182 protein-coding genes, 1 tRNA gene and 1 riboswitch (1 of these 184 running past the window's edge) are annotated in these 230,686 nt (G+C 43.8%); of the genes, 98 read left to right on the top strand and 85 right to left on the bottom strand.

What is annotated here, in order from left to right:
- Nucleotides 1–406, bottom strand: partial view of an rRNA maturation RNase YbeY gene (gene ybeY / locus H4K34_RS08380; RefSeq protein ID WP_210760372.1) — the 5' portion only. 17 nt of this gene lie to the left of the window's left edge; the window shows 406 of its 423 coding nt (coding positions 1–406); it begins with the start codon at nt 404–406; its stop codon lies beyond the left edge, outside the window.
- Nucleotides 393–3,590 carry a DUF4175 family protein gene (locus H4K34_RS08375; protein WP_210760371.1) on the bottom strand — a complete coding sequence of 1,066 codons (3,198 nt, stop codon included), beginning with the start codon at nt 3,588–3,590 and terminating at the stop codon, nt 393–395. The genes ybeY and H4K34_RS08375 overlap by 14 nt, the downstream gene beginning before the upstream one ends.
- A 70-nt stretch (nt 3,591–3,660) precedes the next feature.
- Between H4K34_RS08375 and gltX the strand changes: the two genes are divergently transcribed.
- The 7 genes from gltX (at nt 3,661) to H4K34_RS08340 (ending at nt 10,222) form a co-directional block, all read left to right on the top strand.
- Nucleotides 3,661–5,190: a glutamate--tRNA ligase gene (gene gltX, locus H4K34_RS08370; protein ID WP_210760370.1), complete on the top strand. Its 1,530-nt coding sequence runs from the start codon at nt 3,661–3,663 to the stop codon at nt 5,188–5,190.
- The gene (gene folB, locus H4K34_RS08365) at nt 5,190–5,564 is read left to right on the top strand and encodes a dihydroneopterin aldolase (RefSeq protein ID WP_210760369.1); all 375 of its coding nucleotides are present in this window, start codon (nt 5,190–5,192) and stop codon (nt 5,562–5,564) included. Before gltX ends, folB begins: the two co-directional genes overlap by 1 nt.
- A gap of 23 nt (nt 5,565–5,587) precedes the next feature.
- A tRNA-Cys gene (locus H4K34_RS08360) sits at nt 5,588–5,661 on the top strand.
- A gap of 35 nt (nt 5,662–5,696) precedes the next feature.
- On the top strand, nt 5,697–6,290 hold the full coding sequence (locus tag H4K34_RS08355) for a DNA-3-methyladenine glycosylase (protein WP_210760368.1): 594 nt from the start codon (nt 5,697–5,699) through the stop codon (nt 6,288–6,290).
- A gap of 108 nt (nt 6,291–6,398) precedes the next feature.
- Complete coding sequence (locus H4K34_RS08350; protein ID WP_210760367.1) at nt 6,399–8,285, top strand: cytochrome c/FTR1 family iron permease; 1,887 nt, start codon at nt 6,399–6,401, stop codon at nt 8,283–8,285.
- 42 nt (nt 8,286–8,327) lie between these two features.
- Entirely contained in the window at nt 8,328–9,920 is a 1,593-nt protein-coding gene (locus H4K34_RS08345; RefSeq protein ID WP_210760366.1) for a mucoidy inhibitor MuiA family protein, read from the top strand.
- 20 nt (nt 9,921–9,940) lie between these two features.
- Complete coding sequence (locus tag H4K34_RS08340) at nt 9,941–10,222, top strand: hypothetical protein (protein ID WP_210760365.1); 282 nt, start codon at nt 9,941–9,943, stop codon at nt 10,220–10,222.
- On the opposite strand, the gene H4K34_RS08335 is transcribed toward H4K34_RS08340, so the two are convergent.
- The gene (locus H4K34_RS08335; protein ID WP_210760364.1) at nt 10,207–10,599 is read right to left on the bottom strand and encodes a hypothetical protein; all 393 of its coding nucleotides are present in this window, start codon (nt 10,597–10,599) and stop codon (nt 10,207–10,209) included. The genes H4K34_RS08340 and H4K34_RS08335 overlap by 16 nt on opposite strands.
- Nucleotides 10,600–10,671: 72 nt before the next feature.
- Here H4K34_RS08335 and amaB point away from each other — a divergent pair, with 72 nt between their 5' ends.
- On the top strand, nt 10,672–12,210 hold the full coding sequence (amaB, locus tag H4K34_RS08330; RefSeq protein WP_210760363.1) for an L-piperidine-6-carboxylate dehydrogenase: 1,539 nt from the start codon (nt 10,672–10,674) through the stop codon (nt 12,208–12,210).
- On the opposite strand, the gene H4K34_RS08325 is transcribed toward amaB, so the two are convergent.
- Entirely contained in the window at nt 12,205–12,948 is a 744-nt protein-coding gene (locus tag H4K34_RS08325) for a DUF2490 domain-containing protein (protein WP_210760362.1), read from the bottom strand. The two genes, amaB and H4K34_RS08325, sit on opposite strands and share 6 nt — an antisense overlap.
- A 35-nt stretch (nt 12,949–12,983) precedes the next feature.
- Between H4K34_RS08325 and H4K34_RS08320 the strand changes: the two genes are divergently transcribed.
- Nucleotides 12,984–13,727: a VIT1/CCC1 transporter family protein gene (locus tag H4K34_RS08320; protein WP_210760361.1), complete on the top strand. Its 744-nt coding sequence runs from the start codon at nt 12,984–12,986 to the stop codon at nt 13,725–13,727.
- 1 nt (nt 13,728) lies between these two features.
- Here H4K34_RS08320 and H4K34_RS08315 read toward each other — a convergent pair whose 3' ends face one another.
- Together H4K34_RS08315 and H4K34_RS08310 are read right to left on the bottom strand one after the other, a co-directional pair.
- On the bottom strand, nt 13,729–15,762 hold the full coding sequence (locus H4K34_RS08315; RefSeq protein ID WP_210760360.1) for a tetratricopeptide repeat-containing sensor histidine kinase: 2,034 nt from the start codon (nt 15,760–15,762) through the stop codon (nt 13,729–13,731).
- Nucleotides 15,763–15,895: 133 nt separating this feature from the next.
- Nucleotides 15,896–16,444, bottom strand: coding sequence for a YceI family protein (locus H4K34_RS08310; RefSeq protein ID WP_210760359.1), 549 nt, complete (start codon nt 16,442–16,444; stop codon nt 15,896–15,898).
- Nucleotides 16,445–16,541: 97 nt separating this feature from the next.
- On the opposite strand from H4K34_RS08310, the gene H4K34_RS08305 reads away from it, so the two are divergent.
- Nucleotides 16,542–17,048: a DUF2911 domain-containing protein gene (locus tag H4K34_RS08305; protein ID WP_210760358.1), complete on the top strand. Its 507-nt coding sequence runs from the start codon at nt 16,542–16,544 to the stop codon at nt 17,046–17,048.
- On the opposite strand, the gene H4K34_RS08300 is transcribed toward H4K34_RS08305, so the two are convergent.
- The gene (locus H4K34_RS08300) at nt 17,045–17,608 is read right to left on the bottom strand and encodes an NUDIX domain-containing protein (protein ID WP_210760357.1); all 564 of its coding nucleotides are present in this window, start codon (nt 17,606–17,608) and stop codon (nt 17,045–17,047) included. The genes H4K34_RS08305 and H4K34_RS08300 overlap by 4 nt on opposite strands.
- Before the next feature lie 26 nt (nt 17,609–17,634).
- The gene (locus H4K34_RS08295; RefSeq protein WP_210760356.1) at nt 17,635–19,212 is read right to left on the bottom strand and encodes a toxin-antitoxin system YwqK family antitoxin; all 1,578 of its coding nucleotides are present in this window, start codon (nt 19,210–19,212) and stop codon (nt 17,635–17,637) included.
- 453 nt (nt 19,213–19,665) lie between these two features.
- On the opposite strand from H4K34_RS08295, the gene rpiB reads away from it, so the two are divergent.
- Nucleotides 19,666–20,094 carry a ribose 5-phosphate isomerase B gene (gene rpiB / locus H4K34_RS08290; RefSeq protein WP_210760355.1) on the top strand — a complete coding sequence of 143 codons (429 nt, stop codon included), beginning with the start codon at nt 19,666–19,668 and terminating at the stop codon, nt 20,092–20,094.
- On the opposite strand, the gene H4K34_RS08285 is transcribed toward rpiB, so the two are convergent.
- Nucleotides 20,078–20,998: a hypothetical protein gene (locus H4K34_RS08285; RefSeq protein ID WP_210760354.1), complete on the bottom strand. Its 921-nt coding sequence runs from the start codon at nt 20,996–20,998 to the stop codon at nt 20,078–20,080. The genes rpiB and H4K34_RS08285 overlap by 17 nt on opposite strands.
- Nucleotides 20,999–21,083: 85 nt before the next feature.
- On the opposite strand from H4K34_RS08285, the gene H4K34_RS08280 reads away from it, so the two are divergent.
- The 7 genes from H4K34_RS08280 to H4K34_RS08250 all read left to right on the top strand — a co-directional run bounded on the left by H4K34_RS08280 (nt 21,084) and on the right by H4K34_RS08250 (nt 29,963).
- Nucleotides 21,084–22,469 carry a sodium:solute symporter family protein gene (locus H4K34_RS08280; protein WP_246452218.1) on the top strand — a complete coding sequence of 462 codons (1,386 nt, stop codon included), beginning with the start codon at nt 21,084–21,086 and terminating at the stop codon, nt 22,467–22,469.
- Complete coding sequence (locus H4K34_RS08275) at nt 22,444–22,881, top strand: GNAT family N-acetyltransferase (protein WP_210760352.1); 438 nt, start codon at nt 22,444–22,446, stop codon at nt 22,879–22,881. Before H4K34_RS08280 ends, H4K34_RS08275 begins: the two co-directional genes overlap by 26 nt.
- On the top strand, nt 22,881–24,005 hold the full coding sequence (locus H4K34_RS08270; RefSeq protein WP_210760351.1) for an amidohydrolase: 1,125 nt from the start codon (nt 22,881–22,883) through the stop codon (nt 24,003–24,005). The genes H4K34_RS08275 and H4K34_RS08270 overlap by 1 nt, the downstream gene beginning before the upstream one ends.
- Nucleotides 23,998–25,152, top strand: coding sequence for an alanine racemase (gene alr / locus H4K34_RS08265; protein WP_210760350.1), 1,155 nt, complete (start codon nt 23,998–24,000; stop codon nt 25,150–25,152). The genes H4K34_RS08270 and alr overlap by 8 nt, the downstream gene beginning before the upstream one ends.
- 1 nt (nt 25,153) lies before the next feature.
- Nucleotides 25,154–26,236 carry an alanine racemase gene (locus tag H4K34_RS08260; protein ID WP_210760349.1) on the top strand — a complete coding sequence of 361 codons (1,083 nt, stop codon included), beginning with the start codon at nt 25,154–25,156 and terminating at the stop codon, nt 26,234–26,236.
- 797 nt (nt 26,237–27,033) lie between these two features.
- Nucleotides 27,034–29,271: a glycoside hydrolase family 20 protein gene (locus H4K34_RS08255; protein ID WP_210760348.1), complete on the top strand. Its 2,238-nt coding sequence runs from the start codon at nt 27,034–27,036 to the stop codon at nt 29,269–29,271.
- Nucleotides 29,271–29,963 carry a copper homeostasis protein CutC gene (locus H4K34_RS08250; RefSeq protein ID WP_210760347.1) on the top strand — a complete coding sequence of 231 codons (693 nt, stop codon included), beginning with the start codon at nt 29,271–29,273 and terminating at the stop codon, nt 29,961–29,963. Before H4K34_RS08255 ends, H4K34_RS08250 begins: the two co-directional genes overlap by 1 nt.
- A 9-nt stretch (nt 29,964–29,972) precedes the next feature.
- Here the strand turns inward: H4K34_RS08250 and H4K34_RS08245 are convergent, their stop codons facing one another.
- Both H4K34_RS08245 and H4K34_RS08240 read right to left on the bottom strand, forming a co-directional pair.
- Nucleotides 29,973–30,569: a mobile mystery protein B gene (locus tag H4K34_RS08245; protein WP_210760346.1), complete on the bottom strand. Its 597-nt coding sequence runs from the start codon at nt 30,567–30,569 to the stop codon at nt 29,973–29,975.
- Nucleotides 30,560–31,021: a mobile mystery protein A gene (locus H4K34_RS08240; protein WP_210760345.1), complete on the bottom strand. Its 462-nt coding sequence runs from the start codon at nt 31,019–31,021 to the stop codon at nt 30,560–30,562. The genes H4K34_RS08245 and H4K34_RS08240 overlap by 10 nt, the downstream gene beginning before the upstream one ends.
- Before the next feature lie 168 nt (nt 31,022–31,189).
- Here H4K34_RS08240 and H4K34_RS08235 point away from each other — a divergent pair, with 168 nt between their 5' ends.
- A complete protein-coding gene (locus H4K34_RS08235) occupies nt 31,190–33,373 on the top strand; it encodes a glycoside hydrolase family 2 protein (protein WP_210760344.1) in 2,184 nt (727 codons plus the stop codon).
- On the opposite strand, the gene H4K34_RS08230 is transcribed toward H4K34_RS08235, so the two are convergent.
- From H4K34_RS08230 to H4K34_RS08195, 8 genes are all read right to left on the bottom strand, one after another.
- Complete coding sequence (locus H4K34_RS08230; RefSeq protein WP_210760343.1) at nt 33,370–36,285, bottom strand: GH92 family glycosyl hydrolase; 2,916 nt, start codon at nt 36,283–36,285, stop codon at nt 33,370–33,372. The two genes, H4K34_RS08235 and H4K34_RS08230, sit on opposite strands and share 4 nt — an antisense overlap.
- Entirely contained in the window at nt 36,275–37,243 is a 969-nt protein-coding gene (locus H4K34_RS08225; protein WP_210760342.1) for an ROK family protein, read from the bottom strand. The genes H4K34_RS08230 and H4K34_RS08225 overlap by 11 nt, the downstream gene beginning before the upstream one ends.
- Before the next feature lie 58 nt (nt 37,244–37,301).
- Nucleotides 37,302–37,955: a peptidoglycan DD-metalloendopeptidase family protein gene (locus H4K34_RS08220; protein WP_210760341.1), complete on the bottom strand. Its 654-nt coding sequence runs from the start codon at nt 37,953–37,955 to the stop codon at nt 37,302–37,304.
- Nucleotides 37,956–37,967: 12 nt separating this feature from the next.
- Nucleotides 37,968–38,267: a hypothetical protein gene (locus tag H4K34_RS08215; protein ID WP_210760340.1), complete on the bottom strand. Its 300-nt coding sequence runs from the start codon at nt 38,265–38,267 to the stop codon at nt 37,968–37,970.
- 102 nt (nt 38,268–38,369) lie between these two features.
- Nucleotides 38,370–39,650, bottom strand: a complete 1,281-nt coding sequence (locus H4K34_RS08210; RefSeq protein ID WP_210760339.1) for a hypothetical protein — start codon at nt 39,648–39,650, stop codon at nt 38,370–38,372.
- Between the two features lie 37 nt (nt 39,651–39,687).
- Nucleotides 39,688–40,335 carry a hypothetical protein gene (locus H4K34_RS08205; RefSeq protein ID WP_210760338.1) on the bottom strand — a complete coding sequence of 216 codons (648 nt, stop codon included), beginning with the start codon at nt 40,333–40,335 and terminating at the stop codon, nt 39,688–39,690.
- A 208-nt stretch (nt 40,336–40,543) separates the two neighbouring features.
- Nucleotides 40,544–41,716 carry a thioredoxin family protein gene (locus H4K34_RS08200; RefSeq protein ID WP_210760337.1) on the bottom strand — a complete coding sequence of 391 codons (1,173 nt, stop codon included), beginning with the start codon at nt 41,714–41,716 and terminating at the stop codon, nt 40,544–40,546.
- Between the two features lie 13 nt (nt 41,717–41,729).
- A complete protein-coding gene (locus tag H4K34_RS08195; protein WP_210760336.1) occupies nt 41,730–42,536 on the bottom strand; it encodes a DUF3298 and DUF4163 domain-containing protein in 807 nt (268 codons plus the stop codon).
- A gap of 59 nt (nt 42,537–42,595) precedes the next feature.
- On the opposite strand from H4K34_RS08195, the gene H4K34_RS08190 reads away from it, so the two are divergent.
- Both H4K34_RS08190 and H4K34_RS08185 read left to right on the top strand, forming a co-directional pair.
- A complete protein-coding gene (locus H4K34_RS08190; protein ID WP_210760335.1) occupies nt 42,596–43,450 on the top strand; it encodes an MBL fold metallo-hydrolase in 855 nt (284 codons plus the stop codon).
- A 32-nt stretch (nt 43,451–43,482) separates the two neighbouring features.
- A complete protein-coding gene (locus H4K34_RS08185; RefSeq protein WP_210760334.1) occupies nt 43,483–45,330 on the top strand; it encodes a M1 family metallopeptidase in 1,848 nt (615 codons plus the stop codon).
- Here the strand turns inward: H4K34_RS08185 and H4K34_RS08180 are convergent.
- From H4K34_RS08180 to rnr, 3 genes are read right to left on the bottom strand one after another with little or no spacing between them, the layout of a single operon-like run.
- Nucleotides 45,327–45,938, bottom strand: coding sequence for a LysE family translocator (locus H4K34_RS08180; protein ID WP_210760333.1), 612 nt, complete (start codon nt 45,936–45,938; stop codon nt 45,327–45,329). The genes H4K34_RS08185 and H4K34_RS08180 overlap by 4 nt on opposite strands.
- A 16-nt stretch (nt 45,939–45,954) precedes the next feature.
- Nucleotides 45,955–46,350 (bottom strand): DUF948 domain-containing protein, encoded by a 396-nt coding sequence (locus H4K34_RS08175; protein ID WP_210760332.1) that lies wholly within the window; start codon nt 46,348–46,350, stop codon nt 45,955–45,957.
- Nucleotides 46,351–46,391: 41 nt separating this feature from the next.
- Nucleotides 46,392–48,524 (bottom strand): ribonuclease R, encoded by a 2,133-nt coding sequence (rnr, locus tag H4K34_RS08170; RefSeq protein WP_210760331.1) that lies wholly within the window; start codon nt 48,522–48,524, stop codon nt 46,392–46,394.
- 201 nt (nt 48,525–48,725) lie between these two features.
- Between rnr and H4K34_RS08165 the strand changes: the two genes are divergently transcribed.
- The 7 genes from H4K34_RS08165 to H4K34_RS08135 all read left to right on the top strand — a co-directional run bounded on the left by H4K34_RS08165 (nt 48,726) and on the right by H4K34_RS08135 (nt 56,270).
- Nucleotides 48,726–51,023, top strand: coding sequence for a DUF7619 domain-containing protein (locus tag H4K34_RS08165; protein WP_210760330.1), 2,298 nt, complete (start codon nt 48,726–48,728; stop codon nt 51,021–51,023).
- A gap of 173 nt (nt 51,024–51,196) precedes the next feature.
- Complete coding sequence (locus H4K34_RS08160; protein WP_210760329.1) at nt 51,197–52,474, top strand: T9SS type A sorting domain-containing protein; 1,278 nt, start codon at nt 51,197–51,199, stop codon at nt 52,472–52,474.
- A gap of 246 nt (nt 52,475–52,720) precedes the next feature.
- Nucleotides 52,721–53,242 carry an RNA polymerase sigma factor gene (locus tag H4K34_RS08155; protein ID WP_246452217.1) on the top strand — a complete coding sequence of 174 codons (522 nt, stop codon included), beginning with the start codon at nt 52,721–52,723 and terminating at the stop codon, nt 53,240–53,242.
- Nucleotide 53,243: 1 nt separating this feature from the next.
- Nucleotides 53,244–53,963: a hypothetical protein gene (locus H4K34_RS08150; protein WP_210760327.1), complete on the top strand. Its 720-nt coding sequence runs from the start codon at nt 53,244–53,246 to the stop codon at nt 53,961–53,963.
- A 6-nt stretch (nt 53,964–53,969) separates the two neighbouring features.
- Nucleotides 53,970–54,404 carry a hypothetical protein gene (locus H4K34_RS08145; protein WP_210760326.1) on the top strand — a complete coding sequence of 145 codons (435 nt, stop codon included), beginning with the start codon at nt 53,970–53,972 and terminating at the stop codon, nt 54,402–54,404.
- Between the two features lie 29 nt (nt 54,405–54,433).
- Complete coding sequence (locus H4K34_RS08140) at nt 54,434–55,732, top strand: outer membrane beta-barrel protein (RefSeq protein ID WP_210760325.1); 1,299 nt, start codon at nt 54,434–54,436, stop codon at nt 55,730–55,732.
- A gap of 91 nt (nt 55,733–55,823) precedes the next feature.
- Nucleotides 55,824–56,270, top strand: coding sequence for a GNAT family N-acetyltransferase (locus H4K34_RS08135; RefSeq protein ID WP_210760324.1), 447 nt, complete (start codon nt 55,824–55,826; stop codon nt 56,268–56,270).
- 6 nt (nt 56,271–56,276) lie between these two features.
- On the opposite strand, the gene paaE is transcribed toward H4K34_RS08135, so the two are convergent.
- Nucleotides 56,277–57,422, bottom strand: a complete 1,146-nt coding sequence (gene paaE / locus H4K34_RS08130) for a 1,2-phenylacetyl-CoA epoxidase subunit PaaE (protein ID WP_210760323.1) — start codon at nt 57,420–57,422, stop codon at nt 56,277–56,279.
- A 112-nt stretch (nt 57,423–57,534) separates the two neighbouring features.
- Between paaE and paaA the strand changes: the two genes are divergently transcribed.
- The 7 genes from paaA (at nt 57,535) to H4K34_RS08095 (ending at nt 69,371) form a co-directional block, all read left to right on the top strand.
- A complete protein-coding gene (gene paaA / locus H4K34_RS08125) occupies nt 57,535–58,491 on the top strand; it encodes a 1,2-phenylacetyl-CoA epoxidase subunit PaaA (protein WP_210760322.1) in 957 nt (318 codons plus the stop codon).
- A 50-nt stretch (nt 58,492–58,541) separates the two neighbouring features.
- The gene (gene paaB / locus H4K34_RS08120) at nt 58,542–58,832 is read left to right on the top strand and encodes a 1,2-phenylacetyl-CoA epoxidase subunit PaaB (RefSeq protein WP_210760321.1); all 291 of its coding nucleotides are present in this window, start codon (nt 58,542–58,544) and stop codon (nt 58,830–58,832) included.
- A gap of 27 nt (nt 58,833–58,859) precedes the next feature.
- Nucleotides 58,860–59,612, top strand: a complete 753-nt coding sequence (gene paaC, locus H4K34_RS08115) for a 1,2-phenylacetyl-CoA epoxidase subunit PaaC (RefSeq protein ID WP_210760320.1) — start codon at nt 58,860–58,862, stop codon at nt 59,610–59,612.
- 97 nt (nt 59,613–59,709) lie between these two features.
- The gene (paaD, locus tag H4K34_RS08110) at nt 59,710–60,189 is read left to right on the top strand and encodes a 1,2-phenylacetyl-CoA epoxidase subunit PaaD (protein WP_210760319.1); all 480 of its coding nucleotides are present in this window, start codon (nt 59,710–59,712) and stop codon (nt 60,187–60,189) included.
- A gap of 283 nt (nt 60,190–60,472) precedes the next feature.
- Nucleotides 60,473–67,486 carry a PKD domain-containing protein gene (locus H4K34_RS08105; RefSeq protein WP_210760318.1) on the top strand — a complete coding sequence of 2,338 codons (7,014 nt, stop codon included), beginning with the start codon at nt 60,473–60,475 and terminating at the stop codon, nt 67,484–67,486.
- Nucleotides 67,487–67,569: 83 nt separating this feature from the next.
- Nucleotides 67,570–68,478 carry a T9SS type A sorting domain-containing protein gene (locus H4K34_RS08100; protein WP_210760317.1) on the top strand — a complete coding sequence of 303 codons (909 nt, stop codon included), beginning with the start codon at nt 67,570–67,572 and terminating at the stop codon, nt 68,476–68,478.
- 5 nt (nt 68,479–68,483) lie between these two features.
- A complete protein-coding gene (locus tag H4K34_RS08095; protein ID WP_210760316.1) occupies nt 68,484–69,371 on the top strand; it encodes a T9SS type A sorting domain-containing protein in 888 nt (295 codons plus the stop codon).
- 16 nt (nt 69,372–69,387) lie between these two features.
- On the opposite strand, the gene H4K34_RS08090 is transcribed toward H4K34_RS08095, so the two are convergent.
- The 3 genes from H4K34_RS08090 to H4K34_RS08080 are packed head-to-tail and all read right to left on the bottom strand — an operon-like array spanning nt 69,388 to nt 73,603.
- Entirely contained in the window at nt 69,388–70,074 is a 687-nt protein-coding gene (locus tag H4K34_RS08090; protein ID WP_210760315.1) for a fibrobacter succinogenes major paralogous domain-containing protein, read from the bottom strand.
- Between the two features lie 5 nt (nt 70,075–70,079).
- On the bottom strand, nt 70,080–71,579 hold the full coding sequence (locus H4K34_RS08085; protein ID WP_210760314.1) for a fibrobacter succinogenes major paralogous domain-containing protein: 1,500 nt from the start codon (nt 71,577–71,579) through the stop codon (nt 70,080–70,082).
- A gap of 2 nt (nt 71,580–71,581) precedes the next feature.
- Nucleotides 71,582–73,603 (bottom strand): hypothetical protein, encoded by a 2,022-nt coding sequence (locus tag H4K34_RS08080; RefSeq protein ID WP_210760313.1) that lies wholly within the window; start codon nt 73,601–73,603, stop codon nt 71,582–71,584.
- A gap of 122 nt (nt 73,604–73,725) precedes the next feature.
- Here H4K34_RS08080 and H4K34_RS08075 point away from each other — a divergent pair, with 122 nt between their 5' ends.
- The 4 genes from H4K34_RS08075 to H4K34_RS08060 all read left to right on the top strand — a co-directional run bounded on the left by H4K34_RS08075 (nt 73,726) and on the right by H4K34_RS08060 (nt 78,042).
- On the top strand, nt 73,726–74,505 hold the full coding sequence (locus tag H4K34_RS08075) for an enoyl-CoA hydratase-related protein (RefSeq protein ID WP_210760312.1): 780 nt from the start codon (nt 73,726–73,728) through the stop codon (nt 74,503–74,505).
- 44 nt (nt 74,506–74,549) lie between these two features.
- Nucleotides 74,550–75,704: a 3-hydroxyacyl-CoA dehydrogenase NAD-binding domain-containing protein gene (locus H4K34_RS08070; RefSeq protein ID WP_210760311.1), complete on the top strand. Its 1,155-nt coding sequence runs from the start codon at nt 74,550–74,552 to the stop codon at nt 75,702–75,704.
- A gap of 85 nt (nt 75,705–75,789) precedes the next feature.
- Nucleotides 75,790–77,268 (top strand): DUF5687 family protein, encoded by a 1,479-nt coding sequence (locus tag H4K34_RS08065; RefSeq protein WP_210760310.1) that lies wholly within the window; start codon nt 75,790–75,792, stop codon nt 77,266–77,268.
- Nucleotides 77,269–77,280: 12 nt separating this feature from the next.
- Complete coding sequence (locus H4K34_RS08060; RefSeq protein WP_210760309.1) at nt 77,281–78,042, top strand: ABC transporter ATP-binding protein; 762 nt, start codon at nt 77,281–77,283, stop codon at nt 78,040–78,042.
- A 3-nt stretch (nt 78,043–78,045) separates the two neighbouring features.
- Here the strand turns inward: H4K34_RS08060 and H4K34_RS08055 are convergent, their stop codons facing one another.
- Nucleotides 78,046–78,426, bottom strand: a complete 381-nt coding sequence (locus tag H4K34_RS08055) for a helix-turn-helix domain-containing protein (protein WP_281384734.1) — start codon at nt 78,424–78,426, stop codon at nt 78,046–78,048.
- 296 nt (nt 78,427–78,722) lie between these two features.
- On the opposite strand from H4K34_RS08055, the gene H4K34_RS08050 reads away from it, so the two are divergent.
- The 9 genes from H4K34_RS08050 to H4K34_RS08010 all read left to right on the top strand — a co-directional run bounded on the left by H4K34_RS08050 (nt 78,723) and on the right by H4K34_RS08010 (nt 96,721).
- Nucleotides 78,723–79,208, top strand: a complete 486-nt coding sequence (locus H4K34_RS08050) for a hypothetical protein (protein ID WP_210760307.1) — start codon at nt 78,723–78,725, stop codon at nt 79,206–79,208.
- Nucleotides 79,205–79,612: a PaaI family thioesterase gene (locus H4K34_RS08045; protein WP_210760306.1), complete on the top strand. Its 408-nt coding sequence runs from the start codon at nt 79,205–79,207 to the stop codon at nt 79,610–79,612. Before H4K34_RS08050 ends, H4K34_RS08045 begins: the two co-directional genes overlap by 4 nt.
- A gap of 41 nt (nt 79,613–79,653) precedes the next feature.
- Nucleotides 79,654–80,355: an NUDIX hydrolase gene (locus tag H4K34_RS08040; protein WP_210760305.1), complete on the top strand. Its 702-nt coding sequence runs from the start codon at nt 79,654–79,656 to the stop codon at nt 80,353–80,355.
- A 64-nt stretch (nt 80,356–80,419) separates the two neighbouring features.
- Nucleotides 80,420–81,628, top strand: coding sequence for a 3-oxoadipyl-CoA thiolase (pcaF, locus tag H4K34_RS08035; RefSeq protein ID WP_210760304.1), 1,209 nt, complete (start codon nt 80,420–80,422; stop codon nt 81,626–81,628).
- Nucleotides 81,629–81,662: 34 nt separating this feature from the next.
- A complete protein-coding gene (locus H4K34_RS08030) occupies nt 81,663–82,988 on the top strand; it encodes a hypothetical protein (RefSeq protein ID WP_210760303.1) in 1,326 nt (441 codons plus the stop codon).
- 39 nt (nt 82,989–83,027) lie between these two features.
- Nucleotides 83,028–83,624 (top strand): acyltransferase, encoded by a 597-nt coding sequence (locus H4K34_RS08025; protein WP_210760558.1) that lies wholly within the window; start codon nt 83,028–83,030, stop codon nt 83,622–83,624.
- Nucleotides 83,625–83,782: 158 nt separating this feature from the next.
- Nucleotides 83,783–83,998, top strand: a complete 216-nt coding sequence (locus tag H4K34_RS08020; RefSeq protein ID WP_210760302.1) for a hypothetical protein — start codon at nt 83,783–83,785, stop codon at nt 83,996–83,998.
- A 153-nt stretch (nt 83,999–84,151) separates the two neighbouring features.
- Entirely contained in the window at nt 84,152–94,348 is a 10,197-nt protein-coding gene (locus H4K34_RS08015) for a T9SS-dependent choice-of-anchor J family protein (RefSeq protein WP_210760301.1), read from the top strand.
- A gap of 189 nt (nt 94,349–94,537) precedes the next feature.
- Nucleotides 94,538–96,721 (top strand): prolyl oligopeptidase family serine peptidase, encoded by a 2,184-nt coding sequence (locus H4K34_RS08010; RefSeq protein ID WP_210760300.1) that lies wholly within the window; start codon nt 94,538–94,540, stop codon nt 96,719–96,721.
- A 55-nt stretch (nt 96,722–96,776) separates the two neighbouring features.
- Here the strand turns inward: H4K34_RS08010 and H4K34_RS08005 are convergent, their stop codons facing one another.
- From H4K34_RS08005 to H4K34_RS07995, 3 genes are all read right to left on the bottom strand, one after another.
- Entirely contained in the window at nt 96,777–97,745 is a 969-nt protein-coding gene (locus tag H4K34_RS08005) for a homoserine dehydrogenase (RefSeq protein WP_210760299.1), read from the bottom strand.
- Nucleotide 97,746: 1 nt separating this feature from the next.
- Nucleotides 97,747–98,913, bottom strand: a complete 1,167-nt coding sequence (locus H4K34_RS08000; protein ID WP_210760298.1) for a trans-sulfuration enzyme family protein — start codon at nt 98,911–98,913, stop codon at nt 97,747–97,749.
- 121 nt (nt 98,914–99,034) lie between these two features.
- Nucleotides 99,035–99,143, bottom strand: a riboswitch (SAM riboswitch).
- 198 nt (nt 99,144–99,341) lie between these two features.
- Entirely contained in the window at nt 99,342–100,337 is a 996-nt protein-coding gene (locus tag H4K34_RS07995) for a fasciclin domain-containing protein (protein ID WP_210760297.1), read from the bottom strand.
- Between the two features lie 204 nt (nt 100,338–100,541).
- Between H4K34_RS07995 and H4K34_RS07990 the strand changes: the two genes are divergently transcribed.
- The 7 genes from H4K34_RS07990 to H4K34_RS07960 all read left to right on the top strand — a co-directional run bounded on the left by H4K34_RS07990 (nt 100,542) and on the right by H4K34_RS07960 (nt 107,189).
- The gene (locus H4K34_RS07990; RefSeq protein WP_210760296.1) at nt 100,542–101,921 is read left to right on the top strand and encodes a cytochrome ubiquinol oxidase subunit I; all 1,380 of its coding nucleotides are present in this window, start codon (nt 100,542–100,544) and stop codon (nt 101,919–101,921) included.
- A gap of 1 nt (nt 101,922) precedes the next feature.
- Nucleotides 101,923–102,969 carry a cytochrome d ubiquinol oxidase subunit II gene (gene cydB, locus H4K34_RS07985; protein ID WP_210760295.1) on the top strand — a complete coding sequence of 349 codons (1,047 nt, stop codon included), beginning with the start codon at nt 101,923–101,925 and terminating at the stop codon, nt 102,967–102,969.
- 211 nt (nt 102,970–103,180) lie between these two features.
- The gene (locus tag H4K34_RS07980) at nt 103,181–104,245 is read left to right on the top strand and encodes a 3-oxoacyl-ACP synthase III family protein (RefSeq protein ID WP_210760294.1); all 1,065 of its coding nucleotides are present in this window, start codon (nt 103,181–103,183) and stop codon (nt 104,243–104,245) included.
- Between the two features lie 40 nt (nt 104,246–104,285).
- Entirely contained in the window at nt 104,286–105,029 is a 744-nt protein-coding gene (locus H4K34_RS07975; RefSeq protein ID WP_210760293.1) for a DUF4625 domain-containing protein, read from the top strand.
- 55 nt (nt 105,030–105,084) lie between these two features.
- The gene (locus H4K34_RS07970) at nt 105,085–105,699 is read left to right on the top strand and encodes a hypothetical protein (protein ID WP_210760292.1); all 615 of its coding nucleotides are present in this window, start codon (nt 105,085–105,087) and stop codon (nt 105,697–105,699) included.
- Between the two features lie 86 nt (nt 105,700–105,785).
- Nucleotides 105,786–106,397, top strand: a complete 612-nt coding sequence (locus H4K34_RS07965) for a hypothetical protein (protein ID WP_210760291.1) — start codon at nt 105,786–105,788, stop codon at nt 106,395–106,397.
- Nucleotides 106,398–106,574: 177 nt separating this feature from the next.
- Nucleotides 106,575–107,189: a hypothetical protein gene (locus tag H4K34_RS07960; protein WP_210760290.1), complete on the top strand. Its 615-nt coding sequence runs from the start codon at nt 106,575–106,577 to the stop codon at nt 107,187–107,189.
- Between the two features lie 50 nt (nt 107,190–107,239).
- On the opposite strand, the gene H4K34_RS07955 is transcribed toward H4K34_RS07960, so the two are convergent.
- From H4K34_RS07955 to H4K34_RS07945, 3 genes are read right to left on the bottom strand one after another with little or no spacing between them, the layout of a single operon-like run.
- Nucleotides 107,240–108,610 carry a hypothetical protein gene (locus H4K34_RS07955; RefSeq protein ID WP_210760289.1) on the bottom strand — a complete coding sequence of 457 codons (1,371 nt, stop codon included), beginning with the start codon at nt 108,608–108,610 and terminating at the stop codon, nt 107,240–107,242.
- Nucleotides 108,611–108,757: a hypothetical protein gene (locus H4K34_RS07950; protein ID WP_210760288.1), complete on the bottom strand. Its 147-nt coding sequence runs from the start codon at nt 108,755–108,757 to the stop codon at nt 108,611–108,613.
- Nucleotides 108,754–110,040 (bottom strand): arylsulfotransferase family protein, encoded by a 1,287-nt coding sequence (locus H4K34_RS07945; protein WP_210760287.1) that lies wholly within the window; start codon nt 110,038–110,040, stop codon nt 108,754–108,756. The genes H4K34_RS07950 and H4K34_RS07945 overlap by 4 nt, the downstream gene beginning before the upstream one ends.
- A 184-nt stretch (nt 110,041–110,224) precedes the next feature.
- On the opposite strand from H4K34_RS07945, the gene paaZ reads away from it, so the two are divergent.
- Nucleotides 110,225–112,276, top strand: coding sequence for a phenylacetic acid degradation bifunctional protein PaaZ (gene paaZ / locus H4K34_RS07940; protein ID WP_210760286.1), 2,052 nt, complete (start codon nt 110,225–110,227; stop codon nt 112,274–112,276).
- A gap of 68 nt (nt 112,277–112,344) precedes the next feature.
- Here the strand turns inward: paaZ and H4K34_RS07935 are convergent, their stop codons facing one another.
- Complete coding sequence (locus H4K34_RS07935) at nt 112,345–113,250, bottom strand: DDE-type integrase/transposase/recombinase (protein WP_210758049.1); 906 nt, start codon at nt 113,248–113,250, stop codon at nt 112,345–112,347.
- 20 nt (nt 113,251–113,270) lie between these two features.
- Entirely contained in the window at nt 113,271–113,603 is a 333-nt protein-coding gene (locus H4K34_RS07930) for a helix-turn-helix domain-containing protein (protein WP_210760285.1), read from the bottom strand.
- A 229-nt stretch (nt 113,604–113,832) separates the two neighbouring features.
- On the opposite strand from H4K34_RS07930, the gene H4K34_RS07925 reads away from it, so the two are divergent.
- A complete protein-coding gene (locus H4K34_RS07925) occupies nt 113,833–114,183 on the top strand; it encodes an antibiotic biosynthesis monooxygenase family protein (protein WP_210760284.1) in 351 nt (116 codons plus the stop codon).
- A 200-nt stretch (nt 114,184–114,383) separates the two neighbouring features.
- Here H4K34_RS07925 and H4K34_RS07920 read toward each other — a convergent pair whose 3' ends face one another.
- Both H4K34_RS07920 and H4K34_RS07915 read right to left on the bottom strand, forming a co-directional pair.
- The gene (locus H4K34_RS07920) at nt 114,384–114,737 is read right to left on the bottom strand and encodes a hypothetical protein (RefSeq protein ID WP_210760283.1); all 354 of its coding nucleotides are present in this window, start codon (nt 114,735–114,737) and stop codon (nt 114,384–114,386) included.
- A gap of 247 nt (nt 114,738–114,984) precedes the next feature.
- Nucleotides 114,985–116,808 (bottom strand): metallophosphoesterase, encoded by a 1,824-nt coding sequence (locus H4K34_RS07915; RefSeq protein WP_210760282.1) that lies wholly within the window; start codon nt 116,806–116,808, stop codon nt 114,985–114,987.
- A gap of 122 nt (nt 116,809–116,930) precedes the next feature.
- On the opposite strand from H4K34_RS07915, the gene H4K34_RS07910 reads away from it, so the two are divergent.
- From H4K34_RS07910 to H4K34_RS07900, 3 genes are all read left to right on the top strand, one after another.
- Nucleotides 116,931–117,701 (top strand): enoyl-CoA hydratase/isomerase family protein, encoded by a 771-nt coding sequence (locus tag H4K34_RS07910; protein WP_210760281.1) that lies wholly within the window; start codon nt 116,931–116,933, stop codon nt 117,699–117,701.
- A gap of 23 nt (nt 117,702–117,724) precedes the next feature.
- Nucleotides 117,725–118,699: a DUF3078 domain-containing protein gene (locus H4K34_RS07905; protein ID WP_210760280.1), complete on the top strand. Its 975-nt coding sequence runs from the start codon at nt 117,725–117,727 to the stop codon at nt 118,697–118,699.
- A 111-nt stretch (nt 118,700–118,810) separates the two neighbouring features.
- Nucleotides 118,811–120,886 carry an alpha-ketoacid dehydrogenase subunit alpha/beta gene (locus H4K34_RS07900; protein WP_210760279.1) on the top strand — a complete coding sequence of 692 codons (2,076 nt, stop codon included), beginning with the start codon at nt 118,811–118,813 and terminating at the stop codon, nt 120,884–120,886.
- Between the two features lie 393 nt (nt 120,887–121,279).
- Here the strand turns inward: H4K34_RS07900 and H4K34_RS07895 are convergent, their stop codons facing one another.
- The 4 genes from H4K34_RS07895 to H4K34_RS07880 form a co-directional block, all read right to left on the bottom strand.
- The gene (locus H4K34_RS07895; RefSeq protein ID WP_210760278.1) at nt 121,280–121,741 is read right to left on the bottom strand and encodes a ribonuclease H-like YkuK family protein; all 462 of its coding nucleotides are present in this window, start codon (nt 121,739–121,741) and stop codon (nt 121,280–121,282) included.
- 186 nt (nt 121,742–121,927) lie between these two features.
- Nucleotides 121,928–123,295, bottom strand: coding sequence for a M28 family peptidase (locus H4K34_RS07890; RefSeq protein ID WP_210760277.1), 1,368 nt, complete (start codon nt 123,293–123,295; stop codon nt 121,928–121,930).
- Nucleotides 123,296–124,699, bottom strand: a complete 1,404-nt coding sequence (locus H4K34_RS07885; RefSeq protein WP_210760276.1) for a DUF819 family protein — start codon at nt 124,697–124,699, stop codon at nt 123,296–123,298.
- Between the two features lie 48 nt (nt 124,700–124,747).
- On the bottom strand, nt 124,748–127,060 hold the full coding sequence (locus H4K34_RS07880; protein ID WP_210760275.1) for an endonuclease MutS2: 2,313 nt from the start codon (nt 127,058–127,060) through the stop codon (nt 124,748–124,750).
- A 160-nt stretch (nt 127,061–127,220) separates the two neighbouring features.
- Here H4K34_RS07880 and H4K34_RS07875 point away from each other — a divergent pair, with 160 nt between their 5' ends.
- Both H4K34_RS07875 and H4K34_RS07870 read left to right on the top strand, forming a co-directional pair.
- On the top strand, nt 127,221–128,003 hold the full coding sequence (locus H4K34_RS07875; RefSeq protein WP_210760274.1) for a hypothetical protein: 783 nt from the start codon (nt 127,221–127,223) through the stop codon (nt 128,001–128,003).
- A gap of 49 nt (nt 128,004–128,052) precedes the next feature.
- The gene (locus H4K34_RS07870) at nt 128,053–128,475 is read left to right on the top strand and encodes a (4Fe-4S)-binding protein (RefSeq protein ID WP_210760273.1); all 423 of its coding nucleotides are present in this window, start codon (nt 128,053–128,055) and stop codon (nt 128,473–128,475) included.
- Nucleotides 128,476–128,508: 33 nt separating this feature from the next.
- Here the strand turns inward: H4K34_RS07870 and H4K34_RS07865 are convergent, their stop codons facing one another.
- The 10 genes from H4K34_RS07865 to asnS all read right to left on the bottom strand — a co-directional run bounded on the left by H4K34_RS07865 (nt 128,509) and on the right by asnS (nt 143,642).
- On the bottom strand, nt 128,509–130,860 hold the full coding sequence (locus H4K34_RS07865) for a TonB-dependent receptor (protein ID WP_210760272.1): 2,352 nt from the start codon (nt 130,858–130,860) through the stop codon (nt 128,509–128,511).
- A gap of 105 nt (nt 130,861–130,965) precedes the next feature.
- Nucleotides 130,966–131,511, bottom strand: a complete 546-nt coding sequence (locus H4K34_RS07860) for a hypothetical protein (protein WP_210760271.1) — start codon at nt 131,509–131,511, stop codon at nt 130,966–130,968.
- Nucleotides 131,512–131,590: 79 nt separating this feature from the next.
- Entirely contained in the window at nt 131,591–133,018 is a 1,428-nt protein-coding gene (locus tag H4K34_RS07855) for a TolC family protein (protein ID WP_210760270.1), read from the bottom strand.
- Nucleotides 133,019–133,036: 18 nt separating this feature from the next.
- Nucleotides 133,037–136,219, bottom strand: a complete 3,183-nt coding sequence (locus H4K34_RS07850) for an efflux RND transporter permease subunit (protein ID WP_210760269.1) — start codon at nt 136,217–136,219, stop codon at nt 133,037–133,039.
- 12 nt (nt 136,220–136,231) lie between these two features.
- The gene (locus H4K34_RS07845) at nt 136,232–137,314 is read right to left on the bottom strand and encodes an efflux RND transporter periplasmic adaptor subunit (RefSeq protein WP_210760268.1); all 1,083 of its coding nucleotides are present in this window, start codon (nt 137,312–137,314) and stop codon (nt 136,232–136,234) included.
- A gap of 119 nt (nt 137,315–137,433) precedes the next feature.
- The gene (locus tag H4K34_RS07840; protein ID WP_210760267.1) at nt 137,434–137,829 is read right to left on the bottom strand and encodes a hypothetical protein; all 396 of its coding nucleotides are present in this window, start codon (nt 137,827–137,829) and stop codon (nt 137,434–137,436) included.
- Between the two features lie 369 nt (nt 137,830–138,198).
- Nucleotides 138,199–139,929 (bottom strand): lysine--tRNA ligase, encoded by a 1,731-nt coding sequence (gene lysS, locus H4K34_RS07835; protein WP_210760266.1) that lies wholly within the window; start codon nt 139,927–139,929, stop codon nt 138,199–138,201.
- 104 nt (nt 139,930–140,033) lie between these two features.
- Complete coding sequence (locus H4K34_RS07830; RefSeq protein ID WP_210760265.1) at nt 140,034–140,639, bottom strand: hypothetical protein; 606 nt, start codon at nt 140,637–140,639, stop codon at nt 140,034–140,036.
- Nucleotides 140,640–142,100: an RNA polymerase factor sigma-54 gene (rpoN, locus tag H4K34_RS07825; protein ID WP_210760264.1), complete on the bottom strand. Its 1,461-nt coding sequence runs from the start codon at nt 142,098–142,100 to the stop codon at nt 140,640–140,642. It abuts the gene before it with no gap.
- A gap of 117 nt (nt 142,101–142,217) precedes the next feature.
- Nucleotides 142,218–143,642 carry an asparagine--tRNA ligase gene (asnS, locus tag H4K34_RS07820; protein ID WP_210760263.1) on the bottom strand — a complete coding sequence of 475 codons (1,425 nt, stop codon included), beginning with the start codon at nt 143,640–143,642 and terminating at the stop codon, nt 142,218–142,220.
- 136 nt (nt 143,643–143,778) lie between these two features.
- Between asnS and H4K34_RS07815 the strand changes: the two genes are divergently transcribed.
- The 5 genes from H4K34_RS07815 (at nt 143,779) to H4K34_RS07795 (ending at nt 152,061) form a co-directional block, all read left to right on the top strand.
- Nucleotides 143,779–144,402, top strand: coding sequence for a TetR/AcrR family transcriptional regulator (locus H4K34_RS07815; RefSeq protein WP_322107638.1), 624 nt, complete (start codon nt 143,779–143,781; stop codon nt 144,400–144,402).
- The gene (locus H4K34_RS07810) at nt 144,399–145,742 is read left to right on the top strand and encodes a TolC family protein (protein WP_210760261.1); all 1,344 of its coding nucleotides are present in this window, start codon (nt 144,399–144,401) and stop codon (nt 145,740–145,742) included. The genes H4K34_RS07815 and H4K34_RS07810 overlap by 4 nt, the downstream gene beginning before the upstream one ends.
- Before the next feature lie 22 nt (nt 145,743–145,764).
- Nucleotides 145,765–146,895 (top strand): efflux RND transporter periplasmic adaptor subunit, encoded by a 1,131-nt coding sequence (locus H4K34_RS07805; RefSeq protein WP_210760260.1) that lies wholly within the window; start codon nt 145,765–145,767, stop codon nt 146,893–146,895.
- Between the two features lie 10 nt (nt 146,896–146,905).
- Nucleotides 146,906–150,322 carry an efflux RND transporter permease subunit gene (locus tag H4K34_RS07800; protein WP_210760259.1) on the top strand — a complete coding sequence of 1,139 codons (3,417 nt, stop codon included), beginning with the start codon at nt 146,906–146,908 and terminating at the stop codon, nt 150,320–150,322.
- A gap of 80 nt (nt 150,323–150,402) precedes the next feature.
- The gene (locus H4K34_RS07795) at nt 150,403–152,061 is read left to right on the top strand and encodes a 1-deoxy-D-xylulose-5-phosphate synthase (RefSeq protein WP_210760258.1); all 1,659 of its coding nucleotides are present in this window, start codon (nt 150,403–150,405) and stop codon (nt 152,059–152,061) included.
- Between the two features lie 142 nt (nt 152,062–152,203).
- Here H4K34_RS07795 and H4K34_RS07790 read toward each other — a convergent pair whose 3' ends face one another.
- From H4K34_RS07790 to H4K34_RS07780, 3 genes are all read right to left on the bottom strand, one after another.
- Complete coding sequence (locus H4K34_RS07790; RefSeq protein WP_210760257.1) at nt 152,204–152,437, bottom strand: hypothetical protein; 234 nt, start codon at nt 152,435–152,437, stop codon at nt 152,204–152,206.
- 9 nt (nt 152,438–152,446) lie between these two features.
- Complete coding sequence (locus tag H4K34_RS07785; protein ID WP_210760256.1) at nt 152,447–152,998, bottom strand: DUF6252 family protein; 552 nt, start codon at nt 152,996–152,998, stop codon at nt 152,447–152,449.
- Nucleotides 152,999–153,064: 66 nt separating this feature from the next.
- Nucleotides 153,065–153,619: a DUF6252 family protein gene (locus tag H4K34_RS07780; RefSeq protein WP_210760255.1), complete on the bottom strand. Its 555-nt coding sequence runs from the start codon at nt 153,617–153,619 to the stop codon at nt 153,065–153,067.
- A gap of 312 nt (nt 153,620–153,931) precedes the next feature.
- Here H4K34_RS07780 and H4K34_RS07775 point away from each other — a divergent pair, with 312 nt between their 5' ends.
- A complete protein-coding gene (locus tag H4K34_RS07775; RefSeq protein ID WP_210760254.1) occupies nt 153,932–154,171 on the top strand; it encodes a hypothetical protein in 240 nt (79 codons plus the stop codon).
- A gap of 295 nt (nt 154,172–154,466) precedes the next feature.
- Entirely contained in the window at nt 154,467–154,889 is a 423-nt protein-coding gene (locus H4K34_RS07770; protein WP_210760253.1) for a CPBP family intramembrane glutamic endopeptidase, read from the top strand.
- Nucleotides 154,890–154,931: 42 nt separating this feature from the next.
- Here the strand turns inward: H4K34_RS07770 and H4K34_RS07765 are convergent, their stop codons facing one another.
- Both H4K34_RS07765 and H4K34_RS07760 read right to left on the bottom strand, forming a co-directional pair.
- Nucleotides 154,932–155,522: a riboflavin synthase gene (locus tag H4K34_RS07765; RefSeq protein WP_210760252.1), complete on the bottom strand. Its 591-nt coding sequence runs from the start codon at nt 155,520–155,522 to the stop codon at nt 154,932–154,934.
- Nucleotides 155,523–155,530: 8 nt separating this feature from the next.
- Nucleotides 155,531–158,191, bottom strand: a complete 2,661-nt coding sequence (locus tag H4K34_RS07760) for a T9SS type B sorting domain-containing protein (RefSeq protein WP_210760251.1) — start codon at nt 158,189–158,191, stop codon at nt 155,531–155,533.
- Between the two features lie 117 nt (nt 158,192–158,308).
- Here H4K34_RS07760 and H4K34_RS07755 point away from each other — a divergent pair, with 117 nt between their 5' ends.
- From H4K34_RS07755 to accC, 8 genes are read left to right on the top strand one after another with little or no spacing between them, the layout of a single operon-like run.
- Nucleotides 158,309–159,703, top strand: a complete 1,395-nt coding sequence (locus H4K34_RS07755) for a leucyl aminopeptidase family protein (RefSeq protein WP_210760250.1) — start codon at nt 158,309–158,311, stop codon at nt 159,701–159,703.
- Nucleotides 159,700–160,749 carry a 4-hydroxythreonine-4-phosphate dehydrogenase PdxA gene (gene pdxA, locus H4K34_RS07750; protein ID WP_210760249.1) on the top strand — a complete coding sequence of 350 codons (1,050 nt, stop codon included), beginning with the start codon at nt 159,700–159,702 and terminating at the stop codon, nt 160,747–160,749. The genes H4K34_RS07755 and pdxA overlap by 4 nt, the downstream gene beginning before the upstream one ends.
- 56 nt (nt 160,750–160,805) lie before the next feature.
- Complete coding sequence (locus H4K34_RS07745) at nt 160,806–161,342, top strand: YceD family protein (protein WP_210760248.1); 537 nt, start codon at nt 160,806–160,808, stop codon at nt 161,340–161,342.
- 10 nt (nt 161,343–161,352) lie between these two features.
- Nucleotides 161,353–161,547 carry a 50S ribosomal protein L32 gene (gene rpmF / locus H4K34_RS07740; RefSeq protein WP_210760247.1) on the top strand — a complete coding sequence of 65 codons (195 nt, stop codon included), beginning with the start codon at nt 161,353–161,355 and terminating at the stop codon, nt 161,545–161,547.
- A gap of 38 nt (nt 161,548–161,585) precedes the next feature.
- Nucleotides 161,586–162,527 (top strand): phosphate acyltransferase, encoded by a 942-nt coding sequence (locus tag H4K34_RS07735; protein ID WP_210760246.1) that lies wholly within the window; start codon nt 161,586–161,588, stop codon nt 162,525–162,527.
- Between the two features lies 1 nt (nt 162,528).
- Entirely contained in the window at nt 162,529–163,524 is a 996-nt protein-coding gene (locus tag H4K34_RS07730; protein WP_210760245.1) for a beta-ketoacyl-ACP synthase III, read from the top strand.
- 49 nt (nt 163,525–163,573) lie between these two features.
- The gene (gene accB, locus H4K34_RS07725) at nt 163,574–164,074 is read left to right on the top strand and encodes an acetyl-CoA carboxylase biotin carboxyl carrier protein (protein ID WP_210760244.1); all 501 of its coding nucleotides are present in this window, start codon (nt 163,574–163,576) and stop codon (nt 164,072–164,074) included.
- A gap of 10 nt (nt 164,075–164,084) precedes the next feature.
- Nucleotides 164,085–165,428 (top strand): acetyl-CoA carboxylase biotin carboxylase subunit, encoded by a 1,344-nt coding sequence (gene accC / locus H4K34_RS07720; RefSeq protein WP_210760243.1) that lies wholly within the window; start codon nt 164,085–164,087, stop codon nt 165,426–165,428.
- Nucleotides 165,429–165,493: 65 nt separating this feature from the next.
- Here the strand turns inward: accC and H4K34_RS07715 are convergent, their stop codons facing one another.
- The 4 genes from H4K34_RS07715 to H4K34_RS07700 all read right to left on the bottom strand — a co-directional run bounded on the left by H4K34_RS07715 (nt 165,494) and on the right by H4K34_RS07700 (nt 175,725).
- The gene (locus H4K34_RS07715) at nt 165,494–167,536 is read right to left on the bottom strand and encodes a T9SS type B sorting domain-containing protein (RefSeq protein WP_210760242.1); all 2,043 of its coding nucleotides are present in this window, start codon (nt 167,534–167,536) and stop codon (nt 165,494–165,496) included.
- A 724-nt stretch (nt 167,537–168,260) separates the two neighbouring features.
- Nucleotides 168,261–170,666 carry a gliding motility-associated C-terminal domain-containing protein gene (locus tag H4K34_RS07710; protein ID WP_210760241.1) on the bottom strand — a complete coding sequence of 802 codons (2,406 nt, stop codon included), beginning with the start codon at nt 170,664–170,666 and terminating at the stop codon, nt 168,261–168,263.
- A gap of 154 nt (nt 170,667–170,820) precedes the next feature.
- A complete protein-coding gene (locus H4K34_RS07705) occupies nt 170,821–173,190 on the bottom strand; it encodes a gliding motility-associated C-terminal domain-containing protein (protein ID WP_210760240.1) in 2,370 nt (789 codons plus the stop codon).
- Between the two features lie 159 nt (nt 173,191–173,349).
- Entirely contained in the window at nt 173,350–175,725 is a 2,376-nt protein-coding gene (locus H4K34_RS07700; protein ID WP_210760239.1) for a gliding motility-associated C-terminal domain-containing protein, read from the bottom strand.
- Between the two features lie 180 nt (nt 175,726–175,905).
- Between H4K34_RS07700 and lepA the strand changes: the two genes are divergently transcribed.
- Nucleotides 175,906–177,702, top strand: coding sequence for a translation elongation factor 4 (gene lepA / locus H4K34_RS07695; RefSeq protein ID WP_210760557.1), 1,797 nt, complete (start codon nt 175,906–175,908; stop codon nt 177,700–177,702).
- On the opposite strand, the gene trpS is transcribed toward lepA, so the two are convergent.
- Nucleotides 177,699–178,670: a tryptophan--tRNA ligase gene (gene trpS / locus H4K34_RS07690; protein ID WP_210760238.1), complete on the bottom strand. Its 972-nt coding sequence runs from the start codon at nt 178,668–178,670 to the stop codon at nt 177,699–177,701. The two genes, lepA and trpS, sit on opposite strands and share 4 nt — an antisense overlap.
- Before the next feature lie 83 nt (nt 178,671–178,753).
- Here trpS and H4K34_RS07685 point away from each other — a divergent pair, with 83 nt between their 5' ends.
- Together H4K34_RS07685 and gatC are read left to right on the top strand one after the other, a co-directional pair.
- Nucleotides 178,754–179,479: a lysophospholipid acyltransferase family protein gene (locus H4K34_RS07685; protein WP_210760237.1), complete on the top strand. Its 726-nt coding sequence runs from the start codon at nt 178,754–178,756 to the stop codon at nt 179,477–179,479.
- An 8-nt stretch (nt 179,480–179,487) separates the two neighbouring features.
- The gene (gatC, locus tag H4K34_RS07680; RefSeq protein ID WP_210760236.1) at nt 179,488–179,787 is read left to right on the top strand and encodes an Asp-tRNA(Asn)/Glu-tRNA(Gln) amidotransferase subunit GatC; all 300 of its coding nucleotides are present in this window, start codon (nt 179,488–179,490) and stop codon (nt 179,785–179,787) included.
- Here gatC and H4K34_RS07675 read toward each other — a convergent pair.
- Nucleotides 179,784–180,593 (bottom strand): glycoside hydrolase family 16 protein, encoded by an 810-nt coding sequence (locus tag H4K34_RS07675; protein WP_210760235.1) that lies wholly within the window; start codon nt 180,591–180,593, stop codon nt 179,784–179,786. The genes gatC and H4K34_RS07675 overlap by 4 nt on opposite strands.
- A gap of 130 nt (nt 180,594–180,723) precedes the next feature.
- Between H4K34_RS07675 and H4K34_RS07670 the strand changes: the two genes are divergently transcribed.
- Nucleotides 180,724–181,587 carry a hypothetical protein gene (locus H4K34_RS07670; RefSeq protein WP_210760234.1) on the top strand — a complete coding sequence of 288 codons (864 nt, stop codon included), beginning with the start codon at nt 180,724–180,726 and terminating at the stop codon, nt 181,585–181,587.
- A 74-nt stretch (nt 181,588–181,661) separates the two neighbouring features.
- Here H4K34_RS07670 and gdhA read toward each other — a convergent pair whose 3' ends face one another.
- Complete coding sequence (gene gdhA / locus H4K34_RS07665) at nt 181,662–183,017, bottom strand: NADP-specific glutamate dehydrogenase (RefSeq protein WP_210760233.1); 1,356 nt, start codon at nt 183,015–183,017, stop codon at nt 181,662–181,664.
- 147 nt (nt 183,018–183,164) lie between these two features.
- On the opposite strand from gdhA, the gene purD reads away from it, so the two are divergent.
- Complete coding sequence (gene purD, locus H4K34_RS07660; RefSeq protein WP_210760232.1) at nt 183,165–184,433, top strand: phosphoribosylamine--glycine ligase; 1,269 nt, start codon at nt 183,165–183,167, stop codon at nt 184,431–184,433.
- A gap of 6 nt (nt 184,434–184,439) precedes the next feature.
- Here the strand turns inward: purD and H4K34_RS07655 are convergent, their stop codons facing one another.
- Complete coding sequence (locus H4K34_RS07655) at nt 184,440–184,610, bottom strand: hypothetical protein (protein ID WP_210760231.1); 171 nt, start codon at nt 184,608–184,610, stop codon at nt 184,440–184,442.
- Nucleotides 184,611–184,653: 43 nt separating this feature from the next.
- Here H4K34_RS07655 and H4K34_RS07650 point away from each other — a divergent pair, with 43 nt between their 5' ends.
- Nucleotides 184,654–185,613 (top strand): DUF6427 family protein, encoded by a 960-nt coding sequence (locus tag H4K34_RS07650; RefSeq protein WP_210760230.1) that lies wholly within the window; start codon nt 184,654–184,656, stop codon nt 185,611–185,613.
- Here H4K34_RS07650 and H4K34_RS07645 read toward each other — a convergent pair.
- Together H4K34_RS07645 and H4K34_RS07640 are read right to left on the bottom strand one after the other, a co-directional pair.
- Nucleotides 185,587–186,120, bottom strand: coding sequence for an acyl-CoA thioesterase (locus H4K34_RS07645; protein ID WP_210760229.1), 534 nt, complete (start codon nt 186,118–186,120; stop codon nt 185,587–185,589). The genes H4K34_RS07650 and H4K34_RS07645 overlap by 27 nt on opposite strands.
- Before the next feature lie 27 nt (nt 186,121–186,147).
- Nucleotides 186,148–187,638, bottom strand: a complete 1,491-nt coding sequence (locus H4K34_RS07640; protein WP_210760228.1) for an HU domain-containing protein — start codon at nt 187,636–187,638, stop codon at nt 186,148–186,150.
- A gap of 124 nt (nt 187,639–187,762) precedes the next feature.
- Here H4K34_RS07640 and dprA point away from each other — a divergent pair, with 124 nt between their 5' ends.
- The 4 genes from dprA (at nt 187,763) to H4K34_RS07620 (ending at nt 192,970) form a co-directional block, all read left to right on the top strand.
- The gene (dprA, locus tag H4K34_RS07635) at nt 187,763–188,881 is read left to right on the top strand and encodes a DNA-processing protein DprA (protein ID WP_210760227.1); all 1,119 of its coding nucleotides are present in this window, start codon (nt 187,763–187,765) and stop codon (nt 188,879–188,881) included.
- Between the two features lie 47 nt (nt 188,882–188,928).
- On the top strand, nt 188,929–189,300 hold the full coding sequence (locus H4K34_RS07630) for a response regulator (RefSeq protein WP_210760226.1): 372 nt from the start codon (nt 188,929–188,931) through the stop codon (nt 189,298–189,300).
- A 133-nt stretch (nt 189,301–189,433) separates the two neighbouring features.
- A complete protein-coding gene (locus tag H4K34_RS07625) occupies nt 189,434–190,270 on the top strand; it encodes a GLPGLI family protein (protein ID WP_210760225.1) in 837 nt (278 codons plus the stop codon).
- Between the two features lie 15 nt (nt 190,271–190,285).
- Nucleotides 190,286–192,970: a peptidase associated domain and porin domain-containing protein gene (locus H4K34_RS07620; RefSeq protein ID WP_210760224.1), complete on the top strand. Its 2,685-nt coding sequence runs from the start codon at nt 190,286–190,288 to the stop codon at nt 192,968–192,970.
- Here H4K34_RS07620 and H4K34_RS07615 read toward each other — a convergent pair.
- From H4K34_RS07615 to H4K34_RS07590, 6 genes are all read right to left on the bottom strand, one after another.
- The gene (locus H4K34_RS07615; protein WP_210760223.1) at nt 192,967–193,914 is read right to left on the bottom strand and encodes a threonine ammonia-lyase; all 948 of its coding nucleotides are present in this window, start codon (nt 193,912–193,914) and stop codon (nt 192,967–192,969) included. The two genes, H4K34_RS07620 and H4K34_RS07615, sit on opposite strands and share 4 nt — an antisense overlap.
- A complete protein-coding gene (locus tag H4K34_RS07610) occupies nt 193,914–196,688 on the bottom strand; it encodes a PD-(D/E)XK nuclease family protein (RefSeq protein WP_210760222.1) in 2,775 nt (924 codons plus the stop codon). The genes H4K34_RS07615 and H4K34_RS07610 overlap by 1 nt, the downstream gene beginning before the upstream one ends.
- A gap of 56 nt (nt 196,689–196,744) precedes the next feature.
- Nucleotides 196,745–197,347 carry a peroxiredoxin-like family protein gene (locus tag H4K34_RS07605; RefSeq protein WP_210760221.1) on the bottom strand — a complete coding sequence of 201 codons (603 nt, stop codon included), beginning with the start codon at nt 197,345–197,347 and terminating at the stop codon, nt 196,745–196,747.
- Between the two features lie 75 nt (nt 197,348–197,422).
- Nucleotides 197,423–197,842 carry a hypothetical protein gene (locus H4K34_RS07600; RefSeq protein ID WP_210760220.1) on the bottom strand — a complete coding sequence of 140 codons (420 nt, stop codon included), beginning with the start codon at nt 197,840–197,842 and terminating at the stop codon, nt 197,423–197,425.
- 52 nt (nt 197,843–197,894) lie between these two features.
- Complete coding sequence (locus tag H4K34_RS07595; protein WP_210760219.1) at nt 197,895–198,158, bottom strand: hypothetical protein; 264 nt, start codon at nt 198,156–198,158, stop codon at nt 197,895–197,897.
- Nucleotides 198,155–198,718 (bottom strand): sigma-70 family RNA polymerase sigma factor, encoded by a 564-nt coding sequence (locus tag H4K34_RS07590; protein ID WP_210760218.1) that lies wholly within the window; start codon nt 198,716–198,718, stop codon nt 198,155–198,157. The genes H4K34_RS07595 and H4K34_RS07590 overlap by 4 nt, the downstream gene beginning before the upstream one ends.
- Before the next feature lie 102 nt (nt 198,719–198,820).
- Here H4K34_RS07590 and H4K34_RS07585 point away from each other — a divergent pair, with 102 nt between their 5' ends.
- Both H4K34_RS07585 and H4K34_RS07580 read left to right on the top strand, forming a co-directional pair.
- Nucleotides 198,821–199,342 carry a TetR/AcrR family transcriptional regulator gene (locus H4K34_RS07585; RefSeq protein WP_210760217.1) on the top strand — a complete coding sequence of 174 codons (522 nt, stop codon included), beginning with the start codon at nt 198,821–198,823 and terminating at the stop codon, nt 199,340–199,342.
- Nucleotides 199,343–199,389: 47 nt separating this feature from the next.
- On the top strand, nt 199,390–200,211 hold the full coding sequence (locus H4K34_RS07580) for an oxidoreductase (RefSeq protein ID WP_210760216.1): 822 nt from the start codon (nt 199,390–199,392) through the stop codon (nt 200,209–200,211).
- A gap of 55 nt (nt 200,212–200,266) precedes the next feature.
- Here the strand turns inward: H4K34_RS07580 and H4K34_RS07575 are convergent, their stop codons facing one another.
- Nucleotides 200,267–200,647 (bottom strand): DoxX family protein, encoded by a 381-nt coding sequence (locus H4K34_RS07575; RefSeq protein ID WP_210760215.1) that lies wholly within the window; start codon nt 200,645–200,647, stop codon nt 200,267–200,269.
- 137 nt (nt 200,648–200,784) lie between these two features.
- On the opposite strand from H4K34_RS07575, the gene H4K34_RS07570 reads away from it, so the two are divergent.
- Nucleotides 200,785–202,800, top strand: a complete 2,016-nt coding sequence (locus tag H4K34_RS07570; protein WP_210760214.1) for a T9SS type A sorting domain-containing protein — start codon at nt 200,785–200,787, stop codon at nt 202,798–202,800.
- Nucleotides 202,801–202,852: 52 nt separating this feature from the next.
- Here the strand turns inward: H4K34_RS07570 and H4K34_RS07565 are convergent, their stop codons facing one another.
- Together H4K34_RS07565 and H4K34_RS07560 are read right to left on the bottom strand one after the other, a co-directional pair.
- Nucleotides 202,853–203,905 (bottom strand): glycosyltransferase family protein, encoded by a 1,053-nt coding sequence (locus H4K34_RS07565; protein ID WP_210760213.1) that lies wholly within the window; start codon nt 203,903–203,905, stop codon nt 202,853–202,855.
- A gap of 8 nt (nt 203,906–203,913) precedes the next feature.
- A complete protein-coding gene (locus H4K34_RS07560) occupies nt 203,914–204,381 on the bottom strand; it encodes a hypothetical protein (protein ID WP_210760212.1) in 468 nt (155 codons plus the stop codon).
- A gap of 230 nt (nt 204,382–204,611) precedes the next feature.
- Here H4K34_RS07560 and H4K34_RS07555 point away from each other — a divergent pair, with 230 nt between their 5' ends.
- From H4K34_RS07555 to H4K34_RS07545, 3 genes are all read left to right on the top strand, one after another.
- Nucleotides 204,612–204,953 carry a single-stranded DNA-binding protein gene (locus H4K34_RS07555; protein ID WP_210760211.1) on the top strand — a complete coding sequence of 114 codons (342 nt, stop codon included), beginning with the start codon at nt 204,612–204,614 and terminating at the stop codon, nt 204,951–204,953.
- A gap of 103 nt (nt 204,954–205,056) precedes the next feature.
- Entirely contained in the window at nt 205,057–205,899 is an 843-nt protein-coding gene (locus H4K34_RS07550; protein WP_210760210.1) for a 1,4-dihydroxy-2-naphthoyl-CoA synthase, read from the top strand.
- Entirely contained in the window at nt 205,887–206,435 is a 549-nt protein-coding gene (locus tag H4K34_RS07545) for a DinB family protein (protein WP_210760209.1), read from the top strand. The genes H4K34_RS07550 and H4K34_RS07545 overlap by 13 nt, the downstream gene beginning before the upstream one ends.
- 137 nt (nt 206,436–206,572) lie before the next feature.
- Here H4K34_RS07545 and nadD read toward each other — a convergent pair whose 3' ends face one another.
- The 10 genes from nadD to H4K34_RS07495 form a co-directional block, all read right to left on the bottom strand.
- Nucleotides 206,573–207,154 (bottom strand): nicotinate (nicotinamide) nucleotide adenylyltransferase, encoded by a 582-nt coding sequence (nadD, locus tag H4K34_RS07540; RefSeq protein WP_210760208.1) that lies wholly within the window; start codon nt 207,152–207,154, stop codon nt 206,573–206,575.
- Nucleotides 207,151–207,726, bottom strand: coding sequence for a guanylate kinase (gene gmk / locus H4K34_RS07535; RefSeq protein WP_210760207.1), 576 nt, complete (start codon nt 207,724–207,726; stop codon nt 207,151–207,153). Before gmk ends, nadD begins: the two co-directional genes overlap by 4 nt.
- 10 nt (nt 207,727–207,736) lie before the next feature.
- Nucleotides 207,737–208,606 carry a YicC/YloC family endoribonuclease gene (locus H4K34_RS07530; protein WP_246452216.1) on the bottom strand — a complete coding sequence of 290 codons (870 nt, stop codon included), beginning with the start codon at nt 208,604–208,606 and terminating at the stop codon, nt 207,737–207,739.
- Nucleotides 208,607–208,622: 16 nt separating this feature from the next.
- On the bottom strand, nt 208,623–209,528 hold the full coding sequence (locus H4K34_RS07525; RefSeq protein ID WP_210760206.1) for a DMT family transporter: 906 nt from the start codon (nt 209,526–209,528) through the stop codon (nt 208,623–208,625).
- A gap of 69 nt (nt 209,529–209,597) precedes the next feature.
- On the bottom strand, nt 209,598–209,843 hold the full coding sequence (locus H4K34_RS07520; RefSeq protein WP_210760205.1) for a DUF3820 family protein: 246 nt from the start codon (nt 209,841–209,843) through the stop codon (nt 209,598–209,600).
- Nucleotides 209,836–210,291 (bottom strand): hypothetical protein, encoded by a 456-nt coding sequence (locus H4K34_RS07515; protein WP_210760204.1) that lies wholly within the window; start codon nt 210,289–210,291, stop codon nt 209,836–209,838. The genes H4K34_RS07520 and H4K34_RS07515 overlap by 8 nt, the downstream gene beginning before the upstream one ends.
- 13 nt (nt 210,292–210,304) lie before the next feature.
- Nucleotides 210,305–211,048, bottom strand: a complete 744-nt coding sequence (locus H4K34_RS07510; protein WP_210760203.1) for a hypothetical protein — start codon at nt 211,046–211,048, stop codon at nt 210,305–210,307.
- A 267-nt stretch (nt 211,049–211,315) separates the two neighbouring features.
- The gene (locus H4K34_RS07505; protein WP_210760202.1) at nt 211,316–212,350 is read right to left on the bottom strand and encodes a hypothetical protein; all 1,035 of its coding nucleotides are present in this window, start codon (nt 212,348–212,350) and stop codon (nt 211,316–211,318) included.
- An 83-nt stretch (nt 212,351–212,433) separates the two neighbouring features.
- A complete protein-coding gene (locus H4K34_RS07500; RefSeq protein WP_210760201.1) occupies nt 212,434–214,332 on the bottom strand; it encodes an amidophosphoribosyltransferase in 1,899 nt (632 codons plus the stop codon).
- 26 nt (nt 214,333–214,358) lie between these two features.
- Nucleotides 214,359–215,411 carry an amidohydrolase family protein gene (locus tag H4K34_RS07495; protein WP_210760200.1) on the bottom strand — a complete coding sequence of 351 codons (1,053 nt, stop codon included), beginning with the start codon at nt 215,409–215,411 and terminating at the stop codon, nt 214,359–214,361.
- A 153-nt stretch (nt 215,412–215,564) separates the two neighbouring features.
- On the opposite strand from H4K34_RS07495, the gene H4K34_RS07490 reads away from it, so the two are divergent.
- The 5 genes from H4K34_RS07490 to H4K34_RS07470 all read left to right on the top strand — a co-directional run bounded on the left by H4K34_RS07490 (nt 215,565) and on the right by H4K34_RS07470 (nt 230,391).
- A complete protein-coding gene (locus H4K34_RS07490) occupies nt 215,565–216,500 on the top strand; it encodes a ribose-phosphate pyrophosphokinase (RefSeq protein ID WP_210760199.1) in 936 nt (311 codons plus the stop codon).
- 14 nt (nt 216,501–216,514) lie between these two features.
- Complete coding sequence (locus H4K34_RS07485) at nt 216,515–217,135, top strand: 50S ribosomal protein L25 (protein ID WP_210760198.1); 621 nt, start codon at nt 216,515–216,517, stop codon at nt 217,133–217,135.
- Between the two features lie 11 nt (nt 217,136–217,146).
- Nucleotides 217,147–217,710, top strand: a complete 564-nt coding sequence (pth, locus tag H4K34_RS07480) for an aminoacyl-tRNA hydrolase (RefSeq protein ID WP_210760197.1) — start codon at nt 217,147–217,149, stop codon at nt 217,708–217,710.
- A 351-nt stretch (nt 217,711–218,061) separates the two neighbouring features.
- Nucleotides 218,062–219,699: a T9SS type A sorting domain-containing protein gene (locus tag H4K34_RS07475; protein WP_210760196.1), complete on the top strand. Its 1,638-nt coding sequence runs from the start codon at nt 218,062–218,064 to the stop codon at nt 219,697–219,699.
- 6 nt (nt 219,700–219,705) lie between these two features.
- Nucleotides 219,706–230,391, top strand: a complete 10,686-nt coding sequence (locus H4K34_RS07470; protein ID WP_210760195.1) for a SpvB/TcaC N-terminal domain-containing protein — start codon at nt 219,706–219,708, stop codon at nt 230,389–230,391.
- The last annotated feature ends 295 nt before the right edge of the window (nt 230,392–230,686 follow it).

Genomic DNA, 230,686 nt, shown 5'->3' with positions numbered 1-230,686 from the left:
TTAAACATTTATCCTCTTCTGCCCTCATTTGATCACGTTCCTCAATACTCTTATCGTCCCAACCCATACAATGCAAGAGACCGTGCACCAAAACCCGGGCAAATTCCGCTTCCAGGGCTACCGAATACTCCTTTGCACTCCTTTCAATAAAATCTACCCCTATCCAAAGTTCAACGCGCAAACGATCTGTTCGACTTTCGTCAAGAGTGATTATATCGGTGGGATAATCATGATCAAGAATAGATTGATTAATCTCCTGAATTTGTAAATCATCCACAAAATGATATACCAATCTGCCTACACGATAGGATCTTTCTTCAACACACTGAGTGAGCCAAGATTGCCAATCAACCTCATTTGTCTCAATGAAATCTGGGACTAAACCCGTAAAATCAATTTTTGCCATAAATCAGGCTCTGATAAAAAGGCACCAAATTAAGGACAGACCGTTGATATGCATCCTTAGATCCTTCTTTGTTTAAAGAATCATTTGCAGAACCATCCAACATGGATTGAGAACCTCCAACTTCAGCCTCTCGTTCTTCCTTCTGCTTACGTTCCTCCATGGCCTTTTCATTTTCTAGTAGACGAGTCTCTACCCGTTTCATACGCTCCTTATAAGCATCAATATTCTTATCCAAAAGAAGGTCTTCCATTTCATCTAAATCCTCTAAGATTTCAGACTTTTGATCTCCATTGCCTCCTCCGCCTTTTTCTTCCGACTCGGCATTTTCAATCATTCTCCGTAAGGCTTCCTGTTCACTTAAGATTTCACCAATCTCCTGCGAGCTAGGACCAGGTTTCCCTTTACCATCCTTAGAACCCTTTTGCAGCTTATCCACTTTTTGACCCATTTGAGAAAGCTTTTCCGACATCTGTCCTGGCTTCGGCTTACCGCCACCAGGCTTTTCGCAATTTTGATTTCCCTTCTTTCGGGAAGCCATCATACTCATCATATTTTGCAAACTGGCATCCAGCATGAGGGCTAATTCATTTGCAGCCATCATAGAATATTGATGCTGCACAGCCGACTGTGGTTTCTCTTGATTTTGTAAATGCGTTTTTGCCAATTCCAAGGAACGCATCATTTTTGCCAATTCCTTAAAAACCTCATCCTTAATCTGAGGGGCCTTGGCCGCCAAAACTTCCAAACTATCCTGAATTACTTGAGAACCAGCCAGCAATCTACTTTGCTCGGTTAAGAGAAAACGATAACGAGGATCGTCTTTACCCAGATCCGTTACCTCCAATCCATTTTGCTCTACGTCCTTGCTAAACTGTTTTAAATTCTCCAAAATGCGACGCAAGCTTTGCATATTCATGGATAAAGCCTGGCTCTGCATTTGACTCATCATGGCCATTAAAGACTCACTCATTTCCTTGGCTCCCTCCGAGGATTTCTGTTCAGATTCATTGGCCTTTTTAGAATCACCCGATTGCTTCTGCTCTGATGATTCCTGTAAACCTTCCTCCGTTTTTTGCTCAGATTCTTTGAATTCCTCACTCTTCAATAAATCATCCAACTGCTTATTGGATTCAGCCAGTCTTTCTAATTCTTCCTTCGCTTCTTGTAAATCCTTTTGCGCTTCCTCATTTGTTTTCTGATCTAAATCATCCTTTTGCGCCTCTTCCTTAAGCTTCTCAGACAATTCATTCAGCTTATCGGCTTGTTGCAATAAATCACGTTGAAAAGCCAAATCTTCCAGAAGGTCATCCATGCGCTCTTCCTTGCGTAATTGCTCTTTATTCTCTGCTTGAAGTTGATCCAACTTTTGCTTGAGATCCTTCATGTCAAGCTTCTCCATTAGAGCTCGAATCTCTTCTTCCAAAGCCTTCAATTTATCCTCCTCCTTATTGGCTTCCTCCAATCGTTTTTGCAATTCCTCAGTAGGTAATTTCTCCTTATCTAATTTTTCTAAAGCCTTTTTCAGAGCTTCCCTTTCTTTAATCCGTTCTTCTTGTTGCTTAGCTAGCTTCTGAAGCTCTTCCTTAAGGTTCTCCTTTTCCTTCCAATCCAAAGAATTCTTATCGAGCATATTTAATTGCAGACGGTCTAAATTCTTTTCCATGCTTTGCAACTCCTTCCTCCGTTCTTGAGAGCTCGCACTAAAACTTTTAAGCTTCTGAATATTCGCTTGATCCTCCTGTTCTTTACTTAAGGTGATCAATTGTATCCGCTCCGAACTACTGGATTTTGCTCCATTAACCCCATCATTATCCCATACTCGATAATACACTGTTAAAGCAGTGCCTGCCTTTGCCAAAGAATCCACATTGAGCTCATCTCTAAAATTCGATCCTTTAGGATAAAAATTCTTTGTCCAAGTATTCTCTCCCTGACTTAATACTCGCTGTAAACGACTAATTCCATAATCATCCTTAAAGGCCAGGTCCAAACGCCACTGATTCAATTTCAAGCTATCGATAGCTAAAACCTTTAAATCAGGGTAAGCATCCGGAATAACTTGAATTCTACTTCCCTGAAAAACCTGACTATGCACCTTTTGATTTCGCAATTCCAAGCTAAAATCAAGATCCTTCAAAACCCTCAACTCTAATTCCTGATCCCGAAAAGGAAGCGTAGTATCCTTTAAAAACAGAGAGGCCTGATCCAAGTTCTCCGCATCCTTAATTTGTAATCTTAATTGTGAACCCACAGGAACACGATGCAAACTCGATAGAGCCAAATTTGATTTCGGCACACCCGTATAGGCCGGTGGCACTACTTCTAATTGTAAGGCACCAATAGCGGGTTTTTGATACACCCCAATACTTCGATCCTCACTGTAATAATCCAAGGCCTTGAAACGAATATTGAGGCTCTCCTGTACATTCTCAACTTTCAAGGTCCAGGTTTTGGGTCCGGTTTTAACAGGCAAATACTCCAGACCGTTTACTTCAGCACTTAATTCAGATGGAATTTGACTTCCCTCCAAACTCACCTCCAGAGATACCGATTCACCATAAGCGACTTCCAACTGATCATCGGGTAAGAGAAAACGGAAAGGTGCCGGCGGAATAAAATCCTGATTATAGTAGACCAATCTTCGTCCACTATCCAGGAATTTTTGACCCTCATCCGAATAAAAAAGAATCGCAACTAAAAGCAAAGGAACCCATAATAAAGGCAGCACCTTCAAGACCTTTCTCCAAGCAATAAATTGACCAAAATCGTATTGATCGAGATCTTGCAGCTTTTGCTCGATGGCCGCTACTAATAAACCAGAATCTGAGGTACCGGCCTTCTCTAAAGTAAGAGTATTCAAAATGCGGTTATCCAAACCAGGCAAAGCTTTTCCTATTTCCGTAGCGGCTGATTCGTAATTCAATCCTTTGGCAATTCGTAGCATCCGCAAGAGCGGCACCAAGACATAGATCATTAACCAAAGGCTAAATAAAGCGGTATAAGACCAAAACAAAATCGCGCGAGTTCCGGATGGAAATCGCCCGAAATACTCTACCCCCGACCACAGTAAATAAGTGATCAGGCTAAAGCCCGTCCAAAAGACTAAACCACGCACCAGCTTTAGAGCATAGTACTTCCGAATGTAAGCGTCGAGCTTCTTTTTGAGTGTATCTATTCCCGCCATAAATCCAACAGAACTTCAAAGGTAAAGAGCTGGCAGAAACACTATCTTTGCCGCCCTTTAAAGATTCGTTATGAGTAATGCTAAAGTACGCGTAAGGTTTGCACCAAGCCCCACAGGTCCACTACATATGGGAGGGGTACGTACCGCACTATATAACTACCTCTTTGCCAAACAGCAAGGTGGTGATTTTATTTTACGCATCGAGGATACCGACCAAACTCGTTTTGTTCCCGGCGCCGAAGAATATATTATCGAGTCCTTAAAATGGTGTGGCATCACTCCAGATGAAGGTCAGGGTTTCGGTGGAAACTACGGTCCCTATCGTCAAAGTGAGCGCAAAGCCATGTACCGTCAATATGCCGAGCAATTAGTTGCCGATGGACATGCCTATTATGCTTTCGACAGCGCAGAAGATTTAGATCGCGTTCGTCAAATGGCTAAGGATGCCGGTTCTCCAAACTGGCAGTACAACCACATCACCCGCAATAGTATGAAGAACTCTCTCACCTTATCTCAAAATGAGGTAGAGAAGAAATTAGAAGCCGGTGAACCTTATGTGGTGCGCATTAAACTCAATCGCAATGAAGAAGTAAAATTCGAAGACATTGTACGCGGCTGGGTAAGTGTAAATACCAACAATATGGATGATAAAGTGCTCTTTAAATCCGATGGTATGCCCACCTATCACCTGGCCAATATTGTTGATGATCATTTAATGAAAATCAGCCATGTGATTCGTGGTGAAGAGTGGTTACCCTCCGCTCCTTTACATGTACTACTTTATCGCTATTTAGGATGGGAAGCTACCATGCCTCAATTTGCGCATTTACCCCTGCTGTTGAAACCTGATGGAAACGGTAAACTCAATAAACGTGATGGCGATCGTTTAGGATTCCCGGTATTTCCAATAGAATGGCATAATCAAGAAAATGGTGAGGTATTTTCCGGATACCGTGAAAACGGTTATTTCCCCGATGCCTTTATTAATATGCTAGCCTTTTTAGGATGGAACCCAGGTACTGCCCAGGAGCTTTTCAGCTTAGATGAGCTAGTAGCCGCTTTCAGCCTTAAAAAAGTGAATAAGGCTGGGGCCCGATACGATCACGATAAAACCCGTTGGTTTAATCAACAATATTTACGTCATAAATCGGATGCCGAATTAGGAACACTCCTTCAGGCAGAAGCCTCCGAACAAGGCGTTGAAGTAAGCCTAGAAAAAGCGCAAGCCATTGCAGCTTTAATGAAGGAAAGAGCCTATTTCATAAAAGATCTTTGGGAAGATTCACAGTTCTTCTTTAGCGCGCCTCAAGTATATGATGACAAGACGCTGAAGAAAAAATGGAATCAAGAAGCCCGTACTCATGTTGCGGAATTACAAAAGCGTTTTGAAGCTATAAGTGATTTCAACACCGAGAATATCGAAGAAGCTTTTAAAGCCTATTTAAGCGAAAACGAATTAGGCTTTGGCAAAGTAGGCCCTGGATTCCGTTTAGCTGTAACGGGTATGGGCATGGGTCCATCTATGTTCGAAATTTGCGCTATCCTCGGTAAAGAAGAAACCCTATCGCGCTTAAACCAAGCACTGGAGCAATTACCTTAATGGATAAGATCAGCGTAGAAGGTATTCGTCTATATGCCTACCATGGCTGTTTAGATGAAGAGGGAAAGATTGGTACCGAATATTCGGTTGATGTTGAAGTATGGGGCGAAGTACAAGCCGCCATTGATAGCGACGAACTTTCTCATACCATGGACTACGTTACGATTAACCGTGTGGTGGCCAACCGTATGGCTGTTCGTCATAAATTAATTGAGACGGTGGCAGATCAGATTTTAGGGGATATTTTTAAGGAAATGCCTTTGGTTCAGAAGGCAAAAATTAAGCTCTCTAAATTACATCCGCCTATTAATGGAGATGTAAAGCGCGTAAGCATTGAATTAAAGCGCAAGCGCAAGCATTATCTCCCGCAATAATTTTATATTTGCCGTCCTTTCAGGGTTCCGTGGCCGAGTGGCTAGGCAGAGGTCTGCAAAACCTTGTACAGCGGTTCGAATCCGCTCGGAACCTCCAAGAAATCCCGGTTAAAGCCGGGATTTTTTTTGCCTATGACTTATCTCGAAGAAAATTACTTTTCGCAGCATAGCGCACTTCATCTTGCTCCTAAATTATTAGGGAAAATTATTGAGCGCAAGCATGAAGGTCAATGGCTTAAGGCCGAAATCACCGAGGTGGAAGCCTATCTGGCCCAAAACGATAGGGCCTGCCATGCCTATAATAATCGGCGCACTCCCCGCACGGAGATCATGTTTCAACTAGGAGGAAAACTCTATATGTATCTCTGCTATGGAATACATGAACTCTGTAATATCACTTGCAATTCTATGGATGTTCCCGAAGCGATTTTAATTAGAGCTGCGACGATTATAGAAGGTGAGGACCTCATCCAAAAACTCCGACCCAAAAAGAAAGGTGGAGAATTACTTAGTGGACCCGGAAATCTTAGCAAAGGCCTGGCTTTAAGTCGAAAAGATTATGGAAAAAGCATTCTTAGTCTAGACTTCCGAATCTTAGATATGCCAGATGTTAAAGCTGCTGAAATCCATGCCTGTCCAAGGATTGGCGTCGATTATGCAGGTGAAGATGCCCTCCTACCTTATCGATTCTATCTAAGAGATCGATCCAGCGTAAGCAAAAAGTGATAAATGTTAGTTCCTATTTAATTCCCAGTCTCTAAATTTGTCGCCTATTTTTAATTGGTCTAAATAAGATAGATGGTTCGGGTTGCTAGATTTTTAATGATTGTAGGAATGCTTTTTAGCTCATTTTCAAGCTTAAAAGCGAATGATGAGAATGCCCGCATGATGGTTCATTTACTGGACTATATCGCAGTTGACTACTCTGCAGCGGTAAATCAAGGTTCGGTAATTAATGCGGCCGAGTATTCGGAAATGCAAGAATTTATTGCCACCATCAGCACTTTGGGCGAATCTGCACCCGCGGCGGTAAAATCCGATATTAAAGTACTTTATCAACTTATCGAGCAAAAAGCCTCACAAGAGAAAATTGCTTCCGTATCCAATTCCATCAAACAAAAAATCATCTCCAGCTACAAATTGGAAATCGCACCCAAGCGTTGGCCCAATTTGGATAATGGTCGCGAACTCTATGCCCTCAACTGTAAAAGCTGCCATGGCGAAAATGGTTTTGGGGATGGTATTTTGGGTGCCGGTTTAGAGCCCTCACCTACCAATTTCCACAGTCCGGAAAAAGCCAATGGCCTATCTCCTTTTCAGGCTTATAATACCATTCGTTTAGGAGTTGATAATACGGCCATGCGTGCTTTTGATGAGCTCAATGATGATGAAGTGTGGGATTTAGCCTTTTATGTCTTGAGCTTACCTCATACCGCCTCTCAAGTAGATTTAGATGAGCATACCGAAATCGGTTTTCAGGTTAATCTGGAAAAACTGGCCTCACGCAGTAATCAAGAATTAAAAGAAAGCTTACAACCTGGAGCAGCAGCTGAAAACCTGATATCCGCCTTACGCCTTTATCCCAAAGAAATCGCTGAGAAAAGTCAAGGTGATTATCTGGATCAAGCAGTTCAATATTTAAAAGCGGCTAAAACCGCTTATCAGAATGGTGATATTTCTAAAGCCCGCACCTTGGCATTAACCGCCTACCTCGAAGGTGTTGAACCGGTAGAAGTACAATTACGTGCCAATGATGCCAGCTTCTCCGCTAAATTAGAAGGTCAATTAGCCAAAGTTCGTAGCAGTATCGAAGGTGGACAAAGTCCGGAAATTGTGGGCGCCGAAGTAGAAGCCAGTGTGCAGATGATTTACCAAGCTAAAGAAAAGCTGCGCAATAAAACCTTTACCGCCTGGCTGGCCTTTTTACTTTCATCTTCCATTATTCTGCGTGAAGGATTAGAGGCCTTTCTAGTAGTAATCACCATTTTAAGTATTGTAAGAGCTATTAAACTTCCTAAGGCTAAAACCTATGTGCATGCCGGTTGGATGTCGGCCATTGTGGTAGGTTTTGCCATGTGGTTAGCTGCAGGATCTCTCTTTAATTTCAGTGGGGCTCAGCGCGAATTAATGGAAGGTTTAATCGCCTTATTTGCAGTTGGAGTCTTACTCTACGTCGGCTTTTGGATGCATAGTAAATCCGAGGCGGGCAAGTGGCAGGCCTATGTGAAGGAGAAAATTCAAAACTTAGCCCGTACCGAAAACCTTATTGGTTTGGCCTTCCTTTCCTTCCTGGTAGTATTTCGTGAAGCCTTCGAATCCGTTCTCTTTCTTTCGGCTTTGAGTTTAGAAGTAGGGGATAGTCAACAAGCAGCCTTTGGTGGCGGAATCATTTTTGCCTTTGCTCTTTTGGCTATTATTAGTGTGCTAATCATGCGCTTCTCTAAAAAGCTGCCTATCTCCAAGCTATTTAAATACTCTGCTCTCATTATCTCTGGCTTGGCAGTAATCCTTACTGGGAAAGGATTAAATGCTATTCAAGAAGCCGGAAGTATTTCTATTAGTGTATTGCCTATCGATTTACGTATTGATGCCATTGGCTTCTATCCTACTTGGGAAACCGCCATCGGACAATTAGCAATTCTGATCTTGGTAATTGTTTTGTGGAATTTCGCGAATCGCAGCAGTAGTCCTAAATCTTCCAAAACAGTTTCCGCTCAATAGAAATAAGAAGTGCGTAATTTCGTTGGAGCTAAAACATCTCTGATGAAAAAATTACTTCTCTTCCCCATTCTACTTTTTGGATTTCAGGCTTTCGCCGATGAAGGAAAACGCCTTAGCTCCAAGCTTGATGCCGTAACTCTCTATGCTCAAGGAGCAGGATATAGCCGTGAAATAAGTACCAATCTCCAAGCGGGAGATCAGACCTTGATTTTTGAAGGCCTACCCCTAAATCTGGAACCCTCCAGTGTGCAAATCGGTAGCGATAAAAGCCTGGAGTTTATCAGTATTAGCACTGGGAATACCCCTTTCGACCAGCGTGAAAAGCCCGCTAAATTTCAGCAACTCGAAAGACAGATTAAGGAAATTAATCTGCAAAGTGAGGATATCCAAGCCGAGCTTGAAGCTTTGCAATTGGAATTAGAGTTTCTAACCAATAACACCAAACTAGGCGGTAATGAAGGCTTTAGTTTGGCCGAATTGCAGCAGATCAGCAGCTATGCACGCGATCAAAAATTACTCAATAAACGCAGTCAGCTTAAAAAGCAACGCGTACTGCAAGACCTGAACGACAAACGAAAAGAACTGCAAAGCGAATTGCAGAAAATCCGTCAGGAGATGTCATTATTGAGCGGTGAAATCATTGTGAAATTGAACAGCAACCGGGCGCAAAACGTGCGCTTCTCTATACACTATACCGTACGCACTAATGCTTCCTGGAGCAGTAATTACAATCTCTATTTTGATGGCTTAGATAAGGATTTACGTATGGTTCACAAGGCCAATGTGTATCAAGGCAGCGGCGAAGATTGGGAGAATGTAGCCTTAAAATTGGTTACCGGCAGCCCTAATCAAAATGTGACTATGCCACAGATCTATCCTCAGTATATCCAGTTTATGCACCATGCTAGTCCCACTAAATTAAGAGGGGCTCGAGCCGATGATGACGAAGTATACTTCATTGATGGTGTAAAAATTGAAGGCAATGTCAATAATAGCCAAATGGGTAACACCGTTTTCGCCATCAATTCTCAGCAAACCCGATTGGAATTTATCCCGGAGCGTCGTTACAGCATTCCCAATCAAAAAACGGAAAACATCGTTATTCGTGAGATGGCTTTAAAAGCCGAATACGAATACCAAAGCAGCCCCAGCCTTGATCCGGCCGCTTATCTAATGGCCATTGTTAAAGACTGGGAACAACATCAGCTATTGGATGGTGAATTGAGCATTTACAATCAAGGTTTATTTATTGGTAAAAGCTTTAGTCAGTTTGAAGCGACCAGCGATAGTTTACAGCTCTCATTAGGCAAGGATCCGGGTATTGTGATTACTCGTGATCGCCTTTTTAATGAAGAGAGCAAATCCTTCTTGGGTAGCGATCGCATCCAGAAATACGAATACCAGATCAGCCTGCGCAATACCAAGCCTCAGAATGTGAAAATCCGGGTATTTGATCAAATTCCGGTAAGCCAGAATGAAGATATCAAGGTAAAATCTGAGATTGAAAATCAAGGTAAACTCAACCTTAAAACCGGAATCATCACCTGGGAAATGGACTTAAAACCTAAATCCGAATCCCAATTGAAATTTAGCTTCGAAGTCCGAGCTCCTAAAGATCAAACTATAAGCTGGTAATGGCTTATATGGGATTTGGCATGAAGAAAGAAACTTATGCCAGAAAACCTCGTAAGATCTTCAAACACCTGAAAAATATTTATGGTGATAAGCTCGATAAATTTGATCATCACCATAAACAAACCGAACTCAATTCGCAAGAGTTTAGTGATGAGGATCGTAAGGCTTTACAAGCAAAACTTAAACAAAAATCCAAAGCAGAGAGTCGCCATAAGCTGCGACTTCTCTTGCTTTCCGTTGTTTTAATGATCCTCGGTTTAGCCGGCTTTGTTTGGCTCTTTCGCCTCTATTTTTCCTGGTGATTGGGATATAGGGTATCCGCCGCATGTTCAGCTAAAGAATTAAACTCCAAAAAGCATAAATCTTCCAGAGCTTCTACCCGATGTTTAATTCCGGGATTAATGCGAATTAAAGCCGGGGCTTCAATCAATTTAGAATGCTGATAAATACCTTCTGGCTCATCCGTCCATTCTAGCTTTAATCGACCGGAAATAATGAGCATTTCCTCCGGGTTTTTAGTAGTAGATTTTCCCTCATGCCAGTGATTACCGCTTATACTGCCTTTCTTTCGAAATGCTAATATTCTACCCTTCTGGCTATGGATACTTTCAAAATCATAAGTACAATTTCCTTCCTTTTCGGAAAGCAGATTTAGATCCAGAACTTCTACTTGCTTCATTCTTCAAAAATCAAGTATATCCAGTCCATTTCCCAACTGAAAAACTAATTTCGTTGCTTAAAATCCTAAGACATGAACCTCTCAGAAATTAACAACATTTTAGAAGGATTAGGTATATCCAAAGAAAACCCCGGCAGTTCTACCGGAAAAGAATTTTTTGGAGCCGGTCCTAAAATTGTTTCACATACGCCCATCAATGGTCAAGAATTAGCCAGCGTTACTCAAACCACTCGCGAAGAGTACGAAGCGATTATGGCTAAGAGCGATGAAGCTTTTAAAGTTTGGCGTACCATGCCCGCTCCTAAGCGTGGTGAAATTGTACGTCAGTATGGAAACAAACTGCGCGAAAACAAAGACCTATTAGGTCGCTTGGTATCACTGGAAATGGGTAAATCCCTGCAAGAAGGTTGGGGTGAAGTACAAGAGATGATCGACATCTGCGATTTTGCCGTAGGTCTATCCCGTCAATTATACGGTCTTACCATGCACTCCGAACGTCCTTCTCACCGTATGTATGAGCAATGGCATCCCATGGGTACAGTTGGTATCATTTCCGCTTTCAATTTCCCGGTTGCGGTTTGGTGCTGGAATGCTGCCATCGCCTGGGTATGTGGTGATGTATGTGTTTGGAAACCTTCTGAAAAAGTGCCTTTATGCGGGATCGCTTGCCAGAACATCTTCAATGAAGTATTGGAAGAAAACAATCTTCCAGAAGGTATTTCTTGCCTGGTAAACGGTGGTGTAGAAGTAGGCGAATGGATGACTCAAGACAAGCGTATGCCTTTGATCTCTGCCACTGGATCTATACGTATGGGTAAGATTGTTGGCCAAGCGGTAGCCGCTCGTTTAGGTAAAACTATCTTAGAATTAGGTGGTAATAATGCCATTATCATTTCCGAGAAAGCCGATATCGAATCTACTTTGGTAGGAGCCGTATTTGGCGCCGTAGGTACTGCCGGTCAGCGTTGTACCAGTACCCGTCGATTAATCATCCATGAAAGTCAGTACGACAATGTGATTGCTGCCCTTAAAAAGGCTTATGGTCAGCTGCGTATTGGCAATCCATTAGACATGAATAATCACGTAGGTCCCCTTATCGATACCTTGGCCGTAGAGCAATATGAAAAAGCTTTAGCCGCCATTAAAGAACAAGGCGGAACCATGATTGTGGAAGGTGAAGTATTGCAAGGTGATGAGTACAGCAGTGGTTGTTATGTGAAGCCTTGTATTGCCGAGGTGGAAAATCACTATGCTATCGTACAACACGAAACCTTTGCTCCCATTTTATACGTGATGAAGTATAAAGATTTGGACGAAGCTATTGCACTTCAAAATGGCGTGCCTCAGGGACTTTCTTCAGCTATTATGACTACTGATATGCGAGAGAGCGAATTATTCCTCTCAGCGGCCGGTAGCGACTGTGGAATCGCCAATGTGAACATTGGTACCAGCGGTGCTGAAATTGGTGGCGCCTTTGGTGGCGAAAAAGAAACCGGTGGTGGTCGTGAAAGTGGATCCGATGCTTGGAAAGCTTATATGCGTCGCCAAACCAACACTATCAACTATTCTAAAGAAGTGCCTTTAGCTCAAGGCATCAAATTCGATTTATAGTCCGCTAAAATCGAACTGATATTGAAATGTGAACCGCAGGATGTGGCGATGAAAAAATGCGCTGCCCCTGCGGTTTTTTTGATACCAGAATATATAATCCAAGCCATAGCTAAAGTCATTATGCTTATAGCTTAAACCGCCAAAAATCCGATTCTGATCAAAGAATTGATAATCGGTATTTCCAGCTATATTGATATGCAATTCATCGCCGGCAGATACCTTCCAAAACTCATCCAAAGCATAGCTGTATTTCGCTAAAAAGCGCAAACGAACAACATAGTCTAAAAAGTTGAGCTCCCCGTCTAAGGGATCGCGATCAAAATTGCGTAATTCACTTTTCCATTGAGTTCCTAGAGAACTCTTCTCCCATTTAAATTTCCGAGCTAAAAAGAGCGCATAACGTTGTTCATGTAAAACTTGATTTACCGGAATATCAGCGGTACCTGGGCCACTAATACTGAAATTGGTATATCCGATTCCGGTTTTCCAGGATGGGGCAAAATGATAGAACAATCGCACATCGGGAAATACTCTTTGATGCGCTCGATCAGGAGCTAAGAATCGACGCTCTTCCAATTCCAGAGATCCCGACCATTTTGGGTTGAAAGTAAACTGGGTTTGAATCCGCAGCCAATACAAGCCATCCACATAATGGCTCTGTCCATTGAGTTTAACTGGATTAATACTAATTAAGATCAGGCTTATCAAGAGAAAGCCCAGTTCCCGGCGATTCCGCAAAATCCTGAATATCTTTGAGTTTATAATTCTACATCATGAGCCCTAAAGGTCACGAAGATCGTATTCACGGTAGCAAATATCCATTGATTAATCGGTTTCAGGAATATCTGGGTGAATTCGTTTATGGCGGAATTGATGGCAGTGTAACCACCTTTGCGGTTGTAGCTGGAGCTGCCGGGGCCACCCTCGACAGTGCCGTAGTGATCATTTTAGGCTTCGCTAACCTTATTGCCGACGGTTTTGCTATGTCGGTAGGAAGTTACCTATCCACCAAAAGTGAAAAGGAAAATTATAAGAAGCACGAGAATATTGAATACTGGGAAGTAGAACATCTTCCTGAAAAGGAGAAAGAAGAAATCCGAGATATCTACCGCGCCAAAGGTTTTGAAGGCGAAATCTTAGAGCAAATTGTGGATACCATCACTGCCGATAAAGATCGCTGGGTAGACGTAATGATGAAGGAAGAATTAGAAATGTCGGAAGAAACCAAATCACCCTGGGCCATGGGTGGGGTTACCTTTTTAAGCTTTTTGCTCTTTGGATTTATACCCCTCTTGGTTTATGTTTTGGACTATCTAAAACTCATGTCGGCTGATAGTCCCCTATTCTTTTACTCTTCGGTTTTAACCGGATTAGTCTTTATGTTGATTGGTTATTTAAAAGCCATGGTTACCCAAACCAAAATAATTCGCAGTATGCTGGAAACCTTTTTCCTGGGAGCTGCAGCAGCAGGATTGGCTTATCTAGTAGGAGATGTATTAGAAGGACTTTTCAGTTAGCCTATAGAAAATCCTGAACCGCTTTAATATTACTGGCTGAGCGTAAATTCACATCAGGACCCATCGGCATATTGATAATGAAAGTTGTTCCCTCATTGATAGTGGATTCAATATCAAAATAAGATTGATTTTCGCGGAGGAAGTCGCGCACGATCACCATGCCAATGCCAGTTCCTGATTCATTAAAAGTGCCATTAATAGAATCTACCGCCTGATCTCCGGATACCAATCGCTCCTTTTGGTACTGATCCATACCGATACCTTCATCGCGGATATAGAGGTATACTCTCTTCTTCTGGGTATTGGCCTTGGCCGATATATGAATGGTTGAATTAGCCGGAGAAAATTTATAGGCATTGCTAAACAAGTTTCGCAATACGCTATCAAAATGATCCTTATCAAAAACGATAGAAAGCTGATCCGGAATATCAAAAACCACCTTGATCTTCTTTTTATCCAAGGCAATACTAAAGTGAAGCAGGGCTCTTTTTACGGTATTGGCTAAAGCCAAATGTTCGGGTTTCAAAGTAACTCCTGCAAATTGAGCTTTGCTCCAAGTAAGTACATTGGTAACTAAATCGGAAGTTGATTGAACAGAAGACTTTAAACTGCTTAGGATACTCTTACGATCAGCAGCTTCTAATTGCTCACCTTCCAGTAAATCTATTACGCCAATTATCTGATTAAAGGGCTGTCTTAGATCATGCGCTAAAACGGAGAATAATCGATCCTTACTACTGTTTAATTTCTCGAGCTCTTCATTGCGATCTTCTAGGTCTTCCGCCTGATTTTGAATCTCTTGCTTCTGACTTTCGATCTGATTATTTTGAAGAACCAATTGCTCATTGGCTGCATTCATCTGCTTATTGCTTCGATAAAGCAATACCAAGAATCCCATCACTCCGATCAATAATATAAGAGCGAAAACCAAGAGGGTATTCTGTAAATTAATTTCCTCCTCCTGCAAACGAGATTTGGTTTTCATCAATTCCCGATAGCGGTTTTCCATTTCCTCATCAAATTGCTTCATGGCAGCAATACCATCCACCTCATTGATAATTCTACGCGCTTCAGAGCTGCGTTCCAAATGTTTTAGAGCCTGGGCATTATCCCCTTTCTTTTTAAAGAATTTATAAAGCTCATCATTCATGTCTACCACAAAAGTTGGGCTGCGCTCAAAAGGCTCCATATTTTTGAGAACCAAATCCGCATAATACTGTGCCTTGTCAAGCTCATTTACCAAGGTATAATGCGACATTAGGAATAAGTGGCTGTAGGTAATGAAATAAGGATCCCCATAAACTTTATTCAGCTCCAAAGCCTTTTGTGCATAAGCCAGAGCTAAATCCATATCTCCTCTGCGCTCAGCTGAAAGACTCAATACTTCTAAAGCACCAGAACGTGTGGTTAACAGAGAATCATTTGTTGTATAACTATAGGCCTTTTTAGCATAATACTCCGCCAATTCAGTTATTCCTAAATCGTTATATAGCCAAGCATAATTTAGATGTAAAGCCGGACTTAAATAATAAGCCGAATAACCACTTTCATGCTGTGCACGCCAGGCTTTGTGTAAATAGCGCAGGGCAAGATCCAGCTGACCTTGGTTGTATACAATATCACTTAGGCGGTTGTAGTAAAAAGGGTCATTATCCTTTTTATTACCCAGTTTAATATCAATTTCACGAGCTAAATGCAGATAGCGCAATGCAGTGGTGTATTCACCTAAATACTCGTGGTAATTACTTAAATTATAGATAGCGGTACTAAGACCGATAGAATCTTTAAGAATACGGAAAAGCTTGATGGATTGATCGGCAAACATTTTGGCCGAATCTACCTTATCGCGCATATAAGCATCCAAGCCCTTCAAATCCAAGGCATAGGCCAAATTGCTACTGTCATTCAATAAAAGGGAGGCTCGATAATATTTATCGACCTCAATTTTTCCTTCCTGTAGACTATTGCCAATTTGATCAAAAGCGAGATAATACAGACTGTCCAGATCCCATTTCCGCACTTGATGTGCATCCATAGATATCATGCTAAAAGGCAGAATGCAAAGCAAAATGACCTTAATTGTATTTCCCCAACACGACTTCACTCCCAAAAAAATATTCCGCAAAGCTACGGATTAAAAAAAATACCTTAGTATAAAATATTGGAGGCTAGGCACTTTCGAATTGGAGGCATATATCAAACTCTAGTTCAATTTGACGGCCTATGGCAAAGCTTCCGCTTTCACCGATTCCAAATTCAAAGCGATCTAAACTGTAGTCAACGAAAAGTTGATAGCCATATTTATCCTGACTATAACCCACATAAAGCGCTACAGTTTTCCGATGCTCCTTTATAAACAAGTCCCCCGTTACAATCAGTTGATTTTTAGATTCCTTACTAATCTCCCTACTTTTAAATACAATTTCGGGATATTCCAGTCCATTAAAAAAATGGACGGCTTCTATCAACTGCTTATCGCGTTCCGGAATTCCGGTGCGAATACCATCTACAGGCCAGCGAAGATTTAAAAAACTCTGATCTAATGCGTGAATATTAAAATCAACTTCCAGCTTGGCTTCCTTGAAAAAGCCTTTGACCTTGTTGAAGCGCATATTGACTGCGGTGAAATTATAAGTGCAGGCATCATTCCTCACCTTGACGGCACGGAATTGCTCCTTATCCCCCAGTCCAAATACTTTCGCAAGTTTTGAGATCATTCCTTAATTATTCCCCTGCCCTAATTTTTCAATATTATGAAAATTTACAGAACCACCGTATTTTTCTACTAGCTTAGCCTGTATAAAAGTATAAGTTATGAAAAAATTCCTTTTAAGCATACTCACTCTTTTTATATTCAGTGGTTTACAAGCTCAAGAAAAAAGAGCTAGTCCCTTAATCAATACCAGTCAGGAGATTGGAAATCTGGAAATTAAGATCCAATATGGCCAACCTTCCATGAAGGGAAGAACCATTTTTGGCGATTTAGTTCCCTTTGATAAAGTTTGGCGTACCGGCGCTAATGAAGCCACCGTGATTGAATTTACCGAAGATGTAAGCATAAATGGTGAAGTAGTAAAAGCAGGGAAATATGCTCTCTTCACCATCCCTGGTAAAAAAGAATGGACCATTATTATCAATTCGGTTTGGAATCAATGGGGTGCCTATAATTACGACTCAGAAAAAGATGTGATCAGCTTTAAAGTTCCTGCCAAGCAAAGTAAAAGCCCGGCAGAAAAATTCAGTATTGAAATTTCCGATAAAGGTGTCATCAGCCTAAGCTGGGAAACCACTCGCGTTAATTTTAGTGTAGAAAAAGCCTAATTCGACTTTTTTAGAAGGGCATAATGCAGGATAGCAGCAACCGAAATGCTGTCTTTGATTTTACCTTCCAGAACCATTTGAAGAGCTTCCTGAAAAGGGAGCTTTTTTATTTTCAGCTTTTCGCTGTCTTCGGGTTCTGCTTCTTTTTGAACTAAATCTTTGGCTATAAAACAAAGGGAACGTTCATCCGAAACCGAATTACTTAAATGCATTTCTTGCATAAACTCCCAATGAGCGGCTTCTAATCCAGTTTCTTCCTTTAATTCCCTTTTGGCACTTTCCAATGGATCGATCTCCAGAGGCCCCCCTCCTTCAATAATTTCCCAGCTATATTCACCATCAAAAGGAAAGCGCTCCTGTCCTACCAAAAAAATTTCTTCTTCTTCGGTTAAGGCTAAAACTCCGATGGCCAGGTTTTTAAAATGAACTTTACCGTAAATTCCTTCTCCTCCATTAGGATTTAATATAGCACTGTGCTGTACTTCAATCCAAGGATTATCATAAACGATCTCACGGCTTAATTCGGTCCATTCACCAGCCTTTCGTGGAAATTCTGTCATGCTAAATTTTAGAGCTTCAAAGAAACTTATTCTGCTTCTTCCGAAAGACTTTTACGGGCTTTTTCTTCTGCGACTGCACGCTCATAGCGTCGACCATAATCGATTTTCTCGCCATTGTAGCGCACTTCTACTCCATCCTGGTACTCGATGGTTACAATTCGGTCTCCATTCTCTGTAAAGAACTCCCAAATACCTTGTCGAACACCTCCCGCATAATCTCCTCTTCGTTGTATCTGTCCATTGGGATAATAATAGGTATGGGTTCCGGATTCTAATCCATTTTCGAAGCTTCCTTCAAAACTTAATTGATCTTTATTCAGGTAATAATGCTTCCACAATCCATTGCGAAGACCTTCAAAATAAGGTCCCACTTCCTTGTGATCATTGATGGTTAGTACCCATTGTCCTTCTTTCATACCATCTACATAGGATCCCTGGGCTATAACTGCTCCGGTATCATTGTATTCGGTAGACATTCCATCTTCAAAACCAAAGGCATATTCTTCTTCACGTAAAAGTTGACCATTTTGGAAATACCATTCCCATAATCCATTGGCTTTGCCCGCCACGTAATTTCCTTGTTGTTCCAGCTTACCATCTCTAAAGAAATAACGCCAGGAACCTACCTTCAAATCATCTTTATACGAACCTTCTGCCTTGAGGCTACCATCTTCATAAAAGCTTTTCCAAGGGCCTTGCTTTCGACCTTGTTCATCGATTAATCCTTCAAATAGTTTATTACCCTGATCATAAACCCGGGCAGCGATAATCTCACCCTCCGAATTGTATTCGCGATGCACCCCGGTTGCTTTTCCATTCTGATAGGCTCCTCTAAAAATTACCGCTCCGGTTTTTGGATCAATCTCTCGCTTAATCTCCAGCTTAGCCACTTCAGTTGCTCCTTCCTGCAGCTCGCCATTAATCCACTTTTCAACCCGAATCAAATTGCCATTGGATTTATAATATTTCCAATAGCCATTTTTCAGATCATTGAGATAAGGCCCTTCTACGGCAATGCCCTTATTCGCATGAAACTCCATCCACATGCCTTGCTTTTGCTCTTGCTGATCAAAACGATTGATATTCTGCTTGCGGATGAGGGCTCCATTCTTAAATGTTAATAAAGTGATTACTCTACCATCCTGGGCATATTCATATCCCATACCCTCCATTTTCCCTTCCACATAAGGCACTTCCTTTTGTAGTGAACTATCTGGATAGAAAAACCGGGTGATACCTTCCTGAACATCGTCTTTAAACTGATCTATTTTCAGAAGTTTGCCTTCCTTGTAGAGCTTACTGGGACCGTTCTTTTTACCAGATTTATAATTGATTTCCGAGGTTCTTATCCCCTCTCGATCGTAAAAGATCCAAGGTCCATCCAGTTCAAAATTTTGGCGATTGCCTTCAGCTTTAAGAACCCCATTTCGATAATAGCTCTTCCAATAGGCATCGGGTTTACCATTGCGTAAGCTCCCCTCACTGCTTACTTGCCCATTCTCGTAGTAGTAGCGGGTGGGCTTGAGACTATCCCCGGCTGTTTGCGAAAACGAAGATAGGGGAATCACCGCTATCAGGATTAAAGCCAAGGTTCTTAATAACATATATATAGTCTTTTTTAAAATCTAAATCTTATGATGATAATAATGTGCTGTGAATAGACGGTATAAATTTCAGAAGGAAGCCTTGCTTTCTTGAGCTATCAAATCTTATTCACAACAAATCAAGGCTAACTTACAGCATAAATGCTTCATTTACCAGCTTAAAGCTATCGCTATTCACAATTGTTGATAAGCCTAATTCACGGAGCAGATTTAAAAAAATTTTGGCCGCTGCGCGGTTAATAAACTCGACTCAGCTGGTGAAAATTGTTGTGGTAAAAAAGAATAAGCTGAGACCTTAAAATCGGATATTTGCCTATACAAAGCTGGAATTGAAAAAGTCAAGCACTATTTTTAAGAAGAAATAAACAATCCACCCTGATTATTATTTCTTAGTTGTTAATAGTAAAGCTTTGTAAACGAAAACTTTACAGACTTATTAAAAATTACCCACTCATGAAAATTGCCATCGGAGGAGATCACGCCGCAGTAGAATTGAAAGCCGCTATTATTAACAAATTGGAGTCTGCCGGACACGAGCTGCACAATTTTGGAACCGATTCTACTGATTCTGTGGACTATCCAGACTTTGGTCATCCGGTAGCAAAGGAAGTCCTTAATGGAGATGCAGATTTGGGTATTGTGATTTGCGGCAGTGGTAATGGTATTAATATGACTGTTAATAAGTACGCCGGTATCCGTTCTGCCCTGGCCTGGAACGAAGAATTGGCATCCTTGGCTCGTCAACATAACAATGCGAATATCCTGGCCCTACCCGCCCGTTTCGTTTCTATGGAAGAAGGTTTAGCCATTACTGATGCTTTCTTAAATGCCAGCTTTGAAGGCGGTCGTCATGAGCGTCGCGTAGCTAAGATTGCTCCTTAAAATAAGGGAGAATTACCTCTTCTAATTGTTCCCAGTTTTCTTCACTAAAAGATTGGTAACCGCTTAATACTTTATAGGCCGCACTGGAATTGGCTTTGGTTTTATCCAATAGCTTCAGATAGTCAAAGTCGCTGGATTTATACAAAGGATAATCATCGTAGAAGATCCAATAATGATGACCGGGGCTTAAGCGGTATTCTTCCATCATATAATTGGCATGATAGCTTAGCCAGTACATATTGGTATAGGAACCTAAACTATAGAGTTCAGAGCTCAGGTTTTCTACATCCTCAACTTTTTGTTTAAAAACCCGCAGGGAGTCGATCCCAAATTTATCCTTCACAAAATTTTGCCGCGCTTTATTCCATTCCATGCGACCTTCGGCAATTCTTTGCAAAGACATATACATACTAAAGGGACTGGCCGTAATATAAATGGCGGTATCAATATGATTATTGGCCATTAAAGAGGGAATCATATAGCCTCCTTGCTCGATGCCCATAAGAATACTGTGTTCTGCTCCCGCAATTTTCTTTTCCTTTCGGAGATGGCTAATTAAATTTTGAGCATTTTGAATTTGTTGGCCTTTAAATTCCATGGCTTTTCGGCTGTAGAAGAAAGCGCCAGTTGCCGGAGGTTGATAGATGCAGAGGATATCATATCCTGCATTAAAAATGTCTTGATAGAGTTCCGTTTTTTCAAATTGAACGGTGTCTAAAGCTGGGGGTAGAAAGATGAGTAATCGCTCCGAAACTTCCTCATGATTAGCCAAGCTGTAGGGAATGCTATCCCTAAGATAGGGTTCCACATAAGCGGTATTTTGAACCGGAGCCCCACTTTTACAGGAGGCCAAGGAGAGCAGGATGATTCCGGCTAAAAAAACCATTCCTCTTAATTTTTGCACCTTTGCAAAGGTTTTGCCGAATCCCATAGATCTCTCCATATTCGTTTTTTATTTAGTTGCGATGCTCGCTGTAGGTTTTTACTTCATGCGTCGCAACAAAGATATTGATGATTATTATGTAGGCGGTCGCGGAATGAGTAGCGGCCATATCGGATTGAGCGTAGTAGCTACCGATGTAGGCGGCGGTTTCAGTATAGGCCTGGGCGGATTGGGTTTCGCCATCGGATTAGCCGGCAGCTGGATGCTTTTTACCGGATTAGTTGGCGCCTGGCTTTCAGCCTATTTCCTGATTCCAAAAATTTTCGGTCTGCTACGCAGACACAAATTATTCACCTTTCCCGAAATCTTTTTTCACCTTTTTAATTCCCGGGTAGCATTTTTAGCGGCCCTAGTAAGTGCAATCGGTTATATCGGTTTTACCGGCGCGCAAATCTTGGCCGGTGCGAAACTAGCTACGGCCACTTTCCCTGATTTAAGCCTGCAATCTGCGGTTTGGATCATGGGATTAACCGCCGTGATTTACACCGTATTTGGGGGTTTAAAAGCGGTGATTTATACCGACACCGTACAATGGATTATTCTCATGGCCGGCCTCATTTTTATCGGTATTCCCATGTCTTATTTCGCAGTGGGCGGTTATGATGCCATCAAGGCCACTTTGGATCCCTCCTTTTTTAATCTATTCAACTTGCCTTGGGTCGATCTCTTTAATTGGGCTCTAACCATTATTCCTATTTGGTTTATTGGTATGACTCTCTATCAAAGAATTTATGCCAGTCGTGATGAAAAAACCGCTCGAAAAGCCTGGTTCCTGGCCGGAATTTTTGAGTGGCCCATTATGGCTTTTATGGGGGTATTGTTAGGTCTCTTTGCTCGGGTGGCCTTGCAACAAGGAATGTTTGATGAATTGGGATATACCGATCTGGCCAGCATTGATGCCGAGATGGGCTTGCCCTTATTATTACGCAGCATTCTTCCGGTGGGCCTGATGGGTTTAATGATGTCAGCTTATTTTTCTGCTATCATGTCTACTGCCGACTCTTGTTTAATGGCAGCCTCTGGCAATGTATTAACCGATATTATAGGCCGTTACACCAATTTATCAGAGCATAAACTCCTGCGCTATTCACAGTATGTAACTTTTGCTATTGGAGCTTTATCCTTACTCCTAGCCACTCAAATGAATAATGTGCTCGACCTGATGCTGATGTCTTACAGCTTTATGGTAAGTGGCTTATTTGTTCCGCTCTTAGCAGCCTTATTCTTTAGACAGAAATCGTCAGTAGCCGCTTGGTGGTCCATTTTAATTGGAGGGAGTACCACCCTCAGTTTGGAAGTATTAATAGTGAACAATTCCTTCCATATCCCCTTAGATTTAAACCCCAACCTATTTGGGATTACCGCGGCCTTAATCACCTATTTCAGTATCGCTAAATACAAAAGCAATGAATTACCTACTTATCGAAGGTAAAGCCGGTCCTCATGCCGACTTTAACAATCAGAAGATATCCGAATTTTTATTCAAACACCTGGAGCAGTATGGCGATCCCATCGATCAAATTCAGGCTTGTTTAGACTATGTTTTTAATCCCGCCAAAGGAGGTTTCGTTGCGATCGCCTATACGGATGATCAAAAGATTATGGGCGCTACTATTGTTAATAATACAGGTATGAGCGGCTATATCCCAGAGAATATCTTGGTTTATATCGCAGTGGATGCCCAAACTCGTGGTCAGGGTGTGGGCAAAACATTGATGCAAATGGCCCTGGAACATGCGGAAGGAAATGTGGCCCTGCATGTAGAGCCCGATAATCCGGCACGTAAGCTTTATGAAAAGTTGGGTTTCACCAATAAGTATCTGGAAATGCGATACCAAAAATAATGGAGGCCCGGGCGCTTCGTCATCATTTACATCAAAACCCTGAGCTTTCCGGCCAGGAATTCCAAAGTCAAAAACTGCTTCAGGAATTACTTAGCGAATTGCAGATTTTTAATCTTGAAGCAGTAGGGGGCACAAGTCTTATAGCCCACTACAATAGCGGAAAAGAAGGGACACATCTATTAATTCGGGCGGATTTTGATGCTTTACCTATTGACGAACCCAATGATTTAGATTACCGTTCTCAAAAACCGGGAGTATCGCATAAATGTGGACACGATGGTCATACCGCGATCCTCTATGCTGTAGCTCAGCAAATAGCGAGTTCACCACCTCAAAAAGGGAAGCTCAGCCTTTTGTTTCAGGCTTCGGAAGAAAATGGACAAGGGGCGGCCAAGGTTTTAGCTGATCCGGCTTTCGCCAAATATGATTACCACTATGCCTATGCTCTGCATAATATTCCAGGTTATCCATTGGCTGAAGTGCTCTGGCGTAGCGAAAATTTTAGCGCTGGAGTACGCAGTTTAGCCTTTAAGTGGAAGGGCCTGGAAACGCATGCAGCCCATCCCTGGGAAGGTAAAAACCCGGCTTCGGCCATTGCTCAATTAATTAAAGAGGCCGCTCAACTGGAAAATCAGAATCCAGAAGATCAGGACTTCTTTTTATGTACGCCGGTTTATAGTCGCTTGGGAGCTAAAAACTATGGTATTAGTCCGGCACAGGGCGAATTGCACTTCACCGCAAGGGCCTGGCGAGGCGAATATTTAGACCAGCAAATTGAGCTCCTTAAAGAATCAGCTCAAGCGGAAGCGGCAAAACAAGCAATAGAGCTGGAGGTCTCAAGCTTCGAAGAATTTTGGCCCATTCAAAATCATCCGGAGGCTTTACAGTATTTGCGTGAGGCCCTCGATAAACTTCAACACCCCAATCAGCAATTAGAACAGCCCTTTTCCTGGGGTGAAGATTTTGGTCTTTTTCTAAAAAATAAAGCCGGTTTAATGTTTGGACTGGGAGCAGGGGAGGACTGCAAGGTTTTACATCATCCCGAATACGATTTTCCGGATTCCTTGATCGAAGAGGGAGCCAAATTATTTCTGCAATTAATAGCCTTACACCTTGATGGATAATACCAGCCATATCGAATTAAGCGAATCTGCTCTAGCCAATAATTTCCAATATATCCGTGAAAGACTGGCGCCAGGCGCGCGCTTATCTCATGTGGTAAAAGGAAATGCCTATGGCCACGGAATTGATCCTTTTGTACCCTTAGCCCATAAATTGGGAGCCGATCATTTTTCGGTATTTGATGTGCATGAAGCGGAGCAGGTATTAAAAGCTCTGTCAGAGCCTGTTGATATCATAATCATGGGCATGGTTGCTCAAGAGCAATTGGAGTGGGTAATACAAAAGAATATTGGCTATTTTGTATTTGATAGCAAGCGATTGGAGCAGTCGGTGCTACTGGCTAAAAAACTCAAGAAGAAGGCCAAAGTGCACATAGAACTGGAAACCGGCATGAACCGTTCTGGATTCGAAATGGAGAATTGGCCCCAGATTAGTCGCTTCCTAATTGAAAATGCAGCCTACCTTGATTTACAAGGACTCTGCACTCATTTTGCCGGCGCGGAAAGTATTGCCAATCATTTGCGCGTTAGGCAGCAGATAAAGAATTTCAGGAAGGGTCGAGCCCTTTTTAAAAATGCCAATTTAAAGCCGAAATGGTCCCACGCGGCCTGTAGCGCAGCCTTTCTTCGTTTCCCGAAAACCCATTTCGATTTAGTGCGGATCGGGATTTTACAATATGGTTTTTGGCCCAATATGGAAACCTATATCAGCATTGCGGGTTTAGAAGAAAACCCGGTAGATCCTCTGCAAAGGGTGATCAACTGGAAAAGCCGAGTAATGAATGTGAAAAAGGTCCATAAGGGTGAATACATCGGTTATGGCACCTCTTATTTAGCTACCCAAGAAATGACCGTTGCTTCTGTTCCCGTGGGCTATTCACATGGTTTTAGTCGCAGTTTAAGCAATTCAGGTCGGGCCTTGGTACGCGGCATGCGAGTGGGCGTTGTGGGCGTTGTTAACATGAATGTGATGATGCTTGATGTGAGTCATCTCGACCATGTTGAAATTGGTGATGAGGTAGTACTCATCGGTAGGCAGGGTGACCAAGAAATTAGCGTAAGCTCCTTTAGTGAGTATAGCGATCAAATGAATTATGAACTTCTAACGCGCTTACCTTTAGATATTAAGCGCAGAGTTAAAACAATATAAAATGGCCTATCTCACTTTTAATCGAACCAAGCTCAAGCACAATTATAAGGTCTTGAAAGCCCTGTTTGATCAGCATAATATCGAATGGGCGATTGTTACCAAGCTTCTTTGTGGGGAAGAAGTATTGGTAAAAGAAGTGGTGGATTTGGGGATCAAAGAAATCTGCGATGCCCGAATTTCCAATCTTAAAGTGGTTAAAGAATTGGCACCTGCCGATGTGCAAACCGTATACATCAAACCTCCCGCTATTGAGAGTATTCCTGAATTAGTGGAATATGCCGATGCTAGTTTCAACTCCGAGTTTGACACCATTAAGGCCATCAGCGAGGAAGCCGGAAAGCAAGGGAAGATGCACAAGGTCATCATTATGATTGAGTTGGGTGACTTGCGTGAAGGTATCATGGGGGAGGAATTAATGGATTTTTATGAATCCGTATTCGAATTACCCAACATTAAGGTAACGGGAATAGGATCTAACCTTAACTGCCTGCATGGGGTAATGCCCAGCACCGATAAGCTCATTCAATTATCGCTTTATAAGCAGCTGATCGAAGCTAAATTTGGTCGCGATATTCCCTGGGTAACTGGAGGTACCTCTGTGGTAATTCCTCTCTTGCAAACTCATCAACTACCAGCCGGAATTAATCACTTTAGGGTTGGAGAGACCTTGTATTTCGGGACCGATATCGTAAACCATGGCCCCATGGAAGGGATGGAGCAAGATGTGATTACCCTTTATACTCAGATCATTGAGATTAATGAAAAACCTATGCTTCCCATCGGAGAGCTGGAAGCGAATCCACAGGGAGAAACCTTTGAGATCGACGAAAGTCTATATGGCAAAACTACCCACCGCGCCATTTTAGACGTGGGCACCCTGGATATCTCCAGTGAGTACCTCATTCCATTTAAAGATCAGAATATCGAGTTTGTTGGCGCCAGCAGTGATATGTTGGTGATTGATATTCACGATAATGAACGCGGATATAAGGTGGGCGATTTTATACCATTTCACTTGAAGTACATGGGAGCTCTCACCCTTTTCAATTCATATTATATCGAGAAACGGGTGATTGATAACTAAGTATTTTTCCTAAATAATTCAGAAACTCCTGTAGAAGGAGGCCTGCAATCCTGACAAGGGAGTAATTTACAAACTCGTATCTCGAGGACTTCTGCGGATTATCATTCCTTTATTAAAATTTTGCAACTATCTTCAATAAATAGCACAAACAATACTTATCAATCATTAATAAACGATCTTATTGATGATTTAAAAAGTATGAAGGTCAAAGTGTTTCAAGAATTTACAAACTACTAAACAATTAGTTATATTGAAATCTAGCTTTGTCGAATTAATCAAATTACTCGCTATATTATTAGTAGTTGAGTTTATTTATTGGTTTACTCAGGATTTTATAATCTTTAATAGCCACTTTTTTAACTCACTACCAATATTATACTATTCGAGTGCTCCTTTAATCTCCTTGCTTTTACTAATTCCATTGGTGATGTTAAGGAAACAAACGGGATCATTTTCGTATAACCTATTCTTTTTGCTTTTTACTACTTATTTTCTGTTTTCAGCGGGGCAACTTTATGGACAATATTGTGCAGATATTAAAAACTTAAACACTAGTTATTTCCTATTAAACACGATTTTAATGGTGATTGTACTGGTTGTGGGAAGCCTTTTTTTACTTAGAGAGTTTATAAGTAAGAAACCTATCATTTTAGGAGTTGGCCTTGTTGTATTAGTCTTGGATTACTATTATTTCCTGTTTGGTTATAATATGTTCTATGTTAACCACGGCATTAGCTAATGTTCATGGATAAACCAAGCGGTAAACTCTTGTTCTAAATCACGTAATTTCAGGCCCTATGAAAAAGGCCTTTTTACTTATTCTAGCAATTGCCTTTGCCGCTTGTTCGGATGAAGACGCCGTTCCGGAATATCGTGCGGATGCAGATCAATACTTAATTCCAAAGGTTCAGCATTTCGAAAGCCGATCTGGGGCCGCCTTTATTTGGAAAGCAAAAACCCGCATTCAAGCTGATTCCAATTGTTTGGCAGAGGCGCAGTATTTACAGGACCTAATCAAGCAGCATAGCACTTTTGAACCTGAAATTCATGCTTCCAAAGGGGAGGTACAATTAGTGATTTCCGACGAAATGGAAGGTCCTGAAGAGGCCTATACGCTTGAAATTGAAGCCGCTAAAATTGTATTGAAAGGCAAAACAAAGGCCGGACTCATGCGGGCTATCCAAAGCCTGCGACAGTTAATGGTCGATGCTTTTCATGATGCCGACAAAAGAGAAGCATGGGCTTTACCCACTTTATACATTGCCGACGCTCCTCGCTTTAAACACCGAGGTCTTTTATTGGATGTATGTCGGCATTATTTTGATAAGGATGTAGTAAAGAAGTACATCGATCTGCTAGCCCTGTACAAAATGAATGTCTTGCATTTACATCTTACCGAAGATCAGGGCTGGCGCTTTGAAAGTGAGGCCTTTCCCAAATTACATCAAGAGGCCGCTTATCGGAGGGAAGAAGATGGCTCTAGATATGGGGGCTATTTCAGCAAGCAAGATTTAAGGGAATTGGTGGCTTTTGCCGAAGCACGTCATATCACCATTATCCCTGAATTGGAATTACCCGGGCATTCGCAGGCTGCTTTATCAGCCTACCCTCAATTCTCTTGCCTGGGGGCAGATGCGAATATTGAAGTAGCTAATGATTGGGGGGTATTCAAAGAGATTTACTGTGCTGGAAACGACTCTAGCTTTTTGTTTCTAGAAAGCATTTTGGAAGAATTGATGGAGATTTTCCCATCCGAGTACATCCACATTGGGGGCGATGAAGCGCCTAAATTTCGCTGGGAGCATTGTGCCAAATGCCAAAAGCGTATGGCGGATGAAGGCCTCGCTAATGAACACGAACTGCAGAGTTACTTTATAAAGCGTATCGAAAGCTATTTAAACAGCAAGGGACGCAAACTGATTGGTTGGGATGAGATACTAGAAGGAGGGCTTTCTCCTAATGCCACAGTCCAAAGTTGGCGTGGAATGGAAGGGGGAATTGCTGCCGCGCGCTCTCAGCATCAGGCCATTATGTCGCCCACTAGTCATTGTTATCTCGACTATGGCTTGCATCAAATTGATTTGAAGAAGGTCTACAGTTTTGATCCCATTCCGGCTGAATTAAGTGAACAGGAGCAGAAATTTATTATTGGTGGTGAATGCAATATGTGGACGGAGCATGTACCCAATGAGGCCAATTTAGACTCTAAAGTGAATCCGCGCATGCAGGCCCTAGCAGAGGTATTATGGACCTATCCGCAGAAAAGAGATTTTAGGGACTTCTTTCAAAGGATGCAAAAGCATTACCCTATGCTGGAATCCTTAGGGGTAGCTTATGGCCCGGAGATGATTCCCGCCGAAATCTATGCCGATGTGAATTTCGATAGCGCTGAGGTATTTATTGGCTCTAAGACCAATTTTGAGGCTATTGATCAAGAGGTTTATTGGAATGAAAAGAAGGGACCCTGGGGCTTTGTTTTAAAGGAATCCGGAACCTTAAAAGTACAGGCCTTAAAAAATGAACAGCCCTATGGAGATACCATAGAGCAGGAATTTGAATTCCATAAGGCCTTAGCGCGAAAACCGCAGTATCAATCCGAATATTCGCAATGGTATACCGGAGGGGGAGCAGCGGCTTTGGTGAATGGCCGCTTGGGCTCCCTAAACTTTAGGGATGGCCAATGGCAGGGCTTTTCGGGGCAGGATATTGAGCTGTGGCTGGATTTAGGTGAATTGAAAGAGATTAATTCGGTAAGCTCTAATTTTTACCACTACAACAATGCCTGGATATTTGTGCCACGGAGCTATAAAGTTTATGCCTCTCAAGATGGAAAGAGCTGGAGACTTATCGGCGAAAGCCAAGCCCAAATTCAAGCCAAGCAAAGAGGGCAGCATATTGAGCATTTGGAAGTAAAAAGCAAAACCCAGACTCGCTTTATAAAGTTGGTGGTTGAGTCGCAAGGTCGAGTGCCGGACTGGCATGAAGCGGCAGGAGCAGAGGCCTGGTTATTTATGGATGAAATTATCGTGCAATAATGGAATTTGAAGCTTGTATAGAATCTTTGGAAGGTGCGCTTTTGGCGGATAAATACGGTGCCGATCGGGTAGAGCTTTGTTCGGCATTACATGAAGGAGGACTTAGTCCGGGTACGGCCCTTTGCCGGCAGGTAGTGCAGGAATCTCAACAAAAAGTCTTTGCCATGATTCGCCCGGTAGCGGGAGGATTTGTTTACAGTGCTAAGGAGCTGGAGCTGATGAAAATGGAAATTGTGGAATTAGCTCAAACTGGAATTCAAGGGGTGGTTTTTGGGGTTTCCAATCCGGATGGAAGCTTAAATGCCGAAGCCAATCAAGGCTTAATAGCTGTGGCTAAAGAACAAGGCTTAGAAAGTGTTTGCCACCGCGCTTTTGATTTTACCCCGGATCCCTTTGCGGCTTTGGAATCCATTATTGAATGGGGCTTTGTGCGCCTGCTAAGTTCCGGTCAGCAAGCCAAGGCAATTGAGGGTTTAGATCTTTTGGTTCGCTTGAAAGAAGCCGCTCAAGATCGTATTGAGATTATGGCGGGCAGTGGGCTAATGGCTTCCGCGATGCCAGCATTTAAAGCCTCTACTTTGGATGCCGTGCATTTTACCGTGGGTGCTTTTGAGGCAGATGTGCCACTGGGAATGGGTGCTCGCTTAATTTCGGATGAGGAGAAGGTAAAGGGGATTTTGGCTTTTAAGTAGAGTTCAAAGCTATTCTTTAGCAAATTGAAGAAGGTCGTTTATGCTACCCTGATCAGCAGTTTTCAAGGCGGCAATGTATTTTTTACGAGTATTGTTTGCTTGGCTCATTTGGTTCTGACTCCAGTTAAAAGCATTTTGATTAGTTAGTGCTTCCAAGACAAGGTCCGCCATTAGTCGGGAATGTCTACCATTTCCGTTGGGGAAGCAATGAATACTAACCAACCTATGTTTAAACCGTATGGCAATTTCTTCAGGAGGGTAGGACTTTTCTGTAATCCAGAATTTAGTATCGTCGAGCAGCTTATGCAGTTCGATGTTTATTTGTGTCCAGGTAACGCCTAGATTTTTCTCTGAATTGCGAAAACTACCAGCCCATTTCCAAACATCTCCGAACATTCTTTTATGGAGGTTTTTGATGAAAATTGCACTTAAAATTTTTTCGACTGTGAATTTCTGTTGAATAGTCCAGGCAATCGCCTTTTCAATATTCAATTGCTCAAACTCATCCAATTCGGCTTGAGTCACAATGGTGTTGATCCTTAATCCATCTTTTTCTTCTTCATTTATGGGGGTTTGTCCGGGTGAATAACTGAGGTTTAATCCCATAAAGATTTGTTTAAATCGCGTTTTAATTCTTCGGAAAGTTCACTGATAGCAAGTTTGATTTTTTTCTCGGCAATAGCTTGGTTTTCGAGCTTCATACTCTGGTGGGTTCGCAAAACAATTTTGCGAGCCAATTCTTCCGCTTTTTGATTTATTAAGTTTTGGATAGAGCCATCTTTAGGCACTAAAGCGTATACAAGCTTAAACTCTAAAGCCTCAGCTGTTTGCCGAAGAGAATTTAGACTAATACTACCATTGGCCTCGTTATCTTCCAATTTTTTTACTCCTTGTCGAGTAATATTGAGTTTAACACCCAGTTGAGCCATAGTCATGTTTAAACCACTTCGGATTGCTTTAATCCAACCCGCTTCTGGAATTTGTCCTTCTTGCGCCTTAGCAAAGGGTTTGAGCTTTTTCTCTAATTGTTCAAGTTGAAGTTTTTTAGCGCTTCTCATGACTATATTCTTGATGTTTGGTAAACTAATTAGTTTACTAAAATATAAAAATGTAAACCAATAGGATTACAAATAATTTAAAATGTAAGCTTATTGGTTTACAGACTATAGTGGTTTAAGTGGAAAATAGTTCTGTTGATTAATCCTGTGATCCATTACATTTACTCAATGAGGCATAGCACTTACATTATCTTTTACCTAATCAGCATGGTCACTTATGCGCAAGAAATGCCTTTAAGTGATGGCTGGCAATTCCGCCGAATGGGGGAAAGTGAATGGCTTCCCGCTCAGGTGCCAGGCACGGTGCATCAGGATTTGATGCGGGAGCAGCGGATTGAAAACATTTACTACGAGAACAACGAGCTTCGCTATCAGTGGATTGAAAAGGAAAATTGGCAGTACCAATCTCACTTTAACCTAAAAGAGGGGGCTCCACAGAATTTGGTTTTTGAAGGCCTAGACACCTATGCCCGGGTTTACCTAGATGATTCTCTGCTGGGGGAATGTGATAATATGTTTCGACGCTGGGTTTTTGATTTAAGCGAACTTAGACCCGGTGAACATAGCTTGAGGGTCGACTTTATTTCGCCTTATCAATATCATAAAAAGACGGTGGAAAGCTATCCACGGGCATTGCCAGCAGGCTCGGAGACCGGCGATTTAAAAGTGAGTCCATTCAGCCGAAAGGCAGCCTATCATTTTGGTTGGGACTGGGCCCCGCGCATTGTTACCTGTGGGATCTATCGCAAGGTCTATTTGCAATCAAAGGACACTCGAATACAGGAGGTTCGGGCGACTTTATTAGCCCAGAGGGATTCAGCTGCTTTTGTGCAATTTGACTATGCTATCGAAAACGGAACTGGGAATCTATGGCTAGAGTTTCAAGGGCAAAGAATAGAGGCGGAGAGAGATCCTATGGATTCTCAAAGTTTTTTAGCTTTTCGCAAGAAGATTGATCAGGCTGAATTGTGGTGGCCGCGTGGCTATGGTGAGGCCCATCTGTATTATGACACCCTAAGGCTATTTCGAGAGGATAGCCTCATTGATGTGTTTCCCTTTCACTATGGCCTGCGAAAGGTAGAATTGGTAAATGCCCCGGATAGTTTGGGCACTTCTTTTTATTTCAAGATTAACGGGAAGCCCATTTTTGCCAGAGGGGCTAATTATGTGCCTCAGGATATGCTTTTGCCAAGGGTTTCTGATGCGGGCTATCGACGACTTTTAAATCAAGCAGCATCGGCTAATATGAATATGCTGCGGGTTTGGGGTGGTGGCTTTTATGAGAAAGATCTGTTTTATGATCAATGCGATAGTCTGGGAATCATGGTATGGCAGGATTTTATGTTTGCCGGAACCATGTACCCTGCGGATCAACCAGGCTTTTTAAGCAATGTAAAGGCTGAGGTAGAAGACAATGTGAAGCGCTTGCGCCAACATCCTTCTATAGTGCTTTGGTGCGGAAATAATGAAATTGATGTGGCCTGGAAAAACTGGGGCTGGCAAAAGCAATTCGGCTATTCTAAAGAAGATTCTTTGCAATTGATCAGAGGCTATGAAAGCCTTTTTAAGCAGCTTATCCCAGAAAGTTTGGCTGCATTGGACGATCGACCCTATGTGCATACCAGCCCTTTGAGTAATTGGGGAAACGCAGAAAACTTTAAGCATGCCAGTATGCACTATTGGGGAGTATGGCATGGCCGAGAAAGCTTCGATCAGTTCAATGCTAACGTGGGGCGCTTTATGGTGGAGTATGGCTTCCAGTCATTCCCCGATTACAAAAGCCTACGTAGGGTAATTGCGGATTCTAACATGTATTTGGAGTCGCAGGCCATGCAAAACCGCCAGAAGAGCTATATCGGCAATGGAGAGATTCGCAAGCAGGTACTGCAGTATTACGGGGAGCCAAAGGATTTCAAAGACTTTATTGAGAAGAGTCAGGCAGTGCAGTCTAAGGCCTTGCAAACTGCAGCTCGGGCCCATCGTATGCAAAGAGGTTTTTGCATGGGTTCACTGATGTGGCAACTTAATGATTGTTGGCCGGGACCGTCTTGGAGTGTGATCGATTATTATGGTCGGGAAAAACCGGGTCTGGATGCCTTGCGAAATGCTTTTAGGCAGACCTTCTGGTATGTGGAAGACGGAGTGATTTATTTCTCTATCGAAGAAGATCAGCATTTTGATATTCGACTGCGTTTTAAACCCGAAGAGGGTCCTATGATAAGTCCACTTATACAAAGGGATTTTAAAGGCCCGGGTACTTATCAATTGCCATTGAAAGAGCTCCCGGAATCCAGAGACTTAATGAAAACTGCGGAGCTGAAATACATTGAGATATTTCCGAGTGAAATCTAAAATTTCTGAATTTTCACCTCATCTACAAATAACCAGCTTTCCTTGCCAGCGCTAATATGTCCGGCGGGCAAGGGGCCATAATTTTCAATTACAATTTTCACTTTTCGGGCTCGGCGTCCACTAAAGCTTAGTTCAATATCTTCAATATGAGTACCGCTGGCTGTATCCGCTGTTTCCGGCTTCACGGCTCCTAAGAATTCGAATTGATCATCAAACTGAGCGGCGTAAAAGCGCACTTGCTTGGGTAAGAAAATCCAGGATTTAGTATCCTGCAAAAGATTGGCGCTAAGGCGTGAAATATGCTCGCCCTCCGGTCCGAGGTCGATAATCAATTCCACATCCTGTCCTTGCCAACCTTGCCAGCCTCCGGTGCGGAAATCGCTGCCGCCATCCATACCATCCAGCAAAGTATTAGATCCACTGCCAGGATATTGAGGATCAGTAGGAGTGCTGAATTCTATTTTCCGATTGGTTTTCAATTTTACGAAGACCGTTCCAGCCGGCTTACTGGCCTTTTTACCCGGGACCTTTGCCATGGCATACAACATGGAGTTGTCTTTTAAAACAATGGGCTTTTCATAGAGGGAGGAATTTGTGTCCACCTGATTTCCGCGCAAGGAATAATAGATTTTAGCATCCGGATCTGCACAATGCAGGCTTAGTACCAGGCTATCTCTAAACTCAGCACTTTCTTGCTTAATAAAAGGTACAGGACTAATTAGCTCATCCTTGATTTCGGAAACCGGTGCTTCTAAAGCAGGACCAGGTTTTGGGCCCATCACAAATGTCAATTCACCACCATCAAGAATTGTCTTTTGATTGATCCATGCCTGGGTATACGGATTTCCATTCAGACGAATTTCCTGGATATAGACATTATTCGGCCCTTGGTTTTCAACTTGGATTTTGAAGCTCTGGCCGTTTTCCAGTTGTAAACTCGCGTTTTTAACCAGTGGCGATCCTATGATATAATCGGGGCTACCAGGCGTTACCGGATAAAATCCCAAGGCAGAGAGAACGTACCAAGACGACATTTGTCCGCAGTCTTCATTACCAATTAAGCCATCCGGACTATTGTGGTACATCTCCTTCATAATCCTGCGCACCATAGCCTGCGTTTTGGCAGAAGCTCCGGTATAATTATAAAGGTAGGCCATGTGGTGGCTAGGCTCATTGCCATGGGCATACTGACCAATAAGGCCGGTTATATCGGCCTGCTCTCGGCCCGAGGTTTCTTGAGGGGCATTAAACAAGGCCTCTAGCTTGGCATTAAAACCATCGGCACCACCTTGTAAAGCGATTAAGCCACTTAGGTCTTGCGGTACATAAAAGCTGTACTGCCAGGAGTTCGCTTCCGTAAAGTTGAAATTCACTTCTGCCGGATCGAAGGGCTCCATAAACATCTGCTTGCGCTTGGCTCGCATAAAGCCCGTTTCAGGGTCGAAGATGTTCTGATAATTCTGAGCTCTTTCAATAAAAACACGGTAAATACTATCCTTACCCAGTTCCTTGGCAAATTGGGCAATGCACCAATCATTGTAGGCATATTCCAGATTTTTGGATACGGATTCATGCTCATCATTAGAAGCCATGTAGCCTTGAGCGATGTAATAAGCTTTGCCTAATTCATCCTTTTCAGCTTCTTCAATCATGGCTTTAAGGGCCAGCTCCGTATCAAAGTCGCGAATACCCTTTGCATAGGCATCAACGATTACCGGAATAGCATGGTAACCAATCATACAGCCGGTATAATTTCCCGCTAATTCCCACATGGGTAGCTCACCACCGTTTTGGTATTGATGTAAGAAGGTCTTAATAAAATCGAGGCTACGTTTTTGCTGCGTTAAGGTAAAGAGGGGGTGGGTGGCCCGATAAGTATCCCAGAGTGAGAACACCGAATAATTGGTAAAACTGCTGTCTTGATGTACTTCAAGGTCGGTGCCTCGATACTGCCCATCTACATCTTGAAAGATATTGGGGTTTAAATAAGAATGATAAAGGGCGGTATAAAAGATCTTTTCGTCTTCTGGGCTTTCGAACTGGGCCTGGATTTTAGACAATTCTTTGTTCCAGGCCGCCTCACAGTTTTGACGAAGTGCCTTAAAATCCCATGCAGGAATTTCTTTCTTCAGGTTTCTTTCTGCGCCTTCCATTGAAACCGCGGAACTGCCAATTTTCAAATAGAGTTCCTCTGGATTATCAAAGTAAAGCAGGAGCTTGGTGCTATCTTCATTATAACGACTCTCCTTAATGGCTTGGGAGAGTTCCAGATAAAAATAGAGATGTTGTTCCTGAGCCCAAGCCTTGGAAACACGATAACCGCGAATATGGCTAGGATCTATAATTTCTAAATGAGCATCAAGCAGTTGATCCCGATGTTGCAAATCGACTACCAAGCCTTGGCTTGCGCTTTTTGGGTATTGATAATGATGCATTCCCGTTCTTTGACTGGCAGTTAGTTCTACCTGAATATTGTAGTCTAGAAGCTCAACTTGATAATATCCCGCATGGGCCGATTCCTTGCTATGATTAAAGCGGGAAGCATAGCCAGAATCCGGACTGCTTTCAGAACCATTGTTAAAATGGCCTTCGCCGGTAAAGGGCATGATTAACACATCCCCGTAATCGGAAATTCCGGTGCCGCTGAGGTGGGTATGCGAAAAGCCATAAATCACCGAATCGCTGTAATGGTAACCACCACAACCATCCCAGCCACTTAAACGCGTATCCGGACTTAACTGCATAAAACCAAAGGGTGCCGATACACCTGGATAGGTGTGGCCGTGTCCGCCGGTCCCAATAAAAGGGTTTACTAATTCGGCCCAGTTTTTGGAATTAATAGTCTCTGGCTCCGGACCAGAACAAGCAAGGGCAAGAATTAAGGGAGCGAAAAGGATAGATTTACTGCGCATGTTGGGCCTTTTTTTCATTCCATACCAGGGCAGAGGCACCTAGTACTGCGGCATTTTGTTCGGTTAAAGCAGATATTTCGATTCGCACTTTGTTTTTGTACAAGTGCAGAAGGTATTCTTCAAAGTATTTTTTGGTAGGTCCCAGCAGGAGGTCGCCGGCGCGCGCCATTCCTCCAAATAGGAAAATTGCTTCCGGACTGGTAATAGCAACTGCATTGGACAGACTAAAAGCCAATCGTTTGGCAGTATAATCCAGGATATCCAAAGCCAACTTATCGCCTTGGGCTGCTGCATCGCCAATATCCTTGCCACTAAGTTGATCCATGGAAGTATTGCGGAGTATAGAATGTTGCGAAGACTTAGCCAACATGATTTGGGCGGTGCGCAATAATCCGGTTACCGAAGCATAAGTCTCCAGGCAGCCTTTACGGCCACAGGCGCAATCTCTACCATCGTGTACAATAATGGTATGCCCTAATTCTCCGGCAAAGCTATCATGACCATAAATGAGTTCGCCATTACTCACAAAGCCACTTCCAACACCGGTACCCAGGGTAACCACCATAAAGTCTTTCAATCCTTTGGCTTTACCAAAAACATACTCCCCAATGGTGGCTGCATTGGCATCGTTGGTAACATAGATAGGCAAAGTAAAATGCTGTTGAAAAAGCGCGATGAGGTTAACGACTCCTTTCCAGGGTAGATTGGGCGCAAATTCAATGGTACCTTGGTAATGATTACCATTAGGAGCACCAATGCCTATGCCCAGTATTTGCAGCTCTTCTCCTAATTCGGAGAGACTTTCTTTAATGCTTTGAGATAAGGCTCGGGCAAACTCTTCCGGATTATTATAATCGCGGGTTTTCACAGAACCCTTGGCGAGAACCTCCCCCTTTTCGGTTACAATTCCATAAGGACTATTGGTACCACCAATGTCAATACCGATACTAACTTCCATACAAGGCAATTGGCTGCGGAAGTTACGAGAAAAGCCTGTCTTTCGGCAGGGCTTGGGATTATGAGCCTTCTAAGTAAAAGAAGGAGCGCCCGTCGGGGCAGTTTTCAAGGTAGGCTTTCGCCTGATGGGCTTCTACTACTCCGGGATAATCTCCCTTGGCCCCTTGTAAATCCAGGATCAATTGAAAATGCAGATGGGGAGGCCAGCCACCATTTTCATTTTCGGCCCCAAGATGACATATTATTTCACCGGCCTTTATTTCCTGACCAATTTCATGTCGGTCCAAATCGGCTAAACAAATATGTCCGTAGAGGCTGTAAAAGGTTTTGCCTTTTTGTTCGTGTTCCAGGATTAAGGTAGCGCCATAATCTCCGGGATGATCATTGAACTGGAAGGAATGCACTTTGGCATCGCGTGGACAGTAAACCGGCGTTTTGGCCGGAGTCCAAAGATCAACCCCCAGGTGGATGCTGCGTTTACCTCCATCCGAATCGAAATGCTTGAATTGACTGTAGATCTTGCGGTTTTCGCCATATCCACCAATGGCATAAAGCCTATGTTCCTGGCGAATACGTTGCTGAATGTATTTACCCAGTTTTTCTTGGGAATCGATATACTTTAAATCCGGGTTCTCGGCCGAAAGGTTTAATTCCAGGCAATTACGCGGGTGAAGATTTAAACGGAATAAGGGGAATTGGGCTTTCGGTTTCATGATTGCAGATTTTTAATTTTCGGCGCGTCTTGCTTTACGTTTTTTGTGAGAAGCGGCTCTGGACCCACCGCCAATAGCAGAGCTTAAGCCAATGAGAAAACCTAACCAATAAGGCCAACCGGTATTATTTAGGGCATGAATCCCAATGTCTCGATCAAAGATTTTACCCAGGGTGGAGAAAAAGATGATGAAGCCATGCCAAAGGCCGTAGAAAAAGCCGGCGGGCTCTTCTTCAAAACCGGAAGGGGCACAGCTGCTGAGGCTAAGAATAATCAAGCCCAGAGCAATTATTTGGAGGCTTTTAGTTTTCATGGCGCTAGCTGATTTGAGGGACCATTAAGGTACGAAAAAGGATCGTCTAGGGCAAGGGATAACACTAAAATAGAAGGCTTCAAAATATTGAGATTCAAAGGCTTAAAACCATAGCCATAATTGGTATTTCTGATGCTTGGGAGACTTTATACTCAACAATTCCAGGCTCGAACGGATCTCTATTAATACCTTAAAATAGTCTTGGAAATGCTGTTGATCCCAGTTTTTAAAATGAAAACCAAAGCTTGTTCTTTCCTGAATAACATCCATTAAAAGCATGGGGAGAAGGTTTAAGTCAACGGGTTCACCATTCAATAGTATGTGATTCGAATCTAAAGGCTCAATGCGAATCACTTTGCGAAAAGGGCTCTCTATGCCATCGAAATCAAAATGATTATAGTTCCATATCCATATTGGAAAATTACAATGCACCGAGGGCTGAAAGCTACCCAATTCATCCGAGGCTTGAACCGCATAGAAAAACGGACAAGTATTTATATCAACCATAACTTTTTGGTGAAAAGCAATTAAGGTTCTCATGCTCAAATCACGATCCACCACAAGGCGGGTTTCTGAGCTCCGCCAATGGTGATAGGTGTAAATGCTGTAGAATTCATGTAATTCATGTTCTCCTTGCCAGTAAGTATAAAACCTGGGTTTAGGGTTTTCAAATAGAAAGACCTCATTCATGCTTAAGACAGATTCGGACTTTAGATAAAAACTGCTTTTTGGAATTTGAATATCATAAAGGGAATAGGGTCCTTGCTTCGAAAGTGTTTGGGCCGTTTTATCAAAATCTCGTATTTCCCATAGAGCTAAGCTGAAGCTTAAACCAGCAATGATGACCGTGCTGAGCAACAATGCGATAAAGCCTTTTCTCCGAAAGTGCAATAACAAATTGGACCAGTACCTGAAATAGATAATAACTAAAGCGAATGGCAGAACCCATCGATTATTAAAAAGGATTTCAAAACCATTGCCGAGATCTCGAAAAGCAACTAAAAACCAATAACTAAGGATAAAGCCAATATGTAGAAATAGGAAACTGAACTCCCATATCAACAGACTGTGGTCATTTAATATTCGATGACGTCTAAAAGTTTTGCCGAAGCGAGTTTTTTCAGGTTTTTGAAACCAATAGCGCAGTAGAAGATCGAAACCTAAGAGAAGGGACCAAAGGGCGATGATCCAACGATGGAAATAATTTTCATGGTCTCCCGGACTCCACATCTGTCCGTAGCGATCTACACCTAGGACTTTCATTATTTCAAAAAGAAGAACAATGAAATGGTAAAAGCTAATCGCCAGACCCAGAGACAAGAATAGTCCCATATAGAAGCGGTCCGCGGTGAGTTTCAGCGAATGCCGAAATCTTTTAAGCATAAACGAGGATCAGGTTTTCCCGAAATTACAAATTAGTTCACCAACCTTTATTCTGATACTTGGGATTAGCTGAAAAGCCATGCAAGCCTAAATCTAGATCGCCGCTGTTCGGAATGCGCAATTCTCCCCAATTACAGACTTTGGATTTTTCAGAACTATACTCGCGCCAAGTACCCTGATACTGATGATTGCGATCTGCTCGAAAGGGGTCAATTAGGCCTCTTTTTACCTGGGCATCCTTATACTGGATAAAATGACTTTGGAACTGACCCTCAAATAAACCCACATGCCTTTGATGAGGATTTTCTGCAAGCTTATAAGTTCCACTTAATTGAAACCGCTTGGGGTATTCAGTACTTTTTTCGTCGGAGCTTAGAGCTTTATAGTTTTCAATAACTAAGATTCCGTTGAAGTCACAGCGATTATCGAATACAGTACTATGGCCAAAAACCTGATACTGGTTATCAAAACCTTCCACCTTATGCAGGGAATCAAAAACCATATAGATCCTCTGTTTGTCCTCACCAATAAAACCCAAGAATTCATTTTCGGGAATTAGGAGTTCCGATAAGTCTTGAGCGCAGATTTCCCTTAGTTCCGAGATAGGGATTATGGTTTTGTTATCGCCAGGATTTGAAGCGATAAACAGTCCGCTAAGTGCGATAATAAACAGACGAAAGGGCATAATCTACATTTCTGATAGCCAATTTACCGATAATCGACGACAAACGGTTTTCTTTAGTTTACTGATAATGATCATGTTACAAGTGGTGTTGCTGTTAATCGAAGATAATCGACCGTTTATCGAAAAGATTATCGGTAAACGGTAATCAAGCACAAACAAAAAAGCCGGAGTTACTTACTCCGGCTTTTTTTACTCTTTTATTTGATGCTTAAGAGGCTCTCAATTCTTTGATATAGCCTTCGTAATCTTCGGTTTTAGCACCTTCTTTCTTAGCCAGGTCAATGGCTTCTTCTTCAATTTTAATCGCTTGTTCCTTTTGACCGTTTACAGCCAAAAGGTGCGCGTAAGTGTCATAGATATAATGACTGGGAGCTAATTCCACGGCGCGCTTAGCCCACATCACCGCCTCTTTTAATACCGCGGGATCTTCCACTTTTTCGTAAACGGTCCAGGCAATATCATTTAATTGGCGGGCATCATCCCAGCAATGTTCCTTAGTCCCTTTTAGGGCCACCATGCCATAAGCCTTATAATCTTCATTTTGCTTTTGCTCCATAAGGTTGATTTGGAAAGCCACCTTTTTAGAACCCGGGAAGTCAATGTTTAATAGTTCATCTTTTTGAGCATTGTAAGTAGCCTTAGCCTCTTCGCTACGAGCACGATAAAGGCCATTAGCCAAGGCATAGAAAACAGTTTGCTCCATAAATTCCTGAGCCACTTTCCCCTTTTTCTTAACTACCATATCGGCATTTCGCAATAAGGTCTTAAAGGTTTTAGACTCTACATCATTGGCGGTATACTGAATGATTTCCCAGTTTTTTGACTTCAACCACTCTTCAACCTCAAATTGCTCAAAGTATTTGTCAACCATTCCAGGGGCTACCATATTAGCGGCAGAGGCCGTTTTGAAATAATTGAACATAAAGTCGGCATCCTTAAAATTCGCCTCCACATTTTTAAGTAAATAAGGCAAATTACGTTGGGGGTCTTTGGCCTGCTCTCCTGCTTCGATATAGCTTTTAGGGTCGCGGTTGGCACCAACCGTTACGAGTAAGCGCTCACCTTTATCATCTAAATAAAGGAGGGTAGGATAGGCGCGAATGGAATATTTCTTAGCAATATCTACACCTTCACCTTTTTCCATGTCAATTTTCAAGCACACATAATTTTCATTGTAATACTCGGCCACTGCCGGATCAGTGAAAATATTGGCGCTCATCCATTTACAAGGTCCACACCAGGTGGTAAAGCAGTCGATAAATACGGGTTTACCTTCTTCTTTAGCTACTTCCAGACCTTCTTTTAAAGAGAGATCACGAAAAACTATTTTATCGGCATGTAAGCCATAAGCCATAAAGAGGCAGAGAACTAAATAGCGCATGTAAATTCAGTTTTTAGGATTCCGGGTTCTTTTCCGAAATGTTAGTTAATTGATATTCAGGTTTAAGGAAGTCTAACAAATATATGTAGGGAATATCTACAAACAGATGTCCCATGGCGTAAGGGCCAATTTCATAGGGATTGTAATGAAAATGTAAACCTTCACGATCGAAGGTAAAAACCTCCGGTAGTTGAAATTGATCCTCCTCAAACCAAAAGCCATGCTCATTAAGACTTCCGGTTTCGGCTAATTGATATTCCTTTCGAAATAAGGATTCAGCCAAACGCAGTAAATCATTTGTATAGGCCGGGTTAATGAGGCTATCAAGATTTAAGTCGGCTCCATCCCTTAATCGGATTAATTGTGAGCCTCCAAAAGTATTAGGATGTGCTCCACCGGTATAGGCAGAATGACTGCTATGATAGGAGAAAAGGCCTTCTTCATTCAGGGCGATGGTCACAGACTGACTTAAATCCCAGGCAGATACCGGCGCAAAGTCACTTTCGCTAAGTCGTAAATATTCGGTACGAATACTGTCGTATAAGCCTTGATAGGAATTAATGTTTTCGGCAAAGCTGAGATTGCCCTCCAATAAATGCCTTTGTATTTTTTGATTGATAGCTAGGTGCAAGCTGTCCTCTCCTTTAACCTGAAGATCTTCGATGTAAAAATTGAAAAATACCTCGGCGCTATCATTTTTAGCTTGCAGGGAAAGGGTATCCATTTGCAGCTCTAAACTCTGAAGGGTTTTCACCGGAGGAAGGGGCTCATCACAAGCAGAAAGAAGGAGAATACTGATTAAGAAAGGCAGGTATCGCATGGCAAAATTTAACCGCTCTATTTTATGACTTATTTTTGGGCGAATCCGTAAACTAAGCTATGAAATTATATTCGGTAAATCTGGGAACATTTAAGTTAGACGGCGGTGCCATGTTTGGCGTGGTACCCAAATCCATTTGGCAACGAACTAATCCGGCCGACGAAAATAATTTATGCAATTGGGCCTTGCGCTTAATGCTTATCGAAGATGGGAAGCGCTTAATTCTGGTTGACACCGGAATGGGTCATAAGCAAAGTGAGAAGTTTTTCGGTTTTTACTTCCGCGGAGGTGAACACAATATCGATAAAGGCTTGGCAGAACACGGTTTTCACCGTGATGATATTACCGATGTTTTCCTAACCCATATGCATTTTGATCATGTGGGAGGTGCCGTAATGTATGAAGGAGACAAGTTGGTTCCAACCTTTAAGAATGCCACATATTGGTCTAATAAATACCATTGGGATTGGGCAGTAAACCCTAATCCTCGCGAGAAAGCGTCTTTCCTCAAGGAAAACTTTGAACCCCTACAAGCCAATGGCCAGGTGCAGTTTTTAGATGTACCACGTGAAAATGGTTGGTACGATACCGAGCTTCCCTTTAAAGTTTGTGTGGTAAATGGTCATACTGAAGCGCAAATGCTTCCTTATATAGAAACTGGCTCCGAAAAGATTCTTTATACCGCCGATCTTATCCCTTCTGTAGGGCATATTCCACTGCCTTATGTAATGGGTTATGATGTTCGACCTCTGGAGACCATGGCCGAAAAAGCTCCGGTACTTCAGAAATGTGTGGATGAAGGGATTAAGCTCTTCTTTGAGCATGATGCTGCTAATGAAATGGCCCTGCTTAAAATGACTGAAAAAGGAGCGCGTTTAGATCATGCCCTGCGCTTAAGCGATTTAAGTTTATAAAAACCCCGGCCCCTTTGCCTTTCAATTTAATTATGAGAAAAAACACCCTCAAGACTCTTCTGGCTCTGCTTCCCCTTTCTGTAATGGCTCAAGTTCCACAGGGCTACTGGCAGCAAGAAGTGGATTATTCCATTCAGATAAAGCTCAATACCAAGAACCATCAGTTCAACGGAACGGAGCAGCTCAAATATTTCAATCATTCTCCGGATACTTTAAATGAGGTTTTCTTCCATTTATACTTTAATGCTTTTCAGCCGAACAGTATGATGGATGTGCGCTCTCGCAATTTGCCAGATCCCGATGGAAGGGTAAAGGATCGCATCTCCAAATTAAAGCGCGATGAGATAGGAATTCAGAAGGTGAAAACCTTTAAAATGAATGGCAAAGAAGCCTTTACCCAAACTGAGGAAACTCTTTTAAAGGTCCTTTTACCGGAAGCCTTATTACCGGGCGACACCGCAATTTTCGATCTGGAATTCGAAGGTCAGGTACCGGTGCAAATCCGCCGAAGCGGCCGTAATAATGAGGAGGGTATTGATTATACCATGACCCAATGGTATCCTAAAATTGCCGCTTATGACAATATGGGCTGGCATGCCGATCCTTATGTGGCAAGAGAGTTTTACGCTCCTTTCGGAAAATTCGAAGTGCAAATTGAATTACCCTCGGATTATAAAGTAGCGGCCACCGGAAGTTTACAAGACTTCGATTCCTATTGGGCAGCGGGTGAACTTGAGGATGGAGTTCAGTTTTTAGACTTAAAGCCTTGGAAGCCGGATGTACGGACCTGGACTTTTAAAGCGGAGAATGTGCATGATTTTGCCTGGGCAGCTGATCCGGACTATATCCACAGCACTGTTCCTATGGATAGCACTCTGGACCTTCACTTTTTCTATTTGGAAGATTATGATAAAACCTGGGAACGCTTACCTAAGTACACCCAGCAGTTTTTCCGAGAAATGAATAAGCGCTACGGTCGCTATCCTTATCCACAGTTTTCGGCTATTCAAGGTGGCGATGGTGGTATGGAATATCCCATGTGTACCATGCTAAAAGGAACTGGCAAGATTAGCGGATTGGTGGGCGTAACGGTACATGAGGGAGCCCATAATTGGTATTATGGAATTTTAGGAAGTAATGAATTGCGTTTTCCCTGGATGGATGAGGGCTTCACATCATTCGCGGAATCCGAAGTATTGAATGCCATCAGTCCACGCCCGGTCGCTAATCCGCATGCCAATGCCTATGCTGCCCATGCCTTTTTGATTTCTAAGCCGGAGCAGAATGAAGCTTTGATCACCATGGCCGATCGCTTTGAACGCAACCGTACCTACAGCATTAATGCTTATTCCAGAGGGGAGGTATTCTTAGCTCAATTGCGCTATATCATTGGTGATGAAGCATTTGATCGCGGAATGAAGCGCTTCTTCAATACCTGGTGCTTTAAGCATCCCGAACCTTGGGATTTGATTCGCATTATGGAGCGCGAAAGCGGAATGCATTTAGATTGGTATTATCATCAATGGGTAGAAACCACTAAGACTATTGATTATGGTATTGCCCGTATCGAAGAAGGTAAAGGAGCTACCAAGATTTATTTGGAGCGATTGGGAACAATGTCCATGCCTTTGCGAATCCGCGTTTACCTAAAGGATGAAAGTGTTTTCAATTATTATATCCCCACTTTGATGCAGTTTGGCGAATTGAAGGAGGAAGGCTACAATACCCAAAAAGCCTGGCCTTGGACTCATCCTGAATACGAGTGGTTGATTCCATTCGAAGCGGATAAGATTGAAAAAGTGGTGATTGATGAAGAAGGCTTTATGGCCGATATTAATCGAAGCAATAATTCCTATCCTCGCGAAGAAGGGCAAAATTAAGTCCAGATCGCGCGCAGGGCAATAAACAGCCCAAAGCCAATCAGGATTAGGGAAATTCCTTTTTCGATAATACGCATTCCTTTGCCAGCCAGTTTTTCTTTAAAGCGGCTGGCAAAGTAGATTTTAAGGAAGTCTATTGAAAGGTAAACCCCAATTGTGGTTGCATAAAACAGCACCATTCTTCTGGGTTCATTGTCGACTAAGTTTCCAATGGTAACGGTAGTGGCCAGCCAAAAAAGCAGCACGCCAATATTGAGGAAGTTGAGCAAGAAACCTTTGACCAGGAGTAAGCCTTTGGTGTCGAGTTTCAAAGTGGAATTAAATTGACTTTGATTGGAAGATTTGCGGAGGTAATACGCTCCAAAGGCCATTACAGCCAGCCCGGAGCCAATGCCAATCCAAAGGTTGGATTTCAGGTTTTCCAATAAGGGTCTACTACCAAAATAAGCCAGCAGGATAAAACAAATATCCGCCAGCACGGCACCAATATCCAAGCTTAAAGCAGCAGCTTTACCCTTGCTTATACTGGTTTCAATAATTACGAAGAAAATAGGACCAGCCGCGAAACTGAGGCTAAGTCCAAGGGGAAAGGCGTAGAGAATCTCCACCGCTGGCTTTTTAGGTTTATTCGCTAGCCTCTTGCTCTGATTTCAGGGCGTCGAATTCCTTTTGCAAGCTTTGAAGATCAGATTCTAACTTCGAAATTTCTCCGTTTTTCTGATTCAATTCTTCGTCCTTATCGTTAAGGTTTTGTTGCAACTGAGCAATTTCAGAACGCTTGTCTTCCAATTCCTTTTTAGTAGCCTCCAATTGCTCACGAAGCTCTTTAATTTCCTTCTGTAAACCAGAGGTCGTAATGGTATTGTAGGCAATAAAGAAGAGGAAGCCAACAGCAATAATTACATTGGCATATAAGGCTTTGTTGGGATGGTCTCCCATTACAAAGTAGACGGTTAAAGCGGCGGCTACGACCAAGGTTCCAACGATCAGAACCAGGGTTTCCATTCTTTTTCTATCCATTCCCAATAGTTGCTCGGTTGAGGTTTTAAATGTACAGTTTTTTATACGGGCACAAAGTCCAATTGTTTCTTCTCGAGGTCAGCATTTTTCACCTGAATGGCAATATTATCTCCCAATTGGAAGACCTTTCCGTAGCGATCGCCAACGATGCAAAAATTAGCTTCATCAAAGACATAATAATCATCTTTAAAGTCACGAATACGGATCATTCCTTCGCAGTGATTATCGCGCAATTCTACAAAAATGCCCCACTCAGTTACTCCGGAAATGGTGCCCATAAAGGTTTCGCCCACCTTATCTTCCATAAACTTAACCTGCATGTATTTCACCGATTCGCGTTCCGCTTCGGTTGCTACTCTTTCTCGATCAGAGCTGTGCTCACATAGCATTTCATAATGGTCCTTAGAAGGTGATTGTCCTCCATCCAAATAGTGTTGTAATAAGCGATGCACCATCACATCCGGATAACGACGAATAGGAGAGGTGAAATGCGTATAATATTCGAAGCTTAAGCCATAGTGCCCAATATTATCGGTACTGTAAATGGCTTTGGCCATAGAACGAATGGCCAGCTTGGAAATCATATTGTCTTCGGGTTTACCCTTAACTTGGTTCAGCATTTTATTTAAGCTGTTGCTGATGGCGCGCGAATTGGTATAACTCACTTCGTAGCCAAATTGCTTCACGAAGGTTCCCAGGTCTCTCAGTTTATCCGGATCGGGATCATCGTGAATCCGGTAAACGAAGGTCTTGCCACTGGGCTTATTGCCTTTCTTACCAATAAACTCAGCTACCGAACGGTTGGCTAAGAGCATAAATTCCTCAATCAGGTGATTAGCCTCCTTGGATTCTTTGAAGTACACTCCGGTTGGATTGTTATTCTCATCCAAATGGAATTTCACTTCCGCCCGATCAAAGGCCAAAGCGCCATGTTGCATGCGATCGGCTCGCATTTTTAGGGCCATATCATTTAAGATATTGATCTCTTCGGCCAGCGGACCTTCTTTACTTTCAATTACCGCCTGGGCATCTTCGTAAGCAAAGCGATGATCGCTGTAGATTACCGTTCTACCGAACCAGGAATTGAGTACTTCCGCATTGCTGTTCATTTCAAAAACAGCGGAGAAGCAAAGTTTTTCTTCATGAGGGCGCAAGGAGCAAACTCCATTCGAAAGCTTTTCTGGAAGCATCGGCACTACTCGGTCTACCAAATAAACTGAGGTAGCGCGTTCTACCGCTTCTTTATCGAGGGTGGAGTTTTCGAGGATATAATGACTCACATCCGCGATGTGTACGCCAACTTCATAATTACCATTTTCCAGTTTTTGAAAGGAGATGGCATCATCAAAATCTTTAGCGTCGGCCGGATCAATAGTAAAGGTGAGAATCTCTCTAAAGTCGCGACGTTTTTTAATCTCTTCGGCCGAGATCTGATCAGGAATGCTTTCGGCTTCAAGCTCTACCTCTTTGGAGAACTCTCGTGGTAAACCAAATTCGGCTAAAATGGAATGAATTTCCACTTCGTGATCGCCGGGATTACCTAAGACTTCTGTTATCTCACCAAATGGAGAGGAAGCCTTAGGTGGCCAATCGGTTATACGAGCCACTGCTTTTTGGCCGTGTTTGGCCCCATTTAAATGCTCTTTGGGGATATAGATATCCACAAGCATTTTACGACTATCGGGTACCAGGAAGCCATAGTTCTTAGATAGCTCAATGGTGCCAACAAATTCAGTACGCGCTCTTTCCAGGATTTCAACAATCTCACCTTCGGGCTTCTTGTTTTTCCTTTGAGCGTACATTAAGACCTTAACTAAATCGCCTTGTAAGGCATTAAGGGTGGCTTTGGGAGTTATATAAACATCTTGATCCAGCTCTTCACTAATCACATAAGCCGAACCTTTGGAGGTTAAATCAACCTTACCGGTTATAAAGTGATCGCTGTGTTTGTATCGGTATTTGCCACGTTCGGGCTCTTCAACAAGATCTTGTTTGCGGAGGGAAGCGAGCGCTTGGAGAACCATGTCACGCTCCGTATGATCATTAATGCCAAGCTTGGAAGATATCTGTTTGTAATTGAATTGCTTAAGTCGGTCTTCTCTTAAGACCCCCAAAATCGCCTTTTCGATCTTGGCTAAACGCTTCAGGCGCTTATTCGTTCTTTTTGGTTTCATGTAATGCGAAGGTACGTTAGGGAATTAAGCTTAGGATTATCTCTAAGTCAAATTCGATAGAATTGGACTTTCACTGAGTTAACGAGCCGTCAATATTCCTTTTGCGAATGCTAAATGATTAATGGGCTTTACTAAGTACAAGCCAGTAGGCATGCGGCTTGTAGCGTGATAATAGATACTTTCACTGGAAATTAAAGAACCATGAAGAATCTATTTACACTAATCTTTAGCCTTATACTGCTGTCTTCCTCAGGGCAGGTGGTAGTTCCGGTAGGTCAGGGTTTACCTGCCCATCCTTTGTACAGCACATCTGATCAAAATTATGCCTATTTCGGCTCCTATGTCTGGCAAACGCAAGAAACTATTATTCATCGTTGGAATGGACTTTCCTGGTCGAGTTTGCCGGCAATTACGGATCCGGTATTAAAAATTCAGGCCCATCAAGGCCAGGTATACGCGGCTGTTCAAGGAGCTAATTGGTATGAAACCAAACTTTTAACCTTTAACAATGGCAGTTGGCAACAAGTAGGCCCATTGTTGAATGGTGTTATTCAGGATATGGATGTTTATAATGGTAACCTAGTTTTGGCCGGTGACTTTTCACCGTCCAGCAGCATTTTTGGCGTGATTAGTTGGGATGGTAGTAGTTTCAGTCAATTGGGTGACCTTAGCTTTGGAGATTCCATTTCGGATATTAATGTGATTAACAATAAACTCTGGGCTGCGGGTCAGATTAATCAAATGTGGAATAACGACACTGCAATGGTGGTTCGCTTGGATGATCAACAGAATGTTTTTGATTACCCTGCCACAAAGCGAGAGGCGAATGTAATCGCCAGTGGTTGGCCACGCGCAGTTTTCAGCATTAATAACAAGGTATATGTAAAATACTGGTCTGGTGTTTATGAGATACGCAATGATTCCTTAATTGAAATCGCCACATCCAATTCCTTCATGACCAATTATGCGGAGGCTGGAAATCAGGTTTACTTTACAAGTAGTAACAATTTGCAGGTTTTTGATGGAAACGCAATGATGTCCTTAAGCAATGTGCCTAGCGGAACCTATTCTCTGGAGTATTTTCAGTCTAATTTATATGTAAGTTTTCACCAGCCCACCTGGAACAATTGGACTTATAACTACATTTTTATGTTGCCTATTCAATTGGCCTCCATTGTACAGGGTAATTTCTACTTTGATGCTAATGCCAATTGCCTTCAAGATGGAAATGAGACTATGCCTGTTACCGGCTCTTTCGACCTTAGTTTAGGCTCCTATTCTATTACGGTTGCTTCTACCAATAATTACTATTTGCTTTTACCTCCCGGCTCCTATACCGTTAGTAATATTCAATCATTAGATCCTAAGCATAAGTATTTACAAGCTAGTAGCAATTGTAATACAGCATTGAATTTTACCATTGGACTAGGACAAAATCATCAATTAGACATACCATTTGAGCATAATCAAGTAAACGATCTTAGTGTACAGTTACGAAACTTCCGAGGATGGCGGGTGCGTCAAGGCTTTACTGAAGGCATGGAATTGTACCTGAGTAATCCTGGAGCTAATCAACCTGGCCCAGTTACAGTAGAGTATATTGTACCAAGCGGAGTTCAGTTTATCAACTCTTTTCCTCCTCCCACATCTTCGGCCGGAAATGTGCATACTTACACATTCCCTAGCATGTCATCCTTTACGGACCATAGTGTTATCATTCATTTTAAACCTACTGCCGGTGTTGGTAATAATGTGTGTTTTAACGCTCGAATAGTAAATCCCGCCAGTGATAGTTACATGGCTGATAATACAGATACCATCTGTCCAAAGGTTGTAGCCGCTTATGATCCGAATGATAAAACCGCTAATGTAGATCGCGCTTTGCCTGGCTTAGATCGAATTGATTACCATGTTCGTTTCCAAAATACCGGAACAGATACTGCTTATAAAGTGGTGGTAGTTGATACTCTGGAATCTTATTTTGATCCCGCTACCATTAAATTATTAGGTGCCAGTCATAATTACACTTTTAAAATTGTTGATGACAGCATTCTGGTGTGGACATTCGACAACATCCTCTTACCGGATTCAACCACCAACCTAATAGGTAGCCAAGGCTACTTTATGTTCAGCATTGGTGTTGATGCCACCTTGCCTTTAGGCTCAATTATCGATAATGATGCGGAAATTTATTTCGATTATCAAGCGCCGGTACATACCAATCATGCCCAGACCTTAATTACTCAGTTTATTGGTTTGGTGGAGAACCTGGAGCCTAGTATGAAGCTTTATCCCAACCCAGTCCAAAATGAACTTCAATTAGAATGGGAGGGCAGCGTACAAAACATTCGATTGTTTAATAGTTCTGGTCAGAGTTTAAGAAGCTGGACACCAAGTACTGGTCAGGAAAATATGACTATTGACTTATCAGAGTTTACTAATGGTCTGTACATCTTGGAAATCGGTAGTTCACGCTTTAGAGTCTTAAAGCTGGACTAGATTAATTAGATTATTGTTTACGTCAAGCCGGGACTTTGCTCAGGGGAGCAGGGTCCCGGTTTTTTTATTCGATGATACTTTGGAATAGGAAGCTTAATTTTTAAAATCCTTCGCTGACGCATTTGGCATAGGCAAGACTGTTTAAGATGTATATTTTTATTAAAATCTTAAGAATGCTTCGATACCTGTTTATCATATTTTTTGCAACCACTAAGCTGTGGTGTCAACAAGCGGTTCCAACCGGAGCTGCTTTAGCCAGAATCTCCATTCATCTTGCAGCAGATAGCAGCACTTTTTATGCCTTATCAAACGTAAATAACAGCCCCTTATCAGACTTTGTTATTTGGAAAGGCGATCAAAATGGCTGGCAAACTATTCCTGCGAATCATCTTAAGAATCAAGCCTTGATGGTCGTGGATAGTTCAGATATCTATTTCGCGGAAACAAGTGGTGGACCTCAATTACTGAAAATGAAAACCACCTTGAGCCGCTATCGAAATGGGAGCTGGACGGTTTTAGACTCCATAAATGGTGTCCCGAGGTTTTTTGGTTTTTTTGACGGTAAACCCTATCTAGCTGGTTTGCTGCATGATAGCCTTCGGCAAGTTTATAATGTGGTGTACTATGAAAACGGAACTTTGCATCAAGCGGGAAACTTAAATAGCTTGGATACGATTTATGGACTGCATGAGTTTAATGGTGATTTATGGGCATGTGGAAATTTAAACAACACTTGGTCTTCAAATACGGCGGGTATTGTTCGGCTTAATTCGACGAACAATACTTGGGACTATCCAATTAGGCAGAATCTTGCTTATCCGATTACAGATCGATATCATGGGCCTTTTTATGCAGACTTATTTCAACTGGGAAATCAGTTATTTACCCGCAAAGGGCCGGACCTTTTTAGAATTCAAAATGATAGTTTGGTTTTTATCGTGAGCCTACCGCCTTATCAAGGTTTTGGAACGACCATTGAAGCTCCAACCATTTTAAAGTCTAAAGCCTATTTCTCAAGAGGGGAACGAATAGCGGAGTTTGACGGCAATAACATTAGGCTTATTAACCCGGGAATTAATGATTATACCGTGATAAACCTTCGGGCAAATAAAGATCAGTTATTTGGAACTTATAATGGACTTGATACCATAAATGGCCTTTCTTTTAATAAATGTTTTTATCTAAATCCAACTAATACAATCGGCCAGCAAGAGAATCGGCAAAACTCTGGGCTAAGGCTTTATCCCAACCCAGTCCAAAATGAACTTCAATTAGAATGGGAGGGCAGCGTACAAAACATTCGATTGTTTAATAGTTCTGGCCAGAGTTTAAGAAGCTGGATTCCAAGTACTGGTCAGGAAAATATGACTATTGACTTATCAGAGTTTACTAATGGTCTGTACATTTTGGAGATTGGTAGTTCACGCTTTAGAGTATTAAAGCTGGACTAGACTAATTAGATTATTGTTTACGTCAAGCCGGGACTTTGCTCAGGGGAGCAGGGTTCCGGTTTTTTGTTTTGATATAGAGGTCCTTGAGTTTGGAAAATAAACGACCTGATTTTCAGACAATAAGCGTAAATTTGAAAAAATATCAACCCTCAAAGCAACCTGAGGGAGCCCAAGCAGTGTCAGTTTACTGAAGCCTCCAAAGAAATGGGAATAGTTCGCAACCTACCAAGCAACGAAAAGAGACTCGTGAAGCAGTGCCTTCGCGGGAATCATGAGGCGCAGCGCGAATTATATGAACGTTACAGTTCAGAAATGTTGGCCGTTTGCCGACGTTACACCCAAAATTTGGAAGATGCCGAAGAAGTTCTTTCCAATGGTTTTATCAAAATCTTCAATCGCCTAGATCAATACCGTGGCGAGGGAGCATTAGGAGCCTGGATTCGTCGCATTATGGTGCGCGAGGCCCTAAACTTCATCCGCTACCAAAAGAATCTTTTTGTAGAGGTAGAAGAAGAGCGTCGCCCGGAATTTGGGCACAGCAGCGTTAAAGATCACTACGATGCCGAGCACTTAATGTTGATGATTAATGAACTACCAACCGGATACAGAACGGTTTTTAACCTCTTCGCTATTGAAGGTTATAACCATAAGGAGATAGGCGAAATGCTGGAAATCTCCGAAAATACCAGCAAGAGTCAATTGAGTAAAGCTCGCCGACAATTGCAACAGAAACTGAGTGAATACGAATTACTAGCAAAAAATAACTGATATGAGTTCCAAGCATCCCATCGACTCGCTTTTTGAGAAGGAGCTCAAGGAGCATCAAATAAAACCTTCCGACAAGGTTTGGGAAAAGGTGGCCGCTTCTCAGCAAGCTGCCAAACCCAAGCGAGAAGCTTGGCTGATGTTGCGCGCTGCAGCAGTAGCCTTGCTGATTGGAATTTCTTCTTTGATCTATTATAATCGCAATGCCAGTGAGCTGGACCTTAACAATATTGGCGATACCGATCAAAGCTGGGTAGCTGGTCCTGAAACCACTCCCAACACCAAGAATGATGAGCCTAAGTCATCGGTAAAAACCGAGGACCCTAAAAAAGAAGAACCTAAAGCTAAAACCAATCAAAAGACTCCGGCCAAAAAGCCCAAGAAAACCGGCGCTCGAGTGATTCCAGTTTTGCAACAAACTATTTCGGAACCCATTTTAGCCTTTAATGAGTTGAGCGAGGTAGATTCTGATTTACCTCTGGAGGCAGCTGAAGAAATAGATAACCCTGAAGTCTATAAAGTACGGGTTCAATTACCTAAGCTGAATGGAGCTACCTATAGCACAGAAAAGAAATCTAAGGATTTGGGCGAGCGTATGTGGGCCTATGCCTCCGATCAATATGAAAGAGTAAAATCTGGAGAGTCTATTGAATTGCCCAAAGCGGAAAACACCAAAATTGAAATCCCGCTTCCCGATTTTATCAACCGTCGATTTAATAAATAAGCTGTGATGAAGTATCTAGTATCTCTGCTGCTGATTTGCGGCCTAAGCTTTCAGGCTTCAGCCCAATCGGAAGAGCGTAAGCAAGAATTGACCGAAAAGCTGCAAAAGGAATTAAAAACCCTTAGTGAAACTGTTGCCGAGTTAAGCAGGCTCATGGCAAAAGACCTGGATCAATCTTTGGAAGATGACAGTGTTCAGGTGCATATTGAGCGTTCCAAAAAAGCGCTTCGCGAAAGTGCCGCTAAAATTAAGCGCTACAGTGAAGAGCTAAGTGAAGACTACGAATTGTCGGATGAGCAAAAAGAGCTCTTGAATAAAAGTGCAAAAGCCTTTGGTCAGAGTATGCGAGATTTTGGTGAGGCAATGTCCTTAATCGCTCGCGACCTCAGTAAGATGATCGAAGAAAAAATGAATGAATCTGAGAACCAACCATCGAAATGAATACTTCCAATTTTAAAACAAACATAAAAATGAAAAAGTCTGTATTAACCGCCTTACTTATCGCCTTTGGCTTTGGTATGGCTGCGCAAAGCGATACTACCGCAAAGCGTAAAATCGAGCTTCAAATTGAAGAGAACACCCTTAGTTGGGATGCCAATAAGGATATGAATCAAAGTGATCTAGCCAGCATGATTGGCTTTGCCACTCAGCAAGTAGCCAAGCTTCAGGCGAATCATGAGCGCATTTTGAAAAAAATTGATGCTCAGGAAAAGGCCGGTAAACTCAATGAAGAGGAAGCTGAAATGTTACGTGATAAAGCCGAGGAAAGCTTTGAGCAAAGCATGGAAAACTTCGAAGCCATTATGGAAAACTGGAGTGAGTCTTATGCCGAGCGTATGGAAGCCTGGGCAGAGCGCTATGAAGAAAGCATGGAAGCCTGGAGCACTGAACTTGAGCGTGATATGGAAAGCGATTCTTTAGGAATGGCTAAAGCGCCTTTGATGCCTCCAATGCCCCCAATGCCTCCAATGCATGGGATGGAACAAGATTCGGGTAAGAAGAAGATTATTATCTCTAAAGAAGGTGTAATTATCGGCGACCAGGAAATTGAAATCGATACCGATGAGGATGATGAAGATTTTGATGCCAGTGATTTCTTTGATCTGAGCCAGCGTAAAAAGTCTAAAACCATTGAGCGTACCGAAGATTACTTTGACATTGCCTTTGGTTTTAACCAACAATTAGAGGATGGTCAGTACTTAGTAGAAAACGTGGCCGGTGAATTGGAGTTCTGGAAGTCTACTTCCTTTAATATGGGAATTGGCTACAAAACTCGTCTGGGAAGTCCATATAGCAAGTTTTACTTCAAGTATGGTCTTGACTTCTCTTGGCATAACTTCCGCTTAAAAGGTTCTGAAGTATTAATGGTAGATACTAGCGGTTCTTCCTTTGCCAATATCGGTACCAACAATGTGTACGAAAAGAATAAGTACCACATCGCTTACTTCAATATTCCAGTGATGTTCCAATTGGACCTTAGTGAAGCTGGCGACCGTGATGATTCCTGGACCTTTGGTGTAGGTGGATATGGAGGTGTTCGTCTCTTAGCAAAACGCGAGTTGGAATACAGCACTACTGTTTACCGTCGTGTAGAGGAGAAAGCCTACGATGATTTCTTCACCAATCAATTCCGTTATGGATTGATGGCCCAGGTTGGTTACGGATCCTTTAAGGTAACTGCATCTTATGACTTAAATGAGTTCTTCCAAGCCAATAAAGGTCCGGCTAGCTACAATATGCTGAACGTAACCTTAGGTTATACACTCTAAAAATACATTTGCCCAATTCGTGTGCTGGGCAAAAACCAAAGCGATCCATGGAGGGGATCGCTTTTTTTGTTTTCAGACGTATTTTTAAAGCATGATTTGGTCTACTAAGAATTGGGAACAGCTGACTACCCGAGAACTTTTTGAAGCCTATAAACTGCGTACAGATGTGTTTGTAGTGGAACAAGGCTGCCCCTATCCGGAGGTAGATGAGCACGATCTCCAGAGTCGACATCTTTTTGCATGGGAGGGGACGGAGCTTATTGCCTATGCCCGTATTTGTCCACCCAATACCGTTTATCCAGAAGCCAGTTTAGGCCGAATCGTATTGGCCAAAGAAAATCGCAATAAAGGGATTGGCCGTGAACTGGTAAGCAGGGCTTTGGCCGATTTAAAAAAGCAATGGCCCGAAGCACCTGTAAAAATACAGGCCCAACAATACCTGGAAAGCTTTTATACTTCCTTTGGTTTTGAAACCATAGGAGAATCCTATCCAGACGTGATGGTAATGCACGTGGATATGAAATTAAAAGAGGATTAAAGGATTTTAATCGTCGAAGCTAACAACCACCTTTTCGGTGCGAGGGTGACTTTGGCAAGTAAGTACATAGCCGTCTTCCACCTCATCATCTTCAAGGGCGTAGTTCATTTCCATCTCCACTTCGCCTTCAATCACCTTAGCGCGACAGGTACAGCAAACCGCTCCTTTGCAGGCATAAGGAACATCGGCACCAGCGTCTAATGCAGCATCAAGGATGCAATCGCCATCGCTATTGAGGTCGAAATGTGTTTCATCACCATCCAGAATCACGGTGATTTTAGAATCCAGCTTAGCGCTTTTTTCTTGGCTGCTAACCTTGGTTTTTCCGGCCAGACTTTGGGCTGGAGTATTAAAGAGTTCGTAGTGGATGCGGCTCTTATCAGCGCCCAAGCTCTGTAGCTCTTCGCTAACTCCATTAATCATGGCCTCAGGGCCACATAGGAAATAGCCATCTACTTCAGAAATATCAAAAAATCGCTCCGCAAAAACTTTACATTTTAAAGCGTCGATACGTCCTTTTAAGTAATCGGTACCCTGATCTTCGCGGCTCAATACATGATGCACTTCCAAACGGTTCATGTACTGATTTTTCAGCGCTTCGATTTGCTCTTTAAAAATTACGGATTGGGCCGATTTATTCCCGTAAAATAGGGTGAAGGTAGACTCGGGCTCATTTTCCAATACCGATTTCAAAATGCTGTAAACGGGAGTAATTCCGGATCCGGCAGCGAAACCCACATAATTGTGTTTTTCACGAGGGTCAATACTCGCGGTGAAATTTCCTTCCGGAGTCATTACGCGCATTTGGGTGCCTACCGTAAGCTTTTGGTTGGCCCAGGTGCTGAATTTACCCCCTTCCACTTCTTTAATGGCAACTCTTAGCTCACCATCAAAAGGGCTAGAACATAAAGAGTAGGAGCGACGAACGGCTTCGCCATCGATCTTAGCTTCGAGAGTGAGGTATTGTCCTGGCTTGAAGTGGTAGATCTCGCTTAATTCAGCGGGAACTTCAAAAGCAACGGAAACGCAGTCGGGGGTTTCCCGACATATATCTAATACTGTTAAATCGTGTAAAGTAGGTCGGCTGTGTTTTTTCTCTGCGCTAAATAAAGAGGAAGGAGCCTTTTTGACCTTTTTGAAAAAGTTAAGCATAGAATCTATCTATTTTGGCAAAAGTACGTTCTAAAGGCCTTTGGAACAATTCCAAATCAGCTTAGTTTTAAGTATAGATGCTATCTTTGTAACCCTCTCAAAAAAGACGATTATGACCAAAGAAATGAATTTGGAGGAGCGCTTTCAGGCCTATGTTGACGGAGAGAACAAGGTGGAGCCGAAAGACTGGATGCCGGAAAAGTACCGGAAGACCCTAATTCGACAGATTTCACAGCATGCGCATTCGGAAGTAGTCGGAATGTTGCCTGAAGCCAATTGGATTACCCGCGCACCATCTTTGCGCCGTAAAGTAGCTTTATTGGCAAAAGTGCAAGATGAAGCAGGTCACGGATTATACCTCTATAGCGCCGCCGAAACTTTAGGAGCCGACCGTATGGATATGGTTGATGATCTCTTGACCGGAAAGGCAAAATACTCGAGTATATTCAATTATCCCACTCCAACCTGGGCCGATATAGGTGCCATTGGCTGGCTGGTAGATGGAGCGGCCATTGCCAATCAGGTAATGTTATGCCGTACTTCTTATGGTCCTTACAGCCGCGCTATGGTGCGGATTTGTAAAGAGGAAAGTTTCCACCAACGCCAGGGATATGAAATCCTTATGACCTTGGCTCAAGGCACGCCCGAGCAAAAGCAAATGGCTCAAGATGCCTTAAATCGCTGGTGGTGGCCATCCTTAATGATGTTCGGGCCCACTGATGACAATTCTCCCAACTCTGCGCAATCCATGAAATGGAAGATTAAGCGTAAGAGTAATGATGAGTTGCGTCAGGAGTTCATCGATAAAACCATTCCACAAGCTGAGTATTTAGGACTTACTGTTCCGGATCCGGATTTGAAATGGAATGAGGAGCGCGGTCATTATGACTTCGGGACTATCGACTGGGCAGAGTTCTACCAGGTGATTAAGGGAAATGGTAAATGCAATAAGCAGCGTTTGCGTGCTCGCCAAGAAGCTCATGCCAAAGGAGAATGGGTTCGCGAAGCCGCTAATGCCTATGCTGAAAAGCAAGCCGCACGCAAAGCCAAAGAAGGCAGCGCAGCCTAAGCCATTTTTGTAAAAGACCAAACCGGCCATTTCGGCCCAAGTACATAGCTATGAGTAGCAAAGACAATTGGAAAATTTGGGAGATTTTTATTCGCTCCCGAAACGGATTGAGCCACAAACATGTGGGTAGTTTACACGCTCCTGATGCCGAAATGGCCATCAAGAATGCTCGCGATGTATATACGCGTCGCAGCGAAGGAGTTAGCATTTGGGTAGTACCCTCGGAAGCAATAACTGCCTCTTCACCAGATGAAGCAGAACCCTTATTCACCCCTTCGGATGACAAAGTTTATCGTCATCCTACTTTTTATGAAATTCCGGATGAGGTAGGTCATATGTAGACCCCTGATCTTGTAAAATCAAGCATCTTGAAAGCACAATTATTAGAATATACCCTCCGTTTGGGCGATAATGCCTTAATCCTTGGACAGCGATTAGGGGAGTGGTGTGGGCATGGTCCTATCCTTGAGCAAGATATCGCTCTTTCCAATATTGCCCTGGACCAATTAGGGCAGGCCCGCATGTTAATGCAATATGCAGCGGAGCAAAAAGGAGGCGATTATACGGAAGATAAGATGGCCTTTCTCCGTCCCGAAACCGAATACCATAATTGCTTATTGGTAGAGTTGGAAAATGGAGATTGGGGTAAGACTATTGTGCGTCAGTTTTTATTTGATACCTACAATTACTTTTTCTATTCAGCTCTTTTGAATAGTACCGATAATCGCTTGAAAGAAATTGCTCACAAAGCGATTAAGGAAATTACCTACCATGCACAGTGGAGTGCAGAATGGGTGATTCGATTGGGCGATGGCACCGAAGAAAGTCATCAGCGTGCGCAAACTGCCTTAAATGATCTTTGGGAGTGGACCGGCGAGTTGTTTAGCATGGATGCCATTGACGAAGCTTTGTTGGCCGAAGGAATTGCAGTGAATCTTACTGATATTAAAGTGCAGTGGGATCAAAAAGTAAATGAAATTCTCAGTCTTGCGACTTTGGAACGCCCTGAAGATGGTTGGATGCAAAGTGGTGGTAAGCAAGGAGAGCATAGCGAATATTTAGGTTATGTATTAGCTGTTATGCAGCATTTGCCACGCATGTACCCCGAGGCTACTTGGTAGGAAACACCAATCCACTCCATTGAAAGTCAGGCGACAGAAGAACCTGTTTGTGCATTCTTGCGCATTCATTTAATTGTTAGATATAGAGTGACAAGCCATGACAGAAGCTATCTGGAAAATTCTCAAAAACGTTGCAGACCCGGAGATTCCGGTACTTACTGTAGTGGATATGGGTGTAGTTCGAGAAGTGGAAGTCGAGGATCAGAAGGTCATTGTTAGCATTACGCCTACCTATTCTGGCTGTCCGGCCATGAATGAAATCGAAAGCAATATCCAATGGGCCTTGGAAGAGGCGGGTTATAATGAGGTGGAAATCAAAACCTTAATATCACCCCCCTGGACCACCGATTGGATGACAGATGAGGGTAAAGCCAAGCTTCAAGAATATGGCATTGCACCTCCGGAAGGCAGCTCTGCCGACAAGTCTGTCTTATTTGGAGAGGCCAAAAAAGTAATGTGCCCTCGCTGCAAATCGCGCAATACCACTATGGTTTCTCAATTTGGCTCAACCGCCTGCAAAGCGCTTTACAAGTGCGAAGACTGCAAAGAGCCTTTCGACTACTTTAAGTGTTTGTAAATTAAATCCCTGACTCTCTAAAGGGATTCGTTCGGAAAGCTGTAGATGAATTAATGCAAACACGTTAACTAGTTTGCCTTGAATCAAGTGATTCGATTATCAGTATATTAGTGCAGCCCTATTTAACTATAATTTCTCCGCCTATGTAGCATATCCTGAGATTAAGATTTTACTAAATAAACTTTACTCTGCAACCTTAAAGTTTATTTGGTCCCTGCCCTGTGCCGAAAGCCACCCTATGCTTTTTCGGTCACAGCTTTTTACTGTAAAAAATACCTATAAAATGAAGAAAGTAATACTAAGCCTCTTGGGCTTGGTAAGTTATGTGGGTGCCAATGCTCAATGTAATTTGAGTACGCCTGCAAGCCTGCCCTATGTCCAGAGTTTCAATTCCCTTTCGGGGACAATCAACACCGATTCTGTTTTTATTTGCGATCCTTCTGCTAAATGGTCTTTTGAAGGACCAGGCACCAGTGCCGTAATGGAAATGGGAATACCATCTGGTACCAGTGGAATTACTGGTGATTTCCAAGGCACATCTTTAGGAGTTGCATCTGTAACCCGGTCAGATACTGCAAACCTTATCTTAACTATTGATCTTTCGAATGTAAATGCAACAGATCCGGAAGATATTTATCTGAGCTTCTATTATGCCGATTTTGCGGATGAAGAAGACGCGATTGATCAAGTTTTTTTAAGAGGAAGCGACAGTGATACCTGGATTACAATTTTTGATTGGAACAATGGTAGTCCTTCAGATTGGCAGCGAGCCGATTTGAAAATTGATTCTATCCTTACTGCTAACAGTCAAAACTTTAGTGCCACCACTCAAATTCGCTGGAGCGAAAAGGATGATGTTGGCCTAACTAGCGGAGATGGTCTGGGTTTGGACCAAGTAAGTATCATTTCAACTACTACCGCTGCTCCAACATCAGCGAGTATTTCTAATGTTACTGCTACTTCTGTTGATGTAGCCTGGACATCAGTAAGTCCTCATACTCAGATTGTGGTTGGTCCAGCTGGATTCTATTGGCCTAATGCGACTAAAAATGTTTTTAGTGGTCAGTCCACGGCAACCCTTAACAGCTTAAGCCCGGCCACTCATTACGAGGTTTGGCTGAGAGATAGCACCGCCACCGGAAACCTAAGTGTTTGGAGGGGTCCTTTCGCCTTTATTACAAGCTGTGTTCCTTTCACCGCCCCATACTTCACTAATTTCGATATCACCAGCGATGGAGATTTTGAGCCCTGTTGGGCAGATTACCACACCTATTCCTCTGCATACGGTAGAGTAGAAGCCCTGACTAGTGGTAATGCTACCCAGCCTTTTAGCGGAGGAAATGTATTGGAGATTTATAATTCCTTTAGCTCTTTAACCGATACAATTCTGGCCATAACTCCCGAGTTTGCGGATATGACTGCCGGCGACAAACAAATCCGTTTTATGTTGGCCGCTAGCGATGCCAGTACTGATCTTATCGTAGCTACTTTAAGCACAAATAGCCTTGGCGCTATTGCTACAATTATTGATACCATTGATATTGCGGCAAACAATACCTGGCAGGAAGTTGCAGTTCCCTTAACCAGTGCTAATGGCTATAATGGTACGGACAAGTACATCGCTTTGATTCACAATCGCGGTGGTGGTACCTATGATGATATTTACATTGATGACTTCAATTATGAGGTGATCCCTGCGTGTCCAAGAATTTTGACGGCTAGCTTTACGAATGTGAGCTTTAATAGTGCGGTGATGAACTTCAGCAGCACTTCCGATTCTGTGCAAGTTGAATGGGGCCCTGCCGGATTTACCAAAGGAACGGGGTGTATAGGCAATGCAGTTAATGGACCTGTTACCATTTCGGATGCCTTAGATCCTACTTGTGCAACTAGCCTGGCTCCTGTTACTACTTATGATGTTTACATTCGTAACAACTGTACTACAGCGGGAGATGGCTATTCTACTTGGAGTGGTCCTTTCTCATTTACCACTACTTGCGCTCCCTATACGGCACCGTACTTCACAGATTTCGATGCTACAAGTGACGGGGACTTTGAACCTTGTTGGATAGATTTCCATACCTATTCATCTGCTTATGGTAGGGTAGAGACTCTGAGCAGCACTAATGCTACCCAGCCTTTCAGCGGCTCTAATGTCTTGGAGATCTATAATTCTGGAAGTTCAACAACAGATACATTATTAGCTATTAGTCCCGAGTTTTCGGATATGGTAGCCGGTGACAAGCAGATCCGATTTATGTTGGCCGCTAACGATGCCAATACAGACTTGATTGTTGCCACTTTAAACACGAACCTTCCTGGTGCAGTAGCAACATTTATTGACACCATCGATATCATTAGCAGCAATACCTGGCAGGAAGTTGCCATTCCTTTAACTACTGCACTTGGATACAATGGCACCGATAAATACATCGCTCTTATTCACAATCGTGGCGGGGGTACTTATGATGATATTTACATTGATGATTTCCATTACGAAGTCATTCCTCCATGTCCTAAAATTTACGGCGCTACCTTCAGTTCTATTAGCCATAATAGTGCGGTAATGAACTTCACTAGTACTTCCGACTCTGTGCAAGTAGAATGGGGTCCAACAGGATTTACCCAAGGTACTGGATGTCTTGCTAACGAAGTGAACGGACCGCTATTGATTTCAGATGCTTTAGATCCTTCATGTTCTATTAGTTTGGCACCACAGTCTACCTATGACGTTTATATCCGTAATAACTGTACTACAGCAGGAGATGGTTATTCCACTTGGAACGGGCCTTATTCCTTTACTACAGGATGTGCGCCAATTATTCCTCCTCATGTAGAGGATTTTTCAGCCGGATTTGTTCCTGATGTATGTTGGGATGAAGCGGGTGACGGAGACCCTTCTACCGGTCCGACTGGTCTTGGATCAGGCTCTTGGATCAGCGATGGTTTTGCCAATATTGGAACCACAGGAGCGGTTAAAGTAAATATGTATGCCGCCAGTAAAAATGAGTGGATTTTAACTCCTTCTTATGATCTGGGATCTACGATTCCAATGCAAATGGAATTTGACTTTGGTGTATTTGATTTTGGCAACAGCACCCCAGATTCTATCGGTTCTGATGATATGATTCAAGTGCTTATCTCTACCGATAATGGTGCCAACTGGAATGCCTTAGATACGATAGATCAGACCTTTAAAACCCTACCAGGTGGGAACCATCTGATTTATCCATTAACATCTTACAGCGGAGTAGTTCGCTTTGCCATTTGGGCCACTGAAGGCACCGTTAATGACCCAGGTGATGTAGACGCTATGGTAGACAATTTTGAGGTTCGCCCAATTCCTAGTTGTGCGGCTTCTAATGCGGTTATTCTCGATAGTGCCAGTTCTCATGACGCATCCTTTAGCTGGACTGCTGGCTCTGGTTTAAGTTTTGAGATTCAAGTAGATACTACTGGATTTACTGTGGGTACTGCTCGATTTGGTGACACTGTTACTGTTACCAATACCACTATTTATGGTCTTAGTCCTAATACCGAGTATGAGTTCTATATCCGTGATATTTGTGGAGGCGCAGACGGGACTAGTATTTGGTCTGGACCTTTTACCTTCCGCACAGAGTGTTTAGCGGTATTTGCCACTCCGGTTCTTTTCGACCTAGAAGATTTAACTATCGGTTCTAGCCTGGCATTTGATAACTGTTGGACCTCGGATCGTACCTCTGCTCCAGGATGGGAAATCGAGGAAGCTGATGGTACAGACCTAAACTCTACCAGTACCGGTCCGGATTACGATCATACTCTCGGAACTTCTGGTGGTAAATACTGGTTCCTTGAAACTTCAAGTGGAAGCACCGGTTCGGAAGCGAACCTTACTTCTCCTGCATTTGATTTAAGCTCCTTAACTGAACCTAGTTTATACTTCTGGTATCATATGTATGGTTCAAGCATGGGTAATCTGCATATTGATATTGAGCATAATGGTATTTGGTATACAGACTATTACTTAATAGAAGGTGAGCAGGATACATCCGGTGCCGATGATTGGAACCTGATGGAGTTAAATCTGGCAGCATTTGTTAATGATACTATTCATGTACGATTCCGTGGAGAGCGAGGAACTAGTTACTATTCCGATATGTCTATTGACGATATCGAAATTGCAGAAGCTTCTAATTGCAGCGCTCCTTTACTCTTTACTTCCTCTAATCTTAGTCCAACCTCTATAGATTTAGATTGGAGCTCCTATGGTGGTCAATATAATGTGGCTTGGGGAACTCAAGGCTTCTTGCAAGGAACCAATACCAGCGCCGGAAATGTGAATAGCGGAGTTAATCCTCCTTACACTCTTGGATCATTAACACCCAACAACTATTACGATGTATATGTACAGGATACTTGTAATAACGGCCTTTGGGTGGGGCCAATTTCATTTAAAACTCCATGTACATCACCATTGGCGGGTGGTACCTACACTATTGGTACGAGTCCAAGTGATGATTTCCCAAGCTTTGATTCTGTGGCTGCCGTTTTGAATGGTTGCGGTATTAGCGGACCAGTGGTATTTAATGTACAGGCGGGCACCTATGTAGATAAATTACACCTCCAAAGTGTAGCCGGTGTTTCCGGAACCAATACCATCACCTTTAATGGTACCGGTGGATCGGATACATTGATTTACAATGGTCAGTCACATCAAACTGCGGTCTTAATTGAGAACACCTCTCAGGTTACCTTAAATGCTATGACTATTGTTAATAATGGTAGCTCAGAAGCATTTGGTATCCTATTGATGGGTAACTCCGATACTGTAACTATCAGCAATACCACCGTAATAGTGGACACTACAGGTTCAGGATCAGATGTGATAGGAATCTTGACTTCAGGTAGCTATGAAAATGATTTTACCGAAGGAGCAGACGTGGATTACCTTACCATTGAATCCAGCACTATTATCGGAGGTTACACCGGTATAAACCTTGAAGGTACCGCTACCAATGACCCTGCGATGCATATCATGATTCGTGATAACCATGTGTATTCACAATATACTTATGGTATATATGTAGATGAAGCGGAGAATATTTCCTTCATTGGCAATACCATAGATAAGCCTCGTGCAACTACGGATGGTATCTACTGCTTCGACATGAAAAATGTATTGCTCGAAGGAAACCATATAGCCGTTACAGACTATGCTGTTTATCTAAGCGATATTAACGATGGATACGCAGTTACCACTCCATCTCGATTGGTGAACAACATGATTAGTAGTACTACTGATTATGGTATTTACTTAAATGACTTTGAGAATATTGAAGTATACCACAACACTGTGATGGGAGAGCCAGCCATGGCGATCAATGATCAGGATACAGTTTGGGTAGTAAATAACATCTTCGTTTCTACTGGAGACTTTGCTTTTGAATCCTTCGATAATTTCAATGCATCGGAGCATGTAGATTACAACTTATATCTCTCTGGTAATAGCGATGCTTTTGATATTGGAACGTCTACCCATACTACATTGGCCGATTGGCAAACTGCTGATGCGGTTCATAATGCGAACAGTCTTTATGGTGATCCATTATTTAATAATGCCCCCGAAGACCTTCACGTATTTGGAGTTATAGCTAATGATGTAGGTGATAACAGTATTGGTATTACCGTGGATATCGATGGCGACATTCGTCCACAAGCCCCTTCTACCACCGTAGATATGGGTGCGGATGAGTACACGCCTAAAACAGATGATGCCTATTTAACTGAGATCATTGCCGCAGCTGGTTGCGGTGATAGCACAACAGCGGTAAGCTTGGTATTCCAGAACTTAGGGCAAAATACCATCACTAGCCTTCCAGTTTCCGTTAATTTAAGTGGGGGCCTTACTGCTACTTTAAATGCGATATATTCTGGTAACTTAAGTGCATATCAATCGGATACCGTTTTAGTTGGTACTTACAACACTTATGCAGGTGCACAAGGTGTATTAATCGACGGCTTATTGAATTTAAGTGGCGATCAGGATGCTTCTAATGACTCCTTAAGCGCAGGTCCATTCAATTACTTGCCTTATGAGCCTGTCGGTTATGACAGCACTTATTGTCCACCTACTGACACTGCTTATTTGCGAGCTAAATCCATTACTGGCGTTAATTACGCTTGGTTTGCCAGCAATAGTGTTAATGACACGGTTCCAATTGCAACAGGCGATACTTTGGCGGTGCCTACTGCTGGTGCTCAATCCACTTATTACTTAAAGTATGAATCTGCTCAAGATTCATTAGGGACTCCATTTGTTGGAGGAAATAATCAGAATGGTAATTGTTTTGACATTTTACCATCTGCAAATATTGAGCTTACCGCTTTGGATTTAAGTATCATTGGAACTGGACCGCAAGACGTTATGGTTTATTACCGGCCGGGAACTCACGTTGGTCATGAGGCTAGCCTTTCTGGATGGATTCGATTAGATAGCTTGACCGTAAACGCTAATGGTTCGGGTAATCCAACTTATGTTCCATTGTCTACCCCTGCAACCTTATACGCTGGTAATACCTATGCCATAATGGTGGTGGCAGTTGGGGTAAACTTAAATTATACTGATGGTACCGCTGTAGGGACCGTATTGGCTCAGAATGATTACCTAACCATTTTTGAGGGAGCCGGTATTAGTTGGCCTTTAAGTAGTGTGTTTACTCCACGCTTCTGGAATGGTCGTCTTTATTACAATACGATTGCTTGCTCAGATATGCGCGTTCCGGTACAACTTACCGCTGGAGCCGATACTGCCACTGCTGCCTTTAGTGTAGGTGGTTCTCAGCCTAACTTCACCTTCGATGCCAGTGCTTCTGTAAATGCAGATACCTACACTTGGGACTTTGGTGATGGAAATACTGGAACCGGTGTAAGCACTAGTCATACCTATACCAGCAATGGTGTATACAATGTGGTTCTTACCGTGAACGATACTACAGATTGCTACAGTGTAGCCATGGATTCTACTACTATTGAAGTGAATATTGGATTGGAAGAAAATCCATTACAAACTTCATTAGCGGTCTATCCAAACCCTGCCAGCGATTATATCAATGTAGAGTTTGATGTATTGAACAGCGCAAATGCGAAAATCCGATTATTGGATGCCCAGGGTCGCGCCTTAAGCGAAAGCAATGAGCGTGCTCAGGGAGATCAATTCCGTTACCGTCTCGACGTAAGTCAGTTGGCCAGCGGAGTTTATATCCTCGAAATCGAATCCGGTGATCGCACCGCACAAGAAAGAATTAGCATCCGCTAATATTTTAGCTTATTAATCGAAAGGCCGTCTCGGATATTCTGAGACGGCCTTTTATTTTTACCTTTAGTAGCAAATCTCTGCGTATGAAAAGATTAGTACTCCTTGCTCTTATTTTAACTTCCAGTTTAAAAGCCCAGCATTTTGTGGGTTTACCCGATTCCAATGCCATTTGGACCAATAGTTATTCGGAGCTCGTAACGCAGCCCTTCTTCCATATGGAATTGGTGCATACCGTAAAACTGTGTTTAAACAATCAGGATACGACGATCCAAAGTCAGAATTACCATCAGCTTTTTCTCTGTGGCTCCAGTCAGGTGTATTTTGCGGCCATTCGCGAAGATGCAGGTAGAGTATACTTGCTGCCAAAAGACAGCGCCACAGAAATCACGGTGTATGATTACAACCTCTTGCCTGGGGATACGGTAAAGAACATTTACTCAGTTGCTTTTGGAAATTATTGGCCTCAACATCCGATATCCTATGTGCCTTTAGGAGGTCCTATGGATCCCTTAATTGTTTCTAATGTAGATACGGTTTACAGTACTTTAGGAGCGCATCGTATAATTGACTTTGGGCTTAGCAGCCTTTGGATGGAAGGCATTGGCAATAGCCAGGGATTTCTTTGGGATCCTTATCAGAATGTTTCGAATTTCGAGATTAAATTAGAGTGCATGAGCATTGGCGATTCCACCTATTTTGATGGCTATTCTCGTCAACCATTAACTCAAGCTTTAACCGGTGCTTGCGATTTAAGCCTATCGGTAGATGAAGCAATGGCCGAAGAGCAAATGAGGCCTTATCCTAATCCATCAAAAGGTAGGATACAGTTTCATAACCAATTACCTATAGACCTAAAAGTCTTTAATAGTCTAGGGCAAATTGTTTTCGAACAAAGAATTCTGTCAGGTGCGACCTTGGATTTAAGTCAATTAAGCCCAGGTCAGTATATTGTTCAGGCTGGTGAACAACGAAATATCTGGATAAAGCAATAATTGCCATGAGTCAAACCTATTACAAGTCGCTATTTGCATTTGTGTTTTTAAGTTTTTGTGGTGTATTACACTCCCAAAACTTCTTGGCTTTTCCCGATTCGTATGCCCGATGGGTTAATGAAAGGACCGAATTTGGGCAGTCCACTGGAGGTTCTTGGCTACGGTCTGCGCCAGAATACTTTGTCAATAATGAGGATACTTTAATAGGTGGACAATATCATACTAAGCTTTTTGAGCTATACCGTAATCAGGTAGTCTACAAGGGAGCATACAGACAAGATTCTGCTCGCCTCTATCTAGTTCCGGCAGATGATGAAACAGAATATCTGGTTTATGATTTTAATGCTCAGGTAGGGGACACCCTTGAAGATTGGTACTTCCTTGATTCGAGAGGGATGGAGAATTGGAATCAACATGGAACAGTTACAGTTGATGTCATTGACACCATTGAAACCTTTTTAGGAAGTCGGCGCAGGCTCGTAACAAGCATGGAGAGCTTTATTGAAGGGATTGGCTGTGAAACCGGTTTTTTGGAAGGCCCCTGCCCATGTCTTTCAGGTTGGTCCTATAACTTAGCTTGCTTTAGCATCGGTGATTCCACTTATTACGACAATCGGTTTATACCCTATTCAGCCACCGCCGGTAACTGCGAAGCCTATTTTGATTTAGCGGAAGAGGCGAAGGAAGAATTTGAGATTTATCCTAATCCTTCTGAGGGAATGCTGTATTTCAAAACACTGGAGCCTAGTAAAATAGAGCTATTTACTATTGACGGGCAAAAGCTGTGGTCAGGCTGGATAGAAAATGAAGGTCAATTTGATTTTTCCCATCTACCGAAAGGCCTATACTGGATAAGCCTTTCGGGGATGAGTAAAAAATGGATTAAGCACTAGCACTAGAGTTACCAGCTTATTTCAATTTACGAATCAGTCGAACCGGCACGCCAAAACCTCCTTGCCAGGCATCCATGTCTACTTCCTCGGCATGACTGTCAATGGAGTATACCTTGTCATATTCTTCCAGCATTACATAGGCTTTGGTTGCTAATATAGGTTTGTATTTACCAAAGCCACCGCGCATACCTGAAGCATGGAACATAAGGCGGTAAACCGGATAATTAGGGTTTACCTCTTCTTTGCGAATCATTTTTTCCACTTTTTTGCGGGATTCTTTTAAAACCCGGTAGCCATAAGCCCAGGATTTGGATTTATGCACATCGCCTTCCTTCAGCATTTCGGTAAACTCAGCTTTACTTGGAACCTTCCAGCCTTCAGGTGCAAAGCCACGAGGATCTCGCACTACAAACCAATTGTAGAGATAACCTGATGCAGCTTCTTGCCCGGTGGGGCCTTCAATTTTGCAATAGGCCGGACGACCTTCCCTAGCGGCACTATGCCAGTCTTCCTCAGATTTGGCCTCATAAATAGGATCACCATTGCGAAATTTAGTAACGGCATAATTTTCGGCCATTACCTCATAGTTGGCCACAATGGTAGTATGATAGGTGTTGCCATCATGGTCGGTCATGCTCTCTTCGCCTTCCTTAGCAGCGATGATAAGCAAACTGGCTAGTAGTAGGATATAATAGCGTTTCATAATACTTATTGAATTTTAATAAAGCGCAGACTAAGCGCTAGTCCGTTTTTTAAATGATCAGCCACCTTAGTTTCGAGATAGGCATCGCCATGTTCCAGTTCAAGGTATTGAATGGCTTCCTGAGCATTTGCCCCTTGATTGAAGGCCCAAAAAGCCGCCTCTTCTTCAAAATCACTGGCATTTTTACCCTTTATTCTTCCCGCACCTGGGGCGCTAAAACCATAATGGTCGTTGCTGAAACTCTCCTTATACCAACCTTCTTTTGATTTAAGGAAGCTGGCTTCTTTGGGATGATTAATAAAGTCCAGTAAAGCTTGCCAATCGGCGGCTCCTGGAATGCGGTATCCGATTGGTGCTAGACCTCGCGGATCCCACAATACATCCGAACTATATAGTAGACCCATAGCGGCGTTCTTTTCATCAAAATTGGGATAGCAGGCAACCGGGATGCCCAAATGCATATAATGGTAAAAGAGATTGGCGTCCTCTACTACGGGAATCGCATCACCATTGCGGAAATGCTTAGATGAAGCATTGGGGCCTGTCCAGGTTTGATCGCCAATACTAAGTGCAGTATAACTATTGCCACTTGCATCTTGGGGTCCACCGGGAGGAATTAAAATATTGAGAGGAGTTTTAACATCCAAAACCCAAATGCTTTGGTTTTCAGGGCCGAAGTCCACCTTGATGATATGATTAGGCATGCTTTCGGATTGATAAGTGCGTACAATGTGCAGGCTCTCACCCTCCGCTTGAATTTCAACACTTATAGCTTTGAATTTCCCCATTTTCGAGAGGATGCTTTCCAATTCAATCATGGCGAGGGCATTGCGCTGATCCATATCCTGTAGCTCCCAATTGGCAGGCTTCAGGTCGAGGAAGAAGTCGCGTTTTTCAGGATTATCCATATGCTCCCAAGCGGCTAATAGTGCCCCATCGGTATACTTAAAGGTAGATTTTAATTGATGGTAATCCGCACGCTCCGAATTTCTCTCAGGCAGCCATTGGGATTCATGGTACTTGCTGGCCTCATCCAATAATTGGTTGATGCTGAAATGAAGCAGGTCGGCGTCTTTTTTTGGTGCGGTAAATGCCGCTTTGGGGGAGCCCACTAAGCGCCAGGATTCGCATAATGTAGGATTATCCAATTCTACGGCCAAGCTAAAAATCAAAGCCGGAGCCTCATTAGGATGGTCGGCTTTAAAATGAAAAACTCGGCGATTCCAATCAAAGCCGGTTAGGGCATAAGCATTAAGGTCTAAGCCTCCTTCGAAGAAGCCTCCTTTCTGAAGCTGATCCATTACAGGACTCAGTTCCTTTACCACCTGCTTTCCTTTTTTATTGGCTGTTAGCCGATGGTCTTTTAGCTCTTCAAGCTTGGCTGGATTAAGATTGGAGTAAATGCCTTCGAGCCAGTCAAGGCTAAATTGTCGCTCAGGATATTGGCCCCACATAGGAAGGCTTAATCCCAGCAATAGACAGAAAATAAAGGTTTGTGCTTTCATGATTATTGGATTACTACATAGAGATCCGACAGGGAGCCGGAAATGGTTTTAAATCGGAATACTTGTGCATCGTAAGAGAAGAACTCTGTTTTGATAACCACATAGGGTTTTCCCTTGGAAACAGGAGGAATGCTGATTGTGCTCCTACGGTCGCTTAGGAGTCCGGGTCTTTTATAGGTGATCTCGACCTCAATATCATCTTGACTCAAATTCCAAATCACCATATGAGACTCTAAGTGAAGACCATGATTGGGGCGGGCTATAATTTCGGACTTAGCTAAACCGGCATACATCTGCTTAGATCGCAGGTTCAGGCCATGTTCCTTGCGGATATGCTCAATAATTTGCTGCCTTTCCTTTTTAGCATAAGCCTCTCTTTGCCGCTTCAGGAATTTCTCTGAATTGCCAACATAGCGTCCATAATACCAATCGCCGTGAATGGTTTCTTCACCCTTTTGCATGACCCCATAGCCATGAGGGATGAAATTGCTGAGTACCGGTCCATTGTACATCGAGTCTTTCCAAAAAATATTCACAGCACTATAAACCGGCACTCCATTTTCTGAATAGTACTTAATTCTTTTAGAGCCATCTTTTAATATAAGTTGACCCTTGCCATGCGGCTGAAGTTTTTGATTTAAGCCTCCATAATAATAGGCTTCTCCCACATCAATTTGGGCTGAATCCATGCTGGCAATACCTTCTTCATCCATCACTACCGAAGCATAGATATTGGTATTAAAGAGAATACCCTTTCCTCTTGGTTCCAGATTTACATTTACGGCCCCGCTATACCAAACTCCTAATTGGGGAATCGGTAGGTTTTTCACCCATTGTGCTTTGCTTTGGGGAGCATAAATGCTGATGTTTTTTTCACTGCCAGCAATGTAGGCTGAGTCAATTAATCGACCGGCTTGGAAGCGGCCTTGGATAAGGGTTTCGCCATTCAACTCAATTTGACCAAGCCCGCTTGGAAGGCCATTTTGAAAAGGCCCCGAATAGATTCTGGGAGGATTTTGATATTGGGCTTTGCCGATTCCATTTTGGCAATCGCCCGCCAAACATTCGTGATTGGTGGCCAGGTCTAGCTCTGGGCTAAAGCGTTCTTTTACCGTTTCGCCGATATGGCGTTCCAGGGACCAGCTTAGCGTCCAGGTATCGAAGTATTCAAAATTGAGATGAAGTCGCCATTCGTTTTTAAGGGCAGGACCACCATAGACTTTGTTCAGAACCACCAAGCCAAAGGGGCCGGAGCGTTGCATGTAATTTTGTTCTAAGACATTGGTTTGACCTAGTCCCGCCACTGCATATTCCAGTAAAACCAGTTGCCGGATCAATTCGGGTTTCGCTAAAGTCCAATCTTCAATGCTCCCCGGTTCGCGGATATGGCATACAAAGCGGTTATCCCAACGACTTTCGCCTGTAACTATAAGTGATTTCCAGGACCAGGGAATATGGACTTTCGCATTTAGACATTCATTGTCGCCAAAAATAAAGGCTAATTGATCGAGCGTTGAAGTTTTAGGACAATCGCAGGATGAGCCTTTTATTGTAAAATAGGCCTCCTCAGCGGAATGCATAACCGAACGAACGCCTCGTAAATAATAGCGGATTGAATCATACGCCACCTCCATAGGGGCAAGATCCATGGCAATAGGCTGCCATGTGCCAGCTTCTTTTTGAAACTGAATACCCATCAGGCTATAGCCTTGATTATCGAGTAATAGAGCAGCAATTTGGGCTTCTTCTCCATGCAGATAATAAACCGAATGATGGGCTAATTGAACCTTGGCGTCACCTTCTGGATGCAGGGCTTTGAGTTCAGTTGCTATTTGGGCAGCCAGTCCATTTTCGGCTTGAGGAATATCCTGCACCAATTGCTTTAAGCTGGCGAGATAGGGCTGGCCAAATATTACCTGTGGCCCCATCCAAAAAATGAGGAATAGGTAAAGCGATTGGATATGGTTTAAATGAAACAGCTTCATTTGGTTCAGGATGAGAGCCAAAACTAGAGTGCGGGGCATCGGAATTAAATAAGGCAGATGCACTATTTTGAGAAGGAATGCCAAAAGTTTTAGAGCTAAGAATAAGCCTGAAGGATATATCCTTCCTGCATTATCTCCTAACTTAGCCCAAAAGAAAATTCATGTCCGAATATATCCTTAGTTCACAGGAGGGCGCTGTGCTAACACTAAGTTTAAATCGCCCGGATAAATACAATGCTTTTGTTCGCGAAATGGCCTTAGCGCTGCAAGCGGAATTGGCCCGAGCCCAAGAAGATTCAAAAATTCGCGCGGTAATTTTAACCGGTATTGGCAAAGCTTTTTGTGCGGGACAGGATTTGGCGGAAGCCACTGATCCCAATGGTCCGGAGCTCACTAAAATTGTAACCGAACATTACAATCCGATCATTGAGGCTATTCGAGCTTTGGAAAAACCGGTGGTAGTAGCAGTAAACGGTGTGGCCGCGGGGGCAGGAGCCAATATTGCCCTAGCCTGCGATATTGTAATTGCCAGTGAGGCGGCCTCCTTTATTCAGGCTTTTTCCAAAATTGGATTGATCCCCGATAGTGGTGGTACCTATACTTTACCGCGTTTGGTGGGTTTGCAGAGAGCTTCGGCCTTAATGATGTTGGGCGATAAAGTTTCGGCCACAGATGCCTTAGATATGGGTATGATATACAAAGTGGTAGCCGCCGAAGACTTAATGCCGGTAGCTCAAAAAGTAGCAGGTCAGTTGAGTCAGATGCCCACCTTGGCCCTAGCTAGAACTAAGGCTCTCTTAAATGCCAGCTATCAGAATGATCTCAAATCCCAATTAGCATTGGAAGATCAATATCAAACCGAATGCGGTCAAAGTTATGATTACCGCGAAGGCACTGCCGCTTTTTTAGAGAAGCGTAAGCCCGAGTTTAAAGGAGAATAATTGATTAGGACATATTCCGCGAAAGCGGCCAAAAAAGAAATACAATGCAAATAGGAATTGTGGGTGCCGGAGCGATGGGCTCAGGAATTGCGCAGGTTGCGGCCCAGAATGGACATCGCGTGGTGATTGTAGATAATCATCGTGCTGCCTTGGAAAAGTCGAAAGCCGGACATCAAAAAATACTCGCTCGTTTGGTGGAGAAGGGCCGATTGGCCGAAGGCGAAGACCATAAAATTGCCAGTCGTATATCTTATGATAGCAGTCTCACCGAATTAGAAGGTTGTGGTTTAGTGATCGAAGCGATTATTGAAAAACTGGACATTAAGCAGGCTCTATTTAAACATCTGGAAGAGGTATGTGGTGCCGATGCGATTTTAGCTTCTAATACTAGCTCCCTTTCAATCGCCAGCATTGCGGCGGCTTGCGAGAAGCCCGAGCGCGTATTGGGAATTCACTTTTTCAATCCTGCGCCTTTAATGCCATTGGTGGAAATTATTCCCGCCATTACTTCGGATGAAGCAGTGGTAAACAAAGCCAAGTCCCTGATTGATGATTGGGGCAAGGTTACCGTATTGGCCAAGGACACTCCAGGTTTTATTGTAAACCGTGTAGCTCGACCTTTTTATGGCGAGGCGGTACGGATTTATGAAGAGGGCGTGGCAGATATTGCGACCATCGATTGGGCATTAAGTTCTTTGGGTGGCTTTAGAATGGGCCCCTTTACTTTGATGGATTTTATTGGTCATGATGTAAATTATGCCGTTACCGAAAGTGTGTTTACGGCCTTTTTCTATGATCCTCGTTATAAGCCCAATTTTAGTCAGAAGCGCCTAGTAGAAGCCGGCCTATTAGGTCGTAAAACCGGCAGAGGTTTTTACGATTATCGCGATGGAGCTGTGCAACCAGAGCCTAATAAAAATGAGGAGCTGGGGCAATCGATAGTAAATCGGGTATTAGCCATGCTTATTAACGAGGCCTCCGATGCTTTGCATTTGGGAATTGCCTCGGCGAAGGATATTGATCTGGCCATGACCAAAGGGGTAAATTACCCTAAAGGTCTCTTGGCTTGGGCCGATGAGATTGGATTAGATACAGTGCTTGCCACCCTGGATGGCTTATATGACGAGTACCGTGAAGATCGATATCGGGCATCGGTGCTTTTACGTCGGAAGGTGGCCAAAGGAGAACAATTTTTTTAGCAGGCACTCAGGTACTTGCGAATTATTTTTAAAGCTGCCGTAATTTAGAGCGGCAGGTTTATACTAACCTTATAAATCAACGAGTATGTATTCACAACTCATTAAACAGCGTTGGCTACAGGTTTTTCGCAGCACCTATTTTCGCCAAGGCTGGGGAGTAAAAATTTTAATGGCCCTTTTGGCCCTTTATTTCTTGGCTTCTTTTGGAGCGCTGGGATTTTTCATGAAGGAAATTCTCGCCGAAAGCTTTGAGGATGCCACTAAATTAACTCCCATATTTTCGGGAGGGATATTGTTTTATCTGCTGGCCGATTTGGTAATGCGCTTTTTCCTGCAGGATTTAAGTGTGATCTCCGTACAGCATTACCTAACCCTGCCTATTTCCAAGAAGAAGATTATTCACTTCTTATTGCAGGGATCGGTTTTCAATTTCTTCAACCTGCTGCCTCTGCTCTTTATTATTCCCTGGGCCTTTCGAGTTATTCCGGGCGAATATGGTCTGGATGTAGCTTTGGTCTGGATCGCTGGGATGCTGGGCGTGATGCTGAGCAATCATTTCCTCGCGATTTACCTCAAGCGGATTTTAGCGGTTAAGGCGGCTGTTTTCTGGGGCATTGCCCTGGTTTTTATAGCTAGTTATGCAGCTCATTATTTGGGATATATCGCTTTGGATGAGATTTCAGAAGCCATTTACCTGCCTTTAGCTACACAGCCGATTGCCATTCTTTGGCCCTTAGCTTTAATGTTGCTAATCTATTTTGTGAACTATCGATTCTTATTGGGTATGACCCATCTGGATCGCTGGCGCACCAAGGCTAAAGAGGCCAGCAGTCTGCGTTTCTCCTATTTGGAAAATCGTGGAGTTTTAGGATTAATGATGGCCAATGAATTAAAGCTGATTACTCGAAATCGCAGAACCAAAACCGCCCTTTTCTTAAGTGTATTTTTTGCCTTTTATGGATTGATATTTTATACCCAGGAAGCCTATAGTGACAACTACACCTGGTTGATGTTCGTGGGCATCTTTATGACCGGCATCTTCATGATTAATTACGGTCAGTTTCTGGTTAGTTGGGAAAGTGCCTATTTTGATGGGATTCTTACCCGTGCCTATTCTATGGAAGAGTTTTACAGAGCTAAATACTATTTGATGGTATTAAGTTGTGTGATAATGTACCTGCTCACCTTGCCTTATATGTATTTTGGGATGAAAGCGCTGTACATCAATACGGCGACCCTCCTGTATAATATAGGCATCAATACAGCGGTGCTTTTGTATGCCAGTACCTACAATAAAAAGGCGATTGATTTAAGTAAGGGATCGGCCTTTAACTATCAGGGTACTGGGGCCGCACAGTTTGTAATCGTTATTCCCCTTATGATTGTGCCCTTATTGCTGTTTCAGGCCTTTAATGTTTTCGATAAACCTTATTGGGGTTTGATTTTCCTTGGCGTACTGGGCATAGGTGGAATCTTGAGTCACCGTCTGTTTATTCGCCAAACCATCATCAATTTTAAAGAGAAGAAATATATCAATGCAGCGGGCTACCGTCAGCATGACTAAAAATATAGGAGCATGGAAATCTTAGAAGTAAAAGACCTCACTAAAGTTTATAATTCTCAAACCGTATTGGATATCCCCGAATTAAAATTTAAGGCGGGTCAATCCATGGGATTAGTTGGAAACAATGGCGCTGGTAAAACTACCCTGTTTCGCCTCATCCTGGATTTGATTAAAGCCAATCGCGGTTCCGTATGGAGCAAGGGTGAGGATGTATCTAAAAGCGAAATTTGGAAAAAGTATACCGGCAGTTTTATCGATGAAGGCTTTTTGATCGATTACTTAAGTCCGGATGAGTACTTCCAGTTTATTGGGCGCTTACACGGCTTAACTCGGGGAGACTTGGAAGCCCGTTTAGCACAATATGAAGACTTCTTTGCTGGCGAAATTCGCGGGGGTAAGAAATACATCCGCGACCTTTCCAAGGGTAATCAAAAGAAAGTGGGTGTAGTTGGGGCATTGTTAGGAGATCCAGATATTTTAATTCTTGATGAGCCTTTCGCAAATCTGGACCCCTCTACTCAATATCGCTTACGGGATGAGCTTAAAAAGCTGGATCAGCAAACCGATATTACCATGCTTATCTCTAGTCATGACCTGGGCCATGTTACGGAGTTCTGCGAACGCATTGTGATTTTGGATCACGGAAAGGTGGTGAAGGATATCCACACTAATACCGAAACCTTAAGTGAACTGGAGGATTTCTTTATTCAGAAAATAAAAGGAAAAGCCTCCCCTGTTGAGGAAGGAGAGGCTTTTAGCGAATCAAAGGAATAATTTTCAGGCACTCTGAAAGACCACTCTATAGGCCTCATCACTGGCCTGAGGGTCGATAATCTTTAGAAGTTTGTTGAGGGCGGCCCAGAGCCGCTCTCTTTCTAAACGCAAATCTTCAATACCTGCTTTGAGGCGATCGATTTCTGCTTCGTACTCCCATTTTTGTTTATCGGGAATAACCTGATCCATTAGGTCCCGGGGGTCAATTTGCAAATGGTCACAAATAATCAGAAAACGCTCTAAGTTGAGTGGACTCTGTCCGTTTTCCATTTTGCGATAAGCATCCCGTCCTAAGCTTAAAAGGAGAGCCATGTCTTCTTGGCTCTTATGTCTTTTTTTCCTAGCAATTTTTACTTGCTCAATAATGGAAGAATAAACAGTCATGATTAAGGGGCTTATTGAAAAGCTAAGGTGGGAAAAATACTAAGCAGCAAATAGAGGGTTTTCCCCTATTTTTTTTGTGGAAAAAAGCAGTATAATATTGCTAACTACCTAAAAAACAGGGATTAGTGTTATAATTCAATAATCTGTTATTTGTAGGCTTTGGATTGGAATAAGTCTTTTAGCGCCTTCAGATAGTCCTATTCAGAATACAGAGATCTGACTGAAATTCTCCTGAAAACGGAGACCTTGTTCTAGGCAAATCACGCCACAGCGAACAGAACAATTACCTTTGCCGCATGCAAAAGAAACGCGATCATATTGCCGAGTCTATAGCAGACTATATGGCAATGAGTAGTGAAGAACAAGGGGCTATGATTGCCCGTGTAATGGAAGATCAACCCTTTTTAATGGGTTTTTTAACCGATGTGGCGGATGAGTTTAGCGATGAACAACATGAATCCTTAGTTGATTCAGTCATGATTTTACTCAATGCTTTTATTGCCGCGGGAATGCCCGTAGGTTTAATTCCGGGCCCTGCTTTAGAGGAGGTAATTAAAGAACGTACCGAAGCCTATGCTGAGGCGGATGTATTATTGCCCGAAGTTTCAGAAAGCCCCAAGGTGTTTCAGGATCTCCGCAATTTGGCCATTGTTAAAGCCGATTTGAATGTGGATAGTGAGCAGGATTTAGCGAACTTCAATTTAATGCTTGACATCCTTATTACCTCAGTAGAGCGTATGGCCGATTATGAGCAAAAACAGAAAGACGGCTCCGAAGCATGAAGTCGGCCAAGGAAGTAGTAGATACCATGTACAATGGGGATGCTTTTAGCCAATGGCTGGGCATTGAGGTGCAATCTTGCGAAGCTGGAGCTTGTAAGCTCAGTATGCGAGTGCGGGAGGAAATGACCAATGGCTTTAAAATTGCCCATGGGGGTATTTCCTATTCCTTAGCAGATAGTGCCCTGGCTTTTGCTAGCAACGGCCACGGCCAACATGCACTTTCCATTGAAACAGCCATTTCCCATACCAAGCCGGTAAAAGCCGGTGAAAAAATTACCGCCACTGCCAGTGAGATTCGCAAAAGCCGCAGCATTGGCATTTATGAAGTTCGGGTAGAAAATGAAGCGGGTGATTTAATCGCCCATTTCAAAGGCACCGTATTTCGTAAAGACACCGAGTGGTAGAATAAATTCTTAGTGTATATTTGACACTAAGACCAATTGTCATGCATATAGAATTCTCTCCAGACGATTTTCAAGTGGCCTTAAGTACTTCAGTAGTGCTTTATGGTTTCGATGGGGAGGATCTCAAACTCTTAATTGGGACTAAAACCAATGAGCCCTATAAAGGTGCCGATGTATTGCCCTCTGTGGTGGTAAAGCCCAAAGAAGATCCCATTTTAGTGGCTCGGGAGTTAATGCGGTCCATTACCGGTTTCGATGATTGGTTAATAGAAAGGCTTAATGTGTTTGCCGATCCTTATCGCAATCCGGTAGGTCGAGTAGTTAATATTGCTTACTACGGCACTTTGCGCTTGAGCGAAGATTTGGAAAACGACCTGCGTCATTCGGAATACCGCTGGGTGAAGGCCGATCATATTCCACCTTTGGCTTATGATCACAATGATATTGTAGACTATTCCAAGGAGCGTTTGAAGCGTCGAGTAAAGCGCCGCCCTATTGGTTTTAGCCTCTTACCGCGTGAGTTCACCCTTAATCAAATTCAGCGGCTTTATGAATGCGCCCTGGGTCGGGAATTGGATAAGCGTAATTTTCGGCGCAAGCTTTTAAAGTCGGAACTACTGATCGATACCGGTAAAACCATTCGCAGCTCTCCGCGTGCTAAACGTCCTTCGGGTTTGTTCCGATTCGACGAAAAGAAGTACCGCACCCTCTCTTTGGAAGGTTACGATTTCGTATATCAGTAAGCCTCGGTTCCCGGGCAATTGCGATATTCGCAGCGGCGTAAAGCCGATCTGAAAAACACCTCTCATGAAAGAAGCATATATCGTAGACGGAATCCGTACTCCTATTGGCAGTTTTGGTGGTAGCCTATCAGGCCTCCGAGCTGATGATATGGGAGCCTTGGTGATCAAAAGCTTGATCGAACGCAATTCTCAATTAGATCCGGCGGTAATTGCCGATGTAATTATGGGCTGCGCCAATCAAGCGGGAGAAGACAATCGAAATGTAGCGCGGATGTCGGCTCTATTAGCGGGCTTACCTCATTCTGTTCCTGGTGAAACCGTAAACCGACTTTGTGCCAGTGGTATGAGTGCCGGAGCTCAGGCTATGCGCGCCATTCGCAATGGTGATGGTGATGTATTTGTGGCGGGTGGTTTGGAGCATATGACTCGTGCGCCCTACGTTATGAGCAAGCCCAGTAAAGCCTTTGGTACTGATTCTAAGATGTATGATAGTTCTTTCGGCTGGCGATTCGTGAATCCGGAAATGTTTAAGCGCTATGGTACTGATGCCATGGGCGAAACTGCTGAAAACCTGGTGGATCAATTCGGTATTAGCCGCGAGGATCAGGATAAATTTGCCTTATGGTCGCAGCAAAAGGCGACTGCCGCCACCGAAAGCGGACGTTTGGCCGAGGAGATTGTAAAAGTGTCTATTCCCCGTCGTAAGCAGGAGGATTTGATTTTCGGAACAGATGAGTTTATCAAGCCGAAATCAAGCCTGGAGATTTTAGGGAAATTACGTCCCGCCTTCCGCAAAGAAGGAGGAACCGTAACTGCTGGAAATGCCTCAGGGTTAAATGATGGAGCCGCCGCTCTTTTAGTGGCTTCCGAACAAGGTTTGAAAGATCAGAACTTAAAACCTTTGGCCCGCATGGTATCTATGGGTGTAGCGGGAGTTGAGCCTCGCATTATGGGAATCGGTCCGGTTTACGCCTCCGAGATTGCCCTTAAAAAAGCGGGTTTAAGCCTGGCCGATATGGACATCATCGAATTGAATGAGGCTTTTGCCGCTCAGGTATTAGCTTGTACTCGCCAAATGGGTCTCGATGATCAAGATGAGCGCATTAACCCTAATGGTGGAGCGATTGCCTTAGGTCATCCACTGGGAATGTCGGGAGCGCGTCTATTGCAAACCGCCGCTATTCAGCTCCAGAAAACGGCTAAGCGCTATGCTCTTTGCACTATGTGTATTGGTGTAGGGCAGGGTTATGCCGTGGTTATCGAGCGGGCCTAAGCAACCACTTTGGGGCTTTGCGTCTGTATTGAAGATGAAGCAGATCAGCCTATTTTTATTTTGCCTCCTGGCCATTGGCCTGCGGGGGCAGTATCTCGATTTAGAACTGGTAAATGCTAAGGGCCAGGCTTTAGCGGGGGTAGTCGCCATTGATTATTTGGGAAAGGAATACGGCCCCAGTAATGCGAAAGGCTCCTTGCGAATTCCGGAAACGGCGGGCTCGGTAGTACAGCTATTTAAGGAAGGCTATTACATTAAATTATTGGAGCTGGATTGGACTGAAATGGCTTCCCGAAAGGTGAAGGTAGAAATGCAGTCTAATGCCATGGAATTAGCCGAAGTAGAGGTGCAAGCCCGTGCGATTTCCTTTACCGATACCCTGCGTGTTCAGGATTTCGACTTCCAGAATGATATGCTTTTGGTATTGGGCTATGATTATCTGGTGATGGCCCAAGCCGACCTTAAAGCCCTTTGGAGTCTTCGTAACCGGGCTGATTATACCAGCATTGAGCGTGATCCACGAGGGAACCTCTTTTTATTGAGTGAGGACAGTGCCAGTCAGGTAATTCTGCGTTCCGATCAACTCTATTTCTATCCGGCGGTAAGCCGCACTCAATATGGGCAATATATTGAACCTTTGGTAGCGCAAATTGGCAAAGCCTTGATAGTTCGCAATAATCAGATGGAGTCTATGCCTTTACCGATTAGCGAAATGCGCGCCGGGACTCAGGGTAAGAGCATGAGCTTTCCGCCCTTCCATAATCAAGGAGTGCAATTGTTTATATATCGCGAAGGGCAGGAGCCGGAAGAGTTTTTCTTTAGTGTGGATACGCCCGCAGTTATGGCGGCTCATCAAGCCTTTATGCATGCCTATTCCATTGCCGCGGGAATTGAAAAGGTTTATGATATGTATGGGGTTTGGCAACATGAAAAGCTCTTTGATTTAGATGTGGCTCAGAAAATGTATCAGAGAGGTCATGCTAAATATTATCCCACCCCCATGTTTAAAGTGGAGGAAGAATATTGGCTTTTTGATCGCTATAATGATCAATTAGTGGTTTTTGATGCTCAGGGCCATCAGAAGGAAGCTCTCCCTTTTAAAATAGATGATGATTATATCGCGCCTCTAATAATTCAGGATTATCAGCAAAAAAAGCTCTATGCTCTACAGAAAGAAAGAGGCATGGTGTATCTCTATTCTTTTGAAGGAAAGAAATTAGGAGGGGCTCAAAAGGTGGCCTTATTTGCCCGAGAAACTAAGGTCTATGATGGGAAGCTATATTATATCGATGAATATAATTTTATGCATCTCCGCGAAAGCGGTATTTCCGGAATAGAACTGGCTGTGCGCCTCTTTTAAAGTAAAGCCCTTAACTTGCCTTTTCTAATAAAGGTAGCGATGTTTTACGAGTTTCAGGGCTTTAAGCCGGTGGTTAAGGAAAGTGCTTTTGTGCACCAATCGGCAGTTATCATTGGTAATGTTTTAATCGGAGAGAAAGTCTATATCGGACCGGGAGCCGTAATTCGGGGCGACTGGGGTCAGATAATCATTGAGGATGGTTGCAATGTGCAGGAAAACTGCGTGGTGCATATGTTTCCTGGGGTTAGTATTCGCCTGGAAGAAGGAGCGCATGTTGGACATGGCGCAATTATCCACGGCGCAAATTTGGGCCGCAATGTTTTAATAGGAATGAACGCCGTGATAATGGACCGGTCCACCGTTGGCGCAGGTTCTATTGTAGGGGCCTTGAGTTTCGTTAAAGCCGATACCCAGATTCCCGAACGCAGCTTAGTAGTAGGCAATCCAGCCCGCATTATCAAAGAGGTGAGCGACACTATGCTCAACTGGAAAAGCAAGGGAACCGAATTGTATCAAGAGCTGCCCGGAGAGCTATATGCCAGTCTAAAAGAATGTGAACCCTTGGCGGAAGAAGAGGCCAATCGGCCCAAGCAAGAAAAGCTCTTTCAAACCTGGAATGAGCAACAAGGCGGCTAAAAAAAATTAATCTGAGCTTAACACATTCATCTCGTTTTTAGTACATTCGGAAACAAGTTTTTAAGGATAAATTAACTGTACAAGTGTTTTAGAAGCTTTAGGGAGAGCTTTAGCACTTGATTTTAAGGGAACTAGGATTAACAGGTTACTGAACTGAAATGAGGAACAATTTCTTTCAGGCGCATGCTCGGCGGCATATTCGAGCCTTAAATGCGTACTTCGAACATCTTATTGATCAGGAAAAAATAACTCAGGCTTTATATAAGCTTGGAGTTCGGGAATTGTATGCATTTCCCCAAACTAAAAACTGTTTAACTGAGCAGTTTCAAAATCGCTATTCCTGTCATTATCCCCATTATTATTTAAACCATTAAGCACCTGAGAAGGGTGCTATTCCGCTTGGAATGCGGCATTTAACTGAATGTATAACCCTATAAAAAAAACAACATTGAGCACTAACCCGAACTAACCTATTCCAACTTGATAAACAGGCTCGCTACTAACAGTTGATAATTAACCATCTATTTATGAAAAACAAGTACTTCCATTTGTTAGGGCTGGTGGTCCTTGCCGTATTCGGACTTTCGCAGTCCGTTTTTGGGCAAGTTACCTCTTACCCCTACCTGGAGAACTTTGATTCTCAAAGCACATGCGGTACCTCTTGTACGTCGGTTTGTACCCTTACTGCGGGCGGCTGGACGAATAGCACTACAGACGATAAGGACTGGGCTGTAGATGCATCAGGGACCTCATCCTCATCCACCGGACCAAGTGGTGATCACACCACCGGAACCGGTAATTACATTTACACGGAAGCTTCCAGCTGCTACGGTAAAGTGGCGGACTTAATTTCTCCCGTATTTGATTTTACTTCACTAACCAATCCTAGTCTGGAGTTTTACTACCACATGTACGGACAAAGCATGGGAAGCCTCGAGGTTTTCGTGTCTACCGATGGTGGTACAAGCTGGACTAATGCATTGTTTAGCTTAAGTGGAGAACAGCAAACGTCAAATTCTGACCCTTACCTTCAAGCTGAAGTGCCTTTGTGTGCTTATGCGGGTCAGTCTAGCGTAACCATCCGTATTACCGGTACCACTGGTACCAACTTCTATTCGGATATGGCGATTGACGATATTCAGGTTTATGAAGCTACTACCTGTTTTGCACCCACATCTTTGTCTACTGCCAATGAGGTAGGAACCAGTGCAGATTTGAACTGGACGAATGTTTGTGCAGTATCTTATGACTACGTTGTGGTACCAATGGGATCTCCCCAAACTGCCACGGCGGTTGCTTCAGGTAACGTAGCTACTAATATGGCTACTGCCAGCGGTCTTTCTGCTACTACTAATTACGATGTATATGTACGCAGTAACTGTAGTGGATCTTCTTCTGCCTGGGCAGGACCCTTTACCATTTTCTCAGGTTGTACAGGAGCTTTAACTGGTAGCTATACCGTTGGTGGAAGCAGCCCTGATTATGCTACCATTTCTGAGGCTATTACCAGCTTAAGTAATTGTGGTGTTTCCGCTCCGGTTACCATTAACATTGCGGCCGGTACCTATAATGAGCAATTGGTTATTCCGGCAATTTCCGGAGCCAGCGCTACCAACACAGTTACCATTCAAGGGGCAGGCTCTACTTCTACTATCATCTCTTATGATGGTACAGGAAGCAGCGGTACTGCCGTAGAATTTAACGGTGCCAAGCATGTTAGCCTGAAAAATGTTGGCATTGAAAATACCAGCTCCAGCACTCCTGCTTTTGGTATCCACTTATGGAATGCCGCGGATACGATTACAATTGAAAATTGTGATATTAAAGTTCCTACTAATACTACTTCTTCTTTAGTAGTGGGAATCTTGAGCTCGGGCAGCCAAACCAGTACCGGTACTGCCGGAGATAATGCCAATGGCTTATTGGTAAAAGATTGTAATGTAACCGGTGGATATTATGGTATCCGCTTATACGGGTCTTCAACTACTGCAAGCGATAACCTTAATAACCGTATTCAAAATACAGTAGTAGATAGTGTTTATTTCTATGGTATTTATCTCTATTACCAAGGTTTACCAGAAGTAAGAGGCTGTACCGTTTCCAATACGCGCAACTCTTCTAGCTATGGTATCTATGCGGTTTATACTCCGGGGATCGAAGTTCATAAGAACTGGTTACAAAACTTGGGTACTTACGGAATCTATCTCTCCAATGTAAACACTACCACACAGCCTTTAGCTCGTCGTTGTAATGTGACCAATAATATGGTGAGCGCTACTGGTAGTGGTGATGCCCTGTATTTATCTGCGGCGGATTCGATCAATATCTATTACAATACCTTGTATGCAGATGCGGATCAAGCGCTGTGGATTAACTCTACCAGTGATGATTATGATGTACGTAATAATATTCTGGTTTCAGCCAATGAAACTCCGGTAGATTTAGATGCCGCACCAGACGCTACCGACATTATGGATTACAACGTAATGTATAGTGAGAATGGTAGCGATATCATGGATGTGAGTACTTCTTCTTATGCAGATTTAGCCACTTTACAGGCTGCTGCTTTAGGAACAAACTTCAACACCAATTCTGTAGAAGGTGATCCTTCATTTGTTGGCTCCCCTGATTTACACGTATTAGCCAGCACCGCAAATGATGTGGCTGTGGTAATCGCCGGAATTACCGATGATTTCGATGGCGATGCTCGTTCAGGCTCTACCCCGGATATTGGTGCGGATGAGTTTACTCCAGCATCTTGTTTACCTCCAACTGCTATGGCAGCGGCAAACATGACTGACCTTACAGCTGAATTAAGCTGGACTCCTGGTGGAACAGAAACTACCTGGAATATCGAATATGGACCTACCGGTTATACTCAAGGGGCAGGAACTACCGTTTCAGCGGTAACTGCTAATCCTTATACCTTAACGGGTTTAAGTCCAAACACTACTTACGATTTCTACATTCAGTCTGACTGTGGTACCGGAACCAGTATTTATGTTTTCGGAGCAACTTTCACCACTGCTTGTTCAGCTTTCAGCACTCCATTTAGTGAGTCCTTTGATGTTACTAGTATGCCTAGCTGCTGGTCTGCCTATGGATCAGATCCTTGGTTATTTACCACAACTTGGCCTGCTTATGGTGCCGGTTCAGCTTCTGATCACACAGGAAATAGTGGATCATTCGCTGGTATTGATGGATCTGGTGGCAGTTCTACAAATGATGGTACTCTGGAGTCGCCATTAATTGATTTGACTGGTTTAACCACCGCTCAACTAAGCTTCTATGTGTTTAGTAATAATACCGACTTCCCTGGCGATAATGCCACTTTAAATGTGGAAGTATGGGACGGTTCGGTTTGGACTAATGAATTGAGTTATGCCGGTGATAATGCTTCATGGGTAGAGCAAACCGTGGATTTAAGCTCCTATTCCGGTACTATTAAAATTCGCTTCATTGTAGATCAAACCACTATGACCAATAGTGCTTTCTATAATGATATCATGATTGACGACATCAGCGTTGCTGATGCACCAAGCTGTTCTTCCCCAAGTTCATTGGGCTTAGATTCAGTTGATCATGCTATGGCTATTGTTTACTGGACTACCGGTGGAGCTAGTGATTGGATTATTGAGTATGGAACTGCTGGCTTTACTTTAGGTTCTGGAACTCAAATGGTGGCAAGCAATGATACCGCTACTATCAGTGGTTTAATGGCTTCTACCGCCTATGAGTTCTATGTTGCGGATAGTTGTGGTTTAGGAGATGTAAGTGCCTTTACCGGTCCATTTGCTTTTAACACTACGGCCAATTGTCCTGGTACAGAATCCTTGCCTTATGCAGAGAACTTCAATACGGGTTCTGGTTGCTTTAGTACTATCGATGGAGGTGGATCTTCTGGCGATACTTGGGCACATACTGTAAATGGCTCTCAAAACTTAGACGGAACTGGTTACATGCGTGTAGACAGTGATGCTAATGGTAATGGAACGCACATGATTGAGACCTTGGAGTCTCCAGTGATTGATGCTTCCAGCGTTTCCAATTCATTGGTGTTGGAATTTGATCATTATTACCGTGCCTTAGGTGATTCTGCGACCGTTCAGGTTTATGATGGAGCCAATTGGGTAAATGTGGCTGTTTATAAAAACTCCACTGGTGGCTGGACTAGTCCAAGTCACGAAACCCTGGATGTTACAGCCTATGCCAATGCAAATTTCCAGGTGCGTTTCATGTATGATGATAACAATAGCTGGGCTTGGTATTGGAACGTTGATAATTTCTCTGTGGAGGATAAGTGCTTAACTCAAAGCCTTCCTTATGTAGAGAACTTTAATTCTGGAGCAGGTTGTTTCAGCACTGTTGATGGTGGTGATGCTTCCGGTGATACCTGGGCTCCTGCATCTAGCGGATCTCAAGATTTAGACGGTACAGACTATATGCGTGTAGATAGCGATGCCAATGGCAACGGTACTTATATGCGCGAAGAATTAGTATCTCCTAAGATCGACGCTTCTGGTTTTGCCGGAACCTTACTCTTGGAGTACGACCACTATTATCGATCAGTAGGTAGTGATACCGGTTTTGTAGATGTTTGGGATGGTACTGCTTGGGTAAATGTAGCTACCTATACTTCCAGCACAGGCGCTTGGTCTGCTCCAGCTCACGAAAGCATCGATATCTCAGCTTATGCCAATGCAGATTTGCAGGTTCGCTTTGACTATGATGATGGTAATAGCTGGGCTTGGTACTGGAGTGTAGATAATTTCTCCATTATGGATGTGGGTTGTTTAGCTCCTAGCGCATTGGGTCTTGATACCGTAGATCACTCTATGGCAACTGTATTCTGGACCACTGGCGGTGCCAGCGATTGGATTGTAGAATATGGTCCTGCTGGATTTAGCTTAGGTAGCGGAACTCAAGTTATCGCAACTAATGATACGATCACTATTACTGGTCTTTCTTCATCTACTGCCTATGAGTTCTATGTTGCCGATAGCTGCGGATTAGCAGATATCAGCGCCTTCACCGGACCTTTTGCCTTTAACACTACTTCAAGCTGTCCTGCTACAGAGGCCTTGCCTTTTGCAGAGAACTTTGATGTGGGCATCGGTTGTTTCACTGCTATTGATGGAGGTGGATCTTCCGGCGATACCTGGGCACATACTGTAAGTGGCTCTCAAAACTTAGACGGAACTGGCTATATGCGTGTAGACAGTGATGCTAATGGTAATGGAACGCATATGATCGAAACCTTGGAGTCTCCGGTAATTGATGCCTCCTCTGTTTCTAAATCTTTAATCCTTGAGTTTGACCATTATTATCGTGCCTTAGGTGACTCGGCAACCGTTCAGGTTTACGATGGAACCAATTGGGTAAATGTGGCTATTTATAAAAACTCTACTGGTGGATGGTCTAATCCTAGCCACGAGATTATTGATGTTACTGCATATGCCAATGCAAACTTCCAAGTACGCTTCTTCTATGATGATGGCAATAGCTGGACTTGGTATTGGAGCGTAGACAACTTCTCTGTAGAAGACAAGTGTTTAACTCAAAGCCTTCCATTTGTAGAGAACTTTGATGCTGATCAAGGTTGCTTTAGCAGCGTTGATGGTGGTGCAGCCAGCGGTGATACCTGGGCTCATACTACCAATGGATCTCAAAATCTGGATGGTACCGGCTACATGCGTGTAGATAGTGATGCCAATGGTAATGGTACTTATATGCGTGAGCAATTAGTATCTCCTATTATTGATGCTTCAGGATTTGCCGGAACCTTACTCTTAGAATACGATCATTACTTCCGCTCTATTAGCGGTGATACAGGCTTCGTAGATGTTTGGGACGGAACCGCTTGGGTAAATGTGGCTATGTACACCGCAACTACCGGTGGTTGGTCATCTCCAGCTCATGAGGCCATTGACATTTCTGCTTATGCTAATGCCGACTTACAAGTTCGTTTTGATTATGACGATGGTAATACCTGGGCTTGGTACTGGAGTGTAGATAACTTCTCTATCATGGATGTAGGTTGTTTACCACCTAGCGCTTTGGGTTACTTCAATGTAGGTACCAGCAGTGCAGAAATTTTCTGGACTACCGGTGGTGCCAGCAACTGGCAAGTAGAATACGGCCCTGCCGGCTTTAGCTTAGGCAGTGGAACCCGCGTGTCTGCTACTAATGACACCATCTTACTTAGCAATTTACAAGGAGCAACTACTTACGATTTCTATGTACAAGATAGCTGCGGCGCAACCGACCTTTCCACCTGGGCTGGTCCGGTAAGCTTTGCAACGGCTTGTCCTGCAAGCGTAATGGCTCCCTACAGCACCGACTTCGAAGGCATTAGCACAGGTAACTATACCACCTTTGATAATTGCTGGACTACCTTCGGAACAACTAATCCTGCTTGGTATGCCGATGTAAACGGAACCGGTTCATCAGGTACTGGTCCAAACTTCGATCACACTACTGGCGGTGGCGGTGTATATATGTTCTTGGAAACCTCTTCTCCATCGAGCTTAGGTGATACCAACGTATTGTATTCTCCTGCTATCGATATCAGTCCTTTAACTAATCCTCAGGTTAGCTTCTGGTATCACATGTATGGCGCTACCATGGGTAATCTGCGCATTTGGGCAGAAGATACCGGTGGTAACCGTACTGTATTAGATAGTATTATTGGTCAGCAGCAAACCACTGGAAGTGATCCTTGGTTGCAAATGCAAATTCCATTAAGTGGTTTAGCTAGTGGAACCTACCGTTTCCTTTTCGAAGGTATTGGAGGTAGCAGCTTTACTTCAGATATGGCGATTGATGATTTCGCTGTAGAAGAAGCTCCAAACTGTTTTGCTTCTAGCAATCTGGTATTTATTTCTTCTGATAATACCAGTGCCACTGTAACTTGGACTGCAGGTACTGGCACCAGCTGGGATGTAGAGTATGGTCCTGCCGGCTTTAGCCCTGGTAGCGGAACCATCATTAATTCCACTAATGATACTCTTACCATTACTGGTTTAAGTGCAAGTACTGCTTATGATTTCTATGTAACTGACAGCTGTGGAGCCTCTGGCTTATCCACTACTGTTGGACCACAAAGTTTTGTTACCAGTGCATGTCCTTTGTCTGATCAATGTATGTACACCTTCGATCTTTACGACACCTTCGGTGACGGATGGAATGGCGGTGGCATTAAGATCTACCAAAATGGACTTCAAGTAGCAGCCTTGGGTGGAAACTTTACTGCCGGAACCAGTTCCTTAGGTAATATGGTGCCACTTTGTGATAACTTACCTATCGTTGTTACACTTGATCCTGCTGGAGCATGGCCTTCAGAAATGGAGATAGTAGCTATTCAGCCTAATGGTGATACTGCTGGAGTACATAGTGCTTCTGCTACCGTTGGAACTGGTGATACCTTATTCAGCTTCACCAGCAACTGTTCTAGCTGTATCACTTACCAGGCTCCATTCTTTGAGAGCTTCGAGGTGAACTCACCAAGCATTACTTGTTGGACCAATGTATTCGTGGCCGATACCTTCTCTTGGTCATTGGGTACTGGTTCTTCAGGTGGCTCAGTAACCACTGCTTATGCTGGAGCAACCAACGCGGTATTTGTTTCCGCAAATGGTGGCCCAGATACAACCTTATTGGTTTCTCCGGTGATCAATTTGAATGCTTTGGTTTCTCCACAGTTAAGCTTCTGGTATGCTCAAGAAAGTTGGGCTGGCGATCAGAACGTAACAAACGTTTACTATCGCGCCTCAGCGAATGATCCTTGGACCTTCCTTTTCGGAGATAATGCCGATCGTAGTGCTTGGACCTTCGCAACCATGAGCTTACCGAATCCTTCCAGCACCTATCAGATCGCTATTGAAGGGGTTAACAATTGGGGTCGTGCTAACGTGGTAGACAGCCTGTCTATTACCGATGCCGCTGTAATCTGTTCTCAGCCTGATAGCGTAATGGCCAGCAATATCACCTTCGCTAATGCGGATGTAAGCTGGGTATCTAGTAGCAATGCTTCTTCTAGCTTTATCGAGTACGGTCCACTTGGATTTGTACCTGGTACCGGCGCCATTGTGAATCCTGCTTCTAACCCAACTACTTTGATGGGCTTAATGCCAGGAACCACTTATGAGGCTTGTGTATATGATATCTGTAGCAGTTTGGGCGACACTAGTATGGCCGCTTGCGTGACCTTTACTACCCCTTGTGCCCCAATCAGCAACTATCCTTATATGGAAGACTTCGATAACGGAGTATTCCCCGCCTGCTACAGTGAAACTACTACCAGTTCAGGATCCTATGTTTGGGCACCAGATGCTGGCGGTACTTCTTCTACAAATACCGGTCCTGCAGTAGATCATACTTTAGGAACAGCCGCTGGATATTACATGTATGTTGAGGCTTCCTCTCCAGCTGCGCAAGGCGACAGTGCCTTCTTGTACACTCCGGAGTTTGATTTGACTTCTCTCACTAATCCTGAGATTGTTTATTACTACCATATGTATGGCGCCGATATCGTGAACCTGGATCTTCAGGCTTATGATCGCACTAGCATGACCTGGGTAAGCTTAAACAATATCGTAGGACAGCAACAAACCGCTAATGGTGATGCATGGCTAGAAGCTCGAATTAACATTGCTGCTTATACCAGCGATACAGCCCAACAGTTCCGCTTCTTAAGCGTTCGTGGTGCTAGCTTCGATGGTGATGCCGCTCTGGATGATATTATCGTTCGTGAGACTCCTGCTTGTGTGGATCCTGCAAACTTGATGGTAGTTACTGCTGCTAGCAATAGTGTTACCCTGGCTTGGGATAGCGATACCAATATTGTTGCCTCTACTGTTCAATATGGAGCTCCTGGCTTTATGTTAGGCAGCGGTACCAATGTTGCAGCTACTCCTGGTGGGTTTACCCTAACAGGATTAAGCGGAACAACTTGCTATGATTTCTATGTGAAGGATAGCTGTTCTACCGGAACCAATTGGGTGGGTCCAGTAAGTGCTTGTACCATTGCTACTTGCTCTGTAAGCAGCATGCCAAGTGGCACTACTAATGACACTACCGATTGTGATGGTGGTCCTACTACCTTAATGGCAACTTCCAGCTCTAATAATGATTTGGTTTGGTTAACCAATGGTATGGTACGTGAAACTGGTGCTACTTATGTAACCGATTCAGTAGCCTTCACCACTGCCTTTGATGTAGCGGAGTATGTTACTACCAACCCTGTTCTGCATGTAGGTCCTTTAACCAATATTGCAGCTTCCGGATTCGGAAACTTTTCTAATGGTCAGTGGATTACAGTGGACGACACTATCCATATCGACAGTATGACGGTATTGCATCAAAATGATGTGGTGGCCTTTGCACAAATCTGGGATGCCAGTATTACCAACGTGATTCAACGTGGTGATACCTTCAGCACTCCAGCTGGTGTAACTGGTGATATGCGTGTACCAGTGAATATGGTGCTTACCCCAGGGGTGTACTTTATGAATGTAGACTTCCTTTCAGGTGCAGGTTCTTTATTCCGTGCTACCGATGGTGCTGCTTATCCTTATGATTTGCCAGGATTGATGAGTATTGACTCAACCAACTTCTCGGCTCAAATCCGGATCTACTACACCTTCGATCTTACGGTTAGCAAAGCCTGTATTGGTTCCGCTACTCAAGCATTGGCGGTTGTGCCCGGTGCAAATGCCGGTATTTCTGATACCAGCCTTGTTTGCTCTAGCGACAATGCAGCTAACCTTGCAGCCTTCTTAGGTGTGCATGATAATGGCGGTACTTGGGTAGATAATGATGCCACTGGTGCATTAACTGACAGTATCCTGGATGCTACTCAGTTAACCGCAGGTAATACCTACCACTTTAGCTACATCTTAGCAGGTGTAAACGGCTGTGCCGGAGATACTGCTGATGTATGGGCTGAGGTAGAAGCGGCTCCATTTGGAGGCGTAGATACCAGCTTAGCACTTTGTAGCGGAAGCGGAATCACCATCTTGCGTAACTACTTAACTGGAACCGCCTTCGGTGGAACCTGGGTAGACCTTGATGGATCTGGTGCACTGAATACTGGAACTGGCGTGTTTAACAGCAATAATGCTGCTGTTGGAACCTACCGTATTCTTTATGTACTGGCAGGTGTAGCTTGTCCTGCAGATACTACTATGTTAACCGTGTCTGTAGATGCAGTAGTTAGCGCTGGTATGGATATCAGTGATACTGCTTGCGACGACGAGACTATGGTAGACCTTAGCACTTATCTTGATCCTGCGGCCACTGCTGGTGGTACCTGGACCGACTTAAGTGGTAGTGGTGCTCTAAGTGGAAATATCTTTGATGCGACAGCCGTAGCAAATATGACTAGCTATAACTTCCAATACAAAGTGAATTCTGCTTGTGGCGACGATTCTGCTGTGGTTACTCTATACGTAGATGATTGCGATGTAAGCGTTCGTGAAATGCATACCGGTCTGATCAACATCTATCCAAACCCAACTACCGGTTTGATTAAGATCGATGATCAGAATGTACGCGGAACAATTAAGGTTGAAGTATACGCTGGAAATGGTCAGTTGATGATTTTCGAAGAATACGCTGAAAACGAAGAAATCCGTTTGGATATCTCCAATTTTGCAACCGGTATTTACACCGTAAAAGTGAATTCAGCCGCGGGTATTGATGTGAAACGCATCATGAAACACTAAGCTGAAGCTTAAATAATAAGGAGCCCCGACCCATGTGTCGGGGCTTTTTTTTTAGCCCAAAGTCGGCACCCTATAAGCTTAATTCTTGCTAAAAGATGATTGTCGGCCCAGAGAATTCTCAAACTAGTGCTCCTAAGCTTATATTTGTGCGTACCGATTCTGACCCACCTATCAAAAAATCAAACTATTATGAAGAAAGGACCATGGATCACGGGCCTGGCAATTGCCCTCTCAGTGGCCTGTACCGAAAAACCTAAGGAAAAGGAAGAAAGCATGAGTGCCGAACTGAATTATCCGGAAACCCGTAAAGACTCTACTGTTGATGATTATTTCGGGACTCAGGTGATGGACCCCTATCGCTGGTTGGAGGACGATCGTTCGCCCGAAACAGAAGCTTGGGTGAAAGCCGAAAATGAAGTAAGCTTCGGATACCTGGAGACTATTCCTTACCGTGATGAGCTAAAAGAAAAGCTTACCGAATTATGGAACTATGAGAAGGTTGGCGCTCCCTTTGAAGAAGGAGATTACACCTATTTCTACAAGAATAATGGCCTCCAGAATCAGTATGTGATTTACCGCTTTAAAACTGGTGAAGGCAATATGGATAATGCAGAGGTATTCTTGGATCCCAACACCTTTGCGGCGGATGGCAGTACCTCATTAGGCGGTATGAGCTTTACCAAAGATGGTAGCCTTTGTGCTTACCAAATTTCTGAAGGTGGATCTGACTGGCGTAAGGTGATTATCATCGATGCCGTAAGCAAAGAACAAATTGGCGATACTCTGGTAGACGTTAAATTCTCCGGCCTAAGCTGGAGAGGCAATGAAGGTTTTTACTACAGCTCCTACGATAAGCCGGTAAATGGTAGTCAGTTAACCGCCATGACCGACATGCATAAATTATACTTCCATCGCTTAGAAACTCCTCAATCGGAAGATGAATTGGTATTCGGTGGTGATGCCATGAAACGTCGTTACATCAGTGGATACGTAACCGAGGATGGAAAGTACTTAGTGATTTCAGCCGCAGAATCCACTACCGGAAACGAGTTGTATATCAAAAGATTAGACATGCCTAATGCAGCCTTTAAATCCATTATTACCGGATTCGATAGCGAGCAAGGAATTATCCATACCGATGGGGATATGATTTGGATTAAAACAAATCTGAATGCACCTAATGGCCGGGTGGTGAAAACCACTTTCCCTGCCATGGACCCAGAGAATTGGGTAGATGTAATCCCCGAAACTGAAAATGTATTGGAAATTGGTTCCGCTGGTGGTAAGTTCTTCGCGACCTATATGATTGATGCCGTTCACAAAGTGTATCAATACAATGTGGATGGGCAAATGGAACGCGAAATTGAGCTTCCTGGTCCTGGTTCTGTGGGAGGCTTTGGTGGTAAATGGGACGATAAAGAACTGTATTACAGCTTTACTTCCTATATCTATCCTGGAACAACCTTTAAATACAATATTGAAAGCGGAGCCTCAGAATTATACCGCAAGTCAGCGGTTAATTTCGATCCGGAATTATACGAGTCTAAGCAAGTATTCTATACCTCTAAAGATGGTACCAAGGTGCCCATGATTATTACCTATAAGAAGGGTATCCAATTAGACGGTACTAATCCAACTATGCTTTATGGCTACGGAGGCTTTAATGTGAGCTTAACTCCTTACTTCAGCACCAGCAATATTGTTTGGTTGCAACAAGGTGGGGTGTATGCCGTAGCTAACCTTCGTGGAGGAGGCGAGTATGGCGAAAAATGGCATGAGGCCGGTACCCTAATGAAGAAGCAAAATGTATTTGATGACTTCATTGCGGCGGGTGAATACCTGATTGCGCAGAAATACACTAGTTCTGAAAAATTGGCGATTTCAGGTGGTTCGAATGGTGGATTGCTAGTTGCCGCTACCATGACTCAGCGCCCCGATTTAATGGCAGTTGCCTTACCAGCGGTTGGTGTATTGGATATGCTCCGTTACCACAAGTTTACCGCTGGAGCGGGATGGCATACCGATTACGGTACTGCTGATGACAGCCAGGAAATGTTCCAGTACTTATATGGCTACTCTCCCTTACACAATGTAAAAGAAGGAGTAGAATATCCTGCAACTATGGTAACCACTGGCGATCATGATGATCGTGTAGTACCTGCACATAGCTTTAAGTTTGCTGCCGAATTGCAGGCTAAGTACTCTGGTTCCAGACCGATGTTAATTCGTATTGAAACCAATGCGGGTCATGGTGCCGGAAAACCAACGGATAAGATTATCCAAGAACAAGCGGATAAATGGGCATTTAGCCTTTACAATATGGGATATATGAGTTTACCTCACCCTTACTCAACAGAAACTGCCGCACATTAATTTGTGCCTTGTTATTTGAAAGCGCCCGGTTGCTATGCAGCCGGGCGCTTTGCTTTTAAACCACGGCTTCTAAAGGAGCTTTTTTCAATTTGCTGTAACGATAGCGAAAACCGCGCTGCCATTGAAAGAGATCGCTTAGTAGGGCAGAGGCGGTTGCATCGGCCCCGGCCCCGCTTCCGGAATAAAAATGTAAACCTCCAATGGCGCTGCGCACTTGAACCGCATTGCGTTCATAGTTAATTCGGTTAAACTCTGAATCCGGAGCTACGGCACTCAGCTTAATTTGTAAACTTTGAGCATCAAGCAGGGCTAAGCACTTATGGCTTAGTCCAGGTTCTAATGCTTGACTGCTCGACTCATCAATGGAGGTTCGTTCTACCTGGTTTAGGCGATATTGTTTCCCAAAGGCATGGGCAGCCAGAATCACCGCTTTGGCAGCCGCATCTTTTCCTTCCAGATCATTAGAAGGGTCACTTTCGGCAAAACCTTTGGCTTTAGCTTCGGCTAATGCTTCTTTAAAGCTCAAGCCTTCCAGCTGAATTTTACTTAGGATATAGTTACTGGTGCCATTTAAAATGGCTTCAATGCTCAGGATTTCCTCTTCCTCAAAATGGCTTTCCAAAAGCCGAATGATGGGAATGGAAGCCGCTACAGCTGCCTCGTATAAAAGCGATTGACCGCTATTTCGCTGATGGAAGATGAGTAAGTCCAAATTTTGAGCAATCATTTGCTTATTGGCACTAATTACATCTTTACCGCGCTTAAAAGCTTGAATACAGAGTTCATAAGCAGCATCCGGATCATCAATGCATTCCACAATCACTTTGATCTCCGGATCACTAAGCAAGGTCTCAAAGTTGGTACTTAGCAAATGGCTCGGCACCTTCCTTTCCTTTTCCGGGTCCTTTACAGCGATGCGACGAATATCAATGCGATCTCTATAATGCTTTTGCACCACATCATAAAGTCCCTGGCCAACGCAGCCTAAGCCCGCTAAGCCAATACAAATGGGTAAGTCCTTCATTTTATTTGACTAAGGATTTCGGTTTAGGCAAACTTTGAAAGGCGAATTCCAAGTCTTCAATCAGGTCTTCCGGATCTTCAATACCTACCGAAAGGCGAATTAATGAATCTTGGATACCGCATTGGTGGCGGACTTCAATGGGAGTTGATTTATGGGTCATTAAGGCGGGAATGCAAAGCAGACTTTTAGTGCCTCCTAAACTTTCGGCCAGTTTAAAGAGACGGGTCTTTTTCACAAATTCCAAGGCGGGTGCCTCACGATCATCTTTAAGGCTAAAGGAAATTACTCCACCAAACTTCTTTTGCTGCTGTCGGGCAGTAGCGTGGTTGGGATGGCTTTTTAAACCCGGATAATGTACTCGGTCTACGGCCGGATGTTTTTCCAGCCATTCCGCAATCTGATGGGCACTATCGCTTTGCTTGTGCACGCGCAATTCCAGAGTTTGAATTCCGCGTATGGTCAGCCAAGAGTCCCAGGGGCCAAGCACTGCACCAGTGGCATTTTGGATAAACTTGATTTTCTCGGAGTCGCTTTTGCTTTTGCAGACTACAATTCCGGCAATCACATCAGAATGACCGCCCAGATATTTGGTAGCCGAATGAATAACGATATCGGCACCTAAAAGCAGGGGCTTTTGCAAAACCGGTGAGGCGAAAGTATTATCGACCACTACCTTGATGTCTTTTTCCCGGGCCAGGAGGCTAATCGCTTCTATATCGCTAACCTTAAGGGTAGGATTGGTTGGGCTTTCCAGCCAGATGAGTCGGGTTCGCTCCGTAATGGCATTGAGGACCTGCAAGGGATCGGTTGTATCCACGTAGTTGACCTTGATCCCGAATTTCTCGTAGATGTGCGTAAAACATCGATAGGCGCCACCGTAGATGTCGTCCACTGCAATGATTTCATCGCCAGTGCTCAACAATTTGATCACGGAGTCTACAGCCGCCAAACCGCTGGCAAAGGCAAAGCCCTGATAGCCGCGCTCTAATTGGGCCAGCAGATCTTCCAGTGCCTGACGAGTAGGATTGTTGCTACGGGAATAATCAAAACCTTGGTTAACCCCCGGTGCCTCTTGCACAAAGGTTGAAGTTTGATAAATCGGAGTGCTGATCGCTCCGGTTTCAGCATTTTCGCTTAAAGCGTGAATAAGAGTTGTGCTTTCTTTCATAAGTGCTGTTTTTAAGGTTAAAATCAAACACTTATCACAGAGGGTAGAATTATAAAAACTCTCTTCCTCCTGCAAGATTTGTAGGAGGTCCGAAACACAATAGGAAAACGGAGAATCTCTCTACTTATCTTTCCACATTTCTGTGGTAGGAATTAGCACCTTTCCGCATTTGAAAACGGCAGGTTGCTAAGGTTTCACAGGGCCTGACCCTCCACCTTTCTGGATAAGCATTATTGAAAAGAACAACGCTGCAAATTTATTCGAATAAAATTTGAATCGAACAAATGCGATTTTTAGACAAGGGCTGGTTTGCCTTTTAAGATGCTGATATTCAAAGGAAAAAAATTTGAAAATATTTTAGTGCCGCCCATGAAAAAAGCCTGATCGACATGATCAGGCTTCTCAAATTATAGTGGAATTAGGTAAAATTATTCCGGCAAAAGGACCGCATCTATGAAGTGAACCACCCCATTGGTGCCAATCAAATCGCCTTGAACTAATACCGCATCTTCAGTCGCGCTATTGTTATCAATTAGCTTGATTTTGGTGCCAATATTCACAAAGAATTGGAATTTACCCCCCAGGCCATTATCTGCCAAGGTGGTGATGTTTCCTGTTTGCAATTCCGAGCTTAAAATACCGGTGTTTGTACCGTGGTAGAGTATCACATCAGCCAACTTATCCGTACCCAAGGAAGCTACCAATTCAAAGAGATTGGTCACATTGGGAGTTTGGTTTACCAGCGAATCAAAGGCTGCATTGCTAGGGGCAAAAAGGCTGTAAGTCTGACTCTCATTAGCCAGTACGGTTTTGAGGTTTCCATCTGCCAAACCAATGGCGGCTTCAAAACTGCTGTAGGCTGGATTCACCTCAATAAGGCCATAAACGGTCATGGGAAAGTTCACCGAGCTAATCGCGTGAATAGTTCCGTTATTGGCATCGATATTAGCTTCTTGAACTTGGACGGCACCATTTAATTTGAGTTGAGCTCCTTTATCAAGATAGAGGTGTAAGCTGTCTTTTTCCGCATTAATGGCCAATGTGGAATAATAGCCGCTCTGCAGTTGTACTGAAGTATAATCGCCCTTTAAAAGATGGTAAGCCAAAGCTTCTTTAAAGGCCTCCATGCCAATACCTTGAATAAGACCATCAAGATCAGAATAGCCCTGATCCGTAATCCAGGCGGTAAAAGCAGCATCGGTAGGTGCGAAAATGGTGAAGTTGCCATTGCTTTCCAGCATCGACTCCAGTCCGGTTCGTTTTAATCCATCCACCAAAATGCTAAAGCGGCTATCCGCAGAGAGGGTGGCATTTAAACTTTGACTTTGATTATTGTTGTTCGAGCCAGAGTCATCGTCATCAGAGCATGAAGCTAAGACTAAACTTAGGCTGATCAGTAGAACGCGAAAAAAGGGAAATTTCATAATCTTGGATTTTGGGTAAATCACTACAGCGAATTTGGTGATTTGATTGGCTATTCTCAAATACTAATTCAGAATCTTTTTTGTTAATTCGGGCTAATATCAATTCTGCCTCAGCAAGGATAGGAAAAAGGTATAGAATCTTTGCTAGCTTCTAAACGAGCGAGGAGCTTTGGAAGGTATATTTGATAGAGCAAAAATCGCTTTATGGAAGTCGAAATCCTCGCGCGCCTTCAATTCGCCTTTACGGTAGCTTTCCATTATATCTACCCTCCTCTAAGTATTGGCTTGGGTCTTTTAATGGTCATTTTCGAAGCATTATTTCTTCGTACTCGCAATCCCCAATATGAGCAGCTAGCAAGATTTTACACTCGCATTTTTGGATTAACCTTTGGGATTGGAGTGGCCACTGGTATTGTGATGGAATTCGAATTCGGCACCAATTGGGCAGTTTATTCGCGCTATGTGGGCGATGTGTTTGGCTCTGCCTTAGCGGCGGAAGGAATTTTCGCCTTCGCAATGGAATCGGGCTTTTTAGGCCTGCTTTTATTCGGATGGAATCGTGTAAAACCTTGGGTGCATTTTTTAGCCACGGTAATGGTATTAATTGGCTCCATGTTTTCGGCCGTTTGGATTGTGGTGGCCAACAGTTGGCAACAAACTCCCGCCGGTTTCCATGTGGTGGGTGAAGGTATAAATGCGCGCGCCGAGATCACCGATTTCTGGGCTATGGTTTTTAATCCTTCATCAGTAGATCGCCTTTGGCATGTTTGGAATGGTTCCTTTTTAGCCGGTGCTTTTTTGGTGCTCAGTATTTCCGCTTTCTACCTTATTAAAAACAAGCATGTGGCTTTAAGCCGAAAGGCCTTTAAAATTGCTCTGGTGGTAGCTACCTTTTTCTCTTTACTTCAAGCATTTAGCGGTCATTCCTCCGCCAATGTGGTGGCAGAATATCAGCCGGCAAAGTTGGCCGCATTAGAGGGGCAGTATGAAGACAGTGATGATGCCGGAATAATGATTTTAGGTTGGGTTGATGAAGAGGCCCAAAAAACGACCGGGATTGAAATTCCTTCGCTTCTTCACTTAATGACCAATAAGGAAATTGGGCAAGACACTATTCATGGCTTGAATCACTTTCCGGCGGATCAACGTCCGGAGCGCATCAATGCCATTTTCCAGTTTTACCATATTATGGTGGGTATCGGCTTTAGCTTAATCGGCCTCACTTTATTGGCTCTCTTCTTCTGGTGGCGGGGGAAATTATTCGAGCAAAAATGGTTGCTGAGAATCTTTGTGTTTTCGGTCCTTCTTCCGCAAATCGCCAATCAGTTTGGTTGGTTTTCGGCAGAAATGGGTCGACAACCCTGGGTGGTTTATGGCCTATTACGAACTAGCAATGCCCTTTCGGAAGCGGTGACAGCAGAACAGGTGCTCTTTTCCATCATCTTGTTTTTTGTGGTGTATGCATTCCTCTTTTTACTCTTCCTCTATTTGTTGAATCGTAAAATTCAACATGGGCCGGATGAAGCCGAAAAAGTGGAATACAGCGATGCGCCCAAGCGTACAATTAGTGGAATAATTAAATAATATGGAGGCAGAACTTTCTTATTTCCTGGGCATCGATTATCCAACCTGGTGGTTTTTAATAGTGGGTGGAGTATTTGCCGGTTATGCCATTTTAGATGGTTTTGATTTAGGAGCTGGAAGCATCCATCTCTTTTTAAAGAAGGAGCAAAGTCGGCGAATAGCCTTAAATGCCATCGGACCGGTTTGGGATGGCAATGAAGTTTGGTTGGTGATAGCGGGAGGGGCACTTTTTGCCGGTTTTCCGGTAGCCTATGCCTCTTTGTTTTCGGCCTTCTATATTCCCTTTATGCTCTTTTTGGTGCTCCTGATATTTCGGGCCATTGCTATTGAATTTCGTTCCAAGGAGGATATGAAATGGTGGCGAAATTTTTGGGATCGCGCCTATTTTGTGGCTAGTAATTCGCTTTCCCTCTTATTGGGAGTAGTGGTTGGGAATTTAATGATCGGCCTGCCCATAGATGAACGCGGAAACCTGGTGGGCTCTTGGTTGCAATTGCTTAATCCTTATGCCTTACTAATGGGCTTTACCATCCTCGCTCTTTTTGTGATGCACGGGATTATTTACCTCCTTCTCAAAACCGAAGGCCGTCTCTATGCCAAATTGCGCATCCTCTTAAATCGGGCGGTTATCCTCTTCATTATCGCCTTCACAGCGGCCAGTGCTTATGGCTTATATGCCTATCCCAAATTATCGGATGACTTGCAAAACTCGCTGAGCTTTTGGATTTTACCCAGCCTCGGAATCTTGAGCATTTTAAGTATACCTCAGTGGATTAAAAGACGGAAATTCCGCATTGCCTTTGTGTCTTCAGCCTTGGCCATTGCTTTGATGCTTGGGGTTTTAGCCTTTGAGCTTTATCCGGTATTACTCTATTCTACTATTGATCCGGCTTATCATATTGATATTTATTCGGCCGCTTCTTCACAAAAATCCCTGGGCATTATGCTCCTAATCGCAGCCATAGGCACTCCCTTGATCTTGGGCTATACCACCTTTGTCTTCTATACTTTTAGAGGGAAGGTACGATTGGATGAGAATAGTTATTAAGGAGTTCCTTGATTAGACAATAGACCTTAGACGATAGAAATTAGATCGCGCGCTGCGCTGTTAGAGGGATCATTTTTGAGCTGAGGTTTCCAATCTAAGATCTCTTTATTAGTGATGGCTATCAGAGTATAGCGTACTATTTACAATATCGATCTCTTTGGAGGCTTGATTTTAAAGGATATTTTATTCCTTTGGAATAGAGAAGCATGGTATGAATCTAGAAATTACCGGCACCGGAAGTTGCATTCCAGAACTTCAGGTCCCCAACCAGAATTTTAGTGGCAATGAATTTTACACTCGCGAAGGTGAGCGTATTAATCAGGAGGGTGAAGAAATCATCCGAAAGTTTCAAGAGATAACGGGGATTCGCGAACGACGCTATGCTCGTCCAGATCAGCAAACTTCAGACCTGGCTACCATTGCTGCCCAAAGAGCGATTGATGATGCCGGTATTGACCCTGAAACTCTGGATGGAATCATCTTCGCCCATAATTTCGGGAACATCCCACAGGGTAAAATTCAAAGTGATATCCTGCCTTCCCTGGCTACTCGGGTAAAGCATGACCTTAAGATTAAGAACCCTAATTGCATTGCATTCGACATTCTATATGGTTGTCCGGGCTGGGTGCAAGCGGTAATTCTCGCCTACAATTACATTCTCGCTGGCCAGGGTAAGCACTATTTGGTGATTGGTGCAGAAACGCTTTCGCGCAAATTAGATCCCCATGATCGGGATTCGATGATTTTCTCTGATGGAGCGGGAGCTGCAGTAGTAGAGGCTATCGACAAAGACCTGAAAAAGGGAATTCTCAGTACAGCATCCCAAACCTTTACCGAAGACGAGGCCTATTATTTGAATTACGGAGAGAGCAATAAGCAAGATGTAGGGCATGATACCCGCTATATCAAAATGCAGGGGCAGAAGATTTATCAATTTGCATTGACTCATGTTCCGGCAGCGATGAAGCTTTGCCTGGACCGTTCGGGATTAAGCATTGATCAGGTGAAAAAGGTCTTGATCCATCAGGCAAACGAAAAAATGGATGAAGCCATTATTAAGCGTTTCTTCCGTTTGTATCGCACACCCGAACCGGAGGGAATTATGCCCATGAGCATCCATCTTTTAGGCAACAGTTCAGTGGCGACGGTACCCACTCTACTCGATTTATTACGTCGCGGTGAGCTGGAAGGTCACGAGTTAAATGAGGGCGATGTGATTCTCTTAGCCTCGGTTGGGGCTGGGATGAGCATCAATGCCATTACCTATCGGATTTAAGCAGGAACTGTATATTCGCGCAAATTTTTAACCTGAAATCATGCGCAAATCGTATTTAGCGATGGCTAGTCTGGCCATTGTGGCAATTATCATGTCTTGTAATAAGGATGAAGAATTTATCATCCCTGAAATAACCGAGTATTCATTTAATCAAGAATCACAAGAGGTAGTATTAACTGCCGGTGAGAGTTTTGAATTTCAAGCGCAAGTCAAGGATAATGCACAGCTATCCAAGCTTAACTTAAGTATTGAAACGAATAATGGCAATTGGTCCTATTCTAAAAGCTTCAATCTCTCGGGTACATCGGCTAGCGTTAATCAGCAGATTGAGCTTTCTTCAGATGCTACCCCCGGTTCCTGTCTTATTAGGTTGACTGCCATAGATGCATCTGGAAATAAGACCAGCACTGCCTTTCAAGCTATGATTGAGGATAACCGTCCTCAAATTAGTTTAAGTGCACCCAGTATTTCTCCTTCAGATAATATCATTCATTTAAGCGCTGGATCACCGGTAACATTTATGGGCTTAATCACCGATAATGAAGATCTGAGCAAGGTGATCATTCAAATTAATGTGAAGAATAATATTGGCGGCCCTAACCAAGTTCTGAATGAGGAAATTGATTTTAATGGAAGCAATGATACAAGCTGGGACTTTAATGGTGGCTATACTGTTATGATTCCTCAGAATGCCATTTCGGTAAATTATCAATTGACCATTACGGCTTTAGATAATAAAGGCAATTATGGCACCTTTAAACACGATGTTAAGATTGCACCTTAATTTCAATTCCACTTTGGTTTAAAGCTTTTCGCTTGATTAATCTTAATTTGTAGCGATGATCTGGAAATTGATTCGCATCGGTACGCTGCTAACTGCTCTTACTATCTTTCTTACGGCTTGTAAAGAAGATTCGCAAGATAAAAATAATGCTGTGCTCTATGAAAAGTTCACCGCCTATATCAATGGCGAATTCTGGACGGAGCAAGGCGGGAAGTTTAATTGTTTTCCTCTGCAAACCACCTATGTGAAAAATCCGGGTTCTTATGGCGATAACCCAGGGGGATTTCTTGCTGTAGTTGCAAAGGATTGCCAAAATTCTAATGTGATGGGACTGATACTTGACAATATTTATTCTGAGGGTACCTATCTATTTGATTCCAACGATACTAGTTCTGTTTTCTTAGATAGAGAATCTCGAAACCTAGATACAATGGAAGTGTTCCCTACGGAACATTATAGCTATCATGCAGTATCAGGCCAACTTACCATTAAAGAGTTTCGCACTGTTTATTATGATACCATCTCACCGCCCCAGTATGCTCAAAACCGACCCGGCTGGATAGAAGGCACTTTCGAAATGGTTATGGTAAATGATATCAGTAAATCTCCCCCTGGCACTATTCAAGATACCTTGCAGATTAGGGATGGGAAGTTTGCCGCGATTTTGTGAGGATGAATCTGATTTATCTTTGAGAAAGAGCCCTGACCATTGCAATTTCTCTAGTGTTGCAAATAGATTAATCTAAATACGAAAAGATGAGTTTGAAAAAAATATACATCTATTCGATGCTATTCCTTACATCGATCTCTTTTATTGCTTGTGAAAAAGGGGAGGCGGATAATGGAAGTACAGTCCTTTATGAAGAGTTCAGTGCATTTATCAATGATGAGTATTGGTCAAAAAACCCAGGTGTAGGTTGCTTTTCCTTAATTAAAGTGTATACAAAAGAAGCTAATAGCTATGGGAATAATCCAAGAGGCTATTTAGCAATTGTAGCGACTGATTGCCCTACAGATAATGTGATGAGTTTAGTTATTGACAGCGTTGACCAAGAAGGAAAATATATATTCAATTCGAGCGATACGCTTTCAGCCTATATGGATTGGAAATCCCGTGAATTAGATACACTGGAGGTTTACCCTATTGAATATTATAGATATAGAGCAGTTTCAGGCTGGCTTAGGATAGAGCAACTAAGACCAGCATATTACGATACGATATCTCCACCAGAGAAAGCTCAAAATCGACCCGGCTGGATTGAAGGAAGCTTTGAAATGGTCTTGGTGAATAATATTAGTAAAACTCCTCCTGGTACTATTCAAGATACCTTGCATATAAGGGATGGGAAGTTTGCCGCGATTTTGTGAGGATGAATCTGTTCTAGCCTGATCAAAGAATATTGCTTACGCATGCACTAAATGTTCAGCAGTGTTAAAATCAATGGAACACCTAGCCAAAAGGATTAACGGGTTTATATTTAGACAATAACCCTGACCATTGCAATTTTTCTAGTGTTGCAAATGGATTAATCTAAATACGAAAAGATGAATTTGAAAAAAATATACATCTATTCAGCACTTTTCGCTATCTCTCTCTCAATTACTGCTTGTAATAAAGAAGAGCAGGATAACAACAATACGGTACTGTACGAAAAATTCACCGCCTATATCAATGGCGAATTCTGGACTGAGCAAGGCGGGAAGTTTAATTGTTATCCTCTTCGAACGACCTATGCGAAAGGTCCTCGCGTCCTTGGAGAGGACCCTGGAGGCCTTCTTACTGTAATAGCAGAGGATTGCCAAACTTCGAATTGGATGATGCTAAGATTGGACAGCATTTTTTCTGAAGGCACCTATCTATTTGATTCCGGTGACACGAGTTCACTTTTCAAAGATTGGGAGTCTATGCTTTTGGATACATTGGGAGTATTCCCTACGGAACATTATAGCTATCATGCAGTTTCAGGCCAGCTTATCATCAAGGAGTTTCGCCCTGCTTATTATGATACCATTTCTCCGCCCAAATATGCCCAAAACCGACCCGGCTGGATCGAAGGAAGCTTTGAAATGGTCATGGTAAATAATATTAGGAAATCCCCATCAGGTTCTATTCAGGATACCTTGCAGATTAGTGATGGGAGCTTTGCCTTGATTTTGTAGTCTTTGATTTACTTATCCAGGTTTAATAGCTATTCCTGAATTCTTTAAAACTACAGCCGTTTTTGTAATTGGGCATAAATCTCCAAGGCCTCACTATGAAGGGCCTGATCATAGTCCAAATCTACCTTCCGCTGATTTACAAAAGCCTGCGGAGCTTCATTTTCCCATTTTAATTGGAACGCTGCGAGGGCTCGATTTAAATAAGATACCGGCTCGGCACAGAAAGCCTCATAAGGGGTAAAATGGATATTAGGGCCTTCCAGCTCTAGGGCAAAACGATAGTATTCAATCCAGATTTGCAGCCAGTAATTGAGCTCACTTTTATTACCCTCCGGCAATTGACCACCCTCAAATAAAAAGGGCTTTTGATTTAAGCCAAACTCGTGATGCCCCAACCAATTCATATAGTCTAAAACAAAGGCATCTTCACTTTGCATTTCGCAATATCGCTGGTGCATGGATCTTAAGGAAGCCGCATGAAATAAGGGCTGACGAAAAAGTAGTACCAAATGAAACTCACTGTTCTCTTCCCTCAATCCGCGGTAGCGCAACAAGAAATTATTGTTCTTGGCCAGGTAAATTTGCTCGGGGCTTTGGCGGATAATACTTTGATAGTCTAAATAAGATTCATGCGCATCCGCCGAAAGGCGATATTCCTCCAAGCAATGCTCTTTAATATAGCTATCCTTACTGATGGCCTTAAAGAAATACTCTTCTAGGGCTTCATTAGAATTCATACCCAATTGAATGCCATCCTTATGACTACGCTCTTTACTCTTGCCCGTTTTAGGCTTGTAAAAACGCGACCATAAATGAGGGCTCAGCAAAAAGGGCATATTGCCATAATTCAAACTTTGAAATTGGGGCAAAGTAGCCAGATGATTCATAAAGCTGGTAGTACCTGCTCTTGCTAAACCACTGATAATTAAGAAGTCTTGCCTTTTTTCAATTCCTTTGCTTTTTACTTCGCGACGAAAAAGCTTAAGGCCCAAATGGTAATTATTCAGTACCATTCGATGTAAGAGCATTGCCAACTCTGAATAGCCGGATGGTGACTTCTTGAAAGGTATTAGAAAGGGTATAGTAGCACCTACAGAAAGAGCCATGATACTTTGCCAAGAGCTGAGTTCTGGAGCCGCTTCCCCATCTTCCAAAGCGATAAAAATATCATGGAGGTTTAGGCTAATCAGGATAATTGCAGCCGCAGCAATGAGCAGTCCAATAAAAGCGAATAGGTTAAGAATCAGCTTGCCGGTATGCGACTGTAATTCTTCGAGCTTTTCGTCATCATCCTGATCGCCCAGCATAATGTCGAGCACCCGAGTACTGCTAATAGCCAGTCGGTAAAAGCTCTTCCGCCCCCAGCGAATCAGGCCAAAAGCCAGGGCAGCCGAAAGGGCCAGAATGAAGTAAAAAACCATTTACTTTTTCTTCTTTTTACCCATGCGCTTAATGCGGAGGTAAACGATATAGCCTAATGAAAAAAGAACCAGGGCACCAATCAATAAGATCAGCACGATGGCGCCGGCGCTCATGCCCGGACCGATATAGAGAAAAGGACTTGTCATGGTTTTTTACTTAAAATTCGGGTCCAGTTCGAAAGGTGATGATGCCCTTCATGCTGCGAAGGAAGCACATTTTTATACAAGAGCTCTCCATTTTTAAATACCCAAAGTTTTCCGCTGTTCTGTTCTTCGATCCAAAGGCTGCCATCGGCTAAAACTTCTTGCATTCCTTCGGTGAAGGTTTGAATTTGATGCTCATCATAGACCTTCTTCTCGTAAGGGTACAGCCTTTCGTTTTTAAGGTCGTAGGCCATGGTATTGGAATAGTAATCTCCGGCATCGATGCGCTGATCAGCCACCCGCCAATTGCTCGGACGACTGCTCCAGAAGGTGTGCGAATTATTGTTGAAGAAGATAATGGTACTATCGTTCAAGAAATCAATATCGTGCTGGGAATAGAAATTACCTTCAATCAAGCGAATCACTTTATTGGTGGAAGGGCGATAGTGCATCAGCGCGGAGCAGTTTCTAAAACTCAGGAACAGATCGCCTTCTTGGTACCAAGCGGTAGTTTTTAAAGCGGGCTGTACATCGTTAAGGTGAATAGGATCCTCAATATTGGGTGACTTCATGATCAAATTCGAAAGCCCGTTTTCATTCAAAATCTCAGTAATGGATTTATGAAAGAGGAGCTTACCCGTATTGGGGTCTAGTTGGCTGATGGTATTATCGATATACACTAATTCTCGGCCATCCACATCGTAAAAACCTTTGTAGATAATGAAACCGCCATTTTCCTTAGTATAGGTGCAGGCCCAGATATTTCCGGCGCTATCGAGGTTAATCGAGTGGTGATGGGCAATGGTATCCTGATTCCAAATTTGGTTTCCAAGCGAATCCAAACAAATTAAGCCGGTAACACCATTGTAAGAATAAACCAAGCGCTTGCCTGGCAAAAGCAAAGGATCCATAATACGATCATGCGCCTGATAAGGGTTGGCAATATCCCATTTATGAAGGCTCTCGTCGTTTTTAAGATTGCGGATTTCTACGCTGCGCCCTTCTTCGGCATTGCTATAGCTGATAAGGGCATAAAGATCATTCTCCAATTTATTTACGGCCTCAAAACCGGCAGGGGTAGGCACAAAGGTTTCGGGAAGTTTTTTTACTTCTTCCACCGATTTTTCAAAGAGGTCGAGAAAGCTTACATAGGCATCCAGGCCCTTGCCCACTTTGTCGCCCAATATCTTATCACCGGTACTATTGTGCTTAACTAACCAGCCAAAAACAGATAAGCCAAAAAGGCTGAGAATGATGATGGCTAAGCGTAGGAAAAATTTCTCCATGGTTTACAATCTGGCGCAAAAGTAGGGAAGATAGTCAAGATCGAATCGCAGGCTGAGAGAGGCCTGTCAATTTTCGAGGGGAAGCAGAACCTTATTGAGTATCAGAGTCCAGCCTAGTAATCCAAATAGGCCCTTGTAAAGCCTTAATGCTAAACGTAAATTAGCCTTCTCAAAAAAGCACAAGATGCAGCAAATTCAGAATTATGTACAGGGTGAATGGGTTTCTGGCCAAGGCGAGGAACTGATTGCCCGCGACGCGATACACGGAACCGAAATTGGAATTGTTTCCAGTGCCGGATTAGATTATGAGGCCATTTTAGATTATGGTCGCAAGGTGGGTGGCCCTGCCCTCCGTAAAATGACCTTCCAGGAAAGAGGGCGAATGTTGAAGGCTCTGGCCCTGCATCTCGTGAAAATCAAAGATCAGTTTTACGAAACCAGCTTTAAAACCGGAGCCACAAAAATTGACTCTTGGGTAGATATTGAAGGCGGTTTTGGAAACCTCTTTGCCAATGCCTCATTACGTCGCCAGTTTCCGGATTTACCCTATTATGTTGATGGTAGCCATGCGCCTCTATCCAAGAACGGCACATTTATCGGACATCATATTATGGTGCCTAAGCGCGGAGTGGCCATTCATATTAATGCCTTTAACTTCCCGGTTTGGGGAATGCTCGAAAAAATTGCGGTGAACCTGATGGCCGGTGTTCCTGCAGTAGTGAAGCCTTCTGAGTACACCTCTTTCTTAACAGAGCATGTGGTGCGCGAAATTATCGCCTCCAAGATCTTACCGGAAGGTGCTCTGCAATTGCTAACAGGTTTAGGGCGCGGAATTTTGGATCATGTGACCACCGGCGATACCGTAACCTTTACGGGTAGTGCCGCTACCGGGAAGAAATTGCAAGCTCTGCCTCACATCATCGATCGCTCGGTTACTTTCAACCTAGAAGCCGACTCCTTAAACGCTTCGGTATTAGGTCCGGATGTGGAACCAGGTATGCCCGAGTTCGACATCTTCGTAAAAGAGGTTCAGCGTGAGATCACCACTAAGGCTGGTCAGAAGTGTACGGCCGTACGTAGAATTATAGTTCCCGAAGATAAGATAGACGCGGTGCAGGAAGCATTGATTTCTCGCTTGCAGAAAACAAGTATTGGTGACCCTCGAATGGAAGGAGTGCGCATGGGATCATTAGCCTCCAGCATTCAGGTGGAGCGCCTGGCGGAGAATATTGCCCGCCTTAAAAATTCGCAGGAAGTGGTTTATGGCGACCTCCGCGATTTTGAAGTGATGGGTGCCCAAAGAGATAAAGGTGCTTTTGTAAGCCCCACTTTGTTCCGCAACGACAATCCTTTTAGCAATACCGATGTACATGAAGTGGAATGCTTTGGTCCGGTATCAACCTTAATCCCTTATAAAGGCTTAGCCGAAGCGGCCGAGATTGCCAATATGGGTAAAGGTTCCTTGGTGAGCTCCATTATTACAGCCGATGATAAATTGGGTCGCGAATATGTAGTGGAAGCCGCACACATGCACGGTCGAATTATGGTGTTGAATGCTAAGAGTGCCAAGGAAAGTACTGGTCATGGTTCGCCCATGCCTCTACTTACGCACGGTGGACCCGGACGAGCCGGTGGCGGTGAAGAGATGGGTGGAAAGCGCGGTGTATTGCACTATTTACAGCGTACCGCCATTCAGGGACACCCGGATACTATTACTGAAATCACTCAGGTATACCAACCCGGCGCCAGTCGTCCGGAAGCGGAAAAACACTTATTCCGCCAGCATTTCGAAGAGCTCAAAGTGGGGGAAACTGTATATACCCACCGTCATACCGTTACGGATGCCGATATCGCCAGCTTTGCTCAGGTGAGTGGCGATAATTTCTATGCTCATGTGGATGCCACTTCTCTGGAGGGCACCATCTTCGAGGGTAAGGTGGCGCATGGCTACTATGTACTTTCTAAAGCAGCCGGTATGTTCGTTGATCCCCGCAAAGGACCGGTATTATTGAACTACGGTATTGATGAATGTCGTTTTACCAAACCGGTATATCCTGGCATGACTATCGGCGTGAAGTTTACCGTGAAGGAAAAGATCGATCAGGAAAAACGCAGTAAAGATGATATCGCTAAGGGCATCGTGAAATTCAATGTGGATGTTTACGATGAGGAAGGCGAGACTGTGGCTCTGGCAACGATCTTAACGATGGTGAAGAAGATGGATCAGAGTGTATAGGAGAGACTATAGATTTTAGACAATAGACAATAGATGGGTTGATGCCGCCTGAAAATGGTTGTCACTACCTACTCAGATATTTCTACTAATTTATACTTTTTGTTTTTAGTTCTAGGCTTACTGGGCTTAAGGTTTAAAGTGTAATTACTTGGACTGGATTCCATGGATTTGATTTTCCATTCAAAGTCTATTGGAGTGCTATTATTCAATACTCGCTTTTGCTGGAACTTGTTATGGTGTTCCACTGCTTGTTTGAGGCATAGTCTGAGCTCATGAAGGTTAGTAGGCTTCCAGTAATTGAGGTATCGGTTTTTAATCAAATCATTGGTTTTCTCTGCATAGGGGTTTTCCCATGAATAGTAACACATACTTTGCTTTAGGCCTTTGCCTTTGCAATACTCACGATAGCTACGCTCTTCATACTGTCGGCCTCCATCACTATGATGAATAAGACCGCTTAAGTTGGTGTAGCCGTCTTTCTTTCGAGTGGCAATGGCCTGCTTTAAAACCTCTTTGAAGTGGACTGCGCTAGCTCTGCTATAAGCCCCATAGCCTAGGATCCTTTGAGAATAAACATCCGTAATGAACATCAAATAATACCATTTTGATCCTTTCAGATAATAGGTCATATCGGCTTGCCAAACTTCATTGATGGATCGTACTTGTTTATCAATGAGAAGGTTGTCAAACTTACGTTGGTCGCTTTTGGTGGTTCGGATATACCTAGTATTCCTTTTAACCTGTAAGCCCAGTTCAGCAGCCAATGCCTCGAACTTATCCCGTCCAATGGAAAGCTGATCCGCATGAGCATAATAGATGGGTCTACAACCTAAGCCAGGGCAGGCCACACGCGCGGACAGGATCAGGCTACGCAGGCCGTCTTCAAGCCCAACAAGCTCCCTTCTTAGAGCTTGGGGCTTGTAGTAGGCCTGCCGGCTAAAGCCCAGCAAATGACAACTTCTCCTGATCGACACTTCAGTCTTTGTCTCCAGCTTTATTTGCCTTTGGATGCTCTGGCGCCAAAACTTTTTTTTAGATCCACCTTATATTCTTCTGAGGCCAGATCTACGATATGGCGGTACAAATCGGCTTCTAACTGCTTTCGTCCTAAAGCAGCCTCCAACTCTTTGGTGCGCGCCTCTAATTCCTTCAGACGTTTGTCAACACTATTGTTTTCCACTACTATGCGTGTTTGTGTCTTCAAGGTACGAGAATACTTGTTTAACCAGTTATAAACCGTTTGCGGTGATTTAATCTCGAAAATCCTACAGGCTTGATATACCCGAAGTTCTCCCGATTCAATCTGTTTGACCACTTCCTTGCGCAAGGTCTGATGCCGCCTGAAAATGGTTGTTGCTTCGAGTGGAGCTTTGGTGGATTGTTTTACCGCAGCGGCGCTAAGAAGCTCCTGCCTGCCGGTAGGCAGCTGTGAACCTCTGCGTCCTCTGTGCCTCGAGCGACGTAGGAGCGGGCGGTGAAGCAACCTCACAATGATTCAGACCATAAGCCAAAGCGTATCTTAGCTCCCTTCCGTTTTTACCTAAAAAATAGCAATTATGATAACCCACTGGAAAGGCGACCCACCCACAGCACCCTATTATGCGGTGATTTTTATTTCTCAAAAATCGGAGCAATTGGATGGCTATGCCGAGGCGGATGCCGAGATGATGTCGGAAGCCCAAAAGCAGGAGGGCTATTTAGGTTATTCTTCTTCCGGGGAGCCCAAGCAAGGAATCTTCATTTCCTATTGGAAAGATCAGGAGTCTATTCAAAAATGGCGTGCGCATAGCGGGCATATTCAGGCCAAGCAGAACGGTAAGCAATCCTGGTATAACTATTACCACAGCATCATCGCCAAGGTAGAGCGTAGTGTAATCCACGGAGAGTGGTTGGAGGGAATTCAGTAGATAGTAGATAGTAGCTGGTAGTTGGAGCTGAGACAATAGAATTTAGTCAGTAGACTTTAGATGCTAATGACTGTTGATCTATCGGATACAACTTTAATGGCTTTACCCCGGAGATGCACCTGTCTGCCGGTAGGCGGGAAGCTTCGCAAAGAGCTGATGGCTTGCTTGAAGCAGATTAAGGGCGAGCGGTGAATCACCTTCTACAACCTTTTAATCTCTAGTAAAAAATGAAGTGGATAGTATTCCAGTTCATCACTAACTTTCAGATCTATATCATGTCTAAAGTTGGCCCATAAATCGCCTGGCCCATATGTGATTTCATAGACTTTATTCTTCCGATAAAAACTTTTAGGGTGATTTACATAATCAGGCTGCAGTAAAAAGATGTCGTCCGTCTCCGTAGACTGAAACTTTAAGAATTCAAGTTTGCCAGTTTCATCAGCAAGCTCAAGCTTGAATTTGTCAATTAGCCGGGCTTCCACCACCAGAGCAGATGAGGGCGCAAGCGCTGAAAGACCGAAAATAAAGGGAAGCGATAAGAGAAGGCTTTTCATGTATTTATTCCTTTAATCGAAAGGGAAGGTACTTCAAAGCGTCTGGCTTACCTATGAATCTTCATTTTTGCAAGGTCTAAACCTTTGCGTCCCTTCCCGCCTACCGGCAGGCAGGAGCTTCTTTGCACCATTAGCGAAGCGGGCGGTGAAAAGATCAATCAACAGCAAAACCCCTCTGTGTACCTCTGCGCCCACCGAGTCTCGAGCGACGAAGGAGCGGGCGGTGAAGCAACCCTATAAAGCTTTATTACCTTTTCTCCTCCACCCTAAAGAAATACCCCGATCCCACATAGTTGTCGGCGTTTCGCCAGATAGGAAGCCAACTATAGCGGACAACCTCCCCACCATCTTTATCATCAATCCCCACATTCAAGCGTAGGTATTGCCAGTTTTCACCTTGGAAGCTTTGGATATAGGAAATGGGCAGGGCTAGCTCACCTTCATAACCATAGTCGGTTTGGCGACAAATCATTTTTGTGCCTTTGGGGAGATTATTGCGATAGGCCACGGAAGGCGTGGTATCATTCGCCGGGCTAAGCTGCTGAACGAAGTCTTGGGCATACCAATCATGACCTACACTTACCGCACTGCGTCCCATCTTTTCAGCATTGGCCACAAAGCTTAAATTGTCTTGCTGCCAGGTAGCTCCACCGCCATAAGATTGAATGGTGTCGTCTGTAACTCGCGCTGCAACGTAAACGTATTGCTCATCATAAGCCAGGTCGAATTCTACTTTTACTGTACCGGCATTGCGTTCGAAAGCATAGCTCATGGCACCCCACTCTTGGGTGGAGCCATCCACTTTAGGCTTTTGGGAACATTGTTTCAAGGCTCTTTTTCGCAGGGGCTTAATCCTGTAAACATAGGGGTAGGAGATATGGGCGGGCTCGCCTTCAGCGCCCAGTTCTAAATCGGCAAACAATTGGGCGGGAATTAAGGAGTCTCCCTCTTGGGAGAGGAGCTTAAGATTCATGAAAGCCACGCTATTCGGGGCGACCGAAATTTGGCTGCTATCTGCAAAGAGCGCCAAGTTAGGACTGTTCTGGGTGCGGAAATTCAAGCGCATCGGAACATTTTCATCATTGGTGATCTTCAGGCCTAGACTGCCTGATTCAAAACGCTCACCTTCAAAAAAGAGAGGTTCAATTTCGATGGGTGAATGGGCACTAAATTTCTCAATTAGATTTTTGGTGTCTTGGGTAACCACATCTTCGGTCCAAATACCATCCAAAGCCAAATTGGCCATAATGGGGCCTTGATCGGTCATGGTCACCCACATCATATGATCGAACTCCCCCAATTTAGGTCCGCGCAGGCCTGATCCTCCACCGGTAGTAGCCAGGGTAAAGTACTTGCCATTATTGCGCTTTTCCTTCACATAGCGATGCTCATGCCCGGCATAAACAGTATGATTGCGATCGCCTAAAAGGGCTTCCAGCTCTTGCCAACGTACTGTATTTCTCTGATGCCAAAGGGGCTGATGCATGAAGATCAAAGTCCAGCGCACATCGGGATTATCCTTCAAAACTTTGGCGGCATATTCAAATTGGGCATCGGAAATAGTGCCATGTCCGGCTCCTCTTTGTTGGTCCTCGGAATTGAGGCAGAGGAATAAAACATCTTTATAGGTGAAGTGGTAATAAGTAGATCCAAAGCGCGAAAGCCACTCTTTCTCCATTACCGCATTGGTGATATCGTGGTTACCCGGCACATAGAAGAAAGGCATTTGCAGATGACCCACAAAAGAATTGAACTCATTCCATTGGCGGGCCAGCTCGATGGTATCCAGGGTATAGCCTTCGATGAGGTCGCCAACGCTCATCACAAATTCGGGCTGCATTAGGTTGAGCTTATTTACCCCATCCATAAAAACTCCGGGACGATGACCGCCAGTACGATCGGTTACAATCGCAAATTGAAAACGACAAGGATCATTCTGAAAAGCCAGGTGATTAAAGGGCTGAGCCGCCTTAGTGGTATCTACCGAAAAGTTAAAATCAGTAGAACAGTTTTCCTGGGCTTGCATCGATCCAAAGCAGAGCACGGAAAAGTAAAAAAGCACTTTTTTCATAGATCAAAGGAACTAAACTAAGGTTAGCCAGAGGTTAAGGGCAAATATCTATTCGGGCTGAAAATGTAAATCATCTTCGGCATTCGCGCTAAGCGCTTTACCTTTGCGGCAAAATTTGAACTATGTCGGACGCATTACAACAAGGATACATTCAAACCAGCATTGAAGAAGGTGTAGCGAGCATTGAGTTTTTTCACCCAATGAGCAATTCGCTGCCCAGCAAACTTTTATCAGAATTGGCGGCGGCCATTACTGAGGCCGGTACGAATGATACCGTGAAAGTAATTGTATTGCGTTCTGCAGGTGAGCGTGCTTTTTGCGCGGGTGCCTCTTTCGATGAATTGATTTCCATTCAGGATTTAGATCAAGGCAAGAAGTTCTTCAGTGGCTTTGCCAATGTGATTAATGCCATGCGCAAATGCCCCAAGTTTATTGTAGGTCGCGTGCATGGCAAGGCTGTGGGTGGAGCGGTAGGCTTGGCCTCGGCGGTAGATTACTGTTTTGCCACAAAATTTGCTTCGGTAAAATTATCAGAGCTGGCAGTTGGTATCGGGCCTTTTGTAGTTGGACCAGCGGTAGAACGCAAAGTGGGCTTAAGCGCTATGAGTGAATTAGCAATTAATGCTACCGAATGGCGCGATGCACAATGGGCCCATCAAAAAGGGCTCTATTATCATTTACATGATACAGTGGCCGAGATGGATCAGGCAATGGCCGAATTAATAGAACGTTTAAAAGGCTTTAACCCCGAAGCGATGCGTCAGTTGAAAGAGGTTTTCTGGCAAGGATGCGAAAACTGGGATCAGCTATTAGCAGATCGTGCGGCGATTAGCGGTGAATTGGTTTTATCAGAATTTACCCGCAATGCCATCAATGCCTTTAAGAAGAAATAATAATTTTGCAAAAAATTGCACTAATGCCAAAGGCCGCCCTCCTTATTATCAGCCTCTTGAGCTTGTCCCTCCACGCTCAGAATAATGCTTTGGTAAAAGAAAAAGATGTTCTGGAGTTTCGGAAACTCTCCATTCAACGTTTGGGGCAAGATGCTCTGGACACCACCAAGTGGGATTTAGGAGGAAATTTCGGGATTCAATTTACCCAAGCCAGCTACAGCAATTGGCAGGCGGGTGGTGTGAACTCGATTGCCGGGAATACCATTTTCACGGGTTTTGCTAATTATACCGGTAAGGGCAAATGGGTGTGGAGCAATGCCATGACCTTGGCCTATGGGGTTAACTTTCAGGATACCATTTTCAATAAAACCGACGATCGAATTGAAATCGAATCACGCTTAGATTACCTCCACAGCAAAAAATGGAGCTATTCGGCTTTACTTAATTTCCGTACTCAGTTTCGTCCCGGTTACGAAAACCCCGGAGATATAGGTGACGATGTTAAGATTTCGGATTTTATGGCCCCGGGCTATTTTCTTTTTGGTTTAGGAGCTACCAATAAGCCGAATAAGCGTTTTACCATGTTCTTGTCTCCAATTACCGCAAAGGCTACTATCGTTACGGTTCAAAGACTAGCAGATGAAGGAGCCTATGGTGTTGATCCAGGAAGTAGTTACCGTTTGGAAGCAGGGGCTTATGCCAATATCACCTATAAGCGCAAGCTTTGGATGAATGTGGATTTGCAAGGTCGAATTGATCTCTTCTCCAATTATGTGGAAGACCCAAGCTTAATCGATATCAACTCCGAGCTGATCATGTTCTTTAAGGTCAATAAGTTTATCAAAGCGAATATTTCTTTGGCCTACATCTATGACCATGATGTGAAGTTCTATTTGGATGAGAATAATCCAGATTTAGGTGTTCCTCGCTCCCAGTTTAAGCAGGTATTGAGCATTGGCTTTAGCTACGATTTTGGCGCTGCAGCCAAAGACGAATAAGGCCATCTTAGCAGATATTTTTCTTTTTTAAGCCTGTCCTATAAAGCCTTTCGGCTGAGGGGCCATCCTTCGCTGTGCATTTCCGATATTTGCAGCAGCAAAAAAATACGCATGTCTGCACCTACCGAAAAAGCACCTCTGGTTTCTATCGATATTGCAAAAAAGGCTTTCCGCCTGATGAGTGCTGCCAAACAAATGGCAGAGCTCTATGAAGAGAATAAAGCGATCACAGCTAAATATGTACACGCGGCTTCTCGCGGTCATGAGGCGATTCAGATAGCTTTAGGCTTACAGCTTCAGTCTTACGATTATGTTGCCCCTTATTACCGCGACGATTCTATTCTGATGTCAATTGGAATGCGTCCCTACGATTGCATGTTGCAATTATTGGCGAAGCGCGATGATCCTTTTAGTGGTGGACGTACCTATTATTCGCATCCCAGTTTAAATGATGCGGATAAACCTAAGATTCCACATCAATCTTCGGCTACCGGTATGCAAGCTATTCCTACCGCTGGGGTAGCGATGGGAATTCAGTACCGCGAAAAGATGGGCCTTACGGAAGGAGATGAAAAGGCTATTGCGGTATGTTCTATTGGAGATGCAGCCATGACCGAAGGTGAGGTTTCCGAAGCTTTGCAGATGGCGGCTTTGAAGCAATTCCCTTTGCTCTTTTTAGTGCAGGATAATGAATGGGATATTTCGGCGAATGCCAAGGAAACTCGTGCGCAAAATGCCGCCGAATTCGCTCAGGGATTTAAAGGCATTGAAGTTCGCAGTATAGATGGTAGCAATTTCGAAGAGTCTTACGCTACCTTGGAAGAGGTAATTGAATTGATGCGTAAGGAGCGTCGACCATTCCTCGTACACGCTAAGGTGCCTTTATTAGGACACCATACCTCCGGAGTGCGTAAGGAGTTTTACCGCGATGATTTGGAAGAACATGCTTTACGTGATCCCTGGCCTAAGTTACGTGCCTGGCTTGCGGAGCATGGACTTGAGGAAGCGGAGTTAGATACTATTTACAAAGAGGAAGGTGAGCGTGTTTTAGCCGATTATAATGAGGCCCTGGCTCAAGAAGATCCTCGTCCCGAAGATTTATTTACCCACGATTTTGCCCCCAGCCCCATCACCGAAGAAAAAGGGGAACGCAGTCCACAGGGCAAGGAAAAAACCGTGATGGTAGACGCAGCACTTTTTGCGATTCAAGAAATTATGGCCGAGCATAAAGAGGCCTTATTATATGGTCAGGATGTTGGTGGTCGCCTGGGCGGTGTGTTCCGCGAAGCCGCAACCCTTGCACAAAAATTCGGTGATGACCGAGTATTCAATACGCCTATACAAGAAGCCTTTATTATTGGTTCTACGGTAGGGATGAGTGCTACTGGCCTTAAGCCTTTTGTGGAGGTTCAATTTGCAGATTATATCTGGCCCGGTTTAAACCAGCTTTTTACGGAGGTAAGTCGCAGTAGCTATTTATCCAATGGCAAATGGCCGGTAAGCTCGGTAATCCGTGTGCCTATTGGCGCCTATGGAAGTGGTGGTCCTTACCACTCTAGCTCAGTAGAAAGTGTGTTGACCAATATCCGTGGAATTAAGATTGCCTATCCCAGTACGGGAGCCGATTTAAAAGGTTTGATGAAGGCTGCTTATTATGATCCGAATCCGGTAGTGATGTTGGAGCATAAAGGATTGTACTGGTCTAAGGTGAAGGGAACTGAAGATGCTAAAACCGTTGAGCCTTCGGCAGATTATGTATTACCCTTTGGTAAAGGACGCATCGCTTATGAAGCCAGTGCAGAAAGCATGGCAAATAATAGCAGTTTATTAGTTGTCACCTATGGAATGGGCGTGTATTGGGCTAAAGCAGCGCGTCAGGCCCTAAACAATAAAGTTGAGGTGCTTGACCTTCGAACGCTTTATCCTTTGGATGAAGAACTAATCCTGGAACGTGTAAAAGCGCATGGTAAGGTATTGATCGTAACTGAGGAACCTTCTCGCAATGGCTTCTCTCAAGGATTGGCAGGATGGATTCAACAAGAAGCTTTCCGTGACCTGGATGCACCCGTAATGGTGCTGGGTTCCGAAAATATGCCGGCCATTCCCTTGAACAGCACATTGGAAGCCACAATGATCCCTAATGCAGAAAAGGTACAGGCGAAATTAGAAGAGCTCGCAGCATATTAAGCTGGAGCTTCAATCAAAATAAAAAGGGCCGCTGATATTCAGGGGCCCTTTTCTTTATTTAACTCGCAATTGGTTCAAATTTCTTTAAGCGGAACTGGTAGTTGAACTGTTTAAACAGCACCCGTCGATTGCTGGTAATACTAGGTCCGCTGCAACGATTGTTAATCAAAGACACTTGGCCGCCTTTGTCGCTGGCCTTCGATCCTGATTTGTGATTTGTAAATATTCCCATGTCTCCCCGTATATTGGAGGCCTAATGTAAAAAGTACGATTTAGAATCACAAGCTTAAATCGTTATTTATCAGTAAATTATTTTGGTAAAAAAATTTATATAGTTAAAAAGCGCCTATTTTACTAACGGTTTATCAACAGGTTCGAATTTCTGTTAGTAGATTATTGGCAGTGGCGATGCGCACCACAACTTGCTGCCCAGGAATGGGGTTTTCCGGCTCCTTCGAAGCCCATAGCACTAATTAGGCCTATAGAAGCATCATATAATTGATGAGATCGAAAACGAGGATTCGAGTTAATATCAACGTGTACCGTTATTGCAGTCAGGCCTTTGAGCTCCGAAGCTACTGCCACCGCCTTTTCTACTTCTGTCCATAATCGGGTATATTGATCGGGTGGAGTTTTCACGACTTCATTCTTGTAAATCTCACTTACGCCTCGGCCAATGTCCCACATACAAATGGCGGTGCTGTATTTGGTTTGATGGCCCCTGACTTTGGAATCGCAGCCCACGAAAATCTTACCTCGCGGATGCTTATTAAGCCAAGTGGCTACATAGGCGCGAGGATTTTCAATTACTTTATCGTCGTAGTTACGGAATACAGGATTTGGAATGGCCCTCATTTTCAAATATTTGGGAGAATTTAGGAAAATGTGAGCGAAGGGCCTTTACCGAAAGGTTAAAAAGAGAAAGGGAGGCTTATTGCCTCCCCTTGTTTCAAACTAAATCAAAACAATTAACCAAACCTTAACCACAGTAAATAACGGTGCCTAAGGCAATAGGTTCACGGTTTTGAGAAATATTTTCTTCTAGGATTTACAGCCCACACAAAGATCATCGCGATCCATCAACCAAATTAATGCAGCGAGGCTGGCAGAGCCCATGGTAAATTCCCGTGCATTAACTGAGTTGATATTATCCAAAGCTGAGTGATGCACTTCGAAATAGCGATGATTGTCGGGACGCAGCCCTATTAAAATAATGTCATCGTTCTTAAGCTGACCAATATCGGCCCCCGAGCCGCCTTTAGAGAACTGGTATATTCCATAGGGCTCAAATAATTTGCGGTAGGCTTTCAGCTTTTCCACCATTTCATCCGAGGCATCAATGCTAAAGCCCTTGGGGGTAAAGCCACCGCCATCGCTTTCAATGGCAATCACATGTTTTTCTTTCGCACTTTTTGCCGCCTTAGCATAAACACGGGCGCCATTTAAACCGAATTCTTCATTCATATACCAGACCATGCGAAGGGTGCGCTTGGTTTTAAAGCCCATCTCTTTTAAAAGGTAGAGACTTTCCAGGGCATGCATAGCCCCAGCGCCATCATCGTGAGCTCCAGTTCCTAATTCCCATGAGTCGATATGGCCGGATACCACAATTACATCATTGGGCTTACTACTGCCTTTAAGGTCGGCAATAAGGTTATAGGAATAAACGGAATCTTGCCATTCGCAGGCCATCTGCAATTTGATTTGCAAGCCGGGATCCTTTTTCAAAGATTTGCTTAAAAGCTCCGCGTCGAAGGTACTTAGGGCGGCAGCAGGAATACGCTTAACCTCATCGGCATAAGCCATACTGCCGGTATGTGGATATTTATTAATGCTGCTGCTTAGGGAGCGGATTACTACTCCAATAGCCCCTTTTTTAGAAGCTTCAATAGCGCCGGCCCAGCGTTGCTTTACAGCTGATCCATAGGCATAGCCCGTGCTAATAAAGCTGGGGTCCATTTGGATATTGAAAAAGGCAATTTTTCCTTTAAGATCCAAACTGTCTAGGGCTTCGAAGGAAGGGATTTCAACCACATTGCCGCGTAATCCTCCAGCGGGGGTGGCAATTGATCCACCCAGCGCGGTAACTGCCATAGCTGTTTGATCGATGCCCTGAATAAGCCAGGCTTGTTCCTGCGGGCCGCGAACCCAGCGGGGTACTTTCACTGCTTGCAAGCGGGTTTCGAAACCCATGGAATCTAATTTAGCCTTGAAATGTAATACGGAGGCTGTGGCCTGATCACTACCCGCAAAGCGTGGTCCCATGCTGCAAAGCTCTCGCAGCCATTCGTAGCCCTGTTGTTCAGTTAAGGCCTGGGAATAAATTTCCCTGAAGGTTTCGGCTTCTGTTTGAGCACTAAGCTGGAAGCCGGCAAAGGCCAATAGGCCAAGGAGCCAAGTCTTTTTCATTTAAGAAGCAACCATTTGCATTAATAATCCACAGAGATAGGCGCCATAGGTTCCTACGGCATAACCTAATACCGCCAGCAGTACGCCTACCGGAGCCAATGATGGGTGAAAAGCAGCTGCTACCACGGGAGCTGAAGCGGCCCCACCAATATTGGCTTTGGAGCCTACCGCCAGGAAGAAGAAGGGGGCTCGAATAATTTTTCCAACTATAAAGAGTAGTCCAACGTGAATGGCCATCCATACTAACCCTACCAAGAAGAGTCCGGGGTTTTCGAATATCCCCATGATATTCATTTTCATACCGATGGTTACCACCAGAATGTAAATGAAAACCGAACCTACTTTAGAGGCCCCTGCACCTTCATAATTGCGAAGGGAAGTAAAGGACATGATAATACCGGCAGTGGTGGCCAATACGATTAACCAGAAAAAGCCACTTCCCAGGCTAAAGGTTTCAGCTAAGAAGGGAGAAGCTTCGGCAATGGCCGGTGCGATAATGTCAGAGAGTAAATGGGCTAGTCCGGTAAGGCCAAAAGCGATCCCTAAAATCACAAAAAGGTCGATAGTTGTAGCGATACGCGAAATGCGGGACGAAAATTCCTGCATGTGATTCTTAAGCGTAGTAACGGCTGAGGCGTCGGCCTTGAAAAATTTATCAATCTTATCGGACTTACCCACACCTAAGAGGAGGAAGAACATCCAGATCTCGGCAACGATCACATCTACGGTAATCATCACCGAATAAATCTTGCCAGAAATAGCGCCATTTTCACCAAAAACTTCGAACATGGCGGCCTGGTTCGCACCACCTCCAATCCAACTACCGGCAATGGTGGTCATACCGCGCCAAATTTCTTCGCTGCCAGCTCCTACGACATCCGGGGCCACCGCGCCAAAAAACAAGAGCGCCAAGGGGCCACCGATAATAACCCCTAAAGTTCCGGTTCCAAACATGATAAGAGCTTTTGGCCCTAAGCGGAACACTTCTTTAAGGTCGATGCTCAAGGTTAGCAGGATTAAACTGGCGGGTAATAAATAGCGAGAGGCCATAAAGTAGAGCTGCGACTTGCCCATAAAGGGTTTTAGCAGGGCCGCGTCAATCTCCTGGTTTATCACAAAATTTTTGAAGGCCTTAAAACTGTTTAGGCCTTCAACCGCATAACCTTGCTCTAAAAGAAAGGCCTTGGCGGCGGTAACGTCGATCCACTGCGGAGAAATAATTCCCAGGGTACTGAATACCGATGGAAGGAAATAACAAAGTAAAAGGGTGGGTATTACCGCATAAAACTTCTTGAAGGCCGGCATTTCGCTACTGCGAAAAATAAAGAGTAATAGGGCCATCAGGATGCCAAATACCACGGCATCATTGGTGATTAAGGGAATATCCGAAACGACTTCTTCCATGGGCGTGTTTTCTTTGGAGCCCAAATGTAAGGATTGCCGCCGAAGGGTTTACTGCTCGCCGCTTTTCGATCCGGGCTTTGCTTGATTTTGCGCTTTTCTACCTTTTGCTTGGGGAGCATTTTTCTTCTTTCCCTCAGTTTGAACGCTTTGCTTCTCCTTAGCTTGGGCGGTATCAGCTTTGGCCGTATTTGGCTTGCGGAAATTCTTCTGCCTCTGCTTTTTTCGAGGCTTCTGGCCTAAGGGTGCATCGGCACGCACAAATTTGCTGCGTTCCATTAAGGCGGTCATATTTCCACCCAGGGCTAATAGAAATTTGTCGCCCTTTTGTTCCAAAATGCTGCCCTTGATACCCGATTCAAGGATGCGCACCTCCATGCCCATCTTAACCTCTTCCTGAAGGTAGCGGTCCAAGTCTTTATGATGTTGCTTTACTTCCTTGCGGTGACTTTTTTGCTCTTCCACTTCCACTTCGCCAGAGCGCTGGTTAAGCATAGCAATGAAGCGAGCTACAATGGCCTTCTTATCTTTTTGGGTTTTTTGATCCATCCAGCTATCAATAAGCTTTTGGAACCTCTGACCCCAGTACATCAAGCGATCTTGCTCCTCATTAATGCGGCTATGCTTCTGTACTTTCTCTTCTAATTTCAAAATGCGATCCTGCTGCATCCTTTCCAGCTTGCGTAGCTTCTGCAATTCTTTTTCCTGGGCGCTGCGCACTTTTTCAATCGCCACCTTATCCTGCTGAATTTGCACCAACAACTTATCTACTTCCAGGGTGTTTTGCTGCACCCGACCGCGAGCATCATCAATTAAATGACTGGGAATGCCACTGCGTTGCGCTACTTCGAAGGTATAAGAGCTACCTGGTTGCCCGATTTGCAATTCGTAGCGAGGATCGAAAGATTTTTGATCAAAGAGCATGGCGCCGTTTACCACTCCGGGCATTTCAGCCGCCAAGGCCTTAATCGCATTAAAGTGAGTGGTGATGATACCGTAAGCGCCATAGGCATTGAGTCGATCGAGGAATACCTGAGCTAAAGCCGAACCCAATTCGGGATCCGAACCACTACCAAACTCATCTATCAGCAATAAGGTGGATGAATCGGTATAGGTGAGGAAGTGATCCATCTTTTGCAGCTTGGAGCTATAGGTGCTCAGTTCATTCTCGATACTCTGGGCATCGCCGATGTCGCCCAGCAATTGATCAAAGAGGCAAAATTGGCTGTCGGGGTGCACTGGAATTGCCAATCCACTTTGCAACATGATTTGTAAAAGGCCGACTGTTTTTAAGGATAGGGACTTTCCGCCAGCATTAGGTCCGCTAATTACCAGGATCCGTTGCTCCGCATCGAGCGTCAAATCAAGGGGAACCGTGCTTTTATTTTTCTCTTTATTGAAATGTCTTAATACCGGATTATAGGCATCCTTGAGGAAGATTTTCTTTTCAGATAAAATTTCGGGATAACAGGCTTCTTGTTGGTAGGCGAAAATGGCTTTGGCCCGACTAAGATCCAACCATACCAGAGTTTTACAAACCGCATCTAAATAATCGTGATAGGGGCTAAGGTCGGTGCTTAATTGCCTTAAAATGCGTTTGATCTCTTCCTTTTCTGCTTCCAGAAGTTCCGAAATCTCATTATTGATTTCTACCGTTTCTCCCGGTTCAATGTAGGCGATGCTGTGTTTGCTGGAGCTGCCGTGTAAGATCCCTTGAATTTGTCCTTTATAAGAAGCAACAATGGCCAATACCCTGCGCGATTCGGATACGCTTTCATCGAAATCGGCGATATAACCTTTGTCCCGGTATTTCTTTAAAATGCGGTTAAAGATGCGATCGGCAGAAGCTCTTTTTCGGGTAAGCTCGCGGCGGATATGGCTTAATTCGGCTGAGGCCGAGGAGCGTACCTGAGCCCTTTCATCCAGGACTTTATCAATCGCCTCAATCACAAATTTTTCGGGAAGCAAATATTCCAGGGGTGCCCAAATTGCCGGCAAACGTTCTTGTTTATTGGCAACAAACTGGTGTATATGGCGGTAATTAATCGCCAAGCTGCGGATATCCGCAAATTGCTCTTCGCGTAAAGCGTGACCTCTAACCTTTAATTTACTTAGAAACTCACTTAAATCAGGATGTTCCGCACTGGGAAAGCTCTCGTCGCTCAATAATAAGGACAGTATTTGATCACTTTCCGCAATCTTTTGCGCGAGTAAATCGGCCTGTGGCTCGGGCTTCAAGGCCAGGGCTAGGTCTTTGGCTTTGCGACTGGAACAATAACGAGCTAGCTCTCGCTGTATAAAAGGAAAGTCTAAAGCTTGGGCCAGATCAGGTGGATAGAGCTGCAAAAGGGAAATTTTTGGCAAAATAAAGACAGTTTAGCGGGATTATGGTCTTTGAAAGCCAGTAAATAGCAATTTGCTTTATCGGGCCGATGGGGTAATTCACAGTGAGAGAAAGACGGTCTAACGAAGATTTATGTGCAGCCTAAGCTCAGATTCTACTTTTCGGGAAAATTCGAAGATTATGGCAAGCTTAATCCCACTTTTAAACCAGTCACTAGGGGGGTACCTCCGTGAAGCAATGGCGGCTTATCGGGCGAAAGCCTATCCTAAAACCACGCATACAGAGCGCTTTGTTTTATTTGGCAGAGGACGCACCGGAAGTACTTTATTAAGTGATTTGCTAAATCAGAGTACCGATATTGATTGCGATAAGGAGATTTACAATCGCAAAGTGCTTTTCCCAAAATTGTTCTTGAAGCACCGCAACCGCGTTTTTAGAAGTAAGGTGTATGGATTTAAATTACTCTCTTATCAATTGCGGGAAAAGCTGGGCCAGGAAGATGGTCGGGATTTCTTAAAATATTTGGTGGAGAAGCAGGGCTATAAATTGATTTACCTTACTCGGGATAATTTGGTGCGCCAAACCTTATCCAAGCATTACGCCCGATTTCGGATGTCATGGCATGAAACCCAAAGTTTAAAAAGTCGCCCTAAAATGAGAGTGGACATCCCCGCTTTTATGACTGAACTTCGTGCGGGTAAGGAGCTGGAGCAGTATGAAGAGAGATGCTTGGAAGGACTGAATTACTTCAAGGTTTCCTATGAGAAGGATTTAATGAAGGCCTCCGACCGATTTAAATTAGTGGATCGTTTGTACCATTATTTGGGGGTTCGCCTCTTTAAGCCTGAAAATCGTTTAAAGCGCATCAGCGCTGATCATATCGGAGACTTCGTAGAAAACTGGGAGGCTCTGAAGCAATGCTTGGCCTATACCGAATTTGCGGAGGATCTTGAAAACTGCTAATTGAACAAAAAGGAAGGCCTGCTGTTGTGAGGCAACAAAACAGGCTAAGATGCGCGTGAAACCCACTAAGAAAGAATATGCCGGTCAGGAGGTGACTATCATCTGGCAGGCCCATAAATGCATACATTCCGAGCGCTGCTGGCGAAATTTACCCGAAGTATTTCGCTATGGGCAAAGACCCTGGGTAGATCCCGATGGAGCGGAAGGAGAAAAAATTCGCCATCAAATAGAGCAATGTCCCTCCGGAGCCCTCACTTATGTGGGTCAGGAGAAGGGCCTATCTATAGAAGATGGAGATTTGAAAGCCAAGGTTATTCCCAATGGCCCCATTATGGTACAAGGTAGCATTATGTTTAGCCATGCCGATGGCAGTAGTTCCATAGAAAAGAATCCCGTTTTATGTCGCTGTGGCGGATCAGCCAATAAGCCTTTCTGCGACGGCACGCATAAGCGAATCGGTTTTGAAGGATAAAAAAAAGGGCCCCATTTCGGGGCCCTTTCCATTTTAGAAATTGTAGCGTAACTCAATCCCTCCATAGCTGTTTAAGCGATCCGGAGCGGGTAAGTAGGCATCCGCTAATTGGTTTACAAAAACCATATAGTAATAGCGGCTGCTGAGCATATTATTTAAGCCCGCAAAGACATGCAGATTAAAGCCTGCTGCTAAGGCAATCTTATAGCCCGCCTTTAAATTGAGCACATCAAAAGCCTCAGTTTTATTGGCGCCATCCGAAGTAATATTCATAGCACCTTGATGGCGAAGACTTAGTTTGGTATACCAACCGGCAGTACCTTGAACGTCAATCCCCGCATTATAACTTAAGGGACTTACGCCGGCTACTGCCTGACCATCGTATACTTCGGTCACTGCCTGACTGGCACCACGGGGTACCCCTTCATAATAGAAATCGCGGTAAACGAAATCATTGGCGGTAACATTGGCCCAGGGCTGTACATGCTTAAAGATGCGGTTTTTAGAGCCGATTATCTCATAGCGCAGGCTGGCTTCCAGTCCTTGATTATCCTGCCCACCAGCATTAATCAAATAAGTATACGCGGTGGTAACACTATCCAATGGTACTGCAACAGAGGTCATCTTATTACGGAATTGGGTACTAAAGGCTGCAATCTGGAAATTGAGTCGGCCATTAAGCAAATTCCCCTGGGCGCCAATTTCAATTTGACTGCCACTTTCGGGTACCAGATCGGTATTCAGTTCACCGGTTGCGCCGATTATAATATTCCCGCTTAAGGGTGTTTTATAGGAACGATTATAAGAGGCAAAGAGGCTCCATTTTTTAGCAAAGCTTTTACGCAGAGCAATATGGGGCGACCAGTAATTTTTATAATCTATCTGATAGCGCGGATCCAAATCATTGCCATTTTGGTACATGCGATTTTCGAGGTCAATGCTTAAGGAGCTTAAGCTGATGCCGGCTTCGAAAGACCAGTCATGGGGCATTTGCAATTCCCATTGACTGAAGTACACCTGATTTTGATTGCGAACAAATTGGTTGCTCTTTAATGGTCCCACGATATTATAGCCTGAGGGATAAAGGCTGTCCTCAATCATACTATGACTTAAGGCATGGTTGCGCTGAAACTGAATTTCAATACCGGTATGTCCGGAAAGCAGATAGTCTTCGGCCAGTTTAAAAGAGCTGCCAAAATCACTGCGCAGTCCGAAATTGATAGGCTGCTCATCATTCCAACCACCGGCAGAACTCGAGGTGCTGCTAGCTCCGGATCCAAATACGGTAGTTTGGTTATTCCAGTGGCTGTTGAATTGATAGTGATTGCTAAGGCCGAAGCGAAGGCGTTCTACCTTGCTGTGCGCGTTATTCTTGATATAACGGGCGTTTCCGGTATTGTCTCCCGCTTCAAACTGCGCGATGGTGAGTTCTCCACCTCTTTCATCATAACTATCGCTATATCCGAAATAAGTTTCTACTCTTTGTTTTGCCGAAATTCGGAAGGAGCCAACCAAATTCACAAAGTCCTTGCGAGAAGCAGTATGCTCCATATAACCATCCGCTTTTTGATGACCATAGTTTAAAAGCCAGGAGCCATTTTCGGTACCTCGGGCAATGGTAGTGGTATAGCGTTGTAAACCAAAGTCACCAATGGTAGCACTTTGCTGTACATAGCTTTCGCCTTCCTTGGCGGGAAGAATGCTCAGATTAATGGCTCCGGCAATGGCAAAACCATATTTAGAGCCGGCCGGTCCTTTTTGGATATTCACCGCACTGATGCTGGCGAAGTCAATATCATCCAAAACGGTTAAACCTTCTGCGTCTGTAAGGGGAATACCATTTAAATAAACCTTGGTTCCCTGAGTATTGAAGTTATTGCTGGCACCACGGAAACCAACACCATTTCCATAACCTCGAATATTGAATTGTTGGCCCCCGGATACTGTACGACGCCACATATTAACACCTGGAACATGGGTATTAATGGCTTCGTCCATAAAAAGGCCTTTGCCCATTTGTAATTCACGGGGATCGAGGTTTTGCACCGCCTGACTTTCCTGATAGCTGGCCTTGCGTGGCGCACTAACCTCTACCATGGGTAGTTCTTCATTAGAGGCTAAAAGGGCTATTTCGTAAAATTGATTGCAATCATCAATTTCTACGGTTTGTGTGATAAAGTCAGGATGGCTGATGCGAATTTCAGCACTGCAGTTTAGGCTAAAGAGACCTTCTATATCACTGCGTACCTCTTGACCTTCGGCATTGCTTACCAGCACTCCGGCTAGGGGCTGGCGATTTTCCGCGTCGCTGATGCGGCCACGGACATTCTGTGCGAAGCTCAAAATAGGACTGAGCATCAACACAATTAATAATAATCGTTTCATTGATTCATTTTTTAAGACTCGCAGGCATATAGCCATAGCAAGCCTTGCCCTTTTCCAAGGGCGATTATTGGAAAAACGGAAACAGATTCGCGTTAAGGCGGATATTTAGGCCGGAAATTCGGGAGGTGGAGTTTCGACTCCTAAGTATTTCTCCAATAAGGGAAAAGCTCCAGGCAAAGATGGGTGGAGCTTAGAATCCAGTTGATAATTGAGGCTTTCGCCTGAGAAGATTAAAAAGAGGTCGCTGAGCATTAATTGGGCCATTTGACGTTCCTCTTTGGCGGGCCCAGAATGGTATTGCAGGCGACAGATTTGGTCGAGCTGTACAAAGAGCGCTTCTTCTTCACGGTCTTCGATACACCAAAGGATGCGTTCTGAGGGGCGATTTTCTTCGCGTACAACATCGTACATGCTGCCATTATAACGCAGTTCATGGTCGTTTACCCAGTGAAATTCTCGGGTATTTTCGTTGTTGATTTTAAGGGCATGCAGTTCCTTTTGCGGAACTCCGGTTTTTATCCGAGTCTTAACCGCTCTGCGGATTTGCTGGCGCTGAATTTGGAAAAAAAGACCATTCCCACCGATGTGAAACAGCAGTAAAAAGACCAGGAATAGGCCTGCAATTTTGGGTATGATTTCGGTCCTCTGCAAATCTTCGCCAAGAAAGTGAAAAACCCCGGAAGATACCAATGGCTCAGCTCCCGGGGTCCCCCATCCAAACAATTATGACTTATTGCCATCCTCCACCCAGGGTTTGGTATAGCACCACCTGAGCGATTAATTGTTCTTTCTTCGTTTCTATTAATTCAAACTTGGACTCCAGCGCATCGCGTTGGGTCATTAATACCTCCATATAATCAGCGCGAGCCGATTTAAACAAATCATTGGAAATGGTAATGGATTCGTTCAAGGCATCCACTTCCAGTGATTGGAATTTCAGGCTCTCATTGAGATTGGTAATCTTCGAAACCTGGTTCGAAACCTCGAGATAGGCTTGCAGCAACTGCATTTCATAGCGATAAGCCATTTCAATTTGGGTGGCCGATGCATTGGCGTAGGAGGCCTTAAGTGCTCTTCGGTTTATAAGGGGGGCACTTAAATCGCCAGCCAAATTGTAGAGCATAGACTCCGGACCGGTTACCAGATAACTGGCATTAAAAGCCTGCATGCCTAATCCTGCACTCAGATCTAAGGAAGGATAGAATTGGGCTCTGGCTACTTTCACTTGTAGTTCAGCCGCTTCTAATTCTCTCTCTGCTTCTCGGATATCGGGACGGTTCGCTAATAAGTCAACCGGCTTACCATAATGAATTTCGGCGGGCTTAATATTGAGGAGTTCCTCAGAGCTACGTCGGATCGGTCCGGGGTAGGAACCTAAGAGGAAGTGCAATTTGTTTTCGGTTTCCCGAATTTGCTGAAGCACGCCAAAGCGCAGGCTCTTAGTGCGGAGTACCTGAGCTTCAAATCGGCGTACTGCCAACTCATTCACTTTGGAGGCGATTTTCTGAAGCTTCACAATTTCCAGAGCATTATTCTGCAGGGCGATGTTGCGATCCAGAATTTTAAGCTGATTATCCAATGCCAATAACTCATAATAGCTAGAGGCGATTTCAGCGATAAGCTCAGTTTGCATAAAGTGACGCCCTTCGATGCTAGCCATATATTCGGCCACGGCGGCATCTTTTGCATCATGCAATTTGTGCCAGATATCAATTTCCCAAGAGGCGGTGGCCCCGAAAAGTAAATCGGGCACCGGATCCGGCATAGCACGTCCGGGAGCAATATCAGTAGTTGCCTCATTCGCCCCCAGTGGGGTATAACGAGCGGTTTTGTCTACTCCGGCTCCGGCCTGCACGCCAGCAAAGGGAAGGTATTCCCCCTTACGGGCCAGGATTTCGTTATTGCGGCGCGCCATTTCCTGGAGATTGATATTGAATTCCTGATTGTACTTTAAAGCGGTATCAATCAGAGCTACCAAATTGCTATCCTGGAAAAATTCGCGCCAGGCAATTTGGGCGCTGTTCAGGGTATCGGTCTCAGCCTGAAAATTTTCAGGTACTGTCCGGTTCTCTTCTTTTAGCTCATGCACGGGGGCACAGCTAAAAAGCAGTAGAGCCGGTAAGCTGAGAACTAGGATTCGTTTTGCTGTATTTTTCATGATCTTAATTCTTAGGGCTTAAGATTCTGATTCATCCGTTTCAATCGCATAACTCTCGGTATAAGGACGGTTATCTTCATCCTTAATCAGGCTTTTACCTTCGGCCAGACTACCAAATATGTAGTAGAGACCCGGTACGATAATCACCCCGAAGAGGGTACCGAACAACATACCGCCCAGAGCCGAAGCACCAATGGTACGGTTACCAACAGCACCAGGTCCATGGGCCATAACCAGAGGAATCAAACCTGCGATAAAGGCAAAGGAGGTCATAAGAATAGGTCGGAAACGAACTCTCGCTCCTTCAATAGCCGCTTCTAATACGCTAAAGCCTTGCTGGTTTTTCTGTACCGCAAATTCTACGATCAGAACCGCGTTTTTACCCAAGAGACCTACCAGCATTACCAATCCCACCTGCGCGTAGATATCATTGGCCAATCCTAAGGTTTTAAGTAAGAGGAAGGAGCCAAACACCCCGGCCGGTAAAGAGAAGATTACTGCTAATGGCAGGATAAAGCTCTCGTACTGAGCAGCCAGTACTAAGTACACGAAACCGAGTACCACCAGGAAGATGTACAGTGCTTCATTACCCCTTTTTACCTCATCGCGGGATAAACCAATCCAGTCGATATCAAATCCGCGTGGTAGCTCTTTAGCCACTTCTTGAATGGCGGCAATGGCCTCACCACTACTGTAACCATCGGCAGGAGCACCGTTAATGGCGGATGAGGTATACATATTGAAACGGGTGATCTCATTCAAACCCTGAGTTTTCTTCACTTTCATAAAGGAAGAATAGGGCACCATTTCATCTCGATCGTTTTTCACGTAAAGCTTCATCAAGTCTTCAGGCAAACGACGGTATTCCGGTGCCGCCTGCACATAAACCTTGTAGAAACTACCAAAGCGAATGAAACCTTGCTCGTAGGTACTACCAATTAAAATTCCCAGGTTATCCATGGCCTTACCGATGGATACCCCTTTTTGCATGGCAGCCTGGTTGTCGATTTCCAATTCGTATTGTGGGTAGTTGGCGGCGAAGAAGGTAAAGAGACCGCTAAGCTCGGGCCGCTCATAAAGCTTGGCCATAAACTCATCGTTCACCTTCTCAAAGGCTTTATAGTCGCCACTATTGGTTTTATCTAAAAGTCGCAGGGCAAAACCACCGGCGGCACCATAGCCTGGTACAGCAGGAGGTTGGAAGAATTCGATAGTAGCACCCGGAATTTTATGGGCTTCTACCTCCAGTTCTTCGATGATTTCCCAAACGTTTTGTTTCCGGGCCGACCAGGGTTTAAGGTTAATCAAACAGGTACCGGCATTGGAACCCCGACCTTCGGTAAGTACCTCATATCCGGCCAAAGCTGAAACCGATTGAATTCCGTCAATTTCCTCAGCGATCTCTTGCAATTGGCGTGAAACATCATTAGTACGTTCCAATGTAGATCCGGGAGGAGTTTGGATAATCGCATAGATCATCCCCTGATCTTCACTAGGGATAAATCCGGCCGGAAGAATATTGCTAACACCAATAATTCCTACCCCGAAGGCCAATAACATTCCGAAGGTTACCAAGCGACGGTTTACAATCTTCTTCAGTAGGGCAGCGTATTTGCCGGTAAGGCGATCGAAGGCATTATTAAAGGCATCCAGACCGCGTTCCAGAATATTCATCTTGCGCTCCTTACCGTGATTGTTCTTCAAGATCATGGCACTTAATACCGGAGTTAGGGTAAGCGCTACTACCCCGGAGAGGATAATTGCCGTGGCCATGGTGATGGAGAACTGGCGGTAGAAAATACCTACCGGACCCGACATAAAGGCTACCGGTACGAATACCGCGGCCATCAATAGGGTAATGGCGATTACAGCACCGCTAATCTCATTCAGTACCAGCTTTACTGCTCGGAAGGGGTTCAGTTCCGGGAAGTCGTGCATTTTGGCGTGCACCGCTTCTACCACTACGATTGCATCATCCACCACAATACCAATGGCCAATACCAAAGCAAAGAGGGTGATGAGGTTAATCGTGAGGCCAAAAGCCTGCATAAAGATGAAGGTACCGATCAGCGATACGGGTACCGCCAGAGTGGGAATTAAGGTAGAACGCCAATCACCCAGAAAGAGGAATACCACAAAAGCTACCAGAACGAAAGCTTCGCCCAGGGTATGCAGCACCTTTTCGATGGAGGCATCGAGGAAGCCTGAAACGTCGTAGCTAATCTCATAATCCATTCCAGGAGGGAAGTTTTCAATCTTGAGTTCCTCCAGTTTTTCTTTTACCTCTTCAATAACCTTAGAGGCATTACTACCATAGGTTTGTTTAAGGGTAATAGCCGCAGAAGGGCGGTTGTCGAGATTGGAATAGATATCGTAGAACTCACTACCAAATTCAACTTCGGCGATGTCCTTTAAATGCAGGATTTCGCCCTCGGCATTGGCGCGGATAATTACATCCTCATATTGCTCTGGCTCATTATAGCGCCCGGGGTAGGTAAGTACATATTCCAGGGATTGGGAAGTTTTACCTGAGCTTCGACCAATCCGGCCGGGAGAGCCAATTACGCTTTGTTCCGATAGGGCCTCCATAATTTCTTCGGTAGACACATTGTAGGCTCGCATCCGATCCGGTTTTAACCAGATACGCATGGCATATTGGCGGCTACCGAGAATTTTAGCTTGCCCAACCCCCTTCAAGCGTTTCAGCTCGGGGAGGATGTTTACACTGGCGTAGTTATAGAGGAATTTTTGATCAGCCCTTTCATCCTCACTGTAGAGGTTCACATACATCAGCATGTTAGGTTGGGATCGACTTACGATAATACCTTCCCTTTGCACCAGTGGCGGCAGTCGGTTGGTAACCTGCTCAATGCGGTTTTTAACACTTACTACCGCCTGGTTGGGGTCGGTGCCCAAATCAAAAACTACCTGAATGGTGGCCTCACCAGCCGACGTGGCATCGGAGGTCATATAGTTCATCCCCGGTGTACCGTTAATGGACTTTTCCAGAGGAATAAGTACCGACTTCACCAATACATCTGCACTGGCACCGGGATAAGCGATAAAGATATTTACCCGTGGAGGGGCAATGGAGGGGAACTGAGAAATGGGTAGGGACTGGATGGCCAGCACTCCCATGAATATGATTACCAACGAAATACTGATCGACAGTACTGGTCGGCGAATGAATTGCTTAAACATGATGGCTGAAATTTATTCGGCGTACAGTTTCAATTCTTTCCAAACCGCTTTGGGATCCTTCAATTCGAAGTTGATATGATCGCCATTACGCACTTTTCGGAGTCCTTCCAATAAGATGTGCTCACCTTCTAGCAAGCCACCTGAAATGAGGTAGAGGTCTTCCAACTCATGTGCTACTTTTAGCTCACGCAGATGTACCACATGCTCTTCGTCGATCACAAAAACATAGTGTTTATCGAGAATTTCGAAGGTGGCTTTTTGAGGAATAATCAAAGCGCTTTCGAGCTTGTCTTGCATAATGATGTTCCCGGTTTCACCGTGGCGCAGCAATCCACTGGGATTGGCGAAGGTGGCCCGGAAGGGAATGTTCCCAGTCTCATTATCGAAGTCAGCCTCAATGGCACTTACTTTTCCTTCATGTTGGAAGATGCGATCATTAGCCATTCGTAATTGAACGGGCAAGATATGCTCTTCTTTCAGGCGTTCCTGGTAGTCGAGATATTCGGCTTCAGGCACATTAAAGTATACCCACATTTCACTGTTATCGGAAAGGGTGCTTAGCAATTCCCCTTCGTCGATTAAGCTACCTTCTCGAACGTGGAAGCGGTCGATAATCCCACCAAAAGGCGCTTTAATTTCGGTGAATGACATATGTGTTTCAGCCAATGAAAGCTCCGCTTTGGCTTTGGTATAGCGGGCCTTGGCCATGGCTAATTCGGCCGAAGAAACCACGTCGCGATCGGCCAGAGATTTGGTATTCTCGTATTCGATGCGCGCGAGTTCGGCCTCTGCTTTGGCTTTCTCCAATTCGGCTTTGTAGATATTAGGCATAATGCGAAACAACAATTGCCCTTCTTTTACTTGATCACCCTCATCCACATAGATGTGCTGCAGATAACCTCTTTCGAGGGCCCGCAATTCGATGTGGCGGATGGAGTGAATTTGACTTACGTATTCTTTGGAAAGTGCGGTGTCTACTCGCAATGCCGTGGTGGCAGTAAAGACAGTTTCAGAATGGTGGTTTTCAGAATGCTCAGATTCGCAGGCACTTAAAATGCTTAAGGCCAGGATTCCGAAGCCAATGATTCGTCTCATTTTGAGAATTTTTGAATTGAATAATGGATGGGGTTGAACTAAGAATTAGCTAATTCTTAATCCTTCCGGTGCTTATTTGCAGAATGCAAAAGGAGTCCGGAGCTCCGGTTTCAGAATGATTAAATCCTGGCAGATGGAATTTTTAAACTGCAGAATCGCAAATAGAGAGGAATATCCCTACTGAATGAAATAGGGCATTCCAGAAGGCTGATATGCTCTTCTGAAATGGCAAAGATGAAATCTTCGATTTGCTGAGGCCAAGCAAAAAGGCTCCAGTCTAATAAATCTTCTTCCGACTCGTTTTCCGAGGTGAGACTTTGGAATAAGGCGTGAATGCTATTCTCCTTATCCAGCTTTTGAATGTAGCTAGATTCGGTTTTTTCAAGCAGAATTAAGTCAGATTCTACTGTGCTTCCGGAACCGCTAAAATGAGCCAGGGCAAGGGACAGACCGAGCTCGCCCAATAGAGAGAGTCCAGTTAATAAGAAGAGTATCCGTCCAAAAGCTCTTTTCAAAGCATGAGAATTACGGCGCGAAAGTATTAAAGAAAAGTACAGGAATAAAAATCCTAAGCTTAAAGTCCTATTAATATCGATTATCGGTAATGTTAGGACAAAAAAAGCAGGGACCTAAAAAGATCCCTGCCTGTACTTACTTTTATATATCAAACACCTCGAACCATTACAGTTCACCTGAGATGTGTTGTTCTTTACCCCCTAAATAACTTTCATCCGCAGATTCCATCAGGAGAGGTGTTTGATGGAATCAAAGTAAGGGACTTCAAGCCTTTTAGACTGTAGCTCTTTGTTGGGGATTAACCTAAACTTTAACTACAGAATAGTCTTTTTGGGAATATAACAATCAAGCAATGAATAGAGCGGAAATTAAGAAGCCTTAATGGCGATGCGCAGTCCGGCATCGGTCTTAGTTACTTCTGTTAATCCATGCTTGGCTAATCCTTTTAAGCCTTTGTCCCATTGTTTATTGGATAGGCCTACTGCTGATTTTAATTCGTCTAAGTCCATTTCTTCTTTCTCTTTCAAGATTTCAAAAATGGCCTTCTCGTTATCGGCAAGCTCTACTTTCTTTTCGGCTTTCTTCTCCGGCTTCATCTGAGGGAAGAAGAGAACTTCCTGGATAGAGGCATTATCGGTTAACATCATAGTTAAACGATCAATTCCAATTCCCATTCCTGAGGTTGGAGGCATACCATATTCCAGAGCACGTAAAAAGTCCTGGTCGATAAACATCGCCTCATCATCTCCTTTCTCACTTAGGCGTAATTGCTCTTCAAAACGTTCGCGTTGATCGATAGGATCATTAAGCTCCGAATAGGCATTGGCCACTTCTTTACCATTAATCATCAGCTCAAAGCGCTCGGTATATTCAGGATTATCGCGGTGCTTTTTACAAAGCGGCGACATCTCTACCGGATAGTCGGTAATAAAGGTTGGCTGGATATAATTGGGCTCACACTTCTCACCAAAGAGCTCATCAATCAATTTGCCCTTACCCATGCTGGGGTCGGTTTCAATACCCAAATCGGCGCAAGCTGCACGTAATTCGTCCTCACTCTTACCGTCAATATCAAAGCCGGTATGCTCCAAAATAGCCTCACGCATGCTCACCCTTGGGAAAGGCGCTTTGAAGCTAATCTCTTTACCACCCAGGCTAACCGTAGTATTGCCTTTATGCACGGTTTTCACCACATGCTCCAGCATTTGCTCGGTGAAGTCCATCATCCAGAAGTAGTCTTTATAGGCTACATAGATTTCCATTACGGTAAACTCCGGATTGTGGGTGCGGTCCATTCCTTCGTTACGGAAGTCCTTCGCAAATTCATAAACTCCTTCAAAGCCCCCTACAATCAGGCGCTTCAAATAAAGCTCATTGGCAATTCGCAGGTACAATGGCATATTCAGCGCATTGTGATGCGTAATAAATGGACGAGCCGCTGCTCCACCAGGAATGGGCTGTAAAATGGGGGTCTCTACCTCCAAATAGTCAAAGCGATTGAAGAATTCTCGCATGGCATTAATAATGCGCGTACGAGTAATAAAGGTTTCTTTCACCTTGTCATTCACCACCAAATCCACATAGCGCATACGGTAGCGCTGCTCAGGATCGGTAAAGGCATCGTAAACATTTCCTTCATCGTCTTTTTTAACGATCGGAAGGGGTTTAAGGCTTTTGCTTAATACCGTTAGACTATCGGCCTCAATGGTGATTTCGCCCATTTGGGTGCGGAATACCTTACCGGTGATGCCAATAAAATCACCAATATCAAGGTGACGTTTAAATACAATATTGTAGAGATCTTTATTCTCATCCGGACAAAGCACATCGCGGTTCAGGTAAACCTGGATACGGCCTTTGCTATCCATCACATCTAGGAAAGAAGCCTTTCCCATGATGCGTTTAGTCATGATCCTCCCGCTAATCTTAATCTGTTTCCATTCCTCAGCTTCTTCCGATTTCTCGAAACCTTCGAGAATGGAGCTTGAAAAATGACTGGCCTCATAACGTGCAGCAGGATAGGGCTCTATGCCCATCTGCCTTAAGGCGGCCAGCGATTCGCGTCTTTGGATTTCCTGTTCGGAAAGATGTTGACTCATGACCTGAAATTTCGCGCAAAAGTACCGAATTTCTAATGCCTGACCTCAAGCTTTAATGGGCCATTGGTTTTAGCTATAGCGGATGCGCTTTTATTGGACTTAGTCTAATGAAGGAAGTATACCGTGCTGAACACGATGAGCAGTCCACTGCTAAATCCCAGCACCAGTTCTTTGCCATTATGGGCCTTGAGACTTAAGCGGGCCGAAGCCACAATTCCCGCTACTAATATTAGGGCTCCAATAAAGGGTAGCAGGTTTAAACTGTACTTGGCAGAAACTGCCATTAACATTCCTAAAAAGCCGCCTAGGCCTCCTAAATGAGCACTGGATTTTAAGAAGCTAAGCAAGACTAAATGCAGTAGAATTACATAAGCGGCTCCGGCCAAATATTGATGTGCTTCGGCGGCCAGGCCGGCATTTTTTATGAGTTGAGAGGTAAGGTAAAAGCTCAGTGCTCCAATGGTATAGGGCCAACGTCGATCTTCAGCCTTGTTCATCATCAAGCTGCTAATCACGCGAAAGCGGTAGAGTAAAATGCTAATCAAAACCGGGATGAGGTAGGTGCCGCAAAACACCATCAATAAAGAGAGCAGCACTACCTGGCGTGGATAGTGATAGGGCAGATATTCGAAAATGAAATACAGGCCTATTAAAGGGTATATCGCCGGATGGAAGAGGATGGAGATAAACTTGGCTAAGCGAATATTCATCTAGAGTTGCTTGCGTAAGCGGGCTACCGGAATATCCAGTTGTTCCCGGTATTTGGCTACAGTACGGCGGGCAATGGGATAGCCCTTGTCTTTTAGGAGCTGGGCCAGCTTATCGTCGGTAAGAGGTTTACGCTTATCTTCTTCAGAAACGGAAACTTCTAAGATTTTCTTGATTTCACGAGTACTTACATCCTCTCCGGCATCATTCTTCATGCTTTCGCTGAAAAATTCTTTGATCAGGAAAGTACCATAAGGAGTGCTTACATATTTATTACTGGCCACCCGGGATACGGTAGAAATGTCCATTCCAATTTCATCGGCAATGTCCTTCAGGATCATGGGGCGAAGCTTTAATTCATCGCCGGTCTCGAAATATTCTTTTTGATATTCCATGATGGCCCCCATGGTGAGCATCAGGGTTTGCTGTCTTTGCTTGATGGCTTCGATAAACCATTTGGCCCCATCCAGTTTTTGCTTCACAAAGAGGGCAGCTTCCTTTTGTGCTTTGTTTTCTTTTTGGCCCTGACGATAGGTCTCGAGCATTTCGCGGTACTCCCGACTTACATTTAGCTCCGGAGCATTGCGACTATTAAGGGTTAATTCCAATTCACCTTCCACAATGCGAAGGGTAAAATCAGGCACTACAACCTGTACTTCGCGATTGCTATTACTGGTGCTATTGCCGGGCTTTGGATTTAGGCGGGTGATTTCAAGTATTGCCAGTCGCAAATCCTCCTCATCCAACTCCAGGCGTTGAATTAACTTTTCGTAATGCTTTTTGGTAAACTCATCGAAGAAGTCCTGCAGAATTTCCAAGGCCAGTCTTTGATGGTAGCTACTCTCTTCCTGACGCAGTTGAATGATCAGGCATTCCCGCAAATTGCGCGCTCCCACTCCGGCAGGCTCCAGGGCCTGAATAAGTTTTAGGTAGCGCTCCAATTGCTCCTCCTCCACAAAAATGTTTTGGGTAAAGGCCAGGTCATCAACAATGGCACTTAGCTCACGACGGATATAGCCATCATCATCAATATTCCCAACCAAATATTCGGCGATCTGCCGTCCTTGCTCATCGAGGGGATAGGTGCCTAATTGCTCCAATAGAAATTCGTGAAAGCTTTTACCACCGGTAATGGGCACCTTGCTTTCTTCATCGTCGGGCGAATAATTATTGGCTTGTAAACGATAGTCAGGAATTTCATCATCACTCAGATATTCATCCACATTGATGTCTTCCGCCTCAATGCGTTCCTCTTCTCTTTCGTTTTCCTGATTGTCGAACTCGAGATCCTCGCTGTCGTTTTCGCTTTCCTCTTTGCCTTCTTCCAAGGCGGGGTTGCTTTCCAACTCTTCCTTAATTTTTTGCTCAAAAGCCAGGGTAGGCAACTGAATCAGCTTCATGAGCTGAATCTGCTGCGGACTGAGTTTTTGCAGTAATTTTTGGTTGAGCTGTTGTTTAAGCATGGTGCAATTTGGCTGGGTGAAGTTAAGAAAAAGCGGCTCGACCTATCAAAGATTTTGCCGTTTTTGCTCAAGCTTAACAAACTGCGTGCCAGCCCCCGATTTTAAAGGATCAGTGCCTTAAAACTCGGCGTTGCCCGGAGTACGTGGGAAAGGAATTACGTCACGAATATTGGTCATTCCGGTTACGAATAATACCAATCGCTCAAAGCCTAATCCGAATCCACTGTGTACGCAGCTGCCAAATTTTCGGGTATCGAGATACCAGTCTAATTCTTTCTCGTCGATACCGAAATCATTCATCTTACCACGCAGTACATCGTAGCGTTCTTCCCTTTGCGATCCCCCTACAATTTCGCCAATGCCTGGGAAAAGGATATCCATAGCACGCACGGTTTTTTCATCCTCATTTAGGCGCATGTAGAAGGCCTTAATTTTGGCGGGATAATCGAATAAAATTACCGGCGCATTGAAGTGCTGTACCAGATATTTTTCGTGTTCCGATTGTAAATCAGCGCCCCATTCGTCGATGAGGTAGTTGAAACGCTTTTTCTTGTTTGGCTTCGAATTGCGTAAAATGTCGATGGCCTCGGTATAGCTTACTCTGCGGAAGTTATTATCAACCACAAATTGCAGCTTTTCGCGCAAGGGCTCGCTGCGGTCTTTTTCGGGTTTGGACTTTTCTTCTTCCTTTAAACGGCTTTCCAAAAATTCCAGATCATCGCCGCAGTTTTCGAGGGTGTAGCGAATCACATGTTTTAAGAAATCCTCGGCCAAATCCATATTGGCATTTAGATCATTGAAAGCCACTTCGGGTTCAATCATCCAAAACTCAGCGAGGTGGCGTGAGGTATTCGAGTTTTCGGCCCGGAAAGTTGGTCCGAAAGTATAAACCTTAGAAAGGGCCATGGCTCCTAATTCGGCTTCCAGCTGGCCAGATACGGTAAGGTTGGTTTCCTTGGCAAAGAAGTCTTTGCTATAATCGATATTGCCCTCCTCAGTTAAAGGCGGGTTTTTTTTGTCGAGTATGGATACATTAAACATTTCCCCTGCCCCTTCGGCATCGCTACCGGTAATAATAGGCGTGTGCAGATAGAAGAATTGCTTTTTATGGAAGTAGTCATGCACGGCATAGGCCAAGTGATGACGAATTCGCATTACGGCACCAAAGGTATTGGTACGCATCCGCAAATGAGCGATATCACGCAAGAACTCCATAGAGTGTTTCTTAGGCTGCAAAGGATATTCCTCCGGATTGCTCTCACCGAGAACCTCTAAGTCAGTTACGTGGATTTCAACATCCTGACCTTTACCTTGGGAGCTTAATAAATCACCTTTGGCGCGGATAGCCGCACCGGTCGCGATTTTTTTCAGCAGACCTTCTTCGAGGTTTTCAAAGTCCACAACTAACTGCAAAGTTTTAATGGTAGAACCATCGCTAAGGGCAATAAAACGATTGCTGCGAAAGGTTCTTACCCAGCCTTTTACTTCTTGGGTGGTACCAATGGGTTTTTGCTGTAAAATATCTTTAATGGATAAACTCATTTTCTTCCGGTTTGGGCCGCAAATTTCACAAATTTTCCACTGTAAACAGGCCTATCAATAAGAAACCTTAACACCAAGAAACTTTTTTTAGAAAATAGTTTCCGAGTGCATTTTGTTTCCTAGTTTTGCCGCCGTTATGGAGACAATGGAGATTGAAATAATTGGGAAGGCCCATGAAATGTTTCAGCGTTACGGTTTAAGGCCGGTAACGATGGATGACATTGCCAAGGAGCTGAGCGTATCTAAGAAAACCTTGTATAAATACTTTGCCAACAAGGAAGAATTAGTGGAGCGCGCAGTGGAGCGGGTAATGGACAAAGTAAGCGCTCGCATGGTTGAGCTCTTAAAAGCAGAAGGCAATGCGATTGATATGCTTTTTGCGATGGACGAAGTGGTGTGTGCCAATATTGAGGCGCATGATCACAGCATGCAATTTCAGCTGGAACGCTACTACCCCGAATTGTACGCCAAATTGGAAGGCCGCAAGCGTGAGATGGTTTTAAAAATGATGCACGCTAATATCGAACAAGGGAAGCGCGAGGGCTTGTTTCGCGAAGAACTGAATAACGATGTGGTGGCCTTCTTATATTACAGTCGGGCTCGCCTAATGACCGAATCCGACATTGCGGAATTTGAACAAATGAGCATGCCCGAGCTCATGCGCGAAATCTTGATTTATCATGTGCGCGGAGTGGCAAATGCCAAGGGGATTGCCTATTTGCAGGAAAAACTAATGACAACTACTAAAACACAATCATGAAAAAACACCTGGTGCTTGGATTAGCCCTTTTAAGTGCACCTTTATGGGCACAGCAAGAGGCCAAGCAATTTTCACTTCAGGAGGCCCAGGACTATGCCGCCCGGAATTCCTACACGGTCCAGGATAAAATTCTGGACTACGAAAAAGCCCGGAAAACCATTAAGGAAACGGCAGCCATGGGATTGCCCCAAATCTCAGGTTCCTTTGGATACAGCTACAATGCGCAGGTTCCAAAGCAACCTATTCCGGCGCAGTTTTTCGATCCTAATGCTGGTGAAGATGATATTGCCTATGTAGCTTTTGGAGTAGCACATTCCAATCAAGCGCAGTTTCAATTAAGCCAGCTCTTGATCGACGGATCTTACTTCGTGGCTTTGCAAGCTACCCGAGTGGTAAAGGAAACCAAAGCTTTGGAGCGTGAGGAGGCAGAGATTAACGCTCGCCGCAATACGGCTCAGAGTTATTATGGTGTCCTGGTAGCCGAAGAAACCCTGGAAATCTTGAAAGAAAACCTGAAAACGGTTAAATCCAATTTTGATGAAACCCAAAAACTTTTTGAAAACGGATTTGTAGAAGATCAGGATGTAAGTCAGATGGAACTGCTTTACAATAATTTGCAGAACAATGTGAATAATGCTGAGCGTCAAGTGAACTTGGCTTACCAATTACTCAAGTTTAATATGGGTATTTCTTTGGAAGAAGAAATCACTCTGAGCTCCAGATTGGAAGAAGTAATAAATCCCGTTCGTTCGGATGCGACTTTAGCTCAAAACCCTTTTCAGGTAGATAAGCATATCAGCTTCCGTAATCTCTTGAGTCAGGAGAAAGGCGCCAGCCTTCAATTGGCCAATGAAAGAGCGAAGTACTTCCCTACTTTAAGCGGATTTGTAACACATAGCCAGAGTAATTTCTCGAATGAAGCCAGTCAGGCTTTCAGTTTCGATACCTATTGGATTCCGGGAACCACCATCGGCGCAAGCTTAAGCTGGAACATTTTTACCGGCTTGGCGCGTACGGCCAGAGTGCAAAAAGCGAAAATTGATTTAGAACGCATCCGCCTAGCTAAAACTGCTACCGAAAGTCAATTGGAATTACAGTTCCATCAAGCGCAAAGCGACTATGACTTTGCCTTGGATAACTTGAGTAATCAAATGCGCAACCGCACCTTAAGTGAAAGAGTGCGCGACCGTATGCTGCGCAAATACAAAGAAGGTTTGGCTAGCAGCCTCGAATTAACGCAGGCTGAGAATCAATATCTCGATGCCGAACGCAATTACATCAACGCAATTTTAAACGTTCTAAACGCCAAAGAAGCCCTGGAATACGCATTGGGCCAATAATTTTAAGCTCTTCAATTAAACCATGAAAAAATTAAGCATCTTATTCATTTTCGCGATTTTGGCCTCTTGCGGGCAATCGCCTAAGGATCTTGCCGGTCTTCAAGCGAGCTTGAAGGAAAAGGAAACCGCATTAAAAGGTTTACAAATCGAGATCGATAGCATTCAGGCCCAAATTGAACGTCTGGATACCACGCATGTGGTAGAAGCCTCTTTAACTCCGGTTGAAGTGCGCACCATGGCAAATCAAACTTTCCGTCACTTCGTACGCTTAAGTGCTACGGTAAGCTCTAAGGAGAATGTGCTTTTAAGCGCCGAGGGTAATGGTCGTGTAGTTTCGGTTAATGCCGAAGAAGGCGATCGTGTTTCTAAAGGTCAGACCATCTTACGTTTAGAAAGTGATTTTATCGAAGGTCAGTTAAAAGAAGCCGAAGCGGCTTATCAATTGGCCAAAACCACCTTCGAGCGTCGTGAGAATTTATGGAAAGACAGCATTGGTTCCGAAATCGAATACCTCAATGCTAAAACCAATTTCCAAGCAGCTGAGAATCGCGTAAAGCAAGCCCGTGCCCAGTATGAGCATACTTTTGTGAAAGCTCCGGTAAACGGTAGCTTAGACGTGATCCGCGTAAACAAAGGTGAATTTGTGGGTGCCGGTACTCCGGTAGCACGCGTGGTAGACCTTAGTAATCTGGAGTTGGAAACTGACATCTCCGAAAGCTATTTGAAAGCGGTTAAAGTGGGCGACTCCGTAGAAGTGAGTATTCCTGCCTTAGGATTGAAGCAGGCAGAAAAAGTAATTTTCGCCAGTCAGTACATCAATCCAGAGAACCGCAGCTTTACCATCAAAGTAGGTTTGAAAAACAACAATGCATTGATTAAGCCTAATCTTTTAGCTGAAATTAAGCTGAAGGACTACGAAAACCCCAATGCCTTGGTATTGCCTTCTATGGCTATTCGCAAGGACTTAAAAGGGGATTATGTATATCTAATTGATAAATCAGAAGCTAAGCCAGTCGCTCGCAAACGCTATGTGAAAATCGGTCGCTCCTTTGGAGAAGATGCCGAGATTATCGAAGGTCTGAAGGCCGGAGAACAAGTGATTGTGGTTGGGGCTAATTCTGTAAACGAAGGACAGGAGGTAGAGATCCAGTAATTCGAAAACTATGGCAACAAATACCAGTCGAAACTTCGGGCTTAGTACGCTAGCCCTTAAAAATAGCATCAGCGTCTTTATACTTTCGGCGCTGTTGATCCTCTTCGGAGTGTTCTCCTACATCACGATGCCTAAGGAGTCCTTCCCGGAGATTGTATTCCCATTGATTTACGTGCAAACGCCGTATCCGGGAAACACCCCTCAGGATATTGAGAACCTGATTTCCCGTCCGCTCGAGAAAGAGATTAAATCGGTGGATGGTATCAAAAACCTCAATTCTGAGTCGGTGCAGGATGTATCCATTATTAATGTGGAGTTTAATATCGATGTTGATACTGAAAAAGCCCTCCAGGATGTAAAGGATGCGGTGGATCGCGCGATGAGCGATTTACCTTCTGACCTTGATCAGGATCCGGTAGTATTGGATATCGACCTGAGTCGTATTCCGATCCTCAACATCAACCTATCCGGTGATTATTCTATTGATGACCTGGTAGACTATGCGGAGCTTCTTCAGGATGAGATTGAAGAACTGGGTGAAATTTCGGAAGCTACCATTACTGGCGACAAGGAAAAAGAGGTGCAGATCAATGTGGATATGCCCAAAATGCAGGAGAACAAGCTCAGCTTTAATGATGTACAAAATGCCCTGGCGGCTGAGAACATCAATATTGGAGCAGGAGATATCCTTCTGGGTAAAACCCGACGTAGTATTCGTACCGATGCGGAATTTACCTCTATGGATGAAATCCGCAATGTGATTGTTAAGCATGAGAATGATAATATCGTTTACCTGAAAGATATCGCCGATGTAGCCTTTACTTATAAAGAGGTAGAGAGCATGGCGCGCTTGGATGGTGAATCGGTAGTATCCCTGAACGTAATTAAGAAGGGCGGTGAAAACCTCCTTGATGCTACAGATAAGATTCGCGAGATTATCAAGACGGCTAAAAAGAGCCTCTTGCCTAAAGATCTGCGGATTACCATTACTAATGATCAGAGTACTCAAACTCGTAATCAAATTGCGAACCTAGAGAACAGTATCATTTCCGGGGTAATTCTGGTAACCTTAACCCTCTTGTTCTTCTTAGGGTTACGGAATGCCACTTTCGTGGGATTGAGTATTCCTTTCTCCATGTTTATCTCCTTCCTGATATTAAGTGCGGCGGGTGTAACCTTGAACTTTATCGTTCTCTTCTCGCTGATCTTAGCCTTGGGTATGTTGGTAGATAATGCCATCGTAACCATTGAGAATATTTACCGGCTTTATGCCGAAGAAGGGCTCTCGGCCTGGGAGGCATCCCGTCAAGGGGTGGGTGAAATTGCGGTGCCTATTATTAGCTCAACCGCTACTACTTTGGCTGCTTTCTTCCCTCTCTTATTCTGGGATAGTATTATTGGGGAGTTTATGGGCTATTTGCCCCGTACCTTGATTATCGTATTGGGATCATCCCTATTCGTAGCCTTGGTAATTAACCCGGTAATTGCCGCCTCCTTCATTAAGAATCAGGATTTTGAGTCGGATAAAAATCACCGCAAGGCATTGCTTTGGTTTGCAGTATTCCTGGTACTAGGCGTACTAGCACATATGGCCTCCAGTACCATTTTAGGAAACTTGCTTTTAGCGATTTCCTTTGGAGTTCTAGCCTTCACCTATGCCCTGAATCCACTTTCGGCCTGGTTCCAATTGGTATTGCTACCCCGGGTGGAGAGTTTCTACGCCCGCACCTTGGCCTACTCCCTGCGTAAGTGGAGACCAATGGCCATTATTGTAGGTACCCTCTTTTTGATGGTATTCTCAATCAACTTCTACTTTGGAACCAATCCTAAGTATGTTGACTTCCCTGAGAATGATCCGAATTATATCAATGTTTTCGTAGAATTACCCCTGGGTACGGATGTGTTGGCAACCGATAGCATTGCGCAGCGTGTAGAGTCGGAGTTGAACAACATTTTGGTGCCTTATCAGGATCTGGTAAAAAGTGTGGTAACCAATGTGGGTGCGGAAACTGCCTCTCAGAATGAGTTTGGAGGCGGTGGTCAAAATACCCCGAACAAAGCCCGTATTACGGTTTCTTTTGTGGAGTACGAATTCCGTAATGAGATAAGTACCAGTGCCATTCAAAGAGAGGTTACTCAAAAATTGAATAACTGGCTGCCAGGTTTAACCATTAGCGTAGAGAAAGAGCAAAATGGTCCGCCTACTGGTCGTCCGATTAATATTGAAATCACCGGTAGTGAATTTGATATGTTAATTGCCGCTGCCGATGATGTGAAAAAGGTGGTGGACGCTGCTGAGATTCCTGGAATTGAAGGTTTACAAATTGATTTGGAGACCAATAAACCAGAGATGTTGGTGCGTATTGATCGCGATCGCGCCGGACGCTTAGGTGTAAGCACTCAGCAAATTGCCATGGTTCTGCGTACTGCCTTATATGGCTCAGAGGCCAGTAAGTATAAAGAAGGTGAGGACGACTACCCGATTGAGATTCGCCTTAAGAAAGATTATCGTTACGACGTAGCCAGCTTAATGAACCAGTTGGTAACCTTCCGCTCACAGGCCAGTGGTCGCATTGTTCAGGTGCCTATTTCGGCGGTAACCAGCTATGAGTTTGTGAACTCTTATAACTCTATTAAGCGTAAAGATTCTGAGCGTTTAATTACGGTTTACTCGAATGTGGTGGAAGGTTTCAATGAAACTGAAATCAACAATGAGATCAAAGAGGTATTGAAGGATTACAAATTGCCAGAAGGCTATGATCTGAAGTTTACCGGATCTCAGCAAGAGCAACAGGAAAGTGCTGAGTTCTTAACTCGTGCGATGTTAATTGCGGTATCCTTGATCTTCATCATTTTGGTGTCTCAGTTTAACTCTGCTCTTAAGCCTTTCATTATCATCCTTACCGTACTCTTCAGTACCATTGGTGTATTCCTTGGATTGGGAATCTTCCAAATGGAGTTTGTGGTAATTATGACCGGTATTGGTATCGTTTCCCTGGCGGGGATTGTAGTAAACAATGGTATTGTACTGATCGACTTTATTGAGCTGAGTAGAGCGCGTATGCGTGAAGAAAAGCAATTGGAAGAAGGTCAGGAATTGGATGATGAAAGTTTGGTTTATGCCATTGAGTTAGGGGGTAAAACCCGTTTACGTCCGGTATTGCTCACCGCAATTACTACCGTACTAGGTCTCCTGCCTTTAGCAGTTGGATTGAACATCGATTTCATCGGATTATTAGATGGTCGTGGTGCTAATATTTACTTCGGTGGAGATAATGCCGTGTTCTGGTCACCTATGGCCTGGACGGTAATCTTTGGTCTGGTATTTGCAACCTTCCTAACGCTGATTGTGGTCCCAGTAATGTACCTGGTTTTAGAACGCTTGAATCGCATTGTGCGATCTTGGTTCGGCCGCAGTAGCAATTAGGTTAAGGTTTGGTTAATTGGTTGACAAGGCCCCGGTTCTCCGGGGCCTTTTTTGTGGGGTGTATATCCTACTTTTGCGCCATGACCTATCCCATTCTGGAAAAGCTCAACAGTCCGGCCGATCTACGGCTTTTAGATAGCCATCAATTGGAAGAATTGGCGGCTGAATTACGTCGCTTTATCCAGGAGCAAACACGCACCAAAGCTGGGCATATACGCTCAAGTTTGGGGGTAGTCGAATTAAGCATCGCGCTGCATTATCACTTTAAGACTCCAGATGATATTTTGATTTGGGATGTGGGGCATCAGGCTTATGCCCATAAAGTGCTCTGCGAGAGACGGTCAATATTTCAGAGCAACCGTCAAAAAGGCGGAATTTCAGGTTTTACCAAACGCAGTGAAAGTGCTTACGATCCTTTTGGTGCCGGGCATTCTTCAACTTCCATTTCGGCACTGGCCGGGTTCGTAAAAGCGGCCCAGCTGGAAGCAAATCCGCGCAAACATGTGGCGGTAATTGGTGATGGAGCTTTAACCGGCGGTCAGGCTTTTGAGGCCCTAAATTATTTGGGTGATTTGGCGGCCGACTGTCTGGTGATTCTCAATGATAATAAGGGAAGCATCGACCCCAATGTGGGAGCATTGCAAAAGCTGAATAGCTATCAGGGCTGGGCAGAATCCTTAGGCTTCCAATATCATACTTGCGAAAAAGGAAATTCTATTGCCGATTTATTAGCGAAGCTGAAGGAATTGAATAGTCTTTCGGGTCCATTGTTCTTGCATATCCAAACCGAAAAAGGGCTTGGTTATAATGAAGTCATTGAACGGAGAGGCAGCCCAGCTGCTCCGAGCTTTCAATCGGTATTTGGCGAAACAATTTTAAAGCTTTTAGAGACTGATCCAAAACTGGTGGTATTAAGTCCGGCCATGTTGAGCGGTGCGCAATTATTGGAAGCTCAAAAGGCTTTTCCGGAGCGGGTGATTGATGTAGGTATTGCCGAACAAAATGTGGTGACCATGGCCGCTGGATTGGCCGCATCCGGCTTTAAGCCTTTGGTGCATTTATACAGCACTTTTGCCCAAAGAGCCTTGGATCAGATTATTCACGATGTAGCCTTACAGCAATTGCCGGTGGTTTTTGTTTTTGACCGAGCGGGCTTTGTGGGGGAGGATGGACCTACCCATCATGGGGTATTCGATCAGGCCTTATTGGCAGATGTTCCGAATATGCGTTTAATGGCACCTGCTGGAGGCAGGGCTTTGAAAGCAATGTTAGAGGAGGCGATGCAAGCGGAAGGCCCAATGGTAATTCGCTATCCTAAAGCTAGTTTCGATTTGCAAACCGATAGCCTTTGGCAGGGAATGCAGGCCCATTGGTGGCGTCAATCTACTCAGAACTCTGCTATACTATCTTACGGCTCTCAAGCAACATTGGCCCAGGCCGCGGCCGCGGCAAAAGATTGGAGTCATTTGCATATACCTCAATTCCGGCCTTTGGATCAGCTGCATTTAGTAGAGCTTTTGGCCTCTTATCGGCACTTGATTTTGGTGGATGAAAATCCGGCTGGCGGTAGTTTGCATCGCGATCTACTGGCCTTGCTGCAATCCGGAAAGCTTAAGGCCGAGTATCAAGCGGTTTTAATCGACAAAGCATTTAGCGAACATGCACCTAGGGCGGAGCAGTTGGCGGTTTCGGGATTTAGTTTGGAAAAGTTATTGGAGCGGATGTTTTTTGGAGAATGATTCCAAAGATGAAAGGCAATTATTTCCTTTTTGCAGTTATTGTTTCTGCGTCAAAGTACCTTTGGATTGAAGGTAGTAGTCTGTGGAGTATTTTAAAATCGGGATTCTAGCTCAGAATTTAAGTACAATCTAAAGAGCACTTTTAAGATTCCCAGCCTTCAACAATAATAAGGGCTTGGTCTACCTGACTTAAGTTTTGGGCGGTATGGCTATATAAACTGTAAGTGCCATTGGCGAAATTGCCATTAGGCCAGGTTTCTTCCCCATAATAGGGTATCGTTGCGAAAATAGAGTCGCTATGCTGAAATTGACCTGGTAATGCTAGTGAATGTAAAAGGATACAGCTAAATAGAATTAAGTGAAGAGGATTTTTCATCGGCGGCTTTTAATAATGACTAAGCTCAACATTTTTAATGGTTCCATCACTTACCTGCACTACTTCATTGGAGTCTTTAAGATAGGCAGTAAAGGCAAATTCTCCATCGATGTAAGATCTTTGGTTATTGGAATAAAAGCGGCTGATATGAACATAGCCCTCAGAGAGGCTATCGGTTTCGTAAATCTTTGTATCGATTTCTGGATCTAGGTTGTAGATTATAAATGAACCATGGTGTTCCCGTATTGGATAATAACCAGTGTCCGTAACATTTAACTTAAGATACAGACCAGTGCTTAAATCTGTGTACAACTTGCAAAAATCCAAGGCGTCTATGTCTAAGTAGTTTCCAACAAAGTATTGACCGTAATTATTAGCATAAGGTCCTGCAATACCTTTTCGGCAGTCTCGCCATAATTCTCCATTCACATAACAAATGACTTCACTAAAGCTGAGATTTGGCCCCTCTGGTTTGGGTTCTTCATCGCAAGCAGTGCTTACCATAATTAGAACCACCAAACAGAGCTTATGAAGGTTGGGTTTGAAAGAGAAAGAGATCATAGCTGAAATTAATGAGGCTAAGGTTTTTCAGGGATACTTATTTTCAATTTTTTATCGAAATGCGGCTTAAAAATTAAGAATATTCATATCCTCAAATCTACCGTGCTCCACCTTAATAGTTAGATCAAGAGAATCTATGCGGGCGACGAATGAGAAAGTTCCGCTAATCTTATCGTTTTTAAACTTGGAGATATGCAGCTGACCGGTGCTGTTTTGATTTGTTGTTGCATAAAAATGGTTCCAGTTTTCTATCCAACCCGCAACTCCACCTAAATTTTGATCATCAAGTTGGTATGTTTGGCCTTCTTTCATTGGCTCAGAAATATCCATGTATAGGTTAACTATAGTAGTATCCACACCCTCGTGACTATTGCAAATATTTGCGGAAGAAATTGTAAATCTCTGACCGCCATAATCTGCTGCCGAAGATTTCTCGCGATTAAGCCCGGTGAGTACACTAACAATGCAATCCCCCCATAATTTGCCGTTGACATCCGCTTTGGTTACACTCCAATGAAAAGGAGGCTTGTTATCCTGTTTGGAATTATCAGAGTCCTTCTCACAGCTAGACTGTAAAAAGCTTGTGGCTAAAATGAAAGTTATAATCCTCGATAACTTCATTATGAAAGTTAAGATTTATGAAGTATAAAAGATAAAGTTAAATATTGTTTTAAAAGCTTATTTAGTAATTTATAGGTGTGAAATTGTCTTTCGGGCTAGATTATATCAGGCTTCTCTTTTATTAATGCTGATCTAAGTTAAGAGAGATTAAAGTGCCAGCAGGACTTATTTGGGTAGAGGTTATAACTTGACAGTTGCCAAGCTTTGCGAACAAACATTTAACGCTAGTTTATGCCACATTCATGAGTACTTCAATGTGTACTGGTTAAGGCAAAAGATTGGAGTCATTTGCTTATACCTCAATTCCGGCCTTTGGATCAGCTGCATTTAGTAGAGATTTTGGCCTCTTATCGGCGCTTGATTTTGGTGGATGAAAATCCGGCTGGCGGTAGTTTGCATCGCGATCTACTGGCCTTGCTGCAATCCGGAAAGCTTAAGGCCGAGTATCAAGCGGTTTTAATCGACAAGCCATTTAGTGAACATGCACCCAGAACGGAGCAGTTGGCGGCTTCGGGGTTTAGTTTGGAGAGCTTGCTAGCGAAGCTATTTTAGCTTGAATTGGGTTTTTCGAGTATTGTGTATTTTCGGAGTCAATTCTATTATATCCTGATTGATGAATGTCTTCCGTTCTCTTTTGTACACACTTTTCTTTCTGGTTTTTATTGAGATCCTATCACTTTGGATAGTGATTGGCGAAGCATGGAACGCTGATTTTGTTGGCTACCCATATATCTATTTTGGAAATGGATTATTGGAGCTAATTGGTCTATTCCTTTTTATGCATTTCACAAAGCGATTTAGGTTTTCGGACCTAAAGGCTTCCAAATCCTATTTTTATCCTTTAGCGATGATTTTGGGTATTGGTTTCTCTTTTCTTCAGATCCCTTTAAATGTGGTTTATAACCTTATAAATGGGGATGAATATCAAATCGCGCTGGATTTTCAATGGAATGATCACTTTAGCTTGAATACTTTCGGTTTAGTGTTCTTTATTCCCATTGCTGAAGAATTATTTTTCAGACAGTTTTTGCAAAAGGAGCTGGCGATGAAATACCCGGTTTGGCTATCAATAGTTTTATCTGCTCTTTTGTTTGCCTTGATTCATCTAGGGCTTTTGAGTATAATAGCTGGAGGTGACTTAAACTGGCATTCAGCTTATATCTCACTTTTTGGAGGCTTCATTGCCGCAAGTCTATTTCACTTTTCTAAATCCATAGGACCAGCCATCCTGTTTCACGTCTTTTGGAATGCGTCAGTTGCCGTATTCTAAAAAGCTCAAAGGGATATTTTGAAGTTAAAACAAAAAGTTGGACTAAGCCCTATCTCCCAACATTCTCGCTACATACTTCCCTAAAATATCGAACTCAATATTTACCAGAGAGCCTAGCTTCAAATCCTTGAAATTGGTGTGCTCATAAGTGTAAGGAATAATGGCCACTGAGAAGTGCTCGGGCTCGGAGCGCACCACCGTAAGGCTTACTCCATTAATGGTAACGGAGCCTTTTTCAACGGTTAAATGTTGTTTACCGGGGGCATGCTTGAAATGAAATTCCCAACTGCCATCTTTCTCTAAGACTTGCTCGCATTCCGCGATGGTATCCACATGGCCCTGAACAATGTGTCCATCATAGCGGCCATTGGCTTGCATGCAGCGCTCCAGATTTACCTGATCGCCCTTTTGCAGTTGACCCAAATTGGTTCTTTGCAGGGTTTCTTCAATGGCAGTTACGGTATACTCATCGCCATTAATGGCCACCACTGTTAAGCAAACCCCATTATGGGCCAGGCTTTGATCAATCTTTAATTCAGAGGTGAAATCACAGCTGAAGTCGAAATGCAAATTGCTTCCTTCACGACGACTGGCCTGAAGGGTGCCGAGGCTTTCAATAATACCGGTAAACATATCTTTATTTATCTCACAAGATGTACAAATCCCGAAGCGGTTTGTTCCATGGTAGGTCCAATACTTTCGGCGGTGTAGCGGCAAACATAATAATAAACACCATCGGGCGCCGGACTGCCATTATCTTGCACATTACCATCCCAGCCATTGCTAAGGAAATCCTCTAAGTCGGTAGTGCGGTATATTAAATTACCCCAACGACTGTAGATTTCAATTTCCAGATTGGCCACCTGCTCAATTTCTACAGGTAGGAATCGCTCATTATAGCCATCGCCATTAGGGCTGAAGATATTCGGGAATTTAATCGTAAAGCAGCTTTCAATGCAGAGCTCTTCGCTAAAGGCACTTTCATTCGCTTGTCCACCCGGATCTTGATCCGCATCATCTACCGCGGTAATGGCATAGCAGCCAAATATGGCTTGGTCACTTACAAAGCGGATGGTAGAGTCGCCATTTACCGGAATGGATAAGAAGGGTTGATCACCAAATTCATTTTCACCGGTGCGGAAGTAGATGTTGATTTTACTAACATCGTTTTTACAGCCATTGCCCTGCGCTAATTTCCAAGAGAAATAAATAGTATCGGGGCAGGCATTGTACAAGGCAAATTGCGGTGGGCAAGGAGCGGTGGTGTCTCTGGCGGTAGCGCAAGTAATCTGACTACGATTAACCAAAGGCCGGGGCAAGGAGTCGCTGGCGGTATAGCGGCCATAGCTCTCGGCATAGTAACAGTAGTTTTCGCCGTTCACCAAGCCGGTGTCGGTATATTCGGGTACAAAGCTTTCGCCGATGCTATCAAATTGTCCTGATCCAGTGGGGTTTTCCCGATAGATTACAAAACGTTCGTTCTGCCAGGGGGTATCAAAATTGAAGTCGAGCATTACACTTTGATCCGATCCGGTAGGCTCTGCATACACCGAAGAAGCCAAGGGGCTGGAGCCTACAAAATCCTGATTAGGACCGGCATACACATCCAAATGGTATTCGTAGGAAAGGTCCTGAGTATTTAGATTGTTATGGGTGAAATTGCCCGCGTCAATATTGTTGGCGGTGTTCAAGAGGTTAAAGGCGCCATTGTCTTTTTCTCGTCCCCATAATTCCAAACGATAAGGAGGCAGGTAAATAGTACTATCGAATTCGGGGGCTTCAATCCATTCAATGCCAATAGTTCCGCTGGCAGGGTCGGTACTTTCTACGTCCACCTTGGTAAACATCGGCAAGGTTAAGGGCAGAGCCGCACAGAACTCTTCGCTGGCATAGCTTTGAGCCTCATCCTCAAAATAGGCTACTACCATATAGCAATATTCCTTACCAAGCTCCACATCGAAGCTATCGAGATAAGTAGTATTGTTTACATTCAACAAGCTATCATGAAATTCATAGCCGGTATAAGCCGGGACTCCGGTTTCACAAACTCCCGGCACAAAGCCATAGGGCGATTCGCGGCGGTAGAGTAAATAACCATCCGCCTCGGTGCAGAAAGAAACATCCCAATTAAGCCTTAGGGCCAGACCTTCTGCTTGGGCATCCGGATTTTTGGGGGCCGGCGCGATAACCGTAATTTCGGTGGTATAGATGTCCGACAGGGCAATGTCATTGGGGTCTTGGGGAATATCGGTGGCCTTAAAGCTTACCTGATAGGGCTGTTTGCGCACATGATGGCAGCGGGTATTCCAGTTGAAGAAACCACTCAATGGGCTGGGGCCATTTACTTCAGGAAAAGTAGCCGGAGGAGTAGGTACTTCGAAGGGGCCACCAAAAGCGGTGAGGATCAAATCATCTGTATCCGGATCGGTGGCCGTGACACTAAAGTTTAAGCTGGTGCCCGCCTCTACACAGAAAGGCCCCACCGGTATAACTTCCGGAGGATTATTCCCACAATCTTCGATATCCACCTGTAAATCGCGGGTAACGTAGCCTATCCGCACATAGCGACCCTGGGCATTTTTACGGAATTCTACAATTTCGAAGGCGAAGTTAAACTGACCCACATTTCGAGGTAAGTCCCAAAATAGTAATCCGGTATTGGGATCAATTTCAATCGAATCCTGCACATATTGAGGATCGTAAATAGTTTGAATAGGATCGCCATTTTGAGCTTTGGAATACACCAATCGATAAGCTAAGCTATCCCCATCCGGGTCATAGGCGCCGGGATTATGTTCAAATCGCTTACCCACACAACCTCGTTCTACCGGAGGGTTGGTTAAAATGGGAGAGCTATTGGCACCTAAGCTGGGGCTGATGTATAATTCAGTTTCAATATAAAAGGGTACCTGATCCGAATTGAGAATATTGCTAATCCCAGCATTTCGGTTCCGATCTTCCATTTTAATGGTGTAGATCCCTGGGGCATCATAGGTATGGGTGCCTATGTATATATTTTTTCGAATTTGATTGATGGGGTCAATGATTTCTCCATCCCTGGCTTGCAAGCAAACAATGCGGGGGCCATTGGATCGAGCGAGAGTATCACCCGAATTATCACCCCAGTCGATAGACAGTTCACAGCGATCGGCACAGAGCTGACAAGCCCGGGTATAAGTCGTAATCGTAACCTCGTAAGTAAGGCCAGTTATCCAGCGATAGGTGATTTCACCGGCCCGGTTATGGGTGGCATGCAAGGCCATTCCGGCGAAAAGGAAAATAAGCAGTAGGCTTTTTCTCATAATTGGGGAAAATCCGCGATCTATACCTAAACGTTCAAAAGCAGGTTTTGTGTTGGGCAATAGCTCTTATCTTCGAGGCTTTTGAATTGGTAACTTTGCTCAAATTTAAATATTCTTATGTTGTTTTTCAGTGAAAGCAAGGTCAAGCATGACCTGGATCACCAAATATATTTACTCAATCGACCTGAAGATTATTCTAAGCTCGATTTAACAGAGGCTGAGAAAGCTTATCTGGCAGATCAACTCAAGGCGGATAGCTTTGTTCATTTTAGTCGCCTACCGGAGCTTAGCGTTGCCTGCTTGCCGGAAGGAGAGGATGCTCAAGCTTTTGAAAAAGCCCGAATCCTAGCCACTAAGGTTCAAAAATCTTGCAAGGCCAAACATATCGCCATTCATGCAGAAGCATCGGATAAGGCCATGGCTTTCGCCGAAGGATTAGCCTTAGCGGCGTATAAATTTCAGAAGTACTTCAGTAAAAAGGAGGACCTTTTGGAATCCATTCAAGTGGATGCCTCCTTCAGTGAAGCGCAATTGCAGGAATTGAATGCCGTGGTATCTGCGACTTACCTGGCTAGAGATTTGGTAAATGAGCCATTATCGTATCTCACTGCTAAGCAATTGGCGAAAGAAGCCCAAAAGGCTGGTGAGAAATTTGGTTTTAAAGTGGAGGTTTTCAATAAAAAGAAAATCGAATCCTTAAAAATGGGCGGACTCTTAGCGGTAAATCGCGGAAGTCAGGATCCCCCCAGCTTTAGCATTCTAGAGTACAAAGGCGAAGGTGCCAGTGGTCAACCGATTGTTTTGGTGGGTAAGGGCGTAGTTTACGATACCGGAGGTTTAAGCTTAAAGCCTACTCCCGGATCTATGGACTCCATGAAAAGTGATATGGGAGGTGCCGCTGCTGTTATTGGGGCGATCTCCGCTGCTGCAGCCAATAAATTACCCATTCACGTTATTGGTTTGGTTCCGGCCACCGATAACCGCCCGGGCTTAAATGCCTATGTGCCTGGTGATGTAATTAGGATGTATGATGGATCAACCGTTGAGGTTTTAAATACCGATGCAGAAGGTCGTATGCTTTTAGCTGATGCTTTGGCCTATGCTAAAAACTATAAACCTGCTCTGGTGGTAGATTTAGCAACCCTAACCGGTGCGGCCGCGGTGGCCGTTGGTAAATACGGTGTGGTAGTAATGGGTACTGCCTCGGATGAAGAGTTCAATGCCTTAAGCACAGCCGGAGATATGGCCTATGAGCGCACCGCTCGTTTTCCATTCTGGGAAGAGTACGATGAGCTCTTAAAATCCACGATTGCTGACCAAAAGAATATTGGTGGCCGCGAAGGTGGAGCTATTACTGCCGGTAAGTTCTTGCAAAAATTCACCGACTATCCTTGGATTCATATCGACATTGCCGGTCCGGCCTTTTTAAATGCGGCCCATCACTATCGCAGTCAGGGTGGTACCGGAGTAGGCGTTCGCCTGATGTATAACTTCTTAAAGTCGAAGGTATGAGTGAAGAGGCTTTACCACGGATAGGAATTAGCATTGGCGATTTAAATGGGGTGGGCATGGAGCTCATCATCAAAACTTTTGGCGATGCCGAGATGCTGGAACTTTGCACACCAGTGGTTTTCGGTTCAACCAAAGTGGTTTCTTACCATCGCAATGCCATTGATCGACGGGATTTTAACTTCCATATTATCAATCAGGCAGAAGATGCTCTGGAAGGCAAGGCCAATTTGGTGAATTGCTGGAAGGAAGAAGTGAAAATGGATTTTGGCAAGGTAGACCCGGAAGTTGGGGCCTATGCTGTAAAAAGTTTAGAGGCAGCCTGCGAGGCTTTGGAAGCCGGTACTATTGACGCACTGGTTACTGCTCCTATCAATAAGGAGAGTATTCAGAGTAAGGATTTTCGTTTTTCTGGACATACCGATTATTTAGAAAGCCGCTTTAAAAGCAAGGCAACTATGATGTTCCTGGCGCCTGAACTACGTTTGGCTCTGGCCACGGTGCATGTGCCATTAGCGCGAGTAACGGAATTAATTACTCCGGAATTAATCGAGCAAAAGATTATGGCCTTGCATCAAAGCTTGAAAGATGATTTTCATCTGCCGAAAGGCCGCATTGCAGTATTGGCATTAAACCCTCATGCAGGCGATAAGGGAGTTATTGGTAAGGAAGATCAAGAGATCGTATTGCCAGCAATTGAAAGAGCGAAGGAAAAAGGAGCCTTAGCCATGGGGCCCTATCCGGCGGATAGCTTCTTTGGTTCATCCGCCTATCAGGATTTTGATATGGTCTTGGCGATGTATCACGATCAAGGTTTAGTAGGCTTTAAGAGCATTACCTTTGGAGAAGGGGTAAACTATTCGGCCGGCTTACCTATTGTGAGAACCAGCCCTGATCATGGTACGGCATTCGACATTGCCGGCGAAGGAAAAGCGGATCCCGGATCATTTAGATCAGCGGTCTTCGCGGCCATCGATTTATACCGTTCCCGATCTGGTACCGCAGAAATGACGGCCAACCCCTTAAAAATCAAAGGCAAAAAAAAGTAAATAGCCTTTGTGATTGTTGAATAATTTATACATTTGCGCTCCCTAAAAAATCAGGCATGGAGAAACGTTTGAAAGACTTCGAAATTGCGTTCTCTGGTTTGAAACTAGGAGAGCATCAATTTGATTTTCAGATTGATGCAACGTTCTTTGAAGTCTTCGATTATCAGGATTTCGAAAAAGCCGACCTTCAGGCGAAGATGAAATTGCTAAAGCGTGAAACGCAGATGGCATTGCACTTAGAGCTCGAAGGAAAGGTTTGGGTACCCTGTGATTTAACCAATGAGATGTTTTGGCTGCCTTTGTCGGCTGATGCGGAAGTGATGGTGAAATTCGGGGATGATTTCGATGATAGCGAAGAAGATTTGCTAATCCTTCCACATGGAGAGCATCGCTTTAATGTGGCTCAATACTTCTACGAAATGGCAGTATTGGCAAAGCCCCTAAAAGTTGTGCATCCCGATGTTGAAGCAGGCAAAATGGGTCAGGAAATTCTGGAAAGACTGGAAGCTCTGAGCCCTGAAGAACACAGCAATGAAGAGCAAAGCGAGGATACTGATCCTCGTTGGGATAAATTAAAGGACTTATTGAACTAAATTAGAGAAGATGGCGCATCCTAAACGCAGACAAAGTACTACTCGCCGCGATAAGAGAAGAACTCATTACAAGGCTGAAGCGCCTACTATTGCGGTTTGTTCCGTAACCGGCGAAGCTCACCTTTACCACCGTGCTTACTGGCATGAAGGAAAACTTTACTACAAAGGTAAAGTGGTAATGGAGAAAGAAGAAGCAGCCGCTTAATGGCGCTTCTCTAAGAAGAGAATTTAAGAAGGCAGTCCATGAGTCTGCCTTTTTTCGTTATGAGCAGGATAGGAATTGACATAAGGGGCGGAGACCGTGCACCTCAGGTGGTGCTGAACGGTTTACAGCTGGCATTGGGTGAAATTAAAGGAGATACCCAGGTGGTTCTCTATGGTCTAGAAGAAGATCTTAAAGAAGTTCCCGCTCAATGTGAAGCCCGGATTTGTGGCAGCGCCATTGCCATGGATGAACATCCGGTTCGTGCCTTACAACAGAAACCTGACTCTACCCTATTGCAGGGCATCAGCGATTTGGCCCAGGCTAAGATCGATAGTTTTGCCAGTGCCGGACATTCCGGAGCTTTAATGGTAGCATCTATGCAAGCTTTGGGTTTGCATGAGGGTATAAGTCGTCCGGCGGTGGTTTCACTATTCCCCAAATTAAAGGGTGGCCAAACCGTGGTACTCGATGTGGGTATTAATGTAGACGCCAAGCCCGAGCAATTTTTAGAGTTTGCTCGTTTAGGAAAAGCCTATGCTCAATCGGTTTTAGCTTGTAAGGATCCACGAGTAGCACTACTCAATACCGGTTCTGAGGAAAGCAAAGGAAATCTACTTTATCAGAAAGCCCATCAAATATTAAAGGAGCAAGAACCTTCTTTTATTGGCAATGCGGAAGCACGAGAATTATTTAATCTCGAAGCGGAGGTATTGGTATGTGATGGTTTTACAGGAAATATGCTCCTCAAACAAACCGAATCCTTTTATTCTTTGAGTCGACAATTGGATTTGGAACACTCCTTCCTGGAGCTTCTCAACTATGAAAAATACGGGGCTTCCCCCATTTTAGGGATTAAGGGAAAAGTCCTTTTAGCACACGGGGCTTCGGGCCCTGAGGCGATAAAAAGCATGATATTAGGCGCCGAATCGTTTGCTCTTGCTAATTTTGCTGAGCAATTTTCCGCATCTAGCACCATTTAATATGGCAAAAACCGCAGCAATCACTGCCGTTGGAGGCTACCTTCCAGAGTATCGGCTAAGCAACTCTGTTCTGGAAACTATGGTAGATACCTCTGACGAATGGATCACTACTCGAACAGGAATTAAAGAACGTCGCATTCTTCGTGAGAAGGGCAAAGGCGTTTCCTATATGGGCATTAAAGCCGCCGAAGAATGTTTGGCCAAGGCGAATGTAAAGCCCGACGAAATTGAACTCGTAATCTTTTGTACTGTAACCCCGGATATGCCGGTAGCCAACTCTGCCTCCTTTGTAATTTCGGAGATGGGCATGAACAAGGCTTTTGGTTACGATTTACAAGCCGCCTGTTCCGGGTTTTTATTCGGATTAAATGCCGCTTCTCAGTACATCGAATCCGGTCGTTATGAAAAGGTATTGGTCGTTTCTGGCGATAAAATGTCTTCCATTATCGACTATAGCGATCGTACCACTTGCGTAATTTTTGGTGATGGTTGCGGTGCTGTGCTCCTCGAGCCTAATGAAGAAGGCTTAGGTGTACAAGACAGCATTTTACGTAGTGATGGTATTGGCCGCCAATATCTGCATATTAAGGCAGGTGGCTCCATGTATCCTCCCAGCAAGGAAACAGTAGAACTGGGACATCATTTCGTGCATCAAGAAGGTCAGCAGGTATTCAAATTTGCCGTGACCAATATGGCAGATGTTAGTGCTCGTATTATGGAGCGCAACGATCTTACTTCTGATGATGTAGCATGGTTAGTTCCGCATCAGGCCAATAAAAGAATTATTGATGCCACAGCCAAGAGAATGGGCTTGGGCTCAGATAAAGTGATGCTGAATATCGATCGATATGGCAACACGACCAATGGAACTCTTCCCCTTTGTTTATGGGACTATGAGAAGCAGTTGAAGAAAGGCGATAACCTGATTTTTGCTGCTTTTGGCGGAGGATTCACCTGGGGTGCAATCTACCTCAAGTGGGCCATCGACGCCAAGTAAATTTTTTTAGCTTTGTTTTGCACCCTGAAAATTTAAACACCACCCTTCCATGGACTTAAAAGAAATTCAGAATCTTATAAAGTTTGTGGCCCGTTCCGGTGCCGCTGAGGTAAACCTCGAAACTGAAGATTTCAAGATCACTATCAAAACCGAATCTGCGGTACTGAATGAGAATAAGACTCAGGTAATCAGCATGCCACAAGCTATGGCTGCTCCAGCTCCGGCTCACCATGCCCCTGCTGCTCACGCTGCCCCTGCTGCTGAAGCTCCAGCCGCTACTGCTGCTCCTGCTGCAGAAGACGATTCTAAATACATTACTATTAAATCTCCAATGATCGGTACTTTCTACCGTCGCCCAAGTCCGGATAAGGATCTGTTCGTTAGCGTTGGTGATGAAGTATCTGAAGGTACCGTAGTATGTATCATTGAAGCGATGAAGCTTTTCAATGAAATTGAAAGTGAAGTAAGCGGAAAGATCGTTAAGATCTTGGTTGATGATCAGTCTCCAGTGGAGTACGATCAACCGCTCTTCCTGGTAGATCCATCTTAAAATTCGGTCTATGTTTAAAAAAGTACTCATCGCGAATCGCGGAGAGATTGCCTTGCGTGTCCTACGTACTTGTAGGGAAATGGGCATTTCTACCGTTGCGGTTTACTCTAAAGCCGATAAGGACAGCTTACACGTGCGTTTTGCCGATGAAGCTGTATGTATTGGCCCAGCCGCCAGTAGCGAATCTTATTTGAATATTCCCAATATTATTGCTGCCGCAGAGATTACCAATGCGGATGCGATTCACCCGGGATACGGTTTCTTATCTGAAAATGCTCGTTTCTCTCGTATTTGTTCGGAGAACGGGATCAAATTCATCGGCCCCAGCCCTGAGATGATCGAGCGCATGGGAGATAAGGCTACGGCCAAAGAAACCATGAAAGCCGCCGGTGTACCTACCATTCCTGGTTCAGAGGGCTTACTCGATTCTTATGAGGAAGCCTTGAAGATTGCTAAGGAAATCGGTTTTCCGGTAATGTTGAAAGCTACCGCCGGTGGTGGTGGTAAAGGAATGCGTGCCGTTTGGAAGGCAGAAGACCTGCTGAAAGCATGGGAGTCTGCTCGTCAAGAAGCAGGTGCTGCCTTCGGAAACGATGGTATGTACATGGAAAAACTGATTGAAGAACCTCGCCACATTGAAATTCAGGTGGTAGGAGATCAAACGGGTAAAGCCTGTCACCTTTCTGAGCGCGACTGTTCCATTCAACGTCGTCACCAAAAGCTTACCGAAGAAACTCCTTCACCATTTATGACCGCCAAGTTGCGTAAGTCAATGGGTGAGGCCGCAGTAAAAGCTTGTGAGTATATTAAGTATGAAGGCGCGGGAACCATCGAGTTTTTGGTGGATAAGCATCGCAACTTCTACTTCATGGAGATGAATACTCGTATTCAAGTAGAGCATCCGATTACTGAGCAGGTAATTGATTATGATCTGATCCGTGAGCAAATTAAAGTAGCCGCAGGAATTACCATTTCAGGTAAGAACTATGAGCCTAAATTGCACTCTATCGAATGTCGTATTAATGCCGAGGATCCCGCGAATGATTTCCGTCCTTCGCCAGGAACTATTACTACATTCCATGCCCCTGGTGGCCATGGTGTGCGTTTGGATACGCACGTATACGCGGGTTATAGCATTCCTCCATATTACGATTCAATGATTGCCAAATTGATTACTACGGCTCAAACCCGTGAAGAGGCCATTGATAAGATGCGTAGAGCATTGGATGAATTTGTGATTGAGGGTATTAAAACCACCATTCCTTTCCACCGTGCTTTAATGGATGACCCTGATTATATCGCAGGGAACTATACCACTAAATTTATGGAGACCTTTAAGTATAAAGATGCTTAGGTTTTAGAATACACAAAAAAGGCGGGTCCGAAAGGCCCGCCTTTTTTTATGCCTTATAATAATGGTTATTTAACCAGTAAGAGTTTTCCTTGCAAAGGAGCTTGAGATCCTTTAGCGGGCCCTGTAAACTCAATTTCGTAGAAATAGACCCCTGTGCTTAAGCTGCCGCCATTCCATGCATTAGCGGGCGTATTTCGGTGGTGATATTGGGCATCACTAAAAACTAGCTGACCAGTTTGATTAAAAACTTTCAAGCTGATGTGAACATCTTGCGCAGTGGAACTTTGGTTTTGGATGTAAAAGCTTTCGTTTTGACCATTCCCATTTGGGTTAAGGATGTTCGGGATCTGCCAATTAAGGGCATTTTCGGACAAACCAATAGGAGTTTGGGAATCAAAAATAATCCAGTTTGATTGTGAGGGTAGTGCTTGATTTTGGGGATCCTTTGCTATAACTCGAATCGCATATAGACCTGTTCCATGAGATTTGGGAATGCTAAGCAAATGCTGATTTAGGTTCGTGCTGATACTGTTTAACCATACTACAGAATCCACTCTAAAGAAATGCCCATATTCTATTAGATAGCCTCTTTGATTCGGGTCCAGACAATCATAGTCGTTCCAAGTCAAATCAATTTCATAATTGCTTCCAGTGTCTTTACTAGAGTTGGCTTCCAAAAGAATGGTCTCGCAGCTGCGGCTTGAGCCCCAGTTTTCGCCAGCATAGCGCAAATCAAGAAAGAACTCGTAATTATTGTGATCCACAGGATAGTTGCTTCCACCAAAGTCGATGGTATGGTTTCTGGCCGCTGGACTTTGTAAACTATGGATCAGGTTCCAGGGACCTTGGTTTTCACTGGCAAAAACATTCCAGCTTCCAAAGAACTTCTGAACATTACTGTCTTGTAAAGCGGAGTTTGCCGACCATTGGAGGGTGATTTTTTCGTCTTCTAGAACGCTTATTTGATCAAGCTCAAAATCTGGAACCGGACAACCATTAATAGGTATAATCAAGCTGCTGAACTGGGGTATGGAAACTCCACATTTGCCGATAATAGTGTTTCCATCATTACCTAGTCTTATTTGTAAAAGGTAATTGCCATTATAAACTAGAGGTTTATAAAGATGGAGATCTAAGTAATTGGTGAAAAGAGAATTTCCTGTGTCCGAAACGGAGGTAATTGGAACAGAAACAGCGCCAGGTGCGAAAATGCGAAAATCAGTTGCGGTTACTGACGATTTGATGATAGGGCTCTTGAATTCAAGTCTTATAACTGTATCAAAGCAATGGTAGCCTGATAAAAGTTTTAAAGCATGCGTTGTAGAACCAGTATCTATATATACATTTTGAACCTGATAGGCATTGCGTATGCTGTCTTTTTGGCTGGAACTAATGTTTCTTTCTGTATAAGTACCATTTTGAATTAAGAGACCATTATTAAACTGCGCATTATTGCTGCAATTAGCAGTGACCGGAACCATCAACTCCCGCACAGCATTTCCAATGGAGATCCAAGTATAGGTAACCGTATCCCAGCGATAATTGTGAACTTCAAGTTTTAAGACATAAACTCCTTGTTGGGAGGGGCTTAATGTAAATTCACCTGAAAACGGATTAAGCACAAATCCTGTATTGCTCGGAATTGGATTGGCAGCGGTAAATCCAGGGGAATAAGCTATTGGGATGCCTGGCCCGCAATTAAGGCCTGACTCAGGTTGACCCAATGAATAGGTTATAGTATCTCCGTCCGGATCATAGGCTGCTTGTGAGAAATGTATAGGTTGAGCGCCTGGCATCTGTACGCAAAGTGCAATCGCTGCTGAATCCAGAAATTGAGGGGATGAGGATTCTCCCAAAGTATTATTTAGATGAGCGGAGATAAAGAGGTTTGGCGAGCTATTCAGATTACTTGAAATATCTCTGCAACAAGCAGCACTGGCCGAAAATTTAAAGTCTGAACAAACTCCGGGAAGAGATACATATCCGGCAAATTTATGAGCAGCCAGATCTCGATAAGATGAGTCTTGGGTATTAGCACAATCATCTAAACCAGCTACAATCCAACCACCATTATTATCATTTGGGGAAGCCAGGCCTGATGGTGGCATAAGCTTGTTTAAAGTAGCATTGATATTAGCGTAGCAGCTGCTACTTATGCATATTGGAATGCTGGTGTTAACAATAGTGGCTCCGGCAGTATTCCTAAAATATGTAACCTGAACTCTATATCTGCTTGAGTCGTTGGCAGTCGGAGCCCAACGATAGGTAATTTCACCACTAGAAAAATGGGAGGCATTTAAATTCCAGCTTGTACTTAAAAATAGAAGGCCAGTACACAAAGAAAGCCAGAAGCGCGAAGAAGTAGGCATAGTAATCAATTTCAACAAAAATAGAACTCCTTGAAGCTGAGGGCAAATAAAAAAGGCGAGACTTAGTAAAGGCTCACCTTTTTTGATCGAAACAGAAAAAGGAATAATAGTTCCTTAGGGATGATTAGTTAAACAGCCCTGTATTTGAACCGGATATACACTTTAGAAATCCGGATATTGGATTAGCTAGATTTTAGGATTTTGAAAGAGGCTTACTTTAGAGTCTTGGGACTTCTTAATCCAAAAGAAGGCCCGGCGAGCAGAATGATTTAGAAGCAGAACTGTCGCGAGGCCTTTTTGCGAATAAAGACATTTCATGGTTGGATTTTGCTTAAAAGTAGAAAGCTGCTTAAGGTCGGGCAATCCTCACTTTGTGTAGCAGCTTTTCGATTGAGCTTTGGAGGATAGACTAAAAAAAATGCCGCCCGATTAGGGGGCGGCATTGAGTTAAAGCGAATTTAGATTAGAATCCGTAGGCGTTTATAGTTAGAGTACCCTCCAAACTTTGAGCTTCACCACTGGAAGGATTGCTCATCTCAATGATGTAGAAGTACACCCCAGAGCTCAGTCTTTGTCCGGATTGGTTTACTCCATCCCAACCTTGAGCCGCATCATTTACCGCATCGAAATTGGGGTTTTGATAAACTCGCTCACCATGGCGATTGAATATACGTAAGGAGATATGCTCGTACTGTACCCCATTTGCGGGACTTTGTATGTAGAATCGATCATTAAGGCCATCGCCATTTGGTGTGATAATATTGGGAATTAGAACTTCACCAACCCTGGGTTCTGGATCTTTGGGATAATGCACGATATAGTAATACACCCAGTTAGATTCAGATGAATCTGTTCGGCTACCACCATTTACATTGCGGGCTACCACTCTTGCGGCATAGGTTCCCTGGCTATTGCTGTCGGCAGCAGGGATAGCTATATTGGCAATGGTATCGGTGGTTTGAGAATGCAGCTCCCAAACAATTCCCGGGGCAGGTACAGAGGTATCGCGTTTTCCGTTAAACACATCGTAGTTTCTTACCGAAGGATCAATGCACTTAAAGTGATTCCAGTACAATGGAAGGTTGTTGTCAGATCGCTGAGCACTGTCGATACGCAAATTGATATTGGAGCAGAAACGACTGGGGATTCGTCCTTTACCGTTGTACACTAATTGCACCTGATAGTCGTAAATGAAATTGTCTACATAATATCCATTGGGCGCAAAGCTATCTACCATAAAGCGGGCACTGGGGTCCTTGATAACCTTAAGGAGAGAGAAGGGTCTTACGCCTGCATCCGCGCGATAGATATTCCAGGCATCGAAAGAAGCTTGTACCGCAGGATCTGTGAGGTCGGCATTACCAGACCAATCCAGACGAACATTTACATCGCCTTCCACGGTTAGACCATCCAGTTCGTAAGTAGGAGCAGGGCATCCGCTTACCGGAATTAGGAAGGTATAGAATTCTGAGAGCTCAATACCACATTCATTAGTAAGGGTGTTTCCATCATTACCACGACGGATCTGCAATACATACATACCGTCTACATCTAAGGGTTGATTTAACTTCAAATCAAGGTTACGAGTAACCAGGAATTGGCAATTAGTTTCCACTTCAACCACCGGACGAGCGACACCATCCGGACCAATTAAACGGAAGTCGGTAGGATCTACAGATGAACAACGCACATTATTATTGAATTCAATCGATACAATAGAGTCGAAGCACTGATAGCCCTGGAAGATTGGAATATGATGAATAGTAGCGGTACCATTGCTTATACTGTCATCACCAAAGAAGACTTGCATGTCATATGCCTGCTTCATACTGTCTATTTGGGCTTGACTGAAGTTTTGGATAATAGCATTATTGCTAGAAGAGGTCAGGGATAAGCGTGGGCCGGCCTGCGAGGTGGGATTACAATTCGCGGTAACCGGGATTTGAATTTCACGGACCATCTCACCGATTTTTACCCATAGCAAATGAATGGGGTCGAATCGCCAATCCTCTACCACGATTTTAATTACATAAGAACCTTGTTGGCTAGGGCTAAATCGGAAGATTCCGGTTTTTTGGTCAATCACAAAACCAGTGGAGCTAGGAAAGGGATTGTTTACCGTGTAACCAGTAGCAAAAGGGATGTTCGCTTTGCCGCCGCAATAGGCATTGTTAAAGGCATCAGGAAAACCGGTGGCCTCTTCTGGATGACCTAGGCGATAAACCAAACTATCGCCGTCTGCATCAAAGGCAGCCTGTAAAAATTCAAAAGGTTTAGATCCAGGTTGTGATAAACAAAAGGCCTTTCCAGCTGGGGCCTGAATTTCGGCGGATGAATTATGCCCTAGAGTATTGTTTAATTTAGCTGTAATTACCATGCTGCGAACATTGGAGTTTACCAGATTATCGGCTTCATCACGGCAACATGGTGGTCCGGCGGTAAACTCAAAATCACCACAGATACCGGGAAGAGTGGCATAGCCACACCAGATATGGGCAGCAAGGTCCTTATAATCTGGATCATTTACATCGGCACATTCGTCCAAACCATTAACAATCCAACCGCCATTATTATCATTCGGCGAGGCTTGACCGGGAGGCGGCAGGTTTTTATTTAGAGCTACGCTAACATCTGGATAGCAACTGCTGGAGATACAGATGTTGATGGGTTGATTGGGAATGGTGGCAGGGGAACCTGTATAGCGATAGAAATAGACACAGATTTCATAGCGCAAAGAATCGGTGGGAGTTGGGGACCAGCGATAAAATATTTCACCACTGGAGTAATGCGAGGCCTTTAGGCTAAAGCTTATGGTGAGAAGCAATAGAACGGAAAGAAACCGAAGGAAGACCGAAGTTGATATTTTCATGGTTGCTAATTTTTAAGCAAGCTAGCAGCCTAAGGCAACCATGTAAAGACAGACTAATTTGTGGGGATTTATGACTGAGGATTAGCACTTTTCGCATAAAAAAAGGCCGTCCTAAATTGGACGGCCTTGAGTTATCGCTCAGTTTTATGATTTACTACATACCAACCGTGTTGATAGTAATATTCCCTTGCAGGGTTTGTGATTCATTAGAGGCGGGGTTTTCCATTTGGATGATGTAGAAGTACACTCCAGAGGCTAATTGCTGACCGGAATTATTCACACCACTCCAGCCTTGATTTTCATCATTAATGCTGGCAAAATCTTCATTCTTGTACACGCGCTCTCCGTGGCGGTTGAAAATACTCACGGAGATATTTTCGTATTGAGCTCCTCCATCAAGAGGTGCTTTAATGTAGAAGCGGTCATTAAATCCATCACCATTAGGGGTAATAATATTCGGGATAATTACCTCACCTACTGTTGCAGGTGGTTCTGGAATTACCGGTGGGTAATATACAACGTAGTAGTACACCCAGTTGGATTCTGAAGAATCAGTACGACTGCTACCATTTACGTTTCGTGCTACTACGCGAGCGGCATAAGTTCCTTGAGTGGTGCTATCTCCGGCAGGGATCGCAATATTGGCAATGGTGTCGGTAGTTTGGGATTGTAAAGTCCAGGTTATGCCAGGAGCAGGAACCGTAGTATCGCGTTTGCCATTAAACACATCGTAGTTTCTTACGGATGGGTCAATACACTTGAAATGATTCCAGTACAATGGAAGGTTGTTATCGGAACGCTGAGCACTGTCGATGCGCAGGTTGATATTTGAGCAGAAACGGCTAGGGATACGTCCTTTGCCATTGTATACCAATTGCACTTGATAATCGTAGATGAAGTTATCTACATAGTATCCATTGGGCGCAAAGCTATCTACGAAGAAACGAGCATTGGCATCGTCTACTACTTTGAGCAGTGAGAAAGGACGTCTTCCGGCATCAGCACGGTAGATATTCCAAGAGTTAAAGGTAGCTACGATGGAAGGATCTTGCAGGGCTGCATTACCCGACCAGTCTAAACGAACGTTCACATCACCTTCAACGGTAAGACCATCCAGTTCATAAGTAGGAGCCGGACATCCACTTACCGGAATCAGGAAGGTATAGAATTCTGAAAGTTCAATACCGCACTCATTGGTAAGGGTGTTACCATCATTACCACGACGGATCTGTAGTACATAGGTACCATCTACATCCAGAGGCTGGTTTAATTTGAGATCGAGGTTACGTGAAACCAGGAATTGACAGTTGGTTTCTACATCTACTACCGGACGTGCTACTCCATCAGGACCAGTCAGACGGAAGTCTGTTGGATCTACTGAAGAACAACGAATATTGTTGCTAAACTCAATCGAAACAATAGAGTCAAAACATTGGTAACCCTGGAAAATCGGAATTTGGTGAACTGTGGCAGTACCATTGCTGATACTGTCTTCACCACGAAACTCACGAATATTGTAGAGGTTTTTAAGACTATCTACCTCTGCTTGGGTGAAGTTTTGAATGGCGGCATTATTAGAAGCGGCCGTTAAAGATAATCGTGGACCTTCTGCAGAAGCAGGGTTACAGTTAGCCGTAACCGGAACCTGAATTTCACGCACGGTCTCACCAATGTTCAGCCATTGTAAGGTAATGGGGTCAAAACGCCAATCTTCAACAATGATCTTAATTACGTAAGAACCCTGTTGATTAGGACTGAAGGTAAAGATACCTGTCTTTTGATCAATAATAATCCCGGTAGAACTTGGGAAGGGAGCGTTAACGGTATAACCGGCAGAGAAAGCGATGTTGGTACCAGGACCACAGTTGTTACCAGACTGAGGATGACCAAAGCGGTAACGAATACTGTCATTGTCTGCATCAATAGCAGCTTGAATAAACTGGAAAGGCTTGGCACCGGGCTGCGTTAAGCAGAATGCTTTTCCCGCCGGAGCTTGAATCTCAGGAGAAGAACTTTCTCCCAAAGTATTATTCAATTTGGCTTCGAGGTACATGTTCGGAGAAGTTGCCAAATTGGTTGATACGTCACGACAGCAAGGAGGTGCAGCGGTAAATTTAAAGTCACCACAAGTACCGGGTAAACTCACAAAGCCACTCCATTTATGTACGGAAAGATCTTTATAAGAAGGATCCGTAGCATTGGCACACTCATCCAATCCGGGTACAATCCATCCACCATTGTTATCGTTAGGAGAAGCTTGACCTGTAGGAGGTAAAAGCTTGTTAAGGGTTACGTTGATGTTTGGATAACAACTACTGGTAATACAAATTTGGAAAGTACCACCGGGAATTGTCGCACCACCGTTATTCCGATAAAAGTTTACGAAAACTTCGTAACGACTAGAATCGCTGGCGATTGGAGACCATTTATAATAAATATCACCACTGGAATAGTGGGACGCCTCTAAAGGGCTAAGGCTCAATGAGAATAATAGAACTAAGCCTAGTAATTTTAAAAATTTCATACCTCGAAAATTTTGGAACGCTAATGTATAACAATGTACTTAGTACTGAGACAGCAAAATACTTATTGACTTATATAAATGAGTAAAAGGTGTTTCCAACTAGTAAAAAAGCCGATTTCAGTGAAATCGGCCTTTTCTAATCGAGTCTTCGAAGCTTGTTTATAGACCACCGGTGTTGATGGTAATATTCCCTTGTAGGGTCTGTGATTCGTTAGAAGCCGGATTTTCCATTTGGATGATGTAGAAGTACACTCCGGAGGCCAATTCTTGCCCTGAATTATTCACACCATTCCAACCTTGATTTTCATCATTAATGCTGGCAAAATCTTCATTTTGGTATACGCGCTCACCATGACGGTTGAAAATACTAACGGAGATATTTTCGTATTGAGCTCCTCCATCAAGGGGTGCTTTAATGTAGAAGCGGTCATTAAATCCATCACCATTAGGGGTAATAATATTCGGGATGATTACTTCGCCAACGGTTGGGGGAGGATCTGGAATTACCGGTGGGTAGTACACCACGTAGTAGTACACCCAGTTGGATTCTGAAGAATCAGTACGACTGCTACCATTTACGTTTCGTGCTACTACGCGAGCGGCATAAGTACCTTGGGTGATACTGTCTCCGGCAGGGATCGCAATATTGGCAATGGTATCGGTAGTTTGCGATTGCAAGGTCCAGCTAATGCCAGGAGCAGGAACGGTAGTATCGCGCTTACCATTAAACACATCGTAGTTTCTTACGGATGGGTCAATACACTTGAAATGATTCCAGTACAATGGAAGGTTGTTATCGGAACGCTGAGCACTGTCGATGCGCAGGTTGATATTTGAGCAGAAACGGCTAGGGATACGTCCTTTGCCATTGTATACCAATTGCACTTGATAATCGTAGATGAAGTTATCTACATAGTATCCATTGGGCGCAAAGCTATCCACGAAGAAACGAGCATTGGCATCGTCCACCACTTTGAGCAGTGAGAAAGGACGTCTTCCGGCATCAGCACGGTAGATATTCCAAGAGTTAAAGGTGGCTATGATGGAAGGATCTTGCAGGGCTGCATTACCCGACCAGTCTAAACGAACGTTCACATCACCTTCAACGGTAAGACCATCCAATTCATAAGTAGGAGCAGGACATCCACTTACCGGAATCAGGAAGGTATAGAATTCTGAAAGTTCAATACCGCACTCATTGGTTAGGGTGTTACCATCATTACCACGACGGATCTGCAGTACATAGGTTCCATCTACATCCAGAGGTTGGTTTAATTTGAGATCGAGGTTACGTGAAACCAGGAATTGACAGTTGGTTTCTACATCTACTACCGGACGTGCTACTCCATCAGGACCAATCAGACGGAAGTCAGTTGGATCTACCGAAGAACAGCGAACATTATTATTGAATTCAATCGATACAATGGAATCGAAGCACTGATAGCCTTGGAAAATCGGAATCTGGTGAACTGTGGCAGTACCATTGCTAATACTGTCTTCACCACGGAAAACTCGCATGTTGTAGAGGTTCTTTAAACTATCTACCTCTGCCTGGGTGAAGTTTTGAATGGCGGCATTATTAGAAGCGGCCGTTAAAGATAATCGTGGACCTTCTGCAGAAGCAGGATTACAGTTAGCCGTAACCGGAATCTGAATTTCACGTACTGATTCCCCAATATTTAACCACTGCAAAGTGATGGGGTCAAAACGCCAGTCTTCCACCACAATTTTTACCACATAGGAACCTTGTTGGTTAGGACTGAAGGTGAAAATACCCGTACTCTGATCAATCACAATCCCGGTAGAACTTGGAAAAGGAGCGTTTACGGTATAACCGGCAGAGAAAGCAATATTGGTTCCCGGTCCACAAACTACTCCGGATTGTGGATGTCCAAAACGGTATAAAATACTGTCATTGTCTGCATCAATAGCCGCTTGAATAAACTGGAAAGGCTTGGCACCGGGCTGCGTTAAGCAGAATGCTTTTCCCGCCGGAGCTTGAATCTCGGGAGAAGAACTTTCTCCCAAAGTATTGTTCAATTTAGCCTCCAGATACATGTTGGGTGAGGTAGACAAATTGGTGGAAACATCACGACAGCAAATCGCATTAGCCGTAAACTTAAAGTCACCACAAGTACCGGGTAAGCTTACAAAGCCTGAAAATTTATGTACGGAAAGATCTTTATAAGAAGGATCGGTAGCATTGGCGCACTCATCTAATCCAGGTACAATCCAACCCCCATTGTTATCATTGGGAGAAGCTTGGCCGGGAGGCGGCATAAGACGGTTGAGAGTAACATTTACATTGGGGAAACAACTGCTGGTAATACACACTACCTGAGTGGTTTGGGTAATGGCAATCCCCCCATTATTACGATACCAGTTTACAAAAACTTCGTATCGGCTAGAGTCGTTAGCGGTTGGTGCCCAGCGGTAATAGATTTCCCCACTGGAAAAGTGAGAAGCTTCGGCTTTTTGATTTCCCAGCAGGAGAAATACAAAGGCCAAAGCGATTAGTTGTTTGAATAATTTCATGCCACAGTTCATTATAAACCGTAAATGTAAGAGATAGCGCCTAGTATCCCAAGAATACACTTGATTCTCAGTACTAAACCATAAGAAATGGGACAGATAAGGGGGCTTAGTATGTGAATCGATTTTTAGGTCGTCCTTTTACGTACTTTCGCAGTTTAAATGAAATTGCGCCCTATGAAGATGAATAACATCCGAAATTTCTGCATCATTGCTCATATCGACCATGGTAAAAGTACCCTGGCAGATCGTTTATTAGAGCATACGCAGACGGTTACGGAGCGTGAGGCGAAAAACCAGCTGCTCGATGATATGGACCTGGAGCGCGAACGTGGTATTACCATTAAGAGCCACGCGATCCAGATGAATTATATCCATGAGGGCAGCACTTATACCATCAACCTGATTGATACCCCCGGACACGTAGATTTCTCCTACGAAGTTTCTCGGGCTATTGCCGCTTGTGAAGGGGCTCTTTTGGTGGTGGATGCCGCGCAGGGTATTCAAGCGCAAACCATTTCAAACTTGTATTTAGCCTTAGAGCATGATTTGGAAATTATTCCCGTGCTCAATAAGGTAGATCTTCCCAGTGCCAACCCCGAGGAGGTAAAGGATCAAATTATTGATTTGATTGGCTGTGAAGATGAAGATATTATCATGGCTTCCGCTAAAACCGGAATTGGTATTTCCGATATTTTAGAAGCGGTAGTGAAACGGATTCCCGCTCCGGAAGGAGATCCCGATGCACCTTTACAGGCCCTAATTTTTGATTCCGTTTTTAACCCTTATCGTGGTATTGAGGCCTTCTTTAAGGTGGTAAACGGTTCTATGAAATCGGGTTCTGCGGTAAAGTTCATGAATACCGGAAGTAAGTATGATGCCGATGAAATTGGAGTTTTACGTCTTCGGCAAGAGCCCCAAAAAGAAATTGGCACCGGTAATGTAGGTTATATTATTTCCGGGATTAAAGAAGCTAAAGAGGTGAAGGTGGGAGATACCATCACCACCGTAGAGCGCCCAGCAGATAAGCCTATTGCCGGTTTTGAAAACGTAAAGCCCATGGTATTCGCCGGAATTTATCCGGTAGATACAGATGAGTTCGAAGAGTTACGCGCCTCCTTAGAGAAACTTCAGCTGAATGATGCCAGTTTAACCTTCGAGCCTGAATCTTCGGCAGCTCTAGGTTTTGGTTTTCGCTGCGGATTCTTGGGTATGCTCCACATGGAGATTATCCAGGAGCGTTTGGAGCGCGAGTTTAATATGACGGTTATCACAACTGTGCCCAACGTAAGCTACCATTCCTTTATGAAGAAGGATCCGGAGCGCTGCGTGATTGTAAATAACCCTACCGAATTTCCAGATCCAACTAAAATGGATCATATCGAGGAGCCCTATATCAAAGCTCAGATAATTACCAAGGCCGACTATGTTGGTGCAGTAATGAATTTGGCTATTGAGAAGCGCGGTATCCTTACCAATCAGGTTTACCTTACTTCCGAGCGGGTAGAGTTGAGTTTTGATATGCCCTTGGCGGAGATTGTATTTGACTTTTACGATCGATTAAAGTCTATTTCCCGTGGTTATGCTTCTTTCGATTATCACCCCACTGGCTACCGCGAAAGCGATATGGTGAAGGTGGACGTGATGTTGAATGGTGAGCCCGTAGACGCTTTGTCGGCCTTAATTCACCGCAGTAATGCCTTCGATATTGGAAAGAAAATCTGTGAGAAGCTGAAGGAATTAATTCCTCGCCAGCAATTTATGATCGCCATTCAGGCAGCCATCGGAGCGAAGATTATTGCCCGCGAAACCTTGAGTGCCCTGCGTAAAGATGTAACGGCTAAATGTTATGGTGGTGATATCTCGCGTAAGCGTAAACTGCTCGAAAAGCAGAAAGCCGGTAAAAAGCGCATGCGCCAGGTAGGGAACGTAGAAATTCCCCAACAGGCCTTTTTAGCGGTATTAAAGCTAAACGATTAGAAGCCTAAACTTCCTCTAACACGGTTTAGAACCTCCCGAGCAATAGGACGAACTTTTTCGGCACCAGCCAAAAGGTAGTCCTCGATTTGCTGTGGGTTTTCAATTAGCATTTGGTATTTCTCTCGGGCATCGCCATAGCGCTCCATGATCAATTCCAGAAGGGCTTTTTTAGCGTGACCGTAGCCATAGTTTCCTCCTAAATAATTGGCGCGCATTTCTTCAATTTGCGATTCATTTGCCAATAACTGGTAGAGGGCAAACACATTACAAGTGTCTGGATTTTTGGGCTCTTCCAAGGGAGTGCTATCGGTAACGATGCCCATTACCTGCTTTTTTAGGGCTTTCGCCGAAGCAAAAATGTCGATGGTATTGCCATAGCTTTTACTCATCTTTTGCCCGTCGGTTCCCGGTACAGTTTTTACCGATTCACGAATTACCGCTTCTGGCAATTTGAGCACTTCCTCACCTACACGATGATTGAGGGCACTGGCCATGTCGCGGGTCATCTCCAAATGCTGTTTCTGATCCTTTCCTACCGGCACTTCATCCGCATCATACAAAAGAATATCAGAGGCCATTAGTACCGGATAGGTAAATAAACCGGCGTTTACATCCGATAAGCGATCACTCTTATCCTTAAAGCTATGCGCATTGGCCAGCATAGGATAGGGTGTAAAGCAAGATAGGTACCAGGTAAGCTCAGTTACTTCTGGGATATCGCTCTGGCGGTAGAAATAGTTATTCTCAACATCAAAACCCAAAGCCAACCAGGCAGCAGCCACGGCGTATACACTTTCCTTGCGCTTATCTGCATCCTTAACCGAAGTGAGAGAGTGCAAATCAGCAATAAAGAAAAAAGATTCGTTGCCGGCTTTTTGCGACAGTTCTATTCCAGGCTCAATTGCGCCCAGGGCATTTCCTAAGTGGGGAATTCCGCTGCTTTGAATACCAGTGAGGATCCTTGCCATTGTGTTTCTTGCTTTAAGGCCACAAATGTAAGAAGCAAGATCGGGCGTACCGGGCAATATTTTACTTTTGCCGCCATTGTGTGATGCGTTATATCCTTGCCCCATTATTTAGAGTATGGTTTTACCTCGCGAACTTTATCGCGATTATACTCTTGTTCCCCTTTATTTTCTTCACTTCCTTAAGTCCGAAGACCTACCTCCAATTCTTTTATTTTGAGCGCCTTTGGGCCAAAATAGTCTTGGTGCTTTGTGGCTTTCGCTGGAAGGTGAATTGGGCCGAGAAGCCAGAACCTAATGGCCAGTATATTATTTGTGCCAATCATACCAGCATGCTGGATATAATGTTAACCCTGGCTGTTTTCCCCACTCCTTACCTCTTTATTGGGAAGAAAGAACTCACCAAACTGCCCCTTTTTGGCTATTTCTATAAGCGTACTAATATCTTGGTGGATCGCTCCAGCTTAAGTAGTCGTAAACTGACCTACGACCTGGCAGCAGAGAAAATTGAAGAGGGCCTGGGCATGTGTATTTATCCCGAAGGCATGGCGCCGCGTGAGGAAATTACTTTAGCACCTTTTAAGAATGGGGCCTTTCGTTTAGCGGCAACCAAGGGGGTTACGATAATCCCAGCGGCCTTTCACGATTGCAAGCGTTTACTGCCCTATGATAATTTTCGGGGTCGCCCCGGTTTACTCAAGGTAGATGTAATGCCTTTTTTACGACCACAGGAGAATAGTCCCGAAGAAGTAAGTCGTTTAAAGCAGCAGTGTTACGACGATATTTTCCAATCTTTGCAAGCGCAAAAGTAGCTCAAGACATGAAGATCAGTTTAGACGAAATCCGTCACTTAGCCCATCTGGCTCGTTTAGAATTCAGCGAGGAAGAAATGCAGTCTATGCAAGGGGATATGGATAAAATTTTGGGCTTTGTAGAAAAGATCAATGAACTGGATCTGGAAGGTGTGGAGCCTTTGGTATATCTCAGTGAAGAGCGCAATGTGCTGCGCGAAGATGTTTCTGAAACGGTCTTAACCAAGGATGAAGCCTTGAAAAATGCTCCGGATAAAGACAGTGATTATTTCCGCGTTCCTAAGGTTTTGAAACGCGAAGAAGACTAATAGGCTTCATAGCGGAAATCGCGGATAATAATTTCCGTTTCCCTTTCATTTAAAGGGGCTTCCTTAGCTCCGAAGATCCATAAATTAAAGCGAGCTTGATTGCTCTCACCGGGCTTTGGGACCGTAATGGCCTCGCTGAATTGTCCTTCTACCCCTTTTTTGCGAGGAGGGTTTTTAAAGCTGTAATGGAAACTTTCGAGCAGCTCTTCGTCACGGCGGTTTATCCGATAAGAATAGAAGGTGATGGAAGTATCACGCCACTCCATAATATGACGGCTGCGACCATTCCAATTCTGTGGATTGGAGTTAGAGGATTGAAAGCGTTCCAGAAATAATTTCTGTAAAGAAACCGGATGCACGGAATAATGCAGAACCCGCGGGGCTAAGGGAAAACCCCAGCGAGAAAATTCAATGTCAATCTCGCTGTTTGCCTGATCTTCAAAAGTATGAGGGTCCCAGGTAAAGAAGCCAAATACCAAATAGGGGTCTAGGTCTCCCAATTGACCTTCGACCTCCATTTCGTAGCGACCGTAACCTAGACTGTCTTTGGTATACACTTCCGCACAGGTCCAGCGATTGTCCTTTTCTCTCACCTTTAGGTGTAAATGCCCTTGCCAATCTACCCATACATTGCGGTAGCTAAAGACATTGGAGCCGGGCCCTTGAATCTCTGGGCTGGATTTTATCCACCAATCACGATGGGCAAAATGCACGCTGTGGGGCATGTATTCTCTTTGCAGGCGTTTCGGCCCACAAGCCAAAAGACCTAAGAGAAAAAGGATACTCAATATAGAATTGCGGTTCATGAAATACCTAAGGGGCCTGGGCTAATTTAAGCTTTTATCAGTCCGGCATCAGTTCGAACAAAGGGCACATTTTAGGGGGTGCAGAAAGATTTGAATAAGATTCTATCTTTAGCGGTCTAAAAACTTAACTATGAATAAATCCTTTTTAATGATTTGCGCCCTAGCTCTGCTAAGCACAGCTTGCGTTAATCTGCCGCATTCGGCTCATCCCCTGGCGGCAAATGCTATGGAAAAACCAATTGCCCCTGAAGATGAAGAATTGAAATTAATGATTCCGATTTCCGGAGGATTTGCCTTTTATGACATTGATCCAACTTTTGCGGATGATGCGACCATGCTCAATGATGTGAATCTCCAATCGTACTTTGGAGAAGCCGGAATAAGCTTTTCTAAATCATTATCCAAGAAATCAGGTACGGCCTTTAGTGGTGGCCTAAGTATGTTTAGCTATTCCGGTCGCTCTATCGGTCCTGAAGAAGCGGAGCAGTATGGAATGAATCGCAGACAAACTTATTCGGGTTATGGCGGTCGCATTAACCTTTCGATTGATCTCAACTATGAAATGAGTCGCAAGAGCAATTTATGCTGGCGGGTATTTAATGTGCAGCACACCTTTGCGGCTGAATCTGGCACTTATGGAGACTATCGACAGACTGCGATTGATTCTAGCTATACCTATTTCCTTGACCCTTTTGATAATGAATTGAGGGCCACACCGGCCGCTTCTAATTTTATGAGTACCCACTTCTATTCGGAACTAGTTTTCGATTATGGGACTTATGGATTTAATTTTGGATTAGGATTTCTAAATCATTTATATCAAACGGATTTAGGAGTTTGGGAGAGTTATATTTTAAACGGTACCATGCATGCGGGCTTCAATATTAGAGATTTCTACGCCCGTTTCAACTTTGGAAGTTTAACTTCTATCTACCCTTTTGCCGATCCTTTAAATATGAATATGATGGTGGGGTACAAAATTCAGCTTTTATAGAATTGAAATACCAATCATAAAAAAAGCCAGCTGTTTCAAAACAGCTGGCTTTTGTATTTTAAGGAGAGTCTAGTTTATACTACACCCTGGTCTAACATGGCGTCGGCTACTTTTACAAAGCCAGCAATGTTGGCTCCTTTAACGTAGTCTACATAACCATCTTCACCTTTACCGTATTTCTCAGCGTTTTCATGAATGTTAATCATGATGCTGTGTAATTTCTGATCTACTTCTTCAGCAGTCCAGCTCATACGCATGCTGTTTTGCGCCATCTCTAAAGCAGAGGTAGCTACACCACCAGCATTGGCAGCTTTTCCAGGGGCAAATAAGATTTTTGCAGCATGGAAAGCTTCTACTGCTTCAGGAGTACAAGGCATGTTTGCTCCTTCAGAAACAGCGATAGTTCCGTTAGCGATCAAAGTTTTCGCTTCTTCGCCATTCAATTCGTTTTGAGTAGCGCAAGGAATAGCGATATCACATTTGAGGCTCCAAGGACGCTCACCAGCGTGGAAGCTTACTCCATCGAATTTATCCGCTACTTCATGGATACGTCCGCGACGAACGTTTTTCACTTCCATAACGTAGGCTAAAATCTCCTCGGTAATTCCTTCTGGAGCGTGGATGTATCCTGAAGAGTCAGACATACTGATTACAGTACCACCCATTTGCTGTACTTTTTGACAAGCAAATTGAGCTACGTTACCCGAACCAGAGATGGCTACTTTTTTAGCACTAAGGTCTTTACCTTGGGTTTTCAGCATCTCTTTAGTGAAGTACACTGCACCATAACCGGTAGCTTCTGGACGGATTAAAGAACCACCCCAGTTGATACCCTTACCAGTAAGAACACCAGTAAATTCGTTACGTAAGCGCTTATACTGTCCAAAGAGGTAGCCAATTTCACGACCGCCAACACCGATATCACCCGCAGGAACGTCGGTATCAGGACCAATATGGCGTTGTAATTCAGTCATAAAAGACTGGCAGAACTTCATTACTTCATTATCGGACTTTCCTTTTGGATCGAAATCCGAACCTCCTTTACCGCCACCGATAGGTAGGGTGGTGAGGGAGTTTTTAAAGACCTGCTCAAAGCCCAGGAATTTAAGGATGGAAAGGTTTACCGAAGGGTGAAAACGCAATCCACCTTTGTAAGGTCCGATAGCGGAGTTAAACTCTACCCGGTAACCGCGGTTTACTTGGGCGTTTCCTTGATCATCGATCCACGGAACGCGGAACATAATTACGCGTTCGGGTTCTACGATACGCTCTAGGATATTACTGTTTTTGTACTTAGGGTGCTCTTCCACAAAGGGAATAATGGCCTCAGCCACTTCATGCACCGCTTGCAAAAACTCAGGTTCGTGGCCGTTTTTGGCCGCTACCTTATCCATGAAAGCGTTGATCTGAGAGGTGTAATTTGCAGACATAGATTATGCATTAATTCTTAGGCAAAAGTAGTTTTTTTATCATTCCAAAATCATCAGGAAAAACACGGCTTTAAATTGTGCAAGGCCCAGTATTAGAGCCTTTGTTACCGGTATTTATATGCTACTTTTGCCGCTTAATCTTCCATCATGAATATTTTGATTTTGGGCGGCGGTGGCCGCGAACATGCCCTAGCTTGGAAAATTTCCCAAAGTGCTAATTGTGATCAGCTCTATTTAGCACCCGGAAATGCCGGAACCGCTTCAATAGCCCAGAATGTGGCCCTCTCGCCAGAAGATTTCCCCGCACTTAAATTGTTCTGCCTGCAAAATGCCATTGACATGGTGCTGGTAGGTCCGGAGGCTCCTTTGGTGGCTGGAGTGGTGGATTTTTTCCGTCAAGATGAAGAGCTCAAGAATGTGAAGATTATTGGTCCCGCTCAAGCTGCTGCCGAGCTGGAAGGAAGTAAGAAATTCGCCAAGGAGTTTATGGCTAAGTACCAAATTCCAACCGCCGCTTACCGCAGTTTTAGCAGTGGTGAAGTAAGTGAAGCGGAAGCTTTTTTAGAAAGCTTAGAAGCTCCTTATGTGCTTAAGGCAGATGGATTGGCAGCGGGTAAAGGAGTGCTTATTCTTCAAGATTTACAAGAAGCCAAAGAGGAGGCCAAAGCAATGTTGGAAGGTAAGTTTGGTGATGCCAGTAAAACTTTGGTGATCGAAGAGTTCCTCAATGGCCGCGAATTTTCTGTTTTCGCCTTGACAGATGGAAAGGATCATATTATTCTTCCGGTGGCCAAGGATTATAAACGAATTGGAGAGGGAGATTCCGGTCCTAATACCGGTGGTATGGGTGCCGTGTCGCCTGTAAGCTTTGTGGATGATGCCTTATGGCAGAAAACGGTTGCGCAGGTAGTTGAACCAACTATTAAAGGCCTATCAAGCGAAAGCTTCGATTATACCGGTTTTGTATTCTTTGGCTTGATTGAAGTAAAAGGAGAGCCTAAGGTTATTGAATACAACGTTCGCATGGGTGATCCTGAGACAGAGGTGGTAATGCCACGCCTTAAAAGCGATTTATTGGAACACCTGAATGCTGCCGCCGAAGGACGATTAGCGGAGGAGAAAATTGAAATTCACCCCGAATTTTGTACTACGGTAATGGCTGTTTCTGAGGGCTATCCGGGCTCTTATGCCAAAGGCAAGGAAATTACCGGTTTGGAGAATGTGAGCGATTGTATTCCCTTTCATGCCGGTACCAAATTAGATGGTGAGAAGGTTCTTAGTTCAGGTGGGCGTGTTATTGCCTTAAGTGCAATGGGTCCAAATAAAGAAGCCGCACTAGCAAAAAGCTATGCGGCTGCAAAAACTATATGTTTTGAAGGCATCCAATACCGCAAGGATATTGGCTTTGACCTTTAAGAGCGTCTATTTTTCGCCTGCTTTGGCATGGCCCGCCATTTGGCGCATCCAGTAAAGGAAAAGGAAGAAAATAATTCCCGAGAAGAGAATATTAGGAAGGTTTTCTAATTGGGTCAGAATTCCGAAGGTCCAAGCGAAAAAATCGCCTAATCCTAAAACAACATCTTTAAATTGCATGGCCTAATTGATTTGTGGCCTCAAAAGTAGCTAAAAAGCCCAGATGTTTGCAAGACTGTTTAACAATATCAGCCCCAGAAATTTGCTCAATGCCCTGGTCTTGATATTGGCCTTGGGCTCCACTTATTGGTTTTATCCGGTGCAAAAGGGAACTTGGTTTCCAGTTGCAGATTGGGGCTTGCCATTAATGTCGCCTTGGTTTACCTTTTTGGTTTTCATACTAGTAACCATTGGCGCTTCTTTGTTTTATGCCGAGAGCTTAAACCGAAAGCACCTATTTCCCGGTCAATATTTAGGCTTCCTATTGGCTGCTATGCAGTTTTGGATTTGGCTATATCCCTTAAATGCCGGTCCGGAGCTTTGGAGTATCCTTCTTTTTAGCCTCTTAATTTTCCAGATGATGCCGGTTTTGGTGCCTAAGGCCAATGCAGCGCCTTTAAATTTTGGCGCCGGCTTTTGGATTGCGATTGCAGGCTTTATTCATGGGGAAAGCATTTTTCTCTTGCTTATGCCTTTCGGTTTAAGTTTGGCCTTACGCCGTTTAAATGGTCGTAGTGTCCTTGCATTGATCTTAGGCTATGGTACCGTATTATATTTCGCATTTAGCCTGGACTATTTCCTGGATTGGCACTTACTCCAAGCCTGGACTTCCGAAATTCAATCCTTGGAATTCTTCAGCTTTCAGCTGGATTACCAACGCTTAATTCCCTTGGCAATCATGGCCCTCTTTCTGGGATTTTCCGTTTTGGTCAATCTCGCTCAAGCCAATCAATACAATAATGAGCAAAGGCAACAAGTAAATTTCTGGCTCTACTATGCCTTGGTGGGCGTGGCCGGATTCTTACTCTTTGCCAATAGCAATTTCTGGCTCTGCTTAATCATTTTCCCCAGTGCGAGCTTGGGGGCTTTGGCCATTCAAACTATTGAAAACCGCTGGCTGCGGGATGGAATTTTACTCTTGCCTTTTTTGGCTTATCTAAGCTTTTTCTTCCTCCCCTCCTAAGAACAGAGCTTTAAGCTCAGTAGCTTCCGAAGGTTCCATTTTACCACTTAAGATTAGGGATAATTGTCGACGACGCAAGGCGCCCTCGTAGCGAGCTTTTTCCTTTTCTGTTTCGGGCTCTATTGCTGGAATGTTGATGGGATTACCCAATTGATCCACTGCCACAAAGGTGTAAATGGCCTCATTGGCTTTGGTCTTCTTGCCAGAGATGGTTTGATCTTCGATATAAACATCTACAAAAACCTCCATACTAGAACTAAAGGCGCGTGAAACCTTGGCTTCCAGGGTTACAATAGCACCTTGTGGAATGGCCTGATTAAATGATACATTATTTACCGAGGCGGTAACCACAATCCGGCGACAGTGACGATGAGCGGCGATGGCTGCACAACGATCCATCCAGCTTAAAAGCTGTCCTCCAAAAAGATTCTTAAGATTGTTGGTGTCGTTCGGGAGTACGATTTCGGTCATTACCGTTAATGACTCCGAAGGGGTTTTCGCTTTCATGCCGGAATTTTCGGCAAAAGTAAGCTATTACAATTGGTTCACCCAGGCGCGGCTGTTAACTTGCTGTTTTACCTGACCTAATAAACTGTTAGCCTGATCGCGATTCTTAAGCTTACCAATAGCTACTCTATTTAGATTACCGGCACGGTAGCTATAGGCACTCCAACCTTGTCCTTTTAATTGCTCAACATAGTTGTTTGCATTTGCAGCAGAAGAGAAGGCGCCAACAATGATTTGGAATTCACCAGCATCGGCCAAATTAGCCTGAGCACTTGTATTGGGATTTACCTTTTGCTCAGTGGCTTTCTGAGCTTTGTTTTGCTCCGACTTATTTTGAACAACAATTGCTTTGGCAGGAGCCATTTCAGACTCGGAAGCAATTTTAGGCTGTGCCGCTACCGTCTTTGGTTGCTTTTCAGTTTTAGGCTTGTAGTTTGGTGTATTGCTGGTCGCTAAATCCTCAGGACGCTTCTTCACATTGTAAAGGGGCTTTCCTTTGGCGGAGAAGTTGTAATGTACTTTTTTGCTGTTTTCTTTTACCGGACTTTCGGCTTTGTCTTCAGCAATTTCAGTGCTGCTTTTCTCTTCTGAATTCTGCGGTAAATCTACCAGAGCAGGTTTAGAATTTTCTTCAATAATGGCTTCAGCGGGAGCTGTTTCCTCACTGATTGTTGCAGTTTCATTTGCTTCAGTGGTGGGATCGATTGCTTCTTCAGAAATTTGCTCTTCGGTAAGAACATCATCTTCAGGACCATATTCTCCATTAAGACGAGGACCTTCGGGTTCTTGGAATCCTAAACCAGCTTCGTTCGAAGCAATATCAGAATAGGTGGGACTCTCAAGGGTATCCTGAGAATGGTTAATAAAGATGCCACTTACCTGTTCTTTAACGGTGTTGAAGCTACCGGGCGTAACGTAGAGATAAGCTCCTACAAGCATAGCTGCAGCCACCGGACCTAAAACGGCGGTCCAGCGACGGAAATTGAGCTGACGTACTTTGGCATCTTCTTTAGGTTCCACTTTCGCTTTTACCTTTTTGCCTTGATGCTTTTCGATAGCCTTATTTACACTGCGCTTAATTTCCTGCTCTCTTTCCATAGCGTTGGCTCTAAAGATGTTTAAGCCGTAGGATTGAATATCATAATTGATATCATGGGCCGGGTTAAACTGCAATTTGCCGGTGTCGCTCATGTAAAGACGACCAATTCCGGTTAGGTTTACTTTTCGTCCTGCGCGTAAAACTTTTTTCCAGCTGCGCACAGAAATTTCAATGCTTTCCATGGCTTTTTCATAGCTCACTCCTTCGGTTTTAGAAATGTGCTTAGCCAGTAATCCATCATTCTCCTGAATGCGGGCATTGAATGCTACTCGTTTGGAAGGTGGACGGAACATATGGGTAGCAGAATTGACCTCAGCCGAGAAATAACGCGTAAGGAAGGCGCCAAATCCCGGTACTACCACGCACTCGTTGAAATACAACAAATTGCTGATGTAGTGATCGATCGTATGCTTTACCATTTGAGGATTTTCTTAATTCCGTAACTTCAAAAGTAGTAAAAATGTCTTGTCTATCCAGCCTTAGCGGGCGAGGGGCCTCATTTTTTCGATTATTTGTACCTTTCTGTCAACCTTAACCTGTTCTATGAAATTTTCTGATGACGCTAAAGCTGCGGCTTTGGCCTTAAGCCTGATGGAGGGCATTGGCCCCGTTCGGGCACGTAAGCTTATCGCCCATTGTGGCAGTCCTGAAGCGGTTTTTAAAGAATCACAAGCTAGCTTGGAGAAGATCCCCGGCATTGGTAAAGCGATTCTTAAAGAAGTCCGGCAGCCCGACAAATTAAAATTAGCGGAACGGCAATTGCTCGAGGCCGATAAAAAAGGTTGGTTGTTGCATTATTTTGAGGATGCTGCTTATCCCCGGCGCATGCGGCATTGTGAAGATGCACCCATAGTACTATTCCAAAAAGGGCATACTCCTCTTAACCCAAATCGCTGTATTGCCATTGTGGGTACTCGGAGTATGACTGACTATGGTCGGGATTTTCTGGCGGAATTTTTAGAAGAAGCGCGCGGTTTGAATCTTTTGGTGATCAGTGGCTTGGCCTACGGGGTAGATGCCTATGCACATCGAAAATCTCTGGATAATGATATTATCAATTGCGCAGTTCTGGCACATGGCCTCGATCGTATTTACCCGGCAATACACCGAAAGATGGCTGAGGAAATTGTGGAAGCCGGTGGTTCCTGTTTAACGGAATTTCCCACCGGAACCAATCCCGATCGCGAAAACTTCCCGAAGCGCAATCGCATTATTGCGGCCATGAGTGATGCTACTTTGGTGGTTGAGGCGGCTCGAAAAGGAGGTGCCTTAATAACTGCCGAATATGCCAATCAGTACAATCGGGATGTTTTTGCATTGCCCGGCCGGATTCAAGATCCACTCAGTGAAGGTTGTAATCTTCTAATTAAAAGTCATCGCGCTTATTTAGTAGAAGGGGCTCGAGATCTGGCCTATGTGATGCGTTGGGAGCCCATAAGCCCTGTGGCTCAAAAGAAACAATTGGAACTTTTTGAAAATCTCAATGTAGAAGAGCGATTAATTGTAGATGCATTAAGCCAGGAAAAAGAGTCTAAAAGTTTGGACTGGTTGCTGGGTAAATGTGGAATGACCGGGGCTCAGTGCTTGCGCATTTTAATGACCTTAGAGCTCAAGGGTCTTCTGGAAACAGTGCCTGGTCCGCGCTACAGATTAAAGGCCTGAATAATCAAAGAATTATTAGTTAGCTTTGAGCGCTTTAAACAGATTTTATGGGGGGAGACCTGAAACTCTTAATGGCCGAAGACAATGAGATTAATCGCAAACTGGCCGATTTACTTTTCAAGCGCCAGGGTTTTAATCTCGATTTTGCTGTTAATGGAGAGGCTGCATTAGAATCTGCGGTAAACGGCAGTTACGATCTTATTTTCATGGATATTGAAATGCCGATAATGGGAGGTCTGGAAGCTACCCGCAGAATTCAGGATGAAATGGGCGACTCTGCTCCTCCAATAATTGCGCTTACGGCGCATGCCATGGACGGAGATCGGGAGCGATTTATGGAAGCAGGCATGTCCGACTATCTTACTAAACCCATCGATTTGGGTGCCCTACAAGAAATTATTAGCCGTCATACCTCTTGAAAAAAATAGGAATAGCCCTATTTTTTATTCCTGTACTTTTTCAAATCTTTGATTAAACCAATCTTTTTAACAGGCCTCTAACAGCGAACTTTAGGCCTTTAAAAGATATTTGGCCTTAATTTGAATAAGTACCATGACCAGACTTACTTACCTTCTTGCTTTATGCCTTCTCACGGTATATGGGCAATCTCAGAATATTGGTGGCACGGCGACCTATAAAACAGCGACCTCTCTTGATTTGAAAATTGACAGTGACCAGATGAGTCCTGAGCAAAAGAAAATGATGGAAGCCAACATTGCCAAAGCCACTCAGAAAGAATATGAGCTAGACTTCAATCGCAATGAATCCATTTACGAAGAGGTGGTTGAGTTGGAAAAAGAAGGTCAAAGAGGCATGCGCATGATCGCAATGTTTACCGGAGGCTCTGGAACCTATTACAAGAACTTACAAGAACAGCGCTATACAGAGCAAACCGAGTTTTTCGGGAAGATGTTTTTAATTCAGGATAGCCTCGAAAATTTGGACTGGACCATCGGAAAGGAAACCAAATCCATCGGAAATTACATCTGCCAAAAGGCCACCGCGATGCGTATTCGCGAAGCCAAACAATTAACCGGAGATCCCAAAGAAGGCCTTAGAGACAGCACCATTATTGATACCGTGCAAATCGTAGCTTGGTTTACTATGCAGATTCCTATCTCCCATGGTCCTGCTCGTTTTTACGGTTTACCAGGATTAATTTTAGAGGTGAACGATGGCAATACCACGATCCTTTGTACCAAGGTGAGTATTAATACCAAGGAGCCGGTGGAAATTAAGGAGCCCTCAGAAGGTGAAGAGGTGGATGCAAAAGAGTATCAGGAAATTACTGCGCGCAAAATTGAAGAGATGCAGCAGAACTTTGGCAACGGACCTGGCGGTAGAGGCGGCGGTCATCGTGGCTCTTTTCAGGTTACCATCGGTAGATAGTCAGATATGAGGGATATGAAATTTCGGCTCATGCTTTTGGGCCTTTTGATGAGCCTGGGAGCAATGGCTCAAAAGGTTAATGTTCGCGGAGCTCTGATTGGCAGTGACCAGGCAGGTTTGGAAATGGCCAATATTTTGGTTTTAAACCCTGATGATAGCTCCATGGTAACTTATGGCTTTAGCAATAGCGAGGGCCAATTTCGCTTTCAGCTGGAAGGCAATAAACAGTACTTATTCAAATTCAGTTATCTCGGTTATAAGCCCCAGGAACTTTTAGTGGTCCTCAATTCTGAGGATCGAGACTTAGGTAAAATTCCTTTAGAAGAAGACTCCGAATTACTGCAGCAAGTTGAGGTAGTTGAAGAAATGCCTATCGTGGTAAGCGGAGATACCATTAGCTATAAAGCCGATGCTTTTACCACTGGTGAAGAGAAAAAGCTGGAAGATGTAATTGAAAAATTACCCGGCTTTGAGATTGATGAAGATGGTCAGGTAAAAGTAGAAGGCAAAACCGTTGAAAAAGTTCTGGTGGAAGGTAAAGAGTTCTTTGATGGGGATTCGAAAGTGGCCACCAAGAACATTCCGGCGGATGCCATTGATAAGGTGCAAGTACTTCGGAATTATGAAGAGATTTCTCCCCTGCAAGGTCTGAGTTCAGATGATCGAATTGCTCTGAACATTAAATTAAAAGAAGGGAAAAAGAACCTTTGGTTTGGTGATGCGGAAGCTAAGGTGGGCGATCCTGAACGCTATTATGCTCATGGAAATGCCTTTTACTATTCACCCAAAGCCAGCTTTAACTTTATAGGCGACCTCAATAATATTGGACAAGCAGCCTTTACCGCTCGCGATTATTTCCGCTTTAGTGGAGGCTTTAGAAATCTAAGCTCTCGTTCGGGCTTCAATTTCAATTTTGCACAAGATGACCTGGGGATTCCATTGGGTTTAAACAATCGTGCAGATGAAGTAACCGGTCGTTTTGGAGCGGCCAACTTTAGCTATTCACCTAAGAAGAACCTCACCCTTTCGGGCTTTGTAATTGGTAGCGACAATGTGGTGAGCAGCCCCTATACTACCAGTCGTACCTATATCGGTTTAGACAGTATTGGAGGTGGAGTTGAGCAATTAACAACCGAGAATTATCAGCATTCTACCGCCGCCTTGGCAAAGTTTTCCGTAACCTATGAACCGAGTAAGGAGACTTATCTGAATTATGATGTATTCCTGAAGGTATCGGATCAATTGAATACTTCTCGATTGTACTCAAGCTTTAGCGATTTTAACTTCAGCAATAATCTGGGAACTCAAGAGGCCAAGCGCCCTTGGTCCATCCAACAAAATTTAGAGTTCTTCCGCAATCAGGGTGAAAATGTATTTGCCGTGGAATTGCAACACTCCCGCAAGTATCAGGATCCCAGATTTGCCATGCAATCGCAGCAACAGCCTTTTGGTCAACCCTTCGTATTTCTGGATACCAATATGTATCGCTTGGTGCAAACTCGTGAAGTTTTAAGTGAAAGCTTGGAAGGTAGAGCCAGTTATTACTGGGTATTGAATGGTAATAACCACTTCGAATTTAACCTGGGAACAGTATACAATACGCAGGATTACGATAACCGACTGGCTGAAGGCGAGGTGTCAGACGCTGTAGAGTTCGCAAATCCACTATTACAAAACACGGTAGATTTCAGCTTGCTGGATGGCTTTGGCGGTTTGCATTACAAAACCAAATTAGGCAAGCTCACTTTCCGCCCCGGAGTGAATTTCCACTATTACCAAGTGAAGGATTTCCAAGCGGGAACTGAGGATGTGCGCGATTATCAGGTGCTTTTACCTGATGCATTACTGCGCTACGAATTTAGCTCAAGTAAGGGCTTGGATTTACGCTACAACATGTCGGCTCAGTTTAATGATGTAAACCAAATTATGGATGGAGTAATCCTTCGTTCCTATAACAGTTTGTTTACCGGTAACGACAGTTTGGATTTTGCACGAGTTCACAATGTGAGCCTGTTCTACCGCGATTTCAACCTCTTCAACTTTACCACTCTTTTTGCCGGGGTTAATTATTCCCGAAGCTTGGATCCCATCAACAATGCCGTACAGTATATTGGCTTGCAGCAGGTCTTTAGCCCCATCAATGCCAATGGCTATAATGAGAACTTGAGCGGCTTTGGTTCCTGGTCTAAGAAGTTCAAATACATCCGTTTAGAGAGCAGGGTAAACCTTAATTATTCCACCGTGAATAATGAGGTGAATGGCCGGACCAATGTGAACAATACTTTCTCCAAGAACTATAGTGGTGAGATTGGTACCAACTTTAAGAAGTGGCCCAATATTGAACTGCAGTACCGTTACTCACAAAACGATTATAGCGGAGCCCGTAGTAATAGTGTGTATACCAATCACTCTCCCAGTGTTGAGGTGACTGCTGTTATAGCTAGCGACTTTGTTTTAAGAGCAGACTATAGTTATAATAATTACGGGAACCCGGGTTCTACACGTACCGTTTACGATTTCTTAAATGCCAGCTTGGAATATCAAAAACAGGATAGCAAATGGCTCTTCAGCATTCAAGCCTTGAACTTACTTAATACCACCTTCATTCGTGAGGATGCCTTAAGTGCTAACTTGATTAGCACCACTGCTTATAATGTATTGCCTCGATATTTACTCTTCGGAGTACGCTACGACCTTTAAAAAGGCAGCTTAGCCAGATCCACATTGCCGCCGCTGAGGATGATTCCGATGCGGCGGTTTTCGTAGCGCTCAGCTTGTTGCAGAATGGCCGCAAAAGCCACCGCACTGCTGGGCTCTACTACGATTTTGAGTCGCTGGTAAATCAGCTTTAAAGCTTCAATTATTTCTGTTTCACTTACGGTGATGATATCCGAAACCAGTTCCTGTATAATAGGGAAATTGATCTCGCCCAGGGTGGTAAGCAGTCCGTCAGCTATTGTTTGACTTTGATGTTCCTTGACCCGCTCTCCACTATAAAAAGATAGAAAGGCATCATTAGCCCCTTCGGGTTCCCCGGCAATTACCTGGCATCTTTCTGCGAAATAATGGGTGCTCAAGGCGGTACCTGCCAAAAGGCCACCTCCTCCAACTGGAGTGATGATCAGATCTAAATCCGGAATTTCATCCAAAAGCTCTGCGGCAGCAGTGCTCTGACCAGCAATAATATTTGGATGATTATAGGGAGGAATAAACACCGATCCGAATTCATCCTGAACAGCTTTTAAACCTGCTTCCCGAGCCGGTAGATTAGGCGCACATAAATGCACTTCTGCACCATAATTTCGAACGGCGGCGATCTTTACCTCAGGGGCATTTTCGGGCATTACTACATGGCAAGGTATGCCCAGCTTTTGGGCGGCCCAAGCTAAGGCCTGCCCATGATTTCCGGAGCTATGAGTTGCCACCCCGCGTTTTTTTTCTTCATCCGAAAGACGAAGAACAGCATGTGTTGCTCCCCGTGCTTTAAAAGATCCCGTTTTTTGAAAGTTTTCACATTTAAAAAAGAGTTCGGCTCCACTAATTTTATTCAGGGCCCTACTCTGCAACACCGGTGTTTGATGAATATGAGGGCTAATTAATTGTCGGGCTTCTAAGAGTGCTTCTTTGCTTAAGGTATCCTTCATTAGGCGCGAGATTGAAAGGGAATATCCGGATTAAACATTTCTTCGAAAATAGCTTGTAGTACGGTTACTATTGCTTCTTGATTTTCGGAATTCAACACGGCACTTTTTTCCATTTTCATGCTGAAGGGATTATCACTCAATTTTCGCAAGGAGAGCACCGAGGCCTGGATTTCTAATTGAGGATTTTGCTGCCAGTACATCAAGGCGTACATCGGCAATTGAATCGCTTGAGGTTTTTTAATAAAGGCCTCCATGTCGAGGCTGGAAATGCTGTAATCGTATTTGGATTTAGCCCCGGATTTATAGTCAATTATATGAATGCATTCGCCTTCCTGATCAATACGGTCGGCATTTCCAATTAAATTTATTTGGCGCCCTGAAGCCAGGCTAATTCGACCTTCTAGACCTTTCTCAGTAGCTAAAACCTTCCAGGAGGAGCCTAATTTTTTAAGTCGTGCACTTTCGAATTTCAGAAAATTGCGAAGCATAAAACTCATGCTCTCTAAATGCAGAAGATTAGGACCTTGTTCCAGCGGGAGGCCAGGCACATGTTTTAGCATTAAGTCTTTTAATTGGGCCTTTAGCTCTGGAAGCTTTTGTTTAAAGAAGGATCCTTCTGGATCAGGGCTGTGCGGGATTCGCTCTTCGGGATTTTCAGGATCAGGCAGACTAAAGCCATATTCCAAAAACTCATGCAATACATTTCCCTGAGCGGGAAGATCGAGCTCCTCCATTAAGCTATCATCGGGCTTAAGCCCTAAAACCTTTTCATAATAAAACTGCAGCGGGTCTTTGAGGTAGAGGTAGAGGCTGCTGGGCGAAAAACCTCGAAGTGCAATTTCCTCCAATCTTTGCAGCAAGGCCGGACTTTTAGCTACTTGCTCGTTGGATTTGGCTTCCTGGCTACGTGCTGTAGCAATCTGATTTTTGAAAAGGAGTCGTGCATTTTTTTGCGGCCACTCTAATTCTAATTGCCGCACAAAGCGGGAAGGCTCTACCACACCAATTCCGCTGGCTGAGGTACTATGCAGGAGGTAAATACTTTGCGCCCTTTGCATGAGGCGATAGAAGTGATAGGCAAATACGGCATCTTTTTCCAGATAGGTAGGTAGGCCAAATTTGCGCTTCACATCGAAGGGTAGCAGACTACTTTCTGAGCGGCCTTTGGGTAAAATACCTTCATTGAGACTTAGCACCACAATTTGCTTGAAATCCAGGCAACGCGTTTCCAACCAACCCATTACCTGCATACCTTGTAGCGGTTCGCCACGCAGGTCGATTCCAAGGTCTGGTAAAAGTTCTCGATAAAATTGTAGGCTCTGCTCAAAGCTCTCCAAATAAGGAAATCGATTCAAGGTATCGGCGCTCTGCTTAAAGAGCTGGTAAAAGGCAAAAAGCCCTTCTTGCAAACTGGATTGATCTACTAAAACGCTTAAGCTCGCTTCACAGAAATGGGCCAGTCGCTGGTATTGTTCGCCTATGCCTTGGTCGACCTTAAAAAAGTCGGCTGATAAGGGTTCTATTAATTGCTCAAGGCCCAATTCGCTGAAGCTGGGATAGAGCGCATTTTTACGATGCATCTCGGTGCGGATTTCCTGAAGCTTGTATGCGGAGGAGCCCGCAATTTTATGAGTAATCGGATGGTTGAGCAGGGCTTCCCAACGTTTAAAATGATAGCGTGCCCAGCCATCTTTGGTTTTCTTAGCATTCCGTTCTGCTTCTAAAGGGAAGTCCAGCAGGATTTCAAAAAAACCAGCCAAAGGTGAATGCTGTAAGCCCAAGCCCATACTAAGGTTCAAGCTGGGGAAATTGGGATGAATACTATTCAGAAAGGCGGGAAGTAGAGCTTCATCACTTAAAACCATGGCAGTTTGGGCCAGGTCCTCTTCACTTTGCTCACTAAGTAGATTGCTTGCGATTATCGATTGGAGGTTCGATCCTGCTACGGCAATACTTTCCACCTTTCGGGTGCCATGAGCTAATTCATCATGCAAACCATAAAAGGCATCGTGTTTTTGCAGTCGCTTAACCAAGGGCGAGTTTCGTAAGAAATGCCCGGCTTCTTGTTCCGGATCTTCAAAATAGTAGCGATCCACATCCCAGAAGAACTGGGCTAAACCTGCATCATAAAGTTGAAGCAAGGCCTTTTCTTCGGCATTATTAAGTGCATTAAAGCCAATGAAAAAGAACTGCTCGTATTCTTCTGCAATGGCCTTGGTTTCATGCTGTACTTTTTCGGCGAAAGCCCGATAGGCCAAACCTTGCCAGGCTTTACCTTCTGCCAATAGGCTTTGTTTGAGCTCCTGATAAACCTCAGCCAAGGCAGGCCAGAATTTAAGGTAATCATCGAGCATGCGGGTGTGTTCTCCCGGCTCTAGATTCCATTGTTCAATGCGTTTCAGATCACCCAAATAAGTGAAGATCTGATTCGGCTCTATTAGATAGCGATCGATCTCATTAAAGTCCTGCAAGAGCGCTCTGCCCCAGCGATTGAATTCCTCAAATTTGAGATCAGGTCGTACTGAATTTCGCAGGCATTCAAAGAGTCGAAAATAAAGCTCGGGTCGCGAAACTGCTTCTAAGCCGGTAAGTTCGAAAATCAAGTCTTCGATGCTAATAAAGCGAGGGGCCAAACTGGGTTTATCCAATTGGGACTCTAATGCTTTTTGCAAAAAAATACCAGCCCGTCGACTGGGTAAAATTACCGTCTGTCGATGGAGAGGAAGAGGTTGGCTGAGCAGGAATTGCGCAACTTGATCGAGAAATGAGCTCAATGTAGCGGTCTTTTCTACGAAGAACGGGAAAATGCCGCTAGGGCGCAATCAAAATCCTAGAGGGCTTTTAAGGCTTCCAGAACTTCAGAGGGATCGGACCTTTGGGTATAGTCGGGGTCGAAGTGCCGCCAGCGAATAATCCCTTTTTGGTCGATCAGGAAAGTAGCGGGTACAGGTAGGAGCTCACGTTCATCACCATGGGCTTCGCTAAGCTTTGCACCCAAAAGGGTATTGTATTTCAAGCGCGTTCCAGCCGAAGGCAAAAAGGCTAAATCGTAGGCAATTATGGTTTGATAAGCCGAATCATAAAGCAAGTTGAAACCGGCCTCTGTTTTTTCCTGCATCTCTTGCAGGTATTCAGGCTTTTCAGGAGAAATAGCAAAAAGCTGAGCACCTTCCAATTCGAGGGAATCGCGAATCGCCTCTAAGGCAGATAAATGGCGATTGCAATAGGGGCACCATTGCCCGCGGTAGAAAACCAAAATAATGGGGCCTTTTTCTAAGGCTTCACTTAGGGAAAGGCTTTGGCCGTCTTCATTCTGTAAAGTCGGTAAAGGGGCTTTATCGCCAATGGCAAGGCCTTGAACACTATCTAAATCCTGGCTGCAGGCACTAAAGAGAAATAGGGAGAATAGAGCGCTAAAAAGATATCGTAACATGTAAATAGGGATTTGGGGAGGAATAAAGAACGGGCCGAGTCAGAAGAACCAAGAAAAAGTCCCGGCCCGCTCTTCTTAAATATTTTCAAGGGCCTCAGCAAAGGCCTTGCGAATCTTTTCAGTGCTTTTTGAAACACTAATTTTATCGAGCACCTTCTTGGAAGTGGGATGTACAAAGTAGATACGGCCGGTACCATTGTTCTCGGCGCTAAAGTTTTCTAAACCGGCTTTCATCAGGATTTTCTGACTGGCCGCTTTGCTTTCCTCGGTGCTCAAATCATTAACGATAATTTGGTAAGATGCGTTTGCCTGAAAGGTAGAAAGAATATCATTTTCTACTCTTTCACCATGCTTTTGACAAAGCGGACACCAATCGGCGGTATTTACAACTACAATTAATGCTTCTGAAAGTTCAGCCGGTGCTGGATTAGCGGCATTTTGATCGAAGGAAGAGAAGCTGAAAATCAAGCTTAGGCTTAGCAATAAAGTTTTCATAAAGGGATAATTTTATTGCTTAAAGGACGAGTTGGGAACCGAAGCCTTACAATTAGGCAGAGCCCTTTTCGCGAATTTTGGTCTTGAGCTCTTCTTTGAATTCCGGATTTTCCTTGGGTTTGCGATCCTCAAAGTACTGACCGATAAAGTCATTAATTCGGCCACTTTGTTTTTCATAATGTCGACAGAAAACACAAATACTCAAATGCAGACGTAATTGCATGCCCTGAATGGCACCAAGCTTTCCCTCTTCCTTTTTTTGAATGAGGGCACTGGCTTCCTGACAGCTTAATATGAGAGATTGTAAGAGCTTCATGATTTCCAATACACTTCAAGGCATTTTTTCAAAGACAGCTTAGCGCGATGAATAATTTGCCAATAGTTGGACGTACTGATATTGAACTCCTGACTTATATCCTGACCTTTCTCCTGTGCAAAGTATTTAGCGGCAATGATATCGCGCCAAGCTTGCGGTAAGGCATTTAAGCATTGTTCAAAGAGGCTGCGGAATTCTTCCTGATTCATCAAACTTTCATCCTCTTCCCAACCACTTTGAAAGATTTCGGTGCGCCAGTGTTCTTCAGTATCAAAATGCGATCGTTCGGGGCCATCATCATCGGAAGGCTGACCTTCAAAAATGTTTTTTCGATAATAGGCAGAGCGGAAGTAGTCGACAATTTTATTGCGCAGGATTCGCGATAACCAGGTTTTAGGATTGCTGTCGCCCTTAAACTGATGATAGTTTTCGAAAGCCGCAATAAAGGTTTCCTGAACCATATCCTGAGCTAAGGCAGAATCACCAGTACGGTACTCAGCCCAGTGCAGGAGCTCATCGCTGTATTGATCGATCCAGGATTCTATTATTTGTGCGGACACGTGCTGGGGTTTCGGCGACAAAGGAAACTAAAATCAAAAAAATACAATTGAATTATTTGTGGATATCAAAATGGACTGTACTTTTGTGAGTGATTACTCACCATGACGGAAAAACAAGAACAGATACTCAAAACGGCCCTGCGGTTATTTGCAGAAAAGGGCTATGATGGCACTTCCACCGCCAAGGTGGCTAAGGCAGCTGGAGTATCTGAAGGTCTGATTTTTCGGCATTTCACCAATAAAGAAGGCTTATTAAAGGCCGTGTTGGAACAGGGTCATGAAAAGGTAAATCAACTCTATATTCAGTTTAGTCAGGAAGAAAATCCGCGCAAGCGCCTTAAGAATATCCTGGACTTTGTATTTACAGTGCCACCGGAAGATTATGATTTCTGGCGTTTGATTTATGCCCTGAAGTGGCAGACCGATGCCTATGATGATAGTGCTACCGCTCCCTTAAAGGAAATGTTGAAAGGTATATTTGAGGAAATGCATTATCAAGAACCGGAGGCCGAAGCGGAATTAGTTATGATATTGCTGGATGGCTTGGTAACGGCCATTTTGTTGCGTAAACCCAAAGAATTAAAGCAGGTGCAAAACTTATTGCATCCTAGATATATGCTCTAAAAAAATTTACCCCGAAGTATAAGTAATTAATCACTTACAATTAGATTATGAAAAAGCAAGTCATTTTAGTAACCGGAGCTTCTTCTGGAATGGGTAAAGATTTTGCCCTAGATTTAATCAAACAAGGTCATATTGTATATGGTGCTGCGCGCCGGATCGACAAAATGGAGGATATCCAAAAAGCGGGTGGACATGCGCTGGCCATGGATATCACCAAGGAATCTGAAGTAGAGGCGGTGGTAAAAGCCATAATTGAAGAGCAAGGGCGTATTGATGTATTGGTCAACAATGCGGGTTATGCCGTATATGGAGCAGTAGAAACCGTTTCCATAGAAGATGCTCGTCGGCAATTTGAGGTTAACATTTTTGGCTTGGCCAGCATTACCCAAAAGGTATTGCCTTATATGCGAGAGGCTAAGAAGGGAAAAATTGTCAATATTTCTTCCGTAGGCGGGAAAGTCTACACCCCTTTAGGTGCCTGGTATCACGCTACAAAACATGCCTTGGAAGGTTGGTCTGATTGTTTACGATTGGAATTAGCTCCTTTCAATATTGATGTGGTACTAATTGAACCTGGAGTAATCCTTACAGAGTTCGGAGACGTAATGCTGGATCCGATGATTGCGCGTGCGAAAGGAACTGCTTATGAGTCTATGACCAATACTGTAGCTAAGGCTACCAAGCAAGTTTATTTTGAGGGTCAAGGATCACCAGCTTCGGTAATTACTCGCCTGGTTAACAAGGCGATAGCTAGTCAAAAGCCAAAAACTCGCTATGCGGGGGGAAGAATGGCCAAACCAATGATCCTAATTCGTCGTTACTTCAGTGATCGATTCTTTGACAGAATCATCATGAGCCAAGTAAAATAGTGCTCTTTTTTTAAACAATGGATCGGGCCGGTGCCTCATAACCACCGGCCTTTTTTTATGCCTTATTGCGAGCCAGAGCACCACGATTTTGATAGAGCACTAAGGCGGATACTAAAAATAGAATCGCATTAGTGGCTATAGGCTCACTTCTTTCCCAATGGGTATAGGCGGCGCCAATCATCAGAATCATAAATCCCAAACTGGCCAGCGGAACTAAAACCTTGAAGGACTTTATCCGCAGGCTAAGTAAAACTGCCAGCCCACCCAAAGCTTCTAATGCTCCAATAATTTTAATGAAGCCGGCTGAAAAATCTTCGGCCCAGGTCATGCCCTCCGTAATTATCATTTCTGAGTAGGGCGTAAATACCTTCATGCTGCCTACCATAATGAAGATAAGCGCAAGTAATACCTGAACAATTATTTTGATAATCTGCATATTCGGTGTTTTTGATGTTTTCTGGAGGGTCACATAGGTCTGAAGCCTTCAAAAATAGCTGGCTCCGTTAAAATCTTCCCCCAATGTCGTAAAAGTCTAAAAAATAGCTACTTTGAGGCATCAATAAATTAAAGCATATGAAAAAACCCTTACTAATTACTTTATTAGGAAGTATGACCATGGCCTTAAGCGCCCAGCAACTTCCACGCGCTGAAGCTTCGGAAGACTATCAAGAAATGAAAGCTCGCAATGGCGCTTTTCAATATCGTCCTGAGTCTTCTGCACAAACCGTAATTTGGTCCGAAGACTTTGCCAATGGCATCCCCGCAGGATGGTCGCAAAATGGAACTCCAGCCTTAGCCCTTTGGGAATATCGCGGACCCAATACCGCTCCACCAGATTCGGTAGGTTCACGCGGATGTTGGGCAGGCCCCAATAATTCCGGTAATCTCGGAGACCCGATTAACTCTCCCACCCGTTCCAATGGTTTTATGATTTTTGATTCGGATTTCCTGCATTCCAATGGAGATCGCGCTACCAATGGTTCAGGTCCGGTTCCGGCACCGCATGTGGGTCGCCTGAGAACCGATACCATCGACCTTAGCGCACATTCTGGTGCCGAGATCGGCTTCTATATGTATGCCCGTCGTTTTCAATCGGCTTGGTATGTAGCAATAAGTACCGATGGAGGTGTAACTTTCCCGGATACAGTAGAAGCATTTCCCGCTAGCGAAGTAGCAGTGAATGCCTCTACGGATCAGAACGCCTATTTTCGTGCTAACCTCTCCAGCTTTGTTGCAAACCAAAGCTATGTAGTACTGGAATTTGTTTTTGATGGAAACGTAAGCAATAGCAATGGCTCGGGTCGCTACTATTGGATGATCGACGATATCGAATTACTAACACCACCGGAGAACTCCCTGGTATTTACGCGGGCAACGGCTCCCGGCGCAACTGGTGAAGCTCCCGCGCATGACATTATTTTCGATAACAATAGCAGCTATCCTAAATACCTGCATTTGTCAGATAAGCAAACTGTGCCAATTACCTTCGATAGCAATATTTATAACTACGGAACCAATGCTCAAACTAATGTTGCTCTGGCCGTGGAAATTCTAGATTCGAATAATGCCGTGGCGGGAACCGTATTCTCTCCTACCGTAGCCACATTGGCCCCTTATGATACGGCTTATTACACTACCCTAACCACTTCTGCCTGGACACCTCCCTTTCCCGGTGACTTCAAATTAGTATATAAGGCCATGTCGGATAGTATCACTTTAGCCAATACCACGGCGGCGGATACTTTCAATTTCTCCTATGGTGATGCTTATTCGATAGATGATAAGGTGGCAGATAATTACTTTGGAACCAATACCGGCACTAATGGAATGATTGCCATTGGAGTACTCTTCAATTTGGAAGATCCCGATCAACATCCATACGGAAATGGCAATAGTGTATACATCCAGGGAATGGAAATGCAAATGAGCTGTTTAACCGACTCTACCGCCGATATGGAAATTGCCATCTACGATACCGTCGGTTTTGCATTTAATGCGGGTTTCCCTGCGGGTAAAAACCCGATTTATCGCAAGGTGTTTTCCTTCGATGGCAGCGTCCCTTGTAATCTAGCGAACTTCTCATTCGAGGATGCAAATGGCAAGCCATTAGAAATTCCAGCCGACACTTATTTTTTCGTAGCAAGCTTATTCCCCAATGCTGCAGATGGAGTAATTCGTTTTGCCAATAGTACCAATTGGGGTCAGCCCACCTATGCTTCGGTATTCCAAAATCAAAATGGAAGTTGGTTCAGTGGCTTTAGCAATAGTACCACCTTTGAGGCACCTCACTATCGTGTGATTATGGCGAATCCGACCAATATCAATTTGGTAGAAAATGATTTGGAGGAGTTTCAGGTTTACCCGAACCCTACCACTGGAAAGGGGTTAATCGAGTTTACAGAGCCGGGTCAATACAATTTGGCAGTTTACTCTCTGGCAGGAGAAAAAGTACATGAAGCTAAATTGGCTATTAATGCCCATGAGAAGTATGAGCTTAATCTCGATCATTTAGCGAGCGGAACTTACCTTCTAAAACTTCAGAATGGATCAGAAGAAGCTAAAACAGTAAAGCTGACTATTCAGAAATAATTTTTTCTCGAGATTTATGGGCCGTCCCTTCTTATTTTTGGGGCGGCTTTTTTTAGGCCTTATCCAAAAAATCTAAATAGGCCTGAGCCTGATTTTCGAATTGCCATTTTGGGGCCAGATAATAGCTTCTTTGTTTGAGCTCATCAAGCTTGGACCATAGCCCTGGCAGCTCTTCTTTGAGGTATAAATATGCTCCGTCTTCAAATTCATCGGCACCCGGACTGCCCGCTTCGATCAACATGGGCACTTTAAAAGCCAAAGCCATGTTCCAGGAACCTGAAATTTGTTTTTGATACAGCTCGCCACTAGCTTGGCCTAAATGAATTAAAGGCAGTACAAAATCGGCTTGAGCCAAATAGGCATAAAAAGCCTCATTGGGAACGAAATTATCCCAGCTTAGGAAGAAGTGCTCCAGTTGTCGATTCTTTAACTCCGCTTCAAATTCACTTCCATTTCCATGGCTGTGCTTGGATTTGCCTAAAAGGATAAAACGCAGTTTTGGATCCAGGGAATTAGGTTTTAAACTATCCAATAATGCCTGGTAATCACGACGCTTATATTCCAATTGCCCAGGAACTACAACCCAGGTTTCGCCTAGAGGTTTTCGATAGCTTTCATCAATAGGGAAGTCGGGGAGAAAGCCTGCATAGAATTGCCCGTAATTCAATTTGGGTTTTAATGAGGGGGCTTTCGCCTGAAGGTATTCGGCCAGGAAATAATAGTTCTTTAAATAAAGGCTAATTAGTTTCTGGGTAGTACTGCCTTCAAGCTTACGCAGATGATGTAAAACGCCGCACACTTTCCAGGGCTTTTTAGGTCGTAGCCAAAGGAAGTTGCGTACTGTTTTACCACTGGCGGTATTTATCACCACTTTCTGGATGCCCATTTGCCTTAATCGGCGATGTAAATCAATTAGATCGCTACGCTTAGGCTGGGCCGGAATAAAGAATACTTGATGATTAGGATAGTCAAAAAGCCGCTCCTTCAAAGCTTCTGAGACAAAGAGAAAGACCTCATGCTTAGCGCTCTCTTCCAGAAAGCGATATTGCGGATAAAGGACTTCGTCGTGTGAAGTGCCAAATTCAATTAAGGCAACTTTTGTCAAGGCAGAATTTAAAAGCGTAAACTTAATCCAATCCCGTTGTTTTGGATCATGAGATGAGCTTTAAGTCCCTCACGCATCCTTTGATTATAGAGCATCACCGCCTTTTCGGCTTTATGCTGCGAGCTGATTTCCAATGGAATGGAAACTCCCCAAAACCCCAAGCCAATTAAACTCATATTGTAGTTCGGAGTACGCCCAATTGCGGCATTAAACAAAGGGTAAATGGCCAAGAATGTACCTGACACTTGCAAGAAACGCGCAAGGTCATGCTGATTATTAGCCTTTCGAACCAGGAGATTGGCCTGAGCATTTCCTTCGAAAAGATCAATCAGTTCGGAGAGTTTGTATTCAACGGTGTCTTTTTGGAATTTCTTGGACCAAAAGTTTCCTTCAACCTCCATTGGACTATATTCCTGAGCTTGAAGGCTGGAGGCCGCGATACAAATTACTAGTATGGAAAGGAAAAAGCTTTTCATTCTCATGCAAAACTAAGCTAATCAATTGCCTTTAGTCTTTTATTAGAAAGAACTTCTATATAAAATCGTATGTGTAAGGGCGATTTTAACCTTTTAAATGCTGGCATTGACTCTCTGATTTCTGCTTCAAAGGATGCTAAGCGTTTGATTAATGGTTTGCTAAACGTTTAATCTGGCTTTAAGCCTGAGGAGGATCTCACCTTTGTTCCTCAATCTATAAAACCAAAATCATGAGTGATTTAAGAAATCGCGTGTCTTTGATCGGGCATGTGGGTGCTGATCCTGAAGTGAAAAGCTTCGATTCAAAAGGCAAATTGGCCAAGTTTTCCATCGCCACCAATGAAACCTATCAAAATGGCAAAGGGGAAAAAGTAACCGAAACCCAATGGCACAATGTGGTAGCCTGGAATGGTTTGGCCGGGGTGATTGAGAAGCATGTGAAGAAGGGCAGCTTTCTAATTGTTGAAGGCAAAATTGTGAATCGTGCCTATTCGGCTAAGGAAGGTGAAAAGCGCTATGTAACGGAGATCATTGCGAATAGCATGAATTTTCTGGGCGCCAAACCCGAATAGCCTTTTGGGATTAAAGGTGGAAGCCCTTTGGGATTTTCCTGAAGGGCTTTTTCAGGCTGAGCATAACCATTCGGAGGATGTATCTTTGCTCAAAATTTGATTTATGTCGGCAAACTGGACTACCGTAAAAGAATACCAGGATATCACCTATAAAAAATCAGGAGATGGTGTGGCACGCATCGCCTTTAATCGCCCCGAAGTACGTAATGCTTTTCGCCCTAAAACTGTAGCGGAGCTCTATGAGGCTTTTTTGGATGCACGTGAGGATACTTCTATTGGCGTTGTATTATTTAGTGCTGAGGGCCCTTCTCCCAAGGATGGTATTTATTCTTTCTGTAGTGGTGGCGATCAAAATGCCCGTGGCCATCAAGGTTATGTGGATGATGACGGGATGCCACGTTTGAATATTCTCGAAGTGCAACGCTTAATTCGCTTTATGCCCAAAGTGGTAATTGCTGTGGTTCCAGGATGGGCCGTTGGCGGCGGACATAGTTTGCACGTGGTTTGTGATCTCACTTTAGCAAGTAAGGAACACGCCATCTTCAAACAAACTGATGCCGATGTTACCAGCTTTGACGGTGGCTATGGTTCGGCCTATTTAGCGAAAATGGTAGGGCAGAAGAAAGCTCGTGAGATATTCTTCCTCGGCCGTAATTACAGTGCAGATGATGCAGTGGCTATGGGCATGGTAAATGCCTCCATCCCTCATGCGGAATTAGAAGATACCGCTTATCAGTGGGCCCGCGAGATTCTGGAGAAATCACCCACCTCGATCAAAATGTTGAAGTTCGCATTTAACCTTACTGATGATGGTATGGTGGGACAGCAAGTATTTGCCGGAGAGGCCACGCGCCTTGCTTATATGACCGACGAAGCGAAAGAAGGTCGCAATGCCTTTTTAGAAAAGCGCAAACCCGACTTTAAAGACATTAAATGGATTCCATAGTGCCTAATCATCGTCCTCAAATAGGAGATTATCCGACTTATTACCAGAACTACTTCTCCTGGGCGACAGATGATCAGCCACTTTTAGAGAGCTATCAATATTCCATTCAAGATGGATTGGAGTTTTGGCATGGCATCCGCGAAAGCGAATCAGAATATAGCTACGAGGCTGGTAAATGGACGATTAAAGAATTAGTGCAACACATTATCGATGTGGAGCGGGTCTTTGTGTACCGGGCAATGTCAATTGCTCGCGGAGAAAGCAAAGTATTACCCGGATTTGACCATGATGCATATGTAGAAAATAGTGCCGCTAATGATCGATCTTGGGCTAGTTTATTGCATGAATACCAGCATCTAAAGCAATCTACTTTTGATTTCTTTGAATCCTTAAATGCGAATCAATGGCTGGCAAAAGGTGAGATTGAAGCGGGTAAAGTTTCATTATTGGCCATCGCTTATATCATAGTAGGTCATGATAAGCATCATCAAAGAATTGTTAAAGAACGCTATCTGGCAAAATTGCGCAAGGCCTGACAAGGCAAGCCTAAACCATCGCCCTACTTTTGAAGTGAAATAGGATAGTTGATGGTTAGGGCGTATTAACACTAGGGACCCGGCCCATCACAAAATTTTTCCCGGCTATTGTTTCAAACAATGGTCGGGAAATTTTTTTAGTCGCGGTAAAAAAGCTCTTGATCGATATAATTCCAAACCGCCGGAGGAAGCATATAACTCACGTCTTTTCCTTCCTTAATAGCTTCTCGAATTTCGGTAGAAGCAATTTCAATAATGGGTGATTTGGTAATATGAACTTTAGGATGATGGGCTAATTCGCCACCATCGCTCGCAATGCGCGGATACACATAAAGTTCATGCTGTTCGAGAATGCTCTCGAAATTGCGCCAGCGGGGGAAGCTTTCCAAATTGTCTTCACCCATAATGAGGTGAAAGCTAAACTCGGGATGGTTTTCCTCTAAGTGTACCAGTGTGTTGGCGGTGTAAGAGGGTTGCGGTAAACCGAATTCAACATCGCTTACTCTTAATTTATAATGATCACCAATAGCCAAGTTTACCATGTGCAGGCGCTGACGATCATCGAGTAAGCTACTTTTCTTTTTATGAGGATTATGGGGCGTAACCACAAACCAAACTTCTTCCAGGTCGGTAAACTCCAACATGTATTGGGCAATAATGCAATGACCCACATGGATAGGATTGAAGGTGCCGAAGTACAGTCCTACTTTTTTCTTCATTTTCCTAAAAACAGTTTTACCAATTGGTAAGCTTCGGTTTTTGCGGTGTCGAGATCTTTGTTCAGAAGGATATGGTCAAAGCGGTCGGAGCGGCCAATTTCTTTACGGGCCTTGGCCATACGCTGACGAATTTTATCATCGCTATCCGTGTCCCGACTTCTTAGGCGACGCTCAAGTTCTTCCTCATTAGGTGGCATCACAAAAATGGCCAGGGCCTGATCACCATAGAGACTCTTCAGGTTTAAACCGCCCACCACATCAATATCGAAGATCACATTTTTACCCTCTTTCCAAAGACGATCAATTTCGGAACGAAGAGTGCCATATTTAGTACCGGCATATACCTCTTCCCATTCCAAAAAAGCGCCATCCTCTACCTTTTTATTAAACTCATCATTAGATAAAAAGTAATAGTCTTTTCCATGCTGCTCTTTTCCGCGGGCAGCCCGACTGGTAGCAGAAATACTAAATGCCAGTTCTAATTCTGGCTGTTGCAGGAGATGGCGTACCAAGGTAGTTTTTCCGGCTCCGGAGGGAGCGGAGAAGATGATCATTTTGTTCTTTCGGGACATGCTTTTCCTTTTAGAGGATATTGAGGGCTTGCTCCTTTATTTTTTCCAGCTCGTCTTTCATTTCCACAACGAGGCGCTGCATTTCCGCATGATTGGCCTTGCTGCCTAAGGTGTTAATCTCACGGCCAATTTCTTGACTCACAAAGCCGAGTTTTTTACCTACCATATTCCCTTCTTCTATCAATTCACGGAAGTATTGAATATGAGAGCTTAAGCGAACTTTTTCTTCGGTGATATCGTATTTCTCGAGGTAGTAAATCAGTTCCTGCTCAAAGCGTTCCTGATCTACATCGCTTTTTAATTGCTCAAGGCTACGCATCAGTTTATCCTTAACGCGCTGACGTCTTTCTTCTTCCAGAGGAACCACTTTAGCCTGAGCCTCTTCAATGTTTTGCAAACGCAATTGAAGATCTTCGGCCAAGCGACTGCCTTCACTGGCTCTAAATTCTTTGAGGGCTTCAAGAGTGTCTAAGAGGCCTTGCTCTAAAATCTTCCATTCCTCATCGCCCAATTCATCTTGGGCACTTTGTAAAACATCCGGCAATCGCATTACAGATCCTAAAAGATCGCCACTGGTGCCGGTAGCATCGCTTAATTGCTTGAGCTGCTTTAAATAGCCCTCCGCTAGCTCCATATTAATGCGTGGAGCGCTTTCGATACCGGTAACTTCAACATTGATATTGCAATCAATTTTTCCCCGAATTAAAGATTCAGAGATTAATTGACGAATATCACCTTCCTTACTCCGATAGAGAGAGGGCAAACGCAAATTGATATCGGCCTGCTTGCTGTTCAGGCTTTTCATCTCGATGCTAATCTTCTTTCCCGGCAATTGCAAAACCTTTTTGCCAAAGCCGGTCATACTGTACAAAGGCGTCATAGGCGGCAAAGGTAAGTTATTGTGTCCGCTTGCGATTGTAAAAGGATACGAGATATACACCACTGAATATCAGGAGGGCAGCAATGAGCATATGCGTCTCCGGATGATCGCTTCCCACCAGCACTGCAGCGGCGGTAGCAATAAGGGGTTGTAGGTAGATATAGAAGCTAACCGTGGTTGAGCTTACGGTCTTAAGGGCATAGATATTAAGGAGGTAGGCCAGAAAGGTGGTGCCAACAATTACAAAAGCTATTTCCCAATAGATCTTGCCAGGAATGCTTAGCCATTCAATTGCCGGAACCTGACTAATCCCAAAGGGAAAGGCGAAAAACCATCCAGCGAGAAAGACCCACTTGATAACCGTTAGGGGGCGGTATTTCTGCATTAAGGGTTTAACCACTACCAGATAGGCTGCATAGGATAGAGCATTGAGCATCACCAAAATATTACCCAACGATTCTCCTTTTTGGAAGAGATTATTGAGGGATTTGCCTTGGCTAATGAGATAGAGTGCTCCACTTAGACCCAGAGCAATCCCCAGAATTCGTGGCCAGGTTAAGGGCGCCTTGAGGAAGATAGCGGCCAGGATCAAAACCATAATTGGGTTGGTGGTCATGATTACCGCTGCACTGATGGGGCTGCTAATATTAAGACCTTCGAAAAAGAGCAATTGATTGGTGGCTACGCCAAAGAGACCCGCACCAATAATTCGCAGCCAGTCCTTGCGATCAATTTTTTCATGGCTGCCGCCGATGCTAAAAGCAAAGAAGAGAAGAACCGCTCCGCTAATGCGTAATAGAATAAAAGCTCGCGGCTGCAAGTACTCAGGCATTACATCTTTGGCAATGGAGTAATTGAGCCCATAAATAAGGGCTACTCCGAGCAGAGCAAGGTGAGCTTTTATTTTATCGAGATCGCGCATTTTTCTGAGCGCAAAAGTCTGCAAAAACTCAATGAGAAAAGCTGTAGAGTGGCAATCAGATCATAGAACTTAACGATCTTGACCGTAGCGTCTTTTTAGTTCATCCAGAATTTCATGCAGACCTTCAGTACGGATTACAAAAAGGGTTTCCAGTAGAACTCCAATTCGACCTTTGGGCCAACCCTGGGCATAAAACCACTCCAGATAGTAGGTGGGCACATCACAAAGTTTACGCCCCTGGTATTTACCAAAGGGCATTTCGGTGCGCACAATGTCAATTAGGACTTTAGGGTCTCCCAGTGGTTGATTAGTCATTTAAGAGCTGAAAGATTACAGGATATTTAGTTGCTTCTGGCTGGCCGAATTTATCATAATACTGCCAGTATTGGTAATTAGTATCCACTTGATTGATGTAGATCGTTCGTTGTACAGGGCGTAAATCGATATCGTATAGTAGGGTGATAGTGCTATCGTAGAGGTAATGGGGGCTGGGGATATAATGGCGCTTGGAGATTGAAAAGACTTGGCCGTTTCGACGGAAGGCCGAATCAATTTGCCAATCGTTTTCGCAGGTGCAGGAAGAAGAATAAGGCCAATTACCTTTTAGCATGAAAAATTGACTTCGTTCACAGGCAATGGAATCTTCACTGAAAATTCGATCTGTCGCTTGGTGGTATTCGCCAGGTTGCGGACTTAAGCTAGGCAGCTTAATATGGCTGCGATGGTACTCCCAGGAGCAAGCGGCCAGGAAAAATAGCAGCAATATGGAAATGCGCCTAGCAACCATAGCTAAAGTGAAGTAGGAGGAAATAGTGCTTCAGTAATATGCCCTTGCGATAGACCTCAATTTTAATTCGTGCTCGAGGGATGGAATAATTGGCGGGTTTATCCAGATAAAGGAATTCAGCGGTGGTACCACCCATTTCTCCAGGATATTCAATTAGCGTATCATGTAGCGCCAGCTTTTCGAAGATTCTTGCTGGTGGATCCTCATAGCTGCCGGCATTAAATTGCGGCATGCGAAATGGCTGCTCTTCGATATTCAAATATTGGTAGGGGCTCCATTCTTGCCAGCTTTGTCGACTCTTTAACCACTTGGAATAATTGCCGGTAGGGTCATTTACAGGATGAGGAAATACCTGCATCACGCGCTCAAGCTTGCTTAGATAGAGCTTTAAACTTAGATCGGAATCCAGAATTTCAGGGCGAAATTTCTTTTGGTAGAAATAGAGCCCTAGTGCTTCATAAAGCTGAATGCTATCTCCTTCTTTTTGCTGTTCAAAACGACCTTGGAGGATAAAGGCAAAGGAGCCAAAATCAAGATAGGTAGTTCCCAGGCTGTCTTTTAAATCTGATTTTCCCTGGAAACCCTTAAGTGTATCTATTGCCGGCAAGCTGCCGCTTTTGGGGTTCTTGGTGGCAAGGCTGTCTTGATCAACATCCAAATTAGCATCCTCTGATGCTGGGTTTTGCTGACAGGCACCTAATATCAAGAGAAAGAGAATCCAGCGTTTTTTCATCTTTCTAAGGTCTGAAAAAACGCTTTGATACAATGGTTTTTAAAACAAAAGGGATAAGAAGTCCTTCAACCAATATTTTGGTAGAATGTATCTAGGCAATCTGAAATGGTGCCAGATTACTTTAGGAATAAAGAGTGCGGAATTAGATACCGCCGCCGCCTTTGTTAAGCATAATTTGAATTTTAATCTATTGCAAGAAAGGAAAAGCCTTTTAAAGTGAAACGCAGTTTGTGGAAATTTATGTTCAATTGTTTGTTAATAGGCGATTTATGCCGTTTGGAACTTTAACCAGATTTCATCTTCGGGTATTAATCTTTTATGAATCGGAAAGGGTACATTTTCTCTTTCCGAAGCTAGTTCAATGGTTTTAATCGTTCGATTTCCAGATTTTGCATGTCGAAGTTCCAAGGTGATCTTTAGGTCTTGAGGGGTTTTATTACTTACGGTGAGGTCTATTTTATTGGTAAATCGCTTATTTGAAATGTAAAATCCATCATCATCCTTGTTGCCATCTAGTTTTTCCCAGATTGACCAGGACATTTGAGCAATCGCCGCTCCATTTTTACTGATTGTAAAAGGACGGATTGGATGCTCATAAATTTTAGTTTTTAAAGGTATACCAGGTTTAGAGTCGATAATTATTTGGTCTTCACTAGCATCAACTGATGGTTTTTCATTTTTTATGCTTGCGTGATATACCGTACCATAATCTAGGCCAACTAAGTACGATGATTCTATACCAATGGTGTTTTTAGGGATTATGAATGAATCATTTGAACACATATTTAGTATTCGATGCTTAACGTCAGCATATATTTTAATTAGGCTTTCATCAGGCTTCAACTGCGTTAACTCAACAGAAATTTCTGAACTCTCGTTATAGGCTAGGATGGGAGATATTTGATCAAACAAATAATCCTTCGCACTTCTGTTGTTATTTTTATTAGTAAGAAGTATTCTGTTAATCCTTTCTTTTAGACTTAATTCAGAACCATCTCTCTTGGTAAGGATGAAAATAATAACACCTACAATTCCAAAAAAGATTATGTCTTCGGCTAGTGAAGCCGAGAAGGAAATATGATAGTCTCGATTTTCAAAATCGGCTTCAGATAATTTTACCTCTTCTTGAGTGTCCGCTTTTAAAGGTTCAACCTTCCATTTATAATGGATAAGCCATCCTAAAATTACCAAGATGTATGCAAGCAATAAATGCAGCAGCCCTTTTCTAATCCAGTCCCTAATATCAATTTGTGAGATATAAATCTTAGGTCGATTAAATAAGTTGGTTATTGAGATTTTCATGTTGATTGGGTTTTATCCAACCAAAATAAAAATTTCAGTAAACTAAGAGTTGATTCACTTAATTATGAGGTGATTATAAATACTTAATACGCTCTTTCTCGCTTGCCTTCATAGAAGTTTAAGAAAGCCTTGTTTACCACGCGCATTCCACCAGGAGTGGGGAAATTACCGGTAAAGTACCAATCGCCAGTATTGTTAGGGGCGGAGGCATGTAGGTCATCAATTCTTTGGAATATGATTTTCACCTCGGCCTTCATGCCTTCCGGAGTAAGCATTTCCGCCATTTTATCGGAAATTTCCTGGGCTTCGAAAGGAGCATAAATGTTCTTTACAAAGTTCTTCACCTCATTATCGGGTAAATCCTTTTGAGCCAAACATTTTTGGTAGGTATCATCAATAATGGATTCCATGCCTCTTTCCTTGAGCAATTCAATGGCAGCTCTAAAGGCGGCGAAATCTTCCAATAAAGACATATTAATACCGTAGCAGTCTGGGTAGCGAATCTGTGGCGCGGAGCTCACCACAATAATCTTCTTGGGACCCAGGCGGTCGAGGATACTGAGAATACTCTGCTTGAGGGTAGTGCCACGAACAATACTATCGTCGATAACCACCAGATTGTCCTCTGGCTGAACGGTTTCGTAGGTAACATCATAAACATGGCTTACCAATTCATCACGGCTGTTATCTTGGGTGATGAAGGTGCGCATCTTTACATCCTTCCAAAGTGATTTTTCCACCCGAGGGCGAATAGAAAGGAGGGACTCCAGTTTTTCGCTGTCGAGATCCCCTTCGAATTTGAGAATCTTATCCCGCTTACTGCGGTTGAGGTAATCTTCCATTCCCTTCACCATCCCGTAAAAACTAATCTCGGCGGTGTTAGGAATAAAGGAGAATACGGTGTGTTTAAGATCGTGATCTACCTCATTGAGGATGGCTGGGCAAACTCTGCGTCCCAGTTCAATACGCTCGCGGTAGATATCGGCATCATTACCCCGACTGAAATAAATCCGCTCGAAAGAGCAGGCGGTGCGTTCGCCGGGAGTACGGATTTCCTGCATCTCGGTTTCGCCTGATTTCTTAATCACTAGAGCGTGACCAGGCTCAATTTCTTTAATCTCCGCAAAGGGTACATTAAAGGCGGTTTGAATTACCGGTCTTTCGCTGGCTACAACGCAAACTTCATCGTCATCGTAATAGAAAGCCGGGCGAATGCCATTGGGGTCGCGCAAAACAAAGGCATCGCCATGACCAAATAAACCAGCCATAGCATAGCCACCATCCCAGCGCTTCGCACTTTTACGAAGGATCTTAGGGATGTCTATTTCTTCCGCAATTTTAGGACTGATGTCCGCTTTGCTAAGACCTTGTTTCTTGAATTTGCGGTAGAGCTTTTCATTTTGCTCATCCAAAAAGTGACCGATTTTCTCCAGGATGGTAACGGTATCCGCTTTTTCCTTGGGATGCTGACCTAATTGTACCAGATTATCGAAGAGCTCATCCACATTGGTCATATTGAAGTTTCCGGCCAAAATCAGGTTTCGGGTTAACCAGTTATTCTGACGCAGGAAAGGGTGGATGTTCTCGATGCTTTGACCGCCATAGGTGCCATAGCGCAGGTGACCGAGGTAGAGTTCGCCAATAAAGGGAACGTTCTGCTTGAGCCATTCGGCATCATGGATTCGGTCGTCCTGACCTTCGAGGCCCTTGTAAATCCGCTGATTTACGCGCTCAAAGAGGTCTTGAATGGGGGTTTTATCGATGGAACGGTAGCGGCTGATGTAACGTTTACCGGGAGGCATATCTAGCTTGATGTTCGCCATACCGGCGCCATCTTGTCCGCGGTTGTGCTGCTTTTCCATCAGCACATACATTTTGTTTACACCATAGAGTGCAGATCCGTACTTTTCGTGGTAGTAGGAAATGGGTTTCTTTAATCGAACCAGCGCAATGCCGCATTCGTGAGTAATTGCATCGCTCATGACGGGGCTTTAAAAGAGCTGCAAATTTAGCCCTTTTCGGAGAGCGCGAAACTACCTTTATTAGTCCCGCCTATCTCAAATCTACTTTTATCGATATTTAACCACTCCAGAGCAGCATTTGCGAAGATATTTTCCACCACATTTTGCTCTAATCCCATATCATTTATAAAGGCGCCAATTTCGAGATCACCCAATGGGAAAGGATAGTCGCTGCCCAGCATAACGCGTTTAGAGCCTTGCATGCTGAGGATATAGTCCAATAATTTGGCATCGTGGGTAATGCTGTCTACCCAGAAATCGCCTACATACTGGCGAGGATTTACATTATTATGGATGGCTACTAAATCGGGACGGCAGTTAAAACCGTGTTCAATTCGGCCTAAGGTGGGTAAGAAGGAACCACCGGCATGGGAGAAACATACTCTTAATCCCGGCAGGCGTTCCAATACGCCTCCAAAGATGAGGGAACAGGCAGCCCTTGAAGTTTCGGCAGGCATCCCAACCAACCAAGGCAGCCAATATTTTCGCATAGATTCCATGCCCATCATATTCCAAGGGTGGATCATAATGGCCATATCTAATTCCTGAGCGGCTTCGAAGATGGGGAAGAACTCAGGTTCGCTGAGGTTTTTATCATTGATATTGGAACCAATTTGCACTCCTAATAATCCGATTTCTTTGCAGCGCTCCAATTCCTTTATGGCTAGGTCGGCATCTTGCAAGGGTATGGTGCCGAGGCCCAGATAATTCTGAGGGTAGTTTTGGCAAAGCTGTGCGATATCATCATTGAGGAACTCGCTGAGCGCTTTGGCATCTTTGCCTTTGGCCCAATAGGAGAACATCACCGGAATGGTACAAACCACTTGCACCTGGGTGTCGAACTTTTCATAGTCCTTAATACGGATGTCTGGATCCCAACAATTGGGTTGAATACGACGGAAGAACTTATCGCCTTGCATCATATTCGCCGAACCATCCTGGTTGTGCATTAGGTAAATAAAGTCTCCGTATCCGAATTTCTCCGCGAAGTTGGGGAGGGTCTCGGGGAGAATATGGGTGTGCATATCAATTTTCAGCATGGGTCAAATTTAAAATTTTCGGGCGGGAGCGCAGGATAAAAAATTGTCGACAGATTATTCCTGAAACTTGTTGATAACTTAAGATAGAATTAGTTACATTTGCAGCCCTTTTTTAAGGGAGTATAAAATAGTCAATTCCAAAGTTTTAGACACTTGACACCACAAGCGAAAATTTTTGCGACAAGGAGTTCAATGAAGATCGCCCAGAAAATGGCAGATGCTTACGGCTCGCCATTGGGAAAGGTGGAGATCAATGAATTCAGCGACGGGGAGTTTCAACCTTCTTTTGAGGAGACCGTTCGCGGGGGTCGAGTATTCTTGGTAGGCTCAACTATGCAACCCAGTGATAATTTAATGGAGTTGCTTTTAATGTGTGATGCGGCCAAGCGTGCCTCAGCTAAGCACATTACAGTTGTGATGCCTTATTTTGGATGGGCGCGTCAGGATCGCAAGGATAAGTCACGAGTTCCCATTGGGGCCAAAATGGTGGCTAATTTGTTAATGGCCGCTGGTGCTACTCGCATCATGACTATGGACTTACACGCAGATCAAATTCAAGGTTTCTTTGAAGTTCCGGTGGATCACGTATTTGCCTCCAGCATTTTCGTGCCTCATATTAAAGGACAGAAACTGGAAGATTTAACCATCGCTTCTCCTGATATGGGAGGTTCTAAACGAGCCAATAACTATGCTAAATGGTTAGAGAGCGAGGTGGTGATTTGTTACAAGCAGCGCAAGAAAGCCAATGTGATCGATAAGATGACAGTAATTGGTGAGGTAGAAGGTCGCAATGTAGTATTGATTGACGATATGGTTGATACTGCTGGAACTTTAACCAAGGCTGCCGACATGTTATTGGCCAAAGGAGCTAAGAGTGTACAAGCCTATTGTACGCACGGTGTACTTTCTGGAAAGGCCATTGAAAGAATCGAAAAATCCAAGCTTAGCCGTTTGGTAATTACCGATACCATCCCTCAAGAACACAAATCGGAAAAGATCGAAGTACTTTCGATAGCCGAGTTATTTGCGGGTGTGATGCATAAGGTGCATCATCATGAATCAATCAGTTCACACTTTTTAGAAAATTAAAATTCCCAGATACAATGAGATCAATTAGCATCGAGGGTAAATCAAGAGAGGAGCTCGGCACGAAGAGCGCCAAGTTGTTGCGTCGTGAGGGTATGGTTCCTTGCGTGATCTACGGAGCCGGTCAGAACGTTCACTTTTACACCGACAGCCGTAACTTCCAAGAATTACTCTACACTGCCGAAGCCCTAATGGTGGTTATCAATGTAGACGGTACCGAATATAAGTGCGTGGTTCGCGATTCTCAGTTCCACCCTGTAAGCAGTGAAATTGAGCACGTAGACTTCTTCCAGATTACCGATGGTAAGCCATTCGAAGCTACTGTGCCCATTAACTTGGTAGGTAATGCTCGTGGTGTACGTAATGGTGGTAAATTGAAATTTACCTTACGTCGCGTTAAAGTATTAGGTACTGAAGAAAACCTTCCCGGAGTAATTGATCTCAATATCGAAAACCTTCGTATTGGTCAGTCTTTACGTGTGAAAGACGTTAAAACTGAAGGATTCGAAATTCTGGGTGATGGTGGACGTACTGTAGTAGCTGTTCGTACTTCTCGTAATGCTGTTAATGATAGCGACGATGAAGAAGAAGGCGAAGAAGGTGCTGAAGCTGCGACTGAAGAGTCTGCTGAAGCCTAAGCTTTTTTCGGGTGTCCACTTACCTCATAGCCGGATTAGGAAATATTGGGCCAGAGTATGAGGGAACCCGTCATAATATAGGATTTGATGTGCTGGACCGGCTTATAGCTGGCTCCGGCACTTCTTTTTCTACCGAGCGTTATGCCAGTCGCGCGGAGCTGAAAGTGAAGAACAAGAAGCTCATTCTCATTAAGCCTACCACCTATATGAATCTCAGTGGTAAGGCGGTAAATTATTGGCTGCAACAAGAAAAAATCCCCCTGCATCAATTATTGGTGGTGGTTGATGATTTGGCTTTAGACCCCGGCACCTTGCGCTTAAAGCTTAAGGGTAGTGATGGTGGTCAGAATGGCTTAAAAAACATCAATCAGGTATTAGGTAGGCAAGATTATGCCCGCCTCCGATTTGGCATTGGTAGCGATTTTCCTCGTGGTCGGCAGGTCGACTATGTTTTAGGCCGCTGGACTCCTTCGCAGTGGGATATAGTAGACCCTCGCATTGATAAGGCTGCTCAGGCCATTGAGAGCTTTGCCTTGGCGGGACCTCAAATTACCATGAACCAATTTAACGGTTAAAACAGGCTCTTCTTCACATTTCCAGAATATTAAATTTTGTGGCTTAAGTTGAATTTGCTTGTCATTTCTCAATGGCAGAAAGAGGCTTAAGCGCTGGCTTATAGGGTGTTGCTGTTGGTCGGATTATAATTCCGGTGTAGCGGTAAATATAGGCGCCTTCATTTTCAATTCATTCTATTACATTCGTCGCGAAAGTATTTTTTAGCCTTTGTCTTTAGGTTGAATTGTGGGGGTGTGTAAGTTTCCTAATTCTTTTTAGACAACCTGTATTTTGATTTGAGTCAAAGGCTTAGACCTTATAATTAATCTATGCTTCGCACTCAGTTTAACCTTCTGGGGAAAGGTCTGCTTATGGCAGGCCTTATTTTCCTCGTGCCCCAAATCCACCATGCCCAAACCGAATTAGGTCAACCGGATATCTGGTATAGTCAACCGGCTCAGCCTTTTAACCCTAATCAGCATTCCTTAGCTACGGATTTAATTGGCAATCATCCGATCTTGTCCAATGACTCGGTGAGCAGCGCTTTGAAAAAATTTGCTCGACTACCGGAAAGAGGGCATAGCATCTTTTTAGTGGTACGTCCTCTGTATAATCAGCCATCTGGAAAGAGCTATTTGCGCTGCAAGGGATTGCAGATTACGGATACAGAAATTTTGTACCGTGGTGCCGGAAGAGAATTTGTTCCTGATCAAAATCGACCCTTAATATTATCGGCTTCTTTCCCGGCTTATCGTATGCGTGGAGGGGTTGCGGTGGCGCCACAAATCGACACCAATATGTTTGAGGTGGCTGAAGTTATTGCCTACAATCGCTTTTTCTCCAAGCAGGAAATGCGCTTAATGGAGGCTTATCTTTCTTTAAAGTATTCTATACCTACTACCAAGAATGAAGATAAAAGCTTACGCAGTTATCCCGGAGACAGTGCTTCGAGTTTTTATTGGACACCGCAAAGAGACAAGGTTTACGACCGCGAAGTAATTGCCCTGGGAAATTTTCCTTTTTCAGGATTGCAACAAAGCCAAACCGTGGCCTATCATGAGGATTCTTTAATTGTGGCTTTGGATACCATCGTGCCCTTTGGGACTATGCCTCAACGCTATATGCACGAGGCTTCCTTTATGGTGCTATCCAAGCGTATTGACCAGAGCGAAACCTTCGATTGTGAGCTATACCTCAATCAGCAATTCCCAATTACTGCCTGGCGACTTCGTACACAGAACTTTCAATCATCGGCGGATAGTTTGAGATTGTATTATCCCCAGCATCAGAATTCGACTTTTAATGATACCATCATTTTAACCGATGGTATGGATACGATTTCAGTAAAATCCATTCAATATGGGTCAGATCTAGCGATGGCCCTGGCATTAGACGATCTTCAAGCCAATCGTATTTACCGCTTTCGCGTGAAGGGCAATAGCTGTGATGATACCGCTAGCGTAGGTATTATGCCGCAAGGTCCTGGCTTAATGGCCCTTAATGTAGATCCTGGTCAATTGCCGGTAGAAGTGCAATTAAATGCCTTGCAAGGTGAAGCTCAGTATGATACTACTATGTACGAAACGCCTTTACTGATTGAGGTGGGTAGCGGGCAGTATGATCTTTGGGTGAAAAGCATGGAAGGCGATGCCAAAGGGGACTTTTTGGTGGCGGGCCCGGATAGCGCTCAAGGCGGAATCCGTTTTGTGGCTAGCAATCAGGCTTCTTCCATTACTTATGAGGAAGGTCAACGTATTGTAGTGTATCCCAATCCCGGCTTTACCGGAGAAAAGGCCCACTTTGAATTTCATGAATTCCCAATTGATGAAAGTCTGCGTATTGAGGTTTATGATCCTCAAGGAAGGTTGATGCATCAGGAGGAAATAAGCATTCAATCTGATCTGCAAGAATGGACCTTCCGCGTAGGAATCCCTGGTGCCTACACCTTTATTTTCCACAGCCAGGATCAAGCCTTTAGCCAAAAACTGACCGTTAAGAAACGCTTCTAAGACCTTATGAAAACTGATCGTATAAGCCAAGTAGCCTCCTGCCTACTCGTATTTTTCTTTTTATTCAATGATCTTCATGCCAGTGCCCGCGCCTTGAGTCATTGGGGAGAAGTGCAACCTGCAAGTCCGACCTTAGATAAATCGGGCCATATAACTAAAGAATCCGGAATCCTGAGCAAATCTAAAAGTGGCGCTCGAAGGCATACTCCAATCCATCAAGCTCAGCCTGTTCAGGAGAATGAGGTTCTAGATTTAAGTGAGGTGCAAAGCTTTGCCGTGCCCGCCCTAGAAGATGAGGCTTTAATTGGAATGGAGCTTAATATGCCTTTGAACGATCCCCAGGATGATATTTTCAATTTTCAATTACCCAGAAACTTTAAGTCTGCCGATTGGTCTTCGGTTTACCTTACCTACGAAGTAAATGGCGTTGAAGACGGTCGCAGTTTAGCCAAGAGTTTTAACTCTAATGAAACTTTTGGAGAAAGAAGTCTGGTGAAGGATGATCGCTGGCATCAGGTACGCGAGAAAATCGCGGCTTCTGATTTAAAGGAAGGCTTAAACTACTTGCGATTTACCGTTCCCAGTGGTTTAGGAATCTCAGCTCAGATCAAGAGCCCAAAACTGGAATTCCAACGTCAGGCAGACGGAGCCATGCAGAGCCCTCGATTGGAAAGAGTGGTGGTAGAAGACCCTGCTTATTTCCAGGCCATACCAGCGATGGAAACCGTGCAAGCTTATCGCCTACGCGAGGTAGAAATGCCGGCTTTACCCCAAGGAATTATCAATATTACTTCCGGTGCCAAGGCTTATCAGCCCTCACCACAAGTAGCAGCCCAAGCGGAGCAAATTGGCTTTAAGCTGAACATCGCCCAACTAAATTCCCAACAGAAATTAAGTGAGCTACAGGTTTATTATTTCGATTACAATACAAAATCTTGGCAAGGAGTAGCGATTGACTCTATTGATACCAATGGGGAAATTGCCTTTGTGCCCAATAAGGGGCAAACCCAGTATTTTGGGGCTTTAATCAAATCCCCTGAAATGCCTGAGGCTAGTGCCTTTGCGCCTACTATGATTCAGGATATCAAGCCTGCTAATCCGGTTTCGGGAATGAATTTAATGCAACCTCCAAGTATCAGTCAAACTGGCGAGGCGAGCCTTTCTTATCCCTTAGAGATTCCTGAAGGAAGAAAGGGTATGCAACCACAGTTGGCATTGTCTTACAATTCAGAAGGCGGAAGTTCCTGGGCTGGTTATGGCTGGAACGTAGGTGTGCCTAGTATTTCTGTAGACACAAAATGGGGAGTTCCTGAGTATGATAGCCAAATTCAAACGGAGTCCTATGTAATGAATGGGGAGCCTTTGTTCGAAGAGAATGACTTTGATGCTCAAGCCAACTCTCAGGGAGGAAGAAGGGCTAACCGTGAAGTGTACAATCGTTCTACTGGAGATATTCGCTTTTTTGAAAGAATTCGAACTGGATACAAAGATTTAATCCGGAAAGGAACTGGCCCTGACAATTATGTTTGGATAGAGCAAGATGCTTCAGGAACAAGGTTTTTTTATGGCACCTATGACGGGTCTACAGTGGCTGCAAATGCGGTGTTAAGGAAGCAAAAGAATACGGCAAGTGATATTGCAGAATGGAAGTTGTGTAAGATTATTGATGTTTGGGGCAATTATGTGGAGTATCATTATTCTAGAACGGATGTTAACAGCTCTGGAAGCCTTGAAAATGGAGCCCAGAAAATTGTTTTGGATTATATAGACTATACCGGGCATACTTCGGGAACCCCAAGTCCTAAATATCGAATAGAGTTCAACACTAGTACTGGAAGGGTTGATGCTAATTTGACAGCTAATTATGGCTTTCTAGTCTATGATGATTTCCAATTGGATGATATTAAAGTCTACTATAATTCGCAGGAAGTAAAATCTTATGTATTTGACTTAGATAGTAAAAGCACGACCCTGTTTAAAAACATATTAGAGGGTATAGAAGAATATCGAAGTGGCGATTTTTTCCATCGGCATGATTTTGAGTATTATAAGGCGGGTATTGGGTTTGAAACTGTCCCAGAATATGTTAAGCACAATGTAGAAGTGCAAGCTCTTTTCCCCCAAATATCGGATGAGTTACGTGGGGTAGAAAAAACCTTAGTGAAAAATTCACCAGAACTTCCTGTCTCAAAAAGTACCAGTTTTGGAATGAACTCCAAATTATCAATTGGAGCAGGTTACGCACCAGATCCTGAGAGTAAGAAACCAGGTAAAAACATGACTTTCAGTGCTAACTTCGGTGGCGGGTTATATGAATCATACCAAAGGCAAGGTTTAAGAGACATGAACGGTGATGGCATCCCAGATTTATATGAACATACTTTAAGTGGTGATTATTATTATCCCATTACAATCAATGACGAAGGGAATTTAATAAAGGGAACTCAACTTAAAATTGGTCAAGAAGTTTTTAATAAATCTTATAGCACTTCATTTGATTATGGCTATGATTTTGTTGGGGAGTTAAGTATTCCGGGAATTTTGAGCATAAATGTAAACTTTGGTCAAAATTGGAATAGAAGCTGGTCAACTACCTATCAATACCTTACGGATTATAATGCAGATGGTTTACCAGATTTGGTGCGTCCGGTAGGAAACAATGACTATATCTATTTTGGGAAATTGGATGATTTGGGAAACCTGCAATACACCGAACATTCGGATGCAACCTTAAACCCTATTGTAACTGGTGCTACCCCTCCTGTTGAACCAGGACAAGATCCTATCAAGGATATTCAACTAGTAAGACCTTGGATTGCACCTTTTTCTGGCACAATAAATATTACGGGAATTGCAGCATTAAGTGGCAGTAATACCGGGCCTGTTGAAGTGGCTATAGAGCATAATCAAGCATTTATGGGCTCGGGTTTTCAAACGGTGGCAGCTGGCAGTTCGGTAAATATGAACTTTTCTAGTGTAACGGTACAGGAAGGAGATACCCTATTTTTCAGAACCTCTAGCGGTGACAATGGCTATAATGATTTGTTGCAGTGGGATCCCAGTATCACCTACTCCAATCATAGCTCTATCAAACGCGATGGAGAAGGAACAAACTTTACCGAAACCAGTGCTACAGGTTCTTTTCTTTTAAGTGGTCAACAACCGGTTGAGGTGGCTTCAGAACTAGATTTTAAGCTTACCTGGCCGAGCCTTAGTACACTCAAGTATTCAGATGATGTTGTATTTGAAGTAGGCGTTTCTTTAATGAACAGAAGCACGGGAGAGTATGAATACGAATGGACTTATGATTATGTGCTAGAGGCAGGTATAAGCAATACGATTACGGAGGCAATGTTTACAAAAACAGACCCTTCCTTCCCAAATGCAAGTTTCTTTGATAGCTATGGGAGTATAGAAGATATGTTACCTGGTTCTGTTACGGATAACTACGAAACATTCCTAAGCTTTAAAGTTAAAAGTACTTCTACCGTTAATTGGCAGAGCATTGACTGGAGGCCAAAGGTTGAAATTGACATGGAATCTTGTTTGAATGGTCCTCCTGGAAATCCAGTTCGTTATCCAGTAGTGGATTATGGGGTATTTAACCGAATAGTGGATCACAATGATCCATTTACTCTTACTGTAAACCCAGGGTCAAAGTATAGAATTTGGCCAGTTTTAGCCAATGTGGATTATACTCAATTCTATTCTTCGGAAGAGCTCAATGCTTACTCTAGCTACGGATATGACAACTACAAAACTGTTTATGTAGTTCAGAAGATTGATGAAACCCTTATAGCGAAAATGGCCGTTCGTTTTAATGTCGATCAATCCTATGCTGTATATGCCTTAGATAAAGATGGAACTTTATTAGGAACAATTGCTAATCGATATGCAAGTCCTAGTCCTAGTGGAACTTATCGTTTTACCGGTAGTGAGATTGATGGAAAAGAGTTGTACTTAGAGGTTTATTCTACCGATCAAAACTTGGCAGAATATTGGCCACAACTAGTTCGGGATTATGAAATTATCGATTTGGGAAAATTATCCGCTTTGAGATTGCGAGATGTTTTTCCGAGTATCTATGCCCAAAACGTGAGCTTGCTGGGAGATAAAATGCAGCATTGGGGATATTTTGGCTGGAGTGAACCGGATTTGACCAAATTTATTAGAAAAGCCGATATTAAAATCCCAACTGAGGATTTGGCATCAAGTGTAAATTATTTCAATGATGACCCACCCAGAAAGGGTGAGGATGTTGAAGGTCTTTCTAGTCAGTTTCCTGGTATAGAAGACTTATTATTCCTGCCTGCTTCACCCTTTAGGGGAGAGTATGGAGCTGGCTTAAGAGATTATACAAGGAATTATAGCCCCTACACACCTCATTCTCTAGATCGCTATTCAGTTGCTGAATCTCATTTAGGCTTTTTTGGAAAGCAAGGAGTACAGGCTCCGGGTAAGTATTTGGAGCCAGACTTAGATTTAGGACCTAGCCAGAGCCCTCCAAGTGGAACTGATATTGCTTATGGTATTAAACAAAGAAGTGAATCCTATTCCCAAGCCTATAATTTTGGAGGTGGATTTGGAGTACCCATAGCTCGAACGAACTATGGAACTTCTTATACTAATAGCCAATTATCTTCGGGAAGCCAGTATTATTCAGAGCCTACTAGACAATTGATGGATATAAATGGTGACGGATATCCGGATCTTTGGGGAGGGGATGCCAGTTTAGAGGCCAGGATAACAAACTCATTAGGTGGTTTAAAAAGTTCAGCTATAACCTATACGGGAGGGTTCAAAGGGCAAAATGTAAGTTCCTCCAATGCAGTTTCCATTTCTTCTGGTTCATTTCTAAATCAGCGAATACCGTTTGTAACAATTGAGGATAAAACACCAGTTTCCACGCTTGCCCTTGGTGGTGCTTTTAATACAACAAATTCTGAAACCAAAATAAGCTGGCAGGATATTAATGGAGATGGTCTTGTAGATAAAGTCAAAGATTTTGGTGGAACAAACCAACAAGTAAGTCTCAATCTGGGTTATTCTATGGCGGCATATTCCTCCATGTCATCATTGGTTAATCATGAGCAGCAACAAATGTCCGTTAACCTTAGCAGTGGCTTGGATGTTATGGATAAGTCTGCAAACGTATTAAGCGAATCTTTTAAAGTTGGTGTCAATGTAAATCGGGTGCTGAATTATGCCAAGATTGAGTATTTGGACATTACCAAAGATGGCTTGCCAGATAAGCTAGTCTATTCCGCCTCTGGAGATATCATCGCTTTTGAACTCAATACCGGTTCTGGTTTTTCAAGCTATGCAATTAATCCTGATCCAACATTAGAAGAACCAATGAACGAGGCGGTTACCACCGGTATTTCGGCAAGTTTTGCGGCACCCGTGGTAACAATCCCTGGACCAGTTAAAATAAATGTAAATGTTGAGGCCAGTCCGAATATTTCATTTAGTTCAACACAAGCTGCGTTTATGGACATGAATGGAGATGGTGCTCCTGACTTTGTCCTCAATGAAGGAAGTGACCAATTAGCCGTGTATTATAATAAAGTAGGAAAAGGTAATCGACTTAAATCGGTGACCAATTTTTTAGGTGGGACCTTTACAATTGACTATGAGCTGGTAGGAAATAAGGTTGGATATCACGAGCCTAAAGTGAAAACGCATCGCAGCTCCGATAATCAATTAGTTTTTTGGGATATGCCAATGGGTAAGTGGGTTATGAAAACTCTAACGGTAGATGATGGTTTACATGCCGAGGTAAATGGGGAAGATGTTGATGGAGTAGATGTGCGTACCTATGAGTATGTTTATGATGGTGGCTTTAAGAGCAGAAGGGAACGCGACTTTTTAGGTTTTTCAAGACTAGAAGTGATTCAACCTAAATTTGAGTATGAATTAGCTGTAGCTAGTGATTATGAAAACTTGAGTTTCCCTCAAGAGTACATTCATGTGCCTTTTGGTCCAAGTCCAGAGGATCTGTATTTAGTACATCGTTTTTATTCTCAAGTTATGTTGTATGAGCCATTTGCAGATCCGGATTTTGAAGGTCGCAAGCGATATGAGTATAAACATGGTACCTTAAAAGATGAAATTCATTTATTAAATTTTCAGGTTTCGTACCAATTGGAGCACCGCACCTACAGTTCAGATACCTATCTAAAAACTGATGAGTATCGAAAAATGATTAGCCATAAGCATAATACGATAGAGTATTATTTGGTGGATCAGGTTTTGGATTTTAATGAAACCGAAACTAGTAGTCCGGTAACTTGGGGCGAATTGGGAGAAATGAACACATTATTCCCAGCGATTGTGAATGAACAAACAGTCGTAAGACCAATAATGGATTCCATTGATGTGTTTACAACTACTCCAGCGCCTCTTTCATTTTTTCACCAGAGTTCTCAGTTTAGTGCAGAGTATGATAAGTATTTCAATATCACTCGCTATGAAAAAGGAGAAGCTAGTACAAGTACAACGGTTAGTACTTCGGTGGTGGATACTATTCATCACCATTATTACGAAACAAGATCCTTCGATGTTTTAATTCAGGATCTTATTGATAATAGTACCACTGATTTTCAAACGGTAACCCTTACGAGTCTTAATATTCCGAATGCTCTTGCTTTTGAAGTTAATTATACTACAGAACCCGGGTATCTGGTTGACACAATCATAATTGAATCGTATTGGGATCCGAGAGTTCCAGATTGTGGAGGACCCATGTTTACTGGCGAAGGACGTGAACCAGCAGTTACAATCGACTTTAAAAAGCCAATTCATGATATGATCTTCATTCAAGAAGATAATTACAATGTCTCATACAGTGCCGATCTAATTGCTCTTATGGATTACTTTGAACCACAGGTAGGCATTAATTTGAGTGATGCGGTTAATGTTCTGAAAGAACATGAAATCTATGAAGGGTCAACTTCAAATTCAGTGTCAAGACATAGTGAGGTGAGTGCATTAGTTTCCGGTAAAGGAACACCGTCCGAGATGAAGCAAAAATTAGCCGGGGGTTCTGAAGCTGTGACAAATTTAAGCTTCGATAATTATGGTAATGTAATTCAATTATTAGGACCCTTAGATGCAAACTCACAGAGAGCGGAAATAAATTTAAGCTACGATTCAGATGTAAAAACTTATGTGGTAGAGGTTGAAAATCAATTCAATGAAAAAGCCTATTATGCTTATGATTTGAAGAATGGAAATCTACTGCGGTCCATTGATTTAAATGGATACCCATTGCACTATGTATATGATCCACTTTTTAGACTAAGAGAAGTTTGGGCGCCTAGGGAGTATTATGCCAAATTGGAGAACGGGGCATCCTACGCAACTCTAACTTTTGAGTATGAATTGGGGGGGTATATTCCCACCTCTAACAATCCCCTTAAGAAAGTCCCAGTGGCCATAACTTACAGGAATGTTAATGCTCCGGCTTCAAACTATGCTGGATTAACTAATCCGGCGGTCAATCCGGCCAGTGCCGTGCCAAGCTTAAGTAGTTCGGCTTTAATTAATCCTTTACGAACCGCAATATTCGTGGATGGCTTTGGGAACGTGGTTCAGGCAAGAAATGAGCGTTCTGGTAACTCCGGACCAGGGAATTTTGAAGTGGAAAGGGAGGTAACTGGATTTAGCAATACAGATAAAATGGGCTGGGCTAGATTTTCTCGCTGGAGTTTCTTAGAAGAGGCAGCCATATTGCCTGATTTTAAAGAGTTGAATGTTGTTGAACAAACATCAAACAAAGTTCACACTGGACTTGCTGCACGGAATCAAACCATGCTGTATGACCTATTAGGCAGGGTTAAGAAAACCACTACTTATCCCACAGCAACAAATCCCATCCAAACAGAGTTTAATTATTATCAATCTGTGGATGCTTTTGGTGAAGGCACTAACCTTATGGTCACTGAATCCAAAGTGCTGGGTTATGCTTCAATACCAGATATGCATAAGCAGGTATTTACAGACGCAAGAGGATTTCAGGTGATGCAAGCCGCCTTTAGAGGGGGCGGGACTACCATACCAGAGTTGACATATTTTGATTATAGCAATTTGGGGGAGCTAAATTCTACGACCAACGAAGTGGGTTTATCCACTACCTACAGCTATGATAACTTTGGGAGATTAACTCAAGAAAACCATCCAGATAGAGGTCTTTCTACCTTTACTTACGATTTATCCGGAAACCTTCTTAAAACAGAAACTCCCGGAACAGGATCTTTGGGTATCACTAGAACCTATTTCAAAGGAAGGCTTTTGACTGTTAATTATCCTCAAACCGGAGATCTTAATGATGTGATCTACACCTATGGTAGCAAAGGAGATGGGAAGAATGGAGCTGGCAGAATTGTTAAGATCGAACAAGGCAACGGTTTCAAAGAGGATCGATTTAAATATGATTTATTAGGCAATGTTGTTTTTGAGCGAAAGTTAATTCAGGTCCCAACCGCAGGTGATCGCAAATTCACCACTCAATTTAGTTTTGATAGTTGGGGGCGTATCCTTGAAATGATTTATCCGGATGGTGAGCAAGTTAACTATACTTATGATCAATGTGCCAACCTAACAGCCATGAGCGGGACCTTACCGGGGATGACCAGTTCCTATTCCATCTTGGATGAAATCTTGTATGACGGTCTAGGCAATCGGGAGTATATCAATTATGCTAATGGAACAACTACCCATCTTGAAATAGACAATGTTCGTCGATTAAGCAATGTGCAATTGGAATCAAATAGTGGTCAATTGCTGAATAAAAGCTTTGCTTATGACTTGAGAGGGAATATCGCAAGTATCGAAAATACCGCAGATAATGTCTTGGTTAATGGAAACTCACTGGGTGGACATTATAGTTTTGATGACATTTCTTATGATGGCTTAAATCAAATTACTTCCGTTCATCAGAAGTTTGATGTTGTCAATGGAGGGAGCATTACTCCAGTACACAACATCGTTCAGAGTATGGAATACAAGTCCGTGGGGAGATTGGCCTCTAAGGCTTTAGCAGATGGTTCAGGGGGAATATCTAATTATAACTATACCTATTCCTATCTTCAGACTCCAGGTGATCATAAGATTAAAGAAATAACCAATAGCGCTGGCAAAGGTTTTGAATTTACATACAATAACGCCGGAAGTATTGTTCAAAAAGCGGAAACTGGAGGCACTGGGACTAATTTAGTGGAGGACTTCTGTTGGAATGAGCATCAAACTTTGAGAGGAGTTAAGAAAGGAGATAATGATCATGCAGATTTAGCTCATTATGTTTATGATGTAGCAGGTGAAAGAGTGCTAAAAACGATCATTACCGGTAGCCTGGTAAATACGAATAGCCAGGGTCAGACGGTCTTAAGCCTGGAAAGCCCAACTGTATATGTGAATCCTTATTTTATTGCCTCTCATTATGAGGAAGCGGTATTAATTAGTAAGCACTATTATATGGGCGATCAACGTATTTCCTCTGCTCTAAGTCATTTGGTGGACTCGGCTGGCTTTGTACCTGGTCTTGGCTACGAAGGAGGGAATATGAGCCTTGCTACTGACGCTGTAATAGAGGATATGCAGGCAACTATGGACTGTTTATATGATGTGTCGGTGGAGTTGGACTGGGAGGTCATGTTAGCACAACCTAGTTTAACGGATGGGGTTACCTTGGCGGTATATTGTGAAGACGATCTAGATCCAACTATTTGTGCATGCGAGCAAAGTACATTTGTAGCTCAAGAGGCAGGAAATATTGATTGCTCGGAAATAGCGGTTATGTATTGGTACCATCCTGATTATTTAGGTTCTGTGGAGTTTATTACGGATATGCGGGGTGAGGCATATCAGTTTTTCTATAATACTATATGGGGAGAAAACCTGCAAAATCAGATGGCTTTCAATTATCGCTCTTTCTCCAGTCGCTTCCGCTTTAACGGCAAGGAATGGGATGATGAGACCGGGAACTTCTATTATGGGGCCCGTTATTACGATCCAAAGATTAGTGTTTGGTTGAGTGTGGATCCCTTGGCGCATAGATACCCGCATGTAACACCTTACAACTTCGTAGAGAATAATCCGATAATGTTGACAGATCCTGATGGCCGGGGCCCAGTCTTTGGGACGGATGGAGAGCTTTTAGGGCCATCAGCTGATGGATGGAAGGGAGATGCTATTGTAATGAAGGAGGGTCAGACTTATGACCCGAACTGTAGCGACCAGGAATACCTTGACATGGGAGGAACTAAGCTGAATGAATATACCCAAGACGGAGGAATTAGTATTTCGGACGGTGACTGGGATAAAGTAGAGAAAAATGGAGGTGAAAAAATCACACCTACAATACAAAATGATAGTGATGCAGATGTTTATTATAAGCCTGATAATGCAGTAGGTGATAAAGAAGATAATAGCTCTGTCAGAGTAGGAGCAGGAAAACAGAGCTATGTGCCTATTGATGGTCTAAAAACCAAAAAATTCCCTAATCCTAAAACACAGGTTTTCAAAGTTTTGGATGGAGGAACAGTCAAGGTTGATAAAAACGGTAATGTCGAAACTACCTACTATGGTGGAACTTGGTGGATACAGGGACCTATGCCGGATGAGTGGATGTCGCGGCCAGCCGAAAACTGGAGTGAATTAGATAATACCAAGATAAACGTCAAGAAAAAATGATACTATATATTAGAAAATATAAGATGGTATTTGCTCTAATTCCCATTGTGACAATTCTAACATTCGTTACTTATGTAGTGAGAGCATCTCTAAAATTGGGATATATTCCAAGCCCTTACAACCCAGACCCGAAAGACTTAGGTTTTGGGGTTCATCATTATCTGATTAATGTAGGAATCTCTATAACCTTTGTTTCCTTAATTATTTGGACAGGGTCTTTGCTAATGGATAAACTTCTCAAGACGAGACAGCTAACAAAAAATGCTATTGGTGTCTTGTTGATTTATGTAGTTTT

This window comes from Croceimicrobium hydrocarbonivorans, from assembly GCF_014524565.1.
GTDB classification, from domain to species: Bacteria; Bacteroidota; Bacteroidia; order Flavobacteriales; family Schleiferiaceae; genus Croceimicrobium; species Croceimicrobium hydrocarbonivorans.
The sequence above is the reverse complement of the archived record's forward strand: the minus strand, read 5'-3'. Positions and strand labels throughout refer to the sequence as shown.

Bases quoted from the DNA above. Each gene is read 5' to 3' on its own strand.
- H4K34_RS08375 (WP_210760371.1), bottom strand. From the start codon at position 3,590: ATGGCGGGAATAGATACACTCAAAAAGAAGCTCGACGCTTACATTCGG.
- gltX (WP_210760370.1), top strand. From the start codon at position 3,661: ATGAGTAATGCTAAAGTACGCGTAAGGTTTGCACCAAGCCCCACAGGT.
- folB (WP_210760369.1), top strand. From the start codon at position 5,190: ATGGATAAGATCAGCGTAGAAGGTATTCGTCTATATGCCTACCATGGC.
- H4K34_RS08355 (WP_210760368.1), top strand. From the start codon at position 5,697: ATGACTTATCTCGAAGAAAATTACTTTTCGCAGCATAGCGCACTTCAT.
- H4K34_RS08350 (WP_210760367.1), top strand. From the start codon at position 6,399: ATGCTTTTTAGCTCATTTTCAAGCTTAAAAGCGAATGATGAGAATGCC.
- H4K34_RS08345 (WP_210760366.1), top strand. From the start codon at position 8,328: ATGAAAAAATTACTTCTCTTCCCCATTCTACTTTTTGGATTTCAGGCT.
- H4K34_RS08340 (WP_210760365.1), top strand. From the start codon at position 9,941: ATGAAGAAAGAAACTTATGCCAGAAAACCTCGTAAGATCTTCAAACAC.
- H4K34_RS08335 (WP_210760364.1), bottom strand. From the start codon at position 10,599: ATGAAGCAAGTAGAAGTTCTGGATCTAAATCTGCTTTCCGAAAAGGAA.
- amaB (WP_210760363.1), top strand. From the start codon at position 10,672: ATGAACCTCTCAGAAATTAACAACATTTTAGAAGGATTAGGTATATCC.
- H4K34_RS08320 (WP_210760361.1), top strand. From the start codon at position 12,984: ATGAGCCCTAAAGGTCACGAAGATCGTATTCACGGTAGCAAATATCCA.
- H4K34_RS08315 (WP_210760360.1), bottom strand. From the start codon at position 15,762: ATGGATGCACATCAAGTGCGGAAATGGGATCTGGACAGTCTGTATTAT.
- H4K34_RS08310 (WP_210760359.1), bottom strand. From the start codon at position 16,444: ATGATCTCAAAACTTGCGAAAGTATTTGGACTGGGGGATAAGGAGCAA.
- H4K34_RS08305 (WP_210760358.1), top strand. From the start codon at position 16,542: ATGAAAAAATTCCTTTTAAGCATACTCACTCTTTTTATATTCAGTGGT.
- H4K34_RS08300 (WP_210760357.1), bottom strand. From the start codon at position 17,608: ATGACAGAATTTCCACGAAAGGCTGGTGAATGGACCGAATTAAGCCGT.
- H4K34_RS08295 (WP_210760356.1), bottom strand. From the start codon at position 19,212: ATGTTATTAAGAACCTTGGCTTTAATCCTGATAGCGGTGATTCCCCTA.
- rpiB (WP_210760355.1), top strand. From the start codon at position 19,666: ATGAAAATTGCCATCGGAGGAGATCACGCCGCAGTAGAATTGAAAGCC.
- H4K34_RS08280 (WP_246452218.1), top strand. From the start codon at position 21,084: ATGCGTCGCAACAAAGATATTGATGATTATTATGTAGGCGGTCGCGGA.
- H4K34_RS08275 (WP_210760352.1), top strand. From the start codon at position 22,444: ATGAATTACCTACTTATCGAAGGTAAAGCCGGTCCTCATGCCGACTTT.
- H4K34_RS08270 (WP_210760351.1), top strand. From the start codon at position 22,881: ATGGAGGCCCGGGCGCTTCGTCATCATTTACATCAAAACCCTGAGCTT.
- alr (WP_210760350.1), top strand. From the start codon at position 23,998: ATGGATAATACCAGCCATATCGAATTAAGCGAATCTGCTCTAGCCAAT.
- H4K34_RS08260 (WP_210760349.1), top strand. From the start codon at position 25,154: ATGGCCTATCTCACTTTTAATCGAACCAAGCTCAAGCACAATTATAAG.
- H4K34_RS08255 (WP_210760348.1), top strand. From the start codon at position 27,034: ATGAAAAAGGCCTTTTTACTTATTCTAGCAATTGCCTTTGCCGCTTGT.
- H4K34_RS08250 (WP_210760347.1), top strand. From the start codon at position 29,271: ATGGAATTTGAAGCTTGTATAGAATCTTTGGAAGGTGCGCTTTTGGCG.
- H4K34_RS08245 (WP_210760346.1), bottom strand. From the start codon at position 30,569: ATGGGATTAAACCTCAGTTATTCACCCGGACAAACCCCCATAAATGAA.
- H4K34_RS08240 (WP_210760345.1), bottom strand. From the start codon at position 31,021: ATGAGAAGCGCTAAAAAACTTCAACTTGAACAATTAGAGAAAAAGCTC.
- H4K34_RS08235 (WP_210760344.1), top strand. From the start codon at position 31,190: ATGAGGCATAGCACTTACATTATCTTTTACCTAATCAGCATGGTCACT.
- H4K34_RS08230 (WP_210760343.1), bottom strand. From the start codon at position 36,285: ATGCGCAGTAAATCTATCCTTTTCGCTCCCTTAATTCTTGCCCTTGCT.
- H4K34_RS08225 (WP_210760342.1), bottom strand. From the start codon at position 37,243: ATGGAAGTTAGTATCGGTATTGACATTGGTGGTACCAATAGTCCTTAT.
- H4K34_RS08220 (WP_210760341.1), bottom strand. From the start codon at position 37,955: ATGAAACCGAAAGCCCAATTCCCCTTATTCCGTTTAAATCTTCACCCG.
- H4K34_RS08215 (WP_210760340.1), bottom strand. From the start codon at position 38,267: ATGAAAACTAAAAGCCTCCAAATAATTGCTCTGGGCTTGATTATTCTT.
- H4K34_RS08210 (WP_210760339.1), bottom strand. From the start codon at position 39,650: ATGCTTAAAAGATTTCGGCATTCGCTGAAACTCACCGCGGACCGCTTC.
- H4K34_RS08205 (WP_210760338.1), bottom strand. From the start codon at position 40,335: ATGCCCTTTCGTCTGTTTATTATCGCACTTAGCGGACTGTTTATCGCT.
- H4K34_RS08200 (WP_210760337.1), bottom strand. From the start codon at position 41,716: ATGCGCTATTTAGTTCTCTGCCTCTTTATGGCTTATGGCTTACATGCC.
- H4K34_RS08195 (WP_210760336.1), bottom strand. From the start codon at position 42,536: ATGCGATACCTGCCTTTCTTAATCAGTATTCTCCTTCTTTCTGCTTGT.
- H4K34_RS08190 (WP_210760335.1), top strand. From the start codon at position 42,596: ATGAAATTATATTCGGTAAATCTGGGAACATTTAAGTTAGACGGCGGT.
- H4K34_RS08185 (WP_210760334.1), top strand. From the start codon at position 43,483: ATGAGAAAAAACACCCTCAAGACTCTTCTGGCTCTGCTTCCCCTTTCT.
- H4K34_RS08175 (WP_210760332.1), bottom strand. From the start codon at position 46,350: ATGGATAGAAAAAGAATGGAAACCCTGGTTCTGATCGTTGGAACCTTG.
- rnr (WP_210760331.1), bottom strand. From the start codon at position 48,524: ATGAAACCAAAAAGAACGAATAAGCGCCTGAAGCGTTTAGCCAAGATC.
- H4K34_RS08165 (WP_210760330.1), top strand. From the start codon at position 48,726: ATGAAGAATCTATTTACACTAATCTTTAGCCTTATACTGCTGTCTTCC.
- H4K34_RS08160 (WP_210760329.1), top strand. From the start codon at position 51,197: ATGCTTCGATACCTGTTTATCATATTTTTTGCAACCACTAAGCTGTGG.
- H4K34_RS08150 (WP_210760327.1), top strand. From the start codon at position 53,244: ATGAGTTCCAAGCATCCCATCGACTCGCTTTTTGAGAAGGAGCTCAAG.
- H4K34_RS08145 (WP_210760326.1), top strand. From the start codon at position 53,970: ATGAAGTATCTAGTATCTCTGCTGCTGATTTGCGGCCTAAGCTTTCAG.
- H4K34_RS08140 (WP_210760325.1), top strand. From the start codon at position 54,434: ATGAAAAAGTCTGTATTAACCGCCTTACTTATCGCCTTTGGCTTTGGT.
- H4K34_RS08135 (WP_210760324.1), top strand. From the start codon at position 55,824: ATGATTTGGTCTACTAAGAATTGGGAACAGCTGACTACCCGAGAACTT.
- paaE (WP_210760323.1), bottom strand. From the start codon at position 57,422: ATGCTTAACTTTTTCAAAAAGGTCAAAAAGGCTCCTTCCTCTTTATTT.
- paaA (WP_210760322.1), top strand. From the start codon at position 57,535: ATGACCAAAGAAATGAATTTGGAGGAGCGCTTTCAGGCCTATGTTGAC.
- paaB (WP_210760321.1), top strand. From the start codon at position 58,542: ATGAGTAGCAAAGACAATTGGAAAATTTGGGAGATTTTTATTCGCTCC.
- paaD (WP_210760319.1), top strand. From the start codon at position 59,710: ATGACAGAAGCTATCTGGAAAATTCTCAAAAACGTTGCAGACCCGGAG.
- H4K34_RS08105 (WP_210760318.1), top strand. From the start codon at position 60,473: ATGAAGAAAGTAATACTAAGCCTCTTGGGCTTGGTAAGTTATGTGGGT.
- H4K34_RS08100 (WP_210760317.1), top strand. From the start codon at position 67,570: ATGAAAAGATTAGTACTCCTTGCTCTTATTTTAACTTCCAGTTTAAAA.
- H4K34_RS08095 (WP_210760316.1), top strand. From the start codon at position 68,484: ATGAGTCAAACCTATTACAAGTCGCTATTTGCATTTGTGTTTTTAAGT.
- H4K34_RS08090 (WP_210760315.1), bottom strand. From the start codon at position 70,074: ATGAAACGCTATTATATCCTACTACTAGCCAGTTTGCTTATCATCGCT.
- H4K34_RS08085 (WP_210760314.1), bottom strand. From the start codon at position 71,579: ATGAAAGCACAAACCTTTATTTTCTGTCTATTGCTGGGATTAAGCCTT.
- H4K34_RS08080 (WP_210760313.1), bottom strand. From the start codon at position 73,603: ATGCCCCGCACTCTAGTTTTGGCTCTCATCCTGAACCAAATGAAGCTG.
- H4K34_RS08075 (WP_210760312.1), top strand. From the start codon at position 73,726: ATGTCCGAATATATCCTTAGTTCACAGGAGGGCGCTGTGCTAACACTA.
- H4K34_RS08070 (WP_210760311.1), top strand. From the start codon at position 74,550: ATGCAAATAGGAATTGTGGGTGCCGGAGCGATGGGCTCAGGAATTGCG.
- H4K34_RS08065 (WP_210760310.1), top strand. From the start codon at position 75,790: ATGTATTCACAACTCATTAAACAGCGTTGGCTACAGGTTTTTCGCAGC.
- H4K34_RS08060 (WP_210760309.1), top strand. From the start codon at position 77,281: ATGGAAATCTTAGAAGTAAAAGACCTCACTAAAGTTTATAATTCTCAA.
- H4K34_RS08055 (WP_281384734.1), bottom strand. From the start codon at position 78,426: ATGACTGTTTATTCTTCCATTATTGAGCAAGTAAAAATTGCTAGGAAA.
- H4K34_RS08050 (WP_210760307.1), top strand. From the start codon at position 78,723: ATGCAAAAGAAACGCGATCATATTGCCGAGTCTATAGCAGACTATATG.
- H4K34_RS08045 (WP_210760306.1), top strand. From the start codon at position 79,205: ATGAAGTCGGCCAAGGAAGTAGTAGATACCATGTACAATGGGGATGCT.
- H4K34_RS08040 (WP_210760305.1), top strand. From the start codon at position 79,654: ATGCATATAGAATTCTCTCCAGACGATTTTCAAGTGGCCTTAAGTACT.
- pcaF (WP_210760304.1), top strand. From the start codon at position 80,420: ATGAAAGAAGCATATATCGTAGACGGAATCCGTACTCCTATTGGCAGT.
- H4K34_RS08030 (WP_210760303.1), top strand. From the start codon at position 81,663: ATGAAGCAGATCAGCCTATTTTTATTTTGCCTCCTGGCCATTGGCCTG.
- H4K34_RS08025 (WP_210760558.1), top strand. From the start codon at position 83,028: ATGTTTTACGAGTTTCAGGGCTTTAAGCCGGTGGTTAAGGAAAGTGCT.
- H4K34_RS08020 (WP_210760302.1), top strand. From the start codon at position 83,783: ATGAGGAACAATTTCTTTCAGGCGCATGCTCGGCGGCATATTCGAGCC.
- H4K34_RS08015 (WP_210760301.1), top strand. From the start codon at position 84,152: ATGAAAAACAAGTACTTCCATTTGTTAGGGCTGGTGGTCCTTGCCGTA.
- H4K34_RS08010 (WP_210760300.1), top strand. From the start codon at position 94,538: ATGAAGAAAGGACCATGGATCACGGGCCTGGCAATTGCCCTCTCAGTG.
- H4K34_RS08005 (WP_210760299.1), bottom strand. From the start codon at position 97,745: ATGAAGGACTTACCCATTTGTATTGGCTTAGCGGGCTTAGGCTGCGTT.
- H4K34_RS08000 (WP_210760298.1), bottom strand. From the start codon at position 98,913: ATGAAAGAAAGCACAACTCTTATTCACGCTTTAAGCGAAAATGCTGAA.
- H4K34_RS07995 (WP_210760297.1), bottom strand. From the start codon at position 100,337: ATGAAATTTCCCTTTTTTCGCGTTCTACTGATCAGCCTAAGTTTAGTC.
- H4K34_RS07990 (WP_210760296.1), top strand. From the start codon at position 100,542: ATGGAAGTCGAAATCCTCGCGCGCCTTCAATTCGCCTTTACGGTAGCT.
- cydB (WP_210760295.1), top strand. From the start codon at position 101,923: ATGGAGGCAGAACTTTCTTATTTCCTGGGCATCGATTATCCAACCTGG.
- H4K34_RS07980 (WP_210760294.1), top strand. From the start codon at position 103,181: ATGAATCTAGAAATTACCGGCACCGGAAGTTGCATTCCAGAACTTCAG.
- H4K34_RS07975 (WP_210760293.1), top strand. From the start codon at position 104,286: ATGCGCAAATCGTATTTAGCGATGGCTAGTCTGGCCATTGTGGCAATT.
- H4K34_RS07970 (WP_210760292.1), top strand. From the start codon at position 105,085: ATGATCTGGAAATTGATTCGCATCGGTACGCTGCTAACTGCTCTTACT.
- H4K34_RS07965 (WP_210760291.1), top strand. From the start codon at position 105,786: ATGAGTTTGAAAAAAATATACATCTATTCGATGCTATTCCTTACATCG.
- H4K34_RS07960 (WP_210760290.1), top strand. From the start codon at position 106,575: ATGAATTTGAAAAAAATATACATCTATTCAGCACTTTTCGCTATCTCT.
- H4K34_RS07955 (WP_210760289.1), bottom strand. From the start codon at position 108,610: ATGGTTTTTTACTTCATTCTGGCCCTTTCGGCTGCCCTGGCTTTTGGC.
- H4K34_RS07950 (WP_210760288.1), bottom strand. From the start codon at position 108,757: ATGACAAGTCCTTTTCTCTATATCGGTCCGGGCATGAGCGCCGGCGCC.
- H4K34_RS07945 (WP_210760287.1), bottom strand. From the start codon at position 110,040: ATGGAGAAATTTTTCCTACGCTTAGCCATCATCATTCTCAGCCTTTTT.
- paaZ (WP_210760286.1), top strand. From the start codon at position 110,225: ATGCAGCAAATTCAGAATTATGTACAGGGTGAATGGGTTTCTGGCCAA.
- H4K34_RS07925 (WP_210760284.1), top strand. From the start codon at position 113,833: ATGATAACCCACTGGAAAGGCGACCCACCCACAGCACCCTATTATGCG.
- H4K34_RS07920 (WP_210760283.1), bottom strand. From the start codon at position 114,737: ATGAAAAGCCTTCTCTTATCGCTTCCCTTTATTTTCGGTCTTTCAGCG.
- H4K34_RS07915 (WP_210760282.1), bottom strand. From the start codon at position 116,808: ATGAAAAAAGTGCTTTTTTACTTTTCCGTGCTCTGCTTTGGATCGATG.
- H4K34_RS07910 (WP_210760281.1), top strand. From the start codon at position 116,931: ATGTCGGACGCATTACAACAAGGATACATTCAAACCAGCATTGAAGAA.
- H4K34_RS07905 (WP_210760280.1), top strand. From the start codon at position 117,725: ATGCCAAAGGCCGCCCTCCTTATTATCAGCCTCTTGAGCTTGTCCCTC.
- H4K34_RS07900 (WP_210760279.1), top strand. From the start codon at position 118,811: ATGTCTGCACCTACCGAAAAAGCACCTCTGGTTTCTATCGATATTGCA.
- H4K34_RS07895 (WP_210760278.1), bottom strand. From the start codon at position 121,741: ATGAGGGCCATTCCAAATCCTGTATTCCGTAACTACGACGATAAAGTA.
- H4K34_RS07890 (WP_210760277.1), bottom strand. From the start codon at position 123,295: ATGAAAAAGACTTGGCTCCTTGGCCTATTGGCCTTTGCCGGCTTCCAG.
- H4K34_RS07885 (WP_210760276.1), bottom strand. From the start codon at position 124,699: ATGGAAGAAGTCGTTTCGGATATTCCCTTAATCACCAATGATGCCGTG.
- H4K34_RS07875 (WP_210760274.1), top strand. From the start codon at position 127,221: ATGGCAAGCTTAATCCCACTTTTAAACCAGTCACTAGGGGGGTACCTC.
- H4K34_RS07870 (WP_210760273.1), top strand. From the start codon at position 128,053: ATGCGCGTGAAACCCACTAAGAAAGAATATGCCGGTCAGGAGGTGACT.
- H4K34_RS07865 (WP_210760272.1), bottom strand. From the start codon at position 130,860: ATGAAACGATTATTATTAATTGTGTTGATGCTCAGTCCTATTTTGAGC.
- H4K34_RS07855 (WP_210760270.1), bottom strand. From the start codon at position 133,018: ATGAAAAATACAGCAAAACGAATCCTAGTTCTCAGCTTACCGGCTCTA.
- H4K34_RS07850 (WP_210760269.1), bottom strand. From the start codon at position 136,219: ATGTTTAAGCAATTCATTCGCCGACCAGTACTGTCGATCAGTATTTCG.
- H4K34_RS07845 (WP_210760268.1), bottom strand. From the start codon at position 137,314: ATGAGACGAATCATTGGCTTCGGAATCCTGGCCTTAAGCATTTTAAGT.
- lysS (WP_210760266.1), bottom strand. From the start codon at position 139,929: ATGAGTCAACATCTTTCCGAACAGGAAATCCAAAGACGCGAATCGCTG.
- H4K34_RS07830 (WP_210760265.1), bottom strand. From the start codon at position 140,639: ATGAATATTCGCTTAGCCAAGTTTATCTCCATCCTCTTCCATCCGGCG.
- rpoN (WP_210760264.1), bottom strand. From the start codon at position 142,100: ATGCTTAAACAACAGCTCAACCAAAAATTACTGCAAAAACTCAGTCCG.
- asnS (WP_210760263.1), bottom strand. From the start codon at position 143,642: ATGAGTTTATCCATTAAAGATATTTTACAGCAAAAACCCATTGGTACC.
- H4K34_RS07815 (WP_322107638.1), top strand. From the start codon at position 143,779: ATGGAGACAATGGAGATTGAAATAATTGGGAAGGCCCATGAAATGTTT.
- H4K34_RS07810 (WP_210760261.1), top strand. From the start codon at position 144,399: ATGAAAAAACACCTGGTGCTTGGATTAGCCCTTTTAAGTGCACCTTTA.
- H4K34_RS07805 (WP_210760260.1), top strand. From the start codon at position 145,765: ATGAAAAAATTAAGCATCTTATTCATTTTCGCGATTTTGGCCTCTTGC.
- H4K34_RS07800 (WP_210760259.1), top strand. From the start codon at position 146,906: ATGGCAACAAATACCAGTCGAAACTTCGGGCTTAGTACGCTAGCCCTT.
- H4K34_RS07795 (WP_210760258.1), top strand. From the start codon at position 150,403: ATGACCTATCCCATTCTGGAAAAGCTCAACAGTCCGGCCGATCTACGG.
- H4K34_RS07790 (WP_210760257.1), bottom strand. From the start codon at position 152,437: ATGAAAAATCCTCTTCACTTAATTCTATTTAGCTGTATCCTTTTACAT.
- H4K34_RS07785 (WP_210760256.1), bottom strand. From the start codon at position 152,998: ATGATCTCTTTCTCTTTCAAACCCAACCTTCATAAGCTCTGTTTGGTG.
- H4K34_RS07780 (WP_210760255.1), bottom strand. From the start codon at position 153,619: ATGAAGTTATCGAGGATTATAACTTTCATTTTAGCCACAAGCTTTTTA.
- H4K34_RS07770 (WP_210760253.1), top strand. From the start codon at position 154,467: ATGATTTTGGGTATTGGTTTCTCTTTTCTTCAGATCCCTTTAAATGTG.
- H4K34_RS07765 (WP_210760252.1), bottom strand. From the start codon at position 155,522: ATGTTTACCGGTATTATTGAAAGCCTCGGCACCCTTCAGGCCAGTCGT.
- H4K34_RS07760 (WP_210760251.1), bottom strand. From the start codon at position 158,191: ATGAGAAAAAGCCTACTGCTTATTTTCCTTTTCGCCGGAATGGCCTTG.
- H4K34_RS07755 (WP_210760250.1), top strand. From the start codon at position 158,309: ATGTTGTTTTTCAGTGAAAGCAAGGTCAAGCATGACCTGGATCACCAA.
- pdxA (WP_210760249.1), top strand. From the start codon at position 159,700: ATGAGTGAAGAGGCTTTACCACGGATAGGAATTAGCATTGGCGATTTA.
- H4K34_RS07745 (WP_210760248.1), top strand. From the start codon at position 160,806: ATGGAGAAACGTTTGAAAGACTTCGAAATTGCGTTCTCTGGTTTGAAA.
- rpmF (WP_210760247.1), top strand. From the start codon at position 161,353: ATGGCGCATCCTAAACGCAGACAAAGTACTACTCGCCGCGATAAGAGA.
- H4K34_RS07735 (WP_210760246.1), top strand. From the start codon at position 161,586: ATGAGTCTGCCTTTTTTCGTTATGAGCAGGATAGGAATTGACATAAGG.
- H4K34_RS07730 (WP_210760245.1), top strand. From the start codon at position 162,529: ATGGCAAAAACCGCAGCAATCACTGCCGTTGGAGGCTACCTTCCAGAG.
- accB (WP_210760244.1), top strand. From the start codon at position 163,574: ATGGACTTAAAAGAAATTCAGAATCTTATAAAGTTTGTGGCCCGTTCC.
- accC (WP_210760243.1), top strand. From the start codon at position 164,085: ATGTTTAAAAAAGTACTCATCGCGAATCGCGGAGAGATTGCCTTGCGT.
- H4K34_RS07715 (WP_210760242.1), bottom strand. From the start codon at position 167,536: ATGCCACCATCAGGCCTGGCTTCCCCAAATGATAATAATGGTGGTTGG.
- H4K34_RS07710 (WP_210760241.1), bottom strand. From the start codon at position 170,666: ATGAAAATATCAACTTCGGTCTTCCTTCGGTTTCTTTCCGTTCTATTG.
- H4K34_RS07705 (WP_210760240.1), bottom strand. From the start codon at position 173,190: ATGAAATTTTTAAAATTACTAGGCTTAGTTCTATTATTCTCATTGAGC.
- H4K34_RS07700 (WP_210760239.1), bottom strand. From the start codon at position 175,725: ATGAAATTATTCAAACAACTAATCGCTTTGGCCTTTGTATTTCTCCTG.
- lepA (WP_210760557.1), top strand. From the start codon at position 175,906: ATGAATAACATCCGAAATTTCTGCATCATTGCTCATATCGACCATGGT.
- trpS (WP_210760238.1), bottom strand. From the start codon at position 178,670: ATGGCAAGGATCCTCACTGGTATTCAAAGCAGCGGAATTCCCCACTTA.
- H4K34_RS07685 (WP_210760237.1), top strand. From the start codon at position 178,754: ATGCGTTATATCCTTGCCCCATTATTTAGAGTATGGTTTTACCTCGCG.
- gatC (WP_210760236.1), top strand. From the start codon at position 179,488: ATGAAGATCAGTTTAGACGAAATCCGTCACTTAGCCCATCTGGCTCGT.
- H4K34_RS07675 (WP_210760235.1), bottom strand. From the start codon at position 180,593: ATGAACCGCAATTCTATATTGAGTATCCTTTTTCTCTTAGGTCTTTTG.
- H4K34_RS07670 (WP_210760234.1), top strand. From the start codon at position 180,724: ATGAATAAATCCTTTTTAATGATTTGCGCCCTAGCTCTGCTAAGCACA.
- gdhA (WP_210760233.1), bottom strand. From the start codon at position 183,017: ATGTCTGCAAATTACACCTCTCAGATCAACGCTTTCATGGATAAGGTA.
- purD (WP_210760232.1), top strand. From the start codon at position 183,165: ATGAATATTTTGATTTTGGGCGGCGGTGGCCGCGAACATGCCCTAGCT.
- H4K34_RS07655 (WP_210760231.1), bottom strand. From the start codon at position 184,610: ATGCAATTTAAAGATGTTGTTTTAGGATTAGGCGATTTTTTCGCTTGG.
- H4K34_RS07650 (WP_210760230.1), top strand. From the start codon at position 184,654: ATGTTTGCAAGACTGTTTAACAATATCAGCCCCAGAAATTTGCTCAAT.
- H4K34_RS07645 (WP_210760229.1), bottom strand. From the start codon at position 186,120: ATGAAAGCGAAAACCCCTTCGGAGTCATTAACGGTAATGACCGAAATC.
- H4K34_RS07640 (WP_210760228.1), bottom strand. From the start codon at position 187,638: ATGGTAAAGCATACGATCGATCACTACATCAGCAATTTGTTGTATTTC.
- dprA (WP_210760227.1), top strand. From the start codon at position 187,763: ATGAAATTTTCTGATGACGCTAAAGCTGCGGCTTTGGCCTTAAGCCTG.
- H4K34_RS07630 (WP_210760226.1), top strand. From the start codon at position 188,929: ATGGGGGGAGACCTGAAACTCTTAATGGCCGAAGACAATGAGATTAAT.
- H4K34_RS07625 (WP_210760225.1), top strand. From the start codon at position 189,434: ATGACCAGACTTACTTACCTTCTTGCTTTATGCCTTCTCACGGTATAT.
- H4K34_RS07620 (WP_210760224.1), top strand. From the start codon at position 190,286: ATGAAATTTCGGCTCATGCTTTTGGGCCTTTTGATGAGCCTGGGAGCA.
- H4K34_RS07615 (WP_210760223.1), bottom strand. From the start codon at position 193,914: ATGAAGGATACCTTAAGCAAAGAAGCACTCTTAGAAGCCCGACAATTA.
- H4K34_RS07605 (WP_210760221.1), bottom strand. From the start codon at position 197,347: ATGTTACGATATCTTTTTAGCGCTCTATTCTCCCTATTTCTCTTTAGT.
- H4K34_RS07600 (WP_210760220.1), bottom strand. From the start codon at position 197,842: ATGAAAACTTTATTGCTAAGCCTAAGCTTGATTTTCAGCTTCTCTTCC.
- H4K34_RS07595 (WP_210760219.1), bottom strand. From the start codon at position 198,158: ATGAAGCTCTTACAATCTCTCATATTAAGCTGTCAGGAAGCCAGTGCC.
- H4K34_RS07585 (WP_210760217.1), top strand. From the start codon at position 198,821: ATGACGGAAAAACAAGAACAGATACTCAAAACGGCCCTGCGGTTATTT.
- H4K34_RS07580 (WP_210760216.1), top strand. From the start codon at position 199,390: ATGAAAAAGCAAGTCATTTTAGTAACCGGAGCTTCTTCTGGAATGGGT.
- H4K34_RS07575 (WP_210760215.1), bottom strand. From the start codon at position 200,647: ATGCAGATTATCAAAATAATTGTTCAGGTATTACTTGCGCTTATCTTC.
- H4K34_RS07570 (WP_210760214.1), top strand. From the start codon at position 200,785: ATGAAAAAACCCTTACTAATTACTTTATTAGGAAGTATGACCATGGCC.
- H4K34_RS07560 (WP_210760212.1), bottom strand. From the start codon at position 204,381: ATGAAAAGCTTTTTCCTTTCCATACTAGTAATTTGTATCGCGGCCTCC.
- H4K34_RS07555 (WP_210760211.1), top strand. From the start codon at position 204,612: ATGAGTGATTTAAGAAATCGCGTGTCTTTGATCGGGCATGTGGGTGCT.
- H4K34_RS07550 (WP_210760210.1), top strand. From the start codon at position 205,057: ATGTCGGCAAACTGGACTACCGTAAAAGAATACCAGGATATCACCTAT.
- H4K34_RS07545 (WP_210760209.1), top strand. From the start codon at position 205,887: ATGGATTCCATAGTGCCTAATCATCGTCCTCAAATAGGAGATTATCCG.
- nadD (WP_210760208.1), bottom strand. From the start codon at position 207,154: ATGAAGAAAAAAGTAGGACTGTACTTCGGCACCTTCAATCCTATCCAT.
- gmk (WP_210760207.1), bottom strand. From the start codon at position 207,726: ATGTCCCGAAAGAACAAAATGATCATCTTCTCCGCTCCCTCCGGAGCC.
- H4K34_RS07530 (WP_246452216.1), bottom strand. From the start codon at position 208,606: ATGACGCCTTTGTACAGTATGACCGGCTTTGGCAAAAAGGTTTTGCAA.
- H4K34_RS07525 (WP_210760206.1), bottom strand. From the start codon at position 209,528: ATGCGCGATCTCGATAAAATAAAAGCTCACCTTGCTCTGCTCGGAGTA.
- H4K34_RS07520 (WP_210760205.1), bottom strand. From the start codon at position 209,843: ATGACTAATCAACCACTGGGAGACCCTAAAGTCCTAATTGACATTGTG.
- H4K34_RS07510 (WP_210760203.1), bottom strand. From the start codon at position 211,048: ATGAAAAAACGCTGGATTCTCTTTCTCTTGATATTAGGTGCCTGTCAG.
- H4K34_RS07505 (WP_210760202.1), bottom strand. From the start codon at position 212,350: ATGAAAATCTCAATAACCAACTTATTTAATCGACCTAAGATTTATATC.
- H4K34_RS07500 (WP_210760201.1), bottom strand. From the start codon at position 214,332: ATGAGCGATGCAATTACTCACGAATGCGGCATTGCGCTGGTTCGATTA.
- H4K34_RS07495 (WP_210760200.1), bottom strand. From the start codon at position 215,411: ATGCTGAAAATTGATATGCACACCCATATTCTCCCCGAGACCCTCCCC.
- H4K34_RS07485 (WP_210760198.1), top strand. From the start codon at position 216,515: ATGAGATCAATTAGCATCGAGGGTAAATCAAGAGAGGAGCTCGGCACG.
- H4K34_RS07475 (WP_210760196.1), top strand. From the start codon at position 218,062: ATGGCAGGCCTTATTTTCCTCGTGCCCCAAATCCACCATGCCCAAACC.
- H4K34_RS07470 (WP_210760195.1), top strand. From the start codon at position 219,706: ATGAAAACTGATCGTATAAGCCAAGTAGCCTCCTGCCTACTCGTATTT.